Below are 185,082 nucleotides of genomic sequence, written 5' to 3'. Positions count from 1 at the left end.
AAAAAAAAATAGCGCTGATAAAAGAGGGCAATATCCTGCCCCGCTGGGAATTGCCAGCTTATGTAGGTAGCAGGAACAGCATATTTACCAGTGACCATCTGAAAGGGAGGATTGTGCTTATCGACTTTTGGATCAGAGGTTGCGGATACTGTATGGAATCATTTGCCCATCTTAAAAAGCTTCAGAAACGCTACGGTAGTCAGATCCTGATTGTCAGCATCAATGCTTCCGACCCGCTAAGTGATGTCGTCTTCTTTTACAAAAGGGAAAACCCGGCGTACCTTATGCTTTACAATGGCCATGATCTTGCAAAGCAACTGGGTGTGGATAGTCATGGTTATCCGACCGTACTTATTCTTGACAAAACCGGAAAGATTATGTATTCCGGAAATTTTGATAATCAAAAGATAGAGAACTTGCTTAGCACTGCATTGCAAAATTGAAAGCACTAGGCAAGGCCTTAAAATTCTGATTTATCCGTGCAGATCGATGTAACGTCTCTTTAACTCAAACGTCTTTAAAAAAAGCTTATCTATGAGACCGAAATTTTCTATGATCATTTTGCTGACGTTGGCGCTGTCTGCTGGCAAAACTTACGCGCAGACTACGGTTAGCCGTATCGATACTTTCCTGAACAATTTAAATGCGGATCATCAGATCAACGGCAGTGTATTGGTTGCAGCTCAGGGCAAAGTCCTTTATGATCATAGTTATGGTATCGCCAATGTGCATACCCATCAAGTCAACGCGATCGACACAAAATATGTGATGGCCTCAGTTTCCAAACCTTTAACAGCTATTGCCGTTTTTCAACTGATCGAAAAAGGCAAGCTTAAGCTTGATGAACCGGTTGCGCGTTATCTGCCGACGTTTTCGCTCAAAGATATTACTGTCCGTAACCTGCTGGCGCATACATCCGGTCTGCCAAATACCGAAGAATTATTCGGCGGCCAACTTAAAGCCAATCCGGATAAGCAGTATACCAATGCCGACATTCTGCCCGCTTTGGTGGCGTTCGGAACCGTTCGGTTTAGAGCAGGCGAAAAATATGAGTATAGCAATACCAACTACAGTTTATTGGCATTGCTGATTGAAAAACAAACCGGGCGTGCATTTGCTGATTACATGAGGCGATATGTTTTCAAGCCTGCCGGTATGGCGAATACTGAAATCATCGATTCTGATTTCAATTTTCCTGCAGGTTTTGCCAAAAAGTATGACCGCCCCATCCACTATGCCGACACGCTGAGACTGGTGACAGAAGTACCTGAAATCCGTCAGTGGACCTATAACTGGGTAGGCTTTCAGGGCCCCGGCAATATGGTATCAACAACCCATGACCTCCTCAATCTGGATAGGGCGCTTTACGCCGGCAAATTGGTCTCAGCGAGGAGCATGGATCTAATGTTCACGCCCAACAAACTAAATGACGGCAGCATACCTTATTTTCGGGCTGGGATCGACGAAGCGGCCTATGGTTTAGGTTGGTTCATCTTCAGGCACACCGATAATGGCAGAGTGGTATGGCACAGTGGCGGTATACCGGGGATGAATACTTTCTTGTTGCGCAACATCGAAAAAAAACAACTTGTTATTACCATGGATAACGCACAAAATGCGCCGGTAGCACCGGAGTTATATATCATCTTAAGCAATAAGCCATTTTTTCGGGGAAGATCGCTTGCCAGGCTATATGTCACCACGCTTTTAGACAAAGGGGCAGATCGGGCACAGGAAACACTGAATCGCCTTAAGACTGACAAGAATTGGACTTTAAGTGAAGGAGAACTGAACTTCCTTGGGATCGAACTGATGAACAACAAACATCTGACGGAAGCGCTCGAAGTGTTTAAAACAAATACTATTCTGTTCCCTGATAGTTTCAATACCTATGACAGTTATGGGGAAGCGCTGATGAAAGCAGGCAGGAAGGAAGAAGCGATAGAGATGTATAAAAAGTCGATCAAGCTCAATCCAGGCAATCAAAGCGGAAAAAAAATGCTGGAAAAACTTCTTGGTGAACCTTGATAAATAATAAGTTCGTTATAAAAAATTGCCGGGAGTTGATGAGTTCGATAAGTGATTTGTTAAAGCGGATATGGGTTATTCCATGGTCCGTCAGCTAATAGCGGTTTTATCCAGTACACTCTATCTATTTTAAATTCTAATGTATATGATTCAAAAATCGAATACCGGAAAAGAATCAGTGTTATTGGTCAGTCCGATGATGGTGTTCCCTCTTTTAAGATCTCTCCAAAAAAGGCTTCTGAAACCTGCTAATCCATTAGGATGCTGAACGATTATCCTGCCATCATTTTTTTAATAAATCACCCCGCTCCGTATCTGGAACGGCGACCATCTTTCAACAGGAGCGTTCCATATAGCTGTTCAGTACTTTCTTTTGACGACACCCGATGGGATCTCAACGCATGGTCACTTAAAAAGGTCTTCGGCAGCAGAATAAATCCCGCCGTCGCCTGTTGTTTGTATAGCGTTATCGCAGCAAATCTCAGGTTAAACATCTTCACCATAAACCGTCACGATTAAGATCAACGTTCAGCTCTCGCGGCAAATACTACTGCCGGTTGCAGGACCACAAACGGCGCTGGTTATTTTCGGAAATTTATACCGGCAAAATCTATGTACTGCTTTCCTTTATTTGTCTTAAAACTGACCGTAAAGCCCGCAAATCCTGCGTTAACACCCAAAGAAAGTGCATGTTTGTTGTCGATAACATCCAAAGGGACCTCATTGGTACTGCCCATTGTTTTTAGCCGGCACATCAGGACCCTATCAGGGGTAATATATAACTCGACGCTTTTGAATTTGGTGTCGCCTATCAGCATCTGGTAACCGTCTATGCGGTATAGTCCCGTCCGCTTCTGCCAACGACCTACGTCGATCGGTTTCAGCCTGTAACCCCAGTTATATTCCCTTTCGCCGGTCCGCCGGATCAGATAATGATACCCACGGATATTGGTAAAGAAAAAACGCTGCCCCGTTTTTTTCACCAGCGTATCGCTGCCGCTGATCTCGTAAGGAAGATATTGATCTGCGCTGAGCGGCTTCAAGATCGTAGTTTTGTCGTTCTCGCGCATTCTGAGGAAGTTATTTCCCACCGAAACGGACACATATGATGTCGCCTTGCCATAGCTACCCGCGTGTTTCTTAAGCTCGGCTAAGGACAATTGAACAACATGAGATGTATCGCGGAATGCCCCGGTTATCGGAGCGGGAAAGAGATCAGAAATAAGCAAGCCAAATCTGGGCAGCAGGTTAAAGCAGAAATCCTCCGCAGCCTGTCCGCCCTCTGAGGTATTGGTCATCACGATGACAGCAGCGTTCTTGTCAGGGATCAGGAGCAATTTGGCCTGGGCAAAGCCAGCACTGCCCGCGTGGTAAACAGCAAAGGTTGAATCATTTTTGAACATGAACCAGCCCAGGCCTTTTTTATTGGTTTCTATCGGCACCGACGCATTCTGAAGGCTGAACATCTTACGAAGGCTGCCCGATTTGATGATAGCATTTGATTCGCCCCGGTAAGCTTTCAGTAAGCCGGTCGCATATTGGGTAAAGTCATTCAGACTTGTATAAATACCGCCGGAAGCGATATCCCGGAGTTCGAATACCCGGAAGTTTTGCCCGTAAGCGTATATCTTGCTCCGGTTCTGCAAACTGTCCATAGCGAATCCGCTGTGCGACATACCCAATGGATCAAGAATATGGCGGTGAATATAATCGGCATAGTCCTCCTGACTGACGCCCTTAATGACATTACCCAGAAGGTTGTATCCCGCATTCGAATAAAGTCCTACCATCCCGGCCGGGTACAATAGGTAGGTTTGATTGACAAAGCCCGGGACATCTGTATATTTTCCGCTTTCCAGGTCCGAGTTTTTCCAGATGTCGGATTGGATGCCTGAGGTATGGGTCATTACCGATTTCACGGTGATCTTGTCCGGGCTGATACCCGGCCTGGCCATCGGGCGAAACCGGGGCAGGTATGTTTTTAAGGACTGATTGATGTCCAGTTTGCCCTGCTCATTCAATTGCATCAAAGCCAAGGCGGTAAAGGTTTTGGTTATGGAGCCGATATTGACCACCGTCTGCGGCGTCATCGCAGTTTTGTTCTCCCTGTCGGCATAGCCGAAGCCCTGTTGCCAGATCACTTTACCATCCATTATGATAGCAGCGCTCAATCCGACAATATGGTCTGATGCCATTTTTTCTTTAAAATATTGCTCTGAACTCCTGGCGAGATCTGCGTGACCGGCGGGTCGTTGCGCAAAAGCACCGGGAGTGATCAGCAAAAAGAACAATAACAATAACTTCATATTCTAAATGGGAATATCTTTAAATAACCCAAAACCCTGATTACATCCTCAGTGAACGCGGCAGAACCGGAGTCGATCACTTGATGCAAAAAAAGCGTGCGGCATTATTATAAAAGAGGTCTTCTTTCTGCCTACCGCTTAAAAAGGTCGCAGATTCAATATTTTTGATTGATAAGGGGATAGCATCCTCCCAAATCATTTGATCAGAACCGTACATCAGGCGTTTGCCGAACCCGGCTGTCAAAAGGGCTTTTAGATAGACGTGAAATTCCGCTTTGGGCAGCACCCAGTTAATCACTGAAATGTCCGCATAGACCTGAGGATATACCGTCAGGATGGCCTTGGTTTCTTCGAGGTACGGATAACCGGCATGCATCATTTGAAGTTTTAATTTTGGGTACTTCTTGAGTACTGGTTCCAGGTGTGATGGTCTTCCGGCGTCTATCGAGAATTTGGGTGAGCCCCGGTAAGGTGTTTCCGGGGGGCCTATCCCGGTGTGGACGGCAACGGGAATGCCGTAACGCTCACAGATCGCCAGGTAAGGTTCATATTCCGATTCATCCAATGTGCGGCCTTCATATTGTAAACCGAGTTCGCCGAACACAAGGATCTTTTTGTCCACTATGAGCTTCCTGAAGGTGAAGGTGTCTGGTAATGGATTATTCTGATGGTCGGGGAATTCCAGTGAACTGATAAAGCGCTCTGGATCACGCACAATGAAATCCGCGTTTCTTTTCAGCGTACCTGAGCAGATCGCTTTAACCACATGGTTTTGTCTAAGTAATCCATAATTGGTGTTCAAAATGGCCTCATTAGTGGCGGCGTCAGGTCTTTTCCCCGTAACGGGATTAGGCGGTGGTAGCGGCCCGTAATCGCCTGCCGAACGTGTATGAAAATGCACATCGATGATCTTTCTCTGCTGGCCAAAACCATAGAAGTTCCAGGAGAGCAAAAGAAGAGCAAAGAAGTAACGCATGAGGTCGTGTTTTGAATATAAATATAAGGACTTATTTCTTTAATTCACGGCATCAACGCTACTTTAAAATCCAACAACGCTCCGGATGGGTCACGGATTCTGCCTATTGATTCATCCTTCCTTGATCCAAATAAAAGATTCGTTCATATATGCTTGATAACGGTATCACCAGGGTCCCTGCTGGTTGTCATAAGGGCACCTGATCAGCTACGTAAAAAGCCTGCTTAAGCAGGCTTTTTACGTATACCAGTTATTGTATATCTTCCTTTACGTTATTCAATGTTCGCTTACCCGGCAGGTAGATCTGAAAACCAAAGGACAGCCCTCATGTACTTTGGTAACCTGCGCTACCAAAGCCGCCTGTACCCTGATACTTTAAAAGGGTTTCCAGACCTATATTAGGGGTCACAAAATAGGCGAAGCCGGGACCGAAGCTAAAGTCGATCCCATTGGTGTTTCCGCTGTTATTGCTGACATTGATACCTCCGATGCCGGCAGTGGCTTCACCGAAAAAACGACCGTGCCTGAGCACTTCCACATCAGCTCCGGTGTAGTAACGTCCCAAGGTACCCAGGCCGGATTGGGTGGTCGTGCCCGAATTTTTAGCCGTTTGGATTCCGAATTTTGCATAAGCACCCAAGGCCACGTTATCCTGGATGAACCAGGCCGCTTTTGGGGTCAGCTCGACGCTGAATACCTTGGAATCGTCCAGGCCCAAATTAAGGTCAGCCATATTTCCGCCGACCATCACATTACCTTTTTGGATCTGCGCCTGGGCTTCGTAGCTTAAGCTTAACGTCGCGGCTAAAGCGATGATAAAGGGTTTAAACATTTTTTTCATATCGTCAAATTTTTATCGGACAAAAGAAAGCCACTAGCGGCGATTGGTAAAACCCGTTCGACCAAAGGGTGTTTCCAACGGATGTAAATGTCTCCCCGACCGTCGTACCATTCCCTAAAGAGTTACGGGCCCGTTGCAAGGCAGCCGGTCTAGTCGTATCTTAGCATCATGGAAAGAACCCTAAATTGTCTGGTGATCGATGATGACCCGGAGGTCAATGCTTATGTCTGCGAGATGATCGGTCAAACACCTTTTCTTACCCTGGACGGCACTTTTGATCATGCGCCAGCAGCTTTGCCTACACTGGAAGCGGGGAACATTGATCTGCTGGTACTGGATATCAACCTGCCCGGAATAAATGGGGTCAGCTTTGCAGCAACGTTAAGAGGGCTCACCGCCTATCCACCACCGAAAGTGATACTCATCAGCGGCTCGCGGGATTATGCTGTTGAGGGTTATAAGGTCGATGCCGTCGATTATCTGGTCAAACCTTTTTCCTACGAAGAATTTTATAAAGCGGTATCGAAGGTTCGCGCCATGATACAGCTTAGAAAGGCAGCGCCTTTGGGTGACTTTCTTTTTCTTAAAGTGGAGCATGACCTGGTTCGCGTGAATATTGCTGACATTAGTTTCATAGAAAGCGCCAAAGATTACGTCAAGGTCTGTTGCCGGGATAAGGTGATCACCGCCTTATCCACTTTGAAGGCCATAGAAGAGCGATTGACCGGCCACCGGTTCATGCGTGTTCACCGGTCTTTTATCGTCAACCTGGACAAGATCGAACAAATACAGCATCTGACCATAAGGTTCGGAAAGACAATCATTCCGGTGACCGAACAATACCGGGAGGCCTTTAAGGCTGAGTTTCGTGAGTGGCTTTAACGAACGAAAAGCGATTTTTGTCGGCTGGCATTTGGTTTTGGTCGAAGCGGTTTGATGATCCTTCTCTTACCACGTTGTTTTGAGCAAACATTAAATCGAAACGACATGAAAAAGATAGTATTGATCGCTTTTTTAGCCGCAGCCAGCATCAACTGCAAAGCTTCGGCCTCCATTGATTCAACAAAAAGAGATACGGCCGAGATCAACAAGCAGGTGCAGAAACTAAATGAAAAACTGACCGACCTGCAAACAGAACTCAGCAAGATACAACAAAGATTACCGGAAGAGCGAACTGCGGCAGAGGAAGCAGCTGGCAACTCCAACAAAGCCCAGGAAAAAAGCCGTAAACAGGCTGCTTCAGCGGTAGGTGGCGATGCTGGAGATGCGCGCAAAGCTGCTAAGCTGGCCAAAAAGGCTGCTAATGAAACAGATGACGCTGAAGATGCTGCAAAGAAAGTAGAGAAGGACGAACAAAAGATCAAGGACCTGAACAAGGATATGCAAAAGACCAGGGAAAAGATCGCTAAGCTGCTGCAAGAGAATAGCTAAAAACCTTTAGTGTTAATTCTTGTTTCAGGACAATATCCATGACAACAAAAAAAGGCAACTTTTCCGGGACCATCAACCGGATCCTGATGATCTTCCTGTTGTTCACTTTTGTAGTGACAACAGGATCTTTCATTTTACGGCACACCATTAGCCGAAAACTGGAGAATCTTGGTCAGCAATTGACCGCGCCGTCCTATCAGCAAGGGATCAGCGATCTGCTGGTCGAATTGGATATGGCTGAGAACAGCTTTCAGAAAGCCACGGCAGACGGTAGTCAGGCTGACCTGACTGCTTATCAGCATCGTCTGGATACGATCTTTACCGGCCTGACGAAGATCATTGACCATTACAAGCGCGGAGGCGGAAGGCCTATACCGGAAAGCAGGCGGCAACTGGAACAAAAACTGCAGCAGAAGCTGGAGCTTTCCCGTCAGTTATTTGGTCTACGAAAAAAATTCGATTCGCTGTTGAGCGTCACAACTTTTGACCGGATCCACCGGCGCATCGCAAACAGAAACATTCCTAAAGCCGCGTTACGCGCTGATACGATCGTTACCACCCGGAACGAAGCCACGAAACTGAATTTATTCCACCGTTTGAAAGAAGCGCTCAGAAGCACGCGGGCAGTAAAAGTGGTCACCGTCCGCGAGAAGAACAACGGTCGGGTCAGCTTATCGGACAAAAGTGCGCGCCAGTTACTGGCGCAATTGAATTCAGAGTATGACAGGCTGGCGAATTCAGGGCAGGCGCTGGTGCTGGCTAATCTCAATTTGCTGACCCAGCTCCGGCATCTGACCCGGCAGTTGCAGGATATTGACCACATCGCTTTTGAGCGCAGCCGGGAGGCCACTTTAAAAGCCTACGCTTCGGCAACCCGTGATCTCAACACTTTCACGGGTATCGCGCTGGCGGCGGTGCTCATCTTCATCATTGTGTTGCTCATATATATCCGCCGTTTAGGCTGGGCTGAACGTCGGCTACGCGTCGAGAGCAAAAGAGCCATCAAACTTGCAGGCCAGAAATCGGAGATACTTGCCATCATGAGTCATGAGATCCGGAATAAATTGATGGCAATTAACGGGGCTGTATTCATGCTCAGGCGAAGTGAGCTGTCTCCTCAACAGGAACAAAAAGTAAGCGTGATCAATTTGGCTTCAGGGCTGGTGTTGGAAACGGTCAACAATGTGCTCGACGTCAGCAAACTGGAGCAGGGGTATGCGGAAACGAGAAAAAGCGGCCCGTTCCTGCCCGCCGAAGCGATCAGTGACGCGGTGGAGGCCATGCGTTTCATGGCCGAAAATAAGGGCATAAACTTGGACCTGCATTCGGGTATCGACAAGGAGAAGTATATTGCCGGGGATAGCTTTCGACTGAAGCAGATCCTGCTGAACCTCCTGAGTAATGCGATCAAGTACACCGATAGAGGCGGCGTGACAGTGCGGTGCGCTCTCCATGATGCAAATACAGCCGAACGGCTCGAGCTAAGTGTGCAGGACACTGGTGTCGGTATCGCTAAAGATCGCCTCTCGCAATTATTCACACCCTATCAGCAGGCGGGTGGCCAAAAGCCTGGCACAGGCCTGGGACTATACTTATGCCGCCAGTTGATCACTCAGGAAGGCGGAAAGATAGCGGTTGAAAGTAAGGAAGGAAGCGGAACTGTCTTTCAATTCCACATTGATTACGGCAAAACCCCGGCCGGAGATCAGGCTTCGGCACTTACGCTTCACCTTTAGGGAATGCCGGATCGTAAAGTCGCCTTGAAAAAACCGGGGCATCACTATTTTGCAAGGTTCGATAAATAACTGGGGCTGCCGCTATTGATTGATCATTTGCCGGTCTGCGGCATCATAGGTCGGACGACGAATTGAGTGCCGCAGGCCAGAGAATTTAATATAGGGCGAATTTTAAAGGTAGGGAGATGCATACATTTTCAAGTCTTCTGCTTAAAATGCTAGTTGCTTTTTTTTTACGATCTTTAAGTTTTTCCAGTCGCCCGGAGAGCCGAAGCCGACCCAATAGGCAATTTTTGAACCGCCCGTGCTGGTCAGCGGGGTAACGACTAACGCGGGTTTCTTAGCGTAGTTTACATAAACACTCACCTTAGCTGGACTAACATCAATTTTAGCATGGAACCAATCGTTCGGATTCGGTGCGGGTGTTACGGAGAACTCGTATTTGTTAGGATATTTTTCGCGAAGCATTGGCCAATCATATTGTGGCAAAGCGATGTATTGTACCGCATGGCTTCGTCTTACACTATCATCAGCTTTAAAATTGAACGGGCGGAAATAAACCGCTTCGTAAGTGCTGTCGTTCAAGCCATGATATGCCAGACCTACAAAGCTGCCTTGCAATCGGTCATTTCCTTTAATATCGAATTCAATGGTCCCGTAGGTAAATTTCCGGCCTTTCAGCCAAACTAAGCCGGCACTGTCAACGCCATTTACATGAATAGTGCCGTCATTAGTAACGGTTAGCTGACGGTTAACGAGATCAAAATCTGTAGCTTTCGGCTTGGTCTGCGCTGCGCAGTTGATCGCTGTAAACAAAGTCAGCGCAACCAAGATGTTAAGTTTATTCAAGAGCATAAATTGTGTTTTAATAAAAGTGAGTATTGTACCTTCATTTGGCCTTCTTCTCAATTGCCTGCAAACGTCCCGCCGCGTTCTTGTTCTCAGGGCTCAGCTCGACCGCTTTACGATAACTAGCGGCAGCCTGTGCCAGATCGCCTTTCTCCTGGTAGCAATCGCCGATGAGCTCGTAGCCGTAAGAGAGATCCCCGTTCCTGGCCTGCAACTGTACGGCCGTTTGAAGTACCTTAATGGCCTCGTCATACTTATTCCTGCGCTGCAGGTATTTGCCGGTACTGATCAGGTCACCGATCTCAAAACTAAAATCATATCGTTCCTGTCCGGTGGCTTTTAACTGTCGGTAATAAGCCAATCCAACGTTAACATCATCGAGCATCCGGTCGCGGATAGTCAGGTATAATGACTTTTTAGGGACGGTATAAGGCTGGTGATGCAGGATGTTCAAAATGGTGGTTTTTAGCGGCCAAACCTTCATCTGCTGATTATTGGTCATCATGACAATAGTGATATCTTCCGGCAGGTTGGTATAAAAGGCTGCTTCATGATTATAATTCGAACCCTGGTGCTGGTGCCAGATGAGCCGATCGCCTTCATATCCGGTGGTACCCAGGCTGCTCTCACCACCGGGAAAACTTTCTGCCAGCAGTTTAAGCGATTTTTCACTGATGAGTTTACCACTGTGCAATGCCCTGGTCCATTCATACAGATCCCGAACGGGTAATCGGACCCAGCCAGTAACACCAGTGGCATAATCGGACGGACGGCCCGCCTGGTCGAATGCCTTCGCCATTCCGAAACCATTGACCGGGTAATCGACCAGGGAGGCGTTCATACCTGCCGGCTGTAGCAGGTTCTTACGAATGAACTCCGCATAGCTGAGGCCGCTCACTTTTTCTATGATACGCCGCTGCAGCACCACGTTCACGTGGTTATAGATATACACCGTACCCGGTTGAGCAGCCAGCGCGTTTAACTTAAGCAAACTTTGATAAACCAGGGCGTCAGTGCTGTCGGCCGCTGGCCCAAGCGCCGGAATGCCGCTGGTATAATTGATCAGTTGCTTAAGTTTTATTGTTTTGGCCCAGGCCGGGAACTCAGGGAAGAATTTAGCAAGGCTGTCGTCTAAAGATAATTTGCCGCGCTCACTGAGCAGCATGATCGCCACGCCATTGAATTCTTTGCTGATCGAGCCGATGTCGAACTTCATCGAAAGATTCAACGGTGTGGTCTTGGTCCCGTCTGCATAGCCCAAAGATCTTTCGTAAATGACCTTTCCTTTCACCGCTACAAGGATATTCCCGTTGAAGATACCTCTTTGATGTGCCAATTGCATAGCCGAGTCGATCTGGCGCACCGCAGCTTGCTGTGCGAAGGAGTCCATAACTGAAATGGACAATAAGATAAAATAAATGAGTCTTTTCATATACAGGATACGCTTAAGTGACCGTGGCTTTTTATTGATCAATGAGCCAATTTCTGTCACGATCAGTTCGCCGTTAACTTTTTCATCCCATTAAGCGAGCTTATCAATTTAGGATCAAGTTCCAATGCCTTTTGATACATCAAAATTGCACTCCGCTTATCACCCGATTCAGCGAGCGCCATTGCAAGGCTGTCGTACACGTTCGCACTGTTTGGAAATAATACGGTGTTGAGTCTGAGAACTTCCAGGCCCTGCGCTTTATAATTATTGAAGAACATACCAATACCAGCCATATTGAATTCCCGCTCATCCGTATAAAAATGAGCTGTGTCCGTTTTGATAGTATTGAATCGGGCCCAGGCTTCATTTACACCATATTTTGTTAATGTTCTTGCAAATTCGTTCGCTGAAGACTTTTTATCTGTTTGTGGTGTTCCGCCGTTAAGTAGATATAAAACGCTCATTGCAGTGTTGTGGGTACTACGTTGGGTTACATTATTTAGTACGATAACTGTCTGATCTTTGGTTATATTTCGAATGAATGCCGTTACAGCTCCGGCCATCCCGCCAGTATGAAATACCACTTTTCCATAGGTAGTATCCTTTAACACACACCACCCTAAGCCCATGTACGAAAGTGTGTTTTTCCAACCCCTTACAGCCAACTCCCCGTTATTTAAACGCACTGGTGTAAATGCTTTGTCCAGGGAGGATCGTTTAATGATTTTACCATGGTACAAGGCTCTATCAAAGCCAAGTAGATCTTCGGTCGTGGTAACGACATTACCCATACCGACCAAACCATTTATATGAAGCAACTCTATTTGATTCTGCCTCAATGAATCTGCTCTCTGAAGTACCCATGGTGCGAAATTCAGATAGTCATATCCAGTTACCCGATTAGCGTCACTGACTTTTATCAGGGGTGTGTTAATGTAGGTGTGTAGCATGCCTGCCGGCTTGAATAGGTTTTTACTTAAATAGTCTGGAAATGAAGTCTTAGCAATTTTTTCTACTATAAGCGCAAGCAAATTATATCCGGTATTAGAGTAACTCCATTTTTCGCCGGGCGCCGACGCGAACGCATTTTTGTCATTATTTATAGCAACAGGGATATCAACGAGGGTGAATATTTTACTGGTATCTTGAAGATAGGGTCTTTCCAAGATCTGAAAATCCACCAGTCCGGAAGTATGCGATAAAAGTTGGCTGATCGTTACAACTCCGTTATTTAGCTCAGGGATATACTTTTTAACAGGATCATTGAGGAGGAGCTTTCCCTTTTCATATAGCTGGAAAATTGCAACAGATGTAAATATTTTAGAAACTGAGGCCAGATGGAATGCTGAGGCTGGTGTGACCGGAGTGTTGCTTGCTGTGTTAGCAAGACCGGTTGAATGTTGGTAGATCACCTTACCTTTTTCAGCGACCAGGACGTTTCCTGACAGCTCATAATCCGCAATTCTGGTCTTTACCAAACTATCAATTTGTTTGACGCGGTTTTGTGAATATGCCTTGAGGTTCAACGTGATCAACAGAAGGCTAATTGCGATAATTCTCATTTGAATTATAATTTGATGAATACATCTAAAAATAGGTAGCGCCAACATCTAAAAATTGGTCTTCCCTTTTCGGCCCATTAGGATGTTCCCGTTGAACATTTCTCTTTGATGTGCCGATTGCATAGCTGAGTCGATCTGGCGCACCTGTGCTTGCTGTGCGAAGCAAGTTAAAATGGAGATCGAAAGTATTATAAAACAGATAAGTCATTCTATATCCAAAAGACGTGGCCAAAGCAGAAACGTTGCATTACTCTTTCGTATATTTTATGGCATCCGCCTGCTGGACGGTTTCAACTTCATTTCCGCCCCCCGTCGTTTTTATGCCTAAAATGATCACACCATCAGCCCCTACAGCTTTTGCTTTGGTTAAGATGGCTTCTTTCACTTTATTAGCATTGACGGCGGTCGAGGTATAAATGTGACCGATGACCTTGTATTTCTTAGCTACGTCTTTTTCGGCATAATAGACATCTACCTGAGTACTGGCAGGTAGCTGGTCACCCATGTAGGATGTCGTGGCACAGGAACTGAATAAAGTTGCGAGGGTGATGTATATACCGGCTAAGCGAGTTTTGTCTTTCCTGTTCATGCAAGGGTAGTACAGTTTTATGTATAAGGTTTACTGATGGTTCTTCAGCCATTCCAGTCGTCTCTGATCAGGCAAATGCTTTACTTTAAAATGCTCAAACTTTGCTTCGAAACCATCACCATCCGGAGAGGCAGCCATCAAACCCACCATGACCGGGGTATTGTTCTGAAGTGGTGCGTTCCGTGTCAGGATATAGGTTTTGTCATCAAGAGAATAAAAGACCTCCAAAGCGTCCAGCCGTCGGATCACTTTGATCCAGATGAACGGCGGGATCTTTTTAAGAGTCAACACGCTCCAGTCACTTTTTCCATGGGTAACTACCGTACTGACATTTAATTTGCCGTCAACAAACTCCACGCCTGTTTTGATATAGTTCTGGTGATCGGTTCTGATCATCAGTCCCATCTGATCAAACCGGGCTTTATACATCCCGGTAAGTTTTACTTTAGCCTCAAATTCGCCACCATACTGCCCGTAATAGAATGGCGCATCATCTACAGTAAACTTATAATGTGAGATCCGCCAATAATCACTTTTAGGTGTCACCTGCATCAGCAGCGCATTGTTTTTGATCTCCCATTGTTCCGGTTCGTTGAACCATTGCATTTTATTCAGACTTTGTGCTATTAATTGGTTAAAACCAAGTAAAAAGCAAATGATAAATAAACTTTCTTCATTATGTTCGCAAAACTATTGGGTTACATGATTAAGCCCAATGGTTATTAATAACCATATGCGTCCGCTTCTTGATATTAAATTGTTTTCTCAGCCTTTTAACGCTGATGACGGGGAAGACCAGCAACTGGACACCTCGAAAGTGATCGCCCGGCATTACGCTGAGCTCGAGCACGGAATTAGCGTGCTCAGCGATATCAAAATGAGAAAAAGCTATGTCTACCACGGTGGGCTGGCCGAACAGCTCGGCATTGATCTTCGCCATGAAGTGATCGATTCTATTTGGGAAGACGAATTGCTCAACAGGGTACACCGTGAAGACCTGGAGAGAAAATACCGTTTGGAGTTCAGGTATTTTCAAATGCTGAAGACTATGGAGCCCATGGAGCGAACGGATCACAGCGTGATCACACGCTTACGGATCAAAGATCAGACGCAGCGTTACCTGAGCATTCAACATCGCCTGATCTACATAGGTAACGCAACCGATGGCGGGATCCGTTTAGCACTTTGCCTGTACAACCGACATTACGACCTCACCCCGGCGAATACACCTTACGGCGTCATCGTTAATAACCGAACGGGGGAAATCATTGAGACCGATCATTACCAATTGAATGGACTGCTCTCCTCAAGGGAAAAGGAGGTGTTGCAACAGATGAAAGCTGGTAAAAGAAGCAAAGAAATAGCAACAGATCTATCATTAAGCGTCTTTACGGTGAACCGTCACCGTCAGAATATTTTTAAAAAGCTGGAGGTCAGCAATGCGATCGAAGCCTGCCGCATGGTGGAATATCTTTGATATACAATCTGTACAGAAAACCTGATGATAAAAACTACACTTACATAGTGAGCTTGGCAATGGACCTGTTCGGTGGTCAATGGAAAGAGTTACCTTCTAGCATTTTGAGGATTGCCTCAGACGGTACGGTGAGCTCGGTAACTAGTTGCCCTATGTTACCGAATGCAAGGCAGCCCGCATTCCCTAACAACGCTTACAGCCATTTTTGAGGTTTGATCCCACAGGGTACCGCGAAAAGGCGTGAAGATAAGAAGGGACTTATACAAATACAATTCTGGTTAATAAAAACGATTATAAACCATGTCCTGACCGTTTTTGACTTTACAATCTATCCGCGAACATAGGTTTTGCATTTGTAACCCTATTTGTATGAGAAATGGATACAACTATCCAAGGATCGGTTACATTTTGGGTAGCGCTATTATGGACCTTTGTCTTATCAAATCATCAGATAATGACAAAAGAAACAAAGCAAACAGAAAAAGTATGGTTCGTGACCGGCGCTTCTAAAGGCTTAGGTGCTGACCTCGTAAAACAACTACTGGCCGGCGGTTATAAGGTGGCCGCCACTTCAAGAAAAAAAGAGGCGCTGATCGAAGCAATTGGTGAGCATGAGAACTTCCTGCCATTGAATATGGACGTTACCGACAACAATGATGTAAAAAAGGTGATCGGTGCGGTAGTTGACAAGTTTGGACGTATGGACGTGATCGTAAACAATGCCGGATTCAGCCAGATCGGGGCGGTAGAAGAACTTAGTGCTGCAGAGGTGCAAAGGAACTTTGATGTCAATGTATTCGGTCCCTTGCATGTGATCCGCCATGCGGCACCCTACCTGAGAGCGCAGCGTTCAGGCCATATTTTTAATATCGCGTCTATCGGTGGCTTTGTAGGCAACTATGCGGCATTCGGTATCTATTGCTCTACCAAGTTCGCTATGGCCGGTTACACAGAGGCACTGGCTGTAGAAATGGCGCCATTCGGCGTGCACACCACGCTGGTTTACCCGGGTTATTTCCGCACCAGCTTTCTGGAAAAAGATTCTGCCATGCTGCCCGCCAATGCCATCGATGCCTATGCCAATGCACGTGAGGTAGAGGCTCAGCACCTAAATGAGATCAGCGGTAACCAACCTAATGACCCGAAGAAGGCTGCAAGCGCATTTATTGAGCTAAGCAAACAAGAACAGCCCCCCGTACATTTCTTTATGGGTGTTGATACACCTGCACTGGTCAAAGGCAAGATTGATATTATCGAAAAGGCTTTGGCTGCTAATTTGGAATTGACCGGATCAACCGCAATAATTGAATAATGGAAAATACGATGGAAGAAACAAAAGCATACCCGGGCATGTGGGTGACCGCAGATGGCCATGTGCGCCAGGAGCTATTGCCAAACGGCCGTTATGATGAAGCCCGGGGCAATCGCAAAAGCGCCTACCAGGGTAGTTACCGGATCAAAGGCGACCATATCGATTATAAAGATGATACAGGTTTTACCGCTGATGGCGAATTTCGCGATGGTGTCCTTTACCACGGTGGCATGATCTTTTACAAGGAAAATCAATAATTTAGCTTATGCCTGGCACATTCCGTTTTCATACCCTATCAGACCTGCACGCTTATTACGGCTTGCCGGGGCCTGAACACCCGATGATCAGTTTGATCGATTATAGCAAGGTCAAGTACCCCGATGATACCGCAAGCCTGAAGTGGTTGCAGGATTTTTACATGTTCGCATTAAAGCGGAATGTGCAGGCTAAATTTAATTACGGCCAGCAACCCTACGATTTTGATTCAGGCGTGCTTTCCTTTTTTGCGCCGCAACAATTACTGCAGGTACAGATCAAACCTGATGTAGAGGTCAATCAGACCGGTTGGCTTTTACTGGTCCATCCCGACCTGCTTTGGAATACCCCGCTGGCCGAACAGATCAAGAACTATGAGTTCTTTCAGTATAAAGTAAATGAAGCCCTGTTTTTATCAGAAAAGGAAGAAGCTGTCATAGCCGAGATATTTCAGAAGATCGAGAAGGAATATCAGTCGAACATGGACCAGTTCAGCCAGTCTCTGATCATCAATCAACTGGAATATCTGCTGATCTATGCTGACCGTTTCTACAACCGACAGTTTCTGACCCGTAAGATTACCAATCACCAGATCCTGGATAAACTGGAAGCTTTGCTTCATGAACATTTTGCGGAAGATAAGCTGATTGATAAGGGTATACCCACGGTACAGCAGATCGCGGAAGAACTGAATATATCTGCCAATTATCTAAGCACCCTTCTCAAGGTATTGACCGGACAAAGCACCCAGCAATTCATTCATGACAAGCTGATCGAAAAAGCAAAGGAAAAGCTATCGGCCACGAACCTGTCCGTGTCCGAAATTGCTTATAGCCTGGGGTTTGAACACTCGCAATCCTTTAGCAAGCTTTTTAAAGCTAAAACAGATCTCACTCCAATGGCATTCAGACGAGCCTTCAATTAAATGTAAATCTGTGGATTATCATTGGGTAAGGCCGGATGACTTTGCTCTGGTCGTATTCTAATTGCGTAAGATGTTGCCGGATAAATAATTGAATATTGGATAGATGTTTTGACGGCTTGTTGTTAAAATAAAATGATAATCACCGGCCATGCTACAAAGAACCGATCATTAAAACAAGGTCGCACCAAAAGCCCGGTTTTTGGAAACCCTGCCAGGTTAGATTTTGAGCGCATGCCCGCAAACTAAAACGGGTGACCATAGAGGTCTGCACCCCTTTTTTTGTTTAATGAAGCTACCACCGGGTTGATGCAAGTCAAAAATCTTGCAATAGATTGCGATTTTGCTTTCAAGATAACGCCATCTATTCGAAAGAGTAACTTCATCCTAAACCTGTTGTCAGCCTTCGTTACAAATATTTTAGCGTAACCAACCTCAGAGCTCTGTAGCCAAGACCGCTCATTAATTAGGATTTGAACATTCAGCAGTACTTCGCGCCTGTACATAAAAAATAAAAGGAACTCAATTGATGATCACATAATCCTTTAACTGATGATCGGCAGCTTTGACAGCAGGATATGGTGCTACGGACTTGTGTAATAACACCATGCCTGCTTCGCCGGCCTCATTTCCCATAGCAATGCCTCGAGCAGTAATGTCAAATTTGTTTAAATTCAGATTTGACGTCTACGATAGGAATATTGAAAAGGCAGGCCACGATCACCATTTACAGCATCACATTCTTCAGTTCGAAAAAAATGGTATTTACACGTTCCAATGCCATTATCAGATTACCTGGCAATAAATAATTGTTATATAGAAAATGATTGTATTGAAAATATTTTGAAGTAAATTAGGCAAACGCTTTACTGAATTATTCATTAGGTTGAGTCTATCCAAGAACTTAGCACCATACGTGTAAAGCGCAAAACCTCCCGCAGGCAACACAGGTGCGGCGCCTGGCACGGGAACATCAGCGGTAATTTATTTGCCGGTATTACTATAAAACTAAAGTTCGAAAAATGGAAGTATATAATGATTGTTAGGTATGCTTACTTTTAAAAAAGGTCTATATTCAGGCGAAGTAACCTGTGAGAAAAATATAAATGGCATTATTGCATGTGTTACGGATTATCATATCTATGATTATAATAGCGCTATGCATTGCCACGAAAATGCTCACTTAAGCTTTATGATACAAGGTGGTTGCGTGGAGAAGAAAAGAGATGCTTTTGATATCAGTCCAGGTAGTATTCAATATTACAGTTCCGGCGAAATGCATCAGGTCATAAAAGTCGCTGAACCTTCCCGAAGGGTTAACCTAGAATTAGAGGAGAGTTTTTTTGCTCAGTTTGACCTTAACGACGCACAAGCAAGCGTTGCTATTTCGAAAAATCCGGAATTCAAGTTTTTAATGATAAAGATTTACAAAGAATTGCTTACTTATGACTCTTTATCAGAAATATCTATCCAAATGTTATTGTTTCAATTAATAAGCCAGGAACAATATCATGGCCAGACAAACAAACTCCCGCTTTGGATAAGTGCCGTTGAAGAATACTTGCGTGATAACCCGGATGAAAAAGTATCATTGCAGGAACTGGCGCTAATAACGAATATGCATCCCGTAACATTGTCAAAAAACTTTCCAAAATATTTCCATTGTACTATAGGAGAATATAAACGCCGCATAAAAATAGAAAAGTCGCTTACGCTGATTAAATCATCGAAATTGACCCTGACTGATATTGCGTTAACTTGCGGCTTTTTCGATCAAAACCACTTTATTAGAACATTCAAGCATATCACAGGTTTTCTGCCGATGGAATATAAGAGATCATAAAATCCTTAATGGCTAAATTCATGCTATTTATTCTTTTAGGCACAAAATAATTTTGCTCAATAACGTAAAATCTATATGTCCTGTGAAACGAAGTAGAAAGATTTTATTTTTATTCATTACCCTTCTTCTTATAGTAATTCAGTATTCCTGCCGATCAGTAACTGCTTTAAACGGGAAAAAAGTGAGCGCTTATGATATTGACCACTTCATTAAAAAGCAGGTTGATACTTTTCGTTTACCAAGCGTATCAATTGCATTCATTGATGATGGGAAAATAGTTTATCATAATGAATTCGGATATTCCAATTTAAAAAATAAAAGCAAAGCTGACCGGAACTCTATATACGAGGCATGTTCTATGAGCAAACCTGTATTTGCTTATTTTATAATGAAAATGAAGGAAAGAGGTATTATAAATATTGACACTCCATTATATAAATATCTACCTTACCCGGAAATCGAATATGATGGTCGAAACAAATTGATCACAGCAAGAATGCTCTTATCCCATACTTCAGGTTTACCAAACTGGCATGAATATGAGCCTGCTGATTCAGCTCTTCATGTAGCCAAAGGCGCTCAATATTTGAAGTTTAATCCCGGTACTGCCTATAATTATTCAGGGGAAGGGTATCAATATTTGGTTAATGTTATTGCGCACTTATTGCATACTGATTTAAAAAGTCTGTCTGATACCGTTGATAAAGAGGTTTGTAAGCCCCTTGGAATGAAACACGCCTATTTTGGCTGGAACAAATATGTTGCACAACACAAAGTAACGGGGTACCGTCAAAATGAAGGTGATGGCAGTAATAAGCCGGGCAAATTAAAAAAGTTTGAAGAATTTAGTGCAGCAGGCGGGTTGCATACCAACGCAATTGATTACGCAAATTTTATAATTGCGCTGATGGACGAAAAAGGATTATCAAAAAAGAGTTTTAAAGAGATGTTTGAACCGCAGATCAAGGTTCCCGATTCTGACGAAGCTGATGATTGGGGACTTGGTTTGGCCATAAAAAAAACCAATTATGGCATCAGATATATGCACAGCGGAAATAATGGTGATTTCACAGGTTATTTCGTTATGTATAAAGATTTAAAAAGAGGTTTTGTCTTTTTAACGAACTGTAACAGGGCGGGTGACTTATTTGATGCCTTGATGCCGCTATTTGAAAATGGAGGCTAAAACGTGAGATTAGAAATTTTAAAATGAAAAACATTATCCTCGGATTGCTATCCCTTTCAGTTAGTTTCGTTTTTGCCCAAAATCCGGTATCATATCCAAAGGACACGACTATTTCAAAACCGGAATTAAATTTTGAAGTGTTGTGGCATACTTTCGAAGATAACTATGCCTTCTTTAAGTTAAGGAATATTGACTGGCATGCCACCTATCAGAAATATAGACCCCAAATAAATCCCCATACATCTGATGATTCGTTGTATACGGTTTTTTCTCTGATGCTGGCACCTTTTCATGACAATCATATCAATGTTATCGTTCCGGGAATCAAGCAATTCAAATCTGTAAAACCTTCGCAGTTCGTGAAAGAGTTCCCAACGGATAGCCTGCGGAATAAGTTTTGGCAAATGGTAAATTCTTCCCTAATGCAAAAACGTTTTACAGCCCTGCGATACTTAGGTCCTGAATTTAATCATGTACCTCTGTTTGCTTATTCGACTTCAAATGGTATCGGATACCTGCGTTTCAACAGGTGCTTCGTTGATCAAAATTCCGATAATGTGCCTGATGCAGTAGTTGCAGGCAAACTATTGGATACGCTGTTTGCAAGTTTTAAAGAAGTCAAATCAATGATCGTGGATGTAAGAGATAATATTGGCGGCAATGATGAATTTGCTTACGAAGTTGCTGGCAGGTTTACAGCTGGTAAAGTAATTGGTATGCATAAAAAAACAAGGATAAGAGCAGGAGGATATGAAGATTTTGGGAAACTTGAAACATGGTACACAGAGCCTAAAGGTAATTTTCAATTTACAAAACCTGTGGTCGTATTAACGAATGATAAAACAGTAAGCGCCGGAGATTTATTTGCTTCAATAATGAGAGAACTACCCAATGTAAAAATTGTCGGTTCAAACACACGAGGTATATACTCAAATATGTATGGCTTTACACTGCCAAATGGCTGGCTTATTTCACTTTCTAATGAGCGGTACTACGACAACAAAATGGTTTGTTATGAAGGTATCGGCGCACCCGTTGATATTCGTGTTCTAAATACCCGAAATGATCTGCTGAACTTGAATGACCCCGTATCGGACGCAGCTATAAAACATTTGTTAAAGACCCATAATTAACGAAACTACCGCCAACTGTGGCTTCACCTCCGGCAGCGACTTGCGGCGAAAAAACATTCATTTTTTAGCCGTTACCTTACTACTTTTCAAGTTTGCGTAGAGAATAATTTCTGCGGGGGTGACACAATCGGGGACCTACCTAAAATTAGCTCCGATCGTAATGAATGCGGCATAGTTGAAACAAATGATGAAATACAAATATCAGAACTTTACAAAAGCAGCTTTTGAAACTTTCCAGTAATTGAAAACTAAACCCTAAGATAAAGATGTATGCTTTATTTTCTTAGAGGAGTTTGCGAACCATGTACTCTGCGTCTGCCATTTTGATGCTCACCACTCTGGCCTCGTTGCTGCGCGCGATCACCCCTTCAACACCAGTCCGGAGTCACTGTGGTCGCCTGTACCTGAGCTGCAATTAAAGCATCGCTCGTATGCTTACCAAAACAGCCTTAATTGCCGCCATCAGGGGCTGTATTACTCCATATCTCGGCAATCCTTAATAGACAGTGTGATTGTAGAATTATCCTTTGGGCAAACCAACAGATGCGGAGCACAGGTTCTCCGATATTTTGACAGATGAAACTGAAATTTTTTCACTTTTTCTGAAAAAATTTCAGGAAAGAGCCAGGGCTGTATGACTGGCACACGCCTTGTAATCAGTTCATTAGTTTAATTAATTTCATTCGTTTAATCATTAAAAAATTAAGGAGGACAACCCATGACACTGGTTAAATTTAATCCCGCCAACACGAACAATCACTTTGTATTCCCAGGCTTTTCTGACGTATTTGCTCCAATCTTCGGTGACACACTTTTTAATGACCGCATGGTCGCCCGCGTACCGGCGGTAAATATCAGCGAGTCCGAAGATCACTATCATGTAGAGCTGGCTGCACCGGGCCTGAAAAAAGAACATTTCAGGCTCAGCCTGGAGCAAAATGTGCTTACCGTTTCGGTGGAGCAACAAAACGAGAACAGCGCAACACAAAAGAATTACAGCAAACGCGAGTACAGCTACAGCTCATTTGTGCGCTCTTTCACGCTGCCGGAAAGCGCCAACGCTGAAGGCATTAACGCCGTTTACACCGATGGCGTTTTAATGATCGATATTGCCAAACGCGAGGAAGCCAAACCGGTACGCCGTCAGATCGAGATCAAATAATTTTATTCCGTAATCTGTTTCAGGTATGAAAACCGATTTTGATCTGATGATCAGCTTCCGGACGCCTTCGGGGTTTAAGCGCTGTGCGCAATATTTTCTGGGCACTGACCGAAAATTTGCGGAATCCGTATTTCAGCAACTGACCGGTCATGAAGATCATACCGGTCAGGCGGTGCTGCATCTCGACCTGGTGGAAAGCAGCAGTGGTTTGCCACTGAGGTTAAGAACACTATGTTGCAAGCTCAGCGAACTATCCGATAATTGTGCGCTGGTCACGAAAGAGTTATTCCGACAACAAGCTATCCGGGATGAAAGTCATCCAATTGAAAAACGGGGATCATAGATTCCCGTTTTTCTTTGTGTATTATATACTTTAACAGACGTTTTGCTACGTTTGGACAGCTCAATAGGCGCCTTCCAGCCTGCCCGGGCTTCGGCATGGAAATTGTTTTCACGTCGGCATGAATCAGCTTTCTAAAACGCTCATCGCCGGTATCGCCGGAACTTCGGTTATGACGGCTGACAGCGATCTGATGTCCAGAATCTTCGGTGAGAATTTCAGGGAGCCAGAACATCTGGCGACAATGATCAAACGTTTAGCGCCGGGTTTGTCTAAACAGGCCAGTCAACTGGCAGGCTGGGGTGCGCATTTTGCAATGGGTTTTGTATTCGCGGCTGTTTATGTGGAGTTATGGGAAACCAAAAAGATCAGGCATTCGGTCTTGAACGCTTTGATACTCGGGGCCGTCAGCGGGTTACTGGGTTTGCTGATCTGGAAAGGTACGTTTAAAGCACACCCCTTTCCGCCGCTGATCAAATATGACCATTATTACCTCCAACGAATCCCCGCACATATTGTATTTGCGGTGACAGCAACATTGGCTTACCGGCTTACTTTAAAATTAGAAGAAAAGAAGGACCATGACTAATTTCAGAGGTTTTAGCATACCCCCACCATGATGAACCGGGTTGCCGCTACTATGTGTATGAAAACGCTGGCACTGTGGCTCCCTGCCGATAGTCAACAGATCTATCATTAATTGGCATATCTATCCCGCTATTGTGCAGGATGCATACCGTTGTCTACATCACTTGAACAAGGGTGTTTGTTCAAGGTCTAAGACCACCATTCCAATGGAAACCTGATCTGGTCTACGCTATCGACAATCAGGTTTGGCTTATAAGCATACCGGTCGACTTGTTTTTTATCGGCGATGCCGGATAACACCAGGACAGTTTTAAAGCCCATATATAGGCCGCCAATAATATCGGTTTCCATGGTATCGCCAATCACGGTGATTTGCTCCGCTTTGAGACCCATATACATGCTGGCCGAGCGCATCATAACGGGGCTGGGCTTGCCGATCACAAAAGCTTCGCGGCCGCTGCCTTCTTCGATCATGGCGGCGGTAGCGGCGATACCTAGGTTGTTCCAGCCCGCCTTTCGCGGCGTTGGGTCACGGTTAGTAGCGATAAAGCGCACACCATCAAGAATCATATCGACGGCAGCGCGAACGTCTTTCAAATCGAAGTCCATCCCCTCGCCCAGGATTACAAAGTCGGGTTTCTTATCTACGAGTTTAATGCCGTTGTGCTCCAGGCTTTTTAGCAATCCGCCCTCGCCTAGTACGAAAGCACTGCAACCGGGAAACTCGTTTTTCAGAAAGGTCGCGGTTGCCATGGCGCTGGTGTAGATATGTTCTTCGGTAATGCCTTTTACGCCCAGTTCTTCCAATTTTTCAACAGCTTCACGCCGGCTGCGTGCACTGTTATTGGACAGAAAGGTGAAGGGGATCTTTGCTTTGAGTAAGCGCCTAACGAAAATTTCGCCGCCCTCAATGAGCTCCTCTCCCGCGTATATCACGCCGTCCATATCAATCATTAACCCGTGTTTTTTTGTCATGTTTATTGAAATATTGATTGAGCTTTTTCTGTAGTTTTTTCCAGGTCGATCCCTTTACCGAGTACACCCCGGAAAAGGTCACCTGTTTCTTTTAATCTTTGAATGGCGTTGTGGATCGTAAAATCGCGCATGGTCAGGCCGGGTTTCACTTCATCCCAACTGAGAGGCATGGAAACGGTCGCGCCCGGTTTAGGGCGTAACGAGTAGACGCCCGCGATGGTGGCGTCGGGCCGGTTCTGCAGAAAGTCAAGGTACATTTTTCCGCCTCGCTTCCTGACCATCCGCTCCATGCTGGTGTACTCCGGGATCTGTTTGTGGACTAGTGAGACAATGATCTTGGCGAACATTTGGCTTTGGTCGTAAGTGTACTTGGCACCTAACGGGATATAGATATGCATGCCTGTCGAGCCGGATGTTTTGGGATAGGCAGTTACGCCGATGGCATCCAGTACCTTTTTGATTTCCTGTGCAGCGCTGACCACCTGGTCAAAATGCTGTTTGTCCGGATCCAGATCGATCACGCAGAAATCGGGATTACCAGCTGATTGAACCCGGCTGAACCAGGGGTTGATCTCGATACAACCAAGCGAGGCCATCCAGAGCAGGCTGGCTTTATTGGTAGCGACGAGATACTCTTTTTCCTCGCCTTTGTCATTGGTATGCGGCATGGTCGCCATACAGCCAGGGACTTTATCCTTGACATTTTTCTGGTAAAAGCTGGGGCCATAGATGCCGTTCGGAAAACGGTTAAGCGACATCGGGCGGTCCTTCAGGTACGGCACCATGTATTCAGCGACCTGGTCGTAGTAATTGAACATATCCCTTTTGGTAATACGGTCTTCGGGCCAGTACACCTTGGACAGATGATTGAAGGTCAGTAGGCAGCCGTTGACCTTGACGCTCTGGCTGTCTTTGGCGGGATCCAAAAAGCTGGCTTCGGGTTTAATGGCTTTGGTCATGGTTTTCTTTTTAGGAGTTTTTTTTTTATTCGTTCAGCACTTTCGTCGGCTTCCGCCACGGTACTTTGCCTATCGGCAGGCACTTCCAGGATCACCTCTTTTGGATCTTTATCGCGGCGCATGCCTTTGAAAGAGGCCTGGCGGACTTTGCCGTCGCCCGTAATATCAGCGATATTGACTTCGCAAACAAGTTCCGGTTTCAGCCAGAAAGGTTTGGCACCCAGGCGGCGCGGGCGGTATTGGGAGGTCTCATCGACATCGGGTTCAACCTCGAATGGGCAAACGTCGGTGATCAGCGGCTCAAACTCGGCCATCATTTCTTTTTGCTTTTTTCCGGACCAGCCAGTCCCTACTTTGCCGATATAGCGCAAGACGCCTTTTTGATAAACGCCGATAGCCAGGGCGCTGAACAACTTATCGGTGCCGGAGTTGCGGGTGAATGCGCCGATGACAACTTCCTGGCGGCGCTCCACTTTGACCTTCAGCCATTGGCGGGAACGGTCACCGGAGGTATAAGTGCTGTCAGCTTTTTTGGCCATGATGCCTTCGATGCCGGCCTTTTCAGCGGCGTGAAAAAAATCGATACCGTTGACGGCAAAAGCTTTGCTCTGGCGAATGGTATCATCTGTAGGCAATACCACATCCAGAATCGCTTTGCGTTCGGTTAAAGGGAGTTGGCGCAGGTCGCGGCCCTCATACCAAAGGATATCAAAAACGTTGTAGACCAGCCGGCCATCTTTGCGGCGTTGCCAGTTCTGGATGGCGCTGAAATCCGATTTGCCGTCCGCGCCAAGCACGACGATCTCACCGTCGATGATCGCATTGGCGTTCCATTTTTTAAGCGCTTCGGCAATAGGGTGAAACTGATCGAAGGATATATTGTTCCGGGAGATGAGTTCCGCTTCCTGTTGATTGACCACGGCCAGGGCGCGGTAGCCGTCCCATTTGATTTCATAAAGCCAGCCTGCATCATTGAACGGTTCGCGGACCAGGGTGGCTTTCATGGGCTGCAGCTTGAGCGGTGGCGCTGACGTGGGTGCTTTGGCCAGTAAGTTTTGCAATTCAGAGACTTGTGCTTTGTTGACTACAATCATGCTTGTAGTGGTCTTTGGCTTTTTCCGTGGCAGGTCATGCTCTGAGAGTTCGATCCAAACGGGCGCGTGGTCGCTGGATCCCTGCCAGCCGCGGACATGTTTATCCACCTGACCGGTTTTCAGGCGATTAACGATTACGGGGTTCAGCAGGAAATGATCGAGCCTGAGACCGGCATTGCGTCCGTAAGCATCTCGCAGGTAGTCCCAAAAGGTATATATGCGTTCGTTTGGAAATAATGTCCGGATAGCGTCCGTCCAACCCTGAGCAATCAGATCTTGATAGGCTTTGCGGCTTTCGGGACGGAACAATGCGTTGGCTTCGTATTTTTCGGGTTTGTAGGTATCGAGTTCGGTCGGCATGACATTATAATCACCAATGAGCATGACCGGCAGATCGCGATTGACCAGGTCTTTGGCGTGATCGGCTAATCTCTGGAACCAACGCAGTTTATAATCGAATTTGCCACCGGGCCAGGGATTACCGTTTGGCAGATAGATACAGCCGATAACGATGCCATCTACAAATGCTTCGATATAGCGGCTATGGGTGAATTTTTCGTCTTCGCCGGGCAGGTCGCGCCGCAGCTCCCGGATCTCACTTTTTGCCAGAATCGCGACGCCGTTCCAGCTTTTCTGTCCCTGCCAGATGGCGTTATAACCGGCCGTTTTCAGCTGTTGTTCAGGGAAGGCGCGGTTCTCGGCTTTAAGTTCCTGCAGACAGACTATATCCGGCTTGGCTTCTTTGATCCAGCGCAACAGGATTTCCAGGCGCCCGTTGATGCCGTTGATGTTATATGTCGCTATTTTCATCCCGTTTTGCCTTTGTTTTTATGCTAACATTTGAAGATTTACCGCCAGTATCTGTCTGCAGGTTACCGCTAAATGGTCACCCCGGAACTTGCCCTGATCATCAGTAAACTTTAGTTCGCAGCCGGCTGAGGGCTGACCGATCATTTCATCCGGCAAGTTAATTTGTTGACACGAAAGCCCGGGCAACCGGGACCTCGCATTTAGAATTGGATGCTTACTTAATTTTCTTTTCGATGGCGCTGCATTGGTTTCCAGCAGATTTTTTTGCGTGTTTTACCGCCTGCAAAATGGCGCCTTCTTTTTGCGCTTCGTATTTGATCTCATGTGGTTGATCCGAAACTAAATTGTTTCACTTTTGTCCCTCTTGTACCCATAGATAATTATCTTTATATTTCCTTTGGGTTAACAAATTTTATTCAAAGAGGTTTTCTATATCGGCTATAGGCGTTTATATTCCTTCTATTGGCATGAGGGATAGTATGATATTGAACGCCTGGGGGGCGCTACAACAGAATTAGCATTCATTCGATACGCTAGCAGTTATGCAATGTTTCCGTGTCTTGAACAGAACTTACAGATGACATCTGCTCGTGTGCATCCTGATCTGCTAGGGTCGCTTGAGAAGCATTATGAATAGAAATATAAACCCTCGTTGATCTCGCTGGCAGGATTACCGGCAACGGTGTGTTAGTTCCTTTAATAAGTTTACCGCTGTTGCGAAACATCAGGCCAATTGCTGCCTTTGATTGGTTATGCCGAACAGGCGGTTCAATATTTTCGGCGCCAGTGCCTTTAGGCAGCATGGATGAGCATAATAATAAGCCGTAACACTGTCCGGGATCGCAGTAATTTCTTTCTGATCGCTGATTTTTGTTCTGCCGGTTCGCTTACTTAGCTGGCTTATGGCTGATCATCATATCCTCTCTTTTAGCCACTGCCAGTGTATTGATTGTGCGATCCCCTGATCAGGATTCGGAAAATTGCTCATCCCGGAAGGTCCATTTTATGACTTTTAATGAATGCGCTTATGGCCGACACCGCCTTATTGCTTTTAAGTTCAAGTTCCAATTCATCTATCGAACTAAGATAGCCCGGCAAGTTTTCGATCTTACCAGCGTCTGTCAGCGAAAACCCCATACACCACCGTGCAAAACTCCTTTCTTCAATCGTTTCATTAATCAGGGTCTCGATATCAGTGTGCCGCTGATCAGCTAAAATACGGGAATAGAGGGTATCGATAAAAGCGGCCCTACCCTCTAACCATTGTATAAAATTACCTTCGGCATAAAGTAAAACGCCTGTTATGCCGAGTGCGGCATTATGGATGCAGGAACTATGAAGGATATCCAGCAGCTGATTCTCGTGCATCGGATAAACAGCTCTGCTGCGGTAGACGATTGTTTTCACCATATCGGATAATTCGACAATGTTAACAATATTTCAGCGACCAAAAAAAGGTTGCTTAAGATTCAGCTCATTTATATCGGGCCATCGGCATTTCATCGCGAACATTTTCAGTACAACCGGGAAACCAGAAATTGAAAACCAATTCCTGTTGGCATAAACTTTATCTTATATATTGCTTGAAATTTCCGCAAAACGGAAATCTAAAGCCTTGTCAAGGTGGATTTTGACAGCGCTTTACTTTTATAACGAATACCTGATTGATGCAGAAGGCCCTTGTCACTGCCCCGTCTTCGTGGCTCCCCTCGTTGTTAAACCCGGTAGTAGGGCCTCCCCATTTCAGTGGGAAAAATGGATTTTGTGTTTGACGTTGCTGAGTGGGACCCTTGTCACCGGAAAGGCTGCCCTATTACCGGCCAATTAAGCATCCGTTTCAGCACGATGCCTTTGTTCGGATTCTCCTCACGCTTTCTTCCGAGCTTTAAACATCTAAGGCAGAAAAATTTGCTTATTCCCCCCCCAGAGTTCAACGTCTAGCAACGCGCAAATATGAAAACGGCGTCAAGCGCTTTTCGCCAGACTCCAACTGAGCATAGTTCTTCTCATTTAAACCCGGAGCCTTCGCCAGAAACGCCTTAGAAAAACCTTTCTCTTCTCTGATTTTTTGATCTTGTATAGAACCCTGTTCAAATATATCATGGACCTTTCCCAGGTGACGTTATCCTTACACATGATACTGTTATTCATTTTAGTCTTAATTTTAATGCGCGGATCAGCAAAACAAATTTCGAAAGAAAACTGAAAAGTGTTGTTCAAGTCCGGTTACGCTTCCCTTAACTTCAGGCTACCTTCACCAGGCTCTCAACGGGAATCCCAGGCACTTCGCACAAATGATCAGGGGCGATACCTTCAGTCTGATTTGATGCAGTTCGATCTTTGAATAGGCGTTTTGGAGATGCCGAGCTGCTCACTGATATACGTTTGAATCAAGGATTTCGATAATCAGATTTCCTTAATAGGATTGAAAATCTGTGCCATGTAGGCTTTACCCTCTTTGTTTCTGTTATTTGGGTCATGGGGTATTGATCTGATAAACGCAATTGATCGCTCATAACAGGCGCTAAAAATAATGTTTTAAGCAGGATCACTTACGCAAAATATAGTTAAAGATTGTATTTGATTTGAAACAGGCCGACGCTATCGGGGGATTGCCTGCAGGTAATTGCCGTTTATTCTGAACCCGGCTTTACCCTGTTCAAAACATTATGCCCTTCCCGGCATTTCTTAGATAGTTATTCATTGCTTTTTGATCATTTTTTATGAGCTGGACCTGCCCGAATTGTGACCGTGAACTGCCCTGGAAAGATTACCGGCATTATTGCGCACGGGTGAGCCTTGACAGTTTGTTTGAGGGGCGCTCTCCGGAACTTGTGCTGGCTTTTGACAAGATCCTGGCAGAAGTGTCGGGCTGGGATAGAGTTTTGGTAGGCGTAACCCCGAATTGTATCGTATTCACTCGCAGGGTAGGCTTTCTGATCTTACGCCCGATGAAAAAGGTTTTGGATATTAAATTTTACTCAGCGGTTCTTCATCCGGAACCGCCGGTGATGAAAAGTGTCAAGGCCGGTAACAAATTTGAAAATCATATCCGCATCTCCTCAGTTGAAGATATCAGACCGGCCCTTTTTATTTTTATCCGGGAATCGTATGAGCTGATGCGGCGGAAGAACATGCCTGCTCATCCGGGCAATTAATATGCGTAGACCAGGCCGGAGCGTTATTCCACGAGGCGGAGGTTTTTGATCTTGGTGCCGGCTTTGATATCCTTGTGGCTTCCTTTTACAGGCAGGTTTTTGATTGTTACCACGCTGTCTCCGTTTTGAAGAAGGTTACCGTTGCTGTCTTTTACAATGAAGGCATCAACCGGGAGTTCAGTTCCTTCGGGTTTCCATTCGTGCGCGCTTCCGCGCAGACCAGCAGGTCATTTTGTTGGTATGCGTAGGGGGACTGACAACGCGGGCAAGGCGGGATTTCGGTCATGATCATTTGTTTTTAGGCTCGAATATACGGATCGCTTCGCAGGGGGAACGTGTTTGTGACGAAGATCATATTTGACGGATAAGCCCCCCACAATTAAAGTCAGGAAGGTACGCTTTTTTAAAACGGTGAATGCCGGGTGTCCGGCAAATTTATTCTCAACGTAGGTTTATGGGGTTGACTCCTACCTGCCCCCTTTCAGGCCAGGTAGGAGTTTCTGATTTATCATTGGGACGGGTGTTATTCGCTCCGCAAACTTTTCACCGGGTTGGCCATCGCTGCTCTGACGGCTTTCAGACCTACGCTGGCCCATGCGATGGCAACCGAGGCCAGGATCGCCCATAGGAATATGCCGGGACCGATGGTGATTCGGTAAACGTAATCCTCGAGCCATTTATTCATCAGGAAATAACCCAAGGGGGCGGAAATGATAAAAGCGACAAGGATCAACAGCGTGAATTCTTTTGAGAACAGGTAGACAATATGAGCCGCCGAAGCACCTAAGGTTTTGCGGATGCCAACCTCTTTGGTACGCTGCGCGGCCATAAAGGACACGAGTCCATAAAGGCCGAGGCAGGAGATAAAAATGGCTATCCCGGCGAAGATCTTATAAAGTGTGGAAAGTTGTTGTTCTTTCTTGTAAAAACCGGCGATGGTCTGGTCAAGGAAACGATATTCGTAAATACCTTCGGGATAGGTTTTGTTCCAAAGGCGTTCGATGCCGGAAAGCGTTTGCTTGACATTATGCGGTCCTATCTTAATATTGAGTTTGGAATACTGGTCTTTCCAGGCGCCCATCAGCACCGGTGGGATCGCATTGCGCAGTGAACCGGCGTTAAAATCTTTTACTACACCTACCACCGGCGCACTCATATTCTTTCTGTTCCAAAGGATAATATTCTTTCCAAGCGCCTGTTTGGGATCGGTGATACCAAGTTTATGCATCAGCGTTTCGTTGATCACATAACCAGTCACCGTATCCGTATTGGGGTAAGCACCACCGGCTACGAACTCCATGCGGTAAAGTTTAAAAAACTCCGGATCCGCCCATTTAAGGCAGGAGGCAAAGTCGGTGGGGTTTGGTGAATGATCAAACTTGAAGTCACTGTACCAGTCTCCGTCATCAGAGGGTCCAAAAGTACTTAGACTAACGGCGTTTACTCCTGGCTGTATATTCAGTTCGTTTACCAACGTATTCACTTTGGCTTTCCCTGTACTGTCGCCGGGATACGGCACATTGATCACGGCTTCTTTATCAAAACCGAGTGATTTGTTTTTGAAATAGTTCATCTGGTAAATGAGGATCAGCGTACCGATCACCAGGAACTGCGCGATACAGAACTGGGTGACAACCAGCACCCTGCGTAACGAGATACCGCTTGCTTTGCCGGCATTCACCTTATTGCGTAAAGCAGTTGTCGGGTTAAACCCTGACAGTACGAGCGCCGGGTACAGTCCGGCCAGCAGCGTCACGCCGCATGTTATAGCAATTAAGAACAGGCTCACTTCCGGGCTGATGAGTAGTAAAGCGCTCAAACGTATTTCCAACAGGCCATTCAGCATGGGCAGCGTGATTACGCAGGTCATACAAGCGGATAGTATGGCGAATAACGTGATCATAAAAGTTTCGCTGATGAACTGAAATACCAGCTGCCGGCGGTTACTGCCCAACACCTTGCGGACGCCTACCTCTTTGGAACGGTTCACGGCCTGCGCAGTAGCCAGGTTGATAAAGTTCACACAGGCGATAACGAGCAGGAACAGGCCGATCAGACTGATCACGGCTATCAGTTGCCTGCTGAAGGTATGTCCGCTGTATACGCTGGTTTCGGGATCATAATGAATATCTTTTAGGGCCTGCAGGCGGTAAGTTCCCCTTTTTTCGTATGGCGGCGGGGTATGTCTTTTGGTAAAAGCTGCGAGTTCCTTGTTCAGCCGGCTTTCACTCAAACCTTCCGGCAGTACGATATAGCAGTGCTTAGCGCCGAAGGTGCTCACCCAATCGGAAATATTGTTCTTCAGCGCTCCCCGTTCGCCTACGAGTGTTGTCCAGGACATGGCCAGCTTGATGGGAATATCGGTGTTAACAGGCGGATCTTCGAAGATCCCGGTCACCTGCATATTGGTGTTGTTCTCCACCCGGATGGTTCTGCCCATTGCTTTGTGCCAGTCGCCAAAGAATTTGTCTGCCTCGTTTTTGGAAAGAACGATGGTATTAGGTGCGGTCAACGCAGTTTTCTTGTTACCGGCCAGCCAGTTGAATTTGAATATGTGGAAGAACTCAGGATCGGTGTAATAAGCCAGTGTTTCTTTAAACTTCTTTACAGCAGCACCCTGCCCTGTTTTGGTTTCATCGTAAATATAGAACGAACCGTCGCTTTGCATGATATCGGATACCTGTTTAAGCTGGGGGAAATCCGTCTTTAATCCTTGCGTAAATGGCAAAGGCGTCCCTACTCCGGTATGTACGCCGTCAGGCCCGCTGGTCACCCGGACGATCCGGTAAATTCTGTCTTTATCAGTATGATAATTATCAAAGCTGGTTTCATACTGAACCACCAGGAAGATCAGCATACAGGCCGCGATGCCGATGGCCAGGCCGGCAATATTGATGCTGGTATAGCTTCTGTTGCGGAGCAGATTGCGCCAGGCGATCTTGAAATGATTTTTTAACATGAGGTATCGGTTTTGTTTCGTAACCGCCTGGTGTCGAGCGGTATTTTGATACGAAAGTAGTCCCGGAAATGCTGCCGGGCGTCCCATGTTATAATTCGGTCGCTCTTTTTCCTGTTCTTTTTTGTACGCTGCGGGGCTTTTGCCGGTCATTTCTTTAAAAACGCGGTTAAAGGTGGTCTTGGCATTGAAGCCTGATTCAAGAGCCACACCGAGCAGGGTTAAACGGTCAAAGGCCGGATCCTGTATTTTGCGGCATACTTCCGCCACCCGGTATTCGTTGATCAGGTCGTTAAAACTTTTTTTGAGTACAGTATTAATGATCCTGGAGAGCTCGTTGGGGTGCATCTCCAGCTTTGCGGCAAGCGCCTGTAAACTGATTTCCGGATCCAGATAGTAACGGTTGAGTTTGATGCTTCTTTTCAACCAGATACCTTTTTCCCTTATGCCGTCTTGCGGTCGCGGTTTTAAGTAAGCAATTGCGGCCTGCGGGGGATCATAGGTCCTGAAGAAAGCCCTGCAGGAAAGCCAGATCATCAGTATGCCTGAAACGGGTACGAAAAGATAACTGGCCTTGCGGTTTAGCTCACTATTGCCGGAAATATAACCGGCCGTTTCAAACAGCAGGCTTAAAATGCTTAACACCCCTAAAGCAAGTAAAGGCCATTGCAGCCATCGCCATTCTTTTCGGTGCCGGTCGCCGCTATTGAACGCTATACGGTCGTAATGGGTTGTAATTTGTTGGTGAATGGCATATAGGTAAAGCAATATGGAAACCGGGGCCAACCCGATGGGGCCGGGCACAATGCCGATCAGTATCAAAGGAACGAAATGCAAAAGGTGTTTGAGTCTTAATTTGCTGTTTGGTTTGGTGATTTTACGCACATAAAAAAACAGCAAGGGCCCAAGGCCGGGCAGCGGCGAAAGCGGGCAGTTGTAAAGGTTTTGCAGGGCGGCGAATAAGGCTGCGGCGGATAAGACAGTGCTGAACATTGCCAGCGCCAGTATCCGGTTCTGCGGTCCGCGGGATTTTGCGGCATACCATAGTAAAGCCGTTGTCGCGATACCAGTGAAGATGACCGCCAGCAGAGCGAGATGGTAAAGGCTGATATGAAATATATAGTTATCCAATCCTGGGATCGTACACAACCCTTATTCCAAATATCTAACGTATTGTTTATTAATAGTTTATCTATTTTACGAAATTTTTAGCTGTAATGAAAACGGACGGTATCCTGTACGGTTTCAGCAGCAGACTTATCTTTTGAAATATTGATCTTTCATCATAGACGGACAGTACGGTGTCCTTCATCTTGGGATGATGTATGCCAGGACGGGCTGGACTGGTCAGCACAACGAGGCAACATCTTCGGATTTTGTTGTGTGAAATAATATTACCCGAAAATGATCGCGAATTTCTATATCCGTTACGTACCTTTGCTACAAACCCCTAAGGCATGAACTTTGAACAAACCCTCGGTCGTTCAATGCGGCTCAGGCGCGACATTGCGGATAATACCGCTTTGCTCGTGAGCTCCACTGAGCGCTTTAAACGAAACATCGGACTGACCGTCTATCACCGGCTGCATTCGAAACTTGTTGCCGGCCATGAGGACAGTGCCGCGGCTTTGCTAAGCACAATCATGGCAGAGATGAAGGCGTAATCAGACAGTCTGCTGTATTTTTCTCGTTTTCCGTTCTCATCATGCTCCGGCAGACATCGCGGGCTTCGCATTGTTGCGTTCAATTTCCAAAACGACGGCATGCAGGGGCTTGCTAGCCTTGCAATGAAGGCTTCTTATCACTTACGGGGCGGGTTGGCTAAAGAACTTTATTGTTGATTTTAAGGATGATCTGCTCCGGCCCTAAAATATGGTCGGGGTGATCGTTGGCGATCAGGTTCTGCGGCATCAGCGGAAAATCAGCGGTGACGGGGTCCTGGACGATCACCAATCCTTCTTTATCTTCGATGGCTTTTGCGCCTTCCAATCCGTCATAGCCTGCGCCGGATAATATGATGCCGATAGATTTATTGCCCGCTGACCCGGCAATACTTTCAAAACAGTGATCGATCGTCCGGTTGATCTTATCTTCAACCGGGCGGCCTTCAACGGATAAAAAGCGGTCCTGGAGCTTCATTTGTTTGCCGGCCGCCATGACATAGATCTTCTCGGGCTCTACGTACTCTATCGTTTCGACGGGGATCACTTCCAGCGGCGTCAGTCTTTGCAGGATCCGGTCCATTTTACTGGCATGATCTGCTGGGATGTGCTGCACAATGATAAGGGCTGCATTAATGTCGGCTGGAAGTCCTTCGATGATGGTCTTTAAAGGGCCGAAACCGCCGGCTGAGGACCCGATTCCGATGACGTAAAAGTCGTAATGATTCATAGTTTTACTGGTCTGGTAAAAGCTGCGCGTGGCCTCAGCTTTTATGGATTCAACGGTGCTCCCTCCAGGAGTGCTTTAACGATCGCTGCCGACGCGGCTTCCCCGAAGTCAAGACCGGAATAATCTGGGTTGTAGCCACCGATAAATGGGACGGCCATGATGTAAATGCGTTCGTTGAGGGCATTATACTCATCGACAGCCTGGAAGCTGTCATTGATGGTAATGCCCGGCACCGTCAGGAAATACCGTCCGTCGCGGTCCTGGCCGGCCTGTTTATTATTTTTTAGCTCCTCTGCTCCCTTTTGCGGGTCGCGGAAATAGATCCGGGCGCGGCTGACCGTTTTGTCTTCTACCAGCCCTCTGAAGGGCAACTCTTCGTAGGAAAGGTGCGGCTGACCGATGCAATCCACAAAAGTTTGATAGCTGTCATGTCGACTTTCTCCCCGTTCGTCTTTATAATGGTAAACAATGCCGCCGGTCTCAAGGGGTTCCACTTCGCTGTCATCCCCTACCGGAACGATATCCAGGTGCCCGGCCCGGTGCATGGCCAGCATTTCTGCCGCCGAGCTTTGCGGTAGATAGGCGATCACAACGGAGATCAGCGGCATAAGCTCGCGCTTGAGGCGAAGCATATCTTCCGCGGAAAAGTATTTGGCGGGATAGTTCATCGCAAAGCTGAGCACGCCGAGCATTTCTTTCCAGTAAATGGATTGCCTGCGTTTGATAGACTTTTCCGCTTCGGTATATTCGGCTGCCAGCAGCTGGAAGGCGTCCACCCTTTCGCGGAGCGCCATGACCTTGGCAACGAAGCCTTCGATAGAAAGATCCTTGATCTCTTCATAATACCCGGGATCGTTTTTCCGGATACCGGCCTTAAAATTCCGGTCGAATACGTGATCCAGCGGAAGGAAGCCTTCGTTGTGCGCCCGCACCTCTGCAATTTCTTCCGGGCTCATGATGGTATTTTTGCCGAGGTGGGAATCTTCGAGGTGAAAACGCAGGGCCGGCAACAGGCCGTTGCGCGAATGCATCACGATGCGGAACCCCGGGGTTGCAGCATCTGCCTGGTAGGTATATTGACCGCGCTGGTCTTTACCGAATGTACCGTTGTACCTGCCCAGGGTCCGGATGGCATCGATCGCCGTCAGGGACGAGCCGCGGACCGCGATGGCATGGTTTGCTTTAAATGCGAGCTTTGACGGCGGGTAAGGCGAATCGAAGTACCCCGGGATCTTACCTTCCTGCGTTTTGGGCCAAAGATGCCCGGTGCAGATGATGACCCGGTCGTATTCTGCCTTCCGCCCGCCGTTTAGGGTAATGTTCACTTTTCCGTCTGCCGGGTTGTCCGCCACGTCAGTTACGGTAGTATGATAGTGGACGGTAGTCGCGATACCCGATTCTTTGGCCTTGTTTTGTAGCAATTTGAACTGACCGGCCAGGTATTGTCCGAAAAGCAAACGCGGGAGGGTCTTGTATTCGTTAAATCCTGCGGGATCGATACCAAACTTATCGAGCGTGTCTTTGGGGACGGAACCTATCCATTCAGCTACGGGCGTTACAATATCCGGTATTTCGTTTCCCGATACGTTCGTGATATGTTCATCGTTTGCCCCTGCCCTGCTGTAGGGCATGCCTGCACCAAGGCGGTCCGCTTTTTCATAGATGTCGATTTCGATCGTGTTTTTGCCCGATTCGATAAGCCTTTTATAAATAAATAATGCGCTGGGCCCGCCGCCGAGTACCGCTATTCTTAAGGTATTTGGATTTGTTTTCAATGGTCAGTGAGTTGCTTGAAAGAACAACCCCAGTCTAACAAGTAAACAGGTTCATTGTGTTGGTACGATTTGTGAAATAAGAAAATTATAGAATTATACTGATAATAATTTATTTACAAATTTAAATTTAACATCATGCCTACTACAAAAAAAAGCACCAAGTCAGAAGCGTCAAAAGAGATGCGTGACCCGAAAAATTCCAAATCAGAGAAAAGCGCCGCAGCGAAAGAACTGAGCAGCGGCAGCAAGAAAAACAGCAAATAAGATCATTGTTGTTTGTGATAAAGGTGCGGTCAGAAAAGGCCGCACCTTTTTTATTTAAGGGTATCTGCTATGCATCAGATTCCATAAAACTGAGCGCGCGGGACTGATAACCCGGGCCTGGTGCAAGCCTGACCGCGCTAATTCTTCGCCCTGCTCTTTAAATGCAACAGTGATGCTTAATAAAACAGACATTTGTGCTAACTGTTCCCGGACGGTAGCCTGCCTGCGCCTCTTATCTTATCAGATTTTAATTGAATTTAATTTTAAATAGAAAAGTAGTAATATAAATTAAAATTGGAGATGTATTTGATGTGCAAGGGAAAACGGTGAACTATGAAACGGATACTGGTCATTGATGACGATGAAGATCTTCTGGAAATTTTCAGCCTGATATTTAAAGATGCGGGCTATAATATAGTGACCTCTAATCATAGTGAGACGGCGCAGCAGATCGTTGAGATCGGGCCCGACCTGGTCATACTGGATATCCGCATAGCCGGATCCCCGCAAAACGGCGGGGAGATCTGCTCGGCTATCAAGCAGAAATTCAGGGATGCGCCGATACCGGTACTGTTGATATCCGGGGAAACCAACATCAGCGATATCGCTTTTGGCTGCGGGGCCGACGGATTTATCAAAAAACCGTTTGACATCGATAGTTTGCTTACCGAAATCAAACATTATTTTAAGTAAAATGGAACAACAACCCGAACCTGCTAACCGTATTGAGCTTGGACAAACGAACCTGACGGCGTTTTTTATCGACCACCTGAATGTGATCTATGCAGCCAAAGCCCATCTTGTTGATAAGCTGCCGGTGATTGCCGCTCATGTACATTACATCGACCTGCACGAAGCGATCCTGGAAACGGTCAGCGACGTCCAAAAACAGATGGTCAGAATGGAGATGGTGATGGCCATGATGGACGCCAGGATCACGAAGGAAAATTGTGCGGCGATGATCGGTATGATCGATGACGTATTCGCTTCCATCCAACATTATACGGGCCGCGACCGCGGCCTTCGCGACCTATCGATCGCAAATTATATGCAGCAGATCGAAAGCGTAGAGATGGCTTCTTTCCAGATCCTCGAAATGGCCGCTGTCAAATTAAAGGACAAGCAGGTGAAGCAGCTGCTCAAAGAATGTTATAACGAAGCGCGGACCGACCGGACGCTCATGTTACTGATCGCGACCAAATACATCACGGCAAAGTAGGAATCAAGAATTCACCGTGCTTTAAGAAACGCTGGTTTAGAAACTGCATACAGATACGGATTCGAAGCCTTTGCAAACGGCTACCTGGTGTTACACTGTCCGGAATTGCACTGTTTTAGTGATGAATTAACTCAAACCTGATGCTGACCTTTTTGCTTGGCGTGTTTACAGATAAAAAACCCGCTTCGTCCGGTTTCCGCTTTTGTTTTATATGAATTTTAAATCTTAATGAGCGATGCCTCCTGCGCAAGATAAACAGCAACGAAAAAACATACTTATTTCCGGCGCCAGCATTGCCGGGCTGACACTGGCCTATTGGCTTAACCACTATGGTTTTGAGGTGACGGTTGTTGAAAAAGCTGCGGAACTAAGGCTCGGCGGACAAAACATCGACGTGAAAGGACCTGCCTGGGAGATCGCTCAGAAAATGGGTATAGCGCAAAAGATCCGCCGTGCAGATACCACTGAGGCGGGTATCCGGTTCGTCGATACAAAAAACAAAGTGCTTGCGGAGTTTCCCAAAGGTCACCCGATGAGTATGACCCAGGAACTGGAGATCTTGCGCGGTGACCTGGTGAAGATACTTTATGAACTGACAGAAGACAAAGTCTCTTATCGCTTTGGTGATCACATTACGGGTATCAGCGAACAGGCCGGCCACACAGAAGTGTCGTTTGCCGGCGGGAAAAAAGCAGAATATAGTCTGGTTCTGATCGCGGAAGGCATTGGTTCTTCTACCCGAGCTATGGTTTTTAAAGACGTGGTGAAATTCAGGTATCTGGGCCTTTATACGGCTTATTTTACCATCGAAAAACAAGACACGGACACCCGCTGGGCGCGCTGGTGCAACGCTCCGGGCGGTATCGTGTTTTTACTTCGTCCTGATCCTTACGGAACCACGCGCGCGAGCGTTACGTTGAAGGCAAAGGAAAAAGCCTACAAAAACCTTGACCCGGAACAGCAAAAGAAAGCGCTGACAGCGGCCATTAAAGATGCCGGCTGGGAAGCGCCCCGGCTTGCGGAAGAGATCAGCAAGAGCGGTGAACTATACTTCGAGCGTCTCAGCCAGGTCATCTCGCCTGTATGGAGTAAGGGCAGAACAGCGATGACCGGGGATGCAGCTTATTGTGTTACGCCCATCGCCGGCAAGGGTACCGACCTGGCTATGCTCGGTCCGTATATCCTGGCAGGCGAGATCGCCGGAACGGATGACCATCAGCTCGCTTTTTTCAATTACCGGCAAAAGCTGGAAAGTTATGTTCGCGAAGCGCAGAAACTTCCGCCCGGCATACCCTTATTGGTCTATCCTGAAAGCAGGACCGGTGTGAGGCTCATCAACTTTTTGTTCCGGATATTCGGAAGCAGGCTGGTTAAAAACCTGGCCCTGCGGTTGAGCAGAAACAAAAAAGCACCGGCAAAGACATTTGAATTACCCGTTTACAAGGATTAAAACCTGGTTTTAGGGGGTTTCAGTAAAGGAAAAGAATGCGGGTAGCGCAGCCTTGTGACCGGAATTTCGTTCCGGTCATAAGGCATTATACAGATAAAAGGATCATGGCGATGGCGCCACCCCCGGGACGATTACGTATGTCCATCTTACCCCCATGCCCTTTTACGATAATGTCATAGCTTAAAGATAAGCCCAGGCCGGTCCCCTCACCCGCAGGTTTTGTCGTAAAAAAAGGTTGCATGATTTTACTCAGCGCAGGTTCCGGGATGCCTGTCCCGTTATCCGCAATGCTAATCTCGAGCATGCTATTACATGGCGTCAGCGTTAATTCCAGGGTGGGCTGATAATCTTTTTCGTGCAGGTTCAGTCGCTGCCGCATGGCGTAAAAAGCGTTATTAAATATATTGAGGAGTACTCTGCCGATATCCTGCGGCGCCAGCGTGACCAGAGGGAGGTTATCTTCATACCGTTGCAGGACCTGAACGTTAAAGGAACGGTCTTTAGCTCTGACGGCGTGGTAAGACAGGCGGAAATATTCTTCGATGAGTTTAACCATGTCTGTCGTCTCCCTGCTGCCATTCGAAACGCGGGAATGTTCCAGCATTCCTTTGACAATATTATCCGCACGCTTTCCGTGCAGGTTAATTTTTTCCAGGTTCTGCCTGATGTCTGTGCTGAGATGCCTCGCTTCCTCCAGGTCACCTTTGTCGAGCTCTTCTTCGAGTTCAGAAATCAGTTCGGCGCTGACCTCTGAAAAATTGTTCACAAAATTTAATGGGTTCTGTATCTCGTGGGCTATACCGGCGGTCAGTTCACCAAGGGAAGCCATCTTGGCAGCCTGGATCAGCTGATCCTGTGCCGTACGGAGTTCATCCAGGGAACGGGTCAGCGCCGACGTACGTTCCTTTACCTGGATCTCCAGCTTTTCGTTCTGGTGGGTAAGCAGTTGTTGCTTGTCCTGTTCATAAGCAAGGTTTTGCGCAGATAAATTTTCGACCTGGACAAGTTTATCCCGGAGCAGGTTGCTTTTCAGAGCGAATTCACGGGCCAGGTATAAAGAAATGCCCAGCGCAGGCGCGAGGTAAATAACCCCGACGAAGGTTTGGAACCAACGTATATCGACCTGCAGCCCGCGGTACTGCACGACCGCAGATACAATCGCTGCTAAAACGGAAGCTCCAAATCCTGCGGCAATGATGCCTGCACCGGGCCGGCGTGCTGTCAGCGCTTTGACCAGCAAAAAAATGTGTACCGAGGTAAACAGGATCAGCGTACCGTCGAAATTCAAAAATCCTGAGCCATAGAGGAGGATGCTGACCGTGCTCAGGATGTAGATCACCCACATGCCTGCGATCAGCTTTTTTGCTCTGAACCCGAAAAGGGAACTCAGCGCCCTTGCCGACCAGATCCCGGTCATCAGGGACAATATAAAAGAAGGTAACCGTACTAAGCTGTGCAAACGGAGGTCATGGAAACTTGCCTGGGCCGCTACCATAAAAAAAGTAATGGTCGAAATAACGGCATACCAGCTGAAATAAAGGTTGGCACGCTGGGTCGGGTCGTAACGGTAAAAAGACAGGTGCAGCAGGCTCAACAAGGAGAAAACAGACAGTAGAACGATGTACACCCCGTTACTCTCGTTCACGGCCTGACTGGCAGCCTGCCAGTTGTCGAAACTATTCAGCCCCAGCATAAAAAAGGAATTATCCATTTTTATATAAAACGCCGTTTGCCAGGGCGCGAATCTCACGGCAAAAACATGCTCTCCCTCTCCGTCAAGACGGATTTCCTCAGGCGGCAGATTTGCGCCGACCGGTACAACGGAAGCCGGCCGCGAGCTGAGGACTCCATACTTTTTAACCAGCTTCCCGTCCAGGTATATCTCAGAAGCGCAGTTTTGAAAAACCGACAGCAATAAGGCCCGTCGGGAAAGTTGATCCCCTACCTTGAAATGCATCCTCATCCATCCTATCCTTGTCTTTTTGAGTTGCGAAAGCTGGTCCATGCCGAGTGCGGGATCGATAGGCGTCCATTCAGCGTCATTGATCCCTACTCTGGCAAAAGAAGGGTTATCTATGGTAGTCATTCGCCATCCTTTGCCCAGGCTTAAACCTTCGGGGGGAAGATGATCATAGGAAATCACTTCCTGGCCACGGGCTCCGGCATCGATGAGTAAAAAAACGATCAGAAAGAATGATAAGGGTTTGAAGGACATAAAATTTGTTCAGAATACTAATATAGCTCAAATTACGACATCACGTTACCTGCCCTGCTATATTCTCCGGCACCGGCTTTTCAAAAGATCATTCCGGCCGTCATCTCTTACAAAATTCCGGTTTCCTTTGAACAAAAATATGGTGTTCCGGAAAACCAAGCTGCTGCGGACCGCTAGCTTACCCAAACCGTGCAACTGCAAATTCGTTTACCGGTTTAAACAAGGTTTTTTTATATTTAGCTATGGATCTTTTCGTGATCATTGCATTGCTGGTTATTCTCAGCGCCTTTTACGCTTATCTGAACGTACGTTTCCTGAAATTGCCAGGCAGCATCGGCATCGTTACGATCGCCATCACCGGCTCCGCGCTGACCTTATTGGTGAATAAGATCGATCCTGCTGCGGCAAAACACCTGAATCTGCTCGCAAAAGACATCAACTTTCCTTCCGCTGTGCTGAATATCCTGCTGGGATTCTTATTGTTTGCAGGCTCTTTCCGTGCCAATACCGGGCGGCTCAGGCGTGAACGCCGTCCCGTGTTTATCCTCAGTACTTTAAGTGTTCTCCTGTCAACGGCCATTTTCGGTTGTATTTTTCATTTCGGAGGCGCACTGTTCCATATACGGGTCCCACTGATCTACTGCCTGCTCTTCGGCGCGCTGATCTCGCCGACTGACCCAGTTTCCGTCGGAAACATCATCAAACACTCGAAACTGCCCTCTCACCTTTCCACCATCATTTCCGGGGAGTCCCTGTTCAACGACGGCGTGGGACTGGTAGTGTTCATTACCCTACTCGAAGCCATACGTTCGGGCAGGGACGAGGTGGACCTTTGGAAGACCGCGGTATTTTTTTTCCGGGAAGCTTTCGGGGGTATTTTGCTGGGTGTGATCACCGGGATGGCCGGCCACCGGCTGATGAAAACGGTGCCTGACTTTCAGACGATCGTCCTTATCTCGCTGTCGGTGGTCATGGGCATATCCGTGGCTGGAAGTTACCTGGAGGTCTCCATTCCTCTTGCCGCCGTATCGGCCGGATTATTTGCCGGCAGCGAAACGATCAACGGGGACGAAAATGAACGTTCGCACGAGGCGCTGGTCAAATTCTGGGGACTGGTTGATGAGCTTTTAAATACGGTGCTTTTTGTAATGATCGGCCTGCAGATGATCAATCTGCCTTACCTGACGAGCTATCCGCTGACCGGGATCTTGTCGGTGCTTTTCATCCTAATCGCCCGCTGGCTGAGCGTCTTTTTGCCGTTGATCTTTTTGAGAAGGGCGCTGGAGGTCAATTACAGCAACATGCTTGTCCTGACCTGGGCAGGCGTGCGCGGAGGCATTTCGGTCGCCCTTGCCCTTTCCGTACCGGCAGGACCCTACCGGCATATCATCCTGAGCGCAAGTTATATGGTCGTTATCTTTTCAGTCGTCGTGCAGGGTTTGACGCTGAACCGGGTCATCCGGCATGCGATGAAAAAACAATACTGAGCGTTCCGGCAGACAATTTACGCTTTGCGCAAACCAAACCGCCGGAATAAGGCTTTGTAAGCATGGGGGAAATTGAAAATATCGACGGCCTGAAAGCTGCCATCGTTGAGCTGAAAGCCCGGAGCAGCAGGGCCGAAACCGCACTGGCGGCCCGCTTCAGCGATGCCGGGGCGCTCCGGCGGACGCTCTGGACGTTGACGCCATGGGGAAAAAAGAAGAACCGGAAGCAACCCGACGCCCATCAGCAGATAAGCCCGGACGACCAGGCGGAATCATCCACAACCAATATGAAACCTATGGCATTAAAAGATTACTTTACGAAAAAAGCACTGAAGAATGGTTTTACGATAATGAAAGCGGCGTTCAGCGGTTTCAGCGACGACCTGGCCCTGAAGTACAGTGCCTCGCTGGCTTATTATACCATTTTTTCACTGGCACCCCTGCTGTTACTGGCCATTTCCATAGCGGGGCTGGTCCTGGGCAAGGATGCTACCCAGGGAAAGATATTCCACGAGATCAACGGGCTTGTCGGTAACGATGCTGCCAAACAGATCCAGGATATGCTGAAAAACCTGCAGACCAGCGGAAAGTCGACGGTCTCCGTGGTCATTGGCGCAGTGACCCTGATACTTGGTGCGACCACTGTCTTCGGCGAAATCCAGGAATCGATCAATATCATCTGGCAGGTCAAACCAAAGCCGAAAGTAGGCTGGATCAAATTGCTGAAGAACCGTTTGTTGTCCGGGTCCATAATTGTTGCCATCGGGTTCTTGCTTCTTGTTTCCCTGGTGATCAATGGCGCACTGCTGGCTGCGAGCGATTATCTCAAAGATTTTTTACCGGCGGTCACCGTCAATTTCTTCAATATGCTCAACGCGCTGATCAGCTTCGCCGTTATCGCTGTTCTGTTCGGCGTGATCTTTAAAGTACTGCCGGACGCAAAGGTCAGGTGGAAGGACGTACGGTCCGGGGCGCTGTTCACCGCTGTATTGTTTATGATCGGGAGGGTCGTGATCGGGATCTATATTGAAAAAAGCGGTACGAGCTCTACCTACGGCGCGGCGGGCTCACTGATCGTCATATTGCTTTGGGTCTATTATACCGCAGCAATACTTTACTTCGGGGCTGAATTTACGCGTGCGTATGCAGATTTCTATGGCGTCCGGATAGCGCCTTCGGAGTTCGCCGTCCATGTAGAGCAAAAGGAGGCAGAACAGAATGTTGCCGTAGTGCCGCCCAAACACCAGATCGGTAAAAGCAGATAAGAGAGCGCGGTAAGGATACATCGCCGCTTCAAAAATTTATACGCAGCGCTTTCCGGACCGGCCTGGTATGAGGTCTCAGTTTTTACCCGAGAGGGTTCTTAGCGGGGGAAGTGTTTCAACAGGCAGAAGGCTTTTCTTTTGCATTACCTCCGTAACCGTTTTCAGAAGATCGTCGATACCAAAGGGTTTGGCCAGGAAAGCGTCGCTGCCAAATTCCTTTATAAAGTCGAGCCCGGGCCTGCTGTATGCCGAAAAGATGATCACCGGAATATCCGATGTCCGGGGGTGCGCCTTGATCGCTTTGCAGAGTTCCCCGCCGTTGCCGTCCGAAAGGGCGTAATCGAGCATGATCACATCAGGTTTGCAACTTTGTATGGTCTCCAGGAAATCCACGCAGGTCTGCGTGCTTTGAACTTCGTAATGGTCGTAGGCCAGTACTTCTTCGACGATCTGGATCACATCCGGGTTATCGTCCAGCAATAAGATTTTTTTCATGATTCGCTTTCAGCATGGTTTAAAACTTGTTAAGCTGAAAGCGATGAAGCCGCGCTGAAAAACGATGCTAATGCTCATCTTCGCAGACCGACCGGGATCAGACTTTAAACCGTTTGGGAGTAAATGTCGGACGATTCAGAGAGATATACAATTTATTTATAATATAATTTTTAATTTACAGTTAAAGTTAATATCCATTGTACGTTTTTTTCTTCCGCAGAAACTCAGGAAACGGTCAACAACTCCACAGAATGGGCGATGACACTCGTTTGGTATCTTTTAACGCCTCCGTCGTCTGTCCGGCACCGTGTACGGATCTTTCCTTCCAGGTAAACGACCGTGCCTTCCTGCAGTTCCGTGCCGGGAGGGAGCATAGATGGGGAAACTTCGATCTGGTGGTGTTCTTCATGTACGAAAGGCCTGTCATCCTTCAAGCGGTTTTCGGATGTCATCAATACAAAGCATAGGTGGTCTGTGTCCCGGCGGTCGGGATCCTTATGCGGTCCCCGGACGATCTTACCTAATAGCAGGATCTTGTTGATTGAGTTTTTTACCATTTGCGATTAACTATATATACGGGCGAAGCTACTAAAAAAAGGGTGGGGAACGGTCTGTCACCCGCCCGGCGCCTGATGGATGATCCGCTGTATCTGCTGTGGCGGGATCTGCTCCGCGCGGAAAAGGTATCTTTGCTTTCCCATAACTTCGCCGGGTTCCGGAATCTCCCACGGATACGAAGCAGATTTCAGGCAGCCCGGCGTCCGTAAAAACCGGTCCCGATACGGGATGACTGATGAGCGGCACGCCAGGCCATCTTTTAACCATGCATCTTCATACTCCTTATAAGAATAAAACTATCCGAATGTTTGCACGGAAACATCCCGGTTAAAGCTAAAGTATTGTTACTACGCTTTCAGCGGTGTTTTAAACCGGAACAGGAAGCAGCATTTGCGGGCCGGAACCTTCCGTATTTCCGGATTGGGTGAATGCATGCAGGTACTGGTAATGCATTAACATACAGCTATTTGAGAAGTTATGCCCGGGACTGGTTATCCAGAGTTCCCCGGTCGGGTCCGGCTTGTCCCTGCGGTGCCAAAAAATGCTGGCCCACTTCAAACATAATGCTATTACGGTAGTTTTAAAATAAATATTTAACTATAAATTTATGAATATCGGCATCATCGCCCACCTGAAACATCCTATCCGCAAACCTTATATGGGCGGGCTTGAAGCCTTTACACATGATATTTGCAAGCGCCTGAAAGCGCGTGGTCACCAGATCACGCTTTATGCGAGCGAGCTTTCCGACCCGGAGCTCAATGTCAAAGTGATCCTGAGCGATACGGACTATGATCGGGAGACGTTCAGCCGTTTCCGCTCGCATGAGTTGAGCGAGGACTTTATTTCGACGCACCACGCCTACTTGGAACTGATGCAGGATATCGACGGGCAGGGACATGATATCATTTTTAATAACAGCCTGAACTATGTACCCGTAACGATGGCCTCGCTCATCCGAACGCCGATGGTGACCGTCCTGCATACCCCGCCGATCTTCGAGCTGAAGCGCGCCATGGCGCACGAACAGAAACTCGGGCAGATCCGCTATGTAAGCGTTTCGAGGTCAAATGCGGAGGCCTGGAAACCTTTTGTAAAAGATTGCCAGGTGATCAATAACGGCGTGGATACCGCGGGCTGGCAATTCAATGCCGATCCTTCAGGCGGTTATGTGATCTGGTTCGGGCGGATCCATCCCGACAAAGGCACGCACCTGGCCATCGGGGCGGCCAAAAAAGCGGGCCGGAAGATCAAGATTGCCGGGACCATTGCCGACCGCAACTACTTTGATGTTTATGTCGCGCCGCTGCTGGATGATCAGGTGGAGCTGGTGGGCGCCTGCGATCATGCACAGCTGAACGAACTGATCGGCAACGCCGACGTAAGCGTGATCACTCCCTGCTGGGATGAACCCTTCGGGCTGGTCGTTGCCGAAAGCCTGGCCTGCGGAACGCCGGTAGCCGGCATCGCCCGCGGCGCGCTTCCTTATATCCTTTGCGAGCAAACGGGTTGCCTGACCACCAGCAACCGGACGGATGAACTGGCCGAATGTATCCGTAACGCAGCGCTCCTTGACAGGGCCGCCTGCAGAAAGCGCGCGGAGACGACGCTGGACGCCGGGCACATGACCGATGCTTATGAGAACCTTTTCGAGGAGGTCGTTCACGCCAGGAACTTAGCGCATGCGGGCTAATATCGCTTTTTACGTTCACCACCATGGTTCAGGCCATGTGATGCGTGCGCTGGCTTTGAGCCGGGCGCTGAATGGCTGCGACGTAACCTTTCTGGGCAGCGGCCTTGAGCCTTATTCAGCACTGATCCCTTCGGAGATCCGTTGCATCCGTCTGCCGGCGGATACCCCGGCGGCTCATGACCATTATCATACGGATCCCCGCGGGCCTGATTGCCTGCACTACGCGCCGCTGAATATCGGCGGATTAAGGCAGAGGAATGCGATACTGACTGCCTTTTTTGAAAAGACCTTTCCGCTGCTGCTGATCGTCGATGTTTCTGTAGAAACTGCATTACTGGCCCGGCTGTGCGGCGTACCCACGATCGTGGTCAGACAGCATGGCAGGCGTGATGATCCGGCCCACAGGGCTGCTTATCAGAGCGCCTCTGCCCTGCTCGCGCCATATCCGGGGGCGATGGAGCGGCCCGAACCGGACTGGCTGCGCAATAAGACGATCTATACGGGCGGCTTCAGCCGTTACGCCATTGGGGACCGGGGGGGCTTTGAGGAAGATGATAAAACGGTAGTGATCATGACCGGAACGGGGGGCACCAGTATAGACCATGCTTTTGCGTTTCATATCGCGGGCGCCTGCCCCGGCTGGACCTTCAGGATCCTGGGGCTGGAAAGCCCGGACAGAACAGAGCTGCCGGGAAACCTCAGGTTTTTGGGTAAAGTTCCCGAACCCCTGCCGATCCTGCGCCGGGCACGTGTAGTGATCGGTAATACCGGCCATAACACGGTGATGGAAATGGCTTCGCTGGGCAAACGATTTATTACTGTTCCCGAAGCGCGACCATTTGATGAGCAGCAGGAAAAAGCCGGTTTGCTTGCCGAATCAGGCCTGGCGCTTGTAGTTAACCCCGGCGCGCTTTATTCTACCGACTGGGCCAGACTCTTGCAAATAGCCTCCGGGGGCGCGGCGGATTGGCCAGGGGTGATCGATCCCGGCGCCCTGGAGCATGCTGCCGGGGGCATCCTGTCGGTTTACCAAGAGTTGTTCGGCGGGGCTGTTTGATCACTTTGTTATAACTTCAGCGCGGCCACGATCTCCGCCTCGGCGGGCAGCCTGAGGATACTCAGATCCTCATCATCCCAGCGGATAAAACCCGCTGCCGCAAATTTCTGCAGCCAGCCCTCCATCGGCCAGCTTCCCCATTTTGCTTTGAAAACTTTTGCGTTCTTTACAATGTCAGCCAAGTGGTTCAGCGGCGGATCGTAACTGGCGTGGTGCTGGTGATAAGCAAGGGCTGCTGTCCACTGCACGGGAACGCCCTGCCTTCGGGCGGAAAATGCAAAGTCGGTATCTTCTCCCCCATAGCCGCAGAACGCCGGATCAAATCCGCCGATGCGTGAAAAGGTTGCTTTGCTGCAGCCGAAATTCAGCGACCAGAAAAGTTCGTAACGTATGGCCGAACGGTGATCCCTGACCGGATCGGGACGGCTGAGTTCTTCCAGGCGGTCAAAAAGTTCCGGGTTGCGGGCAGCGCCGTTTTGCAGGTAACGGACCGCGCCTGTCCAGAGCGTCTGCGGGCCCTCCAGGGCGGCGGCGTACCTTCCGGTCAGGTCCGGCGCGGGTATACAGTCGGCATCAAGAAAAACGAGTTTATCTCCGTTCGCTTTCGCGGCCGCCAGGTTCCTGGCTTCGGCCAGGGGCAGATGACCTTCCGCCATGATCTGGTGTGTCCTGAGCGGATATCCCTGTGGTGGGTATTCCCTGACAGCTTCGTTCATGTGTACGATGATCACCTCGCCGGGGAGCACCTGTGAGCGCCTTAGTCCGGCCAAGAGGTTATCCAGTGCTTCTTTTCTTTGGTGTACGATGGTAAGTACACTGATCGCTTTATTTATCATACTCTGCTCATGTAAGGAAATAAGGGCGGGTATGTTTGAGCCGCAGCGAAATTTTCCCGGGGACGGAAAGCCGGGCATTTTTGAAGGGCCCTGCGGAAGCCGGATTGCAACGACGTGTTGCTAAAAAAAATGAACGTTCGCCCCCTCGCGGGACAAACGTTCACATTGCACATAATTTCCGTTACCGTTTTGCGGCAACGGAACATACTAATTTTGATACTTACAATTTTAAAGATTTTTGCCGATAAAACGCAATTGATCACTGCGGGCCGGGCGTGGTGTTTTTCTTCGCACTGCGCAGCGTGGTCTCACGGGCGGTCTATAAAAACATCCGGACGTAGCGGCCGACGGCTGTTTTGAAGGACTGGTAATAGTGATCCAGGACGGCCCTCTCCAGCGCGGTGTTACGCCCCTTCCTGGCTCTTTCCTGTTCTTTAAGCTGGGAGAAAATCATCCACAACATCAGGGTAAAAATGGCGAGAAAAACGATGGTATCTGCTGACAGACGCGATAGCGATCCGGCAGGTATATGTAATGCGGAAAACATGTAAGATTCAACGTACCGCCGCCCGGAATGTTTGCACACGAACCCGTTTAATACGCAGGCCGTAAGAAAAACCCGGTGCGTTAAATTAGCCGTAGAATCCTTACAACCTGGTGGCGTTAAGCGGCGGGAAATGATCGCGGCTTGCTATATTGCCGCTGTCTATGAATAATCTGTTTTCAAAAATACTTTGCCTGATCGGCGCGCATCACTGGCGGTATGAAAGCCAGGGCGAGCGGAGTTGCCTGGAATGTTCCTGCACGGAGGTCAACACCAGACCGGGTACGGGTAAATGGATCCGGATCAGACGATAGCGCGGTTGCGGCGCCGCAGGCTTTATATCCATTTTTTATTCATTGAGAATAGCTCCCCGGCGGAAACGCCCCGGAACTTTCGCCTTTAGCAGCTGTAGTACATGCACTTCCGCTCATAGTAAACAAAAAGGCTTCCGCGCTGAACGGAAGCCTTTCTGTATGACAATCGGGTAATCAGGGATCCATCTGTGAAATGGCGGCCTTGATTAATTTTCGGCGATCACGTGGTATTTCAGGGTAGCCAAAGTCGAGCCCGACACGTAAATGGTGTAGATCTTACCTGCCTGTATCGTGGTATTCATATCCAGCTTTACATCTGCGGAACCAGCCAGGTATAAAAAGAAATGGCTGCTAGCTTCTACTTCTTTGTAAACAGAGGCTGCTTTGTAGGCCACATTGGTAAACAGTTTAGTCGTTGCGCCCAGGCCAAAGTCTACGCTGTTACTGACAGCGGCAGCCAGGTGTACGAAGCGTACTTTTGCTTTACCGGAAGAAGGTGCGCTCATATCGTCCTCGGTCACCAGGGAGCTTTTGGCGGATGCATTTCCCGCGTAATAAACGCTGTAATGTTTGCCGTTCTCCAGTTTGACGCTGAAGGCCGTATTGACGTCTGCGGAACCCGCATTGCGGAACTGCGCCTGGCGGTCGCCGGTATTGGTTTGCAGGTAATCCGAGCTGCTGCCGTAAGCGACCGCAGACGTGCTGAGCTTGTTGCCGTCGAGATACAGTTCCTGGGAAGCTGAACCTTCCACGGCGTTGGTGATCCGTACCTGTGCTTGCCCGGAAGTACTGTTAGGATCATTGTTCTTATCACAGGATGAGAAAAGGACCGCAGCGGATGCCGTGAAGGCAAAAGACAAAAATTTAATGTTACGAAGTGTTGATGTTAATTTCATAGAGGTATGATTTTTTTCCGGGGCTTATTCAAATGCGGTGCCGTTGCGTTTTAACCCGCTTTTCAGCCGAAAAAAAGCAAATCATTGTATGATTGCCTGTACAACACTGTCTGTGTTTTTAAGCAGGTTCCCCCGGATGATCCATTTCTTTCCGCCCGGGATTCACTGTCCACGGCTTTTTGCCGTAAAGGACTATTCCGCTGATACGGGGGCGCAATGGTGCAGCGGTGCATGCCGGGCGGGCATTGAGGCGCTTTGCTCAGGCTTCCCACAGCGCCTGCGGGATGCCTGCGATGCCGGTATCCGTTTATGCGGCCTTCAATTTCCAAAGGCCGCTGCGTGTGCGCGGGCGGCGTTTTGCTGACGGGGGGCGGGCCGGCTGCTGCATCTTTTCCGCTGCGGCGGACCGGGCTGGTGAAAGGGCCGTTGTTTTTCGTTGAAGCGCCGGGAACATTGGCATACAGATTGAGTTCCGGTATGCATGGAACAGCAAAGGGCAACACAAAATAAAACGATACTGGTCGTAGATGACGACGAGGATATCCGTTCGGTCATTTCTTACATCCTGCAGGATGAGGGTTACCAGGTCGCTGAACTTGGAAATGGCAGCCATGTGATCGAAACCGTTCTGTCGGTGCACCCGGATATGATCCTGCTGGACGTGATGCTCGGCGATGCCGACGGCAGAGATATCTGCAAGCATCTTAAGGGGCTTTCTGAAACAATGAATATCCCGGTGGTGATCGTTTCTGCCACGCATGGCTGGCATACGATGCACGAAAAGAACTGCCGTGCGGACAATTACCTGAACAAGCCCTTTGATATCGCTGACCTGGTCGGTCAGGTGAAAAGATACGCCGCTTAAACCGGGCCAGTGCTTTTGCGCGATCCGGCCTGCTGTCGCGAACGGTTTTAATGCCCGGCTTCCGTTTATAGCACGGTTATTGCACTTCCCGCGCACCTCCGTCCTGAATGGCCGGAAACAGGGAATTAAACATGGAAACAAAACATATACTGCTCGTCGAAGACAACGGAGATATAACGGAACTGCTGAGAACGCTTTTTGAAAATAACGGATACCGGTTCACGGCGCTTGCCGAAGCGGATGATATCGTTTCAACGGTGCGTGAACTCCGGCCTGACCTGATCATTACGGATTATATCCTGGAAGGGATCAACGGGGGCGAATATTGCAGCGCCCTTAAGCGCGGAACGGATACCGCGCATCTGCCGGTCATTATCCTTTCAGGCTATGGAAAGCTGCTGGGTTCGCTGGGTGATTACGGGGCGGACCGGATCATTGAAAAGCCCTTTGACAACGATGAGCTTATCTCGGCGGTGTCTTCGCTGCTGGCCGTTAGCCGTTAATCGTCCGGCCTGACCGCGGCGCCGGACACACTGATATTAAACACCTTTTTGCTAAAAGAATGCACCCCTGCTAAATAAACTACTATGCTGAAAGAATTACCTGTAACCGTTAAACGCTCGATCGAACTGATGGGACTGGCACTTGCCGGTACGCTGTTCGTCATCGGGCAGAACCTGATCATGCCGCTGCTCATGGCGTTTTTTATCAGCCTGATGCTGCTTCCTGCGCTTCGCTTTTTCCGCAGGCTGAAAGTGCCGGAAGTGCTGGCGATCTTTCTGCCGATCCTGATGCTGTTCATTTTCCTGGGCCTGGTGGTCTTGTTCTTTTCTGCGCAGATCGGATCACTGGTCGCTGACCTTCCGCAGATCAAAGAGAATGTATCGCGACATCTCGGTGCGCTCAGCCGCTGGATCTCGGACCGTTTCAATTATTCAGCCGCCGAGCAGCTCAGGTTCCTGGACGAACAAAGCAATAAACTGCTCAATTCTGCAGGCGCTGTACTGAGCGTAATGGCCGGATCGGTGGGTAATATCCTTTTGTTCTTCGGCCTGATACCGATTTATATTTATCTTATCCTGCTCTACAAGAACCTGCTGATGCGCTTCGTGTTCATGTGGTTTGATCAGGCGCAGCATCATAAGGTCAAAGAAGGTATGCGGGCAAGCGAGAGCATCATCAAGAGTTACCTCATCGGCCTGCTGATCCAGATCAGCTATATCACGGTACTGCTCGGCGGGATCCTGTTTCTTTTCGGCATCAAACATGCCCTGCTGATCGGCGTAATCTTCGCCTTCCTGAACCTGATCCCCTATCTGGGTGCGCTCATCGGCAATATACTGGGTGTACTGATCACGCTGGCATCCTCGCAGGAAATCTCGCCTATCTTCATTGTACTGGGCGCTATCGCTGTGGTACAGTTCCTGGACAATAATATCCTGATGCCAAGGATCGTGGGGTCGAAAGTAAAGATCAACGCGCTGGCAGCCATTGTCGGGGTGATCCTGGCGGGCACAATGGGCGGTATTTCAGCGATGTTCCTTGCCCTGCCGATCATTGCCGTGCTGAAGATCATCTTTGACCGCTCGGAACAGTTCAGGCAATGGGGCGTATTGTTGGGGGATGAACGCCCGCAGCACAGTCCGATGAAGTTCCCTGCCTTCCGCAAAAAGAAAAAGGTGGCAGAGGAACCAACAACGGTTAAATGAGGTAGTTTTCTTATGGAGCGGACCTTTTTTATTTTGAATCGTCATTACTGGCACGCTATTCGCAATGTTTAGAATGATGAAAAACTTTAATGCCAATGCTTCCGTAATTTATACTGATGACGCGGGAAGGCTGATCGACACCTTCGTCATCTTCGATACGGATGAAGTGACCGGCCTAACGCATATCAACCACGAAAACCGCCGGGTGCCGGCTGATAGGCTGGCTTTGCACAGCAAAACGGTCTGCATGTGGCATTTGCCGCTCCAGGACGCCTTCAGCTTTGAATTACTCAGCAAATTAAAGGCAAAGTACCTGGAGATCGATTCGAATAAGAAAACCCTGCCTCTTGCGCCCCTGAAAAGGTCCCGTGAACTGCAGATCGCTAAAGCATCCTGATCATGAAAATTGTTTACCTTAACCCGGAACCCGCTAAAGCGGATGTAAAAAAAGACACTTGTGTAGTAAAAACGATATTTTTGCGCCGCAGGCCCATGCTGTCGGTTATCAAGTCCCTTATTGTGCAACATGCAGGCATTATCGCCTGATCTATATAAATTCTACCTATGAAACGAGAGCCCGGACGATTGCCCGGGCTTTTTATTTGGTTATGCATTTCTTCCTCTGCCGCAGCGGGAGGCCCCGGCAGGTCAATTCTTGTGATCTTTGTGAACGGAGATCTTCAGGTTCTCCGGCGCGCATGGCCTGGTCCTCAGCTGGCGGACACGCTCTTCCCCGCTCAGGCCGCTGTTGATCCAGGTCTTGACGTCGCTTCGTTCGAGAATGGCAGGCATACGGTCATGGATCGTGCTGATAGCGGCGTTCGGCGGTACGGTGATCATGACAAAGGTCGGTAGCAGCATGGAGCTTTTGATATCCATCCAGATATCCCAGAGACAAGCAATATAGAAGGGCTGCCCGTCGCGCCTTTCGATCTTATAAGTGATCTGTCTCTCACGGTTGTACTCAAAAAAAGCTTGTATGCGTACCACGCAGTGCTTACGGCCGACCAGGCTGCTCCAGGTGGAAACCAGGTGCAGGGATTCGACGCGCGCATGCTTGTTCTTACTATGGATCTTATCATCATCGATGGACAGCAGGCCCCAGCGGAACTGCTGGACCTTCTCCGGGTTGGCATCGGTAACGACCGGCATCATAGAACCGGGATTGCCGGCTGAATTGCTTTTGGCGCTGTAGCTGCCGCCGTCGCGCTTGATGATCTGAATATCTTTTTGTTCGCCTATTTCTACGTGTCCGCACATATACTAAAAATATTAGAATACAAAACTAATAATTTTAGTAAATAAGAAAAAATATTAATTAAAAATATACTTATGATTGACACGCTTCTAGCAACCGGACTGTAATGGGATCTGCGGTTTTCAAGGAGCAATAACAAGTTTGTTGTTCGTTACAACCGAATACTGATCTTATTGCCCGGGCGTAAGCCGCTTACGCCACTGCCCGTATAACGGATTACATAAGAGCGTGCTGTCAGCCTGTAGCTATCCGCCAGGTCGGTCACTGTTTTTACGCTGTTGTGTGCGGGTACGGTAATATAGGCGGATGCCGGCGGGGGCATTATCCTTCTGGCCATAGCGCCCTGAAAGGCTGCTTCATTTCCGTTTGCGTCTGTTACTTCAAAATATTTGCCCGTGCGCGGTTCAAATGGGGTCTCCCACTTGCAAAAACGAAGCGCTTTATTGGTAGGATTGGTGACGGTAAAGGAAACCAATGTATTTTTTCCATTTGGTGACGCCGCTCCCGGCACGAGGCGGACACGCAATTGCTGCGCTTCCCGGATGTATGCGTATGCATCATCCGGAACAACCTGTTTTTTACTGTGGCAGCCGGCAGACAGGATAACGGCCGTGCATAAGGCTAATGAAAGTTTTCGTAGCATATCGTATCTCTTTTGATAAGACGCGGTCCTGGGCTGATGGTTTGACCAAAAAGCTCGGGCTTGCCCGCACTTGCCGGCAATGCGCTGTACATCAGCAGAAAAAATTTCGGCAAGGGCTTTGCCCGGCTGCAGGCTGTTTTCTCATATGGCCAGCGGCAGGCTGATAAAGAAGGTTGTGCCGTCCCCTTCCCTGCTCTCGCACCAGATCCGCCCGTGATTGGCGCGGATGAAATCCCAGGAAAGCATCAGGCCGAGCCCTGTACCCTTCTCGCCTTTCGTGCCATAGGTGCTGCTGAGTTGCCCCTCTGAGAAAAGTTCGGCCTGTTTCTCCGCGGGGATACCCTTACCCTCATCATGAACGGCGATCAGACCGGTATGGTCTTTCTTTTCTGTGCGGATCTGTATCTTTCCGCCGGGATAAGAGAACTTAATAGCGTTGCTGATCAGGTTGCGGACAACAAAATCGAGCTGATCGGTGTCTGCCAGCACGGCAAGCGGATTTTCTGCCGTTGCGCTGATCTCAATGTTCTTGGCGGCGGCCTGTGCCCTGAGCAGGTCAAGCGAGCGCTGGATAGCGCTCATCGCGTTAACGAAGGCGACCTGGGGCCGGGCGCCTTTTAACTGGGCGGTCGACCAGTTGAGCAGGGTATTGAGCGTCTCGTTAAAAGAGCGGCTTTGTTCCCTGAGCAGGCCGGTCACTTCTTTTTCTTCGGACGCATCCAGCAGGCCGGTCCCCAGCATGTCCAGGGCCTGCATGATATTTCCCGCGGGGCCGCGCAGGTCATGCCCGATAATGGAGAAAAGGGTATCCTTGATCCGGTTCGATTTGAGCAGGGCTTTGTTCAGTCGCCTGAGCCTGCGGTAATACATACCGAAGGTCAGGGTGAGCAAGGCAAGTGACACGCTGATAAAAATGAACAAAAGCAGTTCCCGTTTACGCCTTTCTTCGGCAAGCAGCCGGGCCTGATCTTTGCGTTTATTGTTTTCGAATAATTTGTTCAGCAGCTGCTGATGGGCTTCCAGGGCGGAAAGTGCTTCCTGGTAATTTCTGCGTTGCTTATAAACCGCGCTGCTCGCCTTCATGATGTCCGCCAGCAGGTCGGCACGGTCAAGCTGCCTGGCGATGCGCAGGGCGCTGTCAAGATAAGTGAGACTTTCGCTGCTGTCCTGCTCTTTCAGCAGCACGGCGATGCGGATCAGCGAGCGGGCTTCATGTTCTGCCAGCAGGTGCCGGCGGGCATGCTTCAGCGCACGCTTATGGTACGCGATCGCTTTGGCGGTATCGTGTTGCCCGGCGAACCGCTCGGCTGAATCGCTGAGCCTGCGGTGCAGTCCGGCGCGGGCGGTGTCCGCAGGCGCACCGTCATTGCCTCTGCAGGCAGAGGCAAGCATGAACAAAAGCACACATATCATCAGGCGGATTCTCATTGTCATATTTACGGATATTCCGGCCCTTTGTTTTCATCAGACAACGGTTTGTTATTTTACCGGCGGCCGCTGGCTTCAGGGTTCAAAGCGGTAATGCCAGTCCGTTTCTTTCCTAACGAGCGTCACCGGTTTGCCTGGATCCTGCGCGGGATCGAGATAAAAGGTATGCCAGTGGCTGACCTCGGAGATCATGTGCCGGACGGTGATCGTGAGATTCAGCTCCGGTTTGCCTGCTTTGCCGAGGTTGCTTCGGATCACGATACAGCATTTGCGTACGAACTCATCGATATGCATTTTCTTTTCTGCGGGCGGGTAGAATACGGCTTTATAGTAGGCGGGCTCGAAGCGGCGCAAATCGACCGACAGGCCGCGCTGCGGGTCAAATTCGAAAAGATATTCCAGGTTACGCCGCGTGATCTGGTGAAGCAGCCTGGGATTGTTCCACACCCAGTCCATCAGTGCCTGCTTTAACAATGCGTATGTTCTGACCGTCGAATACTGGCTCATGATGGTTTAACTGGTCGTTACGATATGTTTCCAGTCCGTGGTGTACTGCTTGCTGAGGAACTCCTGCTTCATCGCCCACTTGCGCTCGAAACTGTCCGCGGCTAACCTGAGGGTCCCCCTGCCGTAACGGCTGTTCAGCCCGTCCATCAGTTCCGAGAGTTTTTGCTCGCGGCTGTGCTCATAAGTGTTAAACAAATTGAACTGCACTTCCCCTTCCGGGATGATCCCGGTCGCCCGAACGCCTGCTTTAAGGTAATGGTAACCCGGCTGGAAGATGGCTCTTGCTGCCTGTACGGCGACGAGCGTCAATTGGTGCGTACTGTTGGCGGCGAATGATACTTTTACCGTCAGGCTGGGATAATGCTGGTCGTGTTTAACATTGTGTTTATTGGTACGCAAATAAATGGTCAGCTGCATGGACATGCTTTTTTGCTGGCGGAGCTTGAGGGCAACGGTCGCGGCATGCATGGCGATGGCTTCTTCGATCGGCGCCAATTCCGTCTGGTAGCTGTTAAAACTCTGGCTGCTTTCGATGCCCTTGGAGCGGTCGGCAACGTCTTTGATCACATTGCAGGGCTTACCCCAGAGTTCCTGGTGAAGGCGCCAGCCCTGTACGGTCATCTCCTGGCGGACGAAGTCGGCTTTGAGTTCCCGGAAGTCATGGGCGGTTTTTATACCGTATGCTTTGAGTTTATCGTAATAGGCATGCCCGATACCCCAGACATCCTCTATCGGAAAATTCCTGATGGTGTTTTCAATTTTGCTTTCGGTATCCAGCACGAAATAAGCAAGCTTTTGTTTTTTGGCGGCTTTGTTGGCCAGTTTGGCCAGGGCCATGGTCGGGCCGATCCCGACGGTGATTGGCAGCCCGGTATGTTTCATGACGTTTTCGCTGATCGTTCTGGCGTGCTGGTCTGGGTCCAGGCTGTGGATCTCGCTTAGCGCCAGGAAGGCTTCATCGATGCTGTAAACCATGAGCGTATAGGTATAGCGGGCGAGGTTGTTCATCAGCCTGGCGCTCATGTCCGCATAAAGCGCATAATTGCTGCTGAAGATCCGGGCTTTATTTTCCTGGAGGAGTTTGCGTACCATGAACTCGGCGTCGGCCATTTTGATGCCGACCGCTTTGGCCTCGTTGCTGCGCGCGATCACGCAGCCGTCGTTGTTGGATAGCACGACGACCACTTTGCCTTCAAGTTCCGGGTTGAACAGGCGCTCGCAGCTGACGTAGCAGTTATTGATATCAACATGCGCATACACGGCCGTACCTCCCTGTTCTGTGTTGTGGCTGTAATACGGGGTTGAGCGTCAGCATGACCACGCCCCAACAGGTCCATTCCTGGCTGTCTTCTATGGTGATGCTGTTAGCGTCATGGTCTGCTTTGAGGAGAAGTTTATCATGTTGGGGTTGGTATTCCCTGGTATAGAAACCGCCTTCATGATAAAAAACGACAATGCTGCCGGGAACGGGCGTCAGCGTCCGGTCAATGACCAGAATATGATCTTTCAGGATACAATGGTCCTTTAAGGCATCGCTGCCCATACGCATAAAAAAGGTATTATCCGGATCCATGACCGTGATCTCGGTGATATCCAGCTCGGGTTCCTCGTGCGTGAGCATCGGCAGACGGAAACCCAGCACATCTCTTTTTTCTCTTTGTCGTCTTTGTCTCAGCATCCCTTTGATCCTTTTATATACGGGACAACAAAATTATGATTTGGGTTTTGGAAATGCTAATATTTTTAGCATAAATTTGTAAACGCAAAATTTGGACGGTATGGGATATGAGGTGTCAAGGGAAAACGGGGCGGAGATCATCTCTGTCACGGAATCGGGTTTAAAGGTCGTTGTTAGGGAGAAGAAACGCGCCGGTGTTCCGGCGGGTAAACCCTACCTGCTGGTAACGGAATATATCATCAGCGGTGGTTTTGTGCCGGCACGGGTCATGTTGTTTGAGGCTTTAAGTGATCCCGGTCTGGAAGCGCTGAAGGCGGTTGCAGATTTTTATTTCGGGGTTTTGCTGGACACGGAGTTGTACGTCAAAGAAGTGCCGGCGGACTCGTCGCTTTACGGAGAGGAAGCGGTCCGCCTGTACGGAACAGGCTTTTTAAAGGATGATGATCATGACCGAGCAGTTAACGCTCTTCGCGGCTTCGGGGCAGACGAAAGGGCTGCCTGAGCATTTGCTGGCATACCGGCCGGAGCTGACCAGTCTGGCGGAAAGCGACCGCCTGCTGGAGCATTTCATCAGGGAATAAAATCCTTTATAAAAAAATGATTATCAATATATCAGGAATTGTATGATTCATTGATTTCGTTTCCAGCATTGCGGGAACTAATGTTTTAATCACTCATAAAGTGGCAAGACAAAGATAGAATATTACTCAAATTGCATGTATTCGCCTGTACTCGTCGCACCTGCCAGCTGCATCGCGTTTAGGGCAGGTCAAATCATTATCAGAAAACTGAACATATAGCTTGCATTAATCTTTTGCAAGATCTCTGATTATTTCGCGTGGATCTTCGCACATCAAATCACATATATTGAAAAAATCAGAAAGATATAATGGCTGCTCTCCCTTTTCGATCCGGACATATTCTCCGGCATCATATCCTAAATGTGAAGCGATCATATCGGGGGTAATATTTTTCCTTGTACGTTCCCTGATAAGCGCGTTTAAAAGTTTGCTCATAAACAATCTGGAACGCTGATTTGATCCACTATTCAATTTTTCCATGATCAGTACCATTTAATCATTTAAACGTTAAAAAGCGGTTCCGGGTTGGGGGAAAAACACCCTACTCAACAGATAAATTTACCCTCATTTAGAAGATTCAGGAATAGTAATGTCTATCAGTTGCATTAACGGAACGTTTAACACCTTGATGATCAAAAAGATTGTTTCCATTTGAAGCCTTGTATGCCCTCTTTCCAGCTTTGAATAGGCATTTTGCGATATACCCAACACTTCAGCAACATCACTTTGTGAAATATTTTTCCTTACCCTGATATAATAATTTTTAAGCCTAATCTATATCCGGAGAATATTGATTCTCCGTTAAAAAAGTACCTACACTGCTATAGGCAGTTTGAACCAAAATTCGGACCCTTCGCCTAAAACACTATTGACGCCAATACTTCCTCCGTGTCGCTCTATGATCTCTTTACAGATATAAAGTCCGATCCCAAATCCGGCTATCATTTTAACATCTTTGTGATCGACCCTGTAAAACCGTTCAAAAATGTTAGGCAGATCGGCGGGATGGATTCCGAGGCCCCGGTCAATAACTCTAATGACAGCATTATTTTCTTCTTTGATGCAGGATACGGTTATTATGGGTTCGCGGGGAGAATATTTGATCGCGTTGTTGACCAAGTTCAAGAGAACCTGTTCTATCTTGCCTTTATCACCGTTGATAAAGACCTGTTCGCAACGAGTGAACTTGACCAGGCCACTTTTAACAGTGACAGTCACGTCATCCTCAGCGGATTGAAGAATGCTATTTATGTCAAAAGAAGATTGATTCAACAGGATTTTGCCCTCCGTTATTCTCGCAACATCTAAAAAACCCGTAATCATTTCCTGCATACGGTCAGTTTGTCGCTGCGCCTTTTTTGCGATCTCTGCAACATCGCCTGCGGAAACTTTTCTGGCTTTCATCTCGATGACCTGAAGATAACCTTTCATAGAGGTCAAAGGTGTTTTCAACTCATGGCTAACTACAGTAATGAAATCATTTTTTCGTTGCTCATCCTGTTTACGTTCCGTAATATCCGCGACTATACCGGAAAACTGCGTCGGGCTTCCATTTATAGATTTAACTAATTTGCCGGTTGTTCTGACCCAACGAAATTTCCCGTCATGAAAGCCAACAATTGGATATTCCAGATCGAAAGATTTACCTTCCTTCATGGCCGTTGCCAAGCTTTCTATGACCAGATTCCGTGATCCATCCTCCACCTGGCCTATAACAGCTTCATATGTTATCTCTTCGTCGGGATAAAATCCAAAAAGTTCTTTGAACCTTTTTGAAGCTGTTAGTTCCAGTGTCCCAATATTCATCTTCCAGGTTCCCAATTCTGCTGATTGTATGGCTAATCTTAATTCTTCTTCAGCCTGTTCTACTGCCAGCCTGTCTTTCACGCTTTGTGTAACATCCAAAGCAGTATTCAAAATTCCCCACACCGTTCCATCCTTACGGGTCAATGGCGTGAAAGCATAATTATAATAAAACTCGCGGATTTCACCTCTATGCTCGTAGAGCATATGCGCTTCGTTCTGCTCATAAATTATACCTTTTTGGTAAACCTTGCGCATTGTTCTCGGAAAGTCAAGCTTTGAGAGTTCCGGCAAAGCTTCTTGGAAAGCCTGGCCGAATACGCTCTCATCCTTACCCCATGCATCAAGCATCCTTTTGTTGGCGAAACGGATTGTCATAGCTTCCCCAACATGCAGAGCCATGGCACTGGGCGCATGCTGTACAATCTGTATAGCCTCTCGTTCTTTAGATAACAGCAGATTATTAAGTTCCAAAATTCGCTGTCCCGTTGTCTCAGCATCTAAAAGCTTTCGTCTAAGCTCCAACTTATCGATTACCTGTTTCGCTAGTATTTTCAAAGCCTTACGCTGCATATCATTTAACTTCTGCGGAACATAATTAATCACACACAAAGAACCGAGTGCCGCGCCATCAGCGTTGACCAAAGGTACACCGGCGTAAAATGTCAGGTTCATATCTCCCGTTACCAGCGGGTTGTCAGAAAATCTCAGATCTTGCTCCGCATCTTCAACTTCAAGAATTTCCGTAGGCTCGTTTATCGCATAAGCGCAAAATGACATCGCACGATCTGTTTCCGTAACATCCAACCCATTATGCGACTTGAACCACTGACGATGCTTATCAACAAAGCTGATCAATGCGATGGGGGTATTACAAATGGCAGAGGCCAGTCCGGTCAGCTCATCAAAATCCTCTTCAGAAGCTGTATCAAGTATATTGTATGAGTAAAGGGCGTTAAGTCTTTCCTGCTCGGTTGACGGTATTGGAGCTATCGGCATGATATCTTTATAATAAGTAATGATGATACAAATAACTAAGGGCCTTGTTTGTTATGCTTGATAAGTCAGGTTATGCCCTTCTTCGTCGATCTTTACTTGGGGCATGCGCCGATATGAATCGAATTAGAATGCAGCCGATCAAATGATAAAGTGCCAATATATCAGATTATATATAAAAGATTGATACCTCCGCTATAAATGCTAAAGGAAAAGACGAGTGGCGGCATCTATATAAAATGTCCTGCGACTCAGAACGGAAAGAAAACTTCTAACAAGTCATCGCCGAAGCAGGGGGAATTTTGCAAAATAATTATTCTGTATCAAAAGGTAAATACACGTTTGGGATACCCGCTAAAATGATTAATATAAAGCCCGATTTCGTCTTTAACCTTTGTTTATCTCATAATTTCTCAGCCATCGTCCGTTTAATTAAGAGATTTATACGATACGTTGTCATGGCTTAAATGAATAAAAAGCTTAGGCAAAACACTTTAGTGTTCGTAAACAGCCTCTTTGCCAAAATTAAATTGATCAGTTCAGAAAACAGATACGTTTTCGGTGATGAGTTTACTTGAAAGAATAATTTAAAATCTTGGATTATATTACTTTGACTTTAGGTGCTACTAACGGCATAATGAAGCAGAATTATCTGACGCAGTCAACAATCCCGGATTATCGATTGTTCGTATATAATTACCGTAATTCATCTATACCGGAAATGGCCTTGAAAAACGCTCAACCAAAAGATCTGGCGCTGCATGTCCTGGAAAAGCTGGAACACAGCAGGACCTCGCTGCTTATTCCTCCGCTGGGAATACTCGAGTCATTATTTACCTGCCTTTTTTTTACGAGCATGCGCACGGAAGAAAGCGATCTGGTAAGGCTCACGGTTACGCTGATCGATCCGGCCGATCCTGACCCGAAACCACCCAGGCAGATCGTCCCAGAAAGATGGAGCAGCAATCCCTTCGGAACCCCTATTTAAATGACGATCCGGGAACTGGTAAAGCTTTCGAAGGCATCCGACCCCTCCAGTACCTCGCTTGCCGTTTACTATGACGCGGACGGCAAGTTGTTCATCTGGGGAATGATCGACCAGGCGCTGCATTACCATAGTTTCCTGAATTATGAATCAGAGTCGGGCTCTGAGCAACCGGGTTTATTCCAGGTTTCCATCAGTGATATCGGTACGTTGGACGTACTTTTTGATTACGAACTGCTGGCAACCCTGAAACAGAACGTGCTGATCCCGCGGTATGTCGACGTATTTACGATAGGACCGGTGTCTAAAATATTAAAATCCAATGCGGCCAGTCTTAAGACAGAGATCAAAGCCTTCCTCTTATCAGCACATCCCGGCGAGGCGTTTGAGGACTGGGAAACTTTTTTAGACGGTCTGTGGATACAAACGCTTTCCCGGCTTTTGCTTCGTATCCAGAACTATCATCACGGGGGGGCTATCCTGATCACGGGTTCCGAAATGGATACCGATATCAAATACAAAGTGGTATACGACCGTTTAAAGAAAGCGGTAACGGCCTATGCAAAGGAGGTGATCCGGAACTACATCGCCGAGAACCTGATCGAAGAATCGCTGGCTGCGGGAAAACGGGTGATCTCCAAAAACTGGTACCTGGAGGAATCGCGGTCGCTGATGGCCAAACAAGGGATAGCAGATGAGATCAAAGGGTGTATTTCCTATCTTTCATCGCAGACCTGCGTGGATGGGGTACTCTCGTTTTCGCCCGACATGGTGTCCAGGGGGTTCGGAGGCGTCCTGAAAGTACGGAAATTACCAAGAAAGATCTTCGTCTCGCCCACAGCAACGGCGACCACTAAATCTTTGGTGCCCACCGATCCGAAACACTTCGGCACCCGTCACCGCTCGATGATCGCTTATTGCTGGAGCCATCCCGGCAGCCTGGGGCTGGTTGTATCCCAGGATGGGGATATCAGGGCATTTTACAGGATGGATGATAAGCTGATCATGTGGGAAAATATAAAAACGCAGCAGTTCATCAAAAGCAGGAAGCTTAAGCGCAGCGGTCCGGACCGGTCATAACGTCGACGGCTGAATGCGAATACTTAACACATAATTCAACTGCATAAGTGCACGCAGCATTTGTTCCGGATACCGGTAACCTTCCTGTCAAAACTTTCCCGCAAACTCATTGTTCCTGTTTTGATTTTTATGGAAAACACTATTCAGGCAGCTATATGTTATTGAACAAACAGATCTCGATCATCTACTTCCTTAAGCTTATCAAGTGGGACATTCTGGCGATCTTCCTTTACGCTTGCCTGGCAGGCACCATGGATTACTTTTCTTTTTTTAAAGATCTGTCCATACCATTCTCCATTTCGGCAATGATCGGTACGCTGTTATCCCTGTTGCTTGCGTTCCGGACTGCACAGTCTTATGAGCGCTGGTGGGAGGCCAGGACGGTTTGGGGGGCGATCGTTAACGACAGCCGGACACTGATCAGGCAATTGATCCAGTTTCTTCCTGAAGATGACAGCAAGGCCGGCATCGTGAAGGAGTTTTCGGTCAGGCAATCGGTCTGGTGTTACGCACTGACCGAAGCTTTGCGGAAATGTCCGTCAGAGAAAGTGGAGCAATATCTGAAGGGAGAAAATAAAGACAGTGACAACCGTCCGAACCTGCTGCTGACCCTGCATGCCGAAAGATTATCGCAGATAAGCCGTGATTACCAGCTGAACGCAAACAAGCAAGTGCAGCTGGATAGTACCCTTCAGCGGTTAACCGATGCGATGGGCAAATGTGAACGCATTAAAAACACGGTGTTTCCGCGGGCTTACAGTGTCCTGATCCATTTTTTGATCTATGTGCTGACCACGATCTTTCCGTTCGGACTGGATGACCAGCACTGGGGTATCGAAATTTGCCTGGCCACGATAGTACCCGTATTGTTCATAGCCATTGAAAGGACAGCGATACTCATGCAGGACCCATTCGAAAATAAACCGACAGATACACCGATGAATGCCTTGTCTGCAACAATCGAGCGTAATCTCTCAGAGATGGCTTCCCTGCCCAAGCCCGAACATCCGGGGCAGCCGGATACGTTTTATCTGATGTAGGGACAGCTTATAATTTCTTCCGGCCTGGAGGTCTGTTAAGAATTGAAAGAAGGTAACGCTAATGATGATTTACCACACCGATTATCCCGGAGGAACTACGAGGAGCCGATTCTACTTATTTTAAAACCGGTTCAACCCGTTTAGCGTAATTACATTAAATCCATCAAACAGCCATGAAAACCAATTATTCAAAGAAAGCAGCAGATGTCGTCATGAACATAAGGGCCTTGCGTGAGAATCGCAATTATACCCAGGACTATATGGCCATGCGGATGCAGATCTCCCAAAATTCCTATTCCAAGATCGAACTCGGCAACTGCAAACTGACTGTCTCGAAACTGCTGGAGATCTGCCACATTCTGGAAGTGGCCGTTGAAGAATTGATTGCCTCGGACATCAAAAAAGTCAGCTTTCGTCTGGCAGACGGTCCGGTCATTTACCAGGAATTATATACAAGCTTCAAGCGTCAGACCAATGTCCGAACGTTGTATCCTGGTGACAGACAGCCGGATATTCCGCTGACAGAGATTCCGGTCTGAATTCAGAAGGTATTAAATAGCCAGCCAGAAGATCATCGCCAACGTCACCAATAAAAATTTGTAAAGCATTAAAAGCCAGACCAACCGGTTCATTCGCCGGCGATGCTCCTCCTATAGTCCTATTCAGCGCTTTGGCCTATGCTAAGTATTCTTCCTGTGGAATAGCGATTTTGCCTGAAAGGACCGATTTAAATTATCCGTTAACTAGTCAGAGCATATTTTCATTTTACTTCCTTATTCATCATGCACCTTCCTTATTTTAAAACCTGCATGGAAGACGCGTCTTTTGCGGTAATTAAATTGCAGAAATGCGAATGGTTTGAAGGGTGCAAATAACAGCCTTTGCCTTTTATAGTTAAACGAGGCGCGCACAGCACGGGTTGGTGGATTGGTGCTTTATATTGACCGATCCCGCCATGAAAAAGAATACCTTACACGATCCATGCTAATGCTTTTCATATCCTTTGTCGTGATGATGGGTTATGTATCTGAACGTGAATGAGGTCAATCATGTTTATTGCGATTGTATATGAGCATGCTAATGGCGGTGCTGATTTGACTGATGATGCCGGAAATGTATACAAATAAGGGTAATAAGTTATAAATCATCCGTTCAAGCGTGGTGGTGTTCGCACAGAACTTTATTAAGGTGCATAGGCAAACGGGCACTGGCGCCCCTTCATATCTGCGCGGGATGATCCGCATCACTGCATCGACATCATGACCGGCGACCATGCGGACATAAATGTTCCGGAGAGAAAGGATCTGGCAGATGATATCACCAAGGTGTGGAATCGATGAAATTGTCCAGATGGAAAATATCCTGAAGCGCCTGAACGGAGGTTTAGGAATTAATTACGTACACAAACCTCCCTTCGCTGGAAGTCTTACTGACCATATTAGTGCCAACAAGCTTCTTGAGTTTGCTGTAAACAGAGGATATGCTTATTCTCAGGCCAGTCTCGCGTAACTGGAAATAGATTGCTTCGGCATCCAGGCCCTTTTCTGATTTTTTCAGCATGGCAAGGATCTGAAGTTCAGCCTGATTATCCGGGGTTTTGTACAACTTATTTATATCATTCGGCATAGAATCATTTTTTTTATCACTTCCTGGTCTTGTAAAGGGCATCTAAATACACCATTCCTTTTTCTAACTGACAAGCCATGTCGTTACCGTTTAAACCAAGATTTTATTTTCGCGGTCAAAGGTTTATCTTGCTTCTTTTCATCTCCGTTTCCGATGAGGTAGCCGTAAGGTTTCAAAGTTTCAATATGATCGAAAACGATCTTTAACATCCCTAAAAGCGGGATCGCTAAAACCATTCCGCCAATGCCCCATAGCGCTTCGCCTAGGACCAGGACAAAAATGGAAAAGAAAGGATTAATGTCTACGTCTTTACCAACTACCAGCGGCTGTAAGATGTAACTTTGGATAAATTGTACAAGCCCGTAGGTGACCAGTACACTCAGCACCATGCCGCCGCCCCCGCCCTGGGCAAGGGCCATCAAAACGGTAAGCGTTGTACCGGTGACATTGCCCACAAAAGGCACGATCTCCAGCGTACCACACAGGATGGCGAAAAAGAAGGCGTTCTGCACACCGACAACTGAAAAACCAATGCCGTACATGACCCACAAGCAGAGTATCATCTTCGCCAGGCCGGATACGTAATTCTGGGCGGCACCTGAGGCTTCTTTGATGATCCGGGTCGTTTTAGCCTCGTCCGCTGGTTTCACCAGCTTCAGGATGAAATTCCTGAAATGTTTTCTCGCACTAATGAACAGGAAAACATAGATCAGAACCAGCACAGCGGTTGTCAGCGAACCCAGGATTCCGGAGGCAAATGAAACGATAATACCAGCTGCGTTACCTGCACCGGATGATCCCTGTTTTTTCAAGAGCTGCTCCTGCTGCTGTTTGGAAACCCCAAATTGTTCACTGATCAGTTGCTGCAACTGCCCGGTATATTGCCTAACCTGGCGCTCGATCTGCTCCACGTTGGCCTGTAAGTTGGATACCCGCCAGCTGAATAAAAACACGAGCAGACCAATAGTCAGTAACAGCAAGACAATGCAGATGACCGCGCCGACCGTACGGTTGATGCCTTTTTGCTCCAGCCAGCGGCTAAAGGGCAGGAACAGCATGGCCAGAATGCCGGCCAGGGCGACAGGCATGAGTATGCCGGCCGTAAAATAAAGCCCACTCAAGATCAAAAATAACAGAAATAAATACTGAATGGCGCGGGATAATGTGGTTGTTGTGTTCAAGCTGATATCTTTTAAAGCCAACATTTGGCTGATACTATTGTTTCCGTTACTATGTATACTTTTGATCACCTTTCGGACACCGAGCAGCAGGAATTTTTGAAATGCCCGGCTTATCTGCCTTTATTAGCTGCAAACAGGCATGGTTTTGCGGGTGATAAGGAACTGGTGGCGGCCGAACCTTTTGACCATCTGGAAACTTTTGCCCCACGTCCTTTACTAGCGGAGCTGTATGAACAGGCGAAACGTGTATACCAGCCTAACCTTGAAAAACTCGACAATCAACTTCCGAAAGGCAAATTCGAGCGGGATGTAGCGATCAGGAGCGAATTGAAAAAGATCAGCGGCTTGCTGCTTAAGTTCGACGCGGCTTTTGCCGCACTGATGCACCAAAACATGAATGCTTTTAAGGGACATGTTTCAGCAGCGCATGAAGATAACCTGGACGACTTTTATTCTCCATGCCCAGCAAGGGGATCTCCGAAGGATCAGATTAAGAGCGCATTTCGTTCAAGGACACTCCACTCTCGATGCCAAAATCCAGTGTACGTATCGGACAGTAATAGTCTTGCCAACAATTCCTTAGATCGATCGGCCACTTCACATCATAGATCGAATCATACAATAATATGAAACCATATACCTCACTTTATATACCGGCCGCAAGGTCATGATTTTGCCTGATACATTGGCTCACCGCAACGGACATAAGGTGATCAAAAGATCGTATAACATTTACACCCACCTCGGCGTTGCTAACCCAGAACTGATAGAGCAAAAGAAAAAAGAGGGACTCCTTGCTGCTGCACCGGACAACCCGGATTATCTAGGTGTTTTGAAGTTGGACCTGCCAGATAAATTATTTAGTTACTCATCCCCCCAAAATGGACTATATGCTGAAGAGGTTAATGAATTAATCGAACTACTAAGTGGGATACGGGAGGACCCTTCTAAATGGCAATAACATATTGCAGGCCATTTATCAAAATCTATAATCTTCCTATGTTGGAATTAAAAATTCAAATCAATATCTAAGTGTCTGATATTGGCACGATCAGAGAAATTTTACATCACATTCACTGGTGGCAGGAACTTTATATTGACTATACACATTCTTATCAAATTCCTAAAGGGATCAGTTTTCATACCGAAAAAATTCTGTCACGAAGTAACTGGGCATTGAATTTAGTCTAAACACTATAGCTAATGCATATATAAACATCATTAATTAATCTCCCCCCAAAAAAATGCTGATAAAATCTTGTATGCCGCAAGACTATCCTTCCCAACTTTTTTAAAAAAAATTTAATGTTGTTTGAGAAGCATATTTAATATGGGGTAAGGCTTTCCTGCTCCGTCCAGTTGGTTCCGGCCTACCCTTCTGAAACCAAGATATTCATAAAAATTCAAAGCCTGTATATTTTGCTCGTTGACGTCGACCTCATTGATACGATATAATCTGATTGCATAATGGACTAAAAGCTTACCGAGGCCCATTCGAAGGGCACCGGGATGAATGAAGAGCGCCTGGATTTTTTGGTCAGTGATACCGATGAAACCCTGTAAATTGTGATCATAGCCGGCGCAATGAATATTCATTATGGGTAAAAACGCTTCAAGCATTGACCGGTAACGGTTAATGTCTTTCTCATATAAAAAATCGTGCGTAGCTCTGACTGATTTCTCCCATAGTCTGATCAGCCCATTATATTCTTGTTCCGAAGGCTTCCATATATCAATCTCCATATGTCAAAAAAACGAGTTTTTGTTTTTAGTTAAGGGAATCCTTGAGTTTTTCCGAATCCAGTTGGTAATGATAATGATCTTACTGGTAATATTAAGATCGCCCATTTCCTCATCAAGCGCGTCTAAAAATTGCCAGCCATCCATAACAGGCATAGTCAGATCTAACAAAATATAATCAGGCAATAGCTTTTTGCTGTTAAAAAGAGTTCTCAAATGATCGATCGCAACTCGACCGTTGCGGCAGCACTTAATAGACGATCCCGGATAAATTTTGTCAATCAGGCGGGTAGTTATAAAATTGCTGATATCGTCGTCATCTATTACGCAGACAGTATTTTTCATATTACGTAGATGGGTTTGTCGCTAAGATAGTTTTAATCTTCGAACTCACGAATTTAAATTAAAAGTAAAATCGACCACACACATAATCATATTAATTAAATAAATTAATCGCAAAAGTATCTAATGCATATTGGGTCAAACCTTTTATAAGAAGCATTTCGTAAATAAATCTTAAAACATTTCCTGCGTTTTTATGCCCGTTGTTAGTGGTCAAATGGAATTGAGGCCTAATCAATGTTATGCAAAGTATAACTCCCCTGATCATTATAAGCTATTGTATGGTAGCGTTTTAGTTGGTAAAATGAAAACCGGGCCTTAAATTATCGGAATGATCAATCTTAGTTATTTTTAGACCTTACAGGTTTACTTAGAACCAAAAGGAGTATCGATTTATTTTGGCATATTTTATGTTATGCCGATGATAAAAATTTAATACCCTTTGATTATCATTTATGAAAACACTTTTAAAAAAAGCATCATTACTAATGACCGGCTTGCTGGTTGGCGGTAAATTGTTTGCGCAGACCCCCGATTCACTAAACACAAAGAATTATGTACAACCTTTCTCAGGCGGCGGCTCTTTCCGCACCTGGACAATAGGTGTTCATGGTGGCCTTTTAACACCATACACCATTTTTGGCACCAACGGCCGCCAGGATTACAGAAATCCAAAATCTGAAATCGGCTACGGTGCTTACATCCAAAAACAATTTTTACCGGGCTTCGCTTTACAGGCTGATTTCTTAAGAGGCCAGATCAGCGGCGAGAATGGACAAGCTGTGGGCGCAATAGCCGCAGGAAGCAGCTACACTACCAAACTTGACTGGAGCGCAGCTTTAAAAGCAAACTTTACATTAGCTAACATTAACTGGTATAACCACAAAGGTGCTATACAGCCATACATTAGTGCAGGTGCCGGTTACGCAGGTTACAAAGTAACTACCCAGGATGCTTCAGGTAATACTTTAGCAAGCAGCAATGGTACAAGCAAAGAATGGTTCATTCCGGTTGGTTTAGGCTTTAAATTCAACCTTGGTTCAGGTGTTAACTTAGACTTGGGTTACCAGGTTAACTTTGTACAAACTGATAACTTTGACGGCCTTAACGTAGGTGGTAACGACAGGTTCTCTTATGCACACATCGGTTTAGAATTTGCTCTTGGAAGCACTAAAAAACCACAGTTAGCTACTTACAACCCGGTTAACTCAATGCGTACCGAATACTTATGGAAAAACCAACAACTACAAGCACAAGTTGATGCTGAAAAAGCAGCAAACGCACAGTTAAGAAGCGACTTAGACGCTACTAACGCAAACGTCGCCAAATTGACTATCGACAGTGATGGTGATGGTGTTATCGACTTAAACGATAAATGCCCTAACACACCGGCAGGTACTAAAGTTGATGGCTCAGGCTGTCCGTTAGCTAAACCGGTAGTAGTGGTTACTGAAGAAGATCGCCGTGTGGTTAGAGACGCTATCTCAAACCTTGAGTTTGACTTAGGTAAAGCAACCATCCGCGAAAAATCATTCGCAAGCTTAGACAGGGTAGCACGTTTATTAGTTGATAAAAACTTCAGCTTAAAATTAGCCGGTCACACAGATAACACAGGTTCAAAAGACTTAAACATGCGTTTATCTAAAGACCGTGCAGAAGCTATCAAAACCTACTTAGTAGAGAAAGGTGCTAATGCATCACGTATCGAAGCTACCGGTTACGGTCAGCTACAACCAATTGCTTCTAACAAAACAGCAGCAGGTCGTCAGCAAAACCGTCGTGTAGAGTTCACTCTTTATTAATAGATAAGAGATACTGCTACAACAAAAAAAAGCCACTCCCAAATGGGGGCGGCTTTTTTTGGCAAATTAAACCCTAAAAATGCCTGTCGTTGAACCGATGATCGTCTTTTAATGTCAATACAAAGCTTCAAACTGATATTTTTTTCGCATGAGGTACCCTATTAATTGACGCATCGCAAAATTATATAGATTCCGTGTATTGACAATTGCGGTGTCTCGGCTTATAAATACTTAATAAATTTAGATTTTATCAAAGCCAGTAACCGTCTGGTTACAAATGTCAGTGACGCCTTAGAAGTAGGTAAGTGAAATTCGAGAACAGTAACTTTATCCAATCTTATGTTATCAAATTAACAATTTTTATCTAATGGAATACCCATTAAAACCAGTACATTAGGTTCCTGTTGACAATAACACCTATCGAATGAACGCGGACGGAATTATCATAAAAAATCAAGACGCCAGGAACTTGGTGTCAGCAACAATTTTTAAGATTCAAAAAATTAGAATTGAAAAAAAAATATCTCAGCGAGTCATTGCTGATGCTTTAGGCGTATCGCAAAATGCATATTCTAAAATCGAGCAGGAACATACCAGGTTACAACTCGAAACACTTTTCATAATCAGCAAAGTTCTTGAAGTAGAAATATTAGAACTATTGGATTTTAATCATATTCCAAAATCGTTTAAGGAAGTCTAAGTAGAATTATTGAACAACGTTTTTTTCCAATCACTATCATCTGTAGCATAATATTTGGATATAACCTAATTAACTTGTCATAGATGAAAACGAAAGTTTAAATCAAAGAGCTGAAAAGTCTGTAAGCAATCTACGCGTTACAATAAAAAATATGCGATTAAAATAAGGACTGACACCTTTTGAAGTAGCGTTATCTCTTGGCATTCAAGTAGAAGATTATTTTGATATAGAAGATGGTTCAACTACTTTATTCTTATCGGATTTCTTTAAGATCTGTGAGGCGATACATATCGATCCCCGGGAGGTGCTAAAAATTATAAGGGATATCTGATTACAAACAAGTGTACGTCATATTCGCACTATGTTTTGTTCAAAACACCGATAAGTGAAATTATATGCTTTTGACAGTACGCAGATCGTCAAAAGGCCTTTGTGAAAATTAGAGATTCTTACACGTCTACTTAAAATCTCGCCGGCATTAAGTTTTCTGATGTTCAGAAATAATTTGTAATAATACAGATAAGCCAGCTCCACACCCTTTGAAGCATTTGGCGGGAGCTTAGTTATCCCTTCATAATCGTACAAAAAGTCTTGATGAATGTCAGCTTCTATTGCCTCTTTCTCTGCGTCCGTAAACACATTCATATCTATGCCTGGGAAATAAGTTCTGCCCATTACGATATAATCTGCTTTTAAATCACGCAAAAAGCTTATTTTTTGAAGGGCAGAGCCTAACTTCATGGCAGATAGTTTCAAATCCTCATAGTATGTTTTGTCTCCATTTGTAAAAATTTGCAGACACATCAATCCTACTACCTGGGCAGAACCTAATATGTAGTTCTCATAAGAATCAAAGCTATGGGTTTTCTCATTTAAGTCCATACTTCTGAGAAAAAGCCTCACCAGTTCCAGGTCGATCTGATAAAGGTTGACGGTTTGTTGGAAAGAATGCAATACGGGATTTAAACTTATTCTAAGACAGATCGCTTCAAAGCAATCATCTTCAAATTTTCTTAACAAATAAGATTTATCATATGCATAAAAGCGTCTACGATCTCGTCAGCGAGTCTGACAAACCCATAGATCGCATAAACAGATTTTTGAATGTCTTTGCCGAAAAGTCTGATTCCCAAGGAAAAGCTCGTACTATAATTCGAAGTGATCACTTTGCTACAAAGGTTAGACAAAACAAGACGGGTTGTCGATAAAGGGGAAGTTTAAAGCGGGCGGGCGGGGACAGCTTTAAGCGGGCGGCACATCCCGTTCCGGCCGGCCCCGCTCACACGTTGGTGTTTACCGTTTAATTTTTACTCCATTGAAAGAACAGCACCTGACCGTCAACGATATTGCCGGACTTACCGCTGGGATTAACGAATATTCTAATTCCCTGATTGCCCGCGTGAACGATCATGCCATCCAGCTCAGCGTCATGACGGCACCTTTTTTCTGGCATTATCACCCTTATTCGGATGAAACCTTTCTGGTGACCGAAGGCGTTGTGGTCATCGAACTTGAGGACCGTACCGTAGAACTGCATCCGGGTCAATTGTTCACGATCCCCAGAAACGTAAAGCACAGGACGCGGCCGAAAGACGGTCGCTCGGTCAATCTGACATTTGAAAGCGAAAGCATGCGCACGGTCCGCCTGGAGTAGGCTGGCCGGCAGTTGAAACAACCCGCCAGGCCGGGGTTATTCTCGCGTTTGCGGTAAGGTAGCGTCATACCCTGATCCGGAAAGTATTCAACATTTGGATTTTTTTTGCGCGATAAAATTAATTTTGCGGGCATGACCCTGTTGGAATCTAACGATTTGGACCTTGACGGAAAGCCCGGAGCGGTATGGCGCGGAAGTTTTCTTGCCGGCCGCACAGCGGAGGAGATGACCATTCAGCTTTACCGTCTTCCGGGATTTTATGCGAAGGTATTTTATGACGCAGCTTCCAATAAGATAAGTGATATCCGTTCGTTTACTTCCAACAGCGGACTGGCGCCTTATGTAGCGCTGAAGAAAATTCAGACTGGTAAAGAAATATGATGAAGAAAGTTTTCCTTTATGCCGTGGTGTTAAGCGGCGCATTAGCTTTGATCTCCTGGGGTTTTAAGGGCCACCGCGCTATTGCGGCCATTGCGCAGAAACATTTGACGAGCAATACGGCCTATGTGGTCTCGGCTTACCTGAACGGACAGGCGATGCCGGATGTGGCGACCTGGGCGGACGAGAACCGCAACCCCAAAACCGCGGGCTGGCATTACCTGAACCTGCCGCTTGGTTTAAGCCATGAAGCTTTTGTTTCGGCGGTTTCGCAAAGTGACAACAATGTGTATACGGCGATATTTAAAACGGAAACGAGCCTGAAGGATAAAAACTTGCCCGCTGAGGCAAAAAATGAAGCGCTGAAATATCTGATCCACCTGGTGGGCGACGCGCACCAGCCCATGCATGTAAGCCGCAAAGAAGACAAAGGCGGCAATACGATCCAGCTGCGTTTCGACAATAAGGGCACCAACCTGCACAACCTTTGGGACAGCAAGCTGATCGACCATGAGGGTTTGAGCGAACAGGATATCGCTAAAAACTACGATGTAGCAACACCGGCACAGATCAGGCAATGGCAGGCGGACAGCCCGGTGGAATGGTTATGGGAAAGCTACCAGATCAGCAGCGAGCTTTACGGGTCAGCCAAAGCCGGCCAAGCGATTGACGAAGCTTATTACCAAAAATATATAGCGACGGTGCACAAGCGGATCGACCAGGCGGGTATCCGCCTGGCGGGTGAATTAAATAAGTTATTTAACTCGGCCGCCCCGCCGCAGCCGGGCGCTGCCCCTGCCACGGCTGCGGCCCTTCAGCAAGCCCCGGCCGCTACCGCTTTAAAACTGGAGGATATCAAAAATGCTGTAGGCAAAACGGTAGCGGTGAGCGGTAAAGTATTCAGTTCAAAGGATATTGGCAGTATGGTATTGGTGAATCTGGGTGCCGCTTATCCGGATCAATTGCTGACGGTGGCGCTGAAAGGTAAGGCAAAGGCACTCGGTGCACAGCTGACGGATAAAACAGTCAAGGTAACCGGGGAAGTGATCAGTTACAAGGGTAAACCGGAGATCATCGTTACGGATCCGGCTAATATTAAATTCTGATGAGCGCACCTTTCACGTTATTGATCAATTTTGACGGGCAGGAGCGCGAGTTCAGCGCCAGGTACGAACGCTGGGGCTATACGCACCGGATCGCGGTACTGATCGGCGAGATCACGTTCGTTTTCGAACCGGATGAAGAGGGCGGTTACCGGGCCCTCAGCAACGCGCAGGCGGCACAGGTGCCGGTGAAGGAAAGCCTGCTTCAGCTCATTGCAGAAAAATTAAAGCAACTGAGCCGCTGACCGCAGTTATGCCGACGAAACGTTTGCCGGTTTGCCGCCACGGCGATCCCCATTTTTTCTGCGCCTGACCAGCCGCAGGCTTCTTTGATCATTGGTAAAGCCCGGCCATAGTAAGCGGCCTCTTTGATATAAATGCAGGGCGACGGTCTCTGTTTTACGGGAATGACTACACATCCGGCGATATCGGCTACACCGGGACAAGCCTGAACTGAGCTGCCGCCCAGGCTTTGGTTATTGTGCCGTACTGGAAAAGTCCGGCTGATCAGCCGGAAGTAACACGCTGCGTACCGCGTTATCAATCGTGCCATTCTTTATTTGCCGAGGCGTGGTCGATGATCAGCCGGATCTTATCATCCAGTTCCCGGGCGCTTAACTGCAAGAGCCGGATCTCCTCCGCCTGCCGGATCAGCTCGCCGGGACGGTCAGGATCGAGCAGGCTGATCAGCCCCAGGATAGACGCCACCGGTTTGCGCAGCTCGTGGGACTGCAGGAAGGCGATCTGCCTGAGTGCCATCTGCTGTTTATTCACGATCTCCTTTTGCTCTACCTGCTGGGTGATATCCGCACAGTTTACCGAGACGCCGATGATCTTTCCGGCAGCGTCGGAGGCGGGCTCAAACCGCACGCGGCGCCAGGTGTCTTTACCTTTTACTGTCAGGCAGCGTTCATCAAAGACAGGTTTGCCGTTCAGTGCGCTGATATAGTCGTCGTAAAATCCCTGAAAGTTCCGCGGATGTATATAGGGTGTCATCAGCTCCCCCCTTTTCATAGTTAACCCGTAAGTGTTGTGTACATGGTTGTTCCAGGCCCTGTTAAAAGCCAGGATCCGGAACCCGCTGTCCAAAAGCAGGTGGTGATCGAGTGAACTTTCAAAAAATGAACGCAGCTCGATCTCGGATTGCCGGGCCTGTACGTACTGACTTTTCAGTATCTGCAGACTGACATCAAACTCCAGGAGCTGGATGATCTGACGGGCCAGTGACCGTAGCGCCTTCCGCTGGACCTCACTGAGCTGCCCCGGCTTATTGTCAGTTACGCAAAGGGTTCCCAGTGCGTGCCCGTCCTGGGTAATCAGCGGCGTACCGGCATAAAAACGGACCGGGTCAGAAACGGCAGCACCGGGCCCGGTTGCGGCCGGCTGCTGCGAATGGATATCTTCGATGACCAGCATATCCCCATTCCGGACCACCCTTTCACAGAAGGGGTCTTTACCCGTGCCGGGGTCTGAAGAGCTGCTTATCCTGACATTTGTGCATTGCTTGTCTTCATCAATAAAAGTCAGTAAGGCGACAGGACAATGGCAAAGCTCCGCGGCAAGGGTGATCAGATTTTGCAGTTCTTCTTCTTTCGAAAAGTCGAGTTTGAGAAATCGGTTGACAGATTGCAGGCGTTCCAGTTCTCTTAAAGGCATAGGCGCTCCGGGTAACACGTTAGAATTCAGCTGATGATGCAAATCAACGGCCGAAAACGGCCGGAATTGCCTGCATAATATAGAAATTTTATTCCTAAGAAAATAAATTATTTCACAACGACTGAGAATGAGAACTGTTCAGCCACTCGCTGTATCATGGCGGCCTTCGTTTCTATATAGGTTCCGAAGAACTTACACTTTATCATGATAAGCGAAGTCTGCTGAGCGCGCGTAGCCTGCAGGCGCGTATCCGTAGTGCGTCTACGTAAAGAGAAACAGGATTCCCCGGCAGAGCTTTTTATCTGCCGCGGTGACGGCTGCATAAGCGATCATTGCCGTTATGCTGTAGGCGGCCACATCGTCGCTGAAGAGTTGGGACGAGAATAAATCAACCCGGGTAACCAACCTGTCGCCATACTCATCCGAATGCCGTTTGATCTCTGCTGCCATTGAAGCGGGGGCCGGGTCCAGGCTGTCACTGCATTCTTCCGTTAACTCCGCCCGTTCATAAAGAAAGCTGACGAAGTCAGCGATCCCGCCGGGACAAAGCTGGTGCAGCAACGCAGCTTTTTGCCGGCAGTCCAATTCCCCGGGGGAGGTACTATATTCATCAGCTCTTTCCATATACGACCGGGCCCGGTACCCATACCGGTTGATTGATTAATTGCCGCTCAGTTCTCTTAAGGTCATGCCCATCCAGCAGGATACGCCCCTCAGTTGGGTCATAAAGCCGGGCGAGTAGTTTTACCAGCGTACTTTTGCCTGCACCGTTCTCTCCTACCAACGCCAGCTTCTCTGCCGGGTGCAGGGTAAAGTTCAGATTGCGGTTTGCCCAACGTTCGCTGTTAAGATATTTGAAACCCACGTTTTCGAAAGTGAATCCTTGCCTGATAGGGTTTGGAAAAGCACGCGGATTTACAGCGTTATGGATTCTTGGCTGTATCTCGAAAAATTCAAAGAAATCACTCAGGTAGATCGCCCCTTGTGATACATTGGTAAAACGGCTCAAAATATTTTCCAGGAGGCTGCGCAACTGCCGGAAGGAACCGGCCAGAAAGGTCAGCTCGCCGATGCTGAGACCGCCTTTTACCGTTTGTTGGATCATAAATATATAAGCGCCGTAATAACCCAGGCTGCCCAGCAAGGCGAAGAATGTACCCCATAAAGAACGTTTAATGGCAATGCGCTTGCTATCGGTATAAAACTTTTGGGATAGTACTTTAAAGCGGTCAGTAATAAAGCCCGACAATCTGAACATCTTGATCTCCTTAGCGGTCTCGTCACTGGCGCCAATATATCGCAGGTAATCCAGTTCGCGGCGCTGAGGGGTTTGCCTTCTGCTGAGCGCATAGGTCTGGTCATTAAAATAAGACTCGCCGAGGAAGGCCGGCAGTATAGCAATCACAAGCAATAGTATAAGCCAGGGATTGAAAACGATAAGCCCGGCGGATAAAAAGGCAATGGTAATCAGGTCCTGCACCTGGCTCATGACCTGGGAGAGCAAAATGGTGCGGCCAACGGTTTGCTGTCTCGCACGTTCCATCTTGTCATAGAACACGGCATCCTCAAACTGGTCAAGATCCAGCTTTGCGGCATGCTCCATGATACGCACCGAAGTATGGTTGGCGAAAAGGTCGCCAAGCAAACTGTCCATCAACGTAATGGCGCGGGTAAGCGCATCAGACAGGATAGCCAAACCGAACTCCAGTCCTATCAGCTCCCACAAACACCTCTCCGCAAATGAATCGTGGCTGCGGGAAAGCTGGAGCACTTTATCAATAATGAGCTTACCGATGAAGAGCAGCAGGAAGGGTATCGCAGCTTTCAGAAACCTGAGCAAGATGTTGCCCAGCATCAGGCCCGGTCCGGATTGCCATACGAGTTTAAAGAACGCGGGCAGGTTACGAAGCGCGCGCAAGCGTTCTTTTACGGAAATGCGGTTGGTCGTGACATTTGGTGCTGGCTTTGGCATATTACAATTTTAACTGCTTTAGCTGTATTTTGTTGGGGACATCGTAAAGATGATGCGATTGTGGCAAAAGGCCGGATTGGGCCTGCATTTTGCCGCAATTGCCCCGCCTTTTTGGTGAGCGGCTCTTTTATCTTTGGATATGGCAGAACAAAATTTGATCCGGATGGATAATATGGGGATCGTGGTCGAATCCCTGGACAAGGCGGTCGCCTTCTTTACGGAACTGGGCATGCGGCTGGAGGGACGGACTGTAATAGAAGGCCTCTGGTCGGGCCGGGTGACCGGTCTGGGCGACCAGCAGGTAGAGATCGCGATGATGATCACGCCAGACGGACATAGCCGGCTGGAACTTTCAAGATTCATCAGGCCGGACGTCATATCAGACCACCGCAATGCGCCGGTAAATGCGCTGGGTTATTTGCGAACGATGTTCACGGTTGCGGATATGGAAGATACTGTTAAACGTTTAGCTACGCATGGTGCGGAAATCGTGGGCGGGATCGTGAACTATCAGGACATCTATAAACTTTGCTATATCCGGGGCGTGGAAGGTCTGCTGATCGGCCTGGCAGAAGAGATCGGAAAGAACAGGTAAGTTGTATTTGGTTGGATCACCGGGAAGGCAAATAAATTTCTACCAGGCCTTATACGCATGCAGCGCAAGACTTGCGTTGGCGTAACGTTCTTCACCGGTGATCTCCTGCCCCAGCCAGGCAGGCTTTTCAAAAGACTGGTTTTCTTGCTCCAGTTCGATCTCAGCAATAATGAGGCCTTCATTGGCCTTTTGAAACACATCCACTTCCCAGGTAAGGCCACCTGAAGCCGGCAGGCGGTAACGGATCTTTTCGGTACCGGCGGGCCGGAACTTTACGAGCATCTCCTCCGCATCTGCTTTCGGGATCTCGTATTCGTACTCCAGGCTGGTGATGCCTTCTCCCGTACCTTTCACGGTGATAAACCCTTTGTCGCCTGCTATTCGAACTCTGACGTTCCGGTCATTTTCATTCAGCAGATAACCCTGAAGGTATAGCGTGCCTTCCGGTTTTTCCAGTTGCTCCCAGAGCGCTTTATTTACCAGAAACCTTCGTTCTGTTTCCTGTCCCATATCAGTCTATTTGTTGTAGAGCCAGGTCAGCGGGACTGGTGGCCTTTTCGTAAAAGTCAGCGGTTAACTCGTTAATGTCTTTGCGTTGCTCCAGGGTCTGCCGCGTCAGTGACGGAAAGTGTTCTGAAGCCAACAGGTTGTCATGCCAGTCCCCTATTGCGGTTTGAACCTGCTCCAGGTAATCTTCGCTGATCTGCAGTTTGAGTACGTGCCTGACCACCGGCAGGTCATAAAGCAAAACTTTCAGTCTTTTACGGCTGTCGTGCAATTGCTCCTCACTCTCCGCATGCTGCAGCCCAAGACCGATAGCCAGCAATTCCCGGTCATAAAAGCGGTTCAGTTCAAAATTCTTTACCGGCCGTAGTTTTCTGATCAGCGCGCCTTTGGCTTTATCCAGACGTTTGATATGTTTACGTTTTTCGGACCGGAATAATTTGGCATGTTTTTTCATTTGCTTTTCTTTGGATGCCAGGCCGGCCGGAGCGGTTTGCTCCTGTTGCCCGAGCTGCAAATACTGGTGGGCATCGCGGATCTCGCCGCCGGCCCTGAAAGTTTTTTTGATGGGTTGCAAGGTGTCATGCAAGAGCTTGACCGGTGCAGCCTGTTCCACCAAAGCAGCCAGGGCACGCAGTTTTTTGATGCCTGTGCGGAAGCGGTGCAGGTGTTTTTGTTCACCACTGCTGATATACGATCTTAAGGATTGTTCGGCGGCATGATGCCGCCGGATCACCTGGGCTTTGAGTTCTTTCCGGTCCATAGAAATACAATACTTGATTTGCGGATTTGTTTGAACCTGTGATGGTTTGAAACCTTTGACCGCTTTTGCTGTTTTCAAATCATGACAACCACACTGGCTTACAGGATCAGCCGTGACCTCAGTAACCTGAGCTGCCAGCTGCATCACCTGAACCTCTCGACGAAAACCTCCAAGGAATCCACCATCGTAAAAGTATGCTGCAATTATTTCAAGGATGATGTACTCACGGAACTTAACAGGCGCTACGGCGCGGCTTTTGTAGACGAACAGGTCCGCTTCCGCACAACTGTGACAGATACCGGGATCGTGACATCCTCAAAAAGTGCTGACGATTGAATTGATAAATACCGTTAGTTTTTAGTATCCTTTCCATACCCGTTAACCGTGAAGATCAAGCATATCCACTTTATCGTCAATCCTGCTTCCGGTAAGCAGGAGCCTGTTCTGGCCTACATCAATGCGGAGATGACCGCGCGGAAAGTAGACTGGGACGTTTCAGTCACCAAAAAAAATGTGCGTGTGGCCGATCTTGCCCGTAAGCTTTTCGGAAAAACGGACCTGATCGCTGTCTACGGCGGTGACGGCTGCGTGACGGAAGTAGCTGCCGCACTGCAGGGCGGCAATGTACCGATGGCGATCATTCCTGGCGGTACCGCCAATGTCATGGCACGGGAGCTGGGTATCCCGCTGGATACGCAGGAAGCCCTGGCCTCACTTTTTGACGGCAGCATCAAAAAAATAGATATGGGTTTGGTCAATGATATCCCCTTCCTGCTCCGGGTCAATCTGGGCATCATGGCGGATATGGTCACGCAGGCTGACCGGAAACTGAAAGATAAAGTCGGGCAACTGGCGTACGGTATCACGGCCTTGAAAACGACTGCCCTTGCCAAACCGGTGGATTACGAACTGAAGATCGACGGCAAGCGGATCGAAACGGGCGGGGTCAGCCTGACGGTGACCAATTCCGGGCACCTGGGTGTCGGCGATTTTGCGCTTCAGCCGGGTATCAGCATTACGGACGGGCGGCTGGATGTGATCTTACTGAAGGAGAACAATCTTCCTTCATTGCTAAAAGTTGCCGGCAGCACGTTACTGAAACAAAAAAGCGAAGTGCTGGAGCACTGGCGGGGGAAGAAGATCACGATCACCACGGCAAAAAAACAAAGCTTTATTTGTGATGACCGGCAGGAAAAAGCAAGGATCCTGAGGATAGAAGTATTACCGGGCACGCTGAAAATGCTGGTGCCTAAGAAAAAAAAATAAAACGATGTTAGGCAAGATCAAAAGTTTACTGGCTTCCGGCAGGCTCTTCGTGCAGTATTATTACGATAATATCTACCGGGTGGTGTTCGGAATGCCGCGGCTGAAACGATGCCAGATCACAGCTGATCTCTTCCTGGGCAGCCAGTACAATCGCGTTGGTCTGCACAAAATGAGTGCTTTGGGCATCAGCGCGATCATCAATATGCGCATGCATTCGGTTTATACGGCCGCGCAATATGAAGGCTTTCATTACCTGCACCTGCCTACGCCGGACAATACGCCGCCGGATATGAATGACCTGATCAGAGGTGCTGATTTTGCTGACAGGGAGATCAAAGGCGGCGGAAAGGTCTATATCCATTGCCGGCAGGGACTGGGCCGCGGCCCAACGATGTGTATCGCCTATTTGTTAAAGACCGGGCTGACGGTAGATGATGGCATCGCCATGATCAAAAAGGTGCGCCCTTTTATTAACCCGAGACCGGGACAGATCGAACGGCTGCGCGAACTGGAAGCATACTACGCCCAATTGCATTAAGCACAGCTTTTCCACAAAACAGGAATTTTCAACAATGGAGAAGGTTTTAAGGGCTGTGGCTTATTTTTAAGGCGAGGATAAGCCTTATGCCTAAAAACTATCAGTTATCAGACTTCGTTTCCTTTAAAAAAAGCGGCAAGCTGCGATACGAGCTGCATTGCACTCCGCGTCAGGAAGCTGATATTTACCGCTGGCTGAAAGAGCAGGGTTTCGGGCTGAGCGAAGCGGATGAGCGGGTCTTTACCTTCCGCCGCATCGGCGGAGAGATCATGCCGGCGTCTGTGATCAGCATGAAACGAAACTTCCTGGCGTTCCTTGAAGCAGCGGCCTTTGAAAGCAATGATGGAGATGAACCAAAGAGAAGCGAACTGATCAACTGGTTCTTTTCCATGCCACCGCTGAAACAAAATGAGCTGTTCCGCCTGCACCTGAAGGACACTTTGTCGCCGGAGGAAATGAGCCGTATCCAGGCTGCCTGAATATCCGGAGATCTGCTACTTACCTATAATTCGCCCTTAAGTACAGACCAAACATTGTCCGCTACTATCTTAGCCCCTTCAGCAGTAGGATGTATACCGTCAGCCTGGTTCAGTTTAGATATGCCTCCTACTTTATCCAGCAGAAATGGCACAAGATCTATCTTATTTTGATCTGCTAACTGCTTGTACATATCCTTAAAATCTCCTGAGTAAGTTGCGCCCATACTTGGCGGCACCTGCATCCCCAGTAACAGGATCTTAGCTTTTGGATAAGTGGTTTTAACCGCAGTGATAATGGCTTGCAAGTTCTCAGTAGTTTGTGACACCGCTGTTCCGCGTAATCCATCGTTAGCCCCCAGTTCGAGCACAAAAATGTCTATCTTCTTTTTCAGGGTCCACTTGATACGAGCCAGGCCGCCGGCAGATGTTTCACCGCTCACCCCGGCGTTGATCACCTTGTAAGGCAATTTCAGGGAATCTATTTTAGTCTGGATGACGCCCGGAAAAGCCTGACTCTCGTCATCAAGCCCGTAACCGGCCGTTAGGCTATCGCCAAAGAACATAATTACTTTCTTATCATCTTTAGCATTTTCCTGCGCGGATGATTCTGTCTCTTTAGTTTTATCAACTTGCCCGTTCCCGCATGCGCAAAACAGTATCACGATAGGGACAAAAAGTATCTTCTGGAAATTCATATCAGCTATTTATATATCACGTCTTAACACCTCTAACGGCGGTTTGTTCAGCACGCCACGGCTATTGAGCAAACCTATCATCACGGTAAGTAATGATACTGCAGCAAATATGCCCACAGCAATACCTGCCGATGCGGTAAATGGCACCTCAAAATTAAAAGTTGCCAGCAAAGCTGCGGCGCCGTATGAAATGAGGATACCCGTTAAAGCGGATAGCGCACCAAGGAAGAAATATTCCAGCGCATTAATAGTAAATATCTGGCGGCGGCTTGCGCCCATGGTACGCAGCAGCACACTTTCCTGCACACGCTGATATTTACTGATCCTTATCGAAGAGATGAGTACGACCAACCCGGTAAGTATACTGAAGGCGGCCATAAATTTGATGATATCGGCTATCTTGCCCATTATCTCATCAAGCACGCTAAGCACTTGCCCAAGATCTATCATGGAAATATTGGGGAACGCCCTGATCACCGCCTGTTGATAGTTGGCCGATGCCCGCTCAGATGGCACATGCGTTAACATGGCATAAAACTGCGGCGCGTCTTCTAACACCCCGGCCGGGAATACTACCAGGAAGTTGGTTTGCATCCTGTTCCAGTTAACCGAGCGCAGGCTGCTGACCTCGGCAGTTACCGGCATACCCTGTACATTAAATTGCAAATGGTCGCCTATTTTTAAATGGTTACGCTGGGCAAACTTCTCCTCTATCGATACAGGCACATTATCCGGATCGGTTGCCTTACCTATCCATTTACCGCTAACGATCTTCTCTGATGAGGTAAGCGAATCCCTGAAGGTAGCCCGGTATTCGTTTGAAAATATTCGTGGGTTTACACCAGATGTAGTGTCCTTACGATAATGCCCCACCTCTTTGCCGTTAAGCGCCGATAAGCGCATGGTTACAATGGGCACTACCTGGATAATGGTTAGATGTTCACCAACGGTCAGTTGACCAAGCGGTGCTTTCTGTTCTTTCTGGATATCAAAAAGGATCATGTTGGCACGGCTCGCATTGGCAGCAAGAGTCACCTGTTTTACCAGCATGCCTTGTACAAATATGAGGGTACAAATAAACGCCGTACTTAAACCAATGGATACCATAAGGGTGACGGTTTGGTTATTCGGCCTGTATAAATTTGCAAAGCCCTGGCGCCAAAGGTAACTCCACGAGTTACGTATCATCAGCTTTGAGAGCGTGATCAATATCTTTGCGGCAAGTGTAAGCAGCAGGAATGCAAATGCTACACCAAGGGTAAAGAACAGGCTTCCTGTAAAGCTCCCTAACTGGAAATACGTAAACAGGATAACAAACAGGACTATGCTAAGGTAAACCAACCAACGGGCCGGGTCCTTCAGTAAATTAACGTTCTCATAAGACATGCGCAGCGTGTTCAAGGGCGATATCTTGCGGATAGACAAAAGCGGCAGCATGGCAAAAAGAACGGATATGATCACCCCAAGCAACACGCCCTGCGCAATAGCTAACCATGATATATCAGTAGATATGCTCACGGGCAACAGGTCTTTAAAGATGATGGGCAAGAAATGCTGAATGATAGTCCCCAGAATGGCACCTGCCAAAGAGCCAATTAAGCCAATAGCTACGATCTGTAATAGATAGATGATAAATGCCTGCCTCGCCTTAACGCCCATACAGCGCATAATAGCAATGGCGGGTATCTTTTCCCTGATATAGATATGAACCGAGCTGGCCACACCAACACAGCCCAACAGCAATGCGATGAACCCTACAAGCGAAAGGAACTTAGTAAGATCGCCAAAGGCACGGCCGGTATTGGCTTTACGGGTATTTACCGTCTCATAATTGAGGCCATATTTTTCCAATCGGTTATCCAACTTGGCGGCAAGTTTATCAACCGCCCCGGCATCTGCAAACTTGTAATAATAATTGGTATTGATCCTGCTGCCCATCTGTACAAGCTTAGTTTTCTCCAACTCATCAAGCGGGATATAAACTATAGGGGCTATACTTGAAGATATGCCGGTTTGGCCCGGTGCTTTATTCAATACCCCGGCTATGAGAAAGGTAAGCTCGCCAACCTTCACCGAGTCATTCACCTTTAAGTTATACTGCAGCATCAGCGATCGGTCTACCAACGCTTGCCTCCCGTTTTTCCGGAAGGCTTTGGCGGCAGTTGCGGGTGCGGTCTCCAGGTTTCCGTAATATGGAAAAGCACCCTTCAACGCTCTTATTTGCGCCAGCCTTGTGCCTCCGTTCTTAGGAAAATACACCATTGATACAAAACTGCGCTCTACAGAACGTTCCTCACCAAGCGAATCCAGCAGGGGCTTTATAGCTTTATCAACCGGTTTATTGGTACTGACGCTCAGATCGGCACCTATCAATGTAGCTGCCTGGCTATCAATATTGCGGCTAATATTATCCTGAAAGGTATAAATAGCCACCAAGGCAGCAATACCGAAAACGATAGATGAGATAAATAAAACCAGCCTTGAGCGGTTATGCCTGCTATCGCGCCAGGCCATCCGCGCCAGCCAGCTCCAGCTCATTTTTGTTGGGGTTGGAGAATACTCAGGCATTGTGCTTATTGATTATATCCTCTGCCACGCGGCCACCTTTTATCCTGATGATCCTACCGGTTTTTGCAGCCAGTTCCAGGTCATGGGTTACCAATATCAGGGTAGTTCCCGCATCGCGGTTAAGATCGAATAATAAGCCTTCTACTTTTTCGCTGGTCTCGGCATCGAGGTTGCCTGTCGGTTCATCTGCAAATAAGATCTTGGGCTGGTTGCTGAATGCCCTTGCCAGCGATACCCTTTGCTGCTCGCCCCCTGATAGTTGCAGTGGATAATGGTGCCCACGATCGGCGAGACCAACTTTATCCAGCAGTTCCAGCGCACGCGGGCGGATATTCTTCTCGCCACGCAGCTCAAGCGGCACCATTACATTCTCCAGAGCGGTAAGCGTTGGCAATAGTTGAAAATTCTGAAAGATGAAACCTACGTTACGGTTCCGCACTTCAGCACGCTCATCTTCTGTGAGCTTATCAAGCGCTATTCCGTTCAATTCTACAGAACCTGTTGTCGAGCGGTCTAAACCTGCGCAAAGGCCAAGTAAGGTGGTCTTGCCGCTTCCAGAAGGGCCTACTATAGCATTGGTTGAACCGGGTGAAATAGAAAAATTTATATCATCGAGCACCACCAATGTGCGGCCCGCGTTTTGGTAGCTTTTTCCGAGATGGCTGATCTTTAAAATAGAATCCACTTATTGCTGTTTTTTGTTTGGACGATTGACAGCCCTGATAATTACCCGAACTCATAAAAAGTTTATGAAAAGCCGGGTTTATGACATTGCTGTGAGTTTGTATCATTTGCTCCCGGCTGTACATGATCTAAACAGCCTGTTCAGGGACCTTTGTTAAACATCACAACAGAATCTATTATTAATTTATTTTTTTAACTTGTAAACCAATTATCAACCTTTGCTTATGAAAGAGAATCCTGCAGACCGGCAGCATCAGACTTACATTCAAAAAGTATGGCAGACCATGGGCATCGTGGCCTTATTGGTTTCAGTCATCCTGATCGCCCGCGTGGCCTTCAATGTGTTGCTGATGATCCTGGCGGGTTCGCTGATCGCCACCTATTTTCACGGACTGGCGGATATGACCGAACGGCGCCTGAAGCTGAAACGCAAATGGGCGATGCTGATCTCGGTGCTGGGCACTTTTGTTATTTTTGCGGCCTTGTGCTGGTTCATGGGCACTAAGATCTCCCAGCAGATCGATCAGTTGAGCAAATCACTGCCGGAGACAGTCAGTAATTTTAAAGCGAAACTTGCCCAAAACGATATCGGCCGGAAAATACTGGAAAGTGCGGATCAAAGCGGGGATGGTAAAATGATGACGACCGTGCAATCGCTGTTCTCCACTAGTTTTGGGGTTCTGGGGGATCTGTATATTATCCTGTTCCTAGGCATTTTCTTTACGACCAATCCTTCTCTGTATAAAGACGGTATCATTTTACTGGTGCCGCCCTCAAAGAAAAAAATGGGCCATCACATTCTTGACCGGATCAGTCTTTCGCTGAAGGGCTGGCTGAAAGGCATGATGGTTTCGATGGTGCTGGTAGCGGTCATGATCGGCACTGGTCTGAGCATCGTGGGTATTCCGGCTGCGTTGGTACTGGGTTTACTGACGGGCATTTTGGAGATCGTACCGACATTAGGTTCGGTGATCGCGATGATACCGGGAACGCTGCTGGGTTTTACCGTTGGCACCAATACAGCTATTATCGTAGCCATCATTTACATCGTTTCGCAAACCATAACCGCGAATATTGTCAACCCGCTCATTCAGAAGAAAATGATCAACCTTCCCCCCGCCCTCACCCTGATCAGCCAGTTGATTATGGGCTCGGTATCCGGTGCATTGGGGATCATCATGGCCGTTCCCTTACTGGCGATCACGGTGATCCTTGTTGATGAGCTTTATGTGAAGAAGATCCACCATATTCCGGAGGATAAAGGTAAGCTGGTGACGGCTAAAGGGATGACAGCAGGGGAATGACAGCGTGGACTGCCCGCGGTGTGATCTCTAGACTTAACAGGCCGCACGGGAATTTAGAAGGAAACCACCCCGCTGCACTGCGGTGGCCGGGTGGTATCCTCTTTGTGCGGTGCCTGCGGTATTGACAGGTAAATGCCTTTAGCGGGAAGTACTTTTCAGCGCCCACCCGATCAGCAGCGGCTGAAAGAACAAACGCGCGAGCCGCTTTTTGTCCGTGTCCAGTCCGAAAGCGCTGCGGTGTTGCGTGTATTGCGCAATATTTCCGGGAAAAACGGCTGCAAAGAATCCTGCTGCGATCCTTCCGGTTATTTTTTGATATTTTTTTGGGGCCAGGATCAGCGCTGCGCCGAGGGCGATCTCTGCAAAACCGGAATAAACGACCGTATCATCCTTTTTCAGCGGCACCCAGTCAGGTACCTGCGCGCGGAAAGCTTTGCGTGCAAATGTCAGATGAGCGGTGCCTGCCGCTACGAGCAGTCCGCCTAACAGGAGGCGCGCACCTGTTTTGATAGGTTTATTTTTCACAGATCATTCTTCTTTATCACTTTCTGCCCGGGCTTTTTCTGCCGCCCCGGTCAGGTTTGTACTGATCGGATTTTCTTTGAGCAACTTCGCCATAAAGGCAAGGTTACCGGTCATGTAACGCAGGCTTTTGTTGGTATACAGGTAGCGTTCGCCGCCGGCTTCTACGTAGTCCTGTTCGCCGCCGGCTTTACCTGTCCAGTAGGCATTTACATTTGGAGGGATAGTAAAGCCGACTTCCTGCAATGACCAAAGCACCTGCGCCGCGCAGCTGTGTGCGCCATCTTCGTTGCCCGTGATCAGGCAGCCGCCGACTTTGTTATAAGGCATGTACTGGCCGGTGTCTTTATCCATCAGGTTCTCATCGCGGAATACCGCATCCAGTCGCTCGATGACTTTCTGGGATGTGGACGCCAGGTGCCCCATCCAGATGGGCGTAGCAATAATAAATATATCGCAGGCTTTGATCTTTTCCAGGATCTGCGGCCATTCGTCGCCTTCGCCTTCGTCGGATGTGTTACCCGTCAGCACCTGGTAGTCATTGAGACGGATGATCTCGGTTTCTATACCCTGTTCCCGCAATTGCTGGGCAGCCTTTTCTGCGAGAGCTCCTGTATTGGAGAAATTCGGGCTGCGCTTTAAAGTACAATTAATGATCAATGCTTTCATGTGTAGTTTTTTATATGATGGTTACAGATCCCTTTCTTACGGTTGCCCTGACCCGCCCGATGAGCCATAAACCTGGCCGGTGGCATAGCTCGCATCGCTGGCTGCCAATTGTACATAGATAGAAGCCAGTTCTACGGGTTGTCCGGGACGGCCCAGCGGAGTTTGCCCACCGAACTGTTTGAGTTTTTCCATGGTTGCGCCACCGCTTACCTGCAGGGGCGTCCAGATCGGGCCCGGCGCAACGCCATTTACGCGGATACCTTTCGGGCCCAATTGCTTGGCCAGTGATTTGACGTAGTTCATGGTCGCGGCTTTGGTCTGGGCGTAATCATACAGATCAGGCGAAGGGTCGTAAGCCTGCTCCGAGGTAGTGCCGATGATGACCGAGCCGGGTTGCAGATGTGGCAATGCGGCTTTGATCGTCCAGAATGGCGCGTAAATATTGGTTTTCATAGTAGCGTCGAAATCTTCACTGCTCACATCAAGGATCGACTTTCGGGTTTGCTGGCGGGCAGCATTGTTCACCAGGATATCCAGGCCGCCCAATTGTTTTACAGCTTCATCCACCATCCTTTTGCAGAATGCCTCGTCTCGCAGGTCACCAGGGATGGCAATCGCTTTTACGCCGGCTTTTTTCATCAAAGCGATCACTTCCTGCGCATCGGGTTCTTCAGTCGGGTAATAATTGATCGCGACATCAGCGCCTTCTCTCGCATAAGCGATAGCGGCCGCGCGGCCCATACCCGAGTCGCCGCCGGTGATCAGTGCTTTCCTGCCTTTCAACCTGCCTGAACCTTTATAACTGGTCTCGCCGTGGTCGGGTCTTGGATTCATCTTACTGACCAGTCCCGGCCATTCCTGCTTTTGTTCCTGGAAAGGCGGTTTGGGATATTTGCTGGTCGGATCTTCTAAGGGGTGGTTTTCCATGGGTTTATCTTTTACAGCACCAAACGCCGGTGCTGCAGCAGCAGCTGCAAGGGTCGTGCCTAAACCGGCGACCATTTGCCTGCGGCTCATCTTATTGTTGTTTTCCATTTAGTCTTTCTTTTTTGGTGCCTTCGCGGCCGCCTTTCTCGCTTCTGAAAGGCCTATTGCGATAGCTTGTTTCTTACTGGTCACTTTCTTGCCCGTGCCGGTTTTCAGTGTACCTTCTTTTTTCTTCGTGTAAAGCCTTGTGGACCTTGTCCTGTGCCTTTTCTGAATATTTTGCCGTAACTATTGGTTGTTGTTGTCTTCGGTAGAGTACTGATTGGTTTCATGGGCTGTTAGCCACCCGCTGATATATTCCGCGATCTCCTCCCATCCTTCCTGCCCGCAGATCCAGTGCCCGCGGTTGGGAAAGGCTTTGAAATCGGTAATGCTTGCCTCATCGGTATAAGCCTCTGCGTTCTTTCGGTTCAGCTCGTAGGGGATGATCTCATCTTCTTCGCCACCGATGAACAGCAATGGTGCATGCGGCAGATCCAGGTCGATCTCTCCGGCCTCGCCCATACAATCGCGCAGCACGTTACGGCTGTCATGCGTCGCGGTACGCTCATAGGCTTCCCGTGTTGCTTCTTCGCTCATGGTGTTACAGAACGAAGCATGGAAACTTTCCAGGTCCATTTCAAAAGGCTGGTTACCTTTGAATGGGTTAGCGATCAGGGCGCTGTTCTTCATAAAGCCCCAGTCGAAGGCCAGCATGGTATTGGGAGCTACGGAATCAATCGGCACACCCGATGCTACAATTCCTTTTTGTGTCAGTAGCTGAACGATCAATCCGCCGACGGAATGACCGATCACGATAGGTTTTTCAGGCAGCGCGCTCACTACGCGCTCCATCTCGTCCACGATGGTTTGCAGGGCCAGGTCACCCAAACCTTCGGGCGGGTTGTTTCTCAGGTCGGCAGGATCGCCTTCGTGCAAGGGCCATGCCGGCGCGATACATTCATAGCCTTTGGCATTAAAGTAGGCGACCCATTTTTCCCAGCTCACCGGGTTCTGGAACATGCCGTGTATAAATACGATGGTCTTTTTCACAGGTAGATTTTGTTAATTGTTTTGTTTAATTGATTTCATATCGATTACGAAGCGGTAGCGGACATCCTCGTCCTTCATACGGTCGTAAGCCTTATTGATATCCTGTATATCGATCATTTCTACTTGTGGCAGGATACCGTGCCTGGCACAGAAATCCAGTACTTCCTGGGTCTCGGCGATACCGCCGATCAGCGATCCGCCGATGCTGCGGGCCTGTGAGGCTATTTCCATATTATTGAGCGGGGCTTTGTAGGGTGCCAGTAAACCAACGGTCACCAGGTTGCCCCTGCGATGGATCAGCGGGATGTATGGGGTAATATCAAACGGATCGGGAATAGTGACCAGGATAAAATTGAAGTACTTTTCATATTTCTTCATTTCGTCCTCGTTCTCGGAGATGATCACGTGGTCTGCACCGAGCGCTGTGGCACTTGCGCGTTTTTCTTCTTTGGTGGTAATGGCGGTAACCTCTGCACCCATGGCTTTGGCGATCATGACACCCATGTGCCCAAGCCCGCCGATACCTACTACGGCAACTTTATCACCAGCCTTTACGCCCCAGTGGTTCAGTGGCGAATAAGTGGTGATGCCCGCACAAAGGATGGGTGCCGCTTTGCTGATGTCCAGGCCTTCCGGGATGCTTAATACAAAATCTTCTTTGACTACGAGGTTATCTGAATAACCGCCAAAGGTATTATATCCCGAGCCGTCCGGTACGAAGTAACCGTTATAGGTCATCGTAGGGCCGTGCGGATGTTCGCAGAACTGCTCCTCGCCTTCACGGCAGGCTGAACAGCTTTTACAGCTGTCGATCATACAGCCCACCCCGACAATATCTCCAACTTTAAATTTGGTGACCGCATTTCCGGCATAGGTGACCTTACCGATCACCTCGTGCCCGGGCACACAGGGATAAAGCGTGTTTTTCCAGTCGTTCTCCACCTGGTGCACGTCCGAGTGGCAAACGCCGCAATAAAGTACTTCGATGAGCAGTTCGTCTGCCTGGGGGGCGTCCCTTTCAAAATCCATCGGTTTAAGGGTCTCCCCTCCTAATAGAGCGCCGGATGCGCCGTATGCTTTGGTGGCAATTTTTTCTGTTGTTGCTATTGAGTTTTCCATAGATTAATGGTAGATGGCAGTTTGCTATTCTTTATTGTTTTGCTGTTGTTCCTGTTCCACGGGCTTTTGCTGTTCATAAAGCTGGTGCGCGACAGCGCTGTCCGGAATGATGCTGCTTGCATTGACCTGTACTTTGTTCTTAAAGCCGGAGATCACGCGGTCTTCGCCGGCCATCAACGCTTTGTAGCCATCTTTTGCGACCTCCGCAGGGTCGGCCATTGCTTCTTTATCCTGCACTACTTTACTATCATTCATACCGGCTTTGTTGAAAAAGTCGGTGTCCGTTACGCCCGGCATGAGCGCAGTGAGAGTTACGCCGCTGTCTTTTACCTCTTCGCGCACCGCGGTCGTGAAGGATAGTACGAAGGCCTTGGTCGCATGGTAGACCGCCTGCCATGGGCCGGGTAGTTTACCTGCTACGGAACCAAGGTTAAGGATGCTGCCTTCCCCGCGGCTGACCATACCTTTCAGGAAATGCTTTGTCAGGATCACTGTTGCGCAGATGTTCAGGTGGACGATATCCAGTTCGCGCTGAATATCGTTATCGGTAAAAAGTCCGTACACACCCTGTCCTGCATCGTTGACCAGAACATTGATCTGCCGGTCGCCGATCTGCTCACATAAGGCAAACGCATCGTCCATTACAGACAGGTCTTTGGAAATGGTTTCTACCTTTACCCCAAAGGCACTGAGTTCGCCCGAAGTATGATCCAGTTCTGCCTGGTCGCGTGCGACAAGGATCAGGTTATACTGGTCTTTGGCAAATAGCTTTGCCAGTTCCTTGCCGATACCGCTTGTTCCGCCGGTGATCAGCGCTGTTTTATTGTTTTCCATAGGTTGTTCTCTTTGTAATTTATGGTGTAGTGTCTATCCGTTTACCACTTCTCCGCCGTTCACATGGATGACCTGCCCGGTGATAAAAGATGAGTCATCCGAAGCGAGGAATACGTATGCCGGCCCGAGTTCGGACGGCTGCCCGGCGCGTTTCATCGCCGTCTCACTGCCGAACTTTTTGATCTTTTCCTCATCAAAGGTGGAAACGATCAGCGGCGTCCAGACCGGACCGGGCGCAACAGCGTTAACGCGGATGTTTTTCTCTACGAGGTTGGTCGCCAGCGAACGGGTAAATGTGGTGATCGCGCCTTTTGTAGAAGAATAATCGATGAGGGATGGTGAGGAACGGTATGCTGTCACCGAGGTCGTATTAATAATGCAATCACCTTCCTTGAGGTGATCCAGCGCGGCTTCCGCGAAATAGAAATAGGCGAATATGTTGGTGCGGAAAGTGGTATCCAGTTGCTGCTCATCTATCGCTTTCACATCTTTTTGCGGGAACTGCATCCCGGCGTTGTTCACCAAGATGTTGAGCTTGCCAAATTCCTTAGCGGTCTGTTCCACAGCTTTTTTACAGAATGCAGCATCTTTGACGTCGCCCTTGATGAGCAGGCATTTTCTGCCTGCGGCTTCCACCAGTTCTTTGGTGGTTTGGGCATCCTCGTCTTCGTTCAGGTAAACGATGGCAATGTCCGCACCTTCTCTGGCAAAATGTACGCTTACCGCGCGGCCGATACCGCTATCTCCGCCGGTGATCAGCGCGGCTTTTCCATCGAGTTTGCCTGCGGCTTTGTAAGTTGCTTTGATATATTCCGGGGCGGGGTTCATCTCTGCCTCGATACCGGGTTGTTTATCTTGTTTTTCGGGTGTTTGTTGCGCTGCCATTGGATTTGACTTGAGTGAATATTTATGTCCGTTGCGGGTATTAAGCATGCGGATCAAGTACGATCTTCACACAATCTTCCTCTTTATCCTGGAAGATCTTGTAGGCATGTTCTACCTGGCTGATCGGCAGACGGTGTGTAATGATGTCATCGAGCCTGACTTTATCCTCTTTCACGAGGTCTATGAGGTGATCGATGTAATTGAGTACCGGTGCCTGGCCCATCTTCAGCGTGATGCCTTTATCGAATAAGCGGTGCAGCGGGAAATTATCATAAGGCGAACCGTAAACACCCATAATGGAAACGGTTCCCATGCGGCGAACGGCTTTGAATGCCATCTCCAGCACTTTGATGCTGCCGGCCTCGAAGTTCACCGCTGCTTTTACTTTATCGAAGAAATTGCGTTCGGGCTCAAAGCCAACGGCATCCACGCAAACGTCTGCTCCTCTCCCGTTCGTCATGGAGCGGATCGCTTCGATCACGTCGACCTCATGCGGATTGAGCGTATCTACATTGTTTACCGCTTTTGCTTTTTCCAGGCGGTAGTTCAGCGGATCGATAGCGATGACCCGGCTGGCCCCGTTGATCCAGGCGGCTTTTTGCGCCATCAGGCCCACCGGGCCGGAACCGAAGATGGCCACCACTTCCCCGCCCTTCATTTGCGCCCAGTCGATGGCCGACCAGCCGGTCGGGAAAATATCGGTCAGGAACAATACCTGTTCGTCTGTCAGGTTATCAGGGACGATCCTCGGGCTGATATCGGCATAAGGGACGCGCACGTACTGGGCTTGTCCGCCTGAATATCCCCCATACAGGTCGGTGTAACCGAATAGTGCGGCGCCCTTCTGCGTCGTCAGGTCGCCGTCGGGCCCATAGTTTTTATAGTTGGAATGCTCGCAGGCCGGTGATGCGCCGTGCTGGCAAAAAAAACAATGACCGCAGGAAATTGGGAACGGCACTACCACACGATCGCCGCGTTTCAGGTTTTTTACTTCCTTGCCCACTTCTTCTACAATGCCCATGAACTCATGCCCCATGATCATAGGTTCTTTTTGAGGCACGGCTCCGCTCAGGATGTGCAGGTCAGAACCGCAGATAGCGGTTGCGGTCACTTTCAGGATCACATCCGTCGCCAGTTCGATGCGCGGGTCTTCAACGGTATCACAGGTGATCGTTCCGGGTTTATGGAATACGGCTGCTTTCATAGTTTTTGTCTTGGTTTTTATTACAGAGACAACAGGCTGAAAGCGATTATGGTTTCAATAAATTATCATTATAAGAAAATAAATTTATTTAAAACTTAAACCGCTTGAAGAGGTTCTATCTGGGCGATGAGGAGCTTACAGCCTGTCACGCTGAACATTTATAAAAACAAACATTATGCCTACGAAAACAAAAACAACTGAAAAGCAAGCCGCCGGCCGCAGCCCGGAAGCGGAAAGCGCCCTGAAAGAATTGTTCCTGGACGAAATGAAAGACATCTACTGGGCTGAGCAGCACCTGGTGAAGGCCCTGCCTAAAATGATGAAGAACGCAACATCGGACGAACTGAAAAAGACCATTGAGGAGCATTTAGGCCAGACGGAAAACCAGGTAGCACGACTGGAAAGGGCGTTCGAATCGATCGGCGAAAAAGCAAAAGCCGTTAAATGCGAAGCGATGGACGGTTTGCTGAAAGAAGCCGACGAGCTGATGAAAGAGACCGACAAAGGTACCGAAGTGCGCGATGTGGCGATCATTTCCGCTGCGCAGAAAGTGGAACATTACGAGATCGCTTCCTATGGTACGCTGCACGCCCTGGCGACCACCCTTGGGTTTACAGAAGCGGCGGAACTATTAAAAGAGACACTTGAAGAAGAGAAAACGGCTGATCAGCTGCTGAGTGAAGCGGCGGTGACGATCAACGAGGCGGCTTTACAGGAAACTAACTAAATCGATCAAGGCCGCAGCTGATCGCTGCGGCCTTTTTTGTCGTAAAAACGAATGCACGCTGCACCCGGATCCGCGGAAATAGCGGCCAGCCCGGGAATTTGGGCTTGACCGGAAGCTCCATCTAAACGTTGCCGGATATCCAAGATAACATAACGTACTGTATGTCCGTTTGACCGGGAGCGTTCTCCCGAGCCTATGGTTTTTAGCATTTCATCAGAGCATAGCGTGGCCGGGGGATCCTTCCGGTAATAATTGTAAGCGCTTTAAACGGTTCGCTACAAACGATGGTATCACTCCTGCCATCCTTTTTGTACCCGGTAATTCCAAAGCCGGGTAAAAATAAAATACGCTGAAGACTCTTCGGTAATCGATCATCAGATTTTATCATGCACGTTTTTTACCTTTTTTCGTATGAGGTGTTTTTCGTTAACACTCGGCCCAAAAAAACGCCGGGCTGATTGTGCCCGGCGCTTGCAAAATGGCCTCCGGTTGATCACATACCAAAAGCTTTTTTCAACTGTGCGGCGGCATATTCCTCAGCTTCTTTAGCCTGGGGCACAACGGCTCCCATTCCGAAGAATTCATGGGTGACCCCGTCATAGTTCTTAGTGTCGACGGTGACACCTGCCGCTTTAAGCTTCTCTGCGACCATCATCCCGTCGCTTTGCAGCGGATCGATCTCCGCTGTGATGACCGTGCTGGCCGGGAGTCCTTTGAGATCAGCGGATACGAGACTGATCCGCTGATCTTTCGCCTCCGCCATATTGTTCAGGTAATTTTTAACGAACCACCCCATCATGGGTTTATCCAGTGGCTTTGCGGCGGCATTCTTTGTATAAGATGCCGTATTCATATCTGATTGTGCCACAGGATAAACTGCCAGTATGGCCACAGGCAGCATGATCTTGCTGTCGCGGGCTTTGATAGCGGTAGCGATCGCCAGGTTCCCGCCTGCGCTTTCGCCGGCAAGGGCAATCTTTTTCGGGTCGCCCTTGATCGAAGCGGCGTTTTCTGTCACCCATTTGTAAGCGGCGTAGGCGTCATTGTGCGCAGCCGGAAATTTATGTTCCGGGGCGAGACGGTAAGCGACGGAAACGACGATGGCCCCGGTCTTGTCCGCAAGCGCATTTGCCGAGGGATCATAAACGTCCAGGTTGGCGATCACAAAGCCGCCGCCATGGTAATAAACGATAACCGGGTAGGCTTGCGCATCGGTTTTTGGGGTGTAGACACGGATATGGATTTTTCCGTCACCTGCAGGGATATCTTTACCAGCCGTATCCACATTAAATACCGGTTTAGGCATATTGTGTTCCTTCATCACGTCCATTACAGCGTCTGTAGGCGTGTGATTTTTGCGCGCTCTGGGGGCGGTCAGCTCCGGGATGGGTTTGTCGCCGTAAGAGGCTAACTTTTCCATCACGACCTGCATTTCGGGCTTAATATCCTTACCCCAGGACGGTGCGGGCCCTGCCGGCTTTAAAGTATGGGCGGTGTCTGCGCCCGCCATCACGCTGGTATCACCCGCGGCGCTGTCCGCCGCTTTTTTGCTGCCGTCGCCCGTACAGGCAGCTGCCGTTACCAGGCAGATCCCGGCGGCGAATAATAATGATCTTTTTTTCATATTGTTTTTTAAGTAGTGTATCGTCATAACACGATCTTTATGCAAATGGTTGCGATTTTTCGGGTCAAAAGAACGATTACATCGTTATGAAGTAAAGCGGGATGGTTGATCTTTTTGTGGTAAGATCCCGGCGGTCCTGAGAGCTGTGAACCCGGCAGCAATTACTTTAGATGAAAAGCCATTCAAACCACCTTCCGGGAATCTGGTTATATCATGAGTGATGCCAACATCAAAAAAGAAATTTATAGGATGCCGCCGAAACTGGAGTTCAGCCAGGTCACAGGCATGGCTTTGTCCATGACAAAACTGATGCTCAACGGCCGCATGGCAGAGGTGTTCGATACGGTAAAAGCAAATTACAAACATTTAAAAGATGTATTGTAAGATCAACGCGTCTTGCGGGTGCTCATCAGGACAGCTGGACGAATAAAAGCAGTAAATTATGGATAAGATGACATCCGCATATTATTCCGGCACGAGCAACCTGGTATTGCCTGTCAGCAGCAAGCGGCTTTTCCCGGAGGCTTTCCGCGAAAGCAGCCGCCTCACCTATTACGCATCTTTATTCAATTCTGTGGAGATCAACAGTAGTTTTTACCGCATACCCCTGGCGCGGACGGTGCGCAGGTGGTCGGAGGAAGTGCCGGAAGACTTTGTCTTTACTTTCAAACTGCATCGTTCGGTCACGCATAGCCTGCCCGGCCGCTTCGACATGGGATCGCTGGACGCATTCATGCAAGCAGCTGGTTCAACGTCAAAGAGGGCTTGTCTGCTGGTGCAGCTGCCGCCGAAGTTCGGGCCGGACCTGAGGGGGCTCAGCGCACTGCTGGCCGCACTGAAACCTTATGACTGGCGGGTGTCCGTCGAGTTCCGGCACCGGGGATGGTATCAGCCGGAAGTATACGGGCTGCTGCGGGAGTACGGCGCGGGTATGGTGCTGCATGATATGCCTGGTGCTTCGCCACCGCTGACGGAAACGGCGGGCCATGTTTTCCTGCGTTTCCATGGACCGGAAAAAGGCTACCGCGGAAGTTATTCAGACGCCTACCTGGCAGAATACGCAGGCTATATCCGCGAATGGCAGCTCCGGGGGCTTTCCGTTTTCGCTTATTTCAATAATACCCTGGGCGCGGCGGTACAGAACCTGCAGACGCTCAACCGCCTGGCCGCTGCCCCTGGGGAGACAAAAAGTTGAAGCCCGGGAGCCATCCTGCGGGTTAATCGCCCTCGTCAAAGCCTGCCGCCACCCCTTTTGTATACAGCAGCCAGGCCAGGCGGTAACGGAAAAGCTTTTCGTCGAACCGGCGGATAACCGGATCATCCTCAACCGCGATCTGCAGAAACAGGCATCGCAATTGGCGGTAAAGCATTTGCTGGACCTCAAAAATATAATCAGTATGCTCATCCGCTTCTCTTTCTCCTTCTGTCCGCTGATCGATCATATCCTGCAGCTCCCTGATGGACAGGCGCAGGCGCATAATTTCTGTATGAAGTGCTGCTTTCATCGTTTTGAATAAAATCAAGTCTCTAACAGCAAATCCCGCCAGGTGTTTTGCTGGGCATACTGAAACGGCACACGAAGTACGGCGCTGAAGTGCCCTCATGGGTAAGCCCCCTATCATGACATTCCCGGGCTTAAGCAATGCATGCCGAAAAAACTTTACTGCCAACGCTTCCGTGATCTGTACCAAAGATAAGGGAAGAAGAACCCGTTCGTTAGTCATTGCCGATCGCGGTAAGGCGGCGGGCTTGACCTATATCAATTGTGGAAGCTGCAGGGTGCTTGCCGGGCATTTGATTTTACATGATATTTGAGCCCCGGACAATGATATCTGACGCTTATGTTAAACGATCGGAAGATCACTTAAACGTCACCGGTATTGCCTCAGACCATAACCTTTTATAAATCCTCAACAGAAATCAGGACGTTTCAGGCCGTTCATCCTTTTATTTGGCCACTGGTCATAATTTGCTTTTTAAGGAGGGGGCGTCTTAACATATTTACCGCAGCAAAATTAATGACATGAAAAAATCACTTATCCTTATCCTGTTTTTGTTGACCGCCGGCCGTCTCTGTGCGCAGAACTTCGCCGGTGACTGGTCCGGTACGCTTCAATTACCCGGTGATCACCAGCTCGCGGTCATCTTTCATATCCGCAACACAGGCAGCGGGTACACCGCTACCATGGACAGCCCCGACCAGGGCGCAAGCGGGCTGAAGGTCGATACGGTAAAGGTCAGCGGCGACCGGATCATACTGGAGGCCGGGCAGTTCAAACTGAAATACAGCGGAACGCTGGTCGCCGACAGCAACCTTGTCAGGGGCAACTTTACGCAGGGCACGGCGAGTCTTCCCCTGACCTTGTCGAACCATCCTGACGCCAATGCCGCTGCGAAAAAGGCCGCACTCCGCCCCCAGGACCCGGTCAGCTTTCCGTACCGGCAGGAAGAAGTTTCCTTTCCCAACAAAAAGGCGGGCATACGCCTGGCAGGTACGCTGACTCTTCCGCAAAATGGTAAAGCGCGTAAGATCGTGATATTGGTCAGCGGATCGGGACCGCAGAACCGGGACGAGGAAGTAAAGCAGTTTAATCACCGGCCGTTTTTGGTATGGAGCGACTTTCTGACCAGAAACGGCATCGCTGTACTGCGCTACGACGACCGGGGGGTAGCGGGTTCGACAGGCGAATTTGGCGCTGCGACCAGCGCCGATTTTGCGGATGATGCTGCCGCTGCACTCGATTACATTGCTTCGAGACCCGATCTGAAGGATATTCCGGCCGGCGTTATAGGGCACAGCGAAGGCGGCATGATCGCCCCGATGCTGGCAAGCGGTGATCAGCGTATTAAATTTATCGTGCTGCTCGCTGGCCCCGGTATACCCATCGACGAACTGTTAATGAAGCAATCCGCAGACCAGCTCCGTCTGAATGAAGCGCCGGCAGCGACGATTACCCGCACTCTGGCCTCTAACAGGGCCATTTACCAGTTTATGAAAGCCCATCCGCAACTTCCAGAAGCGCAACTGAAGCAACGACTGGATACGCTGATGCGCGATGAACTGCGGCGCTATCCTGCAGCTGACCTGCAGGGCCAGTCCCCGGAAACGATCGCCCGGCGGACAATTGCACAGGTTACTACCCCGTGGTTCCGTTATTTTATTACATTTAAGCCCGCAAATCACTTGTCAAAAGTAAAATGCCCGGTATTGGCACTGAACGGATCGCTGGATATGCAGGTTAACGCAGAAGCTAACCTGGCCGGGATCAGGATGTCTTTGCAAAAGGCGGGCAACAAACATTTCCGGACCATCGCATTGCCCGGGCTTAATCATTTGTTCCAGCAAGCCGCCACAGGCAGCACTTCGGAATATGCGCAGATCGCGGAAACGGTTAATCCTGCAGCCCTTAAAGCAGTGACGGAATGGATCAGTAGTTTATGAAGATAATAAGAAAAGATCATTTGTTCTGGCCTGTGCAGATCAGCGCCTGGCTTATCGCTGCGCTGGTCAACTTTATGGCGCAGCAGCGGCTCCCGATGAACCCAACGATACGGTATCTGAACAGCATCGGTCTTTTTGCCGGCGGTCTGATAGTGACATCTGTTTTCAGGTACTATGTTAAAAAATACGGGCCGGTCGCGCCTCCCCGGCCGCTTCGGGTGATTGCATTACTCCTGTTGGCGAGTTTCCTGCAGGCCATCACCTGGATACTGATCTATTTTGCGCTTTTCCTGCCGGTGGCCGGGGTACAAACTGTTCCCTATACAGAGATGCTGGTCAACCTCGTTCCCATGATGGCGGTTTTATTGGTCTGGAACCTCGGCTATTCAGGCTACCATCTGATCCGGCGTTATCACCGATCGGAAGTGGAAAAATGGCAACTCGAAGCAGAGGTGCAAAAAGCCGCCCTGGGGGCACTCAAAGCCCAGATCAATCCGCATTTCCTTTTTAACTCCCTGAACAATATACGGGCGTTGATCCTGGAAGATCCTCAGCTCGCCCGGGAGATGATCACCGGGTTTTCCGAACTTTTCCGTTACGCCCTGCAGTACAGTGAGCACAAAGAGGTCCGCCTTAGTGAAGAGATAAAGATGCTGGATGATTTCGTTAAGCTGCTCAAGATCCAGTATGAGGGTAAACTTCAATACACGATCAGCGCAGACCCGGCCACGCTTTACGAGAAGATCCCGCCCATGGTCCTGCAACTGCTGGTAGAAAATGCGGTCAAACACGGCATTGCCGTATCTTCCGGCGCCGGTGAGATCTCCGTGGAGATCAGTTACTCCGGCCGGGCGCTGTCGCTCACTGTAAAAAACACAGGGATCATGGCCAGGAAAAATGAATTGGAAGACAGCCTGGGTATAGGCCTGCAAAACATCCGGTCGCGTTTGGCCTTGCTTTACGGCCAGGATGCGTCACTGAGTTTTTCCGAGATCCCGCCCTTTATTGTTGTCGAAATCAGGATAAATAAATGATACAGGCCGTTATCGTCGAAGATTCGCGGCTGGCCCGGCAGGAATTGCGGGCTTTGCTCAGACACCATCCGGAGGTCGTAGTTACGGGCGAGGCCGGCGACGCTCAAAGTGCATTGGAACTCATCCGCAGTATCACTCCGGATCTCGTCTTTCTGGACATTCATCTGCCTGGCAAAAGTGGCTTTGAGATTCTGCAGGAACTGGAAAGTGTACCGGAGGTGATCTTTACCACGGCTTTTGATCAATATGCGCTGCAGGCATTCGAATATAACGCATTGGATTATCTCCTGAAACCGGTAGTCCCTTCCCGTCTCGCACAGGCGATCGGTAAAGTGACGGCCAAAACCGTCTCATCCGCAGGAAAGGCCGGCGCAGAAATACCTGGTGGGGAGCGCCGGATATTTGTAAAAGACGGGTCAAAATGCTGGTTCGTCCGGCTCGCAGATGTACGGCTTTTCGAATCGAAAGGTAATTACACGAGGATATATTTCGGGGACCAGCAGCCGATGGTGTTAAGAACGTTACAGCAGCTGGAAGATGGCCTTGACGGCAATATCTTCCTGAGGATCAACCGGCAACAGATCCTTAACACCCGCTTTGTGAGGTCCGTAAGTGCATGCCCCGGCCAGCGGCTGTTACTGGAATTAGCGACCGGCGAAACCGTCGAGGTTTCACGGCGGCAAGTTCAGCGTTTTCAAAGCATCTTCCGGCTTTAAAGGGCCGTTACGAAAATCACACGATAGTGCCACTTGGCCGGTGACACCGGCTTTCATTGTAGAAAACGCACCGAACCTTTCTGATGTTCCGGAGGGATCCGGCACGGCTTCCGAAGATCATTATTGGCCTGCAGATGTGCGGCCGGGTCATTTAAACCTTAGCAAAACTTTATGGGCCTGAAACGGGACCACGAAATGCTCAAAGATTGGTTTTTTATATAAAGATATATGTCAGATAAGCCGGAACTGATTTGGAGAGCGGGCGGAAAAACCTGCAGGTGAGCAGCAGTAAACAGTAATAATATTCGAAAACGCACTGATCTGGATACGCTTTCCGGCTTTGGTGCATCCGGAACCCGGCCCTATAGCGACTTTATGCGTAAAAAATGCGTAGCTTAAACGCATTCCCGGAAGTTGTGTATTATCTTTAGACATTACAACGATGTCATTTCACAAATTTCTGCTGTTGATCTTTTTTACGGTACCGTCCTCTTTACAGGTGCCGGCTACCGGCGACATGCGCCAGGCCAAAGCGGATTACGCTGCCGGCAGTTATGTGCCTGCCCTGCGAAAAGCGGTGACGGTTTACGGTAAAGCACTGCAATCCGGAAATGATAGTTTGGCTGCTGACGCAGGGAATCTGATCGGTTTGGTATACCTCGCGCAGGGCCAGGCATCGAACGCCATGCGCTATTTTCGCCAAGCGGCTGTTACGAACGCCGGTAACAGACAGTATTACCGGGTAGCAGCCAATCAGCTCAATATCGCCCAGGCTTTCTCCGATCTTAAGAGATCAGACAGCGCGCTCGTTTATGCGGGACGTTGTCTCGCACTTAGCCAAAAGATCGGGGCTTTCGATCTTGTTGCCATGGCGGCAAATCATTTAGGTGATTTTGAGTCGCACTTAAATCACCCCGCAAAGGCCGAACGGTATTTTAAAACCGTTATCACGAACAGCAAATTTCAGAGTGATTGGGAGAACAGCTTTGCTTACACCGGCCTGGCAAGACTGCGGTTCAACGCAAAAGACTTTCGCGCCGCCGGCGGGCTGGCGGACCGGGCTTACCGGCTGGCGGACAAAGTCGGTGCTAAATGGGACGCCGCACGGGCCCTTGACATTGCCCAGCAGGCTTACCATGCCGGAGGCGATCAGTCAGCGGCCTATGACCGGCTGCGCCTTTTTAAAGCTTACAGCGACAGCCTGACCTCGGTCGACAAGACCCATGAATCAAATCTGTTGCAGATCCGCGAAAAGACCATGGAGAATACAGCGCTGCAAACCCGTACCAGGCTGGATGCGCAACAGTCGAAGATCGACCATTTAGTGATCATTATATCTGCACTTGCAGCCCTGTTACTAGGCGCAATTGTTATTTGGACGCTGAGGCGCAATCAGCGCGCAAAGCGTCAAAATATTGGCCTGGTTCAACTCAATAAAGAAAAGGACCGCCTGTTCTCTATTATTGGCCATGACCTGCGAAGCCCCTTTGCCACACTTCAGACCACTATGCAGCTGTTAAGTTCAGGTGATCTCAGCCATCAGGAAGTGGCCGGCATTTCAAGGCAATTGACAGATCAGTTGGAAGCAGCGTCCATTATGCTGGATAGTTTGCTGATCTGGGCAGGTAAACAACTGCAAGGTATGACCGCCCATCCGCAACAGCTGGATCTGCCGGTCAAAGTAAATAAGGTGATAGCTCTATTGACGCCTGGCGCGGAACGCAAGAAAGTCCGGATCAAACATCATTTTAGCGGACTGCGAAAAGTTTCAGGCGACCCCGACCACGTCAGGATCATGATCCAGAACATACTAGCGAATGCGATCAAATTTACGCCGGAAGGCGGAACAGTCGAAATCAGCTATCTCTCAGGGGGCAAAATCATTGAAATGCGGATCAGCGACACCGGAGTGGGTATGCCGGCCGAAATTCTGCAAACTATCCTTTCATCCGCATCACCGAACCGCTCCACATACGGTACAGCAAATGAAAAGGGAATTGGCCTGGGCATGTTACTGGTACGGGATTTTGCACATCGAAACGGGATCGGCCTGGCGGCGGAAAGTGATCCCGGAAAAGGGACAACATTCCGCCTGACGTTCAGCTGCATTGATACAGATTGAGGTGATTGCGTTCATCCCGCGCGAAAGGAAGCTCACTAGTTTTAAAGACGTCAGCAATGGATTTATCCTCCGGGTTCCCGGGACAATTGAAGTTCGTTTTTACCTGAGGGTCGGTTTTGCAATGAGAAGCGGATTATAAATACCTTTCCGCTCTTAACCAAATACCCGGAACTACAAAATATGGTGTGGGGGTTTCAACAAATTTTATCAGATCAAAATAGCCCTTAAATATGAACAAAGCAGGAAAATAGCGGTCGCTGCATCGGCAAGATCTAATTTAAGAAGCTTACCTTACGGCTTGATGTCCTTTGTTAACGCTGAAAATTTCAGTCCATACGCTAAGATTGAAAATTCTTTTAACAGGTTTTCTTTAAAAAGGCCGGTTTGTGTCAACTGATCGGCCTGTAAAATATTTTCTTATAAAGAGAAGAATTTACACAGCGTTGGCATGATATTGGTTTTAGAACAAGCCTACCTTAAAAAAGAAAAATATTATGGCAACTAGTGAAGCAACAAGTGTATTGAACGATCTGATCGAGATCAACAATGACCGCGTAGCGGGTTTTGAAAAAGCGATCGCTGATATCAAAGATGAGAACATTGACCTGAAAGCCGTTTTCGAAGGATTTGCGGCTCAAAGCCGTAAGAACGGCCAGGAACTGGCAGCACTGGTGGGCTCACCGGATGAAGTAGAGACAGGCAACAGCGTGAGCGGCACTTTGCACCGCGCCTGGATTGATGTGAAATCCCTTTTCGGCGGCAGTGACCGTGCGAGCATACTGTCAGAAGCTGAACGTGGCGAAGATGCTATTAAAAAAGCTTACCAGGATGCCCTAAACGGTGGTGACCTTTCAGCTGATGCAGTTGCAGTCGTATCGGGCCAGGCCCAGGAGATCAATGCAGCGCATGATCAGATCAAAGCATTGCGGGATGCCGCAAAATAATGGTTCATGTTTTATGAGAAGCCGCCCCAGGGGGCGGCTTCATTGTTTTTATCACCATGGAAAAGCACGGAGAGGAAACGATCTGCCGCGAATTACTCCGGTTTTGATATGACGTCGTCAGCGCTGGAAAATGGTTAAGAACACAGGAATCAAAGAAAGCCGGCTCCAACAGCGGCGATGGTGCACCCACCGACCATAAATGCGGGGAACATATTTTCAGGACGGGGCAAAAAATAACTGGCCGCGCCCGGTTAAAGCGCATGCAAAGGCGCACGGATATGTCAAACGCTACACGCAAAACCTGAACAACCCGAAGATTCTACCGGAATCATTCTCTTAAAACCGGTGACACGAATACCGTAAAAACTAACGATCATGGCAACAAAGACGAAAAAAGATCCCTGCTGGTCAGGGTACAAAAAAGAGGGAACAAAAAAGAAAGAGGGTAAGACCGTACCCAACTGCGTAAAGACTACCTCTAAAAAGGGATGATCTGTTTATTGACAAATCATCATGCAAATACAACGGAACTTCGGGCAGCGACTAATAGACAAACCAACCTGCCAGGCAGGGAGATTTCCGGGGAGCCTTTAGCCCGGTACCGGTGACGATCCCGGAGGCAGTCCAAAGAACATCGTGCTGACCCGGAGAGCAATGAAAAAAGCGCGCAGTTCAGCTGCGCGCTTTTCGTTTAAAACCCTTCAAGCCACTAAATGGAGGGGTTGATAAAAGCGTTCTCCGGTTGGCCACCACCGGATGTGGCATTGCAAATCCATATTTGTCCGAAGTTTAAGCTGAAGCAGTCAATCCGAACGCTGCAACCGCAGCGCTGATGCCCCTCCGCATAAGTTTTCCGATTTAATTAAATATTCCGGAACAATTGATCTTCAGGAACGTTCAATAAACGTCCGCTATTCTGAGATCCCAGCCGTTCCCTTTTTTTTCTATGCGCGGACTTCCATTCAATTTTAAAACGCTATCTATGAACAACCAAACAGGGGAACCTTATTCAGCATGACAGCACCACCCGCGATGGTGCAATCCTTTGCCATAAAAGCGGGAGATGAAAAGTCCGGAACGGATACCGCGGCGGGCGGCCATTCAGAGGAAGGAGTATATCAGCATGGCTAAGAAAAAACCATCACCGAAAATGGCTACGGAAGCGGCTGTTGATAAAAAACTGGCCGCGCAACCTGAAAACATAAAAACCGAAAGCCTTGCGCAGCATACGGCGGATGCGGCAGGCGAAAAGATGACAACCAACACGGGGCTTCCGGTCAATGATGACCAGAATTCGCTGAAAGGAGGTGACCGGGGACCGTCACTGCTGGAAGATTTTATCCTCCGGGAAAAGATCACGCATTTCGACCACGAACGTATTCCTGAGCGCGTCGTGCATGCACGGGGTTCGGGCGCCCATGGCGTTTTTAAATTATACAAGCCCCTCGCGGAATATACAAAAGCGGGTTTTCTGAATGATACGGAAAACGAGACGCCGGTGTTTGTCCGTTTTTCAACGGTAGCCGGATCCCGGGGATCTACCGACCTCGCGCGCGACGTAAGGGGATTTGCGGTAAGGTTTTATACGCAGGAAGGGAATTTTGACCTGGTGGGTAACAATATGCCTGTATTTTTTATACAGGACGCCATCAAGTTCCCTGACCTGATCCATGCCGTCAAGCCCGAGCCGGACAACGAGATCCCCCAGGCGGCATCGGCGCACGATACGTTCTGGGATTTCATATCCCTGACGCCGGAATCGGCTCACATGATCATGTGGGCGATGAGTGACCGCGCCCTCCCGCGGAGCTACCGGATGATGGAAGGCTTTGGTGTACATACGTTCCGGCTGATCAACGCCGAAGGCAAGGCCAGCTTTGTGAAGTTCCACTGGAAGCCCCTGCTTGGCGTGCATTCGGTGGCCTGGGACGAGGCGCAGAACATTTCGGGCAAGGACCCGGACTTTCACCGCCGTGATCTGTGGGATGCGATCGAGGCGGGCGCTTTCGCGGAATATGAACTTGGTTTGCAGATCATTCCTGAAGAGGACGAGTTCAAGTTCGGTTTCGACCTGCTGGATGCAACAAAGCTCGTACCGGAGGAACTGGTACCGGTACAGCGCGTCGGTAAACTGACGCTGAACCGCAACCCTGATAATTTTTTCGCCGAGACCGAGCAGATCGCCTTCCACCTGGGACACATTGTGCCGGGGATCGATTTTACGAACGACCCGCTTTTGCAGGGCCGCCTGTTTTCTTATACCGATACGCAGCTCACGCGCCTCGGCGGGCCGAATTTCCAGGAGATCCCGATCAACCGCCCGGTCGTTCCGGTGCATAATAACCAAAGGGACGGCTTCATGCGGCAAACCATCAACCGCGGTAAGACCAGTTACGGCCCCAATGCCCTGGGGAATAATGACCCGCAGCAGGTAAAAGCTGCCGACGGTGGGTTCACTTCTTACCAGGAACGGATCGAAGCGCGGAAGGTCCGCGCCAGGAGCAAGAGTTTCTTCGACCATTTCAGCCAGGCCAGGTTGTTCTTCAACAGTCAGTCAGAGCCTGAAAAGAACCACATTACCGATGCGCTGAGCTTTGAACTGGGAAAAGTTAAAATGCTTGCCGTAAGGGAACGCATGCTGGGCCTGCTGATGCAGATCGACAAAGGTCTGGCTACACAGGTTGCTTATAATTTAGGTATGCACCTGCCCAAAGAGATACCCGGTAACAGAAACATACCGGCCGACGGTGATCCCGCAGCTTATCAGTCCGTGCAGGCAGAAAGTACGGTAGCGGTATCTCCGGTCCTGAGTATGGCGGGTACGCTAAAAGACACGGTCAAAAGCCGTAAAGTAGCGATCCTCGCCGCCGATGGCGCCGATGCCGCGTCATTGCGTATAGTGAAGGACGCTTTGGAAGCTGAAGGCGCGGTCGCAGAGGTCATCGCTCCTAAAATGGGCGTGATCACAGCAGCAGACGGAACGCAGATTCAGGTCGACCAAAGCTTCCTTACAGCAGCATCCGTCCTCTTTGATGCGGTGTACGTCGCAGGAGGGATCAACGCGGCGGCTTCGCTCGAAGCTGAAGCCAATGCCGTTCACTTTCTGAACGAGGCTTTCAAGCATTGTAAAGCGATCGCAGTGTCCGGTGATGCTCATCAGTTATTGGAGGCGACCTATTTCAGCAAAAAACTTTCCGGGCACTACACGGAAGAAAATGTATTGAGAGAAGGTGTGCTGGCCGGCAAGGCGGATAAAAAGTTTTCTGCCCTGTTTATTAAAATGATCGCGCAGCACCGTTTCTGGGAACGCGAGAAACCGAGACTTATCCCTGCTTAACCAGCTTTAATTACGGCCCGCGCGTTTGCGCGGGCTTTTTAACTTGCTTTTATGAATGACATGACCGGACAACTGATCGCCGCTGCCCGCAGTGGCGATACCAATATGATAAATACGATTACCGCCGCCGGCACCCCGGTGGACGGGCGTGATGAGAAAGGTTACACCCCGTTGATCATCGCATGTTACAACAACCGGCCGGCAGCCGCAAAGCTGCTGATTGAATCAGGTGCAGATGTTGACGCTGCGGACTTTGGCGGGAATACTGCACTAATGGGTGCTTGCTTCAAAGGTTATGCAGAGATCGCGGAATTATTGCTGACAAGCGGTGCCGGCATTGACCGGCAGCACGGCAACGGCGGCACGGCCCTGATGTTTGCGGCCATGTTTGGACGCAATGACCTGATCAGCATATTGCTGCGCCATGGCGCGGCAGTCGGCATCACCGATGCCCGCGGTATGACCGCTCTGGATCTGGCTGCCCAACAGGGAAATGAAAAAGGTATTGAACTGATGGAAGCTTATTTCGATGCTTCATAAACATCCCTGCGCCGTCGCCGGAATATGACAAAGCAAAACATTGCAGCAAAAAAATGCAGATTTCCGGGCGCCGGGCTTATAAAATCAACCAGAAATGATCGTCAATTATACTGAACAGGGTTGGGAGGTCATCTCCCAGCGGGCGCACGGCCTTTTGTCGGCAGCTATCGCCGAAGCCTGGCACGATGATGTCCGGGGCAGGCGCTGGATAGAAACGCTGATCGCCACCGCCGAACATGATGATGCGCAGACGGAGCTGGAATCAGGAAACCTCCTGACGGAACGCGGCGGGCCGGTAAATTTCGCCATGCGTAAAATGGAACTTGCGCATTGTGAGGCGACCATGCGGCTTGCTGTCAACAAAAGCACCTATATCGCCCTCCTCTGCGCCAGGCATCTGGAATTCCTGTGTGCAGGCGACGGAGCTGCCGGCCCTGAAGTAAAAGCGTTTATGAAAGCGCAGGCCGCCCAGCGTGCGGCGCGGCTGAAGACCGCGGGAATGAAGGCCGGAGAGCTTGAAAAGGACTACGCCCTGCTCCAATGGTGTGACGCGCTATCTTTACTGCTGTGCCGGGGGATGATGCAGCCGGAAGGCCGCGCCATGGAGATCAGTAAGGGGCCGGACAAGCTTTCCTACAGCCTGCTCGCCGGAAAAGACGGTACGCTTTGCGTATCCCCCTGGCCTTTCCGCGAACCGGCTGTCACGCTGTCTTGCGAAGCCAGGCGTATTCTGCAGCTGACCTTTGCCGATAGCAGATCTTTTAAAGAAGCTTATCTGAACGCCGGTCCCTTTAACAAAACATGGGTGTTCAAAAAATAAACCCGGTCACCAACTTAAACCAAATGATGGAAGAAAAAACAAAGACAACCAGCCGGCCGGACCAGGTTCACGCAGGCGGCTTATATCCTTACCAGGAAAGAGACCTGGACGTTCTGTTCGGCAAAATCGGCCGGGCCCGCGCAGGTGAACGGTTCCTTTACCAGTTACCCACAGGCGGCGGGAAGACCCGGATCTTTGCCGGGATCGCCAAACGATTTACCGCGCTGACCGGACAGGGCGTGATGGTGCTTACGCACCGGAAGGAACTCTGCAGCCAGACCTCCGCCGTACTCAGGAAGCTCGGGGTGAGCAACAAGATCATTGACAGTTCATCCAGGCGTTCCTTCAGGGGGCTGCATCAGGACTGCTTTGTAGCGATGGTCGAGACGCTCAGGAACCGCATCAAAGATGGTCTTATTGATCCGGGCCGTGTCGGGCTGGTGATCATCGATGAGGCGCACCACAACTCATTTCATAAACTACTGGACAGATTTAAGGCGGCGGTCGTTATCGGGGTGACGGCCACGCCTTTCAGCTCGAATGCGGATATGCCCATGTACAAGACCTACCGGGAACTGATCGTCGGAGAGAGTATTGCCGGGCTCATCGCTTCCGGGCACCTGGCCAAACCATCGAACTGGCGGTACGATGTGGAACTGAACTCATTGTCCAGGGGCATCAACGGCGACTTTACGATCAGTAGTTCAGATGCCCTTTACTCTTCCCCTGCCATGCTCGACCTGTTACTCCACGCTTATGAGGCGCATTCAAAAAATAAAAAGACACTGATCTTCAACAATGGTATATTCACCTCCCGGGAGGTTTATAAGTTATTTAACGAGGCCGGCTATCCGGTCAGGCACCTCGACAACCATACTCCGCCCCCGGAACGGGCGGAGATCCTGAAGTGGTTTAAAAAAACAAGAAACGCCATCCTGACGTCTGTTTCTATTCTTACGACCGGTTTTGACGAACCTACCGTCCGTACGGTGATCCTGAACAGGGCAACCACTTCCATCACGCTGTATCATCAGATGATCGGCCGCGGCGCAAGATGGCTGCCGGAAAAAAAAACATTCACGGTCATCGATCTGGGCAATAATACCGACCGCTTCGGGGAATGGCAGGCACCGCTTGACTGGCAAACTATCTTTGAAAGACCCGAAGCTTTTGCAGAAAGTCTGCATTATCATGCACAGGGTGAAACGCACGCGATACCGGCAGATCTGCGGGAAAAGTTCCCCAATACCCTGCAAATGGGATTCGATGTACAGGAAGCTTTCCGGAAAGCCCTCGAAAATAAGCAAAAAGGCAGCCTTGTTCTCAGGGCATCGCTCAGACAGCATACGATCATGTGCATAGAGAACAGTGCGTCTGCAGAAGATGCGTTAATGCTTGCAGGAGCGCTCCAGAAAGAGATCGGCTGGCGGATCAGGCAGTACGCCAAATGCCTGGGCAAAGTGACCAAAAACTATACGGAATGGCTGGCAGAGGATTACAGGTCAAAACTCACTACCATGATCACAAAGCTCATGCAGCGCCGTACAGCAGGCCGGGAGGCAGGACCAATGTCGGCCTGAGCGCTATTCCGGTTCGATAAAGAAGTGTTTGTATTGCGGGTAAAGTTCCTGTACCCGGCCCCTGAGCGAGCGGATCAGGCCGGCCACTTCAGCGCCGGGGAGCTCCGGCCTGAACTGCACGTGCAACTGCAGGATCCGAGCCTTTTGCACAGCAAACCAGCCTGGATGATTATTTTGTCAGCTACCAGCTTCACGCCTACACCAAATACCCTAACAAACAGGCGGTCATTTATTCGCGTCTTTTTGAGTGTATCCTTGATACTTTCCACGAAGCCGGCGTCGAGATCATGTCCCCGCATTTCTACGCGTTGCGCGATGGCAGTAAGGTAAATATCCCCGAAAACAGTCCGTCCGAAAAGACTGAGGCGTAACAGGCACATCCGGCAAACATTGAAGGCTGTGCGCGGTTATCTGCATGCCGCAGCAAGCGGCCTTTATACTTATGGAAAATTTTACAATGCTGCAGTTCTTCGAATGGTATTATCCGGCGGACGGCACTTTATGGAACCACTTCAGGGATGAGGCGGGCAGGCTCAAAGCAATGGGCATCGAATCGGTATGGCTCCCTCCTGCGCACAAAGGCATGGAAGGCAGGGAATCGGTCGGTTATGATTCTTACGATATTTATGACCTCGGTGAATTCGATCAGAAAGGTTCTGTTCAAACGAAATATGGCAGCAAACAGGACCTCACCGATGCGCTCGCAGCTGGAAAAGCGGCAGGCCTCCGCGTGTACTGCGACCTGGTGCTGAACCATATGGGCGGCGCCGATGAAAAGGAAACCGTTACAGTCAGGAAGGTTGAACCAACGAACAGAAATGAATTTATCAGCGAACCTTACCAGATAGAGGCCTTCACAAAGTTCACCTTCCCGGGCCGGCAGGGTAAATACTCCGCATTTACCTGGGATTATCATTGTTTTTCCGGGGTGGACTGGGATGCGGGTAACGAGGAAAGCGCGATCTTCAGCATCCAGAACGAGTACGGCGAAGGCTGGCAGGACGTGATGGACGATGAGAATGGCAACTTCGATTACCTGATGCTCTGCGACATTGATTTCCGGAACCCCCATGTGCGCGAAGAACTTAAACGCTGGGGCAAATGGTTCTTTGACACGGTAAAAATGGATGGTTTCCGCCTGGATGCGATCAAGCACATGGACCCGGGCTTTTACAACGAATGGCTGGACTTTATGCGAACGGAAACCGGCCGGGAACTGTTTACGGTCGGCGAGTATTGGGCGCCATATGATCTGCCGGCTATGCTGAACTACATTGATGCCACGGGGGGAAGAATGTCGCTTTTTGACGCGCCGCTGCAAGCTCACTTTCACCACGCTTCCAGGTCGGGTTCGGATTACGATTTGCGGACGATCTTTGATGGTACGCTCGTACAAAGCAATCCGCTGCTGGCCGTCACGCTGGTGGAAAACCACGACACCCAGCCGCTCCAGTCGCTTGAGCAGCCTGTCGAACCCTGGTTCAGGCCTATCGCCTACTCGCTGATCCTGTTGCGGTCGGATGGTTACCCCTGCCTGTTTTACGCTGACCTTTACGGCTCGCATTACAAAGACACCGGAGGGGACGGTAAAGACCACAAGGTTACTTTGCGTAAGGTGGAAGAACTGGAAGCGATGCTGGCCGTCAGAAAGTCTCTGGCTTATGGTGAACAGCGCGATTATTTCGACCATCCCAATTGTATCGGATGGACAAGAAGCGGCATACAGGAAAAAGAGGGATCCGGCTGCGCGGTCCTTATTTCAAACGGCGAAGCCGGGAACAAGTTCATGGAGATCGGCCGGCACTTTGCAGGGCGGACGTTTACCGATGCATTGGGTAAAGTGCAGGAGGAAGTGAACGTGAATGATGAGGGCTGGGCGGAGTTCCGGGTGCAGGCGGGTTCCGTCAGCGTCTGGGTTCTCAAAGACGGGAACGCCTGAAAAAAACATGCATAAAATGAAAGCCGCCTTTCCGGGCGGCTTTTTTATGCGTTGCCGTCGTTCACTATTTCCGTGCTGCCGATCAGTGAACGGAGCCTTTCCGGCAGCTCGTGATAGGCATCAAAGGGCTTATGCAGGTAATCATCTGCTTCGCAAAGCGAGGCAACATGCTCCAGACGGTGATCTCCGGAGATCAGCAATACCGGCGTATTTTTTGTCTGTGGCTTGGACTTCAGTATCATGCAGATGATATGCCCGTTGATAACGGGCAGTAACTCATCGATGATATACGCGTCAGGCGCCAAGTCGATCAGTTCCTCAAAGGTGCGGATATGCCTTAAAGGCGTTACCCTGTAACCACCCCGGGATAAGCTTTCGGTCAGCAGGTCGAGTATTTCCTGGTCATCTTCGATGATAACGATGTGTTTATTCATGCGGTTTTAAAACGTACACCCGTCCGCAATGTTTGCGGCAGAAAGCAATAACTTTTTATTTGACAGCTGCCCAAACAATCTTTTGCACTGTCGCTTAGATAATCTATGACCTACGATCTGTTGATGCAGGAGCGTATCGACCGCTTCGGTGCCATTCTGAACATTATACCGCTTCCGGGGGAAATCCCCGGTGAGTTGCTGATCCTTTCGGCTGGTGAACAACCCGGCCTGTGGAGCTACCGTCATCTGCCGACCAAAGGGACCACGATCTACTTTATTTTCCGCAAACAGGGATATTCCGACGGAAGGCCAGCAGGCTGGGAATGCTTGGACCGGGAACTGAACGAACTGATGAAAGACCGTTCCCGGGTAAACGACCGCTGAACAAATATCGCAGGCCAGGCGGCTGAGCGCTCGATGTCTGTATGCCCGCGACATATCTTCACCCGCATATATTGTGCCATTTGGCCACCTGTTTACATCGTGACCGTTTATTATGTCCGGAGGTTTGTTGTCCTTCAGGATGTTCTGTAAAGGTCATAAAATGAGTGGAGGTAGGTCAGCGGGATATTCAGCCTTCCGCTTTCCGCCGCCCGGGGAAAGTTTTCGGGATCGAACCAGTTAGCTACTTCCGGCGGAAGTTCTTCCCTCGCCAGGCGTTTGAATCCCATACTCCAGTCAGGGAAATTACGCCGTCCGACCGTATAAGTGAACAGTTCGGTCACTTCCCGGTGCCGGCTATCCTTTCTTATGGAATTATACAGGTTCCGGACAGTTTCCTCCGGGCCTTCCAGAACCTGCACAAAACGTCCCCAGGAGTTCAGGGCGTTTCGTTCTTCCACGAAAAGCAGCATACCGGTGACGTCCAGCGACCGGTTCCTGCTCACGCACCAGTCCATCAGTTCATCGAGGTCTGCGGACCGCATTTTACGGGCCGCACGGCTCATGTAGATCAGGTAGAAAAGTTCCATATCTATCGGGTTAAGAATTTTGCGGCCAGTTCCGTGAGTTGTTCGAGACTGAAAGGTTTGTCAAGATAGGCGTCTGCCCCTGCCGAAGCGGCAAGTTCCCGGAGACCGCTGACAGCAGAAACGATCACTACCGGAATCCCGGCTGTTTCCGGATCAGATTTCAGCTGTTTGCATAGATCGCTGCCGTAACCGGCCGAAAGGCGGTTATCGAGCAGGATCATTGCTGGCGCTACCGCTTTTATCCCTTCAATTCCGGGACTGTCAGCAAAAGTGTTCACCAGATAAGCTTCTTCTGTCAGAATATAGGACATCATTATACGGATATCTTCATCATCTTCGATGATCAGAATATTTTTTTGCATGTAAAATGGATTGGGCAGTATTAACAGACGGGGCTGGGGCGAACGGGGAAATGGCTTTCAGTACTGCCCAGCAAAACTAATAAATTTAGCTAAAATCACAAAATTTACGCTATTTGGTTTTAGGATGAAATATTTGCCAGATATTTTAAAACTTTTACCGCCGGGGATTGTTTAAGATCCAAACCGCAGGTATATCACCACGGAAGAAAAGCGCCGGCGAGGGGGATCTTACGGCGCTTTTCGCATTTTGTGCCTGAACGTGAGATTGGAATATTTTTTGGTCACGGAACAGGAAACAAAACGTGAATCCGGAATGCGTGTTCCTGCTTTGCGAGGATACGAAAACTATATGCAAAACCATACCTCTACTGACCAGCTCCCGGGGGATGCCGGTCACTCCCCGGACCTTCCGCTCATCAAGGCGGCGCTCGATGCCAGCGTTTCAGGCATCATCATCACTGACAACCAGTTACCGGATAATCCTATTATATACTGTAATGAGTCGTTCGAGCGCATGACAGGTTACAAGCGGATCGAGATCATCGGTCATAACTGCCGTTTCCTCCAGGCGGACGACCGGCAGCAGCCTGAGCGCCTAAAGATACGCAGGGCTGTTCAGGAGGGCGAACATGTTTCGGTGGAGATCAGGAACTATAAAAAGAACGGTGACCTTTTCTGGAACGAACTGTTCATCTCTCCGGTACAGGCAGCGGACGGCAGGGTAACCCACTTTATCGGTGTCCAGCACGACGTGACGAGGAGGAAGCAGGCGGAAGAAGACCTGTACCGTGAAAAGGAACTCCGGGAGCAAAAAATAAAAGAGCGGACCTTACAACTCAACGCCAGTAAGGAATACCTGGACAGTATTATTCAGACCGTAAGGGAAAGCCTGGTAGTATTGGGGCCGGACCTGAAAGTGATTGGCGTAAACCGTCACTTTCTCAACACCTTTAAGGTGACCGCCTCTGAAACCGAAGATAAAAGCCTTTATGACCTGGGAAACGGACAGTGGAACATTCCAAAACTGAAGGAGCTGCTGGAAAACATATTGCCCAGCAACAATCCTGTCCTGGATTTCGAGGTCGAACATATCTTTCCGCATATCGGCAAAAAACTGATGCTGCTGAATGCTTACCGCGTAGAGCTGGAAGGCGAGTACCGCGACAGGATTCTCCTTGCGATCGAAGATATCACCGACCGCAGAGCGATCGAACAGCGGAAAGATGATTTTCTGTCGGTAGCCAGCCATGAACTGAAAACACCGCTGACCACGATCAAAGGATACATGCAGATCCTGGAACGGCTGCTGCCAAAGGACGCGGATGAAAAGCTCCTCGAAGTGGTGGGCAAAAGTACGAAACATATTGAGCGGCTGAACACCCTGATCAAGGAATTACTGGACGTTTCCAGGATCCAGACCGGCAATATCACTCTCCACAGGGAACGTTTTGATTTCGATGAGATGGTCAGAGAGACGGCCGATACGATTCAGAACGTATCTCCCAAACACCGGCTGGTGATCTCCGGCTCGACAGGCATCGATTATGAAGGCGATGAATCCCAGCTCAGCCAGGTGGTCAGCAACCTGTTGTCCAACGCGATCAAATATTCCCCTGACTCCGCAAACATCGAAGTAAACCTGGCCCGTGTAAGCGATTATGTCAAATTTTCGGTGACCGATTTCGGGGTCGGTATCTCGCCTGACGACCAGCGGAAGATCTTCGAAAGGTTTTACCGCGCAAGCGACACACAAAAGAACTACCCGGGCATGGGTATCGGCCTTTATATCTGCGAACAGATCGTCAGCCACCATGGCGGTAACCTTTGGGTGGACAGCGAGCACGGGAAAGGATCGACATTTAATTTCACATTACCGATTAAGCAAAAGACAAATGAGTAAAAAGATACTGATCTGCGACGATGATGAGGGCATACTGGAGATGCTGGAGATGGCGCTATACGCAGAAGAACATGAAATATCGACAGAGATCAACAGCCTGAAACTGATCGGGCGCATCCGGGACGAGCGGCCGGACCTGCTGATCCTTGATCTGTGGATGCCGGTCTTGTCGGGTGACCAGATCACCCGGACGCTGAAAGAAATGCCGGAATATAAAAACCTGCCGATCCTGGTCATTTCGGCCAGCCGGGACGGGGAAGACATCGCCCGGAAGGCAGGCGCCAACGATTACCTGGCCAAACCTTTTGATATCGATGAGTTGTTAAAGAAAGTCGAAAGCCTGAATTAATTAAAGCAAAATAACAAAGGCGGCTGGTAGCCGCCTTTGTTGTAAAACGATCAGTGATCTTATTCAATGATCGCCTGGGCGGCCGGCTTTGTAACATCTTTGGTCACCCCGGTCTGCTCGCTGAGCACAGAGGCGGCAAGGTCCGCCGCCTGCTCTTTCATGTTTTGCTTCGTTCTGCTGATCAGCGCTTTGCCGCCGTTGGTAAATAACAGCCAGCTGAGGCCGCCTGCAACCGCCGCTCCCGCTGCGATTGCGCCTATCAATAAACCTTTATTTGTTTTTTTAAGTGGATTTTTCATACTCAGATAACCATTGAAACAAAAAATGGTTAGCAAAACCATGACATTGGCTACTCCTTTTCAGGGTAGATTCGTAAATTCGGATAATGCTTCCCTTCGTTTTTGGCGGCGGCTAAAGCAGATGATAATCACGACACCAAGGATAAGTCCGCCGCAGCAAACACCGATCACCGGAGCGCTGAGGTAATTCATCGCCAGGCCGGAAAGATAGGCGCCCGCAACGTCACAAAAATTCACCAGGGCCATATAGGCCGTAAACTGCGACCCTTCCACTTTCTCCCGGCAAAGCGACATAAGCACGGGCATTGCCGCAACGCTGAAAAGGGGGTCGGCAAAATTCCACAGGATGAGTCCCGATATGCTCAGCGGCCTGTGGGACCAGAGGGCGCCCAGGCTATTAAAGCTGATGAGGAAAAAACAGACGCCAATCATAACCCTCAGCTGAAGTTTTGATGCGCCGATACGGTCAGCCAGCACCCCGCCCCCGAGCGTGACGAGTAAAGTGGCAAGCGTCCCCCATCCCCCCTGTAGAACGGATACGGCATTGTAGGGCCAGTGCAGGGTATGGATGAGATGATAAGCGTAAGAACGGATGAATATACTGTTACAGGTGTAAACAAGGGCGATTATGCCGAAAGTATGCAGGCTCTTCCTCGTGGTAATGCCTTGGTAAAGTTGTTTAAACAGCCAGCCCAGCCCGGGGTTATCTGCCTTCTCTGCGGCGGCAAAACCTTTCCGTTGTTTGCCGAAGGCGGGTATATAGCTGTCTCCCTGATCCAGCCGGATCACATAAGTGCTGAGGGTGAATACCAGCAGTAAAGCCGATTGTGTGAGCGCCGCGTAGTAAAAACCATAATGGTATAAGATGGATGACAATCCTGCAGAGCCCAGTGCAATACCCAGCAGGTAACCGCCGCGCATGAATGCGTTTACCCTGCCCCTTTCATTTTCCGGCACAACGGAAATGGCCATCGCATCCACGCTGGCATCCTGTACACTGGCAAAATTGCTGTGTATGAAGAAAGCCAGTGATACCGTACCCAGCTGCTTTACAGGATCGCTGATCAGCAGTAAACTCAGCGAGGCCAGAAATGCCATAAATTGCGTCAGTACGATCCATTGTTTGCGGTGACCGATGACGGAGAACTGATAGCGGTCGATAACCGGCCCCCAAATGAACTGGATGATCCAGGGAATACCGACAACCGCAACGAATGTACCGACACTTTGCGAAGAAAGCCCCTTCCCGGTCAGATAATTCGCCACAGCGGTCAGCGCAAAACCGGAAGGTATCCCCTGCATAACGTAGAGATACAAAAAGGTGAAATAGCGCAGGCCGGCGCTTTCCTTCAGGACGGGTAGATTTTTGAGCAAGAGGAATGGTTTATTAATAGAATAAACCGTCAACCAATAAATTGTTTCTCAATACTTTACTCCCATTCGGGTTAAAGAATACATGCTGGTCCAGGCGCATTGACGGATACTGGTCCAAACGTCACGTCCCCCTCTTCGGCGACCTCAGTTACCGTTTTGGGGCGTGATCCAGGCCGGGAACCAAGGTCAACCGGAAGAAGCTGCAAGCAGAACGGTACTTAACGGTCTTTCCGGTCGGAATGCTGGTTTGTCCATACCAGTTTACCTGTATCGTAGCCCAATGCTTTTGCGTGTTCCAGATACCTTTGCCTGATATATTCCGGCATGGTTTTATCCCGGGACAGCAGCCACAGATAATCCAGATTGTTGCCTGCGACCAGGACGTAATGGTAATCCTTATCGATAGCGATCACATTGTATCCGGCATAGAAAGGCCCGAAAAATGATACTTTCAACCGGCCTTCGTTTGCTGAATAAACGGGTTTGGCTTTACCGGTGCTTTGCTTCCATTTATTCTCCTTCACTTTGAAACCCCTGTTATCCACACGGATACTGCGGTCTTTATTCAGCGAATAAGTTGCTGTAACCTGATCGAGCCCTTTTTCGAACTTGAAGTCCATTCGCGCAATCTCATACCAGGTGCCCAGATACCTTTGCTGATCAAAGGGTTTAACGGCCTTTGCCCCTTTTGGGATGGAAACGCAGGATGATAGTTTCAGCAGAATTGCCGCCGCTCCGGCGAGGCCGGCGATCAGGTAGAAATTATGTTTGTTCATATAAAGATCTATAGTTTTTCGGCAAATGTGCAGAGATGACGGAAAACATGCTCATGCATATCCCCGGGATTCAGAGAACGCCATGTGTCGCCATCCCTGGTAATAAGGTGTTCCAGCTCCCGCTCCTGATGACGGAAGCGGTACAAGAGCTGTCCGTTCCCGTTGTTGATCTTTTCTTTCAGCACATAAGCTTCCGTTTTCCCGTCCTCTGTGGTAACGTTGTGATGATGTCTTCTGCCATAAATTGATCATCGCAACAAGCGAGCCATTTCGGGCTGGTAATCATAAAAATGTCAGCCTTTTTCCGACTTCCATCTTTTTTTCAGAGCGGCATACTGCACATTGGCTTCCGCTGATTTCCATTTCCCGTAAAAGATCTTTGCCGATTCAGCCTTTTCCGCTTCGCCCGTGCCGCGTTCGAGCGGCCGAAAGTCATTGGCTTTGTCGTATTTTTTGCCGCCTTTGTAATTGGCGTATCTGCGGGCCCGGGTATACCCCATTTGCAGGTATTTGCGTGCCATATCTGCACCAACAAAATCGTTGTCCGCCAGATATGTTTGAAACATCTGGTAAATCTTTTCGCTGCTTTGTTTTGCGATACCCGGCGTTTTGAAGCGCCAGTACTGTCCTATCTCGCTTTTGTAAGGTTCGCAGATCAGCACCCCCTGCTCACCTTTCCCTACGCGGTATCGTTCCGGGTGTTTACAGTAATCGATGTCAGGTTTCCAGGGATAGCTTTCGTTGTCGAAATTGAGATAACTGGGTTTGGAAAGCATAATGATTGAGCGACTTATCGTTTTAGATATGTTTATATATGCTTAGGCTTTCGGAAATATCTTTTTCCAGCAATGGTCAGGCCAAGTGCGGTCAACCCACGCTGAACAGGTCCGGTAAAAAATGATGCAAGTATGGATCTTATAAGCGAAGATGTAAGTCTGTTTCAGAGCGACGATACATAAATTGCCAACAAGCTGATTATCAGTAAATTATGAGATTTCAGTACCAAATTAAAAACAAACTTTTTGACCTAAATTCAGGTCATTTCTGGTACTATCATGTTAACCGAAGTGAGGATAACCTTGCGAAAGTAAGCATTGCTTAAAGATTTTTAGTTTTTTAATTGTAAAAACCTTGCAGCATTATTGTACAATATGTTCTGCTTGTCCTCTTTGGTAAGAAAATCAAGGCTATTTAAAAATTGAATCGATTTTTCAATAGCTCCCGGCCAAACCATTTGATCGGTGCCAAACATTACCCTGTTTAAGCTGCCGTCGGCCTTTGCAAGCTTTAAAAATTCGACAGCGTAATGTTGGGTGAGCGGTGAAACCCATAGGAGCACACCTAAATCAGAGTAAAGATGCGGATACATTTGCATTAATCTCACAGCATGTTCATACCACACCTCGCCAGAGTGCATCATATAAAGCCGGAGTTTAGGATACTTTACTAGCACACTTTCTATCAGGAAAGGGTCTCCTAAGGCGAGCCGAGCTTTAGGTGATCCATGATATGGCGTTTCTGGTGGACCGCCGCCCTCATGAACGGCAACAGGAATATTATATTTTTCACAGATGCGCAGGTAGGGCTGCCACACGCTGTCGCCCAAAGTGGTACCTGAATAATAAGTGCCCAATTCGCCAAATACTTCTACTTCTTTATTTCTTACCATTTGCTCAAAACGGACAGTGTCAATGTCGAAATCTCCGGGAGAGTCTATTGCAAGCCCGCGGATAAACATGTGGGACGGATCGTTTTTAACCCAATGCGCTACGCTTGAAGGAGACCCGCTAATTACGGCTTTTACGACCCCTGCCCTGCGGAAAGCTGCATAGGTGTCGTTAAAATGTTCAGTTGTTTGTTTTGAACTTTTAACTCCGGCAATGTCTGGTGCAGGATAACTAAAATGTTTACTATCATAGCAATGGATATGTACATCAATTATTTTTTGCTGCTGCGCTTTTGAATATAAAAAAGAGAAAATGAAGGGAATCAGTATCGGTATTATCTTTTGCGTGCTTTTCATTTAAATTGTTGTTTGAATATCAAAAGCGGAAGTAACTATAATTGTACGTTAACATCGATTGCATTAAAGTTAGGTAAAAATTGCGGACATTCTTGACAATACTGCTCCAATAGTTTCAGGCTCAGGCTGTTCCGACCTTTGGTTGGGAATGTGCTTTTTGACAAGAACTTCGGCAGCATCGTCCGTAGAAGGCAGTACATCCCGGACCACTTTATCAAGCGGCTGCTTCGCATCATAAGTTGGTCGGTAAACTCATCGTCGATCTTCGTCCACTATAAACAGCATGACTGCTCAGCTATCCCAAGCAATTTTAGCATTATACAGACAGACCGTTCCCGATCTTTTTCAATAAATTGATGCCTATGAAATAAGGCAGCATGAAAGGGACCGCGGGGATCGATACAATAAAATTCAAGGTAGAAAATGGCTCTGGTAAGGTCGGCGGCAATACATCCAATACAAAAAATGACATGCTGACCATCAGGTAAACCCGGCAAGCGCCCGGCTTAAACCAAGAAGCTCTTTTTAATGCCAGAGCAAAACCGGCTGTGCCTAAATAAACTAGCGCAGCGACCATCATATTGATATAAAAAAACTGATTACGAAGCGGCGGCAGCCATTCCGGTATACTGGCGATTCTCGAGGCGACGATCATCTGGTTTAGCTTGGTCAGGTAGAAGCCCCAGAAAGACATATCGATCAAAAACATGGGTGTGGCGATCAGGATCGCCGTAAACCCTAGTGAGGCGTAAAAATTACCCGGCGTGTTTTTTAACTGTTCCCTTAACACGGCGTATCCAGAAGCAATCAGCACGCCCATGGCTAGTAGAAAATAATACCTGATCATTTGCTCGTTGGCAGAGGATACCTAGGCTTTGGGACTTTCATAGGGCGGCGCGCCCAAACCCGCGAACATGGACGAAAGCAGTGTTGGTCCAATAAAAAACAAGGCGCAGGCAACCAGCTGCTTGTTCTGCCGGCCCTCTGTTGTGATCACATGGGCGCCCAGCACCCAGCTGGCCGTGAGCATTAAAACGACATTGACCAGCCAGATCGGCAAATAAATATGATAACTTATATACCCGACACCCATCCCCAAAACGATGGTTAAGATGGGGACAAGCGTCAAGTATAGCTGGCTCAGCTTTCGCTTTACTAAATTTGATTGCATAAATAACCTAATAAGGTCTACATGCTAAGATACAAACCTTAATTAACGTTTAATAGGCATTACAAAGAATTGGAACGTTAGGGTGATGTTTTATTTCGCTTATGGTATTATTTAAATATACCGTGTTCATATGCGTTAATACACCCATAGCTCATAAAAATTTTAGTAAGCCTTTTACAAAACTATTTTGCATCCAGAAAGTACGATCATAATAACTGTCAGTAAGTTGAAAAATATTTAACGGCATATTAGAAACAAGTGACAAGAACAAATTGTTATTGTCACTTGCCCTTATTTAATACACTACACAGCTAACAGCCTGACAAGCCCTTTTCAAGCAAGCATTTTGCAGCACAATCGTTTTTCTTACTAAGTACGCGACGAGAATATCAGTCATTACCAGCTCTTAATGATCAAAGCAGTTATGCTGTTGAATTGTTTTAAAGTTTAGTAAGGAGTGGCTGTAAATAAGAGATCATTTCGTCAAAGTCAGGTTGCCCCTGATAGTATAGTGCAGAAGTAGCCATATATCTGCTCCTGAAGTTTTTTCGGATAGATTCATCACTAAGTTTAAACGCTTCATTGTCGTTAATAGCAACATTTAGGTCGATCTCAGGGAAATGAAACTTTTTATGCTCGAAGTATTCCTCTGTCCCAATAAAAGCCAAGACATCTTCCTGGTGTAACAATTGAAAAATATCGTAGTACTGTCGCATAAAATTCACTTTAGGCGCATCCTCGTTCTCTTTGCTTTGCTCAACCCTGAATTTCGTAGCTATTGTCTGGAGCTTTTCCACTAAAGTGTACCCAGCATGATAGCATGGTATGGCAATCGCACGATTATCATCGATATCAATTTTTGAGGCCATCGCCCGATCGTAAGCCCATGAACTGATGTCGACGGGGGAATTCGGCGTGACCTTTGCAAATCCGACCTCCAGTAATATGCCATCCTTAATGCCCCAGACGGTATCAAAATGGCTTTTATAGATCAATCTGATACCGCCACTTCGGTAATTTCGGGGATCATCGAAAGCCGTGTCCCTGACAATTTCCATTATGCCTTTAACCTTGATATGATTAGCTAACCAGTCAAAAAACTGTCGCCTGGGATTAAAATGGTTTTTATTACTTGACTTGGGATTCTCATTTATATCCAGGCCGGTATCCGTTTTAAATGCTTCCGGCGGGCTGATATGCAGATCAATATCCTCTGAAAAACGATCTATTATTTTGTATCCTTTGGACAGTGAGGTCCCACCCTTCAATTCAAAGTTCAACCCGTCTGTTTTCAGGCTGTGAAGAACATGCATGATCCAGTAATCCTTTTCGATCAGTGGTGCGAGGATCCCCGTCTCACCTTCAAGGGTCAGCAAAAGATTTTTGAAATCTTTACGTTCATGAAGATATTCTTTACCCATTATTAAACTGATTTGAACGTACCTGAACCAAGAATCTTCCTTGTTTTGGCGGTTCCATACCTTTGCAAGGTCGTGCGTAAAGCTTTAGCATTAAGGTTGGGAAGGGCCTGCTGTACACGCTCTAGGACCGCAGGCTGGTCTTCAGCAAGTTCTGAAAGATTATTTACCAGGTCGATCACAAGGTATTCTTTACTTGGCTCCGCTGGAAAATCTCCTTTTTTTCTGAAGATGAACACCTTATTTCCGAGTTTAACTTCACCGCTTTTACTATGATTATATACGATCAGGCTGTTATACAATTGTGTTGTCCCCAAGCCCAATTTATTATAATGATTGTAAGATGTGATCAGGAATTTTCCATCCTTCAGGTACTTCCCGACAAGTGCCTTATTGGAAGGTGGTTCTTTTCCGAAAACGTTCTGCTTCGGATAATAATACAGGCTCGGGCCAACTTTTTCAAGCGTTCCGTTACCAATCAGTTCCCCGATGTGCCTGTCTACCGAATTAGACCATTGTTCTAATTCAGATCTGCGGTAAACATTGCCCCGCCTAAGGTGCTTCTTTAATTCTAAAGACTTTGACATAATTACCTCCTCATACAAAGTTAATGAACAGACCTATCATTTGCATGATTTTTCGTCAAAAATCATGCAAAATTTTGTGGAGTTGATATAGGAATAATTCCGAAATTATTTAATTTATAGATTTAGGCTAAGTGGGATAAAAGTTTGAATTGTGTAGCTTTGAAATGTGAAAACTTCTAAAACTCAAAACCCTGAGACAGAGAATCAGCCATTTAAGCTAATGGGATTTAAAGTTGGCCGGAGTAACCAACAGTTTTGCGGTTCGTAATTTCAATAAGATAGCTTACGGACCGGACAAGAACTTATTATACAAACTGGCTCAGTCTTTAACTATAACAAAGCCCGCCTGACAGGTTAATATTCAAAGATTGTAAAGTGATACTTATTGTCTGCTGTTTAAGATCGATTATAAAAGATTATATCTTCATGGCAAGTGACCTATCTTATCTATTTAAATTATGAAAGCAGAAGTAAGATTCGCTTTAGTTTTTACTTTATGAAAAATCTACCTGAAAAAGATCCAAAGGAATTCTATTTGTTTCCTTATATCTCAACCTATCAAAGTCTGGAGGATATAAAATCTTCCGATGAGCCAAAACGGTTTGTTTACAAACATGACCGGATGTCCGTCGCAGACGCGGCTACGTTGAACGCAATTAGCAGAGCATTTATAATTAGCGAACCAGGGTATGGCAAAAGCCGCCTTTTAGGAAAACTGGCTCAGGACCTTCCACCTGGTAAAGCAAAGTCAATTGACTTAAAACAATCACTGGATAACAATGAAACACTGTATGAAAACTGGGATAGTGAAGTTAGCCATATATATTTTGATGGTCTTGACGAAGTATCTGCCATTCAGTTTTCTCTTGCCTTGGATAAAATAGAAACGCTAAGCGGACAAGTTCCCAACCTGCATATCTTCATTTCCTGCCGAACACATTACCTGATGCGATGGCAAAGCAGGTTGCAGGAATTCCCCGATTTCAAGTTTGTTGTTATTGAACAATTCAGTGAGGTACACATACGCCAATACCTCGAACATTTTTTAGGTAATGAGGATATGGTACAAAGTATACTGAACAAATCTGCCGGGAGCAACCGCGACTCTGTTTTACGGACTCCTCGTTATTTGGAAGGATTGGTCAGGTCTATCCTTGCCGGTCAGTGGACCATCGCGGAACTCAACACATTAACCCGAGTGCAAATTTTTGAAAAGGTCATCTACTATCAATTATTCACAGAGACCTCAAAAAAGCAAAATGCCATAAAAAAACAGCTCAAAGAGAACGCTGCGAAAAACAATTCCGGAATCACTTTAATACTCGAACATATTCGCAAGCGGGAGAGCGACGACGCAAGTCATAATGAATTATTGATCACCCAGCGTGTTCTTGAAAAACTTGCGCTGATCATGGAGATATATCAACGGAACCGGATAACCAAAGATGAACTAATCTCCTTTCTGGATGAAACTCACAGCAACGTAAATCAGGCGTTCCTCCAGAATTTCAGTATTAACACATTTATCGAACGAACGCTAAAAAGCGTTGAATTTGATTATCTCGAATTTGAGAATACGGAGTTCCAGGAATACCTGGCAGCAAAAGAGCTGATTCGTATGAGTAATAGTGAACAGGTTTTGTACGACCTGATTATCGAAAAGCAACTTCAGATAATTCTCACAAACTGGTTTGATGTCATTCAATATGCAATTGAGCTTGAACCCGATAAAGTTGCCGGCGGTTTAGCCAATTACTTGTCGGCTCAGCCGCAACGCCAGGTTGAAGAACGCCTGATCGATCTGTTGCTGGGTCCGGGTATGGAATCAGCGGACGAAAACATTAAAAAAAATGTTTTTACGGCTGTCTTTACCTATTTCCAATATAACGGAGGTTACCTTTATCACAAAGACGAACGGCTGGCAGCATTATACCATCCCGACCTTGAAAGTTTACTTTCTTTATCACCTCCGCAAAACACCACTCCTGCTGAAACTATGCGCTTTATAAACAGTCTGCTCGTCACAGGAAAAGTTTGCGCACGTGGCATGTTCTCCGAACCATTGAGGATTGAATGGGTAAGCTATTTGATCGGTTCGATTACCCAGCCTGATAAAAGCCCCAAATTTGAAGAAATCTTTTACGGACTAGAAGCTTTCGGAGCGCACGCGGAGCTGATCGCGCTCTATCCGAAAATCAGAGAACGGTCCGATCAGATTATTGAATGGTATCTGGATAGCTTAGGAAGAGTTGCACCAGACAGAAGTGTCGATATCTTTATCGACATTTTGGAAAACAAACCAGGGGTTAACTCTAAAGAACGTTTCTTTGACGATCTCACCACCCTCCCTGCGATTCACAGCGTTTTGGATATTTTGCTCAGCAACAATATACTGATCGAAAGCCTTTTCAGCAATCGCTGGAGCTTTACCGGGTTTTACTCCCTTTTTGATCAGATCAAGCGTTATCGGAACGAATCGCTGGATCAAAAAGTCGAACAGCTATTTTATGTGATAGCGGACTCTGATGATTACCCTTACCTAAGCGGAACAAAAAAAGCATTTATGGAACGGGCAATAAGATATTTCTTTGAAAACAACGAGGGCTTTTTTGACCGCTTTTTAAAATCTAATGTTCACGCCAACATACTGCAAGAGCTGGCAGAAGCAATTTCAGGAGTGATCAGCATCGACCAGTTCGCCAAGATTGAAAATAAAGCAAGCCAGCAAACCATTCGCTATTACGACCTGAGGAAACTGATCGGGCACATGGAACGCGATGGCAGCTATTCACGAAAACCTGTGATAGCCGGAATAAAAGAACGCTTCGGTCATCTGTTTAAAGAACGAAAGCCAGAAACCCGGCCTATTGAACGGGAGAAACAGGACTCATTAAAAAAACAATACGCCCAATTTAAAAAGCTGCTTAAGCCAGGGAAAAACAGTTTTAACGGCGATGTTTTCAAATATTATTTTGAACATTACGAAACACTGCTTCCACTAATCCAACCGGCCGAACACGCCGAGATCAGGCAACTGATCAGAGATATTATATCCAATGTTGAAACAGAAGGCTTTCGTATTACCGTCAAAAATGAAAAGGACCGAATCAATTATCAGTTAAACAACAGTTGGTGGTTCAATTTTGGCTTTTTTGTTAGGATGGCTTTATTTCTTGAAGAAAAGGAAATCCTTGCAGCAAACAGAGACAAGATCATCAAATACTTACCGCTATTGCGTGATTACAATGTCGATAACATCGAAGTGATCGAACCGATCATGACCTTTCTGGGTCCCTTGACAGATGCTGATATGGAAATTTTGTGGGCATATTGTGCAGAAAGAAAAGATGATTATGTTTTCAGCGCTGCAAGTTCATTTATAGATCTGATTAAGGATTATCAGTTGATCAGTCTTGCTCCCTTTCTGCAACAAATCATTTCTTCAGATGTAACGGCGGGTTACGAAAAGATCAAAGCGCTGAAATGTTACGAAGACATAAACAACCGGAAAACCGCAGATCGTGCTTACCTAACCAGATTGTTCAGGGAATTTAATTTAAATAATGAATCGAAAAGGCAATTAGCTGATCTGGCCAACGAAATCCTGATCACAATATATGCCGATGAGTCAGCAATTAGCTGGCGATTTGAAGAACTAAAAAAGCGGAAGATACTTCTGGACGATGAACCGGTCAGGCGGAATGGAATTCGTCCTTATCCAGAATGGGAAGTAGAATTAGATAAACCACAATTCGGAAAATGCCTCAACGTTCACCGCGATCACAGCACCCAGCAACGCATCTTCGATTTACTCGAATATGCGTTGTCTATCCGGCCATTAGACAGGCACAAACGCTATAGTGAATATCTTATGGTTATCGTTTTCGAATATTTTGAAAACAATAACGATCTGAAAAACATCAATAGCATCAACAGCATCCTGACCCGATCGGAGTATAGCGGGACCGCTGTAGCATTTAAATCACATCTGGTAAAACTGGAAAAGCAATTATCTTCGGTACTGGCCCGTCACGATTCCATCAGTGATCCGGTACGCATTTATAACAGTATAAAGGCCAGCCGTTACCTTCCCATATATAATCAGCGAGCGTTATCCGAAATAATTAACGCCTCCGTAACAGATTTAGAAAATTTCGTATTTAACAAGGGATATGCGCACACGGCTTTACAACTGAGCGGAGAAAAGCAATCGAAAAACACCCGGCTTTTTAATGAAGATATTCTCCAAAAAACATTGGCCGTCCAACTCGAAAACAGCCTTATGCGGAAAGGGATCCGGGAGGCTGACATTTTACGTGAAGTGCAGCTGTCGGATGATCAAAGATTAGACCTGCTGGTCAAATATGGATTCATCGGACCGGTAATGATTGAACTCAAACTGCTGCATAACCCCGAGATTCAGAACCAAACCAAGCGTCGGGCCTATCTCGATAAGCTGACCAAATATATGCGGGGCATCGGCGCTGACCATGCTATCTATCTTATTTTCAAAGTCAGACAAAGCACGACTGCTGAAATGACTGCATTGTCCGAGCTATACGAGGAATATCAGCACGCGGCAGGTTTGGAGATCAAATTTATTGACTGTACGAAGGGTTTTGTTTGAGGACAATCCCACTAAACAAAGTGAATCATGTCGTTAACGCCATGAGCGCTGGACGGAAACTATACCTGAAACTTCATTTATCTTTGCTGGATGAGCAACCCAAACCTGATTCTTAAACTGATCGGTAGCGTTCTTGAAGAAACGCTTCCTGGCGAAGAATATTTGACGTTAGCGGAGCTGCGGTCAGTGACGCACGAAGACTCAATTAAAACTATCGACACCAATACCGCGCTTATTTCGCCTGGGCTATTTAAGAAAATAAAAGCTTCACACACCAATCCTTTTGTCAATAGCACCGGCGCATCTTATCATGAAGACTGGGCATACACACCAGATTTCTGGCTTTACCTTTCACCGGCACCAGGATTAAAGAAAGCTGAAACACTGGTCGTTTCATGGACCTCAGGCAACCAGACTACCTTGCTTCCAGACCAGGGACTCGTTAAAACCTTTGATCTGATACCGCGTTTTGCAGGAGACGAAACGCTATGGCACGACCTCGCCAAGCCATTGTATAACGTCATCATAAATAAACCCGTCTCGAATTATGATTTCCCTAGCCATACGGAGTCTTATGTAAAAATATTACCGGAATATCTGGAAATCTACTTAAAACTAAGGAAGAAGTCAGCGGTTCAGATTTTCACAATAAAAACAGATCTCCCCCTGGATAGCACAACCGCGGAATTATTAAATGGAAAAGATCATTACAAAGGAGAAACCGGGCATTTCGAAATCCGTTTGAGGAGGTCTTTTAATCAGGATAAACGCATACATATCGAAATCAATGGCTACCGTCTGTTATTGCCCCCACAGAAAGATGAGGATGCAATCCCCAAGGAGATTGGACACTATTGGCAGGGAATCGGGGGTTTGGTTGACAGCTGGCGGGCAAGACACGAAATGCCAGGCGAATTTGCCTACGTTTCTGATGAAGTACTGGACCGTTATGAGCAGGATGATGATTATGAAGTTCATCCCGAATCTGGCAGCGTCAGCTATTTAAACCAATGGTCGATATCACATTGCGAGCGTATCGGCAGAAACGGTATCAAAGTGGAAATTAAAAAACTTTATGAAGGCACTCCTTACGGAGAAATTGACTACTGGAATAAGTTTTCGATAGATCCCTCTGCAATCAGGCCGGGAGAAAATATAGAAGAAAAATCCCGCCGACTTATTCGCAGGTTTTTCCTTTTCGGCCGGATACTTGCTAAATTAATTAACAGAGCCTGTAACTTTGACTACACCGCCGCCCATATCATTACGCTTGACGAAGACAGCATCGACCATCGTGGCTGGGCAGAGTTCTTAGATTATGAGCAAATCAGCCGCCATATACCAGCCCGCGGATTTTCAAAAGACCAGTTTCTGACGCGATGTAAAAGCCTTTACCAATTACTGGGCGAGAATTTACAGGAAGCAAGAATACGTAAAGCAATCACTTGTCTGGAATTCCCGGACTCGGCGATAAACGGGTTTCGAAGCCTCAAGCTGTTGGAAATGCTGATCAGATATTTCAGCATTGCCCGGAACTCAGGCCTTGATATCACTAAAGATAATTTGGAGATCGTAAAACGCACATTGGAAAAAAATGACAACTTTCCATTGGCCGACCTAAGCGCCCTTGTTAACATCAGGAACCTGGGCTCTCACAAAGGAGGGGACATCAAAACAAAGCTGCAAACACCGCTGAAAGCTTTGGGTATTGCGCCTAACGCCATATCCAATAATTATGCCTATGTCTGTGATGCGGTGTATGATCGATTGGCCGACATGTTTACTGAACTGAATGAGTGGCTGGTCGATCTGTAAGGATAGCGGGACCACTTACGGCAGATGAAAGTACTAGGGATCAAAGATCCGGAAGTTTCTGATTCTGCCCGATCTGATGGAATGCCGTTGTATATTACGAAAACGGGAATAAACTATTTGGTTAATAAGCAAAACAAATTCATGTCATTTCAAGGTGCCTATCTTGTTAAACATGAAAGAACGCAGAAATAAATCAAGCGTCACTCTGTAATAAAATGATCTTACTTTAAGCGTATGAGATTCGATCTCGTGTTTAAGTTCTTCTATTGTATTAAGATTGAAAAACGCCACCATTTGTGACGCAAAAACCTCCTGTTCTGTTTTTTTCAAAAACACCGGTGGCTCTTTAAGGAAAACAATGCTCCATGGCTTCCAGCCATGGCCAAACCTGGAGTGATCAAGTTTAGAAATTTTGTTATAGAGATATAGAAAAAAATCAGCAGCTGCAAAGTCTCGCATCGGAATCAGTTCGGCCAACCGTCCATTTTGATGTCTGTCTTTAAGCAAATTAGCATGCAAACTTGTGATTCCGCGCCTCTCACTTTCTTCTTTCAGCAAATACGCCCATTCAGAACCATAGTAATAATTGACATCTGCAGGCCCGTTTTCCTCTAAAAGGTATTTTACTGTTATTGTTTTCTGCAGCAAGCGCTGAATTATTGTATACTGCTCATCTGCAAGCAGGAACCCAAATAAGGAGGTAAGCATTTCATGACCGGCAAAACGAAAAAAATCATAATCCCCGTCGAAGGTAATTCCGCCGCTATCAGCTACCCGATATCTTTCGATTACACTTCCAAACCATTTATAGATCTCTTCAATTAAGGTAACATCTTTTATTACAACAGCAGTATTGGCCACAGCAGCAAATTCCAATATCAGTGGTTCCGACTTCTCAATAGCTGCCAATAAATGATCTAAGGTGCCACCGTTGTGAATTGTTGGCGGCTCCAATCCGGATAGTTTCTCCAGGATAGTTTTCAAAAACCTCCTGAGCATTATGATCCGGTTATTTGACTGGTTTTCAATGGCCGTAATCAACACACTTATATACGGGCTGGTTAGTTCACCATCGGGAAGCATCAGCAACGCATCTCTGAGCGCGTTGTTAAACTTACTTTCAAGTTCTTTTCGTGTTGCAGCCCTTTCAACCGCATTTTCAGCGGAATAATAAGTCATGATGCGTTTTGAGCGAAGATCGAATGGCAATTCTTCTGGTTTCCCGAAAGCGGTATTAAATACGAGAATAACCCGTTCATGGCCAAGACAATGCAAAGCATACCCAAGTTCGATAAGCACATTGGGATTGGGGGTTTTACGCCCCCCGTAACTGCTGTTTATAATGGATATATCGGCTACAAACACATGGCTATGGCTGATCTTGTGAAATATTGCTGCCGAAATATCCGGTGAACCGGGCAGGTCAAGGGTGTCCCTGTCAATCCTCGGCTCAACTGCTACGGAATCATCAGCGGCTATTTTTTTTGCGGCCGCTTCTAATGAATGCTGGATCAGGTTGCGGTTTGCCGCACCTTTGATATCAGACTGCCATGAATAAAATACCCGTCTTATCATAAATTACAACAACGCTTTTGCGGCGTTAACGGCTGCTAATATCATTGTCCTCGCCTCCGCTCTTTTTAAAAGATTCTCATATTCTTCGCTTGAAATAATCCAGTTATTAAAGGCCAGAAATTGCATATTTATTGCCTCTTCAGTTCGGCATTTTGTAAGAAACACCATTTGGATATGGGTCGTTTGTTCCCAGACATAAAGACCGAAATCTGAAACAACTACACTTACATCTGTGTATCCTATCACATTTTTTACCTGCGTTTCCGTCGCTGTTCCAAATACGCCGACGAAGTGTATTGGTCCGGTTTTACCTGCATCGTATAAAATAGGGTCATTTAAAAAAGGACGTCCTGCAAAGGCTTTGGCGTCCTCTCTGGACATATTGTCCGGGATGGAAAATACAGGTCTTGTAACGTCAGGAAAATAAACAGAATTACTTATCAATTTTTTGAGAATCCTGGTAATTGCTTTATCCCTGTCACTATATTTCAACTTCTTCCAGTCAAGGGAGACCTTGTTATTCGATTCTACGCTAAAATACTGGTTGGACAATTTAATACGTGTTTCGAAATGCCTGGATAGCGTGCTTAGCACCGTTTGGTAAAGTTCTTCCTCAAAGTCAGCAGATGATCTGTGACCGGCCATAAGCTTTACCGGATTGCCGAACCTGTTCATTTTTAAAAGGTAGTCTTCGAACGCCTTGTTCCTTTTAATTTCATCCGCCTCGACGGAGTTAACCAGTGCAAATTCCCTGATATCGATCACGGCCGTTTTATTTTGCGAAACAGCAAGAGCCTGCTCCATTTCCGCATGACAGATACCTACTTCAATTGCCGGCGGCGCCCAGCCTGCATAGCCATTGTACAGAACAATAGTAAAATCTGAATCCTTGATTTCGTCAAGACAGGTCTGGTAACTGTCTTTTGATGCATCTGCCGCGAAATCCTCATTTATCTTCACCTCAAAAATGGGCTTACCCATAAACAGTTCACTTTCAAGTTTTGCTTTCAGTTTTCTTCTTATTTCTGTAAGGCTTTCGCCGGGTACAGTATCAATTGTGATCGGGTCATTGTTCCGGCTGGAAATAAATATCTTAAAATTTAACATGGCAGATTTATTAAGGATTGTTAAATAAGTGGAAGTGAATTTATAAACTAATTAGTTTGACGCGTGATTTTAACCGGACCATTATTTTCAATATGAAAAATATCAGCCTGTTCAGAATTTATTGCTCCCAAAATTGTACAGGCTGCCGTTTTCAAGCGCAATTCGTCACGAACTTGATAGACTATATGACCGAAATTATAAGGAGACAATCCGTCTGTGCTGATAGGATAACCAGGGAATCGTTTTGAGGGATCATTAAATTCCGGCTGCAAAGTCTGGACGAGCAGTTTTTCGGCGTCCAGCGCTATAGTACTTTTTGTTGGAAATGTCCTGAGGGTATTATCAGGATCATCCGGTATAAATGAGCCTACTGAAACGACATCACTGACATCAAATAAAAGCAGACAAAGTTCATGTGTAGGCAAAGCCCTGCCTTGCGGTGTAACTATACTCAGTATCTTCTGCAGCGTATTATGGCCATCAAGCCTCCTCCAAATTGGCTGATTTGTTGCTTTACCTACATAATGTACGTCGTAGGTAATAAAAGGCAGATAATTCCCTTTAACGTCAGCGACTAATTTGTCGGTAAGCCAATGATAGATGAATCGTTCCGGTGTAAGCCAGCTTGAAAAATCACCGTTCTGGAAAAATTTAAGACCATCTACTTCTGTCCATGGCAATTTAGAAGGATCACGTTCTTTATCATGCCAACCGATTTCCATTGTCAGGTCTGCACTAATATCATCAAAAAGGCTCGTCTGTCGTATCGGCATTTTACACATTAACACTTCTGTGCAGGATTGCTTATGGATTTCAAAAGTAAGTTCATCTTCAAAAATTATAACATTTTCAAAAGTCATCAGCGGGCGCTGCACAATTATATAAAGCATGCTTTCGGCCAGCAATTGCTGAACTATCTTCTCCGTCCGCACAAATGTAAAATCGTAATTGCTGATTGGCGGATACGCCAGCCGTAGCCTGATGTCAAGTCCTGTAAAATTCATTGTAATTACTTTATATATTAAGACCTTACGAACAATCCATACGCAACAATCTTATACATTCCCTCTTCCCGCCAGCCGCTATTGATAATCCGGTAGTTTTTGATCACATTGTGGCTCAGACTGCATTGTTTATTTTTAATGTAAGAAAAATCATCATGTGTATGTGAATAGATAAGGAGGCTCTCAACGTTACTGAGTTCTGTTGGTTTGAGTTTTTGTTCTTCACTTAAATTGCCAAAACTGACCAATAACTTATGTTTTTTATGAGCTTCCTTAAAATCAGCCTGCTTGATCAAGTGATCTTTCTGAAATATCCTTGTGGTGACATACTGCTCAATGCATTTTCCGATGTAGAAAAGCTTGAAATTGTTATTGTGCCGACCAATAATTTTATAGAAATAAGTATCCTTACACTTATCTGCTTCAATTTCGCTTACTTCCTCAAGGCTTACGGGCTTTTGCCATTTAATAGCGACGTCAATTCTTTTATGTTCAAACTGATGCATTTATTGTATTTTTAATAGTGAGTCGGAAAGGCTGCGAAGCGTATCGGCAACTGTTTGCTCATCCACATTCTTAGAATATCTCAAACCTTTTTCTTCAAAGGAGAGGTTAGCAAGACTTGTCTTAATATTATCATGGATGTCTACCTGGTCCTGGTTATAAAATTCTATGCTGAATTCTGCTTTAGAACCTTCGGAATAAACAGCAACCGTATACAGGGAATCTCCGTATGAAAAACTCTTTAGTCTGAGACACGGTTCCTCATTAGAAGATTTAACATCATTATGCCTGATCTGCTCGTTAAAGGCACTGAAATGAAGAGTTCCGGATTTTTCCAGCATTATCCACAGTGCATACAAATAGAGATCCGTATGATAATGGTTCATCTGAGATTGACTTAGTAAAGTCACTTCAGAATCATTACGAACTTTGATCATTCGCTGATTACAGTAGCCAATACACTTTGGCGCAGAGATAAATACTCTCCTCCAGTCTGTAACAGGCGATTCATTAATGATATCAATTAGCGCCCTGTCATCATCGAGGAGGTCTTTCAGGTAAAGGTTTTTTTCATTGTTCCTGAAAAGTCTTCGCCAGTTCTCCTCACGCTGCCTTAGAGTTCCGCGTACAGACCGGCAGAAACTGATGTTTCCGCCGGATTCGATCAGAAAATTACCTTTCGTTAATAACGCTCGCTGCAACCTGAATTTATTTGCATCAGCTGTGAATGCCTCATCGGAGAACAAGACTTTAGCTTTGGCGGCATAACGTATGAAATCTTTAAAGTAATCTTCCTTATTTATTCTGCTGAATAATAGAAGGAAACCTATCTGACCATAAAAATAAGCATGATTTTCCGCATCAATCAATTCGTTTTCCCAGGCTCCGTCAGCTGCTATCAGACGGCACTTTACTTTTTCTTCCGTAAGTTGAGCAGGTGATAAAAACAAAACTTCGTCTACATAATCCGATGCCAGGTAACTATATATCTGAAATTGATGTTCGGATAATCTGATAATCGATTTTAATGCACTGATGTAGTCCGGGGTGCTGTCTATAGTTGAATTGTAAATAAGGTTTTTTGTTACCCGCGCCCATTCAAACAATTGCCTCCGTTCTTCATCGGAATACGATGAAACATTAATCCGTCGGGCAGAAATAAAGCAAATTAGTGCATGAAGATAACAACGGTCCCATAAATTAATTGTTAACAGGTCCGGGCCTAACAATTTACTCAGTATCCGATCCTTACCATCAGGATATAATGGTTTAAGAATGGTTTCAAGTTCATGATAACCATTGCCTTCAAGTGCGGAAAGGGTGTAGAAAATATGGTTTAATTCCGTTTCCGAAAAACAGCCGATACTTTTATATACGGCAGGAGATATGTAATCGTTTTTCCGAAGCAGGTCAAAATTAAAGTTGGCAGCGGCTGATATTTTACTGTCGTTTACCTCGAGTGTTCCAGCATAAGTATTAAGTGCCATCAAGTTGAAAAAAGCCATATACTGATCATCAACTTCAAATGAGTTTTTTTTCTTGAAACGCCAGAAAAGATCTGCCCACTGAATATCAATTCTCTTATGCCACTCTTCAGTTAATATTTTAAGATTTTCTTTTTTAACATGTTCCTGAATCCAGGTCTTGAAGTTTTCAAAATCCGACAACTGTTTCCCCCGGGCATTCATTTTAACATACAGATCATCTGTAAGTTCAAATTTGTCCATATCCAGAAAATCAAATGAAATAAGATCCGATTCCGTCAGAGATTTCAGCATCGGCTCCAGACGTTCAATCGAATAGGATGACAGATGTCCGTGAATCTCGTCAAGCACTTTTAGCATTCCTTTTACCGTCGGGTCTTTACGCCAATAGGAAAAGAACCAGGATCGATCAGAAATTTGAGACGAAAGTAAATTTTGTTTTGCCGCGCCATATTGCGAAGGATCATCTATCAGAAAATCCGCGGTTGATAACGCCCGGCAAAAACTGTCGGAGCCAGGTCGTGTCCGGTAAGTAAAATTAAGAAGCGCAGTTCTGCTTTTTTGCGTTCTGGTGAGAAGATACCAATGCAGCAGGTATAATGTTGTCAGACGCTGCTGCCCATCCAGCGGCACGAACGTCGTATCAGGAGATCCCCCATCCGTGGTAGCAGACTTTTCTAAAAATTCATATTTTATATTAATTTTCAGTGTATCTGAATAAGCTTTGACTGATTTGAGCAGACCGTCTATTGCCGTCTTGTTTTTTTGCCGCGTATGTACATCTATTCTTCCGTTAATTTTTCCGTAAACAAAATCAAGATGCACAGGTGCTGTTCGGTTATCTAGGTTAGTAACCAGGTCTGTCACGAATTTTTTCCTGATCTGAGCTGCCTTTGGATCGTCCTGTTCATCCCGGCCCTGCGCGTAATCACGCTGAATGATGGGAATCTCAACCCTGTGATTGTTTATCAGCTTCCAGAAAGTGTTATTTTGGTTCATACGTAAATTCATCAGGGTTTATAATAATCGCTCAACATCTCTTCAATGGCCGCCTCATAATCTTTTCTGTCTTCTGCGCCCCAAAATTCCATCTGTATATCAGTGGTCGCTTGAGTGTAATATTTAAGGAATGCATTTTTTGTACATACAGGAATGAATGCAGATTCAAATTTTCCGTTAAGGGTCACCCCTCCTTTCCTGTCAGTGTCCAGAATCACCAGCCGCTTATCTAAAAAATGTTTATTCCCAATCGCGCTATTAGTTTTCAGATCCAGTAATGCGAGATTGGCAATTTTGTGAGTATTTAAATATTCAGCAAGCTCTTCTGATAATTCTGCCAGATTCTGCTTTTGAAGTGCTTTCAAGGTATCTTGCCCCAACCCATCAGCTAGACTGGTAAGCCTGTTCTGAAGAGCAGAATTCTGTTCAGTAGGTTCCTTGCGATCTAACAGGACATTTCTTAAAAGATTAAGACTATCTGTCACCCAAAGTTTAACCTGATACGCTGTGGTAAACAATTTAGTCTGTTGCGCGTGAATATGCTCAATGCTCCATCTTTGCTGTTTTAAGCGATAAAACGGAAATCTGAAATTCGCATCACTTCGCTGGTAGGTCTCTATGTTGAACAACTGCAATACTGCGAGAGTCTCAGCGGGTGAATCTCTATAATGCAAATTGGTTAAACCGTACGCAGATGGTTTTCCGTCGACTGACTTAAAACGGTCATGTATGATTTTCTTTAACTGTCCCTTAAAATACTCTTTTCCGTAACCCTTGCTGATTTCGACCAGTTGAGAAACTGTTTTAAACTGCTGAGAAATAATAAAACCCATGCGGTGATAGGTTTCCCTGTCATCGAACCATTCAGTTAACTGGTCAAAAAGTTCTTTAACTTTGCTCCAGTCCAATTTTCTTCCTGACTTTAGCTCATTTGCATACTGCCTGTAAGTGTAATAATCATCTCTTTTATTTTTGTCCCTCAGTTCCTTCTTTTTGATGATGTTAAAAAGAATATCGATGCGTGTCGGGAAATGTTCCTTGTCCGGATTCGGATGAATGAAATACCAGAACTCCGGATTTTGGAGTGCATTTTCAATTGTATTCCAATCATGTGCTATTGCATTCTGACGGAAGTCATTAACCTCTTTGTTCGAGATGTCTTTACAACTGATCAAAAACAGTGCTTTAATCAACTCAGCATTGGTTAACCGTATTTTTCCGCTGTTAATATTAAGAAAAACATTTTCCGGTGTTTCTTCAGAATAGATCTCATACCATATGAAATTGGTAAAATCCAGCAGGTTGGATCTGAACATCGCTAACTCTTCTGCGGATTTGCTGCTAAACCAGGTCCGGATTGTATTCCAAACCTGAAAAAAATGGTAATTGTCAACATTGTCAAACTCCGCACTTTGATTTAACAGATAGTCTGTCCACTGCGCATCCAAAGCATTAATTAATTTAGGAACATCCTTTATGAAATGATTTAGAACTTCGTAATGCTGGAGTTGATTAACCTGATTAATGAAAACCCCACTAGCCGGTCTTGTCCGGTAAAATATCTTGCAGAAATCAGGCGCTCCATTCAGATAGCTCATGATCATGAAGATGGTTGTCATCCGTTGTTGACCGTCGATCAGTTCATAAACTCTATTTGAACTAAAAGCAGGAAAAGCAAGATCAGTACTACCCGTGTCAAGTTCTTTTACAACAAGTGGCTGAAGACAGTAAATTCCTGAATCAGTATCGAACTCATTGATATCATTTAAAAGATCAAGTGCTTCTTGCGCCGTCCATTTATAACCTCTCTGATAACTGTTAACGAGAAAGGTCAGCCCTTTGAGTTCATTTACTGACCTAAGCCGAAAAGGAAGTTCATTATCATTTATTATTTCTTCGGAAATCATAAGGGGATAGTTAAATTGCGATTGAACCGGTTAAAGGCAGATAAAAATAAAAACAATAAGTAGATTGTAATGAGCGGATATAACTATTGTTATAGTTACTACGGAAACCCTCCGCCCATAATTTTAAGTTAACAGACCGCCGATAAACCTTCATGCAGCAGGGATTAAAAATTTGCAAAAAATTAAAAAGTGAAAGTTGCACCATATTTACTTTAGCCTTTGTGATATCACGAAGAGTGCCGGTAATGATTTTTTTTCGGATTAGAAAGGATTAAAAGTGCCAACAATTAGCGTTCCTGGTTTCTAATCCAAACGCGATAGCTCTGACGACCTGTAAAATTTATGCCTGCAGGTCGTTAGATAATTTCACTGGGCCGCCCGAATATTTCCCATCTGTCTTTGTAAACAGATAAACCCAACAGATGCTTGTAATCTAAATAAGCTCTTTTTCCTCCTGCTTTGGGCGTATCTTTGAACAAGCTAATCACTTCATTGCCGGTCAATACAAAAAACTCCGGCTTCCTTTCCGGATGGTCGACATGGAGGTTAACCAACACATAGTAGTGATTCGGGAATACCTTAGTTTTATCAATATTCCAGCAAATTGACTTGGTAGCTTGTATCGCTTTCACCTGAATAGCAAAAACTACGTTATCTTTTTGAATAAGAAGATCGACTGATTTAGTATTTCCGAAAGTTATGGTGACATTATAACCAAACCTTGAAAGTTCGCCTGCAACGTAAAACTCGCCTGCGATACCGGTTTGATTCTTTTCTAATTTGACTGACATGGTAAGGTTGAAAACATAAAACTAACAAACTATTCCGGTTTTACTAACTAATCAAAATAAATTCACAAGGCTGAGCATTCAATTTAGCAATTCGATGAGTATTTTTAATCAGTTTAATATTAACGACTCGTGCATCAAAGACTCCGGAGATACTAAATAAGTCTAACGGCCGAGGTATAAACTAAGTGCTGTCCCTCCTACCAAACGAAAGTGGATGAGTTCTTTCGACTGCATGAATTTTCTAAGTGCTTCAGACAATATTTCATCAACGGTGTTCCAGTACATCTTATTTTGTTAATTTATGTCCCGGAATCGAGAGTTGATTATCTTTAAAAATTGATTTACCGATAACCTCTTTGATTTTATCCTGCCCGTAAAAGCGTAAAACCGCTTCTTTTTCTTTTTCTCCGCCACGTTCAAAAACACGTCTTATAACGGTTTTATACTTTTTTTCCCAGTCTATCTTTTCAAAATCCGTATCCCAGAAAAGAGCTTTCGCTATATCCCCCAGATCAGGATAATTTCCGGCGTTAAGCTTCAACCTTGCCTTGTCAATCTCATAATAGGCCTGTAATAAAAACATTGTTCCTTCTTCTAATGCCAGAGCCCTGTCAATCTTAAGTGACTGTTCAGGGGTTAAAGCGCGACGACCCTTTGTTATTTCATTCAGGGTTTGCGGATAGACCTCAAGGGAAAGTGCAAAAGGGCCTTTCCTAAGATTCCGTTTCTGAAGTTCTCTTTCCAGTATAATTCCCGGATGAATGCCCTTATATTTTTCCAGCTTAGACTCCATACCTACAAAAATAAACAAATTTGGTTACATAAAAAAGATTACAATTATAGATCAACACACTAAAAACTAATTTGATTTCCGATTATTAATTTCTCTTAATTTATAACAAGAAATTATACATCTGTTCCATTTCTATATGTTTCGCAAAGTCAAAGGTATATATCATTCCCGTCCATGAGTTAATTCAGGAATTTATACGATTGTCTATATTTGCAAGTGCATCCCATTGATGCATAAGACCAATTTCAATAAAATGGAAAAATTAGCAGAATTAAAAGCGCTCGTTGAGACCGCAGAAAAAGAAGGCCAGGCTTTCTACGAAAAGAACAATAATGCGGCAGGTACCCGTTTCCGTAACGCCCTGCAGCAGATCAAAGCTTTGGCTACAGACCTTCGTAAGGATGTGACCGACAAAAAGAATGCGTCTAAGAAATAATTAACAGAAAATCTGTTTTGGGGAGCCTTGTCAATTGACAAGGCTTTTTTGTGCCCTATCTTTCCGGACTTATATACCGAAGGTTAGTGAACTGTGTTTGTACCGATCTCAGTCTTTAATGTCGTTTATTAACTGCCCGATCTGGTTGGTGACTTTTGACAGTTCAGCGAGATATTCGTACTGACCTGATGAGATCATCACTTTTTTCAATTCGTTTATCTTGTTTAAATGCCGGGATAAGGATTCCCTCAATTCAGCGAAAGTCTGCCCGTTCAGTTTCTTAAAAGCAGCATTAGAATTGTTTGTGTAAAGTTTATTCAGGTTATGATCATAGCTGTCGATAAATATGCCGTCTCTGACAATGAGCGTGTTTTCGATAATCCCGGTAATGATCTTGTTTTCTTTTGGTATCTCAGCTATTAACCGGCCGGATGCGGTCCGGGATTCTATTGAATTATTATCCGGGTTGTAAACGATATAGAAGTCAGTGCCATGTACCGCGACTGTTTTGTTTAAAGCCCGACTTTCAGCAGTAAGCTGTCCCTGCTCATCATAGATTTTGATAAATCCTGATTCAATGATTACTTTGGATATCATAATTTCTTGTTTAAGTTAAGAGATTTTAATTGTACCTGTCAGGTTTTAAACAGCTTTAAAAGACGGTTTTGCTCTATCGCGTAATGTATTGCCCTTAATATAGTCTCCTGAATATGTTGAAAAGCCCCTTAGTTAACGAATTGATTACACGATGAGTGATTCCAGAATGTCCTGATATTGATATCGTAGTATTAAGACAGATTAGTTGACCGGTAGCCGTCAGTGTCTGTCTTAGATCGACAAGTTGTTTGCCGTGAGAAAATCAATCTTAGATAATAGGCGAAATAACGTCCAACGCTTTATCTGACTTAATAAAATTCCTCAATAAACACTTTAATAGAATTAGTGCAAAAAGCAGCAGCTTTTCTCAAATAAATGACTCAAAGCTACTCTCAAGACGGCTTATATTATAAACCATTCTTTAGAAACTCAGCATAAAAATCAGGGATAGGGCTATGTTCAATTGCACTTATCGTTTCTCCGACCGGATAAGGTATCCGGATGATCTCAGGTATAATTTCATCCCCGATGGTCAAAATGAGATATGCAGCAAGTCCTTTGCTAACTTTTGATCTTCCTACAGACCCTGCGTTAACAACAAGGAAGGGCGTTTTTCTGATATAAGGCACATGGGTGTGCCCTGCGATCAGCACACCTGCTTTCTGCTCTTCCAACATCAGACGGATATCATCAGCCGGATGGTTTTCATAGATGTACTCGTCATTACTGCGGGGACTGCCGTGCACCAGTAAAATATCAGGAATATTCAGTCTGTTCTCAGATCTGAGAATGAGCTGACGCGGCAGACTGCCAAGGTAAGAGCGGTTATCAGGACTGATCGTTTCTTTGGTGAGCTGCAGGGCCAGTATACGGGCCTCGGTTTCATCCGGTCCATGCTTTTTTAACGGAACAATCGGAAGATCAAATGCAATCCGTTCATCATGGTTACCCATTATACAGGGTATTTCTCTTTGCCTTATCGCAGATATAACTTCATTGGGCCACGGCGCAAAATCCACCAGATCTCCTAAACAATAGATCTGGCTGATCTTCTTTCGGTCGATATCGTTTAGAACAGCTGTTAATGCAGGGAGGTTTCCATGAATATCACTGATGATTGCAATTTTAAGCATCTGCAAAATTAATAGCAGTAGAAGAACAACAATGGTAATTTTTATGACTTAACTGGTAATACCTAACTTATTTGCAACAGCGCTAAACATCGTTTTTATGGTTTTTATGGATTGTTATTTTGAGATTTTCCGGCGGACAGGGTTTTCTTCGCAATAACTCCACCCTTTCCCCGCCGCTCAGGTTGCTGTTAATCCAGTTTTTCACGTCACACCTTTCCAGAATTGCAGGCATACGGTCATGGACCTCTTTAATCGCAGTATTTGGCGGCACAGTGATCATAACGAAGGTAGGCAGCAGCATACTGCTTTTAATATCCATCCATATATCCCACAGACAGGCGATATAGAAAGGCTGCCCGTCGCTTCGCTCGATCTTATAGGTGATCTCCTGGCCGCGGTTGTATTCAAAGAATGCAGCGATACGAACGACACAATGTTTTCTTCCGACCAGATCACTCCAGGTGCTGACTAGCTGCAGCGACTCGACCCTTGCGTGTTTATTCTTACTGTGTATCTTGTCATCATCAATAGTCAGCAGGCCCCACCGGAACTGCTGGACCTTGTCGGGCATAGCATCCGTAACAACCGGCATCATTGAACCGGGATTCCCTTCAGCGTTACTTTTTGCAGAGTAACTGCCGCCGTCGCGTTTTATGATCTTAATATCCTTTTGTTCGCCTATTTCTACATGCCCACACATAATGCTAAAAATATTAGAATACAAAACTAATAAATTTAGCAAATATGAAAAATTATTAATTGGAATTTAATTTTACTAATTACATATCAGCGGGAAACTAAAGCTCTCCGGACTTACAGCGGGAACAAAGGCAGATCAGAGATCAGCTTTCGTACCTGTAATGCCAGTCAGTTTCCTTTTTGTTTAATATAACCGGTTTACCCGGATCCTGAACCGGCTCAATATAAAAGGTATGCCAGTGACTGACCTCCGAGATCATGTGGCGGACGGTAATGGTGATATTCAGTTCGGTTTTACCCGCTTTGCCAAGATTTTGCCGGATCACGACACAGCACTTGCGCACAAACTCTTCGATATGTATCTTCTTTTCTTCGGGCGGATAGAATACAGTTTTATAGTATTTGGATTCAAAGCGGCGCAGGTCGATCGACAGGCCGCGCTGCGGGTCGAACTCGAAAAGATGTTCCAGATCTGACTGCGTGATCTTGTGCAGCAGCCTGGGATTGTTCCATACCCATTCCATCAATGCTTTTTTAAGCAGTTCATAAGTTCTGCCCGCTGAATATTGATTCATCTTTTAATTGGTCGTGATGATATGCTTCCAGTCAGTAGTGTACTGCTTACTCAGAAATTCCTGCTTCATGGCCCATTTACGCTCAAAACTGTCAGCAGCTAACCTTAGGGTACCGCGTCCGTAGCGGCTGTTCATTTCGTCCATGAGTTCGGAGAGTTTTTGCTCGCGGCTGTGCTCATAGGTATTGAACATATTGAACTGCACTTCGCCTTCCGGGATGATCCCTGTTGCACGGACCCCTGCCTTCAGATAATTGTAGCCTGGCTGAAAGATAGCCCTCACTGCCTGCACAGCGACGAGCGTCAGCTGGTGCGTGCTGTTCGCGGCAAAGGAGATTTTCACGGTCAAACTCGGGTAATGCTGGTCATGTTTTACATTATGTTTATTGGTGCGCAGGTAAATCGTCAGCTGCATAGCCATACTTTTCTGCTGACGGAGCTTGAGGGCAACGGTCGCGGCATGCATGGCAATAGCTTCTTCTAAAGGCGCCAGTTCGGTTTGGTAACTGTTAAAGCTTTGGCTGCTTTCGATGCCTTTGGAGCGATCTGCGACATCCCTGATCACGTTACAAGGTTTGCCCCAGAGTTCCTGGTGCAGGCGCCAGCCCTGGACAGTCATCTCCTGCCGGACAAAGTCGGCTTTAAGTTCGCGGAAATCGTGAGCGGTCCGGATGCCATATGTTTTCAGCTTTTCATAATAAGCATGACCAATTCCCCATACATCTTCTACAGGGAAGTTTTCGACAGCCTCCGCGATCCTGGTTTCGGTATCGAGTACCAGCCACGGCAGGCCCGCTTTTTTAGCAGCCTTGTTGGCCAGTTTGGCCAGAGCCATGGTCGGGCCGATCCCTACCGTGATGGGCAGCCCTGTGAACTTCATCACATTTTCGCTGATCGTTTTGGCGAGCTTCTCCAGATCGATCCCGAGCATATCAGCCAGGGCCAGGAAAGCTTCATCAATACTGTAAACCATCAGTTTATAAGTATACCGTGCTAAATTATTCATCAGTCTCGCACTCATGCTTGCATATAGTGCATAGTTACTGCTGAAAACAGCGGCCCCGCATTCTGCTAACAGTCTGCGGACCATGAATTCGGCATCCGCCATCCTGATCCCTTTTGCCTTTGCCTCATTGCTGCGGGATATCACACAGCCATCGTTGTTTGAAAGGATTACAACTACTTTACCGATCAACGAAGGATCGAACAGGCACTCGCAATTTACATAGCAGTTATTGATATCAACATGCGCATACACGACCGTACCTCCCTGTTCTGTGTTGTGGCTGTAATACGGGGTTGAGCGTCAGCATGACCACACCCCAGCAGGTCCAGTCCTGGCTGTCCTCAATGGTGATGCTGTCGCATGCCTAGTCGGCCTTAAGCATAAGTTTGCCGTTTTGTGGCTGGTATTCCCTTGTGTAGAATCCCCCTTCATGATAAAAAACGACAATACTGCCGGGAACGGGTGATAAGGTACGGTCAATAACGAGGATATGATCTTTGAGGATACAATGCCCTTTCAGCGCGTCGCTGCCCATGCGCATGAAAAAAGTGTTGTCCGGATCCATAATGGTGATCTCGGTGATATCCAGCTCGGGTTCTTCGTGCGTGACCATCGGCAGACGAAAGCCCAGCACATCTCTTTTTTCACGTTGTCGTTTTTGTCTCAGCATCTCGGTGATCTCTTTTTAAACGGGACATCAAAATTATGATTTGGGTTTTGCAATTGCTAATATTTTTAGCATAAATTTGTAAACACAAAATTTGACGGCAATGGGATACCAAGTAATAAAGGAAAACGGGCTAACGGTGATTTGCGACCAGTCCTCGGATCTTCGGGTCAGCGTGAATGAGAAAAATACGCTCCGGAATCTGGCGGGACGGCCGTACCTGATGGTTACAGAATATGAGATCAAAGGCGGGTTTGTGCCCAAAAAACTGTATGTATTCGAAGCCCTTGGGGAAACCGGGCTCGAAACATTTAAGGCTGCCGCTGACTTTTATTTCAGTATCCTCCTGGATACTGAATTGTATGTAAAGGAAATACCGCCTGACTCTTCGTTCTTCGGCGAAGAGGCATCACGCTTATATGGTAAAATTTATATAAAAAAGGAAGCTGATGGAACAACTGGCGCTATTCGCACCGGCCGGACAGACGAAAGGGTTGCCTGAGCACTTGCTGGACTACCGTGCGGGACTGATCCCGGCCGTTGAAAGCGATCGCTTACTGAAACATTTTATTGATACTGTTCCCTGGAAGCAGACAACGCAGAAACTATGGAAAAAGACCTACCAGACTCCGCGCCTGACCTGTTGGTTTGGCCATACGGACAGGATCGCGGGCACGCTGCCCTGGACCGATGAACTGCTGACCGTCCGTGCATTGGTCGAACCGCTTTCAGGCATACGGTTTAACAGCGTACTGCTGAACTATTACCGGGACGGTAATGATTCGGTGGCCTGGCACAGCGACAAGGAGAGCATCATGGGCAGCCAACCAGTTATCGCTTCGGTCAGCTTTGGCGAGGTCCGGAGTTTTGACATCCGTAACAAGGCTGATCATAACGAAAAATACTCGGTCCGGCTGGAGCATGGTTCTTTTTTATTAATGAAATCGGGGCTGCAGGAAAGCTGGGAGCATCGGATCGCAAAGTCTGTAAAACCGATGAAACCCAGAATAAATTTAACCTTCCGGATGGTAATTTAGTATTTTCGCGGCGATGACTCTGCTGGAATTTAACGACCTGGATCTGCAGGAAAAAGCCGAAGCGGTTTGGCGCGGGACCTTTTTAGCTGACCGTGAAGCGGATGGCCTTATCGTCCAGCTTCACCGTCTTTCGGGGTTTTATGCGGAAGTGTTTTATGACGCTGCTTCTAATAAGATAAACGACATCCGTTCGTTTACATCGAACAGCTATCTGGCCCCTTATGTGGCGCTTATAAAATTAAAGATACAATAAAGACAATGAAGAAAGTTTTCCTTTATGCCGCGGTGTTGAGCGGCGCATTAGGTTTGATCTCCTGGGGTTTCAAAGGGCACCGCGCCATTGCCACCATAGCGCAGAAACATTTGACGAGCAATACAGCTTATGTGGTATCAGCTTATCTGAACGGGCAGGCGATGTCGGATGTGGCAACATGGGCTGACGAGAACCGTAACCCGAAAACGGCTGGCTGGCATTACCTGAACCTGCCCCTGGGTTTGAGCCACGAGGCTTTTGTTTCTGCGGTTTCACAGAGCGATAACAACGTTTATACAGCGATCCTGAAAACAGAAGCGGGTTTAAAAGACAAGAACTTATCTGCTGAGGCTAAAAACGAAGCCCTGAAATACCTTATCCATCTGGTTGGTGACGCGCACCAGCCGATGCATGTAAGCCGTAAAGAGGATAAAGGGGGCAATACGATACAGGTTCGTTTTGACAATAAAGGCACGAACCTTCACAGTCTATGGGACAGCAAGCTGATCGATCATGAAAGGCTTAGCGAACAGGAAATTGCGAAGAACTATGATGTGGCGACTTTAACACAGATAAAACAATGGCAGGCAGACAGCCCGATGGAGTGGCTTTGGGAAAGTTACCAGATCAGCAGTGAACTTTATGGATCGGCTAAACCGGGTCAGACCATCAGCGACGCATATTATCAGAAACACATACAGGTCACCCGCAGGCGTATCGACCAGGCAGGTATCCGCCTGGCAGGCGAATTAAACAAATTGTTCAATTCCGCATCTGCTCCTGCAGTGGTAAGCAGCCCTACAGCTTCGGCTCAAAGTGCTGCTGATGTTTCCGTGATCAAACTCGAGGATATCAAAAATGCTACCGGGAAAACAGTTACAGTAAGCGGCAAAGTATTCAGCTCAAAAGATATCGGCAGCATGGTACTGGTGAACCTGGGTGCGGCGTATCCGAATCAGCTGTTAACTATCGCGCTGAAAGGCAGAGCTAAAGAACTGGGGAAACAGCTTGACGATAAAACGATCACGGTAACTGGTGAAGTGATAGATTATAAAGGAAAGCCTGAGATCATCGTGAACGATACAGCCAACTTAAAAATCAAATGAACGAAGCTTTTGTTATTAATGTTACCTGGCAGGGCCATGAAAAAGAATATAAGGCGAGGTTTGAACGGTGGGGTTACACTCATCGCATATCAGTGCTGATCGATGAAACTGTTGTGATCTTTGAGCCGGATGAAGCAGGAGACTACAAGGCATTGAGTTTCGATAACAAAGCTGAGATATCTTTAGAATTACTGCGGGCGCTCTCCGTCAGGATCGCCCAACTGAGCACTTAGTCTGATGTTTTTTTTCAGCCCGCACAGCAGCGGGCATGGACAGGTAAACTTGGGCTTCAGTCGGGATGGCACGGAACTTTGGTTCTGCTTATTCTGATCTAAATTGACAAATGTCAAAAAGTTACTTTGGCGACAGGGCTAAATTTGTATACGGAATTCTTAATCAGCAGACTTATGTAAAATTAAGATCCTTCATTGAACAAGACCCGCAAATAAACTAATTTCACCCTGCATTTTGTGAAAGATGGATACATTGATCGAACTGGTACATGCTTATGGATTGTGGATGATATTCGTCATCACGCTGCTGCAAAGCTTAGGGCTTCCGCTTCCTGCTTTCGCGATTCTGATGGTAACAGCTGCTTTTACGCCGCTGACCCTTACTGATATAGTTGCGCTCATATTTACAGGGTCGGCCGGCTCGCTGATCGGCGACTATATTTTATATTCAGCAGGAAAGCGATACGGTACCCGGATCCTTGGCAGGCTTTGCAAAATCTCCATATCACCGGATTCCTGTGTAAGTGGCAGCGGTGACCTGTTTGAACGGTTCGGATCACCTGCCCTGACCTTAGCGAAATTTATTCCCGGCCTGTCTACCATCGCTCCCGTGGTGGCAGGGGTTTACAAAATGCGGCTCAGTGTGTTCGGGATCTTTTCATTTATCGCTGCTGTCGTTTATCTCGGCAGTGCAGTTTCTTTAGGGGCATTTTTCAGGCATGAAATCAGCAGCATAATTGCAGCGCTTTCCGACTATGGAAAAATAGGTGGTCTGATCATCACAGCTGCCTTCGGCTTATATCTTTTGGCAAAATGGATAAAGCGAAAGCGCCTTATCAGGCAGTTTAACATCGACCGTGTGACGGTCAGTGACTTATATGAACTGATACAGGCGCAGTCCGGTCCGGTCATACTTGATGCGCGTCCGGCAGACCAGCGAACCCGGAATGGCTTTATTCCCGGTTCGATACTGATCGGTGATAATAACCTCAACGAAATAGCTGAACGGTTTCAGCGTAATCACGAAGTGATCATTTATTGCTCATGTCCAAACGAAATAACCGCTGCCCGATATGCTGAAAAGCTAAGAAAGGTTGGTTTGAAACGTATAAGGCCGCTGTTAGGGGGAATCGATGAATGGGCGAAATCAGGCGGAAGGGTTATGTTCGATCATATTTAGCCAACAGGACGATAAGGTTAGTCCTGATCTGGACTGGCTTTCATATGAGTCCTGGATGACCACGGGATGTCTTGAATGATGTTACTTTGCTCAGGCTATTAAAAATTATAGCTGACTTAAATAATTAATTATGAAAATCTTAGTAATCGGAGGCACAGGACTCATTGGTAAAACAGTTTGTTATAAATTAAATAAAGCAGGTCATGAAGTTGTGGTTGGCGCACGTTCGGCAGGCGTCGATGTTTTAACAGGAGAGGGATTAGCACAGGCTTTGGAAGGAACAGAGGTCGTGATCGACCTGTCAAATTCCGCTTCTCCTGATGATGAGACCGCTCTGAATTTTTTCCGAACAGCCGGCAAAAATATTGCAAGCGCTGAGAAGCTGGCGGGCGTCAAGCATCACCTGATTCTATCAATAGTAGGCACCGACCGTGCACAATACATAGGTTATCTCCGCGCCAAGAAAGACCAGGAAGATAATATTATCAATTCAGGCATTCCTTACACGATTATTCGTGCTACGCAGTTTCATGAACATATCGATACAATAATCTCCGTACAAGGTGAAGGTGATAAAGTATTCGTTTCGACGGTCGATTATCAACCGATAGCTGCCGAGGATGTAACAAATTATGTTGTGCAATTCGCGCTGGGTGAGCCAAAGCAGAAAATCGTAGAGATTGCAGGTCCTGAAAAGGCCCCAATGACAGACTTTGTAACTAAGTATCTGGAAACAACGGGCATCGAAAAAACAGTCGTTCCTAATGATGATGACAAATACATGTTTTTCGAAATTCCAAAGTCTTGCCTGGTTCCCACAGGCGACTTTTATAAAGGAGAAATGGATTTTGATACTTGGATAGAGAAAAACAAATAATCTTATTCTATCAGTCAAAAGGCCGGCATTATTTGCCGGCCTTTTTTCATACCGTCATATGCCAAAACTACAAGGAATCTTTTAACGTCTGCATAAATTGAGCTATTTCAGACGGGTTCAATGACGCAAAGCCTAACCGAACACCGTTTATACGGGAATTGTATGGGTAGATGCTGCCATCGCTTAAAAATGCCCCTTTTCCCGCCATTCTCTCTGCCAGTAGCGTGACAGAATATTCTTTCGGAAAAACTGCCCAAACTGCCATTCCCCCTTTTGGTCTCTCAAAGTTTACGACGTCAGACGCTGCGATCTGCAAAGCGTCACAGAACAGGTCCCTTCTGTGTTTATATAATTCAACAGAACGCCGCAAGTGTTTTTGCATCTCACCCGAATTGAAGAGATGAGCAATCGACTCTTCGAATAAAACGTCTCCCCTGATGTCTACGATTTGCTTAAGTTTGGCAGCCTGCCATATAAAATCACTGCTCCCGACGAGGTATCCCAAACGAACGGTTGGTGATAAGGTTTTTGATATTGAACCAATATATAATACATAACCACCATGAGCAGCACTTGCTAAAGGTAATATAGGGCTATTGTCATAGTGGAAATCATAATCATAGTCATCCTCGATAACCGGAAGCTTATATCTCCTGATGATATCCAGCAATTTTATTCTTCTTTCTCCACTGAGTGTCACCGTGGTAGGGTGGTGATGATGAGGAATCAGATACAATAGGTCCGGCTTCTGTGTACGGCAGATTTCTTCAATGGCATCGACATCGATCCCATCATCGTCGATTCTGACCTTGATCAGCTTAGCACCAAGTTCTTCGAACAATCTGTTTGCCAAAATATAGTTAAGGTCGCCTACTACGACTGTACTTCCTGGTCGTAAAATCATTCTGGCGGCAATAAAGATCGCTAATTGTGCACCCTGGGTGATCAGGATATTGTCAGGACCTATATCCAGTGCCCTTGTTTTTGAAATAAAATCGGCAAGCTCTTTCCTGAGAAAAGAATTTCCCGCGGCTTGTTCAGTTAAAAGCGTACCGTGCAAATATGTTCTGCGTATCAGAGTTTTGTAACGATTAAATATCATATCGAAGGGTGCGATCCTTTGATCAGGATATCCGTCATTTATCAGCAGCTGGTACGCCTTTAGTTCACGTGATCCTTTAGGGGGTTCAGAGAAGCGATGATAAAAGTAGTGTTCTGTTTCCGGAAAAGACTTTTCGGTTTCTTCTTTCTGAAAAGGCTTTGGTTTGACCACTGGCAGCTTGTTGGACACGAATATGCCTTTTCTTTCAATCACTTCCAGCCAACCCTGGATTTTTAATTCTTCATAAGCCGCAACAATTGTTGTCCGGTTTAACTCCAGCATAAGTGCCATAGCTCTGGACGACGGAAGTTGATACCCTGGCTTTAATTTGGAATTTCTGATCAGATTGGTAAGTGCGTCGGCCAATTGACGGTAGACAGGTGTGGCGGATTTTTTATCGATGTAGAGCAGGCTGCTGAAAGGTAGTGTTTGGACTGCCATGATATTTGAGACTAAATAACGAGGATCTGTAAAACATGAGTTAATTTACGAAAAAACTAATTTATTCTTTCAAATCATGAATCATCAAAAAATATCTCAGGTGTTGCTATACACCTGAGATATCGCTGAGTCATCAATGGCGCACATCTACAATTTCGATGGTATCAGGTGCAATACATTTGACACTCATCAATTTGCTGAAGTTGATGTAAAAACCCGCAACTGGTATTTACTTCGATCTTTCTTTCATGAACTTTAATTCAAGCTTTTATCAAGTCGTCGTTGTCTGACAGAATGCGCCCCTCTACCTTTTCTGAGTTGTATCGATTTTTTTTTGCCTAAATAAATAAACAACCCGGTCACCGGCAGGGAAGCACTGATCAATCCAGCCAGAAACATGATGATTTGACCGCTTAATCCTGCGATCTGCCCGACGTGAATATCATAGTTCATTCCTAACAGGACTAAGCCCGTACTTTTCTTTGTGTTAGGTAATTCCTTCAGGATTTTACCTGTGTACTGATCGATGGAATAAGTATCGCTGTAGCTGAAATGAAGTACCCGAGGATAACAGGTGTAAGATATCGGAGATTTTGGTAATACTCCAGGAGAGATCAGCATCATTTCGGTTTTCGGCGATCTTTTACGAGCATACAGGAAGCCGGCATCAATGGGCTGTATAACCACGATATTCTGTACTTTGGTTGTAGTGTCCGATGTATATTTCTTCAGTTCCTTTTTGTATTCCTGACCTCCGTTAGCTACCCAATAGATACTTTTGCTCAACCAGTCATATGACATGGAAAGTCCGCTGAATGCAAGAAGGAAACTAATGCTGAAAACATAAAATCCGATTACACTATGCAAGTCATAATTGACCCTGCGCCACCTGGTCTTCCATTTGATGGTCAGGCTTCGCTTCCGATCAAACTTTCGACGGGGCCACCACAAAACCAATCCGGTGATCATTATGATCATAAATATGATGGTCGACGCGCCGACAATCGTTTTTCCTATCGCCGGCGGAAAAAAACAGTAAAAATGTATGCTCTTTACCGTATTGAAGAAATTGTGCTTAAAATCCGGATCGTCATGGACCAGGCGGCCCGTGTAAGGATCGATAAACAATGAATGCTGTACTTTACCCGTGTTAATCCGTACCTGTGCGGTACGGTCAGGGGTGTAATAATTCACTAAGCTCACCTTGCCGTCGGGATATCTTTCTTTAGCGATCGTAATGAGTCGGGACGGCAGCAGTACATCCCCGCTCCCGCGGGTAACCTTTCTATAGGAAAACAGGGCATCCTGTATCTGATCCTGGAAGGAATAGACACAGCCTGAGATACTGACAATAAACACCACCAGCCCGGACAGGAACCCGAGCCAGCGATGTAAGAATAAAACCGTTTTTTTAAACGAAGACATGCTGAATATATTAAAATCTGAAACTGATATTGGCTACGATCTCTCTCAGCATCTGCGGGTTCATTGTTCCGCTGCCGACCCAGTAACGTTTATTGCCGACGTTATTTATTTTTAAGCCCACACGATATTTCACCTGGTCATAAAAAACCGCTGCATTATAGACGGTGTAGGAAGGCAAAATGAACTGTCCGTAAGTATTGCTGTTGATCGCGTAAACGTTACCGGCATAATTACCGCCCGCACCAAAACCAAGGCCTTTCACCAGGCCGTTACTGAACCGGTAACTCATCCAAAGATTAGCGGTACGTTCCGGGCCTGCATTTGTCGGGCGGAGCCCGGTCTGGGCCGTTGTGGTTTTCGTATATACACTGTAATTATAACCATAGCCGCCGATAATGTTAAGACCCGGAAAAGGGTTGGCAACAGCTTCTATCTCCACGCCTTCACTGACCTGTGTACCGTTCTGTATTGACAAAGCAGGATTGGCCTCATAAGGGCGTACAATATCTGTTACCTTAATATGGTAATAACTCAAAGTACCGCTTATTCTGCCGCCAAGCAGGTCATATTTCACACCACCCTCTGCCTGGTTGGAATGCTCGGGTTTGAACGGCTTGCTTTCGAAGTCCGTACCTGTTTTGTTGGTAAATCCCGACTGGTAGTTACCGAATACCGATACATGCTCAGGTATCACCTGGTAAACCAGGCCGAATTTCGGAGCGAGGGCCGTTTGCCTGTAACCGTCAGACACCACGTTGGTTGAATTATTCAGGATGCCTTTATTGTCGAACCGGTCAACACGCAGACTGATCAATGCTAAAAAATTGTCAGTGATATTGAAAACGTCGGAAGCATAGGCGCTGTACGTGTAAGAATCATTTTTTGTGGTCAGTACGGTACCTGCGGGACGGTTGGCATATGCAGAATCTACTTTACTTTCGTTAAAATTATAGTAAGCATTACCGGGGTTCGTCAGGCTAACGAAGTCAAACAGATCGTTGATCCGGGTAGCCGGTGTTTTGGATGTCACATAAGCAAAGCGGTTAAAGTTGATGTTCGTGCGGGCGTGAAAATAATCGAGCCCGACGGTCAGCCGGTTGCGGAACTTACCTATTTTAAAATCCCCCGTTACGTTCTCCTGCAGTTCAGCATTCAGGTCTGTCCCGTTAGGTGACCATACCATCCGCTCCAGGTAAAGCGGACCTGTATAGGAATTAACGCCGGTCAGCGTTCTGACACTGCTGCCAGGTATGATATAGAAATAAGGTGCAGGACCTTTCGAAGTACTGCTGGTCACGCTGAAATTCGTCTGTGATTTCCAGCGGGAATTAAATGTATAGTTCATCTGCCCGAAAACATTGGTATTCTGGCCTGTTTTCATAACATCGTTGTTCGAGAATGTGCTTCTATAATTGACCGGGATCTGATCTGCACGGTTTGCACCGAATGCGCTGACGTTGACGGTCGGATACAGGTAAAAATACTGGCTGCCCCCGCTCTGCAGCGTATTGAATTCGGCATCAATGCTGAAGTTAAGACGGTCATTTACCCTGTAGGATAAGGTTGGTGCCAGGAAAAAGCTCTTACGGTAACCGTTATCGCTGAAACTATTCTGATAATTGTAGGCAGTATTTACCCGAAAAAGCACATTTCCCGCACTATCCAGAGGCGTGTTGTAGTCGGCACTGATACGGTTGAGGCCATAACTCCCGCCGTAATAGGAAACCTCACCAGCAGCTGCTTTGAATGGCTTTTTTGTCACGCGATTGATCAGTCCCCCGTATGAGGTCAGCGTATTGCCGAATAAGGTAGCGGAGGGACCTTTGATCACTTCGATCGCTTCCACATTTACCGCATCTGCAATGGTCGTGATATTTCCGGCCAGTCCGTTACGCAGTCTTGCCTGGGTAGAAAAACCGCGAAGCACAAAATTGGTCGCACCTGATCCGGCCCTTCCGGTAGCATCGAACAGCTTGGTCACACCCGGTGCATTACGCAGGGCATCGTCCAGGTTATTGATCTGCTGATCCCGCAGGAGCTCTTTACTGATGCTCGTATACACCTGCGGGTTCTCCAGATTACTCAGCGGTATTTTGGCAACATAATCACTTCCCTTACGCGTGAATTTGTTAGTTCTTCCGGAGCTGATGGTCACTTCCTGCAGCGCACGGTTACTGATATCCAGTCTGACAGGGTCCAGTTGGGTGGTTTTTCCGGCCGTGATCTCAGCTGCCAGTTGTATTGGAGTTGCGCCTGTCTGGGATATCAGCAGGATATAAGCTCCGGGCTCAAGTTTCAATTCGAAGTTACCGTGGTCATCTGTTGCTGTACCTGCCGCCCGCCCTTTAACGGTAACAGAAACATTATCGGCATCTTTTCCTTCGGAGGTAAGCACTCTTCCCCTGACAGTTCCTTTATTGCCCTGGGCACAGACAGAAGAAACACACAACAAAAAAAAGAATAGGCAGACGTACTGATTTTGTAGAAGTTTAATCATTTTTATTTAGACTAATTATAATTTATAACAATGCCTGCGCACATGAAAAACCATGCCAGGTAATTAGATACTTGACAATCAGCATTTATTCCTTTAAACTCCAGCAGAAAGACGATATATCGTTTGATAACATTGTTCACAGACGAAATATCGCCTGCAAGGTTTACTGCGCCATCATATAGGCGTCAGACACAGCCTGTGCGAAAGCTTCCGGCGCTTCCGATGGCAGATTGTGACCAATTCCGCCAAGGACAGTCCGGTGCATATATTTTCCGGTAAACTTCTTGGCGTAGATTTCCGGATCCGGATGAGGCGCAGCATTGTTATCTCCTTCGATAGTTATAGCGGGAACGCTGATCGCCGGGAAATCCTTCAGTCTTTTTTCCAGACCGGCGTACCGGCGCTCTCCTTTGGCTGCCCCTATCCTCCACCGGTAATTATGGATCACGATACTGACATGATCTTTATTTTCAAATGACCGGGCTGAAAGACTAAAACTACTGTCGCTGAATTTCCACCGGGGTGAGGCATTTTGCCAGATCAGCTTCGCCATGGCTTCGCGGTTAGCCCCGTAACCAGCCTTCCCCCTTTCCGTAGCAAAATAAAACTGGTACCACCATGCCTGCTCGGCTCCGGGGAGCAGCGGCTTTCTTCCTGTTTCCTGGCTGCCGATGAGATAGCCGCTGACAGAGACGAGGGCAATACAGCGTTCCGGCCACAGTGCGGCCACGATATCAGCCGTTCGCGCTCCCCAGTCAAAGCCTCCGATAACGGCTTTACGGATATGCAGAGCATTCATGAGTTCGATCACGTCGACCGCCAGCGCTGACTGCTGCCCGTTTCTGAATGTCCTGTCTGAAAGAAAGACAGTGGAGCCGAAGCCGCGGAGGTACGGGATGATCACCCTGAAACCTTTTCGGGCCAGTATCGGTGCGACAGCGGAAAAACTATGGATATCGTAAGGCCAGCCGTGGAGAAGAATAACTGCCGGCCCGTCAGACGGCCCTGACTCGGCATAACCCACACTGAGTACGCCGGCATTGATCTGCCGTAACCTTCCAAGTGCTTTGACAACCTCGCCGGAACTGCCTGACAATTCCTGTCCGAGGACAGTCAGCCGGGTTCCTGTCAGGACGCACCATAGTGAAACGGCGAATAAAAATATTTTGGGAAAAGGAAAGATCTTTACTGCGGACATCTTGCTGAAATAATATGATTAAGAAAATACCGGGCCGGTCATGGTTCTTACTCAGAACAATGATGCCCCGTTAAACAGACCGGCCGGACACTGTAAACTGCAGGTCCGGCCGGGATCTTTATTTTCCGCCTGCGGCCCTGATGATCAGCGCTGCAACGACGTCAGGATGGGATGCGAATATCAGGTGACTTCCCTTCGCTTCTATGGTCTTCGTATTTGCACGCTTGTACATATTCCTTTCTACGTCGGGATTAATACTCTTGTCTTCCGTAGCGACAATACCATAGCTGGGTTTCGTACGCCATGCCGCATCGGTCAGTGCGGTCGCAAAGCTTTCTCCCAGAATAGGCTGCTGCGAAGCAAACAGGAAATCAGTCTCCGCTTTGCTCAGATCAGCCGCAAAACCAGCCCGGAATTTGCTTTTATCGTAATAGACAAAACCCTGTTCATCCGGCGGTAAGATTCCGTTCTCCGGAGCCGCGGGAAGTGAGGTCGCCCATTTAAGCGTATTCTCTCCTTTATCAGGCTGATAAGCGGCAACATACACCAGCGCTGCGACCTTTTCATGCATACCGGCCTCGGTAATGACCACGCCCCCCCAGGAATGGCCGACAAGGATCACCGGCCCGTCCTGCTTATCAAGTATTCTTTTCGTCGCGTCCACGTCGTTCTTCAGCCCGGTCAGCGGATTCTGAACGATCGTCACATTGTAGCCCTTCGCACTCAGAATATCGAAGACACCGCGCCAGCCGGAGCCGTCGGCGAAAGCACCATGGACGATAACAATGTTCTTAACAGGCGCAGTTTGTGCCGCCAACGGGTTTGCAGCAGCAAAAAGGGTTAGCAAAAGCACCAGGACGAACATGCCCGGTCTCATTAGTTTTTCAGAGATTTTCATAGCGGTATTTATATTTGATGATGAACGTTTATAAGCCCGGTCAGTACCGGAAAAATTTCAGTGATGTAAGGCCCCCGAGAGGTCGATATTTAATTTCTCGCTTATCCTGCTGCCGAGATCGAGATCTGCCCGGAAAAAATGGCAAAGCTGACGGTTGATGATCTCCTCGCGTTTCGGCCCCGTGATACCAGACATGGCATCCGAAATATTGCTGACCAGTGCTTCTTTTCCTTTGGGGTCAAGTACATTCCTGTAAAAGATACCGGGCTGGCTGAAATGATCGTCTTCACCGGGTGCATTACGGTCGAACCAGTCCAGGGTCTGTACATGCGTATGCTCAGCAGGTCTTTTATAGGTCATGTCCTGATGAATGGTATCGAAACTGTTCGGGTAATAGTTGGGTTTGTCCCCGCCGTTCCCGTCTGTACGCATCTGCCCGTCCCTGTGATAATTGGCGACCATGAACGGACAGCGGTTAACGGGAATATGATTAAAATTGATACCGAGGCGGTAGCGCTGGGCATCAGGATAAGCGAGGATCCTGCCCTGTAGCATTTTGTCCGGTGAAAAGCCGATGCCGTCCACGATATTGGAAGGCGAAAAAGCTGCCTGTTCCACATCTGCAAAATAATTGGCCGGATTCTCATTCAGCTCGATCGTTCCGGCTTCAATAAGCGGAAAATCAGCCTGGCTCCAGGTCTTGGTGAGGTCAAAGGGATTATACGTATGCTCATCTGCCTGTTTCGCTGTCATCACCTGTATATACAGCTGCCATCGCGGGAAATCCTTTTCGGCGATGGCCGTTAACAGGTCACGCTGTGCAAAATCGGGGTCGCTCCCCTTTAGTTCACCGGCATCCTGTGCACTCAGATTTTTGATACCCTGCATCGTTTTAAAATGGAACTTTACGAAAACAACCTCGTTTGAGGCATTGATCATGGAGTAGGTATGGCTGCCGAAGCCATGCATATGACGGTATCCGTAAGGTGTTCCCCTCTCGCTCATCAGAAACAGGACCTGGTGGAGAGATTCCGGGTTAAGGCTGAAAAAGTCCCAGGTCATCGTGGGATTTTTACAGTTGGAAAAAGGGTCACGTTTCTGGGTATGGATAAAATCCGGGAATTTCTTCGGATCCTTCAAAAAGAAGATTGGTGTATTGTTGCCGACGATATCCCAGTTCCCGTCTTCGGTATAGAACTTTACAGCAAATCCCCGCGGGTCCCGCTCCGTGTCCGCGCTCCCGCGCTCACCCCCGACCGTCGAAAACCTGATAAACAGACGGGTCTCTTTCCCTGTCGTATTGAACAGTTTCGCTTTGGTATACCGGCTGATATCACTGGTCACCGTAAAGATCCCGTATGCACCGGAACCCTTGGCATGGACCACCCTCTCCGGAATACGTTCCCTGTTAAAATGGGCAAGTTTTTCATGCAGGATAAAATCCTGGAGCAGAAGCGGCCCTCTCGGCCCGATGCTTTGCGTGTCTTCGTGACCGGCATACGGTATGCCTGATGCTGTAGTCAGTTTTTCATTCATCGTTGTAGCAATTGATTGCCAAAGGCATAACAACGAACATACCATCACTTCAAACAACTGTATATCAATCGTTTAATATTTAAAAGAAACGATATATCCTACTTTATATCGCTAATCGTTCGGGGTTTCACGAAATAACACCGCCCAAGGGATCTACCTTATAATCAGCTGTTAAGTCCTTTTATCGCGCTTTGTCGATTCTTCGCCACATCATCGCCAAAAAGCGAAATGCAGTGCGCAGGAAAACCACAATACAAATACAATTAATTGAATATAAGATACTTAATAAAATGGCATGAGTTTAGGAATTATGCACAGGTCCAATTAGCCGCCTGAATTATGTGAAGAATTATTGTAAATAATTAATTGATCACCATTATGAAAATTTTGAAATTCAAAAAGAGTCTCGCGGCCGCTGCCGCATTGTTGTTCCTGCATGTTCATGCCTTTGCGCAGGAAAGGCCCTATCCCGGTGAAGAAGACCCGCTGGTATTGAAGGAGATCCGCCCTTTCCTTAAAGCGCTGAACTCGGGCGGAGGAAAACCGATCGAACAACTGAGCCCGCCGGAGGCCCGTGATGTGCTCACAGGTGCCCAGAATTCCGTTAAATTTGATTATTCGACTGTAGACGAAACGGAAAAAACGATCAGCCGGAACGGCATGAGTGTCAAGCTTCATATCATGAAGCCGAAAGGCATTAAAGCCAATGCTCCTGTTTTTATATTTATACACGGCGGCGGATGGGTACTGGGTGATTACCCTACCCACAGACGGCTCGTACGTGACCTGGTAACAGGAAGCGGGGCGGTCGCCGTTTTCCCGGACTATTCAAGGTCGCCGGAGGCTAAATACCCTACCGCTATCAATGAGATCTATGCCGCAACGGAATGGGTCGCACAGCATGGGGCTGAGATCGGCGTAAACGGTAAAAACCTTGCCGTTGTCGGTAACAGCGTCGGTGGTAATATGACAGGCGTCATTGCACTGATGGCTAAAGACAAAAAAGGCCCGAAAATACAGCTGCAGGTCATGCTCTGGCCGGTGACCGACGCCAATTTTGACACAGAATCCTATAATCTTTACGCTAACGGCCGCTTCCTGTCAAAGAAAATGATGCAGTGGTTCTGGGAAAGCTACCTGCCTGAAACGGAAAAAAGAAAAGAAATTTATGCATCACCCTTGCAGGCCACTGTCGAGCAGCTGAAAGGCCTGCCGCCGGCGCTGGTACAGACAGCTGAGAATGATGTCCTTCGTGATGAAGGGGAAGCTTACGCCCGCAAGCTTAATGAAGCTGCTGTGCCGGTAACCCTGACAAGATACGGTGGCTTGATCCATGACTACGGACTCCTGAATCCCATCGCGGATGTGCCGGCCATAAAGGTCGCGATCCAGCAGGCCGCTGCCACGATAAAAGCCGCTCTGTATAAATAAACAACCGTTCCCGGGGCTGCCTATCCGGGCAGCCCTTTCAAGGTTTTTATTTAAAAAGTTAAATGATCCGTTTTAGTATTTTTACCGCACCCGGATGTACGGTGCATAAACCCGGCAAACATGGTCAAAGTACTTAAGCTTAATTCTTTTTACGACAGCATTCAGGCCGGCCACGGTAGCGAAAGGTATGAACCTGCACATTTTAATATCGTTCGCATCGAAGACATGCTGCTGACTTCGGAAGCTCCTCTGAACTACAGCAGGCGTTCTTACTATAAGGTCAGCCTGGTTAAAGGCAGCAGTAAAATACACTATCCGGGGCACAGTATCGGCATCAGCCGGGCTGCACTGGTATTTACCAACCCCGTCATGCCTTATTCCTGGGAGCGGAACAGTGAAAAACAGGAAGGCTACGTCTGCATCTTTACAGAAGATTTCCTCCCCGGCATCCGCTTACAGGACCTGCCCGCGTTCAGATCCGCAGAAAATACGGTTATTGAACTTGAGCAGGAGAATTTCGGAAAGTTTGAAACGCTCATCCTTCGTATGGATGATGAACGCTGCAGTGATTATCAGTACCGTTCCGAGCTGATCTGCTGCCTGCTTACAGAACTAATATTCGAAGCACAGAAAATGCTGAGCGCCCCCGCCGGCCCACAAGCATCCAACGCATCCGAAAGGCTCACGGCGGCTTTCCTGCGCATGCTGGAAACAGAACTGAATATGGATATCAGTTACCGGAAACCCCGTCTTCTCTCCCCCGCCGATTATGCCGGAAAACTGGCGGTTCATACTAATTATCTGAATAAGGCTTTAAAAGAGGTGACCGGTCAAACCACCACAGAGCTGATCAATGCCCGTATACTCCGTGAAGCCACCGTTCTTTTAAAGAACAGTAAGCTGATGGTGAGCGAGATCGCCTGGGCAATGGGGTTCAGTCACCCGAACCATTTCTCTTCCTTCATAAAGAAACATACCGGTTCAAATCCGAAAGCGTTCAGGATCTCCAAATGATTGGATCGCGTAGCTTTTGATTTGCCGCAGTTATTTTTATCTTCAAACGATACCCGAATTTTGTCTTAAAATTAAAATTATGTGGACAGCTAACGATATGCCTGACCAGTCAGGCAAAACCGCCCTGATTACAGGTGCCAATTCCGGTATCGGTTTTGAAACAGCCCTCGCCCTGTACCAGGCAGGGGCACACGTGATCCTCGCGGGCCGCAACAGGGAAAGCATTGAAAACGCGGTGGACCGCATTCTATCTGCCGGAGGAAAGGGCAGACTTGACAGCATTATCTTTTCCCTGTCTTCGTTAAGGGAGGTAAAGAATGCTGCAGAAGGGATCAGCACAAAGACCGGTAAACTCGATATACTCATTAACAATGCCGGCGTGATGACCCCGCCCGCAGGAAAAACCGAGGACGGCTTTGAACAGCAGTTCGGCATAAACTTCCTTGCCCATTTCGTGCTGACAGCGCAGTTGCTTCCCATCCTGAGGAAAGCTCCGGGATCAAGAGTGGTCACCGTTAGTAGCGGGGCCCATCAGTTTGCCGGATCAGTCGACCTGGATAATGTCCGTATGGAAAAAGACTATGATGCCGGCAGGGAGTATGCGATCAGCAAGCTTGCCGACCTGCAGTTCATGCTCGGCCTGCAGCAGAGAATTGAAAAGTCAGGGCTTGATATCCTGTCTGTAGGGGCCCATCCCGGAGTTACGGCGTCTGATCTTTCCCGCCATATGGCTAAAGCAGATTATGACGCAGCTTTGGAACAGCTCGGGGAACTGATGCCTGCGTGGCAGGGGGCATTACCATCGCTTTATGCCGCAACTGCAAAAACTGTAAAAGGAGGCGGATATTACGGTCCTGACGGGGAACGTGAGCTGAGAGGCTATCCGGCACCCGCTGTCATGAGCGAACCGGCAAAAGATATAGCGCTTATCAATAAGCTTTGGAAATTTGCCGAGGAAGCGACAGGGACGCTTTTGTTGTAAACAGAATATCCTGATCCTGATTTGATATAATTCTTCAGGATCAGGAAAACTGTTTAGGAATCATTGTCAAACAGGTTTATATTCTGCTGCCTGTACGATGCAACTGAGTGCCTGGTAATGCAGATCGAAATTGATCAGATCGATACCCTGGCATAGAATGTCATACTGTAATATATTGTCGGTCACTGACAGTCGAAACAGTTTCTCTTCACTGATTAAAGGCAACGAAAATAAAAGTGCATCTTTCCTGTCGTTAAATATCTGATCGGTCCTCCCTTTATCACGGTAAAGAGATTTGCAAAATGCAGCTACGCAATCTGCTATAGATCTTAGGAGTCTTTCGGGTTCACGGTCATTGTAGACCAGAAAGCGGTAACGGTCATTGCTGAGGTTACTGACGATTAGTTTCTCTGAAAGTGAAAGGCGTTTATAGATACGGTCCAGATCTATGGCGATATATCCCCTGATACCGTTTAAAGAGGGCCTCATGATCTTATTGCGAAAAAGCAGGCGGTACTGGTCGAACCATACCCTTTTTCCCTTTTGGTAGAGTCCGCGGAGATCGCTGAACGAACGCCTGAGTTCTTCTGCTTCTTCTCTGTCCCCCGGAGCGTTTACGACATATTCCGACAACATGACTTCCAGCCTTTCAAAGACCTCATTTATGCCGGCTAATTCCGTTTGTAAAAAATCATCTGAGTTCATTCGGACCATTTAAATTAAAAATACAGGCGCCGTCCGCAAAAGACGGTCACCTGTCACTTGAGTTAATAATTCGGGTTTTGTTTGATATTGGGGTTCTGGTCGATCACTGACTGCGGTATCGGGTTAAGATACATTTTTGCGGTAAACACATGCGGATGGTTCAGCGGCACGATCTCGTATTTCCACGCGCCTCTGTTATCCGCAGGAGACGTGTTGCTGATCTTCATGCCATGACGGTCTTTTGTCAGCACATCTTCGGCGATCCGCCAGCGGATCAGATCATAATAGCGTTTGTTCTCAAAACAAAGCTCTACCCGCCGTTCGTTCCGGATGAGTTCCCGCATCTGAAGCTGTGAGAGGCTTTGTCCGCCATAAGCAGTTTCTATGGCAGGCAGGTTTGAGCGCTGTCTAATCTTATTAAGCGCAGTATACACCTCCGGTGTAGGGCCATTAGCCTCATTCTCGGCTTCAGCATAGTTCAGCAGCACCTCAGCAAGGCGAAAATAAACATAATTTACACCGTCAACGCGACCACCGGCCGGCCGCCTGTCCGGGTTAAGTCGTTTCTTAAAGTAATAAGCTGTATTGGAGACGTCGCTCGAACCGAAATCGATCTCGTTTTTCGACGGATGGACTTTATCGATGCGGGTATAAACCGTATCCGTGGTAGTCATCCAGTTTTGTTTATAAGGTGCTCCGTCATAAACGATGAAATCATAAAAGCGCTTTTCCCGTTTCAGATAAGGATGCTGCGGATCATAACCTGACCTCGGGTCAGTGATCGGCAAGCCGTTTTCCATGCGAAAGGCATCAACAAGTTCCTGGGTCGGACAATAGTTCCCCCAGGTAAAATACTGTCCGAGAATATAAACAGGACCGCCGAAAAGTATATAATCGCTGCCGACAGAGCCTCCTGTATTTCCTACCGCCTGGCGGTCCCAGATCACTTCCGTATTGTATTCCGTACCTTCCGTCCAGAATGTTGTCAGGTCCGGATAAAGGCTGTAACTGCCGAATTCGGTCAGGAATTTCTTGTTTGTGGCAGCAGCTTTTGCATACAGATCAGCTTTTACATTTCCAAAGCTGTAAAACTTGTTCGGGTCTCCGCCCATCGGAGGCGAGGATGTATTGAACGCCGGGCTGGCTGCAAAAAGTTCTATCCAGCCTTTCAGTGCCAGCGCGGCACCTAAGGTCGCCCTGCCGGCATCGGCGTTGCCGCCGTTGTATTTCACTTCCAGGTTTTTATTACTGACGATCGACTCAAGTTCTGAATCAATAAAGCTGAAAGTCTCCTCGAAGGTATTTCTGGAGCGATAAAGCTGTGACGGATCATTGGTGTTTCTGTCCAGGGGTTCCGTGATGACAGGAACGCCGCCGACATGCATCCAGAGATAGGTATAAAAGAACGCCCTCAGAAAGCGGGCCTCATCGATACGTTTTTTACGGTAGCTTTCGGAGAAATTCGCAGCATTTTCGTTGATCTTCTGGATAAATGTATTGCAGCGGCGGATCCTGACATAGACAGAACCCCAGTCCTGGTAGCTGCCTGCGTCACCGTCGTTATTCTGCGGGGTTCCGTCCTCCACACTCGGACCGATGATCCCTTGTTTCCATCTCCAGGATTTCCAGTAAGGACCGCCGTCATTGTCGTCTGTAAAGCTGTCCAATGGGTCGGGCGTGTTATTGAGATTATTGAGCTGACCATAAATATCGTTAAGAAAGGTATTCGCGCTGGACTCATCTTTCCACTGAACAGCATCCGTCACAGAATTTCGCGGTTCATTATCAAGAAATTTTTTGCACGACGTAATGGAAACGCCAGATAAAACAAGCAGCACGCTGCAGGAAAATATTTTTATGTTGATAGTTTTCATGATTAATCAGTGTTTAAAAATTAACGTTCACGCCAAAAATGATCGTCTTCATAACAGGATAAGCCTCTTCACGCTGGGAATATCCCGTCTCGGGGTCCATAAAATCCAGTCCGCTCCAGGTGAACAGATTTTGTCCGGTCGCATATACACGGAGACTTTTGATGCCGGCTTTTTGTGTGATTGCGGCAGGAATGGTATACCCGATCACCACCGTTTTGAGACGTAGAAAAGCGGTATTCGCCATCCACAGGGATGATGAAAAATTACCGAAGCCGTCACCGTTGATCAGGTTGGTCGTATTGTTCGTGTTTTTTGAGGCATAAGCCCTCGGATATTTCGCATCCTGGTTCTGCGGGGACCAGCGATTGTTGAAATATTCGTAAGAAGTATTGGTATTATTGATCCGGAAAGGCACGGTCTGGTAGCCCTGGATGTTCAGACTTGCCTGAGATGCCCCCTGGAAGAACAAACTGACATCGAAACCTTTCCAGGCAGAGGTTATATTCAAACCGTAGGTCATCTGCGGATAGAGCGGATGACCGACAACGGTCTCATCATTTGCATCGATCTTGCCATCCCCGTTCAGATCAGCATATTTAACGTCCCCGGGGTGCAGTGTAGCATCAAATTGGTTAACCTGATAACCATCTGCCGCATTAATGATCCCATCTCCGTTTTTGTCATCAGCGGATGTGAACAAACCAAGCGCCTGGTAACCGAACGGAGTACCGAGCGAGCGGCCTGTCCTGCTTCTGTTCGGGTTATTGCGCGTTGCATCCGTTTCAAATACCTGGATCATCTTATTTTTCGCATAGGTCATGTTCCCTGAAATATTCAGCGTAAGTCCGTTGCTGAAACGCTGGCTGGTACCGACAACCAGTTCAAAACCCTTATTGCTCATTATGCCCGCATTTTGTTCTGCCAGATCCAGTCCGTATTCAACAGGTACAGTGATCGTAGGCCTGAGCAGCATCCCGTTTCTCTTTTCATAAAAATAATCGGCCTGCACCGTCAGCTTGTTTTTAAAAAATGCTCCGTCAAAACCGATATCCGTTTTGTTGGACTTTTCCCATGTGAGGTAAGGATTGGCCTCTACAGGAATATATGATCCCTGCACCAGTCCTGAGTTACCGAATGCGTAAGCATTGCCATACAGGTTATACGCAGTGAGGTACTGGAACGGGCCGCCGGCCAGGTTCCCTGACTTGCCCCATGAGCCGCGCAGCTTCAGGTTATCCACCCACTCCAGTTTATCTTTGATAAAACTTTCCTCGGACAGCCGCCATCCCGCTGAGAAAGCCGGAAAGAAGGCCCATCGCTGTCCTGGAGCGAAATAATAATGACCATCATATCTGCCGGTAGCTTCCAGCAGGTATTTGCCTTTGTAAGCGTAATTGAAGCGGTAGACGTAACCTACCTGGCTCGCTCTTGAAGAGGTGCCGCCGTTATCGAAATTCAGTTTATCTGAAGATCCGGAATTCAGTTCATCGAGATCGACGTTAAAGCCTTTGCGGGAGGCGCTGAAACTGTTGAAATTATTTCGTCTTGCCTCCGCAACCAGCAGACCAGTCACTTCATGGTCTTTACCGAACACATTTCGATAATTGATATAGCCCTGGTACGTAAAATTCTGTGATTTACTGTAGGCCTGTCCCAGCGTGGTCTGCCCGTCCCCGTTGATCACCTGGTCAAATCTCGCAGGCGTTACCGAGGTATTGTAAATATAATAGTTCACCGGCCTCGTCCAGTCCTTGTTTTCCGTTGTTGCGGGATCATAACTGAATACACCTTTTATACTTAGCCCCTTCACGAACGGAAGCTGCTGTTCCACTGCTATAGAATTAAGGGCCTGGGTACGGAATATCCTGCCGTAACTCCCGCTTTGAAGCAGGCCGGCAGGCGATGCATCCCCGGATGCTCCGGGCAGGCCGTTACTGTAATATATGGCCCTCGTAGGGATATAAGATATGGCTACCGGATTTGGCATTGTCTGGTTCTTTTCAACCGTATTATTAAGTGACAGTGTAATTTTCGTTGTCGCGGTGGCATTGACATCGAGCATAATATTGTAGTTATACCGGTTATAACTAAGCGGATCATAGATACCTGACTGCCGGAAAAAGTTGAAACCTGCATAATAAGTAAACTTTTCATTGCCGCCCGACAACTGCAGGTTATGATTTTGCTGAGGCTGGTTGATATTCATGAGGTCCCGCTGCGCGTTACTGTTCGGGTAACGGTCAGGATCTTCGGCATGCAGCCTGTCGTAATTGCTGATCAGGTCCTGGGAAAATTCAGGAGGATCATTCGGGCTGGCGCCGGAATTCAGGTTAGCTTCATTTTTCAGTATCATGTAGTCTTTGGCGTTGAGCATATCCGGCTGAACGGTGGGCCGCTGAAAACCGTAGTAACTGTTCAATGTCAGTGACGCCTTTCCGGACTTTCCATGCTTTGTCGTTATGAGGATTACACCATTGGCTCCCCCGAGACCGTAAGGTGCTACAGCTGCGGCATCTTTCAGAATGGAAACGGACTCTATGGTATTGGGATCGATCTGGCTGATATTATCACGTATAATACCGTCCACGACCACCAGTGCCGCGTTGTTTCCGGTTGTAGCTATGCCGCGGACATAGATGTTGGCATTATCCTGTCCCGGAACTCCGCCATTTGGCCTCGCGACAATACCAGGGGCACGTCCGGCGAGCGAATTAGAAATATTGGGCACCGGGGCTTTGCTCAGTTCCGTACCTTTTACGTCTGCAACAGATGAAGTGAGCGATGTTTTCTTCTGGACGCCGTAACCGACAACCATCACTTCATTGAGATTTGTCGAAAGCTCGTTTAGCTGCACATTGATCGTCCTTTCATTTCCGATCGTGACCTCTTTGTGTTCAAAACCGATATACGTAAATTCCAATACCCCGCCGGCGTCTTCAAGGCTGAGTTTAAAAAATCCATTGACATCCGTCACCGTCCCGATCGAAGTACCTTTTAGTTTCACGCTTACCCCGGGTAAGGGCAAACCTTTACTATCTGTGACCTTTCCGGAGAGGGTAATGGCACGGAGGAGTGAAGAGATATGCCCATGATGCTCTGCGGCGACTGCCCGTTTATCGGCAGTTATGAAGGCAGAGGCTTGCTGGGTACATAATAAAGCGGCCGACGAAGCAGCAAAGACCGCCGCTTGTAAAGACCTGCGAAAGGGAGATACCGTCCGCATTTGGTGTTGCGAGTAAAATTTCATACAGCAGTTAATTGTGGTTGTAAATTCAGTTTAGTTATGTCGGTTTTGCGGCTTATCAGACGGCTGAAAAACTGAAGTTCAGTCCGCCCTTCCGGCCGGAAGACGAACGAATGATCACCGGTAAGCCTCTTAACGGAGCAGATGCTTCAGATAGAAAACCAGCGGCATGGACGCAAATCCAAGTGGAATGATGACAGCAAACAGCCAGGTGCCTGTGAACCTGATAATCGGCGTATATTTTTTATGTCGCCAGCCTATGGTCTGGAACGCGCTCTGGAACCCATGCAGGAGGTGAAAGGAAACGACAGCAACCGATATCAGGTAAAATATGACGTACCAGAGGCTCTTGAAGCTCTCCGCCACGATGATGTAAAGATCCTTTGTCCTCACGATCTCCGTATTGCCTTCCTGCGTTACGGCGTATTCGAATTCCCGGGATGCCGGTTGATAGTCCGATACCTGACGCTTTCCTGTGATCAGGTCTGTTCGGTATTCGCGAAAAGCTATTTCAGTGTATTTATAGCGATACCAGAAATCCGCCATATGGATCACAATAAAAAGAAAAAGGATACTGCCGAGAAGCCCCATGTTCCTTGAAGACCAGGACGCTGGCGAACGCGAAACAACAGCATATCCCACCGGCCTTGCCCTTCTGTTCAGTATCGTCAGCAGCAAGGCATAGATCGCATGGACAATTATGGTCAGATAAAGCAGGTAAGCGATCACCTCCACCGGAGGAAAGTGCGTCATAAAATGGGCATAGGTATTGAAGCTGTAGCCATCGTCACCGGCAAACAGCGTCATGTTCCCGCTGACATGTACAATAAGATAAGTACACATGAATATACCAGTTAAAGCCATCATCAGCTTTTTGAAGAGAGAAGAATTGAGGGTACGTAAAAAGTCGCTCATATTGATCAGGTTGGTGAATAGTTTTTAAAGTTGTTCAGCGGATGCAAGGCAGATGCCAAGTCCTTAAAACGGGCATTTTAAAGCGTTTACGAATATTTGCCCTGTTATCACCGGACGAAATAAAGCCGACATGCGGCGCGGGCACGAAATATCGTCTGCCGGAGCAGGAAAGCATCGGGTCGTCTCCATTGTGGTGGAGATCATTATACGTGGTTATGACCGCACCAAACCTTCCTGTTCGTTATTATGGCAGTTTTTTTAACCGTATGGCAGTAAGTTTACATCCCGGGAACGAAATGGTATAAACTATGTATACGGACGATCAATACCTGCTTAATGATTTGGATAATGAGTTATAACAGACACGAAACATTGGATTGCAAAAGAAACCCTAATAAGGACTGCGGCGTAGAAGCCGCATTAGCCATCATCAGTGGCAAATGGAAGCTCAAGATCTTCAAAGCTTTAAGGCAGGGTGCACCGGTCCGTTTCTCTTTATTAAAAAAAGAACTGAACGACATTTCTGAAAAAACGCTCGCCGCCCAGTTACGGGAAATGGAACATGATGGGCTTCTGACCCGGGTAATGTATGCAGAGGTGCCTCCGCGGGTAGAATACAGTCTCACTGAGCTCGGACAAAAACTTGAGCCGCTGTTTTTATCACTGGAAAACCTGGGGCTTGCCTACATCCTTCAAAAAATGCATAACGATACACCCGTTGGGATTTGAAAGCAGCTACATGTCATTTGACTGTTAGGTTTTAAAAAAGACTTTCTTATAAACCGTTTAATATCAGCATTACTTACCCTTGGGTTATCTTCTTACGAATGGGTAACCCTGTTGACGGACAGTTCAGATCTTCCTTTTTTTGAAATAAAAAACAGAATCAAAAATGAAAATACTGATTACGGGCGGCTCTTCAGGCATAGGAAAAGGCCTGGCGGAAAAATTTTACGAAAAGGGATGGGATGTACTGGTTACGGGACGGGACGCCGTTAAGCTGACCCTGCTGGAGAATGAACTGAAAGGCATCAGGACAATGGTGTACGACAGTTCTCTACCGGACGATGAGATCAGTGTGATCAGTTTCATCAAAAATGAGTGGGGAAACGAGCTGGACATACTGGTCAACAATGCAGGCCATGTCGCACTTACACCATTCGAAAATCTGGAAAGGGAAACACTGGAGAATATGTACAGGGTACACCTCACGGCTCCTTCAATGCTGACCGCAGGGTGTATTGACGCGCTGAAAAAAACCAGGGGGCAGATCATCAATATAACAAGCAGCCACGGGATCAAACCCTATCCGCAGCTGATGGCTTATGGCTCGGCAAAAAGCGGTCTGAATATGCTAACGAAGATCTGGGCGCTGGAGCTGGCTCCGTTTTATATCCGTGTAAATGCAATTGCTCCCGGACCTACAGAAACACCGGTGCTCAGTAATGCGGGTTCTCCAAAGAGATCATAAAGAATATCAGGGAAGCTGAGCGGGATACCATTCCACTGAAACGCCGCGGAGAAGTATCAGATATTGTCAATATGACGGCAGCCCTTGCAGATGGCGCGTCCTGGCTCACAGGCGTTATTATTCCTGTTGACGGCGGAGTATCCATAAGCTAAATTTAATTCAGGTGGCCGTCCCGCACGACCGCCTTATTGTCGAAACAGACGAAATATAGCTGAATGACGAAACCAACGAACGATATATCGTACACGGAAACGCTTTTTAGCAGGCAGAGGAATTAAATGTTACAACAAATACCTAAACATCAGCACATTGCGTTATCGAAACACATTAACGAAAGGATTTTAAACTATTGGAGCATCTTTTGCAATCCGCAGCAACGCCCGCAAGGCATTAACAAGCAACCTTTTATGAAAATACGCTTTTTGAGAACAATCCTGACCTTGTCCTTATCTCTTTTTCTTTCACTATCCCTTAAAGCACAAATTTACAAAGACCCGAAGAAAGGTATCGAAGAACGGGTGAGTGACCTCCTCAGTCGCATGACACTTGAAGAAAAAATAGCGCAGATGAGTATGACATCATTGTCAGGTTCTCTGAAAAATCCGCTGTCGGTGGGAGTTGTCGAAAGTCCCTTTGTTACGGCCCGCGAGATCGCCGTTCAGTCTGCCGCAGCAAAAAAATATGCCCGTGAAAAAACAAGGCTGGGCATACCTCCTATTCAGATAGGTGAATGCCTGCACGGTCAGCTGGCTGCAGGCGCAACCATATTTCCGCAGGCCATAGGACAGGGAAGCACATGGAATCCCTCGCTGATCAGAAAAATGGCCAGGATAATTGCTTCCGAGGCATCTGCTTCAGGCGTTGACCAGGCGCTATCTCCCCTTTTCGACCTGATCCGCGATCCGAGATATGGACGGGTTGAAGAATGCCTCGGCGAAGACCCTTATCTTGTCAGCCAGCTGGGCTGTTCTTTTGTTACCGGGATGCAGGGAGATGCATCTGAAAGCAGGCTTGGCATACCTGACGGTAAACTAATGGCCACTGCAAAACATTTCGCCGCCTACAGTATTCCGGTAGCAGGTGTAAATATTGCGCCTGCAGAGATCGGCGAGCGTGAGCTGAGAAGCATGTTCCTCAGCCCCTTCAGGGATGCGGTAAAAAAAGCGAACATCTATTCGGTCATGCCTTCCTACAACGAAATAGACGGGATACCTGCTCATAGCAGTAAATTCCTTTTGAAACAGGTTCTGCGCGAAGAATGGAACTTCGGGGGATATGTATTTTCCGATTACGGCGGCCTTAGCCAGCTTTATGATTTTCATAAGATCGCCAAAACAAAGGCAGATGCCGCAATGCTTGGTATGGAAGCGGGTGTCGACCTGGAGGCTTCACGTCCCGATATTTATAAAACGCTACCTGAACTCGTAAAAAACGGCAGGCTCCGGGAAAGTGTTATCGATAGTGCAGTGGCACGTATATTAAGAATAAAATTTAAAGCAGGGCTTTTTGAAAAAAAACTACCTGATACGATCTCGCTGAAAAAGAAACTTCATAAAGCAGAGGCGGTAGCACTGTCCCAGCAGATTGCAGAAGAGTCGATCGTTCTGTTAAAAAATCAGGGAAATGTATTGCCCTTAAATATTAACTCATTACGTTCTATAGCAGTGATCGGCCCAAATGCGGATAAAGTTCAGTACGGGGATTACAGTTCAACGCGCGATAACCGCTCCGGAACAACCGTACTTAAAGGGATCAGAGAATATGTGGGGGACAAAGTAAAGGTCAACTATGCTTTGGGCTGTGAATTATCAGGTCCTGATACCAGCAAATTCGCTGATGCGGCAGAGGCCGCCCGCAGGAGTGATGCCGTGGTCGTTGTTTTAGGCACGACGAGTGTGGTTTTCGAAGGTATAGGCTGGAACGGAAAAGCAGGAAAGGATGAGCCTACCGATCCTTTCAGCTGTGGTGAAGGTTATGATGTGACCGATATCGATCCCCAGGGCGTTCAGCGTAAATTACTGCAACGGCTTTACCAGACCGGCAAACCGGTCATACTCGTTCTGGTTCACGGACGTCCATGGAGTATCAGCTGGGAAAAAGAACACGTCCCTGCGATTCTGGAAGCCTGGTACCCCGGTGAAAGGGGCGGAAATGCCGTAGCTAATATCCTTTTCGGAAAAGTTAATCCCTCAGGAAGGCTCAACATGACCATACCGCAGTCAACAGGGCACATACCGGTTTATTATAATTATGTTAATTCATCAAAAGGCAATAACAGGCAGCCCGGCAGTTTTGAAAAACCGGGGCGTGATTACGTATACTCATCTACTGCCCCTCTTTTTCCTTTCGGCTTCGGACTGAGCTATACGACGTTCAGTTACGCCGATTTAAAGGTCAGTTCTGACACGCTGTCGGGAGGCAAAGAAATCGAGGTCCGTTTATCCGTGACAAATAATGGAAAAGTGAAGGGGAAAGAAGTGGTTCAGCTGTATTTAGGCAACAAAGTCAATTCAGTAAGTACTCCTGAAAAACAGCTCAAAAGATTCAGCAAGATCGAAATTGCGCCGGGCAAAACCCAAATTGTCAGATTCACGATAAAAGCTGAAGATCTGGCCTTCTGGAACCGCGACATGAAAGAGGTTACGGAACCGGGAGATTTCGATCTGATGATCGGCAGGTCCGCGGAAGACATTGTACTGAAGAAGAAAATGTATCTGGACTAACAGGTGCATTTCCGGAAATTCCGGAGAGCAAAAAAGCCGTGTCAGCCGGGACCAAAGGGGGAATTGGAAACGGTTGACAGAAGCGGCTTATTAAAGAATTCCTGACATTAAGTCGTAAAGGTCATGCCGGATATATCTCTGGCATAACCTTTACTTATCCCGACAGTTAGCCCGGTAAGCGGAAAAATACTGATACTAAAGGCGACCGGAATTTAATTCAGGCAGGACCTGAGTTCATTTGCTTTTGCGGAGATCCGCATTTTTTCAAGTGCACCGTCCTTTAACCGCCTTGTATGCTCAATACAGAGACCGAAGATTTGTGCGATCTCTTCCAGGCGTATCGCATGCCCTGTTTCGAGACCAAAAAACAAAGTCAGCAGGTCCCTCTCCCTTTGCGTCAGTTCCCTCATGGCATCCTGAATGTCCTGTCGCAATGACTCCCTAAGTAGCCCTTCGTCAGGCGCTGCTTTTTCTATACTCACCGTCTCATGGAGCGTTGCGGGACTGTCGGCACTTACCGGATGATCCAGTGACAAAGTGATCTTGTCCTGTATAAAAAGTTCAGAAAGCACGTTTGCCTCGACACCGACCTCCGATGCGAGTTCTTCGTTGGTCACAACACGCTGATAGCGCTGCTCCAGCGAGGCTGAGGCCCGGATACATTTATTGAGAAGCGCGACCTGGTTCAGCGGAAGATGAATAAATCTGGTGTATTCCTGGACGGCGCCCGAGATAGCCTGCCTGATCCACCACACCGCATAGGAAATAAAACGGAATCCCCGGGTATGATCAAAACGCTGTGCTGCGCGAATCAGTCCCAGATTTCCCTCACTGATCAGGTCATTCAGAGATATGCCGTTCGTCTGGTATTGTTTGGCTACCGATATTACAAATCTGAGATTAGCAGTGACCAGCTTCGCTTCAGCCTGCCTGTCACCTTCGAGGACACGGGAACAAAGCTCCTCTTCTTCCTGGGGACTGATCATTCCTATTTTTTCAACGTCCCTGAAATAACGCCTCAGCAGATCACCGTCCCGCGGTGTAATAGCTGCTGTAATTACAAGTTTTCTCATTGCCGATATTTTTGTGTACCAATGTTTGCTTTACAAAGGTGACACTGCCCCCCCAGGGAGCTATTGACTAATCGCATAAAAAATCATTGATTTAAGTCAACACTATCTAAGTTCTCTGCACCGGAGTTTTGAAATAACTGTTCGTGACCCGTTTCTACCCTTCTCAGAAATCTATCCCTATCATATTACCGGACTGTCTTTAAAAGACGCCCACGTCAGAAACCATTGATAAATATCAACGATCTTTTTAGATATAAATCAACACCCTGTCCCGCTGTACCGCTGAACTTTGCATTGGTCTTCGCAGGTTATATTCGAATGACGGGAATAGACAGGAAGCCGGATAAGCCTCATTGAGTTCTTAAATATGCCGGACCTGCGGAATGACGAGTGTTTTTAATAGTTAGCCGGACCTGCATTTGTGCGGACGGTGCAGGTAAAATGATCTTGCCCTTAAAGGCAGGTTCTTAAAGACAACTTATTATGAATCTATTTATGTTTTTATTGACGCATGCAGCACAGGCAGCATCTCTGCTGATCCTTGTAAGAGCTATTGCAAGGGAAAACCAGGCAAAAACAGACAGCAGGGTCTTCGTGGAAGATATCATAAAGTAATCACCTGCAGTTGGAGGCATGGCGTGACCGGAAAATTGCCCTGAGCAGGAAAAATTAATTTTTTGCTTAAGCGCAATACCGCCTTTCTTGACATTTATCAAGAATCAGAGCGGCCGTTAGTGCCGATCTTCACCGGAAATTAAAATAAGGAAAGTCAACCATCAGGATCATGGAAAACAGCAGCATGGAAAGCAAACAATATGTCGATTCCGAATTCAAAGCGGCCTTACATGCCAGGTGCCCGAAATGCCGGAGGGGCAAAATGTTTGCCGGAAGCACAATCGCAGGTTATGGTCAGAGAATGAATGAAGACTGCCCCTACTGCGGCTTCCATTTCGAGATCGAGCCCGGCTACTTTTATGTCGCCATGTTTGTAAGCTACGCACTGGATGTTGCGATCATGGTGACCTTTGCAGTCGCGACCTACATTTTAAGCGGCAGTGTGAACCCCTGGGTCTATACCGTCGCTACTTTACTGCCGATATTTTTATTATCACCGATGATATACAGGTATTCAAGGGTCATACTGCTGTTCTGGCTGACGCCGAACCTGAACTTCGATCCGGAAAGGTCCAAAGATGATTACGTGAGTTTCAAAAAACAGCCCGGGCGATGATCAAAAAACGGTCACCCGGCCCGTCGAAATGCTGTTGAAGCCTGTCGATACCGGGAGCTTAAAAACTCATCAGAAAATAAGCACAAACATACCTTTACAAATAACCATCATTTTAAAAACCCGTTAAAAAATGGAAAAACGACTGAACGTTTACACAGAAGGGCAACCGGCATTAAAGACTTTGTTCGGCATACACGCCTATCTGAAAAACTCTCCGCTGGAGAAACCTTTGCTGGAATTGGTTTACACCCGCGTTTCACAGATCAACGGTTGTGCTTACTGCCTCGATATGCATACGAAAGATGCACGCCACGGCGGTGAAACAGAGCAACGCCTGTATGGCCTTGATGCCTGGAAAGACAGCCCCTTCTATAATGATAAGGAACGCGCAGCACTGGGCTGGGCGGAAGCTGTTACTTATGCTCAAGTAAGCGACATCCAGTACAGGGAGGCATTAGCCCAGCTGTCTGAAGCAGAACTCATCGATCTTACCTTGGCCGTCACTACGATCAATACCTGGAATCGGATCAACATCGCCTTTGCATTTCCCGCAGGATCTTATGTTGTCGGTCAATTCGGGTGATCAGAAAACAATTAGTTAATAGTGTTTAGATGGGCCAGGCCGCCGTATGTCTTATCCAGCCTGCTGCGCTTCCGGCGCGGCAGGTGGCGGTCTGGTTTTTATTTTGACAAAATCACCCTGTCAACGCCTGCTTATGAAAGCTATCTTTAAGTTTTCCGTATTTGCACTTCTTTTTTCAGCCTCCTGTCACCCGAAAAATACAGCATATGTCGGTACCGGGAATGCACAGGGCCCGGTTGCATTCTGCGGTCCGCTCAGTGACAGCTGCATCGCAAAGGGCCGCCTGGCGGGATTTTTATCTTTTCCGGAGAGCAATGCAAACCGTGCATCGCTCCTTTTGCGTCTGACCGTTTCGAATACGGGTGGAAATGCCGGTCGCTTTTGTAAATGGCAGACACCTTTCGAGACCCAGTCAGGAAGATTTCTCGAAATAAGAAATGAACGCGGTGAAGAAGTACCTTACCTGGGAATCAGTGTAAATAAAGTTGTGCCTCCCTCCGAAGACGCTTATATATCCGTTGCGCCTCAGACCGGAATATCTGCTGACATTGATCTCTTCAAAGTTTATAAGTTCAGTTCGCCCGGTACTTATACGATCAAGTATACAGGTGAGCTTGTCAGCAACGTATGTGTTCAGGACTCGATCAGGTTTATTTATAAATAGGTTAAAATCACAAAAGCAGCGGCATAGATGCCGCTGCTAATCAACTACTAACTATACCTGCTCACAGGTTGATCGAAATGCCGGGCAAAAAGCCCCCATCATTCAAGCTGTGACGAGCGGTACCGGATCAATCTTTTTTATCTTCCCTTGCGGACCTTTCCAAGCTGGAAGAAAAACTGCCGTCAATCAAAGAACGGATAAGTTCTTCGTTCAATTTATCAGGTGTGCTCTGCCAGACTAAACGGCCTTCTTTGATAATGAAGGTTTGAGGTATAGCGCTTACCCCGGCAGGTTTAAGCCACTCTTTATCAAAATGACTTCCCGAGCCACCACCGAATGCGATCGCATAGGTCACTACAGATTTCTTACGTTCCAAAAATGCAAGTACCTTTGCCTTGTCAGTCTCCATCACGTTTTGCCCTATGAATACTACGTTTGTATCTTTGAACTTTGTCGCCAGATCGTTGACATGAGGCATTTGAATGATACAAGGGACACACCAGGTGGCCCACAATTCGATAATGTAGATTTTATTGTGTTCGAAAGTACTCACCGGCTTGCCCTGCAACCATTCCACTTGCGGATAGTTTTTCACCTTTGAGCCGATATCCAGATATGACGTTTGCGCTTTAACCCCGGTAGAAACCATACCAATAACGCTTAAGGTAATCCATGCAGATTTAATTGCTTTCATATTATTGCAGCATTTTTTTAATAGTTATATACAGATCACGATCTTTAAGATTGAGATGCCGAGCAATAATTTTTCCGTCCGGACCAATCAGAAAAGCCTGGGGCAGCGTCCCGTATGACAAGCCGTAATTAACAGCGGTCGGACTGACAGCCCCTTTTTCGCTTGTCACCCCACCAAAATCAGCTGCATTCAACCAATTGAATTCTTTATCCCTGATGGTTTGCAACCAGCTTTCTTTATCATCTTCCGGGTTTAGATCGTAGTAAACGCCTAAAATCGCCAGATTTTTGTCCTTGAGCTGCCTGTTCAAACGTGCGAGATTGAATGCAAATTCATCGAAACCTAAAAATCTCCTGAACCAAAAACAAAGCAATACATTTTTACCCTTCAGACTGCGAAGCGTTAAGGACTTACCATTATCTTGAATCAGTTCGAAATCAGGTGCGGGTTTACCCTGAGAAAGCTTCTTAGCCAGACTGATCTTGGCATCCATCTTCTGCCCTTCTTCAGACTTTCGTATTGCAGATGAGAATTTCATGAATTCAGTGTTGAGTTCGGGGTCAATCAGGCCTCTGTGTTTGTTTTTCCAGAGTGTGTAAGCGACATAGCTGTCGGGATGTGAAAGGATATATAAACTGTCTGACATTTTCACCTTATCTCTCAATTCGTCCATCTGATGAAGAACGCTGTTGAATTCAGTCTCATTGCCATTTTTCCGGTATTGTTCTGCTTCCTCACTTAAAACTTTCATCCGCTCGTTTAGCGGCAGTAAAGGTTCTCCATGTTCTATATAATCTTCCTGTGCTTTCCCTCCTTTGATTTTACTTGTTTTTAAAGAATTGGTACCCAGCAGAGTAATATTTGCATTTTCAAGAAAAAAGTTTTGAAAATCCACATGAATATATCGTTTAGCTTCCTGTTTCCATTCCGGGTTTAAAGAAATCGTGGCATAGACTGGAAATGATGTTGCTCCTTTGAACTGAAACCTGCCATCATATACGGCAGATGAGTCGATCACACTTTGATCATTTCGGTTGTAAAGCAAATAAACTTTGCCGCGGATATTCGGATCCAGTTCACCTTTGATGATGTAGGACCGCTGACAAAAAGCAGATAGTTCAAAACAGATAAGAATTGAGAACGTCGCTGATAAAAATTTTATAAAGAAGTTTTTCATTTAAATTGTTGTTTAAGGATTATTAGTTAAACCAGGGTTTGCGGACATGATGTTATCGGGAAAGCGGAGCACCAGCCTTTCCGGCTTCAGAACGTAGTCCGTAACTTCACCAGGCGTTCCATTTGTCGGAAACAGGGTATGGGTATATATTGATGCCGCAAACAACGGGTCAGCTGAAAGTCTGCGCATGTCTAACCAACGGCTACCGCAAAATGCATATTCTCTGATGCGTTCCTCTATTATAAACTTCACCAGTTGAGGTCCGGAAGAAGCGCTTGCTGCAGGTACTGACGAGTCTGATTTCGGCATACGCTTAGCACGCAGTGTCTCTACGTCTGCCCTGGCGGCGGGAAGGTTATTTAAACGGGCCTCACATTCTGCCTTGATCAGGTACATTTCAGATAATTCTATCCCGAATTTAACATACTGAACACCATACTTACGCAGGCGGCCGGATGGATTGAGACCTCCGCTGGGAAAAGTTGCTGAATAAAGCTTCAGGCGTTGGTCATTGGTTCCGAACAAAGCCTTTGCTTTAGCGGAAAGCACCAACCCGTTATTACCGACTCCATTGCCGTTATACGGTCCAGCATAATAAGTGAATGCTAAAACCGACTCTGTGAAATCATTAGGGTTGTTGCCAGGCCCACCGGGACCAAACTCATCACTTATCGGTAAGAAGCTCCCCCCATCTGCCAGTTCATTGTTGTAATCATACAGGCGGATTGCCGAACCGGATAGATCATGAAAAGCCTGATCCATCATAGTAAGTGCCTCCTGATAACGTCCCATAAAGAGATAAATCTTACTTAACAGTGCCTCAGCGGCAGGCTTTGACATTCGTGTTCGTGACTTTGCTTCTAAAGGCAGCTGACCGATGGCAGTATTGAGATCGTTAATCATCAAATCATAATTTGCCTGAACTGTACCTCTGGAAAAAGAATTTGCAAGTGCATCTGCTTTTGTTATTAACGGAAAGCCAGGATCAGCAGAAGCAGTTTGGCTGTTATAAGGTTTACAGTAATAATTTACCAGTTGGAAATAGATAAACGCACGAAGAGCATGTGCTTCAGCTTTCAACCGGACTTTTAAAAACTTCTCGCCATCGGAGTCCTCGACTTCGTTAATAGTTTTGTTTACGGTGTAAAGATTGGCAAGGTTTATTGACAGATCTGGAGCCGCTTTACCCGGTTGATATACGACATCTTCCCAACGGAACAATCGCTGTGCTTCGATTTTGGCAGAAGCAAATCCCGATTCTTCAGCGGAAACATCATCACCCAAAATCATCATCGGCTGCAAACCGCCTCCAAAAAAATGTTCATAGAAATTCGGATCGTTTAGTAAAAGGTCGAAATCCGCTGTCTTAGACGCGATCAGAAATCCCTTCGGCACCACATCCAGAAAACTGCTTTTGCAAGATGGCAAGCCAAAGCTGGTGAAAACTATAATTAACAGTCTGAGATATATTTTTTTCATTTTTAAGATCAAAAAGTTACGTTCATACCAAAAATATAGCTGTGTTTATATGGAGGAACCTGACGATTACCAAAATTA

Annotated in this window: 182 protein-coding genes (1 of these 182 cut by a window edge); 85 read left to right on the top strand and 97 right to left on the bottom strand. The window is 47.3% G+C overall.

What is annotated here, in order from left to right; translation table 11 throughout:
* Together D0C36_RS20690 and D0C36_RS20685 are read left to right on the top strand one after the other, a co-directional pair.
* Positions 1 to 443: TlpA family protein disulfide reductase (locus D0C36_RS20690; RefSeq protein ID WP_147322072.1), on the top strand; the 443-nt coding region annotated here is incomplete at its 5' end.
* A 91-nt stretch (positions 444 to 534) separates the two neighbouring features.
* Complete coding sequence (locus D0C36_RS20685; RefSeq protein WP_117393589.1) at positions 535 to 2,028, top strand: serine hydrolase; 1,494 nt, start codon at positions 535 to 537, stop codon at positions 2,026 to 2,028.
* A gap of 581 nt (positions 2,029 to 2,609) precedes the next feature.
* On the opposite strand, the gene D0C36_RS20680 is transcribed toward D0C36_RS20685, so the two are convergent.
* The 3 genes from D0C36_RS20680 to D0C36_RS20670 all read right to left on the bottom strand — a co-directional run bounded on the left by D0C36_RS20680 (position 2,610) and on the right by D0C36_RS20670 (position 6,151).
* Positions 2,610 to 4,334, bottom strand: a complete 1,725-nt coding sequence (locus D0C36_RS20680) for a serine hydrolase domain-containing protein (protein ID WP_117393588.1) — start codon at positions 4,332 to 4,334, stop codon at positions 2,610 to 2,612.
* 76 nt (positions 4,335 to 4,410) lie between these two features.
* Positions 4,411 to 5,310 (bottom strand): amidohydrolase family protein, encoded by a 900-nt coding sequence (locus D0C36_RS20675; protein WP_117393587.1) that lies wholly within the window; start codon positions 5,308 to 5,310, stop codon positions 4,411 to 4,413.
* Positions 5,311 to 5,635: 325 nt separating this feature from the next.
* Positions 5,636 to 6,151 (bottom strand): hypothetical protein, encoded by a 516-nt coding sequence (locus tag D0C36_RS20670; RefSeq protein WP_233524537.1) that lies wholly within the window; start codon positions 6,149 to 6,151, stop codon positions 5,636 to 5,638.
* A gap of 168 nt (positions 6,152 to 6,319) precedes the next feature.
* Here D0C36_RS20670 and D0C36_RS20665 point away from each other — a divergent pair, with 168 nt between their 5' ends.
* From D0C36_RS20665 to D0C36_RS20655, 3 genes are all read left to right on the top strand, one after another.
* Positions 6,320 to 7,033 (top strand): LytR/AlgR family response regulator transcription factor, encoded by a 714-nt coding sequence (locus D0C36_RS20665; RefSeq protein ID WP_117393586.1) that lies wholly within the window; start codon positions 6,320 to 6,322, stop codon positions 7,031 to 7,033.
* 105 nt (positions 7,034 to 7,138) lie between these two features.
* Positions 7,139 to 7,582, top strand: a complete 444-nt coding sequence (locus D0C36_RS20660) for a hypothetical protein (protein WP_117393585.1) — start codon at positions 7,139 to 7,141, stop codon at positions 7,580 to 7,582.
* Between the two features lie 38 nt (positions 7,583 to 7,620).
* On the top strand, positions 7,621 to 9,318 hold the full coding sequence (locus tag D0C36_RS20655) for a sensor histidine kinase (RefSeq protein WP_117393584.1): 1,698 nt from the start codon (positions 7,621 to 7,623) through the stop codon (positions 9,316 to 9,318).
* A gap of 210 nt (positions 9,319 to 9,528) precedes the next feature.
* On the opposite strand, the gene D0C36_RS20650 is transcribed toward D0C36_RS20655, so the two are convergent.
* The 5 genes from D0C36_RS20650 to D0C36_RS20630 form a co-directional block, all read right to left on the bottom strand.
* The gene (locus D0C36_RS20650; protein ID WP_147322071.1) at positions 9,529 to 10,167 is read right to left on the bottom strand and encodes a hypothetical protein; all 639 of its coding nucleotides are present in this window, start codon (positions 10,165 to 10,167) and stop codon (positions 9,529 to 9,531) included.
* 40 nt (positions 10,168 to 10,207) lie between these two features.
* Entirely contained in the window at positions 10,208 to 11,599 is a 1,392-nt protein-coding gene (locus D0C36_RS20645) for a serine hydrolase (RefSeq protein WP_147322070.1), read from the bottom strand.
* Positions 11,600 to 11,661: 62 nt separating this feature from the next.
* Positions 11,662 to 13,161 (bottom strand): serine hydrolase, encoded by a 1,500-nt coding sequence (locus D0C36_RS20640; RefSeq protein WP_158557166.1) that lies wholly within the window; start codon positions 13,159 to 13,161, stop codon positions 11,662 to 11,664.
* 247 nt (positions 13,162 to 13,408) lie between these two features.
* Positions 13,409 to 13,750 (bottom strand): hypothetical protein, encoded by a 342-nt coding sequence (locus D0C36_RS20635; protein WP_147322069.1) that lies wholly within the window; start codon positions 13,748 to 13,750, stop codon positions 13,409 to 13,411.
* A 30-nt stretch (positions 13,751 to 13,780) separates the two neighbouring features.
* Positions 13,781 to 14,356, bottom strand: a complete 576-nt coding sequence (locus D0C36_RS20630) for a DUF1349 domain-containing protein (RefSeq protein ID WP_117393579.1) — start codon at positions 14,354 to 14,356, stop codon at positions 13,781 to 13,783.
* A 109-nt stretch (positions 14,357 to 14,465) separates the two neighbouring features.
* On the opposite strand from D0C36_RS20630, the gene D0C36_RS20625 reads away from it, so the two are divergent.
* The 10 genes from D0C36_RS20625 (at position 14,466) to D0C36_RS20575 (ending at position 23,969) form a co-directional block, all read left to right on the top strand.
* On the top strand, positions 14,466 to 15,227 hold the full coding sequence (locus D0C36_RS20625) for a LuxR C-terminal-related transcriptional regulator (RefSeq protein ID WP_117393578.1): 762 nt from the start codon (positions 14,466 to 14,468) through the stop codon (positions 15,225 to 15,227).
* 454 nt (positions 15,228 to 15,681) lie between these two features.
* Positions 15,682 to 16,539, top strand: coding sequence for an SDR family oxidoreductase (locus tag D0C36_RS20620; RefSeq protein WP_117393577.1), 858 nt, complete (start codon positions 15,682 to 15,684; stop codon positions 16,537 to 16,539).
* Positions 16,539 to 16,796, top strand: a complete 258-nt coding sequence (locus D0C36_RS20615; RefSeq protein WP_117393576.1) for an Atu4866 domain-containing protein — start codon at positions 16,539 to 16,541, stop codon at positions 16,794 to 16,796. Before D0C36_RS20620 ends, D0C36_RS20615 begins: the two co-directional genes overlap by 1 nt.
* A gap of 8 nt (positions 16,797 to 16,804) precedes the next feature.
* Entirely contained in the window at positions 16,805 to 17,719 is a 915-nt protein-coding gene (locus D0C36_RS20610) for a helix-turn-helix domain-containing protein (RefSeq protein WP_117393575.1), read from the top strand.
* Positions 17,720 to 18,764: 1,045 nt separating this feature from the next.
* The gene (locus tag D0C36_RS20600) at positions 18,765 to 19,559 is read left to right on the top strand and encodes an AraC family transcriptional regulator (RefSeq protein WP_117393573.1); all 795 of its coding nucleotides are present in this window, start codon (positions 18,765 to 18,767) and stop codon (positions 19,557 to 19,559) included.
* Positions 19,560 to 19,641: 82 nt separating this feature from the next.
* Complete coding sequence (locus D0C36_RS20595; RefSeq protein WP_158557165.1) at positions 19,642 to 20,745, top strand: serine hydrolase domain-containing protein; 1,104 nt, start codon at positions 19,642 to 19,644, stop codon at positions 20,743 to 20,745.
* Positions 20,746 to 20,768: 23 nt separating this feature from the next.
* Positions 20,769 to 21,878, top strand: coding sequence for a S41 family peptidase (locus tag D0C36_RS20590; RefSeq protein WP_117393571.1), 1,110 nt, complete (start codon positions 20,769 to 20,771; stop codon positions 21,876 to 21,878).
* Positions 21,879 to 22,596: 718 nt separating this feature from the next.
* Positions 22,597 to 23,040, top strand: a complete 444-nt coding sequence (locus tag D0C36_RS20585) for an Hsp20/alpha crystallin family protein (protein ID WP_117393570.1) — start codon at positions 22,597 to 22,599, stop codon at positions 23,038 to 23,040.
* Positions 23,041 to 23,065: 25 nt separating this feature from the next.
* Positions 23,066 to 23,383 carry a hypothetical protein gene (locus D0C36_RS20580; protein WP_117393569.1) on the top strand — a complete coding sequence of 106 codons (318 nt, stop codon included), beginning with the start codon at positions 23,066 to 23,068 and terminating at the stop codon, positions 23,381 to 23,383.
* Between the two features lie 118 nt (positions 23,384 to 23,501).
* On the top strand, positions 23,502 to 23,969 hold the full coding sequence (locus D0C36_RS20575) for a hypothetical protein (RefSeq protein ID WP_117393568.1): 468 nt from the start codon (positions 23,502 to 23,504) through the stop codon (positions 23,967 to 23,969).
* Positions 23,970 to 24,157: 188 nt separating this feature from the next.
* Here D0C36_RS20575 and D0C36_RS20570 read toward each other — a convergent pair whose 3' ends face one another.
* The 4 genes from D0C36_RS20570 to D0C36_RS20545 all read right to left on the bottom strand — a co-directional run bounded on the left by D0C36_RS20570 (position 24,158) and on the right by D0C36_RS20545 (position 29,216).
* Positions 24,158 to 24,943 (bottom strand): HAD-IIA family hydrolase, encoded by a 786-nt coding sequence (locus tag D0C36_RS20570; RefSeq protein ID WP_117393567.1) that lies wholly within the window; start codon positions 24,941 to 24,943, stop codon positions 24,158 to 24,160.
* Between the two features lie 2 nt (positions 24,944 to 24,945).
* Complete coding sequence (ligD, locus tag D0C36_RS20565; RefSeq protein WP_117393566.1) at positions 24,946 to 25,902, bottom strand: non-homologous end-joining DNA ligase; 957 nt, start codon at positions 25,900 to 25,902, stop codon at positions 24,946 to 24,948.
* Positions 25,899 to 27,806, bottom strand: coding sequence for a non-homologous end-joining DNA ligase (ligD, locus tag D0C36_RS24925; protein ID WP_117393565.1), 1,908 nt, complete (start codon positions 27,804 to 27,806; stop codon positions 25,899 to 25,901). The genes ligD (D0C36_RS20565) and ligD (D0C36_RS24925) overlap by 4 nt, the downstream gene beginning before the upstream one ends.
* A 984-nt stretch (positions 27,807 to 28,790) precedes the next feature.
* Positions 28,791 to 29,216: a BLUF domain-containing protein gene (locus D0C36_RS20545; protein WP_117393563.1), complete on the bottom strand. Its 426-nt coding sequence runs from the start codon at positions 29,214 to 29,216 to the stop codon at positions 28,791 to 28,793.
* Between the two features lie 1,313 nt (positions 29,217 to 30,529).
* Here D0C36_RS20545 and D0C36_RS20540 point away from each other — a divergent pair.
* Positions 30,530 to 30,964 (top strand): DUF5655 domain-containing protein, encoded by a 435-nt coding sequence (locus D0C36_RS20540; protein ID WP_117393562.1) that lies wholly within the window; start codon positions 30,530 to 30,532, stop codon positions 30,962 to 30,964.
* Positions 30,965 to 30,987: 23 nt separating this feature from the next.
* Here the strand turns inward: D0C36_RS20540 and D0C36_RS24835 are convergent, their stop codons facing one another.
* The 3 genes from D0C36_RS24835 to D0C36_RS20530 form a co-directional block, all read right to left on the bottom strand.
* On the bottom strand, positions 30,988 to 31,077 hold the full coding sequence (locus D0C36_RS24835) for a PhnA domain-containing protein (protein ID WP_233524536.1): 90 nt from the start codon (positions 31,075 to 31,077) through the stop codon (positions 30,988 to 30,990).
* A 38-nt stretch (positions 31,078 to 31,115) separates the two neighbouring features.
* Complete coding sequence (locus tag D0C36_RS25020) at positions 31,116 to 31,250, bottom strand: hypothetical protein (protein WP_394339853.1); 135 nt, start codon at positions 31,248 to 31,250, stop codon at positions 31,116 to 31,118.
* A gap of 237 nt (positions 31,251 to 31,487) precedes the next feature.
* Entirely contained in the window at positions 31,488 to 35,051 is a 3,564-nt protein-coding gene (locus D0C36_RS20530; protein ID WP_117393561.1) for an ABC transporter permease, read from the bottom strand.
* Positions 35,052 to 35,377: 326 nt separating this feature from the next.
* Between D0C36_RS20530 and D0C36_RS20525 the strand changes: the two genes are divergently transcribed.
* Positions 35,378 to 35,584 carry a hypothetical protein gene (locus D0C36_RS20525; RefSeq protein ID WP_117393560.1) on the top strand — a complete coding sequence of 69 codons (207 nt, stop codon included), beginning with the start codon at positions 35,378 to 35,380 and terminating at the stop codon, positions 35,582 to 35,584.
* A gap of 157 nt (positions 35,585 to 35,741) precedes the next feature.
* Here D0C36_RS20525 and D0C36_RS20520 read toward each other — a convergent pair whose 3' ends face one another.
* Positions 35,742 to 36,311, bottom strand: coding sequence for a chemotaxis protein CheB (locus D0C36_RS20520; RefSeq protein WP_117393559.1), 570 nt, complete (start codon positions 36,309 to 36,311; stop codon positions 35,742 to 35,744).
* A 41-nt stretch (positions 36,312 to 36,352) separates the two neighbouring features.
* Positions 36,353 to 38,086 carry an FAD/NAD(P)-binding protein gene (locus D0C36_RS20515; protein ID WP_117393558.1) on the bottom strand — a complete coding sequence of 578 codons (1,734 nt, stop codon included), beginning with the start codon at positions 38,084 to 38,086 and terminating at the stop codon, positions 36,353 to 36,355.
* A gap of 135 nt (positions 38,087 to 38,221) precedes the next feature.
* Here D0C36_RS20515 and D0C36_RS24895 point away from each other — a divergent pair, with 135 nt between their 5' ends.
* The 4 genes from D0C36_RS24895 (at position 38,222) to D0C36_RS20500 (ending at position 41,019) form a co-directional block, all read left to right on the top strand.
* Entirely contained in the window at positions 38,222 to 38,350 is a 129-nt protein-coding gene (locus D0C36_RS24895) for a hypothetical protein (RefSeq protein WP_262512211.1), read from the top strand.
* Positions 38,351 to 38,683: 333 nt separating this feature from the next.
* Positions 38,684 to 39,043, top strand: a complete 360-nt coding sequence (locus tag D0C36_RS20510) for a response regulator (protein WP_117393557.1) — start codon at positions 38,684 to 38,686, stop codon at positions 39,041 to 39,043.
* Position 39,044: 1 nt separating this feature from the next.
* Entirely contained in the window at positions 39,045 to 39,569 is a 525-nt protein-coding gene (locus tag D0C36_RS20505) for a DUF892 family protein (RefSeq protein ID WP_117393556.1), read from the top strand.
* A gap of 235 nt (positions 39,570 to 39,804) precedes the next feature.
* Positions 39,805 to 41,019 (top strand): FAD-dependent monooxygenase, encoded by a 1,215-nt coding sequence (locus tag D0C36_RS20500; protein WP_117393555.1) that lies wholly within the window; start codon positions 39,805 to 39,807, stop codon positions 41,017 to 41,019.
* An 85-nt stretch (positions 41,020 to 41,104) separates the two neighbouring features.
* Here the strand turns inward: D0C36_RS20500 and D0C36_RS20495 are convergent, their stop codons facing one another.
* Positions 41,105 to 43,234, bottom strand: a complete 2,130-nt coding sequence (locus D0C36_RS20495) for an ATP-binding protein (protein WP_117393554.1) — start codon at positions 43,232 to 43,234, stop codon at positions 41,105 to 41,107.
* A gap of 242 nt (positions 43,235 to 43,476) precedes the next feature.
* Between D0C36_RS20495 and D0C36_RS20490 the strand changes: the two genes are divergently transcribed.
* Together D0C36_RS20490 and D0C36_RS20485 are read left to right on the top strand one after the other, a co-directional pair.
* Positions 43,477 to 44,721 carry a cation:proton antiporter gene (locus tag D0C36_RS20490; RefSeq protein WP_117393553.1) on the top strand — a complete coding sequence of 415 codons (1,245 nt, stop codon included), beginning with the start codon at positions 43,477 to 43,479 and terminating at the stop codon, positions 44,719 to 44,721.
* Positions 44,722 to 44,783: 62 nt separating this feature from the next.
* Positions 44,784 to 45,986 carry a YihY/virulence factor BrkB family protein gene (locus D0C36_RS20485; protein ID WP_317126785.1) on the top strand — a complete coding sequence of 401 codons (1,203 nt, stop codon included), beginning with the start codon at positions 44,784 to 44,786 and terminating at the stop codon, positions 45,984 to 45,986.
* Between the two features lie 75 nt (positions 45,987 to 46,061).
* On the opposite strand, the gene D0C36_RS20480 is transcribed toward D0C36_RS20485, so the two are convergent.
* Together D0C36_RS20480 and D0C36_RS25015 are read right to left on the bottom strand one after the other, a co-directional pair.
* Positions 46,062 to 46,481, bottom strand: a complete 420-nt coding sequence (locus D0C36_RS20480; RefSeq protein WP_117393552.1) for a response regulator — start codon at positions 46,479 to 46,481, stop codon at positions 46,062 to 46,064.
* A 224-nt stretch (positions 46,482 to 46,705) separates the two neighbouring features.
* Entirely contained in the window at positions 46,706 to 47,038 is a 333-nt protein-coding gene (locus D0C36_RS25015) for a single-stranded DNA-binding protein (RefSeq protein WP_117393551.1), read from the bottom strand.
* A 608-nt stretch (positions 47,039 to 47,646) separates the two neighbouring features.
* On the opposite strand from D0C36_RS25015, the gene D0C36_RS20470 reads away from it, so the two are divergent.
* Together D0C36_RS20470 and D0C36_RS20465 are read left to right on the top strand one after the other, a co-directional pair.
* On the top strand, positions 47,647 to 48,732 hold the full coding sequence (locus D0C36_RS20470; protein ID WP_117393550.1) for a glycosyltransferase family 4 protein: 1,086 nt from the start codon (positions 47,647 to 47,649) through the stop codon (positions 48,730 to 48,732).
* Positions 48,722 to 49,789, top strand: a complete 1,068-nt coding sequence (locus D0C36_RS20465) for a glycosyltransferase (protein ID WP_117393549.1) — start codon at positions 48,722 to 48,724, stop codon at positions 49,787 to 49,789. Before D0C36_RS20470 ends, D0C36_RS20465 begins: the two co-directional genes overlap by 11 nt.
* 8 nt (positions 49,790 to 49,797) lie before the next feature.
* On the opposite strand, the gene D0C36_RS20460 is transcribed toward D0C36_RS20465, so the two are convergent.
* A complete protein-coding gene (locus D0C36_RS20460) occupies positions 49,798 to 50,625 on the bottom strand; it encodes a glycosyltransferase family 2 protein (RefSeq protein WP_199502068.1) in 828 nt (275 codons plus the stop codon).
* A gap of 1,064 nt (positions 50,626 to 51,689) precedes the next feature.
* On the bottom strand, positions 51,690 to 52,379 hold the full coding sequence (locus tag D0C36_RS20455; RefSeq protein ID WP_117393548.1) for a DUF4397 domain-containing protein: 690 nt from the start codon (positions 52,377 to 52,379) through the stop codon (positions 51,690 to 51,692).
* Between the two features lie 481 nt (positions 52,380 to 52,860).
* Here D0C36_RS20455 and D0C36_RS20445 point away from each other — a divergent pair, with 481 nt between their 5' ends.
* The 5 genes from D0C36_RS20445 (at position 52,861) to D0C36_RS24600 (ending at position 55,499) form a co-directional block, all read left to right on the top strand.
* Positions 52,861 to 53,244, top strand: coding sequence for a response regulator transcription factor (locus D0C36_RS20445; RefSeq protein WP_117393546.1), 384 nt, complete (start codon positions 52,861 to 52,863; stop codon positions 53,242 to 53,244).
* 131 nt (positions 53,245 to 53,375) lie between these two features.
* On the top strand, positions 53,376 to 53,747 hold the full coding sequence (locus D0C36_RS20440) for a response regulator (RefSeq protein WP_158557164.1): 372 nt from the start codon (positions 53,376 to 53,378) through the stop codon (positions 53,745 to 53,747).
* An 84-nt stretch (positions 53,748 to 53,831) separates the two neighbouring features.
* On the top strand, positions 53,832 to 54,953 hold the full coding sequence (locus D0C36_RS20435) for an AI-2E family transporter (RefSeq protein ID WP_317126784.1): 1,122 nt from the start codon (positions 53,832 to 53,834) through the stop codon (positions 54,951 to 54,953).
* A 76-nt stretch (positions 54,954 to 55,029) separates the two neighbouring features.
* Positions 55,030 to 55,350 (top strand): hypothetical protein, encoded by a 321-nt coding sequence (locus D0C36_RS20430; RefSeq protein WP_117393544.1) that lies wholly within the window; start codon positions 55,030 to 55,032, stop codon positions 55,348 to 55,350.
* A gap of 2 nt (positions 55,351 to 55,352) precedes the next feature.
* Positions 55,353 to 55,499 (top strand): hypothetical protein, encoded by a 147-nt coding sequence (locus tag D0C36_RS24600; protein ID WP_158557163.1) that lies wholly within the window; start codon positions 55,353 to 55,355, stop codon positions 55,497 to 55,499.
* 102 nt (positions 55,500 to 55,601) lie between these two features.
* Here D0C36_RS24600 and D0C36_RS20425 read toward each other — a convergent pair whose 3' ends face one another.
* From D0C36_RS20425 to D0C36_RS20400, 6 genes are all read right to left on the bottom strand, one after another.
* Complete coding sequence (locus tag D0C36_RS20425) at positions 55,602 to 56,213, bottom strand: SOS response-associated peptidase family protein (protein WP_117393543.1); 612 nt, start codon at positions 56,211 to 56,213, stop codon at positions 55,602 to 55,604.
* 149 nt (positions 56,214 to 56,362) lie between these two features.
* Complete coding sequence (locus D0C36_RS20420; RefSeq protein WP_117393542.1) at positions 56,363 to 56,854, bottom strand: hypothetical protein; 492 nt, start codon at positions 56,852 to 56,854, stop codon at positions 56,363 to 56,365.
* 141 nt (positions 56,855 to 56,995) lie between these two features.
* A complete protein-coding gene (locus tag D0C36_RS20415) occupies positions 56,996 to 58,282 on the bottom strand; it encodes a sensor histidine kinase (protein WP_158557162.1) in 1,287 nt (428 codons plus the stop codon).
* Between the two features lie 75 nt (positions 58,283 to 58,357).
* A complete protein-coding gene (locus tag D0C36_RS24420; protein WP_147322068.1) occupies positions 58,358 to 58,789 on the bottom strand; it encodes a hypothetical protein in 432 nt (143 codons plus the stop codon).
* Between the two features lie 6 nt (positions 58,790 to 58,795).
* Positions 58,796 to 60,049 (bottom strand): Y-family DNA polymerase, encoded by a 1,254-nt coding sequence (locus D0C36_RS20405; RefSeq protein WP_117393539.1) that lies wholly within the window; start codon positions 60,047 to 60,049, stop codon positions 58,796 to 58,798.
* On the bottom strand, positions 60,033 to 60,467 hold the full coding sequence (locus tag D0C36_RS20400) for a LexA family protein (RefSeq protein ID WP_117393538.1): 435 nt from the start codon (positions 60,465 to 60,467) through the stop codon (positions 60,033 to 60,035). The genes D0C36_RS20405 and D0C36_RS20400 overlap by 17 nt, the downstream gene beginning before the upstream one ends.
* A gap of 100 nt (positions 60,468 to 60,567) precedes the next feature.
* On the opposite strand from D0C36_RS20400, the gene D0C36_RS20395 reads away from it, so the two are divergent.
* Positions 60,568 to 60,969, top strand: a complete 402-nt coding sequence (locus D0C36_RS20395) for a hypothetical protein (protein WP_117393537.1) — start codon at positions 60,568 to 60,570, stop codon at positions 60,967 to 60,969.
* A 304-nt stretch (positions 60,970 to 61,273) separates the two neighbouring features.
* Here D0C36_RS20395 and D0C36_RS20390 read toward each other — a convergent pair whose 3' ends face one another.
* The 3 genes from D0C36_RS20390 to D0C36_RS20380 form a co-directional block, all read right to left on the bottom strand.
* Positions 61,274 to 61,528, bottom strand: coding sequence for a helix-turn-helix domain-containing protein (locus D0C36_RS20390; protein ID WP_147322067.1), 255 nt, complete (start codon positions 61,526 to 61,528; stop codon positions 61,274 to 61,276).
* Between the two features lie 84 nt (positions 61,529 to 61,612).
* Positions 61,613 to 61,801, bottom strand: coding sequence for a helix-turn-helix domain-containing protein (locus D0C36_RS25010; RefSeq protein ID WP_394339852.1), 189 nt, complete (start codon positions 61,799 to 61,801; stop codon positions 61,613 to 61,615).
* A gap of 60 nt (positions 61,802 to 61,861) precedes the next feature.
* Complete coding sequence (locus tag D0C36_RS20380) at positions 61,862 to 63,850, bottom strand: ATP-binding protein (RefSeq protein ID WP_117393534.1); 1,989 nt, start codon at positions 63,848 to 63,850, stop codon at positions 61,862 to 61,864.
* Between the two features lie 634 nt (positions 63,851 to 64,484).
* Here D0C36_RS20380 and D0C36_RS24830 point away from each other — a divergent pair.
* From D0C36_RS24830 to D0C36_RS20365, 4 genes are all read left to right on the top strand, one after another.
* Positions 64,485 to 64,835, top strand: coding sequence for a hypothetical protein (locus D0C36_RS24830; RefSeq protein ID WP_233524535.1), 351 nt, complete (start codon positions 64,485 to 64,487; stop codon positions 64,833 to 64,835).
* Positions 64,836 to 65,912, top strand: a complete 1,077-nt coding sequence (locus D0C36_RS20375) for a hypothetical protein (protein WP_233524534.1) — start codon at positions 64,836 to 64,838, stop codon at positions 65,910 to 65,912.
* Positions 65,913 to 65,959: 47 nt separating this feature from the next.
* Entirely contained in the window at positions 65,960 to 66,952 is a 993-nt protein-coding gene (locus tag D0C36_RS20370) for a bestrophin family protein (protein ID WP_233524533.1), read from the top strand.
* A gap of 173 nt (positions 66,953 to 67,125) precedes the next feature.
* Entirely contained in the window at positions 67,126 to 67,491 is a 366-nt protein-coding gene (locus tag D0C36_RS20365) for a helix-turn-helix domain-containing protein (protein ID WP_117393532.1), read from the top strand.
* 844 nt (positions 67,492 to 68,335) lie between these two features.
* On the opposite strand, the gene D0C36_RS25005 is transcribed toward D0C36_RS20365, so the two are convergent.
* Both D0C36_RS25005 and D0C36_RS20355 read right to left on the bottom strand, forming a co-directional pair.
* Complete coding sequence (locus D0C36_RS25005; RefSeq protein ID WP_158557160.1) at positions 68,336 to 68,578, bottom strand: transcriptional repressor; 243 nt, start codon at positions 68,576 to 68,578, stop codon at positions 68,336 to 68,338.
* An 83-nt stretch (positions 68,579 to 68,661) separates the two neighbouring features.
* Positions 68,662 to 69,783 carry an AI-2E family transporter gene (locus D0C36_RS20355; protein WP_117393530.1) on the bottom strand — a complete coding sequence of 374 codons (1,122 nt, stop codon included), beginning with the start codon at positions 69,781 to 69,783 and terminating at the stop codon, positions 68,662 to 68,664.
* On the opposite strand from D0C36_RS20355, the gene D0C36_RS20350 reads away from it, so the two are divergent.
* Positions 69,784 to 70,389: a hypothetical protein gene (locus D0C36_RS20350; RefSeq protein ID WP_147322066.1), complete on the top strand. Its 606-nt coding sequence runs from the start codon at positions 69,784 to 69,786 to the stop codon at positions 70,387 to 70,389.
* A gap of 37 nt (positions 70,390 to 70,426) precedes the next feature.
* Positions 70,427 to 70,720, top strand: a complete 294-nt coding sequence (locus D0C36_RS20345; RefSeq protein ID WP_117393528.1) for a hypothetical protein — start codon at positions 70,427 to 70,429, stop codon at positions 70,718 to 70,720.
* 341 nt (positions 70,721 to 71,061) lie between these two features.
* On the opposite strand, the gene D0C36_RS20340 is transcribed toward D0C36_RS20345, so the two are convergent.
* Both D0C36_RS20340 and D0C36_RS20335 read right to left on the bottom strand, forming a co-directional pair.
* On the bottom strand, positions 71,062 to 71,502 hold the full coding sequence (locus D0C36_RS20340; protein ID WP_117393527.1) for a GNAT family N-acetyltransferase: 441 nt from the start codon (positions 71,500 to 71,502) through the stop codon (positions 71,062 to 71,064).
* Between the two features lie 3 nt (positions 71,503 to 71,505).
* Positions 71,506 to 71,844 (bottom strand): response regulator, encoded by a 339-nt coding sequence (locus D0C36_RS20335; RefSeq protein WP_117393526.1) that lies wholly within the window; start codon positions 71,842 to 71,844, stop codon positions 71,506 to 71,508.
* Between the two features lie 452 nt (positions 71,845 to 72,296).
* On the opposite strand from D0C36_RS20335, the gene D0C36_RS20330 reads away from it, so the two are divergent.
* Both D0C36_RS20330 and D0C36_RS20325 read left to right on the top strand, forming a co-directional pair.
* Positions 72,297 to 73,643 (top strand): OmpA family protein, encoded by a 1,347-nt coding sequence (locus tag D0C36_RS20330; protein ID WP_117393525.1) that lies wholly within the window; start codon positions 72,297 to 72,299, stop codon positions 73,641 to 73,643.
* Positions 73,644 to 74,067: 424 nt separating this feature from the next.
* Positions 74,068 to 74,343, top strand: coding sequence for a helix-turn-helix domain-containing protein (locus tag D0C36_RS20325; RefSeq protein ID WP_117393524.1), 276 nt, complete (start codon positions 74,068 to 74,070; stop codon positions 74,341 to 74,343).
* 348 nt (positions 74,344 to 74,691) lie between these two features.
* Here D0C36_RS20325 and D0C36_RS20320 read toward each other — a convergent pair whose 3' ends face one another.
* Both D0C36_RS20320 and D0C36_RS25000 read right to left on the bottom strand, forming a co-directional pair.
* Positions 74,692 to 75,363, bottom strand: a complete 672-nt coding sequence (locus D0C36_RS20320) for a phytoene/squalene synthase family protein (RefSeq protein ID WP_233524532.1) — start codon at positions 75,361 to 75,363, stop codon at positions 74,692 to 74,694.
* On the bottom strand, positions 75,357 to 75,509 hold the full coding sequence (locus D0C36_RS25000; RefSeq protein ID WP_394339851.1) for a squalene/phytoene synthase family protein: 153 nt from the start codon (positions 75,507 to 75,509) through the stop codon (positions 75,357 to 75,359). The genes D0C36_RS20320 and D0C36_RS25000 overlap by 7 nt, the downstream gene beginning before the upstream one ends.
* Positions 75,510 to 75,658: 149 nt before the next feature.
* Between D0C36_RS25000 and D0C36_RS20315 the strand changes: the two genes are divergently transcribed.
* The 4 genes from D0C36_RS20315 to D0C36_RS20300 all read left to right on the top strand — a co-directional run bounded on the left by D0C36_RS20315 (position 75,659) and on the right by D0C36_RS20300 (position 77,723).
* Positions 75,659 to 75,997: a cupin domain-containing protein gene (locus D0C36_RS20315; RefSeq protein ID WP_233524531.1), complete on the top strand. Its 339-nt coding sequence runs from the start codon at positions 75,659 to 75,661 to the stop codon at positions 75,995 to 75,997.
* 132 nt (positions 75,998 to 76,129) lie between these two features.
* Positions 76,130 to 76,378, top strand: coding sequence for a hypothetical protein (locus D0C36_RS20310; RefSeq protein ID WP_117393523.1), 249 nt, complete (start codon positions 76,130 to 76,132; stop codon positions 76,376 to 76,378).
* Complete coding sequence (locus D0C36_RS20305; RefSeq protein WP_117393522.1) at positions 76,375 to 77,481, top strand: S1/P1 nuclease; 1,107 nt, start codon at positions 76,375 to 76,377, stop codon at positions 77,479 to 77,481. The genes D0C36_RS20310 and D0C36_RS20305 overlap by 4 nt, the downstream gene beginning before the upstream one ends.
* The gene (locus D0C36_RS20300) at positions 77,481 to 77,723 is read left to right on the top strand and encodes a hypothetical protein (protein ID WP_117393521.1); all 243 of its coding nucleotides are present in this window, start codon (positions 77,481 to 77,483) and stop codon (positions 77,721 to 77,723) included. The genes D0C36_RS20305 and D0C36_RS20300 overlap by 1 nt, the downstream gene beginning before the upstream one ends.
* Before the next feature lie 295 nt (positions 77,724 to 78,018).
* Here the strand turns inward: D0C36_RS20300 and D0C36_RS20295 are convergent, their stop codons facing one another.
* From D0C36_RS20295 to D0C36_RS20285, 3 genes are all read right to left on the bottom strand, one after another.
* Positions 78,019 to 79,134, bottom strand: coding sequence for a GAF domain-containing protein (locus D0C36_RS20295; RefSeq protein ID WP_147322064.1), 1,116 nt, complete (start codon positions 79,132 to 79,134; stop codon positions 78,019 to 78,021).
* Between the two features lie 261 nt (positions 79,135 to 79,395).
* Positions 79,396 to 79,758, bottom strand: a complete 363-nt coding sequence (locus D0C36_RS20290; protein ID WP_117393519.1) for a hypothetical protein — start codon at positions 79,756 to 79,758, stop codon at positions 79,396 to 79,398.
* Complete coding sequence (locus D0C36_RS20285; RefSeq protein WP_117393518.1) at positions 79,745 to 81,106, bottom strand: ATP-binding cassette domain-containing protein; 1,362 nt, start codon at positions 81,104 to 81,106, stop codon at positions 79,745 to 79,747. Before D0C36_RS20285 ends, D0C36_RS20290 begins: the two co-directional genes overlap by 14 nt.
* A 139-nt stretch (positions 81,107 to 81,245) precedes the next feature.
* Here D0C36_RS20285 and D0C36_RS20280 point away from each other — a divergent pair, with 139 nt between their 5' ends.
* On the top strand, positions 81,246 to 81,701 hold the full coding sequence (locus D0C36_RS20280; protein WP_117393517.1) for a VOC family protein: 456 nt from the start codon (positions 81,246 to 81,248) through the stop codon (positions 81,699 to 81,701).
* Between the two features lie 39 nt (positions 81,702 to 81,740).
* Here the strand turns inward: D0C36_RS20280 and D0C36_RS20275 are convergent, their stop codons facing one another.
* Positions 81,741 to 82,211 carry a CYTH domain-containing protein gene (locus tag D0C36_RS20275; RefSeq protein WP_117393515.1) on the bottom strand — a complete coding sequence of 157 codons (471 nt, stop codon included), beginning with the start codon at positions 82,209 to 82,211 and terminating at the stop codon, positions 81,741 to 81,743.
* Between the two features lies 1 nt (position 82,212).
* Entirely contained in the window at positions 82,213 to 83,046 is an 834-nt protein-coding gene (locus D0C36_RS20270) for a CHAD domain-containing protein (RefSeq protein ID WP_158557159.1), read from the bottom strand.
* 3 nt (positions 83,047 to 83,049) lie between these two features.
* Here D0C36_RS20270 and D0C36_RS24595 point away from each other — a divergent pair, with 3 nt between their 5' ends.
* The 4 genes from D0C36_RS24595 to D0C36_RS20255 all read left to right on the top strand — a co-directional run bounded on the left by D0C36_RS24595 (position 83,050) and on the right by D0C36_RS20255 (position 85,251).
* Entirely contained in the window at positions 83,050 to 83,304 is a 255-nt protein-coding gene (locus D0C36_RS24595; RefSeq protein ID WP_158557158.1) for a hypothetical protein, read from the top strand.
* A gap of 48 nt (positions 83,305 to 83,352) precedes the next feature.
* Positions 83,353 to 84,234, top strand: coding sequence for a diacylglycerol/lipid kinase family protein (locus tag D0C36_RS20265; protein WP_117393511.1), 882 nt, complete (start codon positions 83,353 to 83,355; stop codon positions 84,232 to 84,234).
* A 4-nt stretch (positions 84,235 to 84,238) separates the two neighbouring features.
* Positions 84,239 to 84,772 carry a protein-tyrosine phosphatase family protein gene (locus tag D0C36_RS20260; protein ID WP_117393509.1) on the top strand — a complete coding sequence of 178 codons (534 nt, stop codon included), beginning with the start codon at positions 84,239 to 84,241 and terminating at the stop codon, positions 84,770 to 84,772.
* 86 nt (positions 84,773 to 84,858) lie between these two features.
* The gene (locus D0C36_RS20255) at positions 84,859 to 85,251 is read left to right on the top strand and encodes a hypothetical protein (protein WP_117393508.1); all 393 of its coding nucleotides are present in this window, start codon (positions 84,859 to 84,861) and stop codon (positions 85,249 to 85,251) included.
* Between the two features lie 23 nt (positions 85,252 to 85,274).
* Here the strand turns inward: D0C36_RS20255 and D0C36_RS20250 are convergent, their stop codons facing one another.
* Genes D0C36_RS20250 through D0C36_RS20240 form a run of 3 tightly spaced genes read right to left on the bottom strand, consistent with a single transcriptional unit; the run spans position 85,275 to position 89,199 of the window.
* Positions 85,275 to 85,946: an arylesterase gene (locus D0C36_RS20250; RefSeq protein ID WP_117393506.1), complete on the bottom strand. Its 672-nt coding sequence runs from the start codon at positions 85,944 to 85,946 to the stop codon at positions 85,275 to 85,277.
* Positions 85,947 to 85,955: 9 nt separating this feature from the next.
* The gene (locus tag D0C36_RS20245; RefSeq protein ID WP_117393504.1) at positions 85,956 to 88,514 is read right to left on the bottom strand and encodes an ABC transporter permease; all 2,559 of its coding nucleotides are present in this window, start codon (positions 88,512 to 88,514) and stop codon (positions 85,956 to 85,958) included.
* Entirely contained in the window at positions 88,507 to 89,199 is a 693-nt protein-coding gene (locus D0C36_RS20240) for an ABC transporter ATP-binding protein (protein WP_117393502.1), read from the bottom strand. Before D0C36_RS20240 ends, D0C36_RS20245 begins: the two co-directional genes overlap by 8 nt.
* 223 nt (positions 89,200 to 89,422) lie before the next feature.
* Here D0C36_RS20240 and D0C36_RS20235 point away from each other — a divergent pair, with 223 nt between their 5' ends.
* Complete coding sequence (locus tag D0C36_RS20235; RefSeq protein ID WP_117393500.1) at positions 89,423 to 90,502, top strand: AI-2E family transporter; 1,080 nt, start codon at positions 89,423 to 89,425, stop codon at positions 90,500 to 90,502.
* 138 nt (positions 90,503 to 90,640) lie between these two features.
* On the opposite strand, the gene D0C36_RS20230 is transcribed toward D0C36_RS20235, so the two are convergent.
* From D0C36_RS20230 to D0C36_RS20190, 9 genes are all read right to left on the bottom strand, one after another.
* A complete protein-coding gene (locus tag D0C36_RS20230) occupies positions 90,641 to 91,027 on the bottom strand; it encodes a DoxX family protein (protein ID WP_117393499.1) in 387 nt (128 codons plus the stop codon).
* A 3-nt stretch (positions 91,028 to 91,030) separates the two neighbouring features.
* A complete protein-coding gene (locus D0C36_RS20225; RefSeq protein WP_199502067.1) occupies positions 91,031 to 91,684 on the bottom strand; it encodes a flavodoxin family protein in 654 nt (217 codons plus the stop codon).
* Between the two features lie 45 nt (positions 91,685 to 91,729).
* Positions 91,730 to 92,728 carry an SDR family oxidoreductase gene (locus D0C36_RS20220; protein WP_117393496.1) on the bottom strand — a complete coding sequence of 333 codons (999 nt, stop codon included), beginning with the start codon at positions 92,726 to 92,728 and terminating at the stop codon, positions 91,730 to 91,732.
* The gene (locus D0C36_RS24825) at positions 92,729 to 92,812 is read right to left on the bottom strand and encodes a DUF6496 domain-containing protein (RefSeq protein WP_233524541.1); all 84 of its coding nucleotides are present in this window, start codon (positions 92,810 to 92,812) and stop codon (positions 92,729 to 92,731) included.
* A gap of 96 nt (positions 92,813 to 92,908) precedes the next feature.
* Complete coding sequence (locus D0C36_RS20210) at positions 92,909 to 93,712, bottom strand: alpha/beta hydrolase (protein ID WP_233524530.1); 804 nt, start codon at positions 93,710 to 93,712, stop codon at positions 92,909 to 92,911.
* A 12-nt stretch (positions 93,713 to 93,724) separates the two neighbouring features.
* The gene (locus D0C36_RS20205; RefSeq protein ID WP_117393493.1) at positions 93,725 to 94,831 is read right to left on the bottom strand and encodes an NAD(P)-dependent alcohol dehydrogenase; all 1,107 of its coding nucleotides are present in this window, start codon (positions 94,829 to 94,831) and stop codon (positions 93,725 to 93,727) included.
* Positions 94,832 to 94,855: 24 nt separating this feature from the next.
* Positions 94,856 to 95,665 carry an SDR family NAD(P)-dependent oxidoreductase gene (locus D0C36_RS20200; RefSeq protein WP_117393491.1) on the bottom strand — a complete coding sequence of 270 codons (810 nt, stop codon included), beginning with the start codon at positions 95,663 to 95,665 and terminating at the stop codon, positions 94,856 to 94,858.
* A gap of 33 nt (positions 95,666 to 95,698) precedes the next feature.
* Entirely contained in the window at positions 95,699 to 96,598 is a 900-nt protein-coding gene (locus D0C36_RS20195; RefSeq protein ID WP_117393489.1) for an SDR family oxidoreductase, read from the bottom strand.
* Positions 96,591 to 97,754, bottom strand: coding sequence for a zinc-dependent alcohol dehydrogenase (locus D0C36_RS20190; RefSeq protein ID WP_117393487.1), 1,164 nt, complete (start codon positions 97,752 to 97,754; stop codon positions 96,591 to 96,593). Before D0C36_RS20190 ends, D0C36_RS20195 begins: the two co-directional genes overlap by 8 nt.
* A 175-nt stretch (positions 97,755 to 97,929) precedes the next feature.
* Here D0C36_RS20190 and D0C36_RS20185 point away from each other — a divergent pair, with 175 nt between their 5' ends.
* Entirely contained in the window at positions 97,930 to 98,481 is a 552-nt protein-coding gene (locus D0C36_RS20185; RefSeq protein ID WP_117393486.1) for a YciE/YciF ferroxidase family protein, read from the top strand.
* Between the two features lie 493 nt (positions 98,482 to 98,974).
* Here the strand turns inward: D0C36_RS20185 and D0C36_RS20180 are convergent, their stop codons facing one another.
* The gene (locus tag D0C36_RS20180; protein WP_117393631.1) at positions 98,975 to 100,105 is read right to left on the bottom strand and encodes an alpha/beta hydrolase; all 1,131 of its coding nucleotides are present in this window, start codon (positions 100,103 to 100,105) and stop codon (positions 98,975 to 98,977) included.
* A gap of 213 nt (positions 100,106 to 100,318) precedes the next feature.
* Here D0C36_RS20180 and D0C36_RS24590 point away from each other — a divergent pair, with 213 nt between their 5' ends.
* Together D0C36_RS24590 and D0C36_RS20175 are read left to right on the top strand one after the other, a co-directional pair.
* Positions 100,319 to 100,489, top strand: coding sequence for a hypothetical protein (locus tag D0C36_RS24590; RefSeq protein ID WP_158557157.1), 171 nt, complete (start codon positions 100,319 to 100,321; stop codon positions 100,487 to 100,489).
* A gap of 58 nt (positions 100,490 to 100,547) precedes the next feature.
* Positions 100,548 to 101,300, top strand: a complete 753-nt coding sequence (locus D0C36_RS20175) for a DUF72 domain-containing protein (protein ID WP_117393484.1) — start codon at positions 100,548 to 100,550, stop codon at positions 101,298 to 101,300.
* A gap of 22 nt (positions 101,301 to 101,322) precedes the next feature.
* Here the strand turns inward: D0C36_RS20175 and D0C36_RS20170 are convergent, their stop codons facing one another.
* Complete coding sequence (locus D0C36_RS20170; RefSeq protein WP_117393482.1) at positions 101,323 to 101,610, bottom strand: hypothetical protein; 288 nt, start codon at positions 101,608 to 101,610, stop codon at positions 101,323 to 101,325.
* Between the two features lie 518 nt (positions 101,611 to 102,128).
* Between D0C36_RS20170 and D0C36_RS20165 the strand changes: the two genes are divergently transcribed.
* The 10 genes from D0C36_RS20165 to D0C36_RS20115 all read left to right on the top strand — a co-directional run bounded on the left by D0C36_RS20165 (position 102,129) and on the right by D0C36_RS20115 (position 116,579).
* The gene (locus tag D0C36_RS20165) at positions 102,129 to 103,547 is read left to right on the top strand and encodes an alpha/beta hydrolase family protein (protein WP_117393481.1); all 1,419 of its coding nucleotides are present in this window, start codon (positions 102,129 to 102,131) and stop codon (positions 103,545 to 103,547) included.
* Complete coding sequence (locus D0C36_RS20160) at positions 103,544 to 104,581, top strand: sensor histidine kinase (protein ID WP_117393479.1); 1,038 nt, start codon at positions 103,544 to 103,546, stop codon at positions 104,579 to 104,581. Before D0C36_RS20165 ends, D0C36_RS20160 begins: the two co-directional genes overlap by 4 nt.
* On the top strand, positions 104,578 to 105,297 hold the full coding sequence (locus D0C36_RS20155) for a LytR/AlgR family response regulator transcription factor (RefSeq protein WP_199502066.1): 720 nt from the start codon (positions 104,578 to 104,580) through the stop codon (positions 105,295 to 105,297). Before D0C36_RS20160 ends, D0C36_RS20155 begins: the two co-directional genes overlap by 4 nt.
* A 442-nt stretch (positions 105,298 to 105,739) precedes the next feature.
* Positions 105,740 to 107,419 carry a tetratricopeptide repeat-containing sensor histidine kinase gene (locus tag D0C36_RS20150; protein WP_117393477.1) on the top strand — a complete coding sequence of 560 codons (1,680 nt, stop codon included), beginning with the start codon at positions 105,740 to 105,742 and terminating at the stop codon, positions 107,417 to 107,419.
* Positions 107,420 to 107,913: 494 nt separating this feature from the next.
* Positions 107,914 to 108,363 (top strand): ferritin-like domain-containing protein, encoded by a 450-nt coding sequence (locus tag D0C36_RS20145; RefSeq protein ID WP_117393475.1) that lies wholly within the window; start codon positions 107,914 to 107,916, stop codon positions 108,361 to 108,363.
* 1,123 nt (positions 108,364 to 109,486) lie between these two features.
* The gene (gene katE / locus D0C36_RS20140) at positions 109,487 to 111,700 is read left to right on the top strand and encodes a catalase HPII (protein ID WP_233524529.1); all 2,214 of its coding nucleotides are present in this window, start codon (positions 109,487 to 109,489) and stop codon (positions 111,698 to 111,700) included.
* Between the two features lie 51 nt (positions 111,701 to 111,751).
* The gene (locus tag D0C36_RS20135) at positions 111,752 to 112,240 is read left to right on the top strand and encodes an ankyrin repeat domain-containing protein (protein ID WP_117393473.1); all 489 of its coding nucleotides are present in this window, start codon (positions 111,752 to 111,754) and stop codon (positions 112,238 to 112,240) included.
* Between the two features lie 94 nt (positions 112,241 to 112,334).
* On the top strand, positions 112,335 to 113,060 hold the full coding sequence (locus D0C36_RS20130) for a DUF3891 family protein (RefSeq protein WP_117393471.1): 726 nt from the start codon (positions 112,335 to 112,337) through the stop codon (positions 113,058 to 113,060).
* A 23-nt stretch (positions 113,061 to 113,083) separates the two neighbouring features.
* Positions 113,084 to 114,640 carry a DEAD/DEAH box helicase gene (locus D0C36_RS20125; protein ID WP_233524528.1) on the top strand — a complete coding sequence of 519 codons (1,557 nt, stop codon included), beginning with the start codon at positions 113,084 to 113,086 and terminating at the stop codon, positions 114,638 to 114,640.
* Between the two features lie 442 nt (positions 114,641 to 115,082).
* Positions 115,083 to 116,579, top strand: a complete 1,497-nt coding sequence (locus tag D0C36_RS20115; protein WP_117393628.1) for an alpha-amylase — start codon at positions 115,083 to 115,085, stop codon at positions 116,577 to 116,579.
* 44 nt (positions 116,580 to 116,623) lie between these two features.
* Here the strand turns inward: D0C36_RS20115 and D0C36_RS20110 are convergent, their stop codons facing one another.
* Positions 116,624 to 117,013 carry a response regulator gene (locus D0C36_RS20110; RefSeq protein ID WP_117393467.1) on the bottom strand — a complete coding sequence of 130 codons (390 nt, stop codon included), beginning with the start codon at positions 117,011 to 117,013 and terminating at the stop codon, positions 116,624 to 116,626.
* 105 nt (positions 117,014 to 117,118) lie between these two features.
* On the opposite strand from D0C36_RS20110, the gene D0C36_RS20105 reads away from it, so the two are divergent.
* Positions 117,119 to 117,397, top strand: coding sequence for a hypothetical protein (locus D0C36_RS20105; RefSeq protein WP_117393466.1), 279 nt, complete (start codon positions 117,119 to 117,121; stop codon positions 117,395 to 117,397).
* 134 nt (positions 117,398 to 117,531) lie between these two features.
* Here the strand turns inward: D0C36_RS20105 and D0C36_RS20100 are convergent, their stop codons facing one another.
* Both D0C36_RS20100 and D0C36_RS20095 read right to left on the bottom strand, forming a co-directional pair.
* Positions 117,532 to 117,984, bottom strand: coding sequence for a BLUF domain-containing protein (locus tag D0C36_RS20100; RefSeq protein WP_117393465.1), 453 nt, complete (start codon positions 117,982 to 117,984; stop codon positions 117,532 to 117,534).
* Between the two features lie 2 nt (positions 117,985 to 117,986).
* Entirely contained in the window at positions 117,987 to 118,346 is a 360-nt protein-coding gene (locus tag D0C36_RS20095; protein WP_117393463.1) for a response regulator transcription factor, read from the bottom strand.
* 349 nt (positions 118,347 to 118,695) lie between these two features.
* Between D0C36_RS20095 and D0C36_RS20090 the strand changes: the two genes are divergently transcribed.
* Together D0C36_RS20090 and D0C36_RS20085 are read left to right on the top strand one after the other, a co-directional pair.
* Entirely contained in the window at positions 118,696 to 120,246 is a 1,551-nt protein-coding gene (locus D0C36_RS20090) for a sensor histidine kinase (protein ID WP_117393461.1), read from the top strand.
* Positions 120,239 to 120,595, top strand: a complete 357-nt coding sequence (locus tag D0C36_RS20085) for a response regulator (protein ID WP_158557156.1) — start codon at positions 120,239 to 120,241, stop codon at positions 120,593 to 120,595. Before D0C36_RS20090 ends, D0C36_RS20085 begins: the two co-directional genes overlap by 8 nt.
* A 59-nt stretch (positions 120,596 to 120,654) precedes the next feature.
* Here the strand turns inward: D0C36_RS20085 and D0C36_RS20080 are convergent, their stop codons facing one another.
* The 9 genes from D0C36_RS20080 to D0C36_RS20040 all read right to left on the bottom strand — a co-directional run bounded on the left by D0C36_RS20080 (position 120,655) and on the right by D0C36_RS20040 (position 128,243).
* Positions 120,655 to 120,894: a hypothetical protein gene (locus D0C36_RS20080; protein ID WP_147322063.1), complete on the bottom strand. Its 240-nt coding sequence runs from the start codon at positions 120,892 to 120,894 to the stop codon at positions 120,655 to 120,657.
* Positions 120,895 to 120,954: 60 nt separating this feature from the next.
* On the bottom strand, positions 120,955 to 122,268 hold the full coding sequence (locus D0C36_RS20075; RefSeq protein WP_147322062.1) for an MFS transporter: 1,314 nt from the start codon (positions 122,266 to 122,268) through the stop codon (positions 120,955 to 120,957).
* Between the two features lie 218 nt (positions 122,269 to 122,486).
* Complete coding sequence (locus D0C36_RS20070) at positions 122,487 to 123,044, bottom strand: lipocalin family protein (RefSeq protein ID WP_117393455.1); 558 nt, start codon at positions 123,042 to 123,044, stop codon at positions 122,487 to 122,489.
* Between the two features lie 293 nt (positions 123,045 to 123,337).
* On the bottom strand, positions 123,338 to 123,820 hold the full coding sequence (locus tag D0C36_RS20060) for a DUF4385 domain-containing protein (RefSeq protein WP_117393452.1): 483 nt from the start codon (positions 123,818 to 123,820) through the stop codon (positions 123,338 to 123,340).
* A gap of 332 nt (positions 123,821 to 124,152) precedes the next feature.
* On the bottom strand, positions 124,153 to 125,067 hold the full coding sequence (locus D0C36_RS20055; protein ID WP_117393450.1) for an amidohydrolase family protein: 915 nt from the start codon (positions 125,065 to 125,067) through the stop codon (positions 124,153 to 124,155).
* A 316-nt stretch (positions 125,068 to 125,383) separates the two neighbouring features.
* A complete protein-coding gene (locus D0C36_RS20050) occupies positions 125,384 to 125,887 on the bottom strand; it encodes a hypothetical protein (RefSeq protein WP_117393448.1) in 504 nt (167 codons plus the stop codon).
* A gap of 48 nt (positions 125,888 to 125,935) precedes the next feature.
* Positions 125,936 to 126,238, bottom strand: a complete 303-nt coding sequence (locus D0C36_RS24415; RefSeq protein WP_147322061.1) for a hypothetical protein — start codon at positions 126,236 to 126,238, stop codon at positions 125,936 to 125,938.
* A gap of 440 nt (positions 126,239 to 126,678) precedes the next feature.
* Positions 126,679 to 127,659 (bottom strand): nucleotidyl transferase AbiEii/AbiGii toxin family protein, encoded by a 981-nt coding sequence (locus D0C36_RS20045; protein WP_117393447.1) that lies wholly within the window; start codon positions 127,657 to 127,659, stop codon positions 126,679 to 126,681.
* 2 nt (positions 127,660 to 127,661) lie between these two features.
* Positions 127,662 to 128,243 (bottom strand): hypothetical protein, encoded by a 582-nt coding sequence (locus D0C36_RS20040; RefSeq protein WP_117393446.1) that lies wholly within the window; start codon positions 128,241 to 128,243, stop codon positions 127,662 to 127,664.
* Positions 128,244 to 128,739: 496 nt separating this feature from the next.
* Here D0C36_RS20040 and D0C36_RS20035 point away from each other — a divergent pair, with 496 nt between their 5' ends.
* Positions 128,740 to 132,870, top strand: a complete 4,131-nt coding sequence (locus D0C36_RS20035; RefSeq protein ID WP_117393444.1) for an NACHT domain-containing protein — start codon at positions 128,740 to 128,742, stop codon at positions 132,868 to 132,870.
* 90 nt (positions 132,871 to 132,960) lie between these two features.
* Positions 132,961 to 134,685, top strand: a complete 1,725-nt coding sequence (locus tag D0C36_RS20030; protein WP_117393443.1) for a hypothetical protein — start codon at positions 132,961 to 132,963, stop codon at positions 134,683 to 134,685.
* 144 nt (positions 134,686 to 134,829) lie between these two features.
* Here D0C36_RS20030 and D0C36_RS20025 read toward each other — a convergent pair whose 3' ends face one another.
* From D0C36_RS20025 to D0C36_RS19990, 8 genes are all read right to left on the bottom strand, one after another.
* Positions 134,830 to 136,260, bottom strand: a complete 1,431-nt coding sequence (locus D0C36_RS20025; protein WP_117393441.1) for a hypothetical protein — start codon at positions 136,258 to 136,260, stop codon at positions 134,830 to 134,832.
* A 3-nt stretch (positions 136,261 to 136,263) separates the two neighbouring features.
* Complete coding sequence (locus D0C36_RS20020; protein WP_117393439.1) at positions 136,264 to 137,367, bottom strand: DUF4062 domain-containing protein; 1,104 nt, start codon at positions 137,365 to 137,367, stop codon at positions 136,264 to 136,266.
* Positions 137,368 to 137,414: 47 nt separating this feature from the next.
* The gene (locus tag D0C36_RS20015) at positions 137,415 to 138,371 is read right to left on the bottom strand and encodes a hypothetical protein (RefSeq protein WP_117393438.1); all 957 of its coding nucleotides are present in this window, start codon (positions 138,369 to 138,371) and stop codon (positions 137,415 to 137,417) included.
* Positions 138,372 to 138,388: 17 nt separating this feature from the next.
* Positions 138,389 to 138,877: a hypothetical protein gene (locus D0C36_RS20010; RefSeq protein ID WP_117393437.1), complete on the bottom strand. Its 489-nt coding sequence runs from the start codon at positions 138,875 to 138,877 to the stop codon at positions 138,389 to 138,391.
* Positions 138,878 to 141,358, bottom strand: a complete 2,481-nt coding sequence (locus D0C36_RS20005; protein ID WP_158557155.1) for a DUF262 domain-containing protein — start codon at positions 141,356 to 141,358, stop codon at positions 138,878 to 138,880.
* An 11-nt stretch (positions 141,359 to 141,369) separates the two neighbouring features.
* The gene (locus D0C36_RS20000; protein ID WP_117393434.1) at positions 141,370 to 143,265 is read right to left on the bottom strand and encodes a DUF262 domain-containing protein; all 1,896 of its coding nucleotides are present in this window, start codon (positions 143,263 to 143,265) and stop codon (positions 141,370 to 141,372) included.
* A 356-nt stretch (positions 143,266 to 143,621) separates the two neighbouring features.
* Complete coding sequence (locus D0C36_RS19995) at positions 143,622 to 144,056, bottom strand: hypothetical protein (RefSeq protein WP_117393432.1); 435 nt, start codon at positions 144,054 to 144,056, stop codon at positions 143,622 to 143,624.
* A gap of 286 nt (positions 144,057 to 144,342) precedes the next feature.
* Positions 144,343 to 144,849 carry a helix-turn-helix transcriptional regulator gene (locus D0C36_RS19990; RefSeq protein ID WP_117393431.1) on the bottom strand — a complete coding sequence of 169 codons (507 nt, stop codon included), beginning with the start codon at positions 144,847 to 144,849 and terminating at the stop codon, positions 144,343 to 144,345.
* A gap of 253 nt (positions 144,850 to 145,102) precedes the next feature.
* On the opposite strand from D0C36_RS19990, the gene D0C36_RS19985 reads away from it, so the two are divergent.
* Positions 145,103 to 145,285 (top strand): histone H1, encoded by a 183-nt coding sequence (locus D0C36_RS19985; protein ID WP_117393627.1) that lies wholly within the window; start codon positions 145,103 to 145,105, stop codon positions 145,283 to 145,285.
* A gap of 108 nt (positions 145,286 to 145,393) precedes the next feature.
* Here the strand turns inward: D0C36_RS19985 and D0C36_RS19980 are convergent, their stop codons facing one another.
* The 6 genes from D0C36_RS19980 to D0C36_RS19955 all read right to left on the bottom strand — a co-directional run bounded on the left by D0C36_RS19980 (position 145,394) and on the right by D0C36_RS19955 (position 149,964).
* Positions 145,394 to 145,882, bottom strand: coding sequence for a hypothetical protein (locus D0C36_RS19980; RefSeq protein ID WP_117393430.1), 489 nt, complete (start codon positions 145,880 to 145,882; stop codon positions 145,394 to 145,396).
* 407 nt (positions 145,883 to 146,289) lie between these two features.
* Complete coding sequence (locus tag D0C36_RS19975; RefSeq protein ID WP_117393429.1) at positions 146,290 to 147,015, bottom strand: metallophosphoesterase family protein; 726 nt, start codon at positions 147,013 to 147,015, stop codon at positions 146,290 to 146,292.
* A gap of 82 nt (positions 147,016 to 147,097) precedes the next feature.
* Positions 147,098 to 147,715 (bottom strand): SOS response-associated peptidase family protein, encoded by a 618-nt coding sequence (locus tag D0C36_RS19970; RefSeq protein WP_117393428.1) that lies wholly within the window; start codon positions 147,713 to 147,715, stop codon positions 147,098 to 147,100.
* Between the two features lie 142 nt (positions 147,716 to 147,857).
* Positions 147,858 to 148,289 (bottom strand): hypothetical protein, encoded by a 432-nt coding sequence (locus D0C36_RS19965; protein ID WP_117393426.1) that lies wholly within the window; start codon positions 148,287 to 148,289, stop codon positions 147,858 to 147,860.
* A gap of 3 nt (positions 148,290 to 148,292) precedes the next feature.
* A complete protein-coding gene (locus tag D0C36_RS19960) occupies positions 148,293 to 149,546 on the bottom strand; it encodes a Y-family DNA polymerase (protein WP_117393425.1) in 1,254 nt (417 codons plus the stop codon).
* Between the two features lie 112 nt (positions 149,547 to 149,658).
* Positions 149,659 to 149,964: a LexA family protein gene (locus D0C36_RS19955; RefSeq protein ID WP_117393424.1), complete on the bottom strand. Its 306-nt coding sequence runs from the start codon at positions 149,962 to 149,964 to the stop codon at positions 149,659 to 149,661.
* A gap of 100 nt (positions 149,965 to 150,064) precedes the next feature.
* Between D0C36_RS19955 and D0C36_RS19950 the strand changes: the two genes are divergently transcribed.
* From D0C36_RS19950 to D0C36_RS19920, 7 genes are all read left to right on the top strand, one after another.
* Positions 150,065 to 150,463 (top strand): hypothetical protein, encoded by a 399-nt coding sequence (locus D0C36_RS19950; protein ID WP_117393423.1) that lies wholly within the window; start codon positions 150,065 to 150,067, stop codon positions 150,461 to 150,463.
* Complete coding sequence (locus tag D0C36_RS19945) at positions 150,411 to 150,998, top strand: alpha-ketoglutarate-dependent dioxygenase AlkB family protein (protein ID WP_117393422.1); 588 nt, start codon at positions 150,411 to 150,413, stop codon at positions 150,996 to 150,998. Before D0C36_RS19950 ends, D0C36_RS19945 begins: the two co-directional genes overlap by 53 nt.
* Before the next feature lie 13 nt (positions 150,999 to 151,011).
* Complete coding sequence (locus tag D0C36_RS19940; RefSeq protein ID WP_117393421.1) at positions 151,012 to 151,251, top strand: hypothetical protein; 240 nt, start codon at positions 151,012 to 151,014, stop codon at positions 151,249 to 151,251.
* Positions 151,252 to 151,256: 5 nt separating this feature from the next.
* Positions 151,257 to 152,357, top strand: a complete 1,101-nt coding sequence (locus D0C36_RS19935) for a S1/P1 nuclease (protein WP_117393420.1) — start codon at positions 151,257 to 151,259, stop codon at positions 152,355 to 152,357.
* Positions 152,354 to 152,590 carry a hypothetical protein gene (locus D0C36_RS19930; protein WP_117393418.1) on the top strand — a complete coding sequence of 79 codons (237 nt, stop codon included), beginning with the start codon at positions 152,354 to 152,356 and terminating at the stop codon, positions 152,588 to 152,590. The genes D0C36_RS19935 and D0C36_RS19930 overlap by 4 nt, the downstream gene beginning before the upstream one ends.
* A gap of 244 nt (positions 152,591 to 152,834) precedes the next feature.
* Positions 152,835 to 153,770: a rhodanese-like domain-containing protein gene (locus tag D0C36_RS19925; RefSeq protein WP_117393417.1), complete on the top strand. Its 936-nt coding sequence runs from the start codon at positions 152,835 to 152,837 to the stop codon at positions 153,768 to 153,770.
* Between the two features lie 130 nt (positions 153,771 to 153,900).
* Positions 153,901 to 154,647, top strand: a complete 747-nt coding sequence (locus D0C36_RS19920; RefSeq protein ID WP_117393416.1) for an SDR family oxidoreductase — start codon at positions 153,901 to 153,903, stop codon at positions 154,645 to 154,647.
* Positions 154,648 to 154,714: 67 nt separating this feature from the next.
* Here D0C36_RS19920 and D0C36_RS19915 read toward each other — a convergent pair whose 3' ends face one another.
* The 6 genes from D0C36_RS19915 to D0C36_RS19890 form a co-directional block, all read right to left on the bottom strand.
* Positions 154,715 to 156,190: an aminotransferase-like domain-containing protein gene (locus D0C36_RS19915; protein WP_117393415.1), complete on the bottom strand. Its 1,476-nt coding sequence runs from the start codon at positions 156,188 to 156,190 to the stop codon at positions 154,715 to 154,717.
* Positions 156,191 to 156,445: 255 nt separating this feature from the next.
* Positions 156,446 to 157,615, bottom strand: coding sequence for a PepSY-associated TM helix domain-containing protein (locus tag D0C36_RS19910; RefSeq protein WP_117393414.1), 1,170 nt, complete (start codon positions 157,613 to 157,615; stop codon positions 156,446 to 156,448).
* Between the two features lie 10 nt (positions 157,616 to 157,625).
* Positions 157,626 to 160,112 (bottom strand): TonB-dependent siderophore receptor, encoded by a 2,487-nt coding sequence (locus D0C36_RS19905; protein WP_117393413.1) that lies wholly within the window; start codon positions 160,110 to 160,112, stop codon positions 157,626 to 157,628.
* A 163-nt stretch (positions 160,113 to 160,275) separates the two neighbouring features.
* Positions 160,276 to 161,310: an alpha/beta fold hydrolase gene (locus D0C36_RS19900; RefSeq protein ID WP_117393411.1), complete on the bottom strand. Its 1,035-nt coding sequence runs from the start codon at positions 161,308 to 161,310 to the stop codon at positions 160,276 to 160,278.
* Between the two features lie 118 nt (positions 161,311 to 161,428).
* Positions 161,429 to 162,208: an alpha/beta hydrolase gene (locus D0C36_RS19895; protein ID WP_199502065.1), complete on the bottom strand. Its 780-nt coding sequence runs from the start codon at positions 162,206 to 162,208 to the stop codon at positions 161,429 to 161,431.
* Positions 162,209 to 162,265: 57 nt separating this feature from the next.
* The gene (locus D0C36_RS19890) at positions 162,266 to 163,744 is read right to left on the bottom strand and encodes a catalase (protein WP_117393410.1); all 1,479 of its coding nucleotides are present in this window, start codon (positions 163,742 to 163,744) and stop codon (positions 162,266 to 162,268) included.
* Positions 163,745 to 164,122: 378 nt separating this feature from the next.
* On the opposite strand from D0C36_RS19890, the gene D0C36_RS19885 reads away from it, so the two are divergent.
* From D0C36_RS19885 to D0C36_RS19875, 3 genes are all read left to right on the top strand, one after another.
* Positions 164,123 to 165,175, top strand: a complete 1,053-nt coding sequence (locus D0C36_RS19885; RefSeq protein WP_117393409.1) for an alpha/beta hydrolase — start codon at positions 164,123 to 164,125, stop codon at positions 165,173 to 165,175.
* A gap of 120 nt (positions 165,176 to 165,295) precedes the next feature.
* Positions 165,296 to 166,189, top strand: a complete 894-nt coding sequence (locus D0C36_RS19880) for a helix-turn-helix domain-containing protein (RefSeq protein ID WP_117393408.1) — start codon at positions 165,296 to 165,298, stop codon at positions 166,187 to 166,189.
* 79 nt (positions 166,190 to 166,268) lie between these two features.
* Positions 166,269 to 167,171: an oxidoreductase gene (locus tag D0C36_RS19875; RefSeq protein ID WP_117393407.1), complete on the top strand. Its 903-nt coding sequence runs from the start codon at positions 166,269 to 166,271 to the stop codon at positions 167,169 to 167,171.
* Positions 167,172 to 167,237: 66 nt separating this feature from the next.
* On the opposite strand, the gene D0C36_RS19870 is transcribed toward D0C36_RS19875, so the two are convergent.
* From D0C36_RS19870 to D0C36_RS19855, 4 genes are all read right to left on the bottom strand, one after another.
* The gene (locus tag D0C36_RS19870; RefSeq protein WP_147322060.1) at positions 167,238 to 167,876 is read right to left on the bottom strand and encodes a hypothetical protein; all 639 of its coding nucleotides are present in this window, start codon (positions 167,874 to 167,876) and stop codon (positions 167,238 to 167,240) included.
* A gap of 62 nt (positions 167,877 to 167,938) precedes the next feature.
* The gene (locus D0C36_RS19865; RefSeq protein WP_117393405.1) at positions 167,939 to 169,750 is read right to left on the bottom strand and encodes a RagB/SusD family nutrient uptake outer membrane protein; all 1,812 of its coding nucleotides are present in this window, start codon (positions 169,748 to 169,750) and stop codon (positions 167,939 to 167,941) included.
* 13 nt (positions 169,751 to 169,763) lie between these two features.
* On the bottom strand, positions 169,764 to 172,973 hold the full coding sequence (locus tag D0C36_RS19860) for a SusC/RagA family TonB-linked outer membrane protein (protein ID WP_117393625.1): 3,210 nt from the start codon (positions 172,971 to 172,973) through the stop codon (positions 169,764 to 169,766).
* Between the two features lie 153 nt (positions 172,974 to 173,126).
* Positions 173,127 to 173,909, bottom strand: coding sequence for a succinate dehydrogenase cytochrome b subunit (locus D0C36_RS19855; protein WP_117393403.1), 783 nt, complete (start codon positions 173,907 to 173,909; stop codon positions 173,127 to 173,129).
* Positions 173,910 to 174,257: 348 nt separating this feature from the next.
* On the opposite strand from D0C36_RS19855, the gene D0C36_RS19850 reads away from it, so the two are divergent.
* The 4 genes from D0C36_RS19850 (at position 174,258) to D0C36_RS19835 (ending at position 178,103) form a co-directional block, all read left to right on the top strand.
* Complete coding sequence (locus tag D0C36_RS19850) at positions 174,258 to 174,638, top strand: winged helix-turn-helix transcriptional regulator (RefSeq protein ID WP_117393402.1); 381 nt, start codon at positions 174,258 to 174,260, stop codon at positions 174,636 to 174,638.
* Between the two features lie 163 nt (positions 174,639 to 174,801).
* Complete coding sequence (locus tag D0C36_RS19845; RefSeq protein WP_117393401.1) at positions 174,802 to 175,380, top strand: SDR family oxidoreductase; 579 nt, start codon at positions 174,802 to 174,804, stop codon at positions 175,378 to 175,380.
* Positions 175,374 to 175,532 (top strand): SDR family oxidoreductase, encoded by a 159-nt coding sequence (locus tag D0C36_RS24995; RefSeq protein WP_117393400.1) that lies wholly within the window; start codon positions 175,374 to 175,376, stop codon positions 175,530 to 175,532. Before D0C36_RS19845 ends, D0C36_RS24995 begins: the two co-directional genes overlap by 7 nt.
* 126 nt (positions 175,533 to 175,658) lie before the next feature.
* A complete protein-coding gene (locus tag D0C36_RS19835) occupies positions 175,659 to 178,103 on the top strand; it encodes a glycoside hydrolase family 3 N-terminal domain-containing protein (protein WP_117393399.1) in 2,445 nt (814 codons plus the stop codon).
* Positions 178,104 to 178,315: 212 nt separating this feature from the next.
* Here the strand turns inward: D0C36_RS19835 and D0C36_RS19830 are convergent, their stop codons facing one another.
* On the bottom strand, positions 178,316 to 179,176 hold the full coding sequence (locus tag D0C36_RS19830; protein WP_117393398.1) for a sigma-70 family RNA polymerase sigma factor: 861 nt from the start codon (positions 179,174 to 179,176) through the stop codon (positions 178,316 to 178,318).
* A gap of 784 nt (positions 179,177 to 179,960) precedes the next feature.
* On the opposite strand from D0C36_RS19830, the gene D0C36_RS19825 reads away from it, so the two are divergent.
* The 3 genes from D0C36_RS19825 to D0C36_RS19815 all read left to right on the top strand — a co-directional run bounded on the left by D0C36_RS19825 (position 179,961) and on the right by D0C36_RS19815 (position 181,654).
* Entirely contained in the window at positions 179,961 to 180,407 is a 447-nt protein-coding gene (locus tag D0C36_RS19825) for a DUF983 domain-containing protein (protein ID WP_233524527.1), read from the top strand.
* 130 nt (positions 180,408 to 180,537) lie between these two features.
* A complete protein-coding gene (locus D0C36_RS19820) occupies positions 180,538 to 180,990 on the top strand; it encodes a carboxymuconolactone decarboxylase family protein (RefSeq protein ID WP_117393397.1) in 453 nt (150 codons plus the stop codon).
* A 133-nt stretch (positions 180,991 to 181,123) separates the two neighbouring features.
* On the top strand, positions 181,124 to 181,654 hold the full coding sequence (locus tag D0C36_RS19815) for a hypothetical protein (RefSeq protein WP_117393395.1): 531 nt from the start codon (positions 181,124 to 181,126) through the stop codon (positions 181,652 to 181,654).
* 127 nt (positions 181,655 to 181,781) lie between these two features.
* Here the strand turns inward: D0C36_RS19815 and D0C36_RS19810 are convergent, their stop codons facing one another.
* The 4 genes in view from D0C36_RS19810 to D0C36_RS19795 are tightly spaced (at most 12 nt apart) and all read right to left on the bottom strand, a layout consistent with a single transcriptional unit that may run on beyond the window.
* Entirely contained in the window at positions 181,782 to 182,348 is a 567-nt protein-coding gene (locus D0C36_RS19810) for a TlpA disulfide reductase family protein (protein WP_117393394.1), read from the bottom strand.
* Position 182,349: 1 nt separating this feature from the next.
* Complete coding sequence (locus D0C36_RS19805) at positions 182,350 to 183,525, bottom strand: DUF4369 domain-containing protein (protein ID WP_117393393.1); 1,176 nt, start codon at positions 183,523 to 183,525, stop codon at positions 182,350 to 182,352.
* A 12-nt stretch (positions 183,526 to 183,537) separates the two neighbouring features.
* Entirely contained in the window at positions 183,538 to 185,004 is a 1,467-nt protein-coding gene (locus D0C36_RS19800; RefSeq protein WP_117393392.1) for a RagB/SusD family nutrient uptake outer membrane protein, read from the bottom strand.
* An 8-nt stretch (positions 185,005 to 185,012) separates the two neighbouring features.
* Positions 185,013 to 185,082, bottom strand: the 3' end of a protein-coding gene (locus tag D0C36_RS19795) for a SusC/RagA family TonB-linked outer membrane protein (RefSeq protein WP_117393391.1). It continues 3,536 nt past the right edge of the window; 70 of the gene's 3,606 nt are visible here — the last part of the coding sequence; the start codon falls outside the window, past its right edge; the stop codon is at positions 185,013 to 185,015.

Source organism: Mucilaginibacter conchicola (assembly GCF_003432115.1).
GTDB classification, from domain to species: domain Bacteria; phylum Bacteroidota; class Bacteroidia; order Sphingobacteriales; family Sphingobacteriaceae; genus Mucilaginibacter; species Mucilaginibacter conchicola.
This window is presented reverse-complemented; position numbering and strand designations above follow the sequence as displayed.

Excerpts from the sequence above, each read along its gene's own strand:
- D0C36_RS20685 (WP_117393589.1), top strand. The coding sequence starts at position 535 with ATGAGACCGAAATTTTCTATGATCATTTTGCTGACGTTGGCGCTGTCT.
- D0C36_RS20680 (WP_117393588.1), bottom strand. The coding sequence starts at position 4,334 with ATGAAGTTATTGTTATTGTTCTTTTTGCTGATCACTCCCGGTGCTTTT.
- D0C36_RS20675 (WP_117393587.1), bottom strand. The coding sequence starts at position 5,310 with ATGCGTTACTTCTTTGCTCTTCTTTTGCTCTCCTGGAACTTCTATGGT.
- D0C36_RS20670 (WP_233524537.1), bottom strand. The coding sequence starts at position 6,151 with ATGAAAAAAATGTTTAAACCCTTTATCATCGCTTTAGCCGCGACGTTA.
- D0C36_RS20665 (WP_117393586.1), top strand. The coding sequence starts at position 6,320 with ATGGAAAGAACCCTAAATTGTCTGGTGATCGATGATGACCCGGAGGTC.
- D0C36_RS20660 (WP_117393585.1), top strand. The coding sequence starts at position 7,139 with ATGAAAAAGATAGTATTGATCGCTTTTTTAGCCGCAGCCAGCATCAAC.
- D0C36_RS20655 (WP_117393584.1), top strand. The coding sequence starts at position 7,621 with ATGACAACAAAAAAAGGCAACTTTTCCGGGACCATCAACCGGATCCTG.
- D0C36_RS20645 (WP_147322070.1), bottom strand. The coding sequence starts at position 11,599 with ATGAAAAGACTCATTTATTTTATCTTATTGTCCATTTCAGTTATGGAC.
- D0C36_RS20640 (WP_158557166.1), bottom strand. The coding sequence starts at position 13,161 with ATGAGAATTATCGCAATTAGCCTTCTGTTGATCACGTTGAACCTCAAG.
- D0C36_RS20635 (WP_147322069.1), bottom strand. The coding sequence starts at position 13,750 with ATGAACAGGAAAGACAAAACTCGCTTAGCCGGTATATACATCACCCTC.
- D0C36_RS20630 (WP_117393579.1), bottom strand. The coding sequence starts at position 14,356 with ATGCAATGGTTCAACGAACCGGAACAATGGGAGATCAAAAACAATGCG.
- D0C36_RS20625 (WP_117393578.1), top strand. The coding sequence starts at position 14,466 with ATGGTTATTAATAACCATATGCGTCCGCTTCTTGATATTAAATTGTTT.
- D0C36_RS20620 (WP_117393577.1), top strand. The coding sequence starts at position 15,682 with ATGACAAAAGAAACAAAGCAAACAGAAAAAGTATGGTTCGTGACCGGC.
- D0C36_RS20615 (WP_117393576.1), top strand. The coding sequence starts at position 16,539 with ATGGAAAATACGATGGAAGAAACAAAAGCATACCCGGGCATGTGGGTG.
- D0C36_RS20610 (WP_117393575.1), top strand. The coding sequence starts at position 16,805 with ATGCCTGGCACATTCCGTTTTCATACCCTATCAGACCTGCACGCTTAT.
- D0C36_RS20600 (WP_117393573.1), top strand. The coding sequence starts at position 18,765 with ATGCTTACTTTTAAAAAAGGTCTATATTCAGGCGAAGTAACCTGTGAG.
- D0C36_RS20590 (WP_117393571.1), top strand. The coding sequence starts at position 20,769 with ATGAAAAACATTATCCTCGGATTGCTATCCCTTTCAGTTAGTTTCGTT.
- D0C36_RS20585 (WP_117393570.1), top strand. The coding sequence starts at position 22,597 with ATGACACTGGTTAAATTTAATCCCGCCAACACGAACAATCACTTTGTA.
- D0C36_RS20580 (WP_117393569.1), top strand. The coding sequence starts at position 23,066 with ATGAAAACCGATTTTGATCTGATGATCAGCTTCCGGACGCCTTCGGGG.
- D0C36_RS20575 (WP_117393568.1), top strand. The coding sequence starts at position 23,502 with ATGAATCAGCTTTCTAAAACGCTCATCGCCGGTATCGCCGGAACTTCG.
- D0C36_RS20570 (WP_117393567.1), bottom strand. The coding sequence starts at position 24,943 with ATGACAAAAAAACACGGGTTAATGATTGATATGGACGGCGTGATATAC.
- ligD (WP_117393566.1), bottom strand. The coding sequence starts at position 25,902 with ATGACCAAAGCCATTAAACCCGAAGCCAGCTTTTTGGATCCCGCCAAA.
- ligD (WP_117393565.1), bottom strand. The coding sequence starts at position 27,806 with ATGAAAATAGCGACATATAACATCAACGGCATCAACGGGCGCCTGGAA.
- D0C36_RS20545 (WP_117393563.1), bottom strand. The coding sequence starts at position 29,216 with ATGGTGAAAACAATCGTCTACCGCAGCAGAGCTGTTTATCCGATGCAC.
- D0C36_RS20540 (WP_117393562.1), top strand. The coding sequence starts at position 30,530 with ATGAGCTGGACCTGCCCGAATTGTGACCGTGAACTGCCCTGGAAAGAT.
- D0C36_RS25020 (WP_394339853.1), bottom strand. The coding sequence starts at position 31,250 with ATGACCGAAATCCCGCCTTGCCCGCGTTGTCAGTCCCCCTACGCATAC.
- D0C36_RS20525 (WP_117393560.1), top strand. The coding sequence starts at position 35,378 with ATGAACTTTGAACAAACCCTCGGTCGTTCAATGCGGCTCAGGCGCGAC.
- D0C36_RS20520 (WP_117393559.1), bottom strand. The coding sequence starts at position 36,311 with ATGAATCATTACGACTTTTACGTCATCGGAATCGGGTCCTCAGCCGGC.
- D0C36_RS24895 (WP_262512211.1), top strand. The coding sequence starts at position 38,222 with ATGCCTACTACAAAAAAAAGCACCAAGTCAGAAGCGTCAAAAGAGATG.
- D0C36_RS20510 (WP_117393557.1), top strand. The coding sequence starts at position 38,684 with ATGAAACGGATACTGGTCATTGATGACGATGAAGATCTTCTGGAAATT.
- D0C36_RS20505 (WP_117393556.1), top strand. The coding sequence starts at position 39,045 with ATGGAACAACAACCCGAACCTGCTAACCGTATTGAGCTTGGACAAACG.
- D0C36_RS20500 (WP_117393555.1), top strand. The coding sequence starts at position 39,805 with ATGCCTCCTGCGCAAGATAAACAGCAACGAAAAAACATACTTATTTCC.
- D0C36_RS20495 (WP_117393554.1), bottom strand. The coding sequence starts at position 43,234 with ATGTCCTTCAAACCCTTATCATTCTTTCTGATCGTTTTTTTACTCATC.
- D0C36_RS20490 (WP_117393553.1), top strand. The coding sequence starts at position 43,477 with ATGGATCTTTTCGTGATCATTGCATTGCTGGTTATTCTCAGCGCCTTT.
- D0C36_RS20485 (WP_317126785.1), top strand. The coding sequence starts at position 44,784 with ATGGGGGAAATTGAAAATATCGACGGCCTGAAAGCTGCCATCGTTGAG.
- D0C36_RS20480 (WP_117393552.1), bottom strand. The coding sequence starts at position 46,481 with ATGAAAAAAATCTTATTGCTGGACGATAACCCGGATGTGATCCAGATC.
- D0C36_RS25015 (WP_117393551.1), bottom strand. The coding sequence starts at position 47,038 with ATGGTAAAAAACTCAATCAACAAGATCCTGCTATTAGGTAAGATCGTC.
- D0C36_RS20470 (WP_117393550.1), top strand. The coding sequence starts at position 47,647 with ATGAATATCGGCATCATCGCCCACCTGAAACATCCTATCCGCAAACCT.
- D0C36_RS20465 (WP_117393549.1), top strand. The coding sequence starts at position 48,722 with ATGCGGGCTAATATCGCTTTTTACGTTCACCACCATGGTTCAGGCCAT.
- D0C36_RS20460 (WP_199502068.1), bottom strand. The coding sequence starts at position 50,625 with ATGATAAATAAAGCGATCAGTGTACTTACCATCGTACACCAAAGAAAA.
- D0C36_RS20455 (WP_117393548.1), bottom strand. The coding sequence starts at position 52,379 with ATGAAATTAACATCAACACTTCGTAACATTAAATTTTTGTCTTTTGCC.
- D0C36_RS20445 (WP_117393546.1), top strand. The coding sequence starts at position 52,861 with ATGGAACAGCAAAGGGCAACACAAAATAAAACGATACTGGTCGTAGAT.
- D0C36_RS20440 (WP_158557164.1), top strand. The coding sequence starts at position 53,376 with ATGGAAACAAAACATATACTGCTCGTCGAAGACAACGGAGATATAACG.
- D0C36_RS20435 (WP_317126784.1), top strand. The coding sequence starts at position 53,832 with ATGCTGAAAGAATTACCTGTAACCGTTAAACGCTCGATCGAACTGATG.
- D0C36_RS20430 (WP_117393544.1), top strand. The coding sequence starts at position 55,030 with ATGAAAAACTTTAATGCCAATGCTTCCGTAATTTATACTGATGACGCG.
- D0C36_RS24600 (WP_158557163.1), top strand. The coding sequence starts at position 55,353 with ATGAAAATTGTTTACCTTAACCCGGAACCCGCTAAAGCGGATGTAAAA.
- D0C36_RS20425 (WP_117393543.1), bottom strand. The coding sequence starts at position 56,213 with ATGTGCGGACACGTAGAAATAGGCGAACAAAAAGATATTCAGATCATC.
- D0C36_RS20420 (WP_117393542.1), bottom strand. The coding sequence starts at position 56,854 with ATGCTACGAAAACTTTCATTAGCCTTATGCACGGCCGTTATCCTGTCT.
- D0C36_RS20415 (WP_158557162.1), bottom strand. The coding sequence starts at position 58,282 with ATGAGAATCCGCCTGATGATATGTGTGCTTTTGTTCATGCTTGCCTCT.
- D0C36_RS24420 (WP_147322068.1), bottom strand. The coding sequence starts at position 58,789 with ATGAGCCAGTATTCGACGGTCAGAACATACGCATTGTTAAAGCAGGCA.
- D0C36_RS20400 (WP_117393538.1), bottom strand. The coding sequence starts at position 60,467 with ATGCTGAGACAAAGACGACAAAGAGAAAAAAGAGATGTGCTGGGTTTC.
- D0C36_RS20395 (WP_117393537.1), top strand. The coding sequence starts at position 60,568 with ATGGGATATGAGGTGTCAAGGGAAAACGGGGCGGAGATCATCTCTGTC.
- D0C36_RS20390 (WP_147322067.1), bottom strand. The coding sequence starts at position 61,528 with ATGGAAAAATTGAATAGTGGATCAAATCAGCGTTCCAGATTGTTTATG.
- D0C36_RS20380 (WP_117393534.1), bottom strand. The coding sequence starts at position 63,850 with ATGCCGATAGCTCCAATACCGTCAACCGAGCAGGAAAGACTTAACGCC.
- D0C36_RS24830 (WP_233524535.1), top strand. The coding sequence starts at position 64,485 with ATGAAGCAGAATTATCTGACGCAGTCAACAATCCCGGATTATCGATTG.
- D0C36_RS20375 (WP_233524534.1), top strand. The coding sequence starts at position 64,836 with ATGACGATCCGGGAACTGGTAAAGCTTTCGAAGGCATCCGACCCCTCC.
- D0C36_RS20365 (WP_117393532.1), top strand. The coding sequence starts at position 67,126 with ATGAAAACCAATTATTCAAAGAAAGCAGCAGATGTCGTCATGAACATA.
- D0C36_RS25005 (WP_158557160.1), bottom strand. The coding sequence starts at position 68,578 with ATGCCGAATGATATAAATAAGTTGTACAAAACCCCGGATAATCAGGCT.
- D0C36_RS20355 (WP_117393530.1), bottom strand. The coding sequence starts at position 69,783 with ATGTTGGCTTTAAAAGATATCAGCTTGAACACAACAACCACATTATCC.
- D0C36_RS20345 (WP_117393528.1), top strand. The coding sequence starts at position 70,427 with ATGATTTTGCCTGATACATTGGCTCACCGCAACGGACATAAGGTGATC.
- D0C36_RS20340 (WP_117393527.1), bottom strand. The coding sequence starts at position 71,502 with ATGGAGATTGATATATGGAAGCCTTCGGAACAAGAATATAATGGGCTG.
- D0C36_RS20335 (WP_117393526.1), bottom strand. The coding sequence starts at position 71,844 with ATGAAAAATACTGTCTGCGTAATAGATGACGACGATATCAGCAATTTT.
- D0C36_RS20330 (WP_117393525.1), top strand. The coding sequence starts at position 72,297 with ATGAAAACACTTTTAAAAAAAGCATCATTACTAATGACCGGCTTGCTG.
- D0C36_RS20325 (WP_117393524.1), top strand. The coding sequence starts at position 74,068 with ATGAACGCGGACGGAATTATCATAAAAAATCAAGACGCCAGGAACTTG.
- D0C36_RS20310 (WP_117393523.1), top strand. The coding sequence starts at position 76,130 with ATGACCCTGTTGGAATCTAACGATTTGGACCTTGACGGAAAGCCCGGA.
- D0C36_RS20305 (WP_117393522.1), top strand. The coding sequence starts at position 76,375 with ATGATGAAGAAAGTTTTCCTTTATGCCGTGGTGTTAAGCGGCGCATTA.
- D0C36_RS20300 (WP_117393521.1), top strand. The coding sequence starts at position 77,481 with ATGAGCGCACCTTTCACGTTATTGATCAATTTTGACGGGCAGGAGCGC.
- D0C36_RS20295 (WP_147322064.1), bottom strand. The coding sequence starts at position 79,134 with ATGCCTTTAAGAGAACTGGAACGCCTGCAATCTGTCAACCGATTTCTC.
- D0C36_RS20290 (WP_117393519.1), bottom strand. The coding sequence starts at position 79,758 with ATGGAAAGAGCTGATGAATATAGTACCTCCCCCGGGGAATTGGACTGC.
- D0C36_RS20285 (WP_117393518.1), bottom strand. The coding sequence starts at position 81,106 with ATGCCAAAGCCAGCACCAAATGTCACGACCAACCGCATTTCCGTAAAA.
- D0C36_RS20280 (WP_117393517.1), top strand. The coding sequence starts at position 81,246 with ATGGCAGAACAAAATTTGATCCGGATGGATAATATGGGGATCGTGGTC.
- D0C36_RS20275 (WP_117393515.1), bottom strand. The coding sequence starts at position 82,211 with ATGGGACAGGAAACAGAACGAAGGTTTCTGGTAAATAAAGCGCTCTGG.
- D0C36_RS24595 (WP_158557158.1), top strand. The coding sequence starts at position 83,050 with ATGACAACCACACTGGCTTACAGGATCAGCCGTGACCTCAGTAACCTG.
- D0C36_RS20260 (WP_117393509.1), top strand. The coding sequence starts at position 84,239 with ATGTTAGGCAAGATCAAAAGTTTACTGGCTTCCGGCAGGCTCTTCGTG.
- D0C36_RS20255 (WP_117393508.1), top strand. The coding sequence starts at position 84,859 with ATGCCTAAAAACTATCAGTTATCAGACTTCGTTTCCTTTAAAAAAAGC.
- D0C36_RS20250 (WP_117393506.1), bottom strand. The coding sequence starts at position 85,946 with ATGAATTTCCAGAAGATACTTTTTGTCCCTATCGTGATACTGTTTTGC.
- D0C36_RS20245 (WP_117393504.1), bottom strand. The coding sequence starts at position 88,514 with ATGCCTGAGTATTCTCCAACCCCAACAAAAATGAGCTGGAGCTGGCTG.
- D0C36_RS20235 (WP_117393500.1), top strand. The coding sequence starts at position 89,423 with ATGAAAGAGAATCCTGCAGACCGGCAGCATCAGACTTACATTCAAAAA.
- D0C36_RS20220 (WP_117393496.1), bottom strand. The coding sequence starts at position 92,728 with ATGGAAAACAACAATAAGATGAGCCGCAGGCAAATGGTCGCCGGTTTA.
- D0C36_RS20205 (WP_117393493.1), bottom strand. The coding sequence starts at position 94,831 with ATGGAAAACTCAATAGCAACAACAGAAAAAATTGCCACCAAAGCATAC.
- D0C36_RS20200 (WP_117393491.1), bottom strand. The coding sequence starts at position 95,665 with ATGGAAAACAATAAAACAGCGCTGATCACCGGCGGAACAAGCGGTATC.
- D0C36_RS20195 (WP_117393489.1), bottom strand. The coding sequence starts at position 96,598 with ATGCTTAATACCCGCAACGGACATAAATATTCACTCAAGTCAAATCCA.
- D0C36_RS20190 (WP_117393487.1), bottom strand. The coding sequence starts at position 97,754 with ATGAAAGCAGCCGTATTCCATAAACCCGGAACGATCACCTGTGATACC.
- D0C36_RS20185 (WP_117393486.1), top strand. The coding sequence starts at position 97,930 with ATGCCTACGAAAACAAAAACAACTGAAAAGCAAGCCGCCGGCCGCAGC.
- D0C36_RS20180 (WP_117393631.1), bottom strand. The coding sequence starts at position 100,105 with ATGAAAAAAAGATCATTATTATTCGCCGCCGGGATCTGCCTGGTAACG.
- D0C36_RS24590 (WP_158557157.1), top strand. The coding sequence starts at position 100,319 with ATGAGTGATGCCAACATCAAAAAAGAAATTTATAGGATGCCGCCGAAA.
- D0C36_RS20175 (WP_117393484.1), top strand. The coding sequence starts at position 100,548 with ATGGATAAGATGACATCCGCATATTATTCCGGCACGAGCAACCTGGTA.
- D0C36_RS20170 (WP_117393482.1), bottom strand. The coding sequence starts at position 101,610 with ATGAAAGCAGCACTTCATACAGAAATTATGCGCCTGCGCCTGTCCATC.
- D0C36_RS20165 (WP_117393481.1), top strand. The coding sequence starts at position 102,129 with ATGAAAAAATCACTTATCCTTATCCTGTTTTTGTTGACCGCCGGCCGT.
- D0C36_RS20160 (WP_117393479.1), top strand. The coding sequence starts at position 103,544 with ATGAAGATAATAAGAAAAGATCATTTGTTCTGGCCTGTGCAGATCAGC.
- D0C36_RS20155 (WP_199502066.1), top strand. The coding sequence starts at position 104,578 with ATGATACAGGCCGTTATCGTCGAAGATTCGCGGCTGGCCCGGCAGGAA.
- D0C36_RS20150 (WP_117393477.1), top strand. The coding sequence starts at position 105,740 with ATGTCATTTCACAAATTTCTGCTGTTGATCTTTTTTACGGTACCGTCC.
- D0C36_RS20145 (WP_117393475.1), top strand. The coding sequence starts at position 107,914 with ATGGCAACTAGTGAAGCAACAAGTGTATTGAACGATCTGATCGAGATC.
- katE (WP_233524529.1), top strand. The coding sequence starts at position 109,487 with ATGGCTAAGAAAAAACCATCACCGAAAATGGCTACGGAAGCGGCTGTT.
- D0C36_RS20135 (WP_117393473.1), top strand. The coding sequence starts at position 111,752 with ATGAATGACATGACCGGACAACTGATCGCCGCTGCCCGCAGTGGCGAT.
- D0C36_RS20130 (WP_117393471.1), top strand. The coding sequence starts at position 112,335 with ATGATCGTCAATTATACTGAACAGGGTTGGGAGGTCATCTCCCAGCGG.
- D0C36_RS20125 (WP_233524528.1), top strand. The coding sequence starts at position 113,084 with ATGATGGAAGAAAAAACAAAGACAACCAGCCGGCCGGACCAGGTTCAC.
- D0C36_RS20115 (WP_117393628.1), top strand. The coding sequence starts at position 115,083 with ATGGAAAATTTTACAATGCTGCAGTTCTTCGAATGGTATTATCCGGCG.
- D0C36_RS20110 (WP_117393467.1), bottom strand. The coding sequence starts at position 117,013 with ATGAATAAACACATCGTTATCATCGAAGATGACCAGGAAATACTCGAC.
- D0C36_RS20105 (WP_117393466.1), top strand. The coding sequence starts at position 117,119 with ATGACCTACGATCTGTTGATGCAGGAGCGTATCGACCGCTTCGGTGCC.
- D0C36_RS20100 (WP_117393465.1), bottom strand. The coding sequence starts at position 117,984 with ATGGAACTTTTCTACCTGATCTACATGAGCCGTGCGGCCCGTAAAATG.
- D0C36_RS20095 (WP_117393463.1), bottom strand. The coding sequence starts at position 118,346 with ATGCAAAAAAATATTCTGATCATCGAAGATGATGAAGATATCCGTATA.
- D0C36_RS20090 (WP_117393461.1), top strand. The coding sequence starts at position 118,696 with ATGCAAAACCATACCTCTACTGACCAGCTCCCGGGGGATGCCGGTCAC.
- D0C36_RS20085 (WP_158557156.1), top strand. The coding sequence starts at position 120,239 with ATGAGTAAAAAGATACTGATCTGCGACGATGATGAGGGCATACTGGAG.
- D0C36_RS20080 (WP_147322063.1), bottom strand. The coding sequence starts at position 120,894 with ATGAAAAATCCACTTAAAAAAACAAATAAAGGTTTATTGATAGGCGCA.
- D0C36_RS20070 (WP_117393455.1), bottom strand. The coding sequence starts at position 123,044 with ATGAACAAACATAATTTCTACCTGATCGCCGGCCTCGCCGGAGCGGCG.
- D0C36_RS20060 (WP_117393452.1), bottom strand. The coding sequence starts at position 123,820 with ATGCTTTCCAAACCCAGTTATCTCAATTTCGACAACGAAAGCTATCCC.
- D0C36_RS20055 (WP_117393450.1), bottom strand. The coding sequence starts at position 125,067 with ATGAAAAGCACGCAAAAGATAATACCGATACTGATTCCCTTCATTTTC.
- D0C36_RS20050 (WP_117393448.1), bottom strand. The coding sequence starts at position 125,887 with ATGGGCGTGCTGATTGCTTCTGGATACGCCGTGTTAAGGGAACAGTTA.
- D0C36_RS24415 (WP_147322061.1), bottom strand. The coding sequence starts at position 126,238 with ATGCAATCAAATTTAGTAAAGCGAAAGCTGAGCCAGCTATACTTGACG.
- D0C36_RS20045 (WP_117393447.1), bottom strand. The coding sequence starts at position 127,659 with ATGGGTAAAGAATATCTTCATGAACGTAAAGATTTCAAAAATCTTTTG.
- D0C36_RS20040 (WP_117393446.1), bottom strand. The coding sequence starts at position 128,243 with ATGTCAAAGTCTTTAGAATTAAAGAAGCACCTTAGGCGGGGCAATGTT.
- D0C36_RS20035 (WP_117393444.1), top strand. The coding sequence starts at position 128,740 with ATGAAAAATCTACCTGAAAAAGATCCAAAGGAATTCTATTTGTTTCCT.
- D0C36_RS20030 (WP_117393443.1), top strand. The coding sequence starts at position 132,961 with ATGAGCAACCCAAACCTGATTCTTAAACTGATCGGTAGCGTTCTTGAA.
- D0C36_RS20025 (WP_117393441.1), bottom strand. The coding sequence starts at position 136,260 with ATGATAAGACGGGTATTTTATTCATGGCAGTCTGATATCAAAGGTGCG.
- D0C36_RS20020 (WP_117393439.1), bottom strand. The coding sequence starts at position 137,367 with ATGTTAAATTTTAAGATATTTATTTCCAGCCGGAACAATGACCCGATC.
- D0C36_RS20015 (WP_117393438.1), bottom strand. The coding sequence starts at position 138,371 with ATGAATTTTACAGGACTTGACATCAGGCTACGGCTGGCGTATCCGCCA.
- D0C36_RS20010 (WP_117393437.1), bottom strand. The coding sequence starts at position 138,877 with ATGCATCAGTTTGAACATAAAAGAATTGACGTCGCTATTAAATGGCAA.
- D0C36_RS20005 (WP_158557155.1), bottom strand. The coding sequence starts at position 141,358 with ATGAACCAAAATAACACTTTCTGGAAGCTGATAAACAATCACAGGGTT.
- D0C36_RS20000 (WP_117393434.1), bottom strand. The coding sequence starts at position 143,265 with ATGATTTCCGAAGAAATAATAAATGATAATGAACTTCCTTTTCGGCTT.
- D0C36_RS19995 (WP_117393432.1), bottom strand. The coding sequence starts at position 144,056 with ATGTCAGTCAAATTAGAAAAGAATCAAACCGGTATCGCAGGCGAGTTT.
- D0C36_RS19990 (WP_117393431.1), bottom strand. The coding sequence starts at position 144,849 with ATGGAGTCTAAGCTGGAAAAATATAAGGGCATTCATCCGGGAATTATA.
- D0C36_RS19985 (WP_117393627.1), top strand. The coding sequence starts at position 145,103 with ATGGAAAAATTAGCAGAATTAAAAGCGCTCGTTGAGACCGCAGAAAAA.
- D0C36_RS19980 (WP_117393430.1), bottom strand. The coding sequence starts at position 145,882 with ATGATATCCAAAGTAATCATTGAATCAGGATTTATCAAAATCTATGAT.
- D0C36_RS19975 (WP_117393429.1), bottom strand. The coding sequence starts at position 147,015 with ATGCTTAAAATTGCAATCATCAGTGATATTCATGGAAACCTCCCTGCA.
- D0C36_RS19970 (WP_117393428.1), bottom strand. The coding sequence starts at position 147,715 with ATGTGTGGGCATGTAGAAATAGGCGAACAAAAGGATATTAAGATCATA.
- D0C36_RS19965 (WP_117393426.1), bottom strand. The coding sequence starts at position 148,289 with ATGAATCAATATTCAGCGGGCAGAACTTATGAACTGCTTAAAAAAGCA.
- D0C36_RS19955 (WP_117393424.1), bottom strand. The coding sequence starts at position 149,964 with ATGCTGAGACAAAAACGACAACGTGAAAAAAGAGATGTGCTGGGCTTT.
- D0C36_RS19950 (WP_117393423.1), top strand. The coding sequence starts at position 150,065 with ATGGGATACCAAGTAATAAAGGAAAACGGGCTAACGGTGATTTGCGAC.
- D0C36_RS19945 (WP_117393422.1), top strand. The coding sequence starts at position 150,411 with ATGGAACAACTGGCGCTATTCGCACCGGCCGGACAGACGAAAGGGTTG.
- D0C36_RS19940 (WP_117393421.1), top strand. The coding sequence starts at position 151,012 with ATGACTCTGCTGGAATTTAACGACCTGGATCTGCAGGAAAAAGCCGAA.
- D0C36_RS19935 (WP_117393420.1), top strand. The coding sequence starts at position 151,257 with ATGAAGAAAGTTTTCCTTTATGCCGCGGTGTTGAGCGGCGCATTAGGT.
- D0C36_RS19930 (WP_117393418.1), top strand. The coding sequence starts at position 152,354 with ATGAACGAAGCTTTTGTTATTAATGTTACCTGGCAGGGCCATGAAAAA.
- D0C36_RS19925 (WP_117393417.1), top strand. The coding sequence starts at position 152,835 with ATGGATACATTGATCGAACTGGTACATGCTTATGGATTGTGGATGATA.
- D0C36_RS19920 (WP_117393416.1), top strand. The coding sequence starts at position 153,901 with ATGAAAATCTTAGTAATCGGAGGCACAGGACTCATTGGTAAAACAGTT.
- D0C36_RS19915 (WP_117393415.1), bottom strand. The coding sequence starts at position 156,190 with ATGGCAGTCCAAACACTACCTTTCAGCAGCCTGCTCTACATCGATAAA.
- D0C36_RS19910 (WP_117393414.1), bottom strand. The coding sequence starts at position 157,615 with ATGTCTTCGTTTAAAAAAACGGTTTTATTCTTACATCGCTGGCTCGGG.
- D0C36_RS19905 (WP_117393413.1), bottom strand. The coding sequence starts at position 160,112 with ATGATTAAACTTCTACAAAATCAGTACGTCTGCCTATTCTTTTTTTTG.
- D0C36_RS19900 (WP_117393411.1), bottom strand. The coding sequence starts at position 161,310 with ATGTCCGCAGTAAAGATCTTTCCTTTTCCCAAAATATTTTTATTCGCC.
- D0C36_RS19895 (WP_199502065.1), bottom strand. The coding sequence starts at position 162,208 with ATGAAAATCTCTGAAAAACTAATGAGACCGGGCATGTTCGTCCTGGTG.
- D0C36_RS19890 (WP_117393410.1), bottom strand. The coding sequence starts at position 163,744 with ATGAATGAAAAACTGACTACAGCATCAGGCATACCGTATGCCGGTCAC.
- D0C36_RS19885 (WP_117393409.1), top strand. The coding sequence starts at position 164,123 with ATGAAAATTTTGAAATTCAAAAAGAGTCTCGCGGCCGCTGCCGCATTG.
- D0C36_RS19880 (WP_117393408.1), top strand. The coding sequence starts at position 165,296 with ATGGTCAAAGTACTTAAGCTTAATTCTTTTTACGACAGCATTCAGGCC.
- D0C36_RS19875 (WP_117393407.1), top strand. The coding sequence starts at position 166,269 with ATGTGGACAGCTAACGATATGCCTGACCAGTCAGGCAAAACCGCCCTG.
- D0C36_RS19870 (WP_147322060.1), bottom strand. The coding sequence starts at position 167,876 with ATGAACTCAGATGATTTTTTACAAACGGAATTAGCCGGCATAAATGAG.
- D0C36_RS19865 (WP_117393405.1), bottom strand. The coding sequence starts at position 169,750 with ATGAAAACTATCAACATAAAAATATTTTCCTGCAGCGTGCTGCTTGTT.
- D0C36_RS19860 (WP_117393625.1), bottom strand. The coding sequence starts at position 172,973 with ATGCGGACGGTATCTCCCTTTCGCAGGTCTTTACAAGCGGCGGTCTTT.
- D0C36_RS19855 (WP_117393403.1), bottom strand. The coding sequence starts at position 173,909 with ATGAGCGACTTTTTACGTACCCTCAATTCTTCTCTCTTCAAAAAGCTG.
- D0C36_RS19850 (WP_117393402.1), top strand. The coding sequence starts at position 174,258 with ATGAGTTATAACAGACACGAAACATTGGATTGCAAAAGAAACCCTAAT.
- D0C36_RS19845 (WP_117393401.1), top strand. The coding sequence starts at position 174,802 with ATGAAAATACTGATTACGGGCGGCTCTTCAGGCATAGGAAAAGGCCTG.
- D0C36_RS19835 (WP_117393399.1), top strand. The coding sequence starts at position 175,659 with ATGTTACAACAAATACCTAAACATCAGCACATTGCGTTATCGAAACAC.
- D0C36_RS19830 (WP_117393398.1), bottom strand. The coding sequence starts at position 179,176 with ATGAGAAAACTTGTAATTACAGCAGCTATTACACCGCGGGACGGTGAT.
- D0C36_RS19825 (WP_233524527.1), top strand. The coding sequence starts at position 179,961 with ATGGAAAACAGCAGCATGGAAAGCAAACAATATGTCGATTCCGAATTC.
- D0C36_RS19820 (WP_117393397.1), top strand. The coding sequence starts at position 180,538 with ATGGAAAAACGACTGAACGTTTACACAGAAGGGCAACCGGCATTAAAG.
- D0C36_RS19815 (WP_117393395.1), top strand. The coding sequence starts at position 181,124 with ATGAAAGCTATCTTTAAGTTTTCCGTATTTGCACTTCTTTTTTCAGCC.
- D0C36_RS19810 (WP_117393394.1), bottom strand. The coding sequence starts at position 182,348 with ATGAAAGCAATTAAATCTGCATGGATTACCTTAAGCGTTATTGGTATG.
- D0C36_RS19805 (WP_117393393.1), bottom strand. The coding sequence starts at position 183,525 with ATGAAAAACTTCTTTATAAAATTTTTATCAGCGACGTTCTCAATTCTT.
- D0C36_RS19800 (WP_117393392.1), bottom strand. The coding sequence starts at position 185,004 with ATGAAAAAAATATATCTCAGACTGTTAATTATAGTTTTCACCAGCTTT.